Consider the following 230,686-nt stretch of genomic DNA (forward strand, 5'->3'; position numbering starts at 1 on the left):
CCTTCTGCCAACCCCTTCTCCATGCCTTCTGCAATTTTACGTTCTTGCTCCTCAATCTGCCATTGACGAACAACCTCTGCATCCCATTTGCGCTTTAAACTGATGTCATACATAGCCTGATCCTCCTTTGATAACTTTGCGTAGCGTGCCAGACGAAAAAAACGTTGGAAAATTGAACTGTCCATGATCTTCGGTAGTTTCTTCAGCGTCGACAGATGCTTTAACATATAAAATACCATGTCAAGATCAGTTGACAACTCCGCTTCGCTTTTCACAAAATTAATCAATTGCAAGTAAATAAAACCAAATCCTTCGTAAAATATTTTCCCATCACCCCTGTCACACAGGCAAATATCGTGAAAATAACAGCCATCGTCCACGCCCTGCATCTTAAAATTGTCCATAACAACAATGGTATAAACCTCCGGAATGTCATACCCCCATCCTGCTCGGTTGCCCCGTGGCGCTTTCTCAGAAACTACATTGCACCCATAGTACAACATACGCTTTTTAAAGTTCCTATGATTGCTCGTCTGCATCTCGATAATCACTTCTTCGCCGGTGGTGGTCTCTACAATAATATCAAATATGACCGTTCCAGCCTCTTCACCACGCCCTATTCGTTCCGTATTGCGGTAGGTAAGGTCAACGATTTCTTTTCTCCCCTGAAAAATGATGTTCAGAAAATTCAGCAGATTCCGCTTGTCCCCAAACAGAATCTTGAAGCCAATATCAACCGTAGGATCGATAAACACGGGCTTATCCTGAAAATCAGGATGATTACTAAAATCCAAATTATTCATAATATTATTTAGTCTACTGGTTATATATAAGCAAATATAACAATTAAAACCTATAAATACTAAAATAATTAGCTAAAAACTCCTTTACCTGACCATTAAAGATATATCAAAGAAATGGACTATGCCTATTCTAAATTGGGGTTTGACAACGCAACAATTACATATTGAATTCGGAGATAGAATTAAGGCTTTCGGTGATGTGACAGTTCGCTTTACACTCCCAGTTCAGCAAAAAAAGCAGAATTACTAATGAAAGCCCTCTTAAATTCGCATTCTTTGGTTACTGCTTGGGATGGTACTACATTAGTGGGGCTCGGAAATGCCATTTCCGATGGGTATCTGGTGGTATATTATCCGCACCTACTTGTGCTCCCCTCCTATCAGAATTTCTACAAAAATAATCTCTCCATTGATGACTAGAAACACTTTAAAACAACAAAGTCCAATCGGACAAAGATTGGGCTGTGCTGCTGATAATCTATAGGATCACACAAAACTCTTTAAAATCGTCACATATTTCTCCATGTTGGTTAATCTTTCCAATGAACCAAATCATAAGGATAATACTGCTGATCTTTCAAACTACTATCATCTAAACCTAGAACTTTTACCAGCACGCCGCTCTCAAAACTCCAATATCCGGTATGAATATTCCATTTAGATTTATGTACATCATACCATCCGGTGTCCGAATGTCCTTTATACCAATCTTTTTGTAAATAAGTTATTAAATGTTTTAAAGCTTCATCTTTATCGCTTTTTGCCAAATCAATTACTTCCGTAAGTGCTTTGTATGGTTTAGAAAATTTAAAACTTTTATGAACTGACCAGTTTTCCACTCTACTACCTATTAAAAAGTCAACTAGATAATCGTTAAGGTTGTCATTTTTAACACATTCTACAAGTTTAAAGAAATCTTTTTGTTCAATATTTAGCATAATTCCGATTGAAAGCATCCAAACCATCTGAACATAACTACTGGATTGCTCCCAATAATGTGTAAAATATTCTAGTGTTCTGATATATTCTTCTTTGATCTTAGATATGGCCTCACCTGCGGAATATGTGGCGATCATATTATCCACTGAGTATTTGCTTAAATTTTTATATGTTTCAGAGATTTCTTCTGTATCCTCCGAGCCATATCCTGATAGGTCCTCTAACTCCTCTTCGATATACTCATTTTGTCTAGCGATAATCTCCATAAAATTTTCCCTGGAGTTTAATTTGTCTCTTGTATTCATAAAATTACTCCCTAACGTAGTTTTTGACAATCTTTAAATTAAAATGGACAGATTGACGCTCTCACCATTGGGTGGCTTTAAATAGGCTGCACACCGATAAGGGTCATCAAATTTCCTTTATTAACTAATTCGTACATTTTCGTTCATGCAACCTCGGGATGGTCTATTTCGCCTTGAATGATTGCTGCTCCGGAATAAATTTTCTATAGTAAACGAATTGTTTTTCATTCTTTGCTTTTTTTCCAATAGGTTGCTGTTAAATCGAATTTTTTCGTACCCGAGTTAAATTTGTAATTCATCGTATTTCCTTTCAGACAATTTTGATGTTCTCGTTCTTTCAAATAACTTGAGTTGCTGATTACTATATTTGTAGTTTGGCTAAAATCGTATTCAAACCCAATTAAGCTGTCTTCTAATAACCCCTCGCATTCATCTTTGTCATTTATCAATAAGTTGGAAAAAAAGTTGTTGTCAAACAAATTCACAAAGTTAATTTCGATTAATTGTCCGTCTTTATATTCAAATGCGTGTAAATCATTTCCGTCTCCTACAATATCGTCTGTTATTGCGATATAATTATTGGTTTTTATCTTATAAATTGCTAACGTCCAATATCCGTCCACAACTTGTATTCCTATCGTATTTGCTCCAATTAAAGAAAATTTTGAAAAATAAGGAGATGAGCTCAATGCAAAATCATTTTTCTGTATGAATTTCACAAATTTAATCCGTTCGCTCTCACTCCATTTCCAGCTTTCCATTGTATGTGTAGGCAGCTTTGTCAAAATATCAAGAAGATTTTTATGTTCAGAATATTTGATTTTTAACTTGTCTTTATTTTCAACACTTGTATCAATATCCGTGCTGCTTTTTTCAGCAGCTTTTGTTATTTGACTTGATGTCTCAGTTGCTTTCTTCACCGTTCCGCTTCCGCAGCATTGAAGAAAAAAGACGGTTGTGAAAAGGAGTATTGTTAATTTTCTTATAGTTATTGATGTTGAACAGCAAAGCGATTCTCCTGAAAATAGTATGATTGGTTTTTTCATTAGTTTTACTTTTATAAATTTTTGCCCAACTCTTTAGAGATATTATCTTTAAATGATGCCCCCCTCATTGGTTCAAGCAATATAATTAAAAAAATCATTAAGGGCAGTTGAATGATGTAAATGGCACAAGGAAGTACACCATCTAGAACTAGGTTATATCAGATGGGAATATCTGAATTTTGGCTCGACATCCAAAAATTGTTTGAAGTGAAAGCGTATACTAGTCACTTTCCTGACCTGCCGGTGCATTGCTTTTAGCATTAGTTGTGTAAATTGCGCGTCTTATCTCTGGCGGATACTCAAAATAAGTGGAATAACGTAACGGAAACTCGTATGGATCTGGTGTACAATATAGAACTGAATCTGTTTTTTAGGATAAACAGATTCAATAGCTTCTGGAAAGCCTTTTAGTCAGTAAACACAGGCGACAAGAATATCTTCCACACCACGCTGTCTGAGCTCGCCTTTTTACCTTCTCTATTAATGCCCAGGATATTATAAACCGCACGACTCTGAACAGAGCTGTTCTCTTACTTTAAAGTGTATGCAGTTAAGGAAAATAAAGGGATAAATAGGCTCAAGTGGACGGTTGCGCCACTCGGTCACAGCAGGAATAACCCTATCGACATACTCAGTATTTTCAGCCTTTACACTCCCTCTATCTAGAGCTTCTCGATCTCTTCGGCGGTAAGTTTGGTACATCGTATAATCAATTCTAATGCAGCTCCCTCCTTTTTCAATTCCCGAGCAACCTCAATAGATTTCTTACGCTCCCCTTCTGCCAATCCCTTCTCCAATCCTTTTTCCATGCCCATCTCCATTCCTTTCTCCATTCCTTCTGCCAACCCCTTCTCCATGCCTTCTGCAATTTTACGTTCTTGCTCCTCAATCTGCCATTGACGAACAACCTCTGCATCCCATTTGCGCTTTAAACTGATGTCATACATAGCCTGATCCTCCTTTGATAACTTTGCGTAGCGTGCCAGACGAAAAAAACGTTGGAAAATTGAACTGTCCATGATCTTCGGTAGTTTCTTCAGCGTCGACAGATGCTTTAACATATAAAATACCATGTCAAGATCAGTTGACAACTCCGCTTCGCTTTTCACAAAATTAATCAATTGCAAGTAAATAAAACCAAATCCTTCGTATCATAAAACACCAAATTATCCTATAAAAAGGAAAAGGCCGCTTGGATAGTATCCAAGTAGCCTTAAAACCCTATATTGTAATATGCTTTATTTTCCTTTAGTATCCTTCTCCTCTGCCTCGATTTGCTTTACAAACTCTACAGTGACGTTCGCCAGTTCGGCTATATCCGAAATCGAAAACTTATCCAAAGACAACAGGTTTTTTATTACTTTGGCTTTCCCCTCTGCAATTCCCTTAGCCTTTCCTATAGCTTCACCTTGAGCTTTCCCCTGAACAATACCCTCGGCTTTCCCCTCAGCTTTCCCTTCAGCTTTCCCCTCAGCCATTGCTTTTTCGCGCGCTCGTTTTAAGAACTCTTCCTGGCTACTTCGGATACTTTCGGCATCCCATTTATTCTTTAAACTTACATTGTACATCTCTCGTTCCTCCGGTTTTAGTTTGCTATACTCTGCCAACTGAAACAGCTTTTCAAATATCGGTTTTCGCAGATATTTTGAAAGTCCCTTCAGCGAGGACATGTTTTTCAGTATATAAAGCCAACGATCTAAATCGTTATCTAACTCGGCCTCAGCTTTAACAAAGTTAACCAATTCTATATATATAAAGCCAAGATCGTCGTAAAATATTTTACCATGATCACGATAACATAAACAAATATCGTGCAAAAAACACTTCTCTGCGCCCACATCAGGCATCGTAAATCCGTCCATCAATACAATGATATAGACTTCACTAATTGCATAATTCCAAGCCCTACGGTTGCCCTTAGGTGCCTGGTCGGCTATCAATTTACTACTGTAGTAAAGCATGCGCTTTTTCAGATTAATCTGTGCCGTGCGCTGCACTTCAATAATAAAACGTTCGCCATTGTCTGCCGTACAGGTCAGATCAAAAATAACGGTACCAATATCCTCTGTATCCCCGACATGCTCATTTTTGTTATAATATAAATCAGCAATAACCTTGCGACCTCTAAAAAGTTCGTTTAAGAAAGCAATGAGAAGATCCTTATTAGTATCTGATCCGAAAACTTTTTTAAAGCCATAATCTGTTGTGATATCGATATATTTCGACTGCTTAAATTCACTCATAATATATTGTTTTTAAATTGGTTAACAACACAAATATAAGCAAACAACCTTATTAAAACTAATATTTTTAGTAAAAAAATCAAACTTGATCCACCTCTCCATTTTCTAAAGTTTCTCTAATTTATTGTGCCTTAAAACTTTGTTCGTCAGCATTAGCATCCACTTTTTCTAAAGTGAGTGTACCGCTGGATTCTATGTTAAATAGCAATTTACCTTTGTAGGAACTCTTCTTGTGAAACGAGAATCTATATTCTACAGGGTTCAAAAGTCCAGACATGTTTTAATTATGGATGAAAATCATCCGATTTATTACTAATTATACAGTATAGTTTGCTGGGTTAGCACTTTCTATATAACCCTGCTCAACATCTTTCTTCATCGACTCAACTACGTCTAATGGAACCATATAATGGTTAAGCATTTTTTCCTCTGATTCCTTCATCTTTTCGGTGTCTTTCGCAGCATGGTATAACTTGAACAATAACTCATCTTCGGAAAGAAATTGATAGGGGTCTTTAATGTAATTACTTCGGAATGCAACATACTCGTTTATTTTGTCAGCGGCTTTTTCAAATTGCCCAGTCCGTATCAGTGATGAATAAAGTCTGTTGTACGCTAAAGATAGCCATTGCGCAAAGATTTTCCTTTGATCTTCTGCAGGGTATTCATTTCGGTTCTTATCAAAATTAGCAAGAAGGTATTCAGCCTGCATTATTGCTTCGTCATACCGTTCAAGCTTATGGTATAACAGTACAAGCCGCAAATACCCCATCTTGAATAGCTTCTCCTTGGAAACTGATTCTTTATAGTATTTTTCGGCAAGCTCATTATCGCCCTTCTTTTCAGCGATAAGACCTTTAATCTCATACGCTTCCGCGTAATCAGGATCGATTTCCAAAGCCTTTGTACAATATTCTTCGGCTTTATCCATAGAATCAGCATCAAAATATATACTTCCCAAAAGAGCTAAATATTTCTTCTCTTTTGGGAACTCGTTATTTAAAATATGTAAATTAGCGATAGCTTTCTCTGTCTCACCAAACATCTTTTGATTACTGAGTTTTCGTAATATCTTTTCAACCTGTTGTTCTGTCATTCTTCCAAAAATGTTTTAGTTTGTATTCTTTCAGAATTCGTTGTCCTGTTCACTGTAATAGTGGCTTTCGGTTTACCATTGAGTGGGATAGCTTCTTCTTTTTAATTGCAACTGATCAGAATAAAATGGACCAGCTTATCGTTAGCAATTTGTTTGAAGGTTTTCTCTGTACTGAAAATATGATGCAAGATTTATTTCCATGATAATTATTCTTCTCGCCATTCAATTCCGGGATACATTTCTCCTGTTAATAAGTAAAATTGCAGTATTTCTAAACCATCTTTATTATCAACAAGCAATGCCGTAGGGTACTCATCCCTTTGTCCATTTATCAATATAAAGTCTTTCATTTCAATAGTTGTCCCTTTCGAATTATGCGTAGTGCACCCAGCATCGCCGTTGAATCGGAAATATATTGCAAATGAATGAGTTGAATTTCTCAATAATATAATTGTAGTTTCATCATGTCCACTAAGAGTATATTCAACAAATTCGGTTTCATGAAATTGTGCAACTACAGTTTTCAATTCTACCAACGTAGTGACGAAAAACTCCTTTCCATTGGCAACCAAGCTTAGCGCTGTGGGTGGATTTGGTAAAACTTCAATTCCATTGAAGACACTTGAAACATTTTCCATTTGTAATACAAAATTTTGGATAGCAATTTTTTCGTCCTCATTGTCAGTGGTGCCACTTATTGAAATCGCGTGGTCTGCTGTAGCGGAAACACTCAGATTACAAATATGAAATGAGCCCGAAATCTTATCGCTGATTTCTCGTGCTTGAAGAAAAGCCTGTCTGGATTTTATAATTTTTTCCTTAAGTTCATCAGGTAAATGGTTGAATTCTGTTGTATCCATAGTGTCAATATTATTTTTTCGCAATTTCTTTTAAAAAGGTTAGGAAGTTGTCTGCATATAATTCAAATTCCCACTCACCACTCCCGTGTATACTTGTATAAATTGGTGCATCATTTTCTGTTATTTCATTAATGTCTATGCAATACGGGTCAGCTCCTGCATCAGCAATTACAACATAATTCTTTGGCCAATCGGCAATTGATTCGTTGGTTACCGGATTAAATGAATAGCCTTCCTGTCTATTTATCAGGTCAGAAGCTCCATACAAATGCAAACCTTGAAAGTATTTTTTGTTGTCAATGAATACGTTTAAAGGCGAGTAGTTTTTGAGGAACAACAAATAATTTTCCGGTAATTTCCATTTTTTCTCTATGTTTAAAATGTCGGTTTCGTCTGCAATAACGAGCCAGTTTGTCGGGTTTGATAAGTCTCGGTTTTTAGCTCTTTGTGCTTCGAGTTTTTTGTTAAGTTTTGAAGCAATTTTTTCAAGTTCTGTTTTTGGATTTTCTAGCGAAATATGTGTTTTCGGTTCTGGATAGCCTCCACCGTCTTGAAAACCATTTTTCTGCCAGATCTCTATTTCTTCAATTCTTAAATCTGCTTCTTTCCAATATCCTGGATCTTTCGGTAGTTCTCGGTCAAAAGGTTGTTTGCTAAATAATGAGATACTTTTAATTGCTTTTGCACGGATTGAAGTATTAAAACTTTGGTTTTTTAGAATTTCAATTAGTGCCGGAAATGATTTTTTGCCGCTGGTTTTTAATAGCCCGTCAATGCCCCAATACGTTAATTCAGGCTGAGTGATGCACCATTCGAAAAAGTCAGCGTAGTTAGCTTCATCTTCGTTTACAAGTTCTATAATATCAGTCAGTAGAAAATTTCGCCAATGCAAAATTTGTCCACTTCTTGCGTAATCTGTTAAGATATTCAAAACATATTCTCTGTCAGTTGATGAATATTTTTTCAATAATTTTTCTATCAGTTTGGAAAATTTACCCCCATCTGTTTCATCGACTATTTGTTGTCTTAATTTTTGTAAACTTTTGTCTGTCATAAAATTACTATCAAAGTTTGGGAAGTTTTTTATAAGTTGTAAATTATATCCGTCTCGTCGTCTTTAAAGATAATTTGTATAGGATTTTTTATTCAATCAAGTATATACAAAATAAAAATGATAATGTTATTATATTTACAATCCGCTGGGTTTCTTTTCAGATCCGTGCGTATTCAAATATTAAGCGTTATCGAGAAAATACCATATTCAAGGTGTAACTTTTCACTCAGATTAATCTTGCCCCAATGCCGATCAACTCCCTTCACCATGTATAATATTTCAAGGATACCAACATGTCCGATATTGATGATTTCACGGTTGTGGTTTTGCCCAATCTAATTGATATAATCAAAGGAACTTTCAACAAAAAGGTCAGGTAAATTGATCAGATGATGTAAACATTTGTCTACCATTTCAATATGTTAATAACTTTATGCCCAATATTTAATCATTGTTTCACAATAAAAATAATTTTATACGTTATCTTTAATGGTATAATAAAGAATCACATTTATCACATAAAATTTATAATAGAAAAAAATGGGAAAATTTGTAGTGAAAACAAGAAAAGATGGTGAGTTTCAGTTTAATTTAAAAGCAGGAAATGGTCAGGTAATTCTGAGTAGTGAGGGCTATAAAACCAAGGCAAATTGCTTAAACGGCGTTGAATCGGTAAAAAGAAATGCTCAGGACGATGATAAATTTGACAGAAAGACTTCGACAAATGGTAAACATTACTTCAATCTGAAAGCGACCAATGGTCAAGTTATCGGAACAAGTGAAATGTACGAAAGTGCAAGTGGAATGGAAAACGGAATTGAATCCGTAAAATCAAATGCACCCAATGCTACAATCGAAGATCTTGATTAAGATGTAAAACTTGATTTGCATAAGCAAATAATAAAAAGCCCGAAATTTACGCTCGGGCTTTTTTGTTTTAATTGGCAATGCCCTAAGTTTATTGAAAAATCAATATTTTAACATGCATTTAACGTTGTGGGATAGTGTTGATTCAAATATAAAACGTAACTTCACATCAGCCAATCACTTTAGATTGCAAATTAAATACGAGAAATATCTCCACCGTCAGAAATCACATGTCCCAGTCTGTTAAATTCGACAATGTTAATACATTGTTCTCCAAAGCGTTAAAGCAAAAAATCAATCATTATTTTAATAACTCGTTAAAGCAAAAAACCGGCAACCGAAGGATATTTTTGAAAGCTGCTATTCTTTTGACCACTTTTATCCTTTTATATATTCTCTTGGTCTTCGTTCCGCTTCATTGGAGCATTGCTGTCGTGCTATGCCTTATTTTCGGGGCCAACTTGGCTGCGATCGGCTTCAATATCATGCACGATGCCGGACATAATTCGTTTTCGGATAACAAACGTCTGAATACGGTATTGTCCTATACACTCAATCTCTTGGGCGGCAATATCTATTTTTGGAAACTCAAGCATAATATCGCCCACCATACGTATACCAATATCGATGGTGAGGACCACGATATTGAAATTAAATTTATGCGTATCCACCATGATCAGAAGTTGAAAAAACACCACCGCTATCAACGGTTTTACTTTCCGCTGTTATATGGTATCTCCTATTTGGCCTGGATTTTTTATCAGGATTATGAGAAATATTTCCGCGGCCGCATGGGAAATCAAACCGAGCGTTTTCATTTTCCGGTCAGGGAACGTGTCATTTTTTGGCTCAGTAAGATTGTGCATTTCACGCTATTTGTGGTTCTTCCCATTATCTTTGTCGGTTGGCTTCCTACCCTCTTTGGCTTGTTGATCGCTGGCGTTGTCTGCGGAATGAGTCTGGCGACGGTATTTCAACTGGCTCACGTTGTTTCCGGAACTGAATTTAAGACAATCGAAGGGGCGCGTGTGGAAGAAGAATGGATGATTCATCAGATCCAGTCTACGGCCAATTTCGCTACAAGGAGTAAGATATTGACCTGGCTGCTCGGTGGACTTAACTTTCAGGTAGAGCATCATCTGTTTCCCAAAATAAGCCATGTGCATTATCCCGCGCTCAACCGTATCGTAAAACAAACTTGCAAGGAGTATAAATTGCAATACAACGAATTCAGGACTTTTTGGGCAGCGTTTAGGTCGCATATCGGGGTTATTCATGCCATGTCAAAATAAACTTAGTCGAGTGATCCAATATGGTCCTGCATAGCAAAATTAAAAACTCCTTCTTCTTCACTCGTAATTTGTACCGGAAGAAGGAGCTTTAATGCGATATAAAGGCAGTAAATGAATTTATTCTGAAAATAAATCACAAAATATACTATATACCAATAATTTATACCTATACTTGTATCATAATCAGGTTCCGCCTTTGCTTTTCTGAAATCGTCAAGTATCCCTTTCCGCTCAGTTTTTGCATTTCCAGAAGCTAATTTTGTTTTCAAAATAATAGTGAAGTACCTTTTTGAACTTGCATAAACCCCAAGCCCATTAAATACAAAACATCATTTCTTGCAAACAAATGGATTATTTCTCGTTGTTGGGACAGCATCCTTTATACAGCGTGTGTAAACAGAATAATTTAATACTAATATATAATACAATGCAAGAAGGAACAGTAAAATTCTTTAACCAGACAAAAGGTTTCGGTTTTATTACACCAGCTGATGGTGGTGAAGACATTTTCGTACATGTTACCGGTCTGATCAATGAAGTACGCGAAAATGATAGCGTAACATTTGACTTGGAAAACGGAAAAAAAGGCATTAATGCCACAAACGTACGTATCGCTTAATTAAGTAGAATAGTCAATCTGGGAGTTGCATGGCGCATCTTCTAAGGACGTGTAGCAGATCTCTGCTACACGTTTTTTTTGTCCATCGCTTGCCTCCTATCTACGCCAGGTGTTTCAGATTCAGGCAATTTTTCTAAATGACTATCGGATGTCAGATTTTAGCGTATATTTTTTATTAAATTGGCATTGGAAAACTGATGAGCACGGACCAAGAAACATATCAAAGCTATAGGATACCCGTTCCGGAGGAATTTGAAACGGTGTTTTCTCATTTTTACTTTGCAGCGAATACATCAAAAAACACTATTACAAAAACACTGTTACCATCATTTCAGACTATGATGGTGTTTAATTTCGGGACACCGGCCTTACTTATCTCCAAAGAAAAGGCTAAAATCAGCATTGGTAACTGCCTTGTACTCGGCCCGGTTAAACAGGCCTTTTCTTACACTTTACTCCCCGGGACACAGCTATTGATCGCCAATTTCAAAGCTGATGCTTTTTATCGTTTTTTTGGTAGACCACACCTTTCCGGGCATCAGACCATGGATCCTGACGAGCTCCTGTTGGACAATTGCTTTCACTATTTATGGCAGCAGCTAAATGAAATCGACGATGTGGCAGAAAAAGTAAAGTTTATCTTAAATTTTTGTAAGCCTTACTTGAGGTCGCAGGATGATGTTGCTGCTCTACTTTTCCATTTTCAATCCGGACCACTGAATCCTGTTAAATCTGTTGCTGAGCAAATCGGACACAGTGAAAGAAATATCCAGCTTATCCATAAAAAACATTTTGGATTCAGCGCCAAAGAATTGAGTCGATATGAGCGTTTTATCAAGGCGATTGGATTCATCCAACAGCTAGCCTCGTCAACAGAAAAGGTAAATTGGTTTGAAATAATCGAGGAATGTGGCTATTATGATCAAAGCCAGTTGATTCACGACTTCAAACATTTTATCAACACTTCACCTAAAAAATTTTTAAAATTTCAGCGGGATGTCTGCAGGGCATCTGATGGATAGACCTTTTCGTTTTCTTACAATTTTACCGATTGCATTCCTGATAGATTTGTTCCATTCAATCAATTAAAAATAAAAAAAATGAAACATCTCATCATCTATGCGCACCCAATTGACGGCAGTTTAAACAATCACTTTAAGCAAATTGTTAAAGACACCTTGCTACAAAATGGACAGGAAGTCATCGTAAGAGATCTCTATCAATTAAATTTTAATCCGGTATTGTCCTATGATGATATCAACGGCCAACGTCGGGGAATTGTGGATCAGGACGTAAAAAGAGAGCAGGACTATATTATCTGGGCCGATGCCATTACTTTTATATATCCCATCTGGTGGACAGGTATGCCTGCCATTATGAAAGGATATATAGACCGTGTATTCAGTTATGGATTTGCCTACAGATATGATGCCGGTGTTCAAAAAGGCCTGCTGACCGGAAAATCCGCATACATTATCAATTCTCACGGTAAATCAATGATGGAATACCAAGAAACCGGGATGGACAAAGCCCTACAATTGACCTCTGATAATGGTATATATAGTTATTGTGGTCTTGAAATCAAGCGACACTTTTTCTTTGATCGGGCTGACCGTGCAGACGATCATACGGTCAACGCATGGGGATCACAGCTCAGACAGGTCTATTTAGAAAATGAACTAGCTGTTTAAAATAAAAATCTACTGTACTGACTAGCAATAGACAAAAAATCCGGGAAACAGTTTTGTTTCCCGGATTTTCCGGATTCTTAAGCTTGCATTGCTACACGTCCTTTCGTTTTTCTGAATTCTGTCAGGCTCATTACGTGTGTCTTTTTAAAGAATTTATTCAGATGGCTCTCATCTGAAAAACCAAATTCGGACACAATTTCATTGATCCGCATATCACTAAAAAGAAGTCTATGCTCGATCAATCTCATTTTATAATTTAATATATAATGCTGGATGGTTTCACCGCATTGCTTTTTAAAGTAGCTGCCAAGATAACTTTCAGAGAAGCCAAATTTATGAGCGATTGAAGATACTTTTAACAATGCCGGATCATGGATATTTCCCTGAATATAATTAATAATGTCTAACACCCGCTTATCTGTATTGGATGCCACATGAGCTACTCTCATCTTTGAAATGTTCCTTGCCGCAATGACAATCAATGCATTCACATAATGTAAGGTCAGCTCTTCCTGAAAGAGGTCCGGATGATTGATGCCATGGAGAAGCGAGGAAACAATCGAATCAACCAGAATAACATCAGGTTTATTCTGTAAAATGCACCCGGACAAATAGGAAGCCCCATATAATAGACATTCCATCGAATTTATGCTATTCCATTTGTAGTCTTTTACGTATCGCTCGCTGAACTTAACGAGCAAAAGTTCTGTATGTTCGATTACTTCCAAATTATGCTGATCATTTGGTGTAAGGAGGATGAGACTACCTTTGCTGTATGAAGCGGTATTGTTGTTAATCTTAAGAAACCCTTCCCCACAAATGACATATATGATTTGAAAAAAGGAAAACTGGTTATCTTTTAAAGGACAGCTTACCACCTGATGGTATTCCACTTTGACCAATTGATCTATATTCTCTCTTCTCATAACGCAAAAATACCTATTTATCATTAATAAATACTGATTTTTCACAATATTTCTGTTCAAATTTGCTACATCAAAACTTTAGATAGCAATGAAAAAATCAATCTACATCCTGGCACTGGGTGCATTTGGCATAATTACAACTGAATTTGGAATAGTTGGAATCCTTCCGACAATTAGCCGCGAGTTCGGTGTATCATTAGATACTGCCGGATGGTTACTCAGCGCTTTTGCGATAACGGTGGCGGTTTCGTCACCTTTTATCACTTCCTTCACGACCAAAATAAATCGGAAACTTCTCCTATGTCTGGTTATGAGTATATTTGTCCTTTCAAACTTAATCTCCGCATTTTCTTCAAATTTCACTATGCTGATGGTAGCCCGCATCCTGCCAGCCATATTACATCCGCTATTTTGGAATATCTCTATCGCTATTGCTTTTAAAAATAGCGGAGCAAAGGGTGTTTCTACAGTCATGTTGGGTCTCAGCTTAGCGACTGTCCTTGGAATCCCGTTGACAACCTATGCGGTAGATCTATTTAATAATTGGCAGGCTTCATTTTTCCTTAGCAGCGCGATCAGTCTAATTGCATTTATAGGTCTGTTGTTTTTTATACCTTCTATTCCTGCAGACAATACAAAATCCACGCAAAATCAGATCGCGGTACTGAAAAGTCCTCTTTTGTGGCTCAACCTGATTTCAACCATTTGTACACTGGCGGCGATGTTTTCCAGTTATACCTACCTTACCGCCTATCTTGAACAAATTACTAAGATGGATGGTGCACAGATCAGCGTTATGTTGCTGCTCTTCGGTGGCATGGGAACGCTAGGAAATTGGCTGATGGGCCTGGCGTTAAACAGAAACGTGCTATTAACAGCGAGATTCTTTTTGGCTTCTTTAATCGCGGTACAGGTACTCGCTTACTACTTAGGCGGAATATTTGCCCCAATGGTTATTATAGTCTCTATCTGGGGAATGATTCATACGGGTGGATTTCTGGTTTCAAATATCCGGACAACTCAGTCGATTCCCCATCACGCTCTTGAATTTGTGAATAGCTTACTTACCTCATCCTTTAATATCGGCATTTCCCTGGGTGCTTTTCTCGGAGGGATAATAAGCGTCTACTATGGTGTACATTATGTTTTATGGGTAAGTATCTTGCTATTAGCGGTAACATTTGCGATGAGTTTTGTCACTTTCCCAAAAATGCAAACGGATGATGAGGAAAATATAACAACAAAGCTTGCTCCATCGGTCTGTAAACAAGCTTAGGAAATCAGCTCGCATAATAAGCTTAAATAAAAATATCCCTTTTGCTGGGAAGGGATATTTTTATTTAAGTACCACCAACTTCTTGATGTATCATTTCAAAGTTATTCTGAGCAACCGGCAAAAAGTGGCTTTATATACTATACAGTATAAATTTCCTTTTCATAACAATTAAATATTCCTTTTCGGAAAGAGACCGTTCCGACAAATTTATATCCTTTTTTAAGATACACGGTATTAGCCTGATTATTTAACGAGAAAGCATCAAAACGTATTGATTTATATTGATTTTCCAAAGCATATTGTTCGGCGTAACGAATCATTTGGCTCGAAATCCCTTTCCCTTGCGCCGAAGGCTTTACGTATAAACGATGAATTACAAGAAAAGGAACCGGGGTTTCCCAGCTTAAATCATTATATTCTTCATCGTGGCGCTCATTAAGTGCCATATATGCGAGTATCTGACCTTGATCGACATAAACAAATCCTTCTTTTCGCTCGATGTCAGCCGCAAGTGTATCCTTATTTGGATACTCCTGATCCCACTGATCAATACCTTGACTAGACATGTGTGTTTTTACTTCTTCAAGAACATTGTCCGCTTGGATCAAGTTCGCCGCAGCTGCTCTTACAATCATTTTTTTCTTTAAAAATACCATATTTCAGCTATAATCCCAGTCATGACATCCTTTGCCCGAGAATAAAGGGGCTACCAAAAAGTGAAACTTTAACGCTTTAAGTTTTGTTAGTATTTAGTGTATTTATAATCAAATTAATGTTATATTTATGTTAATTCTCAAAACAACAATAAATTATGGCTAAGTCTGCAAAAATTCAATCTCCTAAAAAAGAATTAAAAAATAAAGTCATCACTCATTTACAAGATACTATTTCTTATTTACGTGATCATTTCAGCGAAAAGGAATTTAGCAACAGAATTGAAAAGGCTGCCAAATTATTGATTGAGGGTCTTAAAAATAAGACTTTGGCTAAAAATAACAGTACTGCAGCTAAGACGCAGCCTAAAGCTACGCCAAAGAAAACAGCAGCGGCACCGGCTGCTAAAACAACTATAGCTGAAAACACTGTAGTCAAAGCGGCTCCGGTAGCAGCCAAAGATACCAGCACACCAGCTAAAACACAGCCTAAAGCTACGCCAAAGAAAACAACTGTTTCAGCGGTTAAAACAACCGCAGCTAAATCAACCGCAGCTGAAAACACTGTAATCAAAGCGGCTCCGACAGCAGCCAAAGATACCAGCACGCCAGCTAAGGCGCAGCCTAAAGCTACGCCAAAGAAAACAACAGCGGCACCGGCTAAAACTACCGCAGCTAAATCAACTGCAGCTGAAAACATTGTAGCCAAAGCGGCTCCGGTAACAGCCAAAGATACCAGCACACCAGCTAAGGCACAGCCTAAAGCTACGCCAAAGAAAACAGCAGCGGCACCTGCTAAAACAACCACAGCTAAATCAATTGTAGCTGAAAACACTGTAGCCAAAGCGGCTCCGCCAGCAGCCAAAGATTCCAGCACGCCAGCTAAGGCGCAGCCTAAAGCTACGCCAAAGAAAACAGCGGCGGCACCGGCTAAAACAACTGCAGCTAAATCAACGGCAAAAAAAGTATAGCAACCAAAGTTGCTCAGAAAAACAGCCACAGTACGGACTTATAGAACAAGATATACCGCGTTAAGGCACAATTCTAAAAATCGGATACAGTAGGTGTGATTTTTCATAATAATTCGAATGCTTATATACCCAATCCAATTGGGCCTTTCCGTCAGCTGCAAATTTTGGATTACCTGCTTTTTCTTTATCAAAGGCAGATTTTAAATCCTTATTTTCTTTCAAAAGTTTGGCTGCCGTATCTTCAAAAACATAGGCAGAGTAATATTCTTTTTGTCCAAGGATCGCATCAAAGAAATTCCAGTTGAAATAGGAATCCATCGCTTCGGGTTCCAGTGTCTCCATAAGATACTTTACGCCATCCTGATCCAGCGGAACCAAAAAGTCTCCGGCCCTGAACCTCACTTCCTTCATTTCCCTCAACACATCGGTATCATAATGGAGATAATGCCCTTCATAAGGTGTAGAAGTCGTCTTGAAATCGTTGATTCGGTATTGTTCAACAACAATAGTGGAATCTCGTTCAATTGGATTCATTCTGATCTGATTGAGCTTCAATAAGTCAATAACTTTCCATTCGGATTGCGGGATTACATAATACTTCGGAATAGTAACTTCCTTGGTTGGTAGGTAGGTATTGTATAGCTTAACCTGTCTTGAGAATTTGGAATTTCGGTCGTACCACAATCTTTTTCCGGAGGAAACATCACTTGGTTTATATTTTGCCTCAAACCCTTTAAAATCAATATTTTCATATTTCGTCGTATCGAGTTTCCATGCAATGGAATATTTGCTTCCGATACTATACTGTTTTAAATTGTCCGCTCTCTTCTGTTGAATAACCTTATGATTTCGCTCAATAAAATCGAGCGTATTTAGCATATAATCATACGTTGCCTTTACACGCTCTTTATAGGGCTTCAACATATGTGTTTCGACCACCGTTCCAATGACGTTGAAAAGACTCGTATAACCTGTGGCATATCTGGGTGAATCCATAAAAACGGGGAAACCAAGATCTGGAACATCATTGTGAATATTGACATAGGGAACAGAAATAAATCCATTTTTTTCAAGATCCTTTAACAGTGTTTTTTGCATTTCGTCATTAAAATAGTCCCCTAAAACTCTCCCCAAGCGTTCCTTGTTGGTCGAGATATAAGTAAACGTATATTGATAATCTGCGCCATTGCTGACATGGTTGTCAATAAAAACATCTGGTTTTATCCATTGAAAAATCTGCTGAAAACTCCGCGAATTTTTCGTGTCTGTTTTGATAAAATCTCTATTGAGATCATAATTTCTTGCGTTTCCACGAAAGCCATATTCTTCGGGTCCATTTTGATTTGCTCTAGAAAACCCGTTGCGATTTAGCATTCCGCTGACGTTATAGCTGGCTATCGCAGCTATAATAACATGCTTAGGTGTTTTTATTCTGCCTGTTGCCAGATCTCTCATAAGCATCATGGTTGCATCAATTCCGTCGGGCTCCCCGGGGTGAATACCATTGTTAATAAACAGTACCGATTTATTTTCTCTTGCTTCCTCCGGGCTTTGTTGCGATGGATTGAATATAACAACATCGATCGGGGCCCGGTTGTCATCTTCTCCCTTTGTTTCATAACTGATTGCGGGAAATTGATTCGCCAATCCCTGATAGAATTTGCGCATTTCCGCAAAAGTCGTCGACTGATTACCATTTCCTTTCTCGTACGGTGAAAGGTTTTGAGAATGGCCCGCACTTGAAATCAATAAAAAGAATAGAATTGGAAGTTTTTTCATAAGATCAATTTAATGTTCTAATTTAAAAAAAACTTACTAAAGTCGGTTTCTTTCGATCAGTGCCTGTACCAAAACTTTCTATGATGCACTCCCAAATGGGGATATCCACATTTCTACCCTCGAAAATTTTATTGGAGCTTTCGAGGGTAGATGAAACAGGGCTCATTTTGCCAAGAACTGTTCACTTATAGGGTTTTAACAAGAGAGAGATCTACACCTAAACCCTTGAGCGAAGCAAATGTTAGCTTGTCCATCATTGCCCCGTCGAAACGAATTGTTTGGAGTGTTTTATAATATCTGTTTGTTAAGACAGAACTAGATCGAAATGAGACATTTCTAAATGTCGCTCCCTGAAAAGAAGCACCTGTCAGCGCAACACGATCAAACATTACATCAATAAAGGTCTGTCCATCGAGGTTGATACCGCTCATGTCACAGGATTTAAATGTCGTACCGTTAAAGGAACAATTTTCAAAGACTGTTTTTCTAAGATCAATGGACGTGATCTTAACATTGATCAATGAAGCATCCGTAAAATTTGATTTGGTTAGCTCGGATGCATAGAACTCTGTATCCGTAAGAATAGTCTTATCAAAGCTGGCGTTTGTGAGATTGTTTGCGGAAAACTTGCAGCCTCGCAGATCGGTTTCCTTGAAATGTGCGCCGGATAGATCACTTCCTTTAAAGGTACTACCGTTGAGATCGGCATTCGAAAAATCGGCATTCCGTAAATCACTTCCCAGGAATTTGCGTCTGGGGGCATGGACACCGACAAAATCAGTTCCTGCTAAAGCGCTGCCGCTGAAATCAGTCAGTAGCGGTCGTTCCGTCCCGGTGGCTGGCTCCAAGTCGCTGGTCATTCCTGCTAAGCTACCCTCACCGTTGTAATCTGTAAGTTTTGGAAGCTCCCGGCCCCTCTCCTCCTGGGTACCGTCAGAAAAATAGTCCAGTCCCACAGCAAAAATATCGGCTAGCTGATTGATTGTCATAAAATCAGGGATGGATTCTCCTCGCTCCCATTTTCCTACGGCCTGCGGACTAATAAATAAAAGTCCTGCGAGTTGAGCCTGAGACATGTTTTGTGCTTTTCGGGCATTGGCAATTCTATTGCCCAATATCTTTACGTCCATAATTGCAATTCTGTTTATGTTTGACTCTGCAAAGATACACGGAGCCACGGCCAAATAGGATAAAATAACGACTACTTCTAGTTGTTATTGCACTACTTATAGTTGCAATTATCAACCCATAGTTGTAAAGCAGCATATACTGCATGGGTTAAAGACAAATCGCTACTACTTCCTGACCTTTTTATCGGTAAGCGCAAATTCTTCCCATAACTTGTTAATTGCTATTGTTGACAACCTTTTTTTGTTTGATGCAATGAGAATACGATACCGAAATGTTACTGAATTGCCTTTTTCCAGTCTAAAATTCAGGACTTCATTTCCCTGGCTAAAAACTTTTTGTCCAAGTGGATTGGCGGCAAATAAGCCGTAGCCCCGTGCATGCCAATAAGTCGGATAGCCGACATTGTCCGGATCGTCCATAATCACTATACTAATGGTATCTTTTCCCTTTTGTCCATAAAGCATACACCATTTTCCACGGGAGCCCCAGGCATCGTCTCCTGTTTTATCCTCACTGGTTAGGTATTGACCTGTAACATTATGCTCAGAATTGCGCTTAACTGTCGTCGCTGAACCGTGGATATCTGTAAACTGCCGTTCTTCTTTGGAAGGCAATTCCAGTTCGTGTGCGACACGTAGACCCAATAGCCCATCCTTGACATCAGCAAAAGATACCGCCTCCATCGCAGTAAATGTTGTGGTCCGGTCGATGATGCGAAGATTCGTTGTTGCCGTAAAAGTGAATGCGGTATGTTCTTTCAACAGCACATGTTTTTTGATGTCGCACCAATCTGCCCTGTATTTTATGACACCGGATGTCCCACTTTTAATTTCGGAGATGGCCGTTGTTTTGATCCAGCCATAGTTGTTTTTCTTAATTTCTGGTATGGCAGACGAATTATTCCAAAAATCAAGGCCATTGACACTTTCATAGTTCATCCACAAGCCGATATGATGTGGGTGATCTGTGGGTTCACCCGGACGTGGAGCCAGTGGAAACCCTCGGGTAATAACCTCGCCATTGGCGGCAAAAATCGGATACAATGTCGGTTTTTCCAAATTATCCGGATAGATAAATGCGGTAAAAGGGCTATCATCTGCCGTAACAATAATTTCCTTACGCGCGCTGTCTTGCCGAACAGTTATAAACTGTTTTTTTTGAGCGGAAACCAGGGGTATAATGACCGCTAACAATAGAATAAGTAAGAGTAGTTTTTTCATTTGTCGGATTGATCTGAATTAAATCTGGTTAATATTTGAATGCTTTCCCACCTGCAATCACTTCTTGTCGTTTATCATCAAAAATAACCTTTTCTCCTGTCCTGTAGGCTGCATTTGCCATAATAACCGCAATTGAATGGTTGTACCCCGCTTCAATTGGCGCATTGGGTTCTTTACGATTACGGACGCACTCCATCCAATTGCGTATATGTGCCATTGTGACAACATCCCCGCCGGTATTCGCCGCCGTACCGACCCGGATATTATTCAAGGTGATATCCGGCAATAAATTTGCCTTCATTCCCATTGCACTAGCGTACGCTTCAGTCAGACCGCCCGTAGCCGATATTTTATTGGTATCCAAATTGAGCGTTCCGCCGTTGCTGTAATAAATTTCCTTCACCTCCTCTCCGTTCAGGACGCCTGAATTTGTCTGTCTGGATTTAAACAGTACCTGAAATCCTTTAGTCAGATCGTCTAATGGACCGTAATCAAATACAGCAGTAAAGGTATCCGCATTTTCCCTACCATCTTTCCAAAGGTAATTCCCTCCATTTACTGCTACACTACGGGGGTGCGGGAGACCTGTAAACCAATGCACTGTATCAATCTGATGGCATAACCATTGTCCGGGAATACCAGATGAATAAGGCCAGAACAGTCGATATTCCAGATAATGTCTGGCATTGAAAGGCTCTTCCGGGCGATTGAGCAAAAATCGCTTCCAGTCGGTATCTTCTTCTCTTAGTTTGCCCACTAGATCAGGTCTACGCCATCGTCCCGGCTGATTGACGTTCCAGGTGAGTTCCACCATGACGATATCTCCAAATTTTCCGCTTTTAATAAAATCATTTGCGGCAAAGTAATTTAAACCGCTCCGACGTTGTGAACCGATCTGCACAATCTGTTTGCTATCCTTCACCGCCTTTAATACCGCACGGGCATCTTCCATCGTTTCGGCCAGTGGCTTTTCAACATAAGCATCTTTACCGGCCTGTACCGCTTCTATCGCATGTAGCGCATGCTGAAAATCGGAGGTCGAAACAAATACCGCGTCGACATCCTTGATATCGTACAAGGCCTCATTATTCAGGCAGGGTGTAATGGCATGTCCCAGCTTTTGTTTCCAGAAATCCACGCCTTCCTCCCGACGCAGCTTCCAGATATCGCTTACAGCAATAATATCAAAATTCAGCTCTTTATAGGCCGCAAGAAATGAGGGAGCATGTGCTCCTTTATGTCGATCTGAAAATCCAACCACCCCAATATTAATGCGGTCATTCGCGCCAACAATCCGTCGATAACTTGAAGCACTGAAGGCATGTGTTCCTGTATAGATACCTGCAGTCAACAGCCCAGCTTTTTTTATAAAATCTCTACGTGAATTAATCATTTTTTAAGTTTATCTAAGTTTAGTTACTTACTAAAAGAATATTTTTGATATTTTGTTTTCTTGACTACTTATTATCGGTTCAGCAGCAAACAAAAAGCATTTTTTGCGGCTAAAGATCTTTCATTAACATTGCCTCCATACTTCTGGGAAATATTTGCCTACATACAAGTTAACGTCTTCCCGATGACTACGATAGCTGTTTCTTTTTTATTTCGGGTTTCTAACGACGGATATTTTTACACCTAAAATATTCGGCAATTCAATTATTTTATGTTAATATAATTTTAGTATTTAACAATATCTGTTTATATTTAACTAGCAATCGCGACAGCAATTAATTAAATGCCAAATGAAAAAAATAATTCAAGAAGGGGAACTAATCACGGTTGGAAGGATGCAAAAAGATCCTTTTATTATGGCTATGGAAGAAAAAACAGCTTGGAAAAAAGAGCTAAAACAGAAAATCCGTAGTTACCTCTTTGCCCGACAGCAACCTTTGATTTACCGGAAAAATGGACAGATGGTTGCTGAATATCAAGATGGAACAATTCAAAGCATCTAAATATGGCAACTATATATATCATAGCCGGCCCACCTAACATCGGTAAAAGCACCTTCGGACCGGACTTTGTTCCTGAGGGCATAAAAATACTTGATCCCGATCTTATCGTGCAGCGTTATCGCGAGCTCGGCATCAGGAGTGGGTACAAACGATTTGAAAAAATGTTACAGCATGAGCTTTCCGCCAACCGGGACTTTGCAATAGAACTCAATTTAGGATTGAGAAAACATTTCGACATGTTGAGAATGGTCAAAGCTTTTCATTCCGATAATAGAATAGAAATATTATTCTTCTACACGGATCATATGGATATTTGTTTGGCCCGGGCACAGGCTCGAAAAGATAACCAAGCCCACCGTAGTATGGAAACTATTGAAGATTTATACATTCGGGCCCTCCCACTGCTCAAACGAAATCTGGATATCTTTGATACGCTAAAGGGTGTGGACGTAAGAGAAAACTCCATAGAGCCTGAAATCATTTTTCATTATCAACAGTCCTCAGCCACTATCGAGGTCTCTAAAGAGCTACCGCGATGGGCAGGTTAATAAAATTAAAAAAATAGTTGTGCTCCAACTGAAAATTATCCTACCTTTGCAATCATCAGATGATATGACTATATGAAAACTGAACACATTGTAAGAAGATCTTTGGCTGAGGAAGTCGCTGCTGCGATTGAAGAAAAAATTAAACTGGGCAATTTCCCGATTGATTCGAAACTCCCCACTGAGCCGGAATTAATGAAACAGTTTGCGGTAGGAAGATCAACAATTCGCGAGGCCGTTAAATATTTAAGTCAATCTGGTTATCTGCATGTACAACAGGGGCTGGGCACTTTTATCAAGAGTGTGACCGGAAATCACGCGCTTGACGCAAAAATTGAAAAGGGTAATTTTAACGATATTTTTGAGGTAAGACATGTCCTGGAACTGAAAATTATTGAAAAAGCAGCAGTAAATCGAACAGAAAAAGGCCTGAAAGATATGAGTCTTGCACTTAAAAATAGAACAAAATATGCGACCGAAGGAAATCTTATTGCTTGTGTGGAAGCAGATATCGCTTTTCATAGCGCTATTGCTGAATCTTGCGGCAATAATATTCTGACAGCCTTATATAATACCTTATCGGCTCACGTGAATAAATTTTTCATGGAAATTTATAAGGATACCTCCCCTTTTCTCGCCTCACAGAAGCAGCATGAGGATTTAATGCAAGCAATTAAAGATAAAAATATCCAGCAGGCTCTTGCGGTGGCGAATCAAATTATCCAACAAAAATAATTTTCTTAACCCTTTTTCCTTTACGATCCCGACAATCAAATAATAATAAATCACGAGACAAAACATCAGATGACCTGATGTATTAATTATGAAAACAGAATCTTTAAAAGCGGATGGTTCTTGGAATAGTTCCCAGACCGTCTACCCTATCTTATTTGCAATTAGCATTTCCCATTTGTTGAATGATCTTATTCAGTCGGTTATTCCGGCTGTTTATCCGTTACTAAAGTCTAATTATGCACTTAGTTTCACCCAAATTGGTATTATTACCTTAGTGTTTCAGCTGACAGCTTCCATTCTGCAGCCTTTTGTCGGACTTTATACCGACAAAAATCCCACACCAAGATCACTGGCTATTGGCATGTTGTTTTCCTTGGCTGGTTTACTTTGTATTGCCTTCGCCTCCAGTTTTATTTATATCCTGCTTTCAGTGAGCCTGATCGGGATGGGGTCCTCAATTTTTCACCCCGAGGCCTCCCGTGTTGCCCATTTGGCTTCCGGCGGCAAAAAGGGATTGGCGCAGTCAATCTTTCAGGTGGGCGGCAATGCCGGTGGTGCGATCGGGCCGCTTCTTGCCGCATTGATTGTTATCCCCTTTGGTCAACAATATATCGGTGTTTTTGGTGTATTGGCAATTTTAGCCATCTTAATCCTTACCTATGTGGGAAATTGGTATCAATTGCACCTTAGACCGAAATCTACGGTGGCGACACATGGCACTGCACAGATAAAGTCGAACTTTTCCAGATCCAAAATTATCTTTGCGCTGATTATCTTGCTGATTCTCATATTTTCAAAGTATTTCTACATGGCATCCATGACCAGCTACTTTACATTTTATCTGATCGATAAGTTTGGCATTAGTGTACAGGAATCTCAAATTTATCTTTTTGTTTTTCTGGCGTCGGTGGCGGTCGGAACAATACTCGGCGGCCCACTGGGCGATCGTTATGGGCGCAAACTGATTATTTGGATTTCAATACTTGGTGCCGCACCTTTTACGTTGCTTTTACCACATGTGGGGCTGACCTTGACCATGCTCCTGTCTGTTCTGATCGGACTGATTATATCCTCCGCTTTTTCCGCTATCCTGGTATACGCAACGGAATTGATTCCGGGCAAAGTAGGTATGATCGCAGGGCTCTTCTTTGGACTTGCCTTTGGAATGGGTGGAATAGGCTCTGCCCTTCTGGGATGGCTGGCCGATAAGACCTCCATTGAACATGTGTTTAATATCTGTGCTTACCTTCCCTTAATCGGTATTGCGACCGGGTTATTACCCAACATCGAACGTCATAAAAAGGCATAATAAAAACATCTCTCCGAAAATTTTCGGAGAGATGTTTTGTTTAGCGTTTTAGTATCCAGGATTCTGGATGAGTTTGGTATTCCGATTTATCTCGTCACGATGTAAGGACGTAAAATACATCTTGTCATCCCAATTTCTATTCTCGATTCCAGGATCAATATTACTAACAACGTATTTGTACGTATAACTGCTTGGATCGTATTTATACAGCGTTACTTTCTTGTTGTCTTTCAGTGTGCCGGTGATATTGATGATATTGGCTTTACGCCCAATCGTTTCGGCAGCTATCATCCAGCGTCTTGCATCAAAAAAACGATGTTCTTCATAAGCCAGCTCTATCCTGCGTTCATTGCGATAGCGGTTTTTAAGCGCGGCTCCTGTTTCTTCAATTGCAGGCATTCCCGCTCTGAACCGAATTTTATTTAACCAGGCTTTTGCTTCCGCCTCTTCCCCCAATTCAATACAGGCCTCCACGTAGTTTAGTACAGCTTCAGTATAACGTAACATTGGCCAAGGAACACGCTGTCTTGTATTCTGATCTTCCTGAGCAGGATCGGGATCAACAAACTTACGCATATAATACCCCGTTCTTGAGCCATTCCAATCCTCAACGGGGCTTTTTCTGGTGTCTAAACCAAAATGGGTGACTTTAGCGCCTTCCGCATTAATAATTTCATATTGACCAGTCTGGATCTGATTGCTAGGATCTCTTTTGGTCACATCTGCTGTTCTTGGTTTCCAATCTGCGCCATCGTATAAAATTGTGGCTTTCAGTCTCGGGTCACGATTTTGATAGGGAGCCGAAGCCATGGCAGCGTTTGACCAGTCAAACTTTTTACCGTCATTCGTCTCGTAATCATCTACTAACAATTGTATCGGGGTATTACCCGCCCAGTTATGGTATCCGTTGGGTCCGTTGTCACGTCCTACCCAGCCACCACGTTCGTCTTTTTCGTCAACAAAATAACGACCTAAGATCATATCCCTCGCTGCTCCAGCATCTGCCATTTTACTTCCACCGCCGAGGGATAGGGCCATATAGTTTGCCGTACCTTCTTCGGCAGAAACTGCGGAGGTCAAATCCAGTTTATAGGCAAAATCGGCCCGGTTCAAAACAGCTTTCGCCGCTTCCTTTGCTTTTGTCCAACGTTCGGTCTGGCTGCCACTGGTATACATCAAATATTCTGGTTTTGTATAAGCTTTTAAGAGCGCAGATTTGGCACCCGCCTTATTAGCGTCGTGGAGGTCACTCGCGGCATATAATAGCACGCGCGATTTTAATGCCAGCGCGGCGGTTTCACTCGCGCGTCCTTTAGCAGCCTTTGAATCTTTCAAAAGCAGGCTTGCACTGTCCAGATCATTGACGATGGCATCAACACACTCGGCATAGCTATTTCTCGGCACCATATAATCTTTATCATTCAAGGTATAGATCTTATTATCTATCGGTACAGCACCATAAAAACGCAAAAGCTGTTGATAATAATATCCACGCAAAAAATAAGCCTCACCTAATAATTTATTCGCTTTTGCCTGATCAAAATTGGCCTGTTTCAAATTTGAGATTGCAATATTCGTGGCGCGAATACGCACATACATGCGTCCATATTCGTAGGTATCCATGATGTAACCTTGGTCTGCCGGATTGGAGCGTGCTTCGGTTACGGTATTAATGCCGCGATTTGGATGGGTGAATAATGCCTCGTCTGTCATGGAAGCCATTTCTTGTTCGTAAAAACCACCGACACCAAAACCATTGTATATTTCGACTACGAAAGCTTCAGACAGTCCAGCATCAGACCATACCAATTCATTGGGAACCTCACTCAGTGGCTTTGTATTCACAAAATCGTCATTACAAGACTGGAAACCAGCCGACAACACAAGCAAGAGCAGGGATATATTTGCAATTTTTTTCATTTTATTATCTAATTTATATTTCTGAGAATAAGTTTTCATAGGCCTTTCGTTATTTTGGGAACCCGCATATACAGCAGGCCCCCCCCGTAGCCCCTTGTTTATTTTCATCTTCTTTAGCATTTAAAAGGATAACAACACGCCTGCATTAATTAATCTTGCCTGCGGATAATACTGTCCTAATGCATTTACCGCTTCTGGATCGTACATCTTAATTTTGCTCCAGGTGACTAAATTCATACCATTTGCATAAACACGCAATGATCCGATACCGATTTTATCGCAGATTGTCGATGGAAGATTATAACCCAATTCCACATTTTTTAGACGTAGATAATCCGTACTCCGCATCCAATAGGTATTGTTATACGAGTAATATTGATTACTGCGATCCGTTAGTCTTGGATATACGCTACTCGGATTAGTTATGCTCCAACGCTTATCGTAGAATTCCTCAAGAAAATTACCGATAGAGCCCGATTCGTCGGTACCAACACGAATCTCTCCACCTGTGGCGCCTTGGAATAAAACGGACAAATCAAAATCCTTATAGCTCAAGCTGAAATTGAATCCACCCTGAAATGTTGGGTCACTATTTTTGTCTCTTCTGACCTTATCATCCGGTGTAATTTTCCCATCACCATCATAGTCTTGATATTTCATATCACCTGGACGTAAAGTCTTTGTGATAGCACTGTAATCAAGTTTATTGGCGGCGATATCCTCCATATCCCGAAATACACCATCATAGATATAGTAGATGTCTGTTTTGATCGGTTTTCCCGTGCTTTGTTGCCATGCTGGAGCACCAGGTGCCTCATCCCAGAAAATAATTTTATTCTTCGCATAGCCACCATTAACGCTTACAGTGTATCCAAGCTCGCCCGCCTTACCTTTATACCCCAGATTAAATTCCCAGCCTTTATTATCTACTTTACCAATGTTCTCCGCTGGTAGTGTCATACCAGTACTTTGTGGAACAGAAGCATTTTTCCGCCATAGAATAGAGTTTCTACGATTTTTGAAGATATCAAACTCAAAGTTCAACTTACCCTGTAGAAATTGGAAGTCGAAACCTAAGTTATAATTATTGGCAACCTCCCAAGTGACCATTTCATTTGGTACCCGGCTTTCAAAGAGTGTTTTAGCCAGTTTATCGTCCACAATATAGGTTCCAAATGAATAGGTTGAAAAGTATTGGTATTCTTGCAATTTATCTTCCCAATAAATATTATCATTACCCATTTGACCATAGGACGCACGGATTTTGAAGTAGTTGATGACAGGAATGTTTTCTTTCCAAAAGTTCTCTTCAGATACAACCCAACCGGCCATTGCCCCCGGGAAAAAGCCAAAACGTTCACTCTCTGGGAACATATAAGAGCCGTCATAACGCCAGAGAAACTCTGCAATATATTTACTTTTGTAATTATAGCCAAAACGACCAAAATAATTCAACCTTGCCCGCTTCCAGGCTGCTCCATCATTATTTTTTTCTTGTTCTCCCCCCGCAAAAAGGTAATCGATACTGTTCGATAAAAAGTAACGTCGATAGGCACTAAACTTGTCATTGTCAATGGTTTCTCGGTTTACACCAGCGATGGCATTTACTTGATGGTCGCCAAACTTTCGGTCAAAACTTAAAATACCGCCTAACAAAATATTGAGTTGATCCTCGTTGCTTTGATTGAGATTTGGGTCTGCTGGACCACGCCGACCGGCTTGCAACAGGGGTGTCTTGCCATCAGCTTCATAGCCTCCCGGCCAGGAATATAAAGTCCAGGGCGTCACCCATGTTTTTTGATTTTTCACATATTTGTCTACAGAAGCATTTAATGTTAATTTCAGGCCTTCAATCCATGGATTCGTAATATCTACCTGTCCATTTGTTTGGAAATAATAACGTTTATCTCGGTCATATCCAGTCGCATTTGTCGTAATAACCACCGGATTTTCGCCATTCTCGATATCTGGTCCTGGTTTTCCATTAGGCCAAATGGCGGGCTGTGTCGGATTTCCACGCATCAGCATCCGAAAGATCGTACCTGCACTTTTGGTTGGGAAATTGCGGTTTTCCTGCCTACCCAATACACCAAATTGTGTTTTAATATACTGACTTATATTCGCATCCAGATTAATTCTTAGATCATACTGCTTGTAACCGGTTGCAGAATTTTTGTAATAAGCATCTTGATTTTGGTATCCTAATGACAAAAGGTATTTTACGTCTTCCGTACCCCCATTAATTTGAAGATTATGACGTTGTTGAGGTGACCAATCTTTCAATGTGGATTTATACCAATCAGTATTGGGGTGCCCCCAAGGATCAGAACCATCTTTAAACTTTTGGATATCCTCAGGTTTAAAAGGTGCTCCCAAGACGGTACCATCCTTCTTGGTATAAGATCCCTTCCCGTTTAGGTCAGTTAATGCTGCTGACCATTCATCTACCGGAAGATTGTAAATTTCAAGTTCGTTGCGAATTTCAGCAAACTGTGTCGCATCGGTCAATTTGGGAATTACTGTCGGTTGGGAATATCCTTGATTAAAGGTATAAGAAAACTGTGGCTTGCCTGTCTTTCCACGGCGTGTTGTTACAAGAATAACGCCATTTGCAGCTCTTGCACCATAGATTGCGGCCGAAGCATCTTTTAAGACAGAGATATTCTCGATATCCCGAGGATTAAGTCGCTCAATTCCACCTTCACGAGCTGGAACACCATCAATAACGACGAGTGGGCTGCTATTCCCCAACGTATTTGTACCCCGGATCTTGATTGTGGATCCGTCATATCCAGGCTCCGCACTACCGTTAGTAGCGATTACACCAGGGATTCTTCCAGTCATCGCGTTGGAGACATTTAATGCTGGGGACTGCGCAAGATCACTTCCTTTAACTGTAGCCACCGCACCAGTTACTGTTTCTTTCCGCTGTTTGCCGTAACCGACCACAATGACTTCATCGAGACTTGACTGGGAATTTAGCAGTGTTACATCTATGGCTCTTCGTCCATTGACCACTTCATCCATCGTCTGTTTACCAACCATCCTAAAATTGACTGTCCCGTTAGCAGGAACCTTATCCAATTTGTAACGGCCTTCATTGTCGGTTTTGGTGACTAAATTCGTCCCATTGACCGATACAGTAACGCCCGAAATAGGCGATCCCGCCTCATCCCGTACGACACCAGTAACACTTAATTCTTGTTGGAAGAGATTTCCATAATGTGCAAAGCTCGCGGCGTCTACAGATTGAGGGCTTAGCGCTACTAAAGAGCACAACGAGCCAGTCCAAAACGCTCTCTTCCATTGATTTGAGAAATAATGGCAATTAATCATAAAAACTGTTTAATGGTTTAAATTGTATGTTTATTAGTTATTTATTTGCTTCTACAAGACTCTTGGTTTAGAATCTTATCAAAGGCGGTTTATAATTGAATTTTTAATGATATGAAAATACAAAAATAAATAAACAAAGCAAGTGTTATTTTCACACTATTGACAAAAATAACCATAAACAATTGTTTTATAGATAATTAACTCAACAAAAACCTGAAACTATCACTTTTTACCCTTTCAATGTTATAATGCCAAGACAGTCCCAAACATTAAGAAATCCGCTAAAAAGTTATATCTGGAAGTCTTTAACAAAATATCGTCTTAATACATGCTATGATAATATTTTACTCAAAATAGAACTGTTATATTCTGAAAAATAGTGGACTCTTGATTTTAATTATTATGGTGTCAGAATTATATGGAAATACGTGATTTTACGATAAAGGGTTTTTTATTTCATAATTTTAATGGCAATAGTAGCAATAATATAGAAATATACGTTTCCAAAACAAAATATCATAACAATGAATATTCAAATCAGACAGGAAAGCAAAGTCGATTATCAGTCAGTTTTTGAGCTCATTCAAAAAGCGTTTGAACATGAAGAATATAGTGACCATCAAGAGCAATTTCTCGTCGAAAGACTACGTCAGTCGAGCGGATTCATTCCGGAGCTTGCCTTAGTCGCGGAAATCCATGGTAAAATCGTTGGTTATATCTTACTGACAAAAATCAAAATTCGCAATGAAGCAGAGAAACGGGAATATCCTTCTCTTGCTTTGGCACCGATTGCGGTGTTGCCGGAGTTTCAAGGAAGGGGAATTGGCGGTAGATTAATCGCTGAAGCGCATCGAATCGCTGCAGTACTTGATTTTGGATCCATTATCCTATTGGGCCATGCCAGTTATTATCCAAAGTTTGGTTATGTGACAATGGCCGAATATGGGATTAACATGCCCTTTGAGGTTCCAAATGAAAATTGTATGCTCATTGAACTCCGTCAACATGCATTAGCCGGAGTACAAGGAACAGTCGTGTATCCAAAAGAATTCGGAATAGCCTAAAAAATGGCCGACAGAATGTGCTCGCAATAATCGGCCATTTTATTTTAATATTTAATTGGATAATCTTGCATAAATTCAAACTGATACCCATCTTTTTTAAGTGCATCTATCAGGGCAGACAACTCCTGCTGTCCCTTTTTTGTCTGGAACATATCATCATGCATTAAAAACACCACATTATTCGGAACCATCGAACTCTTATTGTTCATAAAGTTATGGATATGGGATAATGTCGCTTGCTGAGGTTGAACAGGAATTCCCGTAATACTGTTCAAACGCCATTCTACATCCCAACCGAAAATACGATAACCATTTTTGTGAAGCATATCAGCCGTTGTGGAGCCATTTTTCAAATCTATCTTTCGGATATCATCATACATCCAGATATTTCTGCCCGGGAGTCTAACAATTTTATGCATAAGATTAAGATCCTTTTCATTCTTTTCAAAATCAGCAAATGCCTTTTCCGCATTGTTATAAAATCTTGAATATTGATTATTGGCATGTGTATAGCTGTGGTTATAACAAGCAATCAAGGGATTATTTTTATATTTTTCAAGATCCCGCTTTCTACCTTTGCTCATATTGGCATGTTTGCCAATTAAAAATACGCTTACTTTTATATTTTTCTCTTTTGCCAGCGAATCAATAGCCGCACTTCCGATCAAAGGACCATCATCAAATGTCAGATAGATATGTTTCGGATGCGCATCAAAAGCTCTCCGCAACGAATCCTTCAGGTTACGCTTTTGTTGCTTCACAGGGATCGGATGCAAACTATCAACTGTAAAATGTAGCTGATTTCTTTGGAGAGAATCCCATTTGTTCAACAGAACGGGCACTTTTTCCTTGTGGATCAACTTTTCATTTAGTGTATCCCTATCGACTTCTTTGCCACTGCCCAATACTTTATTTGAGAAATCTTTACATGACACTGAACCTAAGGTCACACTACCCATGAACAATGCAATCAACAACCTTCTACACTTCATATCTATCCTAATAACTTAAGTGATTTTTTACGTTTCAAAAATACCATAAAAACCCACTCTAAAAGTATAATATTTCATAAATCCCTATTTTCCGTGATAATCAGCTACAAAAACGACAAAATTATTTGTCTTAAGGGTTTATTAACCCTATGATGACACCGTCGAAAGATCGATCAGCTTTGATTTGGCAAAACGTTACTTCTTCTTAAAAATTAAAGCCCTGTTATATTCGAAATTCATTCGGGCAATGTTTAGCACAGAAATCCCCTGTGGACACTCAACCTCGCAAGCTTCTGTATTGGAACAGTGGCCAAAAGATTCGGCATCCATTTGCCTGACCATATTCAACACACGCTGACTTCTCTCTTCCTTTCCCTGCGGGAGCAAGGCCATGTGCGTAATCTTTGCTGAGGTAAACAGGGCTGCACTCCCATTTTTGCAAGTAGCGACACATGCACCACATCCGATACATGCTGCTGAATCGAAAGCTTCTTCAGCCAGCTCATGTGTAATAGGAATAACCGTAGCATCGGGCGCCTGTCCCGTATTGATGGACACAAACCCACCTAGAGAAATAATTCGGTCAAAAGCGGATCGATCCACTTTCAGGTCTTTTTTTACCGGAAATGCCGAGGAGCGAAAAGGCTCAATCACAATGGTGTCATTATCCTTGAACGAACGTAGATGCAACTGACAGGTCGTCGTATGTTTTAGCGGACCGTGTGCGATACCGTTAATCATTACACCACATTGGCCGCAGATCCCTTCCCTGCAGTCATGGTCAAATTCGACAGGCTCCTCCCCATTGACAATGAGCTTCTCATTCAATGTGTCCAGCATTTCAAGAAAAGACATATGCGGGTTAAGCCCCTGTAGCTCATAGGCTACTAGCTTCCCTGCTGACTGATTATCTTTCTGCCGCCAAATTTTAAGATGTAGATCCATAATTGTTCATTTTATTTGTAGCTTCTTACTGTAGGTTGTATTTCTTCAAAAGTCAATGGTTCTTTGATAAGTTCGGGCTCCTCCCCGTCTCCTTTCCATGCCCAGGCGGATATGAATTGAAAATCAGCATCATTCCGCAATGCTTCTCCATCTGCTGTTTGGTATTCCTCTCTGAAATGGGCACCACAGGATTCTTTACGGGTCAAGGCATCGTAACACATTAATTCACCTATTTCAAAATAGTCTGCAACACGTCCGGCTTTCTCCAATTCGGTATTTAATGAATCTGGCTGACCACTGACCATGACATTATCATAAAATTCCTGTTTAAGCTTCCTGATTTCTGCTATTGCGTATTTAAGACCCTCTTCATTCCGGGCCAGACCACAGTAGTCGTACAGCAGTTTGCCCAGTATCTTATGAAAATGATCAACGGTCTTATTTCCTTTAATCTGCAACAATTCTTCAATTTGTCTTTTAACGGCAAGTTCAGCCTTTTCAAATTCTATATGATCTGTAGCAATCTCTCCGGTATGAATTTCATTCGATAAATAATTGGCGATCGTATAAGGTGCAATAAAATAACCGTCCACCGAGGCCTGAAGCAACGAGTTTGCCCCTAGACGATTGGCGCCATGATCAGCAAAATTAGCCTCACCCAGCGCAAAAAGCCCCGGCAAAGTCGTCATCAGTTCATAATCTACCCAGAGTCCACCCATCGAAAAATGGGCCGAGGGCGATATCATCATCGGTTCGGAATACGCGTCATAACCTGTTATCTTATGATACATATCAAAGAGATTACCATATTTTTCCGCAATTTTATCTTTACCCTGTTCCTTGATTGCTTTAGCAAAGTCCAGGTAAACCGCATTCTTTAAAGGACCTATTCCAAAGCCTGCATCAATCCGCTCCTTGGCAGCTCTCGATGATATATCCCTGGGAGCGAGATTGCCAAATGCAGGGTATCTACGCTCCAGATAATAATCTCTATCTTCTTCGGGAATATCATTTGGTTCTCTTTTTTCATCCAGTTTTAACGGCACCCAAATGCGTCCATCATTACGTAAGGATTCTGACATCAAAGTCAACTTGGATTGATAATCTCCCGATTGTGGCAAAGAAGTGGGGTGAACCTGAATCCAGCTCGGGGATGCCATCAATGCGCCCTTTTTATGTGCCCGCCAAATTGCCGATCCATTGCAGCCCATTGCGAGTGTGGATAAATAATAGATTTTACCGTATCCACCTGTGGCGAGTATAACCGCATGGGCAGCATGTCGTTCAATCACTCCGGTATCTAAATCACGAACAATAATACCGCGCGCCTTTCCGTCGATAACAACAACATCCAGCATTTCGTGGCGGGAAAAGAGCTGAACAGTCTTTTTACCGACCTGCCGCATCAATGCCTGATAGGCTCCCAATAGCAATTGCTGTCCTGTCTGCCCCCGCGCATAGAATGTGCGACTCACTTGAACCCCGCCAAAAGAGCGGTTGTTCAGATAGCCGCCATATTCTCGTCCAAAGGGAACACCCTGTGCCACGGCCTGGTCTATAAGATTCAGGGAGCATTCTGCCATTCGATAGACATTAGCTTCACGGGCACGAAAATCTCCTCCTTTTAACGTGTCCACAAACATTCGATAGACGCTGTCGCCGTCATTCTTATAATTTTTTGCAGCGTTGACTCCACCCTGGGCGGCCACGGAATGGGCTCTTCGGGGACTATCCTGAAAACAGAATGACTTGACCCGGTAGCCCATTTCACCGAGAGATGCAGCGATCGAACTTCCCGCTAATCCCGTTCCCACAACAATGACATCCAATTTTTTCCGATTCGCCGGGTTTACCAGCTTTGCGGTTTTTTTATAGCGTGTCCATTTTTCTTCCAAAGGTCCCGCTGGTATTTTTGAGTTTAAAGTCATGTCTTCGCCTTTAGTTAACAGTAAAAAATATATAAATTGGCATCAATGCAAAACCAATGCTGATAATAATGGAATAGGTAATGCCAATGGCTTTAAACCAACGAACAAATTTTGGATGATACAGGCCCAGGGTCCGCACAGCGCTATGAATCCCATGGATAAGATGATAACATAGGGCCACCATTGATAAAACGTAGATAAGTACGTACCACCATTGTTGAAACACCGCAATAACCAATATATAGAGATCCTTATTTCCTTTTGCATCCAATGGTGGAGCGCCAAACTTATATACATACCAGAAGTTCTGGAAATGGATCACCAAAAAAATAAGAATAAGCGTGCCCAGAATCCCCATGTTCCGTGAGTACCATTTGCTCGCTCGTCCACGACTGTCTGACTGGTACGCTCCGCCCGTTTTCCTATTCTTTATCGTGATGACCAATCCGTCAATAGCGTGCAGTATAATACTCAAATAAAGCACATAGGAAACTATTTTTATCAGGATATTTCCCGACAAAAAATGTGAATAGGCATTAAATTGTAAATGCGCCTGCTCCCGGGGTAAAAATAATTGCAGGTTTCCCAAAAAATGGATCAGCAAAAAGAAGGCGAGAAATAACCCCGTTAAACACATCAGCATCTTCTTTGATAAGGTCGATAGCATAAGCTTTTTTCTTTAATAATAACCAATGACTTTCATCCATAATCCGCCTACACCCATATAGATAACAAGTAGGACGATTCCGATTTCCAGTCCACGCAACCACCAGGACTTGAGATCAACATAACCGCTACCAAAAAATACCGGTGCGGGCCCATGCCCGTAATGTGTTAATACGCCGTATATGGACCCGAGGAATCCAAGCATCATGGCCAATAACATGGGCGGAATACCTAATGATACCCCGACGCCTAACAAAGCCGCATACATTGCAGCGACATGAGCTGTAGCACTCGCAAAGATGTAATGGCTAAAGAAGTATACCAAAATAATTACCGGAAAAGCAATTTGCCAGCTCAGCCCTCCAATCTGTACCTTGATCAAATCACTAAACCAGCCGATAAATCCAAGTTCATTCAGCGAACTGGCCATCATCACCAAAACGGCAAACCAGACAATTGTATCCCAGGCACCTTTCTCCGCCTTTACATCCTCCCAGGTCAGTACCGAAGTCAGCAAGAGCAAGGTCAGGCCGATAAATGCGGTTGTGGTCGCGTCAATAGATAGTGATCCGCCAAAAATCCAAAGTGCCAGAAGAATAAAAAATGCCAATAACATCAACCATTCATTTCTGGATATTGGTCCCATTTCCTTTAATTTTTCTGCGGCCATTTTGGGTGCATCGCCCGTCTTTTTTAGTTCCGGAGGATAAAGTTTATAGAGTACCAGTGGAACAACAAAAAATGCTACAATTCCAGGGATAAATCCAGCAACAGCCCAGGACATCCAGGTAATGTCAATTCCAAGATTGGCGGCAAACTTTTGACACATGGGGTTACTCGCCGTTCCGGTTAAAAACATGGAGGATGCAATCAAATTCATGTAGTAGCTGTTCAATGTCAGATAGGAACCTAATTTTCGGTGCGTCTCAGGTTTATCAGGTACAGAATCGAAGCTGATGGCCATGGATTTCATAATCGGATAGATGATGCCCCCACCTCTGGCCGTGTTGCTGGGTATCGCAGGTGCCAAACATACATCTGCCAACCCCAACCCATAAGCCAGTCCAAGCGAACTTTTTCCAAATACACGAATAAAAAGAAATGCGATACGATTCCCCAAACCCGTTTTGATAAAACCTCGCGCGATGAAAAAAGAAATTCCGATCAGCCAGATAACTTTGTCTCCAAAACCGGTCAGTGCTTTGGTAATTGATTTACCGGCATCTCCCGGCGCGAGTACTTGCGTCAGTGCCGTGAAAGCGATTGCCATCATGCACATGGTACCCATCGGCGCTGCCTTCAGAATGATACCGAGTATCGTCGCAGCAAATATGGCAAACAGGTGCCAAGCTTCAGGACTAACGCCCTTCGGCACTGGAATAAACCACAAAATGAGCGCAACAATAAAGGTGACGGCAACATTTTTGATACTAATTTCTTTCATAAGAATTGCGATTTAAAAGATTAGAATCTACTTTGTACTTGAACAATAAATAAATTTCTATTGTATTCATTGGTATTCGGAGTCTGCTTTTTATAGCGATCGAGCTGCAGACCGAGCTGTATCCGGGCACCGTAATTTTTTAAAAACTCCAGACCAAACATGGGTGTAAACGTCTGCCTTGCATTTGCATTTAATTTATAGTTTGGATCAATATACTCGTAACGACAGGAAAGCTCAAATGCACTGAGATTGTAATAGTTAACTTCATACCTTAAATTCGGAAGGAAGTAGATGCCCCGAACGAGATAATCACTTAGCTTTGATGTCCGCGCTTCTTCATTCAACGCATAATATAAGTTATGATTTATGGCCTGTTTCGCTTCCAGTTGCATATCCAGGTTCCATCGCTTTCCAAAATCCACATTCCCGCTCAGATCTACTCCTAGTGCATGAACCTGCTTTTTCATGACCTCACCAATCCCGCCATTTAACCCAAGATTGACTCCATATTTTTTTGAAAGACCGAATACCAGACGTGTTGAATATTGTTTTCCGTTGTCATTATCAGCGACTTGATTTTTACCGTTTCCATTGACAACGGAAAGGGAATAACTGAATGGCATATCTCCTAAATTAACTTCCCCTGTTGCGGCCATCCCGATCTGAAAACTTGCCCAGCCCAACTTGCCAAATTCAAGATATTGATTTGACCAATCCAAGGATTTAATAATATCTATCGGATAAGTTTCTTCAATGCCAAACCAAGGACGGAATTGACCGACTGTAATGGCCAGCTTAGGGCTAAAAGTATATTTTAGATAAGCGTTTTCAAGTACCTTAGTTTTTGGGTCGCTTTTAAAATCAGCCAGGTTGGCAAGCACAGCCACTTCAGTGCGCCTGCTGATCTGCGCACGCATCTGCACCCGCATATACTTCACCATAAAATTATTGTCTGTCCCTGTGCCATCGCTGTGATGAAGCCCATTGACATCAACATCTTTCGTTGTGCTCACAAGATACCGTGCCTGAAAAAGGCCTTTGATCTGCAATTTAGGATAGGTTACCTCTCCTTTGCTTTGCGGTACAGAATCTTTTTTTGCTGGCTCTACCGGCCCCGGCTCCTGCCCATTGACAGTTGTATGGAGCAATAAACATAAGACAGAAATTGGAATATAAAGTTTCCTCATATCTAAAATAATTATCTATTCACTGGTAGCCCAGCGCACTTTTCAATGTCAATAATGTATTATTATTTATTCTTGTTCTATTAACAGATGAAAGATTGAATGGTTTTAAATTTCTAATAAAATTTATAACTCAAAGAAAATGATTGCGAATTATATTGGGAATGGAGTAAATTCCCCGTTTTTATGTATTTTCACGGTGGATGTAAAATGGATGCTAAATTCCAAACCACGGTCAATATAACCTTAAAGATCTTCGTGAATTGCGGGCATCCGGTTGAATACATTTTAGATAAATTTTAGAATTAATAAATCATAGAATCAATAAATCATATGAAAGAACAATTAATCAGAAAATGCCGTATCTGTCTATTACTAATTATCTATGGATTTTTAGTTCCTGTTTCCAAAGCCGCGGAGCGCGAGAAACCGGCAATGTTTTGGACCTGGCTTGATTATAATCCAAGCACAAATTTTGACTCCATCTGTCGGGAGATGAATTATTTGGGCATAGATGGGGTTATGCTAAATGCAGCAAGTCCTGATGAATATCGCGTTGCAATTCCTATTGCAAAAAAATATGGCATACAGGTAATTGCATGGTTGTGGACAATGAACCTGGAACATGATCGCGATAAAATTCTAAAAGAACATCCGGATTGGTTCAGTGTCAACAGAAATGGAAAGAGCCTAGCTGATACCACTGCCTATGTAGGTTATTATAAATTTCTTTCGCCCGTGGTACCGGAAGTGAAAGATTACATTAAACAAAAAATTCAGTCTTATTGTGAAGTTGAAGGTTTAGCAGGAATATCCATAGACTATAACCGCTATGTGGATGTTGTACTGCCGACGACGCTGTGGCCAAAGTATAATATCGTCCAAGATCGCGAGTATGCCGCATGGGACTATGGCTACCATCCAATTGCGATAGAAAAATTCAAAAAGCAATACGGTTATGATCCAAGAGCTCAAAAAGACCCTTCAAAAGACTTAAAATGGAGACAGTTTCGTTGCGATCAGATCACTGAAATGGCTAATATGATTGCGGATGTTGTACATGCAAACGGAAAGACAATGGCCGCCTCCCCTTTTCCTACTCCCAAAATGGCTTCAAGAATGGTTCGACAAGATTGGGGGAAATGGAATCTGGATCTTGTATTTCCTATGGTCTATAGTAACTTTTACACCGAAGATCCAAGCTTCATAAAAGATTGTACCCTGGAGAATGTGCGGGATAAAGCAAACCATACCACCCTTTATTGTGGTTTAATGGCTAAAAACAATGATGAAATGTTTGTCGATATGGATGAGGCATTGAACAATGGTGCCCAGGGTATCTCTATCTTTACCATACATAGTCTTCAGGATCCAAAAATTAAGGAGCGTTTCAGAGCCTATACAGCAGCTGCGAAATTAAAAAAAGAAAAAAATAATGGTACTTTATCTCGAATTGCGGGTCATAAAGTTGAAAACGATCCTTTCAAAAAAATCGGTATCATGAAATTGATCACGCAAAAAATTCAGGACATGGTAAAGGCTGAAAATCCGGCAGCCAGTCCCGTAGCATTGTCAAAATACAAACAGGTTGACAGCTACGATGTAACAAAAAAATATCTTGTGAAGGATAAGGTCAGCAAAAAGAATTTCTATGTCACGTTCTTCTTCTATGGCGACATTCTTTCAGGTTGGAATGTTGATCCTGCACCGACGAATAGCTAAAATAGGCTTACTTTCCTAACTTTGGGATTTCATAAAAAGATTGAAGACATGAATAAAACTTTTGGTTTGATAACAGCGCTGTTTGTCCTGAGCTATACCCGTGCGGCAGGCCCGTGCCTTGCGCAACGGACGGCGACTGAATCAACAGTACGGGATACGACAGCCTTAGATCAAGCAACTTTAAATACCATTCTCGAAAAGAACCGTCAAGGTTATAAACAAGGAAAAGTAGCAGATTACATACCCGAATTGGGCAAAGCAAATGCGCAATCCCTTGCACTTTCGGTTGTCAATAGCAATGGTACCATCGTCAGCGCAGGGGATATCCGGCAGAAATTTACAATCCAGAGTATATCGAAAATCATCGCACTGATGATTGCGGTCCGGGAAAATGGAGAAGCAACTATTTTTGATAAAATGGGCTATTTTGGTACAGATAAGCCTTTCAATCATTTTGGCAATCTGGAGACGATGGGAAAACCGCTTAATCCAATGATGAATGCGGGTGCCATACTGACCACGGCACTTATTAAAGGAAAAGGTGAGGAACCATTTGTTAAAATCCTTAATATGATCCGTTTCATCACAAACAATGAACATATTAATTATAGCCATGCGGTGTATAACTCAGAACGGGAAACGGGGCATCGCAATCGAGGCATGTTTTATATTATGCGAAACAATGGCTTAATTGATGGCGAAGGAGAAGAAAAACTCAATAACTATTTTAAACAATGTTCGATCGAAATCACCGTCGAAGATCTGGCCAAAATAGGTTATTTTTTTGCCAATCATTGCGTCCGTTATGATGGGAACAGACAATATCGCGACCCTAATCTATCCCAGCTAATTCAGTCACAGATGTTAATTGCCGGCATGTACGAATTTAGTGGTGAATATGCACGTACGGTTGGATTGCCTAGTAAATCCGGTGTCGGTGGCGGAATCACGGTCAGTGTCCCCGGTAAAATGGGAATAGGTGCCTTTAGCCCCGCTTTAGACCAGCATGGCAATTCGCTTGCGGGTTACCGCATGATCCTTGATCTGGTAAAAGCCAGACAGCTCAGTCTTTTTGATTAAAAGATTAACAACTGTTAATTAACGCTTTATAAAACCGAATTCCTATTTCACTTGTTTATTCCTCGGCCGACATAGCTATATGAAGGCTAAGGAATTATTAAATACCAAAAATTAAACCAATGGTCAGAACAGAAACAATAATCGCTGTGGAAAGTGTTCCAGCAAGTTCATCATTTTATCAGAAACTACTGGGCTGCAACAGCGCACATGGTGGCGAGACTTTTGAGATACTAACAGTCGATAACCATGTTATTTTATGCCTTCACAAATGGGGTGAACACGCACACCCTACACTACTCCAACCCAAAAATGCCGGAAATGGTCTCATCTTATTCTTTCGGGTAGCCAATCTCCAGGAGGTATTTGAAAATGCCACCAAACTCGATGCTACTTTCGAAAAGGAAATTCATTACAATGAAAACTCCTTAAAAAATCAGTTTATTCTTCGGGATCCGGACAACTATTACCTGATGATATCTGAATAAGAAGATTCATCCGTGAATAATTCTTATCGACTAAGGTGCTAAATGCGGCTTTGACTGGCTTTCTTAAACCAGTTTAAGTTTATTATTCAATCTTTCCTTCAACTTTGTCGTATAAAAATATAACACAATGACAGCACGATTAAATATTGCAAAAGTAGACGCCACAGCGTACAAAGCAATGATGGGTTTAGAAACCTATCTTGCTGACACTTTTTTAACTCCTATCCAAAAAGAGCTCATTAAGATAAGGGCATCTCAAATTAATGGATGTGCTTTTTGCCTGGATATGCATACAAAAGACGCGCTAAAGTATGGTGAAACTCCACAAAGGATATTTTTACTGAACGCTTGGCGCGAAACCGAATTATTTAATGCCGAAGAACAGGTCTTATTGGAGATGACAGAGGAAATCACATTAATTCACCAACAGGGCTTAACGGAGCAAACCTATCAGAAAGCAAAGCATCTTTTTGATGAAAAACAAATTGCACAAATCATCATCGCAATTACTACGATCAATGCCTGGAACAGAATCGGAATAAGCACACATTTAGAATTATTGAAATAACAAGCAAAACATCAGAATATGTCCTGTGTCAACATATGACGCTTAGATAAATCGCCCTATCCCCGGAATTGAATGAAACTATTTATGAATATAAATAAAGATTTTGATCAGGGGCTAAAAAAAATCTGAAAAACGTTTTAAAATAGCTTAGAAAACATTGGCACAAAAAAAAGTAATTAGCGCACATTCAAATATGTGCTAATTACTTTTTTCACTTTCCTTGAAAACAAACCGAATTAACGGCGGCTCATCAGAATACGCAAGATATACCAAAACAGCAACATAATCGAAGAAAATAGCTGCAATGCTGCTCCGACATATTGCTCATTGCCATAGTTATATTTTAGATTTTGTGTCTGGTATAAGATGCTGCCGGAAGCGATCAAAACCATGAATACAGAAAACCACAGCCCCAATTGAAATCCAAATATTGCACCGGCGACAATTGCACCTAAGGCCAGGAAGCCACCGATAACAAGGATATTTTTCAGAAAAGAAAAATCCTTATTTGACATAAAGGCCACTGCCGTCAATGCTGTAAACAGGGCAACAGTCATGATACTTGCCTGATACAGCATACTTGCACCATCGGTCATCGCCGCAGCGATGTAAATCATCGGTAGGAAAATAATCGCCTCCAACACGATGTAGAATGCCAGCCCCATATACTGAGTCTGTCGGCTCTGGGCCAAGGTCCATCTCGAAGAAAGCGATGCTCCTAACCAGAAGCAACCAAGAAGAAATAACCAGATAAACTTTCCACTGACCATCCAGACGATAAAATCATAAGGCACTAATTTTATCAACAGACTTTCTAAAACAATAAATGCCAAAATCGAAAGGGCAACATGAAGATATGTTTTTTTGTAAAAAACTCCTCTTTCAGCCTCATCATTAATAAGTAAATATTCTTGTGATTCCATAAAACAGATAAATATGATATATTAATATAAATTAAAAATAAGCATTAATTCTATTTTTGCAAGAAATAATTTTAGTGGTGAGAGCAAAAAAGAACCCCGCCTAGCGGGGTCCATTCAAACAAACAACTTATTTCCAGCCTCCTCCCAAATCTTTGTAGACATTGACAACAGCATTCAGCTGTTGCTTCTTAGTTTCTATTAATTCAAGTTTTGAATCCAGTACATCACGTTGTGTCATCAGCACTTCCATATAGTCGGCACGTGCCGATTTAAATAGATCACCTGAAACGGTAACCGAATTATTGAGTACCTCAACTTCTTTGGTCTTAAAATCATAACTCTTGCCAAGATTCTCGATATTGGAGAGTTGTGTGGATACTTCGAGATAGGCATTTAGAATCGTCTTCTCGTAGTTATAAACCGCCTGTATCTGTTTTGCATTTGCGGTATTGAATTCTGCTTTCAACCCATTTTTGTTCAACAGGGGCGCCGCCAGCTCACCTATAATATTGTACAACATGGATTCGGGCATTTTAAATAGATAAGACGGTTTAAAAGCTTGCAAGCCAAGAGCAGCGGATATCTCCAAAGACGGATAAAACTCTTTTCTTGCAATCTGTACATCCAATTTAGCAGCCGCCAATTCATATTCTGCCTCACGAATATCAGGTCTATTGCTCAACAATTGACTCGGTATACCTGTTTGTACCCTGGCCGGTACCATATCCACGAAACTGCTTTTATCACGCTTTATCTCCTGTGGGAAACGTCCTAAAAGAAAATTGATCCGGTTTTCCGTTTCTTTAATCTGTTGCCGCGTCTCGAATTCCATGCCCTTGGTTTTCAATACCTCGGCCTGAAATTTCTGAACTGCAAGTTCTGTTACACGTGCCGCTTGCTTCTGTAGTTTGATTACTTCCAGCGCATTGTCCTGCACCTCGATATTTTGTTTGATGATCGTCAGTTGGTTATCTAACGCCAACAGTTCATAATAAGAGCGTGCAACCTCTGCAATAAGGCTGCTCAGCACAAAGTTTTTACCTTCGACTGTCGCAAGATAACGGTTTAATGCTGCCTGTTCGGAATCTTTTAGCTTCTTCCAGACGTCAATTTCCCAGCTTGCATAAGCTCCTATCGTTAAATCACCCAGTGGATCGGGCATTTCCTTGCCGGGGGCTATCTCCGTGCTGGCATCACCTGCCCCTTGGCTGGTATACCGGCCGACTTTTTCCACCCCCCCACCGGCACGCAAACCTACACTTGGTTTCAATGCTCCTTTTCGCAATAAGATATCGTTTTTGGCGATTGCCAATTCCTGCAAGGTCACATTTAACTCCTGATTATTTTTTAATGCGGTGTCAATTAACGTGACTAAATTGGGATCGCTAAAAAAATCGCGCCATTTCACGCTCGCCGAATTCGTTGTATCCGGTGCCAATGCTTCGACAAATTGCTGTGGCACCTGCTTATTTTCTTGAATCTGCGTCGCTTTAGGGACTTTACAGCCGGTCACCGCCGCTGACAACAGAACTCCTATCATCCAGTATTTATATTTTTGACTAGCCATTGTTATCGATTTCTTCTGTTAATGGATTTTCATCTTCATGTTTGATGAGCTTGCGTTTGGAAGCAATTGTTCCAAAAATAAAGTAAAGACCCGGTATGATAAGGATACCAAACACAGTTCCGAATAGCATACCTCCTGCTGCTGCCGTACCGATCGTCCGGTTACCGATCGCTCCCGGTCCGGAGGCCAACACCAATGGAATCAAGCCTGCAATAAATGCAAACGATGTCATTAAAATAGGTCTAAACCTTACTTTGGCACCCTCCAGTGCCGCTTCGATAATACTTAGCCCCTGCGCATGCCGCTGTGTGGCAAATTCAACGATTAAGACGGCATTCTTACCGAGCAAACCAATAAGCATAACCAAGGCTACCTGAGCGTAAATATTATTTTCCAGTCCCAGGACCTTCAATAAGAAAAATGCACCGAAAATACCAATTGGCAAGGAAAGCAATACCGCAAATGGCATGATAAAGCTTTCATACTGTGCCGATAAAATAAGGTAGACAAAGCCCAGACAGATCAAAAAGATATAAATGGCCTGGTTACCGCGCCCCACCTGGTCTTTGGAAATACCGGCCCAATCTATGCCATAGCCCTGTGGTAGCGTTTTAGCGGCGACTTCGTTGATTACCTGAATCGCTTCACCACTGCTATAACCCGGAGCAGCAGAACCCGAAATCTCGGAGGCCATGTACATATTATGCCGTGTGATCTCAGACAGTCCATATACCTTTTCCATATGCATAAATGCGGAGAAAGGTACCATCTCATCCTTGTCATTTTTCACGTATAACTTCAAGATATCTTCAGGAAGAGCTCTATACTGGGGCAATGCCTGCACCATGACCTTATATTGTCGGTCATACTTAATAAAGTTGGTTTCGTAGTTACTGCCCACCAAGGTCGAGAGTGTATTCAGCGCATTATCAATCGTAACGCCTTTTAATTGAGCCATATCATTGTCAATATGGAGCATATACTGTGGAAAGCTCGCACTATAAAAGGTAAAAACAGAGGATAGCTCTGGTCGTTTGTTCAATTCCCGGACAAAATCCTTACTCACGGTCTCCATTTTCTTGTAGTCACCAGAGCCGGCTTTATCCAAAAGCCGCAATTCAAATCCTCCGGCGGCACCATAGCCCGGTACTGCTGGTGGCTGAAAAAATTCAATGGAAGCACCGGGAATATTTTTTGCGGCGTTTTCCAGCTGTTCGATAATTTCCTGTGAGGATTCCTTACGCTCCTCCCAGCTTTTTAAATTGATCAGACAGGTTCCGGTGTTGGCTCCGGTTCCCTCCGTTAATATCTCATAGCCTGCCAGCGAAGAAACGGATTGTACGCCATCAATATCCTCCGCTTCCTTCTGCAAGGTTTGAGCGGCCAGATTTGTACGCTCTAAAGTCGATCCTGGCGGCGTTTGGATAATGGCGTAAATCATTCCCTGGTCTTCATTTGGAATAAAACCTGCCGGTACGGCATTGTTTAAAAAATAAGCCCCGATACAGAATCCGATTAATACCACAAAAGTAAAGAGACGCTTGTCGACAATGCCTTTCAGCAAGAAAACATATTTGTTTGACATTTTATCGAACAAGCGATTGAAGGAATCCAAAAATTTGTCCACAACGGATTTTTTGCGTGCCTTTCCATGGTTGTTCTTTAACATAATGGCACAGAGCGCAGGCGTCAGCGTCAGGGCCACCACGCCCGATAAGATGATAGAAGTCGCCATTGTAATGGAAAACTGGCGATAAAATATACCGACAGGCCCCGACATAAAGGCTACAGGTATAAATACTGCTGCCATCAAGAAGGTTATCGCTATGATCGCCCCACTGATTTCGTGCATTGCTTTCTTCGTCGCCTGATAAGCGGAAATATGCAATTCCTCCATCTTGGCGTGCACCGCCTCGATAACGACAATGGCATCATCAACCACAACACCAATGGCCAATACTAGGGCAAACAAGGTAATCAGGTTGATTGTGATACCAAAAAATTGCATAAAAAGAAACGATCCCACTAAGGAAACCGGCACCGCAATGGTCGGAATCAATGTGGAACGCCAATCCCCCAGGAATAGGAAGACAACGATCGCTACCAAAATAAAGGCTTCAACTAGGGTATGAATAACCTTTTCCATGGAGGCGTCCAAAAATTTAGAGACATCATAACTGATCTCATAATCCAGTCCTTTTGGAAATGAGCTTTTCAGTTCTTTCATTTTGTCTTTAACATCCTGGATAACCTGAGAAGCATTACTGCCGTAGGATTGTTTCAGCACGATTGCGGCGGAGGGTTTTCCATTTAAGGTTGAATAGATATCATACATTGCCGAACCGAATTTAATGTCCGCAACGTCCCTCAGGCGTAACATTTCACCGTTTGCATTTGTGCGGAGCACGATATTGCCATAGCCTTCTGTCGTGGTAAAACGTCCGGGATATTTCAGCACATATTCAAAAGATTGCGAAGTAATACCGGATGATTCCCCGGCTTTACCCGGAGACGCTTCCAAACTTTGCTCTGAGAGGGCTTTCATTACCTCCTCCGCTGAAATTTTATACGCTGTCATGCGATCAGGCTTCAACCAGATCCGCATGGCCAATTCCCGTGTTCCTAGAATATTTGCCACACCAACGCCGTCTACACGCCGCAGTTCCGAAACAATATTCATATCGGCATAATTGTACATAAAATTTCCATCGAGATCTTTATCCTTACTAAAGAGGTTGATATACATCAACATATTGGATTCTTCTCGTGTAATCTTTACTCCCTCACGGACAACAATAGGCGGAAGCTTATTGACAACAGAAGCGACGCGGTTTTGCACGTTCAAGGAAGCTTGATTTGGATCCGTGCCCAGATTGAACACCACCTGTATGCTGGCCTCACCGTCGTTACCGGCGTCTGAAGCCATATATTTCATTCCGGGAACACCATTTATGGCGCGTTCAAGCGGAATAATCACTGATTTGATCATCAATTCACCATTCGCCCCCGGATATTCTGCCGTAATATTTACTTTAGGTGGCGATATGGACGGAAACTGAGTTACCGGAAGTTGTACCATCGAAAGAATCCCCAGAAACACAATGATCAGTGATATAACAATCGAAAGGACAGGTCTATTTATAAAACGACTAAACATAGTAATTTAAGAGTATGGGGATTTATTCTGTTTTTAACTTCAAATTAGAAATGGCCTCTTTTGGCTGAACGAAACTATAGTTGATCTTTTCATCCTCTTTCACTTTCTGTATGCCATCCAGTAAGAATTTGTCGTCTTTTTGAAGTCCACTTGCAACCACATAAAGATCAGGAAGGGAATTACCTATGGTGATGTGGCGGGCCTTTAGTTTGCCGTCTTTGTCCACAACATACACGTATTTACGATCCTGCAATTCATAGGTTGCTTTTTGCGGTATAATCAATGCCTGCTTCAATGGAAAATTCATCACGACCTTCCCGCTTTCACCGTGTTTTAGTAAACGGCTGGGATTTGGGAAGCGGGCTCTAAACGCAATATTACCTGTTTCACTGTCAAATTCACTCTCAATGGTTTCTACCACGCCATGCGCCGGAAGCAATTCATTATTGGCAAGCAACAATCCAACGTGTGTATCCCCCCGTTTACTGACATTCGTCTGATAATTAAGGTACTCTGGTTCCGAAACATTGAAGTAGACAAGCATCTGGCTATTGTCAGAAAGGCTCGTCAACAACTCCCCTTCATCCACCAGGCTTCCTAACTTTAATGGAATTCGGTCAATTGTACCATCGAACGGTGCTCTGATCTCCGTAAAAGAAAGGTGTAATTTAGCGATAGCTGCAGCGGCTTTTGCCTGTTCCAATTTAGCTTTGGCCATGGCCAGTTCATTCGGGGACACCACATTTTTATCCGCCAGGCTCTTGGTATTCTGTACTTCGATCTCGGCAACATTCACTTCGGCCATGGATTTTCTAAACTCTGCTTCATACATTTTGGGCATAATGCGGAACAGCAGTTGTCCTTTGTGTACAAACTGTCCTTCGTCCACAAAAATTTGTTCCAGATATCCCTTTTCCTGTGCGCGTAATTCGATATTACGGAAAGACTTAATCTGGGATACAAAATCTTTACGGATTGTCGTATCCATTTGTACCGGAGAAGTCACATTGAATTTTTCTTTCTCTTCTTTTTCTTCCTTTTTGGAAGTACACCCAATTTGGCATAATACGATAGCCAAATTAATGAGCATAAATACTCTTTTCATTTGTAAGCGTCTAATTAAAAATAAGTTTGATTGTTTGTTTGTTTGATATGGGAATTGAAACAACCTATCCTGAGCTTGTTGTAAGATGCAAAAACGGTAAAATCATTAATGGAGAAATGAAAATCCGATTGATACAGAAATAAAAAAGAATAAGGCTAAGCTATTTCGGGGGATTGGCTATTAAATTCTCCAGTTTTGTTGGAAAATATACCTTTGGGGATATAAATAAGCAACAAAATTGCAAAAAGGGATTTTCTTTGCAAACCGAAACACAAAAATGAAAAATACGACTGCACAAAGCAATAATGCGACAAAATCAGAAGCTGTTTGAAGATCTTTGGTTAATTGGAAATTCTCACTGTTAAATTCTTCAATGACGGGATTTTCATCGTGTACACTTCCTGCAATAAGGGGATCAATGCGGGAGGTCAGCGAAGTAATCTTGTCCTTTAAATTTGCCTCATTATGCTGATACATGAAACTGATCGCAGGACGGTCAGACTCGTTTAGTACAGCATGGCTATTACCGCTCCTAATTAATAGGAAGACTATAAAACATAGAATTGTAATAACCGCTTTCATTTGTGAGCAAATATACTAGCGCAGAAATAATTTTAATAAGGTTTAACACAATTTAACAAAAGGATTACAATCCGGCGATCTTACTCAAAAAAGTGCAAGCTGTGTACCTGTTTCATCAGCCTTTGGAGGCTTTGCGCGACCAAAGACTGTCCGGCCATTGTATTTCCAGGAATTTCTGCGTTCTTCCTCTATTATCTGCTGAATATCAAACTGAGGCGTAAAATTATGCTCCGTTTCTAGAACGATCTGATGGAGTTTATTCATGGATTTTAATTTGTCGCTATTGCCCAGCTTTGACTTTTCAATACCTTTTTGTAAGATCTGAATACTTTGATCATAAATATCCAGGGGAACAGGAAAGGGATGTCCATCCTTTCCACCGTGCGCAAAAGAGAAGCGTGCGGGATCATTAAATCGCGCAGGAGCTCCATGGATTATCTCGCTGACAAGGGCCAGCGATTGTAAGGTGCGGGGGCCCATGCCTTTTAATAACAAAAGATCCTCAAAATTTTTAGGTTGATTTTCCCGTGCAACATATAACATTGCTCCTAACCTTTTGAGATCAACATCCGAAGCCCTAACATCATGATGAGAAGGCATCAGCAATCTTTTAAAGTCTACTAAGACATCTGAAGAATCCTCGTTGACGAGTGTCATGATACCTGTCCTGTTCGGAGCTGCTCCAGATGCCGTTAAATTTAAAATTATTCCCTGTGGACAACCTTTGATACCTGTATGTGGTTCCTCAATGAACGAACGGACGTTCTCCGAATGCCAATGGTAACGACGGGCAGTTCCATCATGATCGTGCATCCCCTGTTGTACCACGGCCCAATGACCATTCTTAGCGACAATAAAATTATGCAGATACAACTGATAACCGTCTTGTATCGCCGTATTATCTACTTTTGCGACCAACTTGCTTGTCCGAACCAAGCTATTGCCATCCAAACCTGTTTTGTCCGCGAGGTAAAGTAGCTCTTGTGGTGTGTCTTTGGAGAATTTACCTTTACCGCCGCATATATAGAGACCAAATGCGTCCGCACAGGGATTAATGGCGCGTTTTAACGCGCCCATAACCGACGTGGTAATACCTGATGAATGCCAGTCCATACCCAATACCGCACCAAAACTCTGGAACCAAAACGGATCTGCCAATCGCCTGAGCACCTCATCCTGCCCATAGTCCATCAGGATCACCTCTACAATGGACTTGCCTAATATGCTCATCCGCTCATAGAGCCAGGAGGGCACCTTTCCATAGTGCAGCGGCAGGTCTGCTATCCCTGAATGCTTCATAAATAAAACTAAATTTATTAGCACAAAGATAACCCTTTTCGTTTAGCAAACGAGATTTTCAAAAAAAATAGTTTAAAAATTGGCAAACTTCTTTTGCGCTGTATCCAGTGGGAGCCGTTACTTAATACATATGACCAAAAAAGACTCACAACATGCAGAATAAATAATAAAAAATGGCTGGATAATTTGGCAATATCCAGCCATTTTTTATTTCAATATTGAATGTGTAACTCCTGTCCGAATACGGTTACTCTGCGTTAATCCCGTGTTAACGATTTACTTTCCAGTGAAAGCTGATAATAATCCTGCACGGAAAGATGGATCTTTTTCGGAAAATTCAATACCATGCTTATACGTATCTATATTAAAAAACAACTCCGCCGGTTCTGCTTTTTTATTCTCTAAAAAGAGTTTAAAACTATATGCGGTTTTCTTTGATAAATCAACATTCATTTTATTGGATGAGAAGACATTGGGCAATACTACGTCTTTTGTAAAGGCATCGTTAGTCGGCATTTGAAACAATTCACCCAAGGCTTTGACTAGATTATTGGATTGCGTACCTAGACTAGTGATTTTAATTTTCCCTTTGGTAAATCCGACGTCGTCACTCGGTTGCCCATCAATAATACCTGCGGGTATGAAATCAATAATTTCAAATTTCGCACCGACAGTATCCTGATTGTAAAGTGATTTCGTTGTATAAATACGGCTCGAATCGGTCTTTACTTCATCGGTGATACGCAAAAAGAAATTCTTTTTTTCAGGTCCGGGAGTGCCGTTCGTAAATTTTTCGATGCGCACCCGCTCAATGGTGTTTGCCGTTGCGGTATCACTTCCATCGTTTTTCTTCTGATTAGAATTTCCACAAGCAGCCAACATCAGCGTAGCTGTTGCGAGAATGGCTATAGATTGAATTTTGTACATGGTGATTTGTTTATTATCAGTAATCATTAAAATATTGCTCTTATAATATTACTATTATTACTGATAACAAACAACCATTGGCAATGTTTTTATTTTATTTCAATAAAGCATCGTATAAAATTTCAACGGGATGGAAGGATTTTCTGCCAGCACCATCCTTGATCTGATGCCGGCATGAGGTACCCGCTGCTGCGATTAATGTAGTGGTATCCGTTTTACGTACAGCGGGTAATAAAACCAATTCCGCCACTTTCATCGAAACATCATAATGTTCGGCCTCATAACCAAAGGATCCCGCCATACCACAGCAGCCCGACGGAATGACTTCAACGGAGTAATTTAACGGGAAAGACAGGACTTGCTGGGTAACGCCCACCAAATGAAAAGCCTTTTGGTAGCAATGCCCGTGCAATTTAATTTTTCTCTCATCGGCAGTAAACTGCTCCCGGTGGATACGACCGGCTTCAATTTCCGCTAAAAGAAACTCGTCAATCATAAGTGCATTTTTTGCTACCCGAAGTGCATCACTACGCAGATTTTCATCAACCAAACTTAGGTATTCGTCCCTGAATGTAATTATTCCAGATGGTTCAATACCTAACAACGGCGTGTCATCTGTGATCAGATCTTTTAGAAAACTGATGTTCTGGTTAGCAATTTTTTTTGCTTCTTTGACAAATCCTTTGGAGAGAAAAGTCCGCCCACTTTGCACATGTTTTGGAATAACCACCTCGTAACCCAAGGCCGTTAACAGTTTATAGGCCGTGATACCGATCTCAGCATCATTGTATTCGGTGAACTCATCAGAGAACAGGTAGACACGGCGTTTAGCCTGTGGCTCGATCTTTTGTTTCCTGACCCATTGGCTTAATGTCGTTCCATTCACTGTAGGAAGTGAACGCTTTGGAGCAAATCCGACCGTTTTTTTAACCAAACCGGACAGAAAATCGTTCTTCACCACAAAATTGTAAAGTGGAGCGACCAGCGAACCCAGTTTTTGAGAATCGGTAAAATTAGCAATCAATTTCGTTCGGAAGCCAGCGCCGTGTTCATCGTAATAGTGCTGTAAAAATTCTGCTTTCATTTTAGCGACGTCCACACTCGACGGGCATTCTGTTTTACAGCCTTTGCAGCTCAAACATAGATCCATAACTTCCTTGATTTCCTCATGATCAAAGCGGTTTTTCTTTGTGGAATTGGTCAAAAATTGACGTAGCATATTTGCTCTGGCACGTGTTGTATCCTTCTCATCACGGGTCGCCATAAAAGAAGGACACATGGTGCCACCGGTAATTTCCGTTTTTCGACAATCGCCCGATCCCGAGCATTTTTCCGCCAGCCGGAGAATGGATTCATCTTTGGAAAAATCGAAATATGTCTTTATAGCCGTTCTATTCTTGTCGTTATCGTAGCGTAGATGGGCATCCATTGGCGGTGTGTTGACAATTTTATTGGCATTAAAAATCCCCAGTGGATCAAAAATGACTTTGACTTCTTCCAAAAGCTTATAGACCTTTTGGCCAAGTACCTTGCCTATAAACTCACCTCTTAAGCGCCCATCGCCATGTTCTCCGCTTAATGATCCATTGTACTTTAAAACGAGGTCACTTGTTTTTTCCAGTATGGAGCGGAAAGTACGTTTACCTTCTTCTGTTTTCAGATTAACAAAGGGTTCAATATGCAATTCACCTGCTCCGGCATGGGCGTAGTAAGATGCATGTACACCTTCCTCAATCAATAATTTTTGAATATCACTGACATATTCGGGCAGATCTTCCGGAGAAACAGCACAGTCTTCGATTAAATTTACAGGCTGACTGTCCCCAGGGAGATTACGGATAAGACCGAGCCCCGCTTTTCTGACATCCCAGACTAGATTTGTCTGCTCAATTCCAGTAATATAAGGATAAGCATAACCCAAGCCCCTTTCCATCAGCTCGGCCTTTAAAGCCATGGCTTTAGCCTCGGTCTCAGCCTCCGTATCGCCTCTAAATTCAACGATTAACAATGCCTGCGGATCGCCTTCTATAAAAAAACGATTATATTTATAAGTAGGATGACCAACCGTAAAATCCAGAATATACTTATCTACCAGCTCCGAAGCCTCAGGTCTATGGTTTAATGCGATCACATTGCCACGCATACATTCGACCATATCGGAGAAATGAATACACAATAAACCTAATTCTTTAGGCGGCAAATCCATCAAGCGTAGCTTTGCCTCTGTGACAATCGCCAGGGTGCCCTCAGAGCCGGCCAGAAGATTACACATATTAAATGGCTGGCTCCGATCACTTAGCATATCCAGCGCATAACCTGTATTTCGACGGGTTATTGAACGCTTGGGATAACCCGCCTCAATATCTGCCAGATTTTGAGGATCGGTCAATAAGTCATTCATGTGACGATAGATATCCCCCTCACGGTCTGTCTGTAACAGTTTTTTAAAGTAACTTTTCTCGTCCAGTGAAGCAAAGCTTACCTCGGATTTATCATCTAAAAGTACATTTGCAGCAATCAGGTTATGGCGGGTATCACCCCAGACAATAGAATGAAGGCCAGAAGAATTATTACCGATCATTCCTCCGACCATGGCCCGGCTGGCGGTAGAGGTTTCGGGACCAAACATCAACCCAAATGGTTTAAGGTAGCTGTTCAGATCATCACGGATGACACCAGGCTCCACACGCACCCATTTCTCTTCTACATTCAATTCGAGGATGCGGTTAAAATGACGGGACATATCCATGATGATACCATTTCCAACGACTTGTCCTGCCAACGATGTGCCAGCGGTGCGCGGAATTAAGGTGGTCCGGTTTGTCCCCGCAAAATCAATCAGATTCTTTACATCATTTATATCAGAAGGAATAGCCACTGCCAACGGCTTTTCCTGATATACCGAAGCGTCCGTGGAATAGGCAAGCAACATGGTTTGGTGTGATGCTTCTTCTGTATAATACAACTCCCCTTTCAGTTGAGTTGCCAATAAGGCTAATTGATTCTGATCTTTCACTGAATTTGCTTTTTTAAATATAGAAAACAAATTTAGTTAAATTTCTCCTTTGGAAAAAGGAACAATTGCAAGAAACACACAATTCTTTCGTGAAAAACGCATAAAAACGCACACACAAAATGCAACAAACCTGAATTTTATTTCGCGCCTTCATCATTTGCTCGTATTTTTGCAACAGCAACACGATTTAATGAATTAACTTCTCTTTGTTATATGCGTAATCTTATCCTTCGATACACATTACATTCAGATTTTATTATATATACAATACGGGTACTGACCGGATTTTTACTGGGCTATATTCTATTTGTATCCTTTCCGGAATACTCTGTTTCCTGGACCCTTATTTCAATTATCCTGGTCATATCCCCACAGGAAAATGAATCAAAAAAAATTGCTATCGATCGTGCTAAATCAAATTTTATCGGCTCAGCTATCGGACTTAGCCTGTACTTCGTTCCTATCCCACAACTCTATGCGATGATTATTGGTATCCTTGCTTCACTGGTTATTTGTAAGGCACTGAATATTATGGCGGTGGCGCGCACCTCCATGGTCGCGCTGATTATCGTCTATTTACATGAGCAAGAAAGCCGCTCCTATTTTGCTGCACTGGACCGCTTTGGTTGTGTCTGCGTAGGATGTTTGATTGGATTGGGCGTCATCCTATCTACCCGAAATATAATTATTAAATTAAGAAATCGGTATAATTGTTGAATGTAGCGGGCCACAGCACCTTCGCAATTCCTTTTTACCCAATAAATTAGATTCAACTCCAGCAACCCACCTCAACACCATATCGAATAAAATTCACAATATAAACCGAAATCACAGAACATTATTCATAATTAACATTGATATTTTGAATATTATACTTTTTTACTTACCTTTGCAGTCGAAATGACAAAAGTAGAATATAATTTAGATCAAGTAGATTACAAAATCCTTCGTCTGATGCAGGATAACGGGCGTATCAATAATGCTGATATCGCCAGGGAATTGGGTATGGCTCCTTCGGCAATACTGGAGCGGGTTAAAAAGCTTGAACAAAAAGACGTGATCTTAAAATACAGCGCCAAAATCAATCCTGCCGCTGTCGATCAAAAACTTTTATCATTTATTTTCATCAAAGCAAATGACATTATCGGTGAACAGCGCGTTGGTTTAGCCCTTGCTGAAATCCCGGAAGTACAGGAAGTACACGACATTGCTGGAGATGATGGTTATCTTATCAAAGTAAGAACCGCTGATTCGACAGGTTTAGTGGATTTAATGCGCAATACGTTAAGTAAAGTAGAAGGAATAATTTCCACCCGTACCACAATCGTATTGCAGACGGTAAAAGAAGATCAACAGGTTGTTATACCTGAATAATAGAAAGGAGGTTTCATTATGTTACAAGGACACAAAAAAGCGGCAAGCCCACTCATGGTTGTTGTTGCTTATTTTATAATTTACGTGGTATGGGGATCAACCTTTTTCTTTATAGAAAAAGCGTTGCATAGCTTTCCACCGTTTATATTAGGATCATTTCGGTTTGTCACCGCAAGTGCGATCTTGATGAGTTATTGTGCCATAAAAGGTTATAAGCTTTTTAATAAACGATCCATATTAGAAGCTGCCTTCGTCGGATTTTTACTCCTGTTTGTCGATATGGCCGGAGTCATCTGGGCCGAGCAATATGTTTCGGGCGGGGTGGCAGCGATAATCGCAGCAGCAGCAGCAATCTGGTTTATTTTACTCGACAAGCCCAAATGGAAGGAGAATTTTAGCAGCATGACAACAGTCGCCGGGGTTGTGCTCGGATTCATTGGAGTCGTTATGCTATTCGCCGAACAGATCATGGCATCCAATGACAATGCAAATGGAAAATTGAAGATCATTGCTTTATGCATTTTGGTATTGGGCTCCATTGCCTGGACAGTAGGTTCTTTGGCATCTAAATATTTCAAAAAATCGGAAGCGCAAGAAAAAGAAGACTTACATGTGATGGTCAAAACGGCCTGGCAGATGGTCACGGCAGGTGTTCTTTTTAATATCACGGCACTTTTTACGGGCGAGTATGCATCATTTGAATTAAGCAGCGTCGCTCCTGTAGACTGGTTCAACTTAGGCTATTTGATCACATTTGGTTCTATCCTCGCATTTAGCTCTTACATCTGGCTTTTACAGGTACGTCCGGCAATGGAAGTAAGTACTTATGCCTATGTAAATCCGATCATTGCGTTAATATTAAGTCATTTTTTTACGTCACATGCCGTCACCTCCTTACAGATCGTAGGTTTGGCCGTGATTTTGTTCTCTGTTTTACTGATGAATTGGAAAGCTTACCGCACCAAATTATCAGCTAAAAATAAAAACAAAAAGATCCTTCAAGGAAACACATTGGATACATTGGCGAAAAATAATGACCGTCAAACTCCCATAGATGATCTTCCGGAGGCAGAATTGGTTCACTAGGTTGTTATTTTTCTAATTATATGATAAAGCTTAACGTAGATTTATGTTAAGCTTTTATTGTTTTTATGTTTTTGGCAAAATTAGCGCATGAGGAATAAGATTTCTTCGTATTTAATTGGCTAACTTTGCCTCAATATTTGGTTAAACTAACTATAATGAATATATCAAAGCAAATTGCCTTTATTGGTAGTCTTGGAGTCGCTTCGCTTTTGATGGTCACCGGTTGCTCAAAGCAACTCCACCCTACACAGAAGGATTTCCAGCAATATCATATTAATAAGGAGGTACAAGCAGATCCTACTGTCGTTTCCATCTATGAGCCGTTCAAGCAAAAGATGGAAGCTGAAATGAACCGCGTTATCGGACACGCCGACAAGGCCCTCACGAAAGAAAAGACTCCCGAAACCTTAATGGGGAATTTTTTCTGTGAAGCATTATTATGGATGAGCGCACATTATGCCCATAATCCCGCGGATCTGGCCTTTGCAACCAAAGGGGGAATCCGTAACGATCTCAAGGCAGGAGATATCACTGTGGGGCATATTTTTGAAGTAATGCCCTTTGAAAATACATTGACGATTATCGAACTAAAAGGCAGCCAAATACGTCAGCTTGCAGATTATATCGCCACCACACATGGCCAGCCCATTGCAGGTATGACCTTAACGATAACAGGCAACAAGGTGCAGGACATCAAAATTAAAGGACAGCCCATCGATGACAACAAATTATACAAACTGGTCACCTATGATTACCTGGCCAATGGTGGTGATAACCTCGTGTTATTGACGCAATCGGTCTCCAGAACCAACTACCCCCAACGGATGCGTGAAGGTTTGATAGAATATGTAAGTGAATTAACAAAAGCAGGTAAACAAGTAAATGCGGAATTAGATGGAAGAATTAAAATCAATTAATCGGAGAACGTTTATCAAGCAAGCCGGTGGATTTTCCGCGGCACTTGCTTTGGGTTCATTACCTTTTCAGGCGGCGGCAGAACGTAAAAAGATCAAATTGACCATTTTACATACAAACGACGTACATAGCCGCATTGAGCCCTTTCCAATGGACGGTGGTAAGTACCAGGGACTGGGTGGTGTGGCCCGCCGCAGCACATTGATCAATAAAATCCGCAAGGAAGAAAAGAACCTTCTTTTGCTGGATGCCGGCGACATGTTTCAGGGAACACCATATTTTAACCTTTTTGGAGGTAAACTGGAATTGGATCTCATGACGAAATTAGGATATGATGCCGGGACTTTTGGTAATCACGAGTTTGACAATGGTCTGGATGGGCTCGTCAAATACCTGGATCACGCCAAATTCCCTTTTCTGACCGCCAACTACGATTTTAAAGGCACGGTGCTCGAAGGAAGGACACAGGATTATACCATTTTCCATAAAGGTGGCATTAAAATAGGTGTATTTGGACTTGGTGTTGATATCGAAGGTCTGGTAGATCCCAATAATTATAAGGGCATGCGCTATCTGGATCCGATCCAAATCGCGAACAAAATGGTTAAAATCCTAAAGGAAAAACATAAGTGCGATCTTATAATCTGTCTTTCACACCTTGGATATCAATATGAGAATGATAAGGTTTCAGATCTAGTACTCGCCTCCAAAACATCAGATATTGATCTGATCATCGGCGGTCATACACATACTTTTTTAAACGAACCGACCTTGGTCACAAATTTAAAAGGAACGCAGACAGTGATCAACCAAGTGGGGTTTGCAGGCATTAACCTCGGCCGAATTGATTTCATTATGGAACCCGGTTCAGGTAAAAAACAGATGATTGCAAGTACCTATCAGGTTAACCCGTCAATCGAAGAGTCACTATTGGCATAAACGTTATCAATTTATAATAGATGCCAAATTGACCAATCAATTTGGCATTTTTTTATCAAAATGAGTTATAGCTTTTATAAGCCCCGGGCTGCTCCTCCTATCGGAATGACAACAAAGCGCTTATAAAAATCAACACCATCTAAAAAGCAAATTATTTGCATGAAAAAAATTATATCCATATACCTGGATTCTTTTAAAGGCCTTTCGCAGGCAGCCTGGCTTTTGGCCATTGTTATGTTGATCAATAGAATGGGTAGCATGGTCATCCCCTTCCTGGGACTTTACATGACGCAGGTACTTCATTTTGATATTAAGCAAGTCGGAATTGTCCTGATGAGCTACGGTATAGGTTCTGTATGCGGTTCCTATATCGGCGGATGGCTGACAGATCGGATCGGCAGTTTTAAGGTGCAATTCGGAAGCCTGGTATTGGCTTCACCCTTATTTCTATTAATCCCCTATTTTAAAGAAGTTCAATCTCTGTCCGTCATGATCTTTACGCTAAGTCTGATTTTTGATGCATTTAGACCGGCGAATTCTGTTTCCGTGGCCAGCTATGCAAAGCCCGAAAATATAACCCGTGCCTTTTCACTAAACAGACTGGCTATCAACCTGGGATTTTCAATTGGCCCCGCCGTTGCCGGTTTCCTCGCCACAATTTCGTTTAACTGGATTTTCTATGGGAACTCCTTTGCCGTGCTATGTGCAGCAGTAATTTTCTTTATCTTTTTTAACAAAAGGCAAAAAAGAACGGATGTTAAAGCAAAAAAAGACGCTTTGGCACACAGCGAGGTGGCAAACCAAAGCCGTAACCCCTATACGGATGTTCCCTTTGTGCTGTTTAATATCTTCTGCTGTATTTTTTCATTTTGTTTTTTCCAGTTAATTACAACCTTGCCGATATTCTATCGCGAAGTGCATCACCTTGATGACCATCAGATCGGATTCCTATTGGGCTGGAGTGGTTTTGTGATTGTTTTACTGGAGATGTTTGTTGTTCATGTCGCTGAAAAGAGATTTTCACTGATCAGCACCCTGGTGTTTGGTACATTTCTATGCGCCAGTTCATATGCCATGCTGAATTATATGGGCGGACTTGGCTGGTTATATTTCACCTTCTTTATTTTTGGTCTCGGTGAGATGCTAACATTGCCATTTATGGCTACTGTATCCGTTAACCGCTCTACCCCAAAAACACAAGGCGCATATATGGGTTTCAATTCCCTGGCATTTTCTGCGGCAAATATTTTTTCGCCACTGCTCGGGACATCTATTGTTGACTCCTTTGGTTTCACCACACTATGGTGGGCAACAGCGCTGACACTTTCCTTCACGGGACTTGGTTTCTACCTTGTCCTAAAATGGATGCAATAAACAGCAAGGGGGCATTTCAAATGAAATGCCCCCTTGTTTTATCAACAAGATCCGGAGCTTTTCCTACCAGATCTTAATACGCCTGTCCATCGGGACAAACATCTTGTCACCCTCTTTCGTTTCCCACGCTGCATGAAACGCATCTAAATTGATAATCGGCGCAAAAGCCCGATATTGCGCAGGAGAATGTGGATCTGTTTTTACCTGATTCACAACAAACTCATCAGTTGTTTTTGTTCTCCAAATAGTAGCCCAAGAAAGGAAAAAACGTTGGTTTTGTGTAAATCCATCGATCAGACCGGGATTTCCTTTATCTTTTAAATAAAGCTGCAATGCATCGAAGGCAACAGAAGAACCGCCCAAATCACCAATATTCTCACCTAAGGTAAAACGACCGTTCACAAAAACTCCCGGAACTGGCTCATAGGCTTCAAATTGTTTCACAAGGGCATCTGCCGCTGCCTCAAATTTAGCCTTGTCGCCATCCGTCCACCAGTTATTCAAATTTCCGTTTCCATCGTATTTTGCTCCCTGGTCATCAAAACCGTGCGATAGTTCATGCCCTATGACGGCACCGATACCTCCAAAATTAACGGCTGCATCCGCTTTGTAATCATAGAAAGGAGGCTGAAGAATTGCGGCCGGGAATACAATTTCGTTAAACAACGGACTATAATAGGCATTGACTGTCTGTGGTGTCATGCCCCATTCAGATTTATCAACTGGTTTGTCCTGTTTCGCAAGGTTCTCGTAAAAAGACCACTTGCTGGATGATAAGACATTCTCGTAAAGCGAAGTACTAACATCAAGTTTGCTATAATCTTTCCATTTATCCGGATAACCGATCTTCACTTTAAACTTCGACAGTTTTTCAAGCGCCTTCACTTTTGTATCTGCGGACATCCATGTTAAACCATTGATATGTTGCCCAAATGCTTTTACAAGGTAGCTTACCAGTTCTTCAGCGTCAGCTTTCGCCTGTGGTGGAAAATTCTCCTTCACATAAAGCTTTCCCAAAAGTTCTCCGGCAATAGAATTCACGAACTCTACTCCCCGTTTATCCAGCGCACGTTGCTCCTTCTGCCCTTTCAGCTTACGCCCCCAGAAATCAAAAGAAAGATCATTTAATTCCTGTGTCGTATACGAAGCAGCGGTATTTAATACATGAAATGTTAATATATCTTTAATGACCGGAAGGTTCCCCGGGTTGAAGATCTTATCTAAATTTTGGTAGTATTTCAGTTCAGGTACAATAACGGTATCCGCTTTAAATCCAACGTCACCCAGATATTTAGCAATATCGACATTTTTTACCATCTTCTTCAGATCAGCAACTGCCACCGGATTGTAGCGGCCGTTTGCGTCCCGCGACTGTTCGACCGTTTTTAGGTTAGCAGCCAATTCTTTTTCAAAAGCGACAATTTTAGGACCTTTAAGATCTCTCGTGCGTTGACCTGACTTGGCATAAAGTGCTGAAATATAATTTGAATAGTCCTTTAAGGTCTCTTCATTTTTTTGGTCTTTTACCTGGTAATAAGAACGGCCTAAACCCAAACTTCCCCCACCCAGGTAAACCGTATTGACATTCGAATTTTTGAGATGTCCATAGACATAGCCACCAAAGAAAGGATTGCCTCCTATAGGTGCAACCTCTACCAGATATTTATAAAGGTCATCAAAATTCTTTATCGCATTGATTTTTGTCAAATAGGGCTGAACAGGCGCCAAGCCAACTTTGTCACGTGTTTTCATGTCTACAAAGGATCTGTACAGATCGCCGATCTTCTGGTTATCAGTTCCTTTTGGAAACTGGCCAGATAACGACTCTTGCAACACTTTTAGCGTGGCAATATCTGTATTCTCACGTAACTCATCAAAAGATCCCCAACGCGCTTTATCGGATGGTATCTTAATAGTTTTCATCCACTGACCATTTACAAAATTGTAGAAATCATCCTGCGGACGAACGGTTTTATCCATGTAGTCTACATTGATCGCATTGTTTTGGGCATAACCGGCAAAAGAACCGCATGCCAGCAAAGCAGCTAACAGTATACTTCTCTTCATATGATATTTTAGTTTGTTATCTATCCACACAAACTTAAGAAAAGTTTTGCTATTGTTCGTTATACAGAACATAGTTTTGCGGATAACTAAAATAATATACATTTCATTATGTCTGCGTCTTGTTTCTCGTTGATTTACGGAGAAGAAGGAGGAAGACAATCAGAAACAGCGCCACGCCGCCCAGCCAAATCCATGGATTGGCATACCATAAGGTGCCGTTTGCCTCTCTGAGCTTTTGATTTTCCTCAATTGGTACGTCCGCATATAGCGACACAAAGAAAGAGAGCAGACAAAATAGTATAGACATTCTTTTCATACGACCTACTTTATATAGATAGAATGCTCCGTCGACCTATTTTGTTTGCTTAGGCTAAAATTTGTGTTCAGTCCTTCTGTCTGATCTCTCCCAGGTGAACGACATCTTTTAAATCAAAAGGCGTCTCCTGGTAAACAAAATAGTTAAGCCAATTATTGAATAATAAGTTTGCATGACTCGTCCATCGTACCAAAGGTTGATTGTCAGGATTGTCATCGCGATAATAGTTCGCTGGCATACGTATAGTCTGGCCCTTTTCTAAATCTCTTTTATATTCTTCATCCAATGTAAAAGGTGCGTACTCGGAATGACCGGTCAGATAAAACTCACGTCCACCACGGGAAGATGCGATTGCAATGCCAGCCTCGGGAGATTCAGAAAGAATTTCTACGCCGTTTTTTGTTAGCAAATCTTCTTTCTCGATAGTTGTATGCCGGCTATGCGGGATAAAAAACTCATCGTCAAATCCACGGAATAATGGATGTCTTTTGTCGAGCGCCGTATGTTTGAATACACCAAAAAGCTTTTCTTCCAAAGGTTTCTTCTCAACCTCATAAAAGTGGTATAACGCAGCCTGTGAAGCCCAACAGATATATAAGCTCGACGTTACATGCGTCCTGGCCCAGTCAAAGATTGTCTGGATCTCATTCCAATAAGTCACCTCTTCAAATCGAACCATTTCCACAGGTGCTCCCGTGATGATCATACCGTCGTAAAAGTTCTCTTTCACTTCACTCAGGCTTTTATAAAACATCTCCAGGTGTTCCTCAGGTGTATTTTTGGATACGTGGGTTTCCAGTCGAAGAAACTCCATCTCCACTTGCAAAGGATTATTGGAAAGTAAACGAATAAAATCGGTCTCCGTTGTGATCTTAAGCGGCATCAGATTAAGGACCAAAACACGTAATGGTCTAATATCCTGCTCATTTGCTCTCAGGTCACTCATGACAAAGATATTCTCCTTTTTTAAAAGTTCTATCGCAGGAAGGTTATTAGGAAGTTTGACTGGCATATATAAATTCTCCTTATACAATTAGCATGCAAAATTAGCAAGAAAATGGCAGAATAATAAATGAATCCGTAAATTTAAGTTTGCACCGAATGAGCAGATTCAATTACCTTCCAACTTATTCTTCACTTAATTGTTTTAAGGCCTTTCTAAACTTCACTGATCCGAAGTTCATCCCGCCAACATGCTTGTTGACCAATTTGCCCGCTTTATCCAGGATAATGGTGGTCGGTATACTTGTCGTACTCCATTCTTTTGGCAATGCCGAATTCAGTTGATAGACCGGAAGACTATACTTCCGCTTTTTTAGAAACTTCGCAGAAGATTTCAGATTACCGTCAACGTCCACAGACAAAAAAACGATTTTGCTATTCCCCTGAAAATCCTTATACAGTTTGTCCAGAGAAGGCATTTCCGCCAGACAGGGGGAACACCATGTCGCCCAAAGATTGATCAGGACAACCTTGTCTTTGAGCTGATTTAACGAAACAACATTTCCCTTGCTGTCTTTAAAGCTAACCTCCGCATTCTTGTTTAACAGGACTGTTTTTTCCTTTTGTTCTCCGGGATGCGCATAGCTGGACGCTGTGTGGACAAATGGTATAGAAAGCAATAAGCTAGCGGCAATCAATCTGAATGTATTTTTTATTTTCATCTTGTTTTCTCCAATAAAAGGACATTAACTTAAACGTCTGATCTGGCAAATGATTGTACCTTTCGTACAAAACAAACAAATATCAACGTTCTCCAACGCAACGCTGGCTCCAGCTGATCCGCCAATTTTATCGTTCCGCGGATACCAAACGGTTTAAAAACCGTCTGATTAAAAGAATTAAATCTTGACACCACACAATATAATCAACTAATAATCAAACATTTAATCCAAATAAAATATTAATCCGAGTTTTCCTGATCCGAATGGCTGCTTTTGTACAGTTCAACAACTGAAAGAAATAATATGTCTAAAAGTTATTACAAACAAATTTACGGATATGGTTATTATATAGTATATAATAAGTAATCAATATGAGCAAGGAAAAATCAACTCAGGAAATCGAAATCGATGGAAGAGTGTATCAGTATAGCTCCTTAAGGGATCTACCAGAAGGTAATATTGAGCACCTCCCATTCAGTATCCGAATTCTTCTGGAAAATGTATTACGTAATCATGATGGATTTAGTATAACGGATGAACATGTCAGCACGTTGATCGGCTGGTCTCCGCAACCCGTTGATAAAGATATTCCATTTAAGCCGGCACGCATTCTGATGCAGGATTTTACGGGCGTTCCTGCTGTTGTGGACATGGCTTCCTTAAGGGCTGAATTTATTCGACATGGCAAGGATGGACAGAAGATCAATCCGGCAATTCCGGTTGATCTGGTGATTGACCATTCCGTGCAGGTGGATTATTTTGGAACAGAATACTCCTACGACAAAAATGTCGAATTGGAATATGAGCGCAATCGGGAGCGTTATGAGCTTTTAAAATGGGCGCAAAAAGGTTTAAAAAATTTCACTGTCGTGCCGCCGGGAATGGGAATCTGTCATCAGGTAAACTTAGAATACCTTGCCAAGGGTGTTATTGCCCGTGATAATTGGCTTTTTCCGGACACCTTGGTGGGTACCGATTCACATACCCCGATGGTGAATGGTATCGGTGTTCTGGGCTGGGGTGTGGGTGGCATTGAAGCTGAAGCCGCCATGCTGGGACAACCCATCTTCTTCACCTGTCCGGAAGTAATCGGACTCAAACTTACAGGCAAAATTCCGGATATCTGTACCGCAACTGATATGGTTCTTTCGATTACAAAAATCTTACGCGATAAGGGAGTTGTCGGAAAATTTGTTGAGGTCTTCGGAGAAGGATTGGATACACTATCAGTGACAGACCGCGCCACCATATCCAATATGTCGCCCGAATTTGGCTGTACAGTCACCTATTTCCCCATAGATGACCGTACGCTGGAATATATGCACAGTACCAATCGAACTGAACAGGAAATTAAAATTGTCGAAGAATACTGTAAGCGCAATTTGCTCTGGCGCACGGGAAAGGAACAGATCTCCTACTCTTCGGTAGTGGAATTTGACCTAAACACACTAGAACCGACAGTCTCAGGCCCCAAGCGCCCACAAGACAAAATTTTGGTCAAGGATCTAAACCATAAGTTTTCACAGCTTTTAGATAGCGAACACCATAGGCAATATGTTCCAATGCCACAGCGTTCGGAATCAGCCTGGCTTGCAGATGGTGGATCAGGGACCGAATTTACTTTTGGGAAGGTTCCGGTTGAACATGCTTCTCCCCATGAAGTTATTTCAGAGTCCATACATGCCGTACGCATCAAACACAATCACAAGGAATATATTGTCAGCGACGGCAGTATTGCTATTGCCGCCATAACAAGTTGTACCAATACCTCTAATCCGACTGTGATGATCGGTGCTGGTCTATTGGCCAGAAATGCGATCGAACGCGGTTTGCGCACAAAATCCTGGGTGAAGACCTCACTGGCCCCGGGTTCAAAAGTAGTAACCCAATATCTGGAAAGATCAGGCCTGAATGCAGATCTTGATGCACTAAGATTTCACACCGTAGGTTATGGTTGCACTTCCTGTATTGGAAACTCAGGACCACTCCCGCCCCAAATTGCTGAAGCAGTGGAGAAAGGGGAATTGATTGTTGCCTCGGTACTGTCAGGAAATAGAAACTTTGAAGCACGTGTACATCCGCAGGTAAAAATGAACTTTTTGATGTCTCCAATGTTGGTTGTTGCCTATGCCCTTGTAGGTCGAGTGGATATCAATCTAATGGAAGAACCATTGGACTATGATCCAAATGGCCAACCGGTTTATTTAAAAGATATCTGGCCAAGCCGCGAAGAAATCACCAAAACAGTTAACGAATGCGTCAAACAATCTGATTTTCAGGAAGTATATGACGTTATTTTTGACGGATCTACGGACTGGCAAGATCTGGAAGTAAACCTTGACCAGAATTATCAATGGGACAATAACTCAACCTACATCAAAGAATCCCCTTTTTTTGAAAACTTACAGGCAGTTCCACAGCCGATCGAGGACATCAAAAATGCCCGAGTATTGCTTTATTTAGGGGACTCTGTTACAACCGACCATATATCGCCGGCAGGTTCTTTTAAGGAAGATACCGCAGCCGGAAAATACCTAAAAGCCCATCAGGTGAATAGAGAAGATTTCAACTCTTATGGTTCTAGACGTGGTAATCATGAAGTGATGATGCGTGGAACCTTTGCCAACGTGCGCATTAAAAACAAAATTACCGATCAGGAAGGTGGTTTCAGCCGGTATTTCCCAACAAATGAAGTAAAAACAGTCTATGATACAGCAATGGAATATCGCAAAACCAATACGCCGCTGATCGTTTTGGCCGGAAAAGAATACGGTTCAGGATCTTCCCGGGATTGGGCAGCCAAAGGCACATTTCTCCTTGGTGTACGGGCGGTTATTGCCGAAAGCTTTGAACGTATACACCGAAGCAATCTGGTGGGTATGGGAGTAGCACCGCTTGTCTTTATCAATGGAGAGAACGCCGAAAAGCTGGGACTTGACGGTACTGAAACCTATACCATCACTGGCCTGGCGAATGAACTAACACCGCATAAACTTTTAGATGTAAAAGCTGTTCACGAAAATGGAAAAACAATCACGTTTCAGGTCAGAGCAAGACTGGATTCGGCTATCGAAATCGAATACTTTAAAAATGACGGTATTTTACAGTATGTATTAAGGCAATATTTAAAAAACAATTAATTTGGTGCCTTATTGACCAATATCGAATTTGCAAATAAAACGGGGCACGATATATCGCGCCCCTTTCACAACCTATATAAAAACCTACCAGAGTTCTATTTAGACAACTATTTCTCGCCAACACAAAAGGAAGCTTGGCAACTTGCCAAAGTTACATCCCATAATAAGGGATTTTTCTCCCTGAAGTCAGCCATTTTTGGCCTCGGGGCAATGTAAGGGATTAAATCGGTTATACTTCCATTATCAATGATAAAAATGTATTTTCGTCTGCGGTCAATCCCGATATTTACGTAGACAGACAAATCATGGAAGAACTGGTAGAGCAGACTATTTCGAATGCAAACTTCAACAAAGAATTACAGCAAATTACAGAATTTTATAAATGCACATTTGAGTATTGCGATTTCCAAAACGCTGCAATGGTTGATCTGATGTTTACAAATTGTGAATTTAAATCCTGTAATTTATCCAATATAAAATTAAAAGGAACACAATTGGATCATGTCATTTTTCAGGACTGCAAGATGTTAGGTATCCAGTTCAACGAATGTAGTTCATTCTCTTTTCATATCGAAATGAAGAATACCACATTGGATTATGCTTCTTTTTTTGAACGTAATATGAAGAAATTCAAATTTGAACAGTGCTCATTGCAACATGTTGATTTTGAAAAAGCCAACCTCCAACAGGCAATCTTCAAAGATTGCAACTTCCTGAACGCACGGTTTGAGCAATGCAATCTGGAAGGCTGTGACTTTCGGACCTCGGTCCATATCCAAATGGATCCCGAAGCCAATCGGATGAAAAAGAGTAAATTCGAACCGGAGCAACTACCGGGTTTATTGGCAAAATATCAATTGTTGATCGACTGAGCGGAATTTTTGATATTGCGCGCGGCAAATGTCCTTAAGCAGCAATCGGCTAAATAACGGATTTCAGGGATAAAAGAGCTTATCTTAAATCATCATATTTGCCTATCAATTTTAGGTAGATGATCCTATCATGCGCTTACAATGGCAACTATACGTTGTGCATACAAGCTCATGACCGTTTCCTCACCGCTAAAAGCAAATTATTCTGATGAAAAAAACATTCTTATCATTAGCAGTTTTGATGGCTGCCAGCACAGTATCTCTCGCACAGATCAATAAAGCGTTTAAAATCGATTATGCCATTGTGGTTACAAACGCTAACAGCGGTACCGAGCAGGAAGCTCCGGTCTCCTTGTATGAGGCTTATGTCAGTAATGACAAGATAAAAGTGGTCTCCTCAGCGGATGGACAGGAATCTATTTTTCTGGCTAAAAAGAATGAAGATAAGTCGACCATACTCTATCCGTCCTTATCGAAATACATCGTACACGAAGATGAAGCAACTTCCTTCTCGATCAAATTGGTTCCGGGCCAAACTAAAAATATCGCCGGTTACCCTTGTAAGTTGGCACAGATCGAACTTCCCAATATAGAAGATATCGAGGGCAATAGCACCTTATCCATCTGGTATAGTGAGAAACTGCCTGTTATCTATTGGGAGGGTTTTGATATTTTCAAAAAGATTCCCGGTGGCGTTTTACAGGTAACCACGCCGCTGGGCGTAGATATTGTGGCACAAAGTGTAGCGAACAGCCAACTGAATGACAACGATTTTATCGTTCCAGAGGATTATGATCAGGTAGATTCCATCTACGGCGAAGAACAGGAGGGTGAAGAAAACAATCAGATGGCCGAAAACCTATACTTATTTGAGGATAGTACTTCCGGTCTTATGGGGTTACAGGATGATGCGCAACAAATCGTCGTGCCAGCACAGTATCATTACATTACACCATTTGTCGGTGAGGTAAGTGTTGTCCAGTTTAAAAATGAGAAATATGGTGCAATCAATCTTACGGGGAAAACCGTGATCCCTTTTCAATACGATTATTTAAGCTATGACGATAATTCGGAACAGTTTCTATTTGGAACAAATGAAAAATATGGTATTCTGGACAAGGCAGGTAAAGTACTTATCCCGGCCAATTATGATATGATTTCATTTATCAATGGTGGTTACGCTGTTTTTCAGCAAAATGAAAAATACGGAATCCTAAATCAGGCCGGAAAAATCGTTGTACCGGCAAGCTATAGCTTCATCTCGGAGAATAATGGCACACATTTCATTCGTGTCGAAAATGACAAATACAGCCTGGTTGACATAAAAACAAATAAGGTCCTAACGCCAGCCTATGATTTTATTTCAATAACCGAAGAACCAAATCTTTTCCTTTCGAGTAAAGATGGTAAGTACGGTTATTTGAATGGCCAGGGGAAAATTGCCATTCCTTTTATCTACAGCGGCGCAACTTCCTTCAGCGATGGTTTAGCATCGGTCACAAAAGAGGGATCCGATGATGTTATCCTAATCAATACAAAGGGTGAACAGGTCGAATTGGACGCCGCAGCCGAAGCAGTCGCAGAAGAAATCTAATTCATATACACTTTTTTCAAAAAATAAAGAGGCTGACTTGTTTTGAGGCAGCCTCATCCATTACGTATATCATAATATAGCATAATAGGACCTCAAACATACCTCGCTCGTAATCAGTCTTTTTCAAAGAATACATTATTGTACTTGGGTGAATAAAATACCAAATAGAATCCCCATGCATTTCGATATATGGTCGGATCTGAATCAAGGATATGATGCGTCGGAAAGTCCATGTAGAGTTTTAAACGTGCGGAACGATAAGGGGTGATTGTTTCAATCTTTCCGCGATAGATCTCGGAGACCTTATTGGCCCTTAGGACCTTGAAATAAATTGAATCGTTGCTTTTTATTTCAAAAGTATACGTATTGTACTGCCAATCTGTTTGCTCTCCGGGAAATAAGTCGCGTTTGACATGGTATGTACCATAATAGTCTTCTTTTTTCAGGATCTTCGGAGCAGTGACCCACTGGATAAATAGGGATAACAGGCTAAGGAAAATGGCTCCAGCAATCATCGAGACGATTGCCTTTCCAACGAAGCGATTTCCTGTGAGAATGAAGTATAATATCAAAATCGCCAAAACCGGGGCAAAGATATATACAAAGACTAAGTTAGCTCCAAATCCCATATTGAAAAAATGCTATCATAGCGAAAGAAATTTAAATAGCTTTATTCTTTATCTGCTGTTTGAATCCGCTTCAAAACTGAGCATTAATTACAATAAACCCATATCTACTAAATCCAGTACTGTATGTCTTTTATTGGCCAATTTATTCTTTAAACAGACTTCAATTATTTTTTTAACGCCATTTGAATAAGAATCATGTCCGAGGACCTTGGTTTCAATCTTAATTTCATCATTTTTATCTTTGATGACAATCTGGTGGTAGGCGTGCTTTTCTAAGTGGGCAACAGGGATATTGATCTTATAGGCCTGTGTTTTTGCGTCTCGGATAGAGATAACGCGCTCGTGAGGGACATGTAAAGAATTGGCAAAATGATAGGCGGTACCCGGCTCAGTCGTTTTGGAGGATTGATGTGACTCCATAATGGATATTTCATAGTCCTTGAAATTATGGCCAAATTGTTGGAGCATAAAAAGTGTTTTTAACAATAGTATGGACGTATTTGGGCAGATAACGAGCGGAAAAGCTGTCTCGAGCTTCTCGGTCGCCAGCCCCGTCGACAGTTCGATTAACACTGAGCCTGTGCGCGCACAAAAATCAAGACAATCTTTCAGTTCACGGCCCGATCCAGCATGTATAACGATAGATGGCGATGTCGTTGTATTGGACGCTTGCCATGGAAGAAGTTCGACAGTGGGAATGGAAAAATCTGCTTTCAGTATAGCGTTTGCCAGTTTTCCTGACCCAACTACAAATGCTTTTTTATTATTCATATTGTTTGTTTTGTCAAAAACATCTGGTATCCTTTTGACTATAAATCGATAAAATAATACCAGATGAATTTGTAATGCGTAAAGGTTGTTCTTAAACCTAAGCTGATATACTGAATATTACACACAATTGATTCGACTACGGTCATAACATTGCTTAGCATTTTCATGTTGGGCTCGACCATCTCTGTCCAAGTAGGTCTGTCTTGATAAGTAACGCATTAAATGTGAATGACCGTATTCAAGTTACCTCTTTTTTTGAGACAGTCGGTTTATTTTTATGAACTATTTTTTCAGCAATTACGTCGCGCTTGCGATCTTCTTTTTGCCAAAAATTTTCTTACCAATCGTGAAAAGTAGCACTGCAATAATGCCGCCCCCAAGTCCAAACAAAAGTTCTTTGACTATCCCCGGAAAATCAGGCAAGGCATGATGAAGAAAATCAATGTAATGGGTAAAAATACCGCCCGAAACCAAAATTAGGGCAATGGTACCTACCACGGCTAACAATTTGATAATAAAAGGAAGGGCTAACACCAGTAGTTTACCCAAGCTGGCCAATGGTCCTTTTTCGTTCGCGCTTTTGATCAACTTATATCCAGCATCATCCATCCGAACAATTAATGCAACGATACCATACACGCCTACCGTAGCAAGAAGAGCAACTACACAAACGGTAATAATCTGCAAAGTCAGACCTTTATCCAGCACTGTTCCCAAGGCGATGATAACGATCTCCACAGAAAGGATAAAATCTGTTGTGATTGCCGCCTTGATCTTCGACTTTTCAGCTTCCATATCATTCTCTGCAATAACTTCTTCGGTGTTTGTTTCACCTTCATGGTGCTTCCGATGAAACAAATATTCGATAATCTTTTCAACCCCTTCGAAAGCCAGATAAAATCCGCCCAAAATCAAAATGTATTTGATAGCGATCGGAAAAAAGACGTTCAACAACAAAGCTATAGGGACGATAATCAGTTTATTGATGAGTGACCCTTTGGTAATCGCCCATAGGACAGGTAATTCCCGAGATGCCAAAAAACCTGTTGCTTTTTCCGCATTCACGGCCAAATCATCACCCAAGATTCCTGCTGTTTTTTTTGTCGCTATCTTGCTAGCAACCGCAACATCATCCATTAAAGCTGCAATATCATCTAAGATTGCAAATATTCCTGAAGCCATATTTTATTTAAAATTTGAACGTAAAAATATAAATTTAATTCAATTCGTAAATAAGTAATTTAACGGGATTGCCATAATCGCCTATAAACAGATCTATTTAATTGTGTATTTTAGATACAAATTATACCAAATATGAAAAAATCACTTTCAGCGACGGAGCATACCGCATTATTAAACGTACTTAAGACCAGATTCGAGCATAATATGAAAAGGCATCAGCAACTCGTTTGGGAACCGATACAGCGAAAAATCGAAGCAAATCCAGTCAAGGCCTGGAGTTTACAGCAAATGGAACTGAGCGGTGGTGAACCTGATGTTATTGGCCTGGATCCAATCAGCAATGCTTATCTATTTGTCGATTGCGCTACAGAAAGCCCAAAAGGAAGAAGAAGTCTGTGCTTTGATCAAGCCGCACTGGATTCCCGAAAAGAAAATAAACCTGCCGACAGCGCAGTAGAAACAGCCAAACAAATGGGTGTCGAACTACTGACGGAAGAACAATATCGACAGCTGCAAACTTTGGGAGAATTTGATCTAAAAACATCAAGCTGGATACAGACCCCTGCCAACATCCGCCAACTCGGAGGTGCCCTATTTTGTGACCGGCGCTATAATCATGTGTTCACCTACCACAATGGCGCGATCTCTTATTATGCCGCGCGTGGATTTAGAGCTATACTACACCTTTAAATAACACGAATAAACTACCCGTTTAACATAATTTAAGCTAGAAATGAAAAAATCAATAATCGTATGGCTTAGTTTTTTCTGCATCTTTTTGTCCAGGTCAGTATCCGCACAAAGCCCCTTTCCCACCTTTCTCCAAGGCACCTGGAAAGTAGTGAATAAAGACAGTTACGAACACTGGAACCAGGTCAGCGACAGCGAATTAAAGGGCATGTCCTATGCGATAAAAAATGGTCAGAAAATAATCAGTGAGTACTTAAAAATTAGAAAACTGGGCAATAAAGTCATCTATTCGGCGCTAGTGATCGGTCAAAACAACGGAAAAGAAATAGATTTCGAATTAAGCTATAAGGACAGCACCTATTCGTTTAGCAATGTTGCCCACGATTTCCCCAAGCACATACGCTATACCAGACTTGAAGGCGATCGTCTGCACATCTCAGTTGAAGGAAAATCCGGAGAAGGACACACTTTTGATGTCCATAAAATAATAAATGAGTTACCTAGCGAAAACACAAAATATGACGGGAGCTTAGCAAACAAACTTGGCGCAGACGACTATGGCATGAAAAGCTATATCTTTGTTTTATTAAAAACCGGCCAGAATAATACTACGGATAAACAACTTATTAACGAAAGTTTTAAAGGGCATATGGAAAATATCGCCCGTTTGGTAAAGAATGGCCAGTTGATCGTGGCAGGCCCATTTGGCAAAAATGACAGCAGTCTTCGGGGGCTATTTATTCTGAATAATATCACTACAATTGAACAGGCAAAGGAGCTTCTACAAACAGATCCCACGATCAAAAATGGACTTCTGGAACCAATGTACTATACTTGGTATGGATCAGCAGCGTTAGCTGAGTACCTCCCTTTTTCGGAAAAGATATGGAAAAAAGCACATTAATTTAAAGCACCGGATAAAGTTTCGGTTGTATTTGATCGCCAACAATAATTTTTTATTTCAGTGATTCCTGATGACAGACTGTTGTCAGTTGGCGGATCTAATTTTGGAGAAAAGATAAAACGCATGAAAAACAGATCTATTCCTTCTTTTAATATTATTGGAATTGCAATCAGGACAAGCAATCAGGACAGTCAGGCCGCCAAAGATATTCCTGATCTCTGGGCTCGATTTTTTGAAAATGATATCATGAACCGGATTCCAAACAAGGTCTCCAATGCACTCTATTGTGTTTATACGGAGTATGAAAAGGATCACACACTACCTTACACCACTTTGTTGGGCTGCAAGGTTGCCCATCTCGATGATGTCCCGGATGACATGGACGGTATACGTATTGAGGAAAATGTCTACCATCATGTCGAAGTTGAAGGAAATCTGGAAGCGGGCATTGTTTACGACGCATGGCTGAATATCTGGGAAGCCGATCTTCCGCGTGCATTTTCAGCAGATTTTGAAGTTTATGGAGAAAACGCACAAAATCCCGAACAAGCTAAAGTTGATATTTTCATTGGGCTCCAATAAGCAAAATCACGGAATAACACCCACCGGGACAATAACAGCTCAATTTGTTAAACCCTGACAACATGAACGGCTCCGCCAACCAATGTAACAATAGGTATGTCGGAGCCGCCTTGCTTTTATTTTCGCCAAAATATCTTTTACCTTTGTGCCGATTTAAAGCAAAATAATATGCAGGCCACCACCACACATCGCAGGAAAATTGTTCGATATAGCTACCTTAAATTAATGGGAAGTTCGGTTTTTGTGAGCGTGATCTGTTGCTTATTGGCCTATAGCCTCAAACATATCACGGGCTATGTTCAGGAAAGAATAGCGGAAAGCGTTGTACAACTGGATCACCGACTATTTATCATCTTGCCCAGCATCGGCATCACAGCAATATATTTTCTCCGGAAGTATGCTTTTCAAAATAGAAAAAATAAAGGGATCAAGGAGATTTACACGACACTTGAAACACGGAAAGATCATCTGCCTTTTTTTAAAATACCATCCCATTATATCAATGGCTTTTTGACCGTTATTTTCGGTGGATCAACAGGGATTGAAGTCTCGACGGTAGTAGCAACGGCAACTGTAGGAAATCAAGCCTATAAACGCCTCCATCCCGCTTGGGCCTATAAGACGGAACTGATCTGCGCCGGTGTTATCGCTGGAGTGACATTATTGTTTGGCAGCGCATTGGGCGGTCTGTTATTTGCCCTTGAAGTTATTTCCAGAAAATGCAGCAAAACACTAATGATAAGCGGTATCAGTTCGATGCTTGTCGCTTCTCTTTTTGTTTATTATATAGATGCAGCTCCCCTATTTCACTTCGCGGCAAAGCAATGGCGGTGGCAGGCAATCCCTTATATTATCATTCTGGCATTAATAGCCGGTTTATTGGCACTGTATTTCACTAAAATTGTAATCTATGCAAAATCGTTCTTTGCCGGAATAAAGAATAATTTTATTCGGGTCAATTTGGGAGCAATCACCGTGGGCCTACTGATTTTCTTTCTGCCGCTATTGTATGGTGACAGTTATCATGGTCTAGGGGAAATCCTGGAGCGTAGTTTGCATGGATCGGTCAATTGGTTATACATTCTCCCATTGCTTTTGTTAGTGCTGTTAAAACCGTTGGCGGCAGCGCTTACCTTGGGCGCTGGCGGTGATGGTGGCGTCTTTGCACCAAGTATTGTAACAGGTGCATTGTTTGGTGTCTTTTTTGCACAATTCTGCAACCATTATCTCGGCACCCAGCTCATTATCATTAATTTCGCCTTGTTTGGCGCAGCTGCCATGCTTTCGGCAGCCATCCATGCTCCTTTTACAGCAATTTTTATTGTTGCGAGTATTGTTCCTTCAGGCTATATACTATTTGCGCCGTTGCTGCTGTCCAGTCTTGTCGCTAAACTCCTTGCCAAAAAGATCTACCCTTATAATGTGTACACCTACAAGGAAGTTGCCCATAGTTAATGGCCAATTCCCTTTTATAAGGAAATAACAAAAAAGCAGTTTCATTTATCAATGAAACTGCTTTTTCAACAAAGTAATCCATGCTAGTCCTCACGGCTACCATCGTCTGCCATACGGACAATCTTTGGTGAGAACTTAGCCACGATATCCACCAATTCCTCTTGGGAGGCCATGACAGTATGAATGTCTTTGTATGCCATAGGCGCTTCATCCATCCCCGCACCCAATAAAGTAATGCCCTGTTCAGTCAGAATATTTTTCAGTTCAACGGACGAAAGCGTTTTGATCGCCTGCGTACGGCTCATCAAACGCCCCGCGCCGTGGGAAGCCGATTGGATCGCCGCCATCTCTCCCTTTCCGCGAACCAAAAACCCCGGCGTTGCCATGGAACCGGGAATAATCCCCATGACGCCTTTTGCCGCAGGAGTAGCACCTTTTCGGTGTACCACAACCTCTTGGTCATTCCAGCGTTCTTTCCATGCGAAATTATGATGGTTTTCAATTTTCGCCAGTAGCTCAGCGCCCAAAGCAGCTTTTATCTTTTCGTGGATAACTTCGTGACAGGCAGAAGCGTAATCACCGGCCAGATTCATTGCCAACCAATACTCCTGTCCTTCCATTGTATCTAAGTCCAGATAAGCCAGATGCTGGGCTTGATAAGGCAGTTTACATAAAGACTTGGCCAATTTGGTATAGTGAGCAGCCACGGTAGCCCCCAATCCTCGGGATCCGGAATGTGTCAGTAAGCCCAGGTAAACTCCTTTCTCAATATTCAGTACTTCATCCTTTTCATTGAATTCCACAATTCCAAATTCCACAAAGTGATTGCCGCCCCCCGAAGAACCTAACTGCGTCCATGCTTTATCTTTTAACGATGCAAGCAGATTATTCTCCGAAAACAAGGTGTTTTCCAACACTACGTGCTCCACGCGTTCGTGCTTCAGATACCCATTACCGGCGCCAAATCGCGTATGTTTCAGGATAGTTTCCTTTAATGTATCGGTATGTGTGTCCAAAAGGGACGCCGGCAGATCAAATATGGACAGGGCCATTCGACAACCAATGTCAACCCCTACGCCATATGGGATCACCGCATTATTGGTGGCCAGTACACCGCCGATCGGCAGGCCATAACCTTGATGGGCATCCGGCATTAATGCACCGGCAACGGTAACAGGAAGCTTCATCGCGACTTTCATCTGCTCCTTGGCTCCCGCTTCAATTTCAGATTCTCCATAAATGGTATATCCCATGGGATTTTCATTTAGGGCAATCAGGGAGGCATCTACTGCATCCTGGCCTAATATGGCATGCGCAAGTACACTGAATATCGTATCCTCCACATATTCGGACGGATTTTCCAGCACAGCTTTAAATTTGTCCAGCATTTCCGTTTTCGTCAAACCATGTCGCTTGCTGTTGATTTTCAAAGCAGCACCCAATGTATGATTTTCTTTATATCCCAATGCAATCAGGTCATTGCCGTTGATTCTTTTATTTTCCATTTTTTATCTTTTTGTTATTGAGGGGAATCAATCGAATTCCAAACAGGTGGCAATAACCTCTTTACAATTGCCACCTGCACCTCTTTTTTTCCACTTTATTTACTTTCTATGCCCGTTATTTAACAAACAATTGCTTTAACTGATCGACAATCTGTCCATTTCCTGAAACAGATATGCTATTGATCTTTTCCGCGATTTTTTCTACATATTCCATTTCTTTCAATTTAAACAACATGTTGTTTTCCTCCATAAGTTTCGCCGTGTTAAGCAAACTTCTTGTGGAGGCGGTTTCTTCACGCCGCATAATAATATTTGCCTGTGCCCGTTTTTCCGCGATCAGCACCTGATTCATAATATCACGGACATCTCCGGGAAGAATAATATCTTTGACACCGCAAGTCAATAAGCGTAGCCCTAATCCGGCGATATAAGCAGTGGTATTTTCTAAAATATAGCTGCTAATCTCGGTCTTCTTCTCCATCAGTTCGTCCAAAGTCATTTGCCCGATATAGGTACGCAGATTTAACTGCATCACCGCATACAATTGCTTCTCATACTCTTTATGATCCAACAGCGATTTCACGATATCCACGATTTGATATTGTAACGTGAAATTGACCCGTATCTGTGCTTTGTCCCGCGATAGAATCTCTTGTCCAACCACATCCAAGGTCAACACACGCATATCCGCTTTTGAAACTGCGATTGTTTTTGCATTCTTCCACCAAAAATATGTTCCCGGATTCAAAATTTCCGTAAACACGCCATCAACAAAAAGTAAGCCCTTCTCGTTTGGCTCCACTTTATATTGGCGGATATAGTATGCCAAGGTTTGCTTTTCGAACAATTGACGGTTGACAGAAACCGGTATTTCGATTTCCGAAATATCCTCCAATTGAAATTTACGTGACTGCAGACCTTTCCAGAATATATGCCTACCTGCCGCCAATGTCTTCTCAAAATTATTGTTTAAGAAAACCAGTGCAATGGCAGTATCCTCCACTTCGACAATGTCAACCAGTTCACGAAAGCCCTCCAGCAGCAGGAGCACATCAATGTTGTGGTTGGACGGAAATGAATGCGCCCTATTGTATAGCTCCAGATTTTCGCCGAAACCCAACCAGTATTTACCGGTTTCCAATACACGGATGACTTGGTTATTCTTAACCACCAATCCAATTTCATTGACATTGACTTGTACTCTTTTCATACTATCTTTTGTTTTATACTATTATCTAATGAAAAAACCTGCTATTATTTGTCCATCGATGCAGGGCGGAATCAAAAAGAGCCCATACAGATCTTTACACTTAGAAACTTCAAGACGGCTAGCACCGCTAGCTGTTATCCGCTCTTCCTGTATCGGCTCTGTATGAGATGTTTCCGATCACAGGCCCATCATCAACTGTCCCGAAGAGAAACAAAGCACTCTCCGGAACCAGACAAATTATAGCAAGCTTTAATTAACTGACCTTTTTAAAGAAGGTTAACTTTCAAATCCAGAACCTAAATTCTGTGCAATACCCTTATGCTATTCCATCCGAAAATGGAAGTGGGATTCGAACCCACACGGTTGAGTTGTTGTTCTAACCAAGCTGAACTATCCTGATTGCTCAGGAGCAGGAGTCGAACCTGCGACCTACAACGACAATGCCATGCTCTACCCTTGAGCTACCCCTTTCGGGGGAAGGATTCGAACCTTCATCCCTGGCAATCTTCTCTCATGCTTTTCATCTTATCAGTATATTGAATCCCCATCGGATACAACACTATCCTGCTATACAGAAACAGGAGACCGGGATGCAAATCAAAACCTGAGAGTATTTTCGTGCTCCCTTCAAAGAGAGGCACATATCTTAAAAGCATTTTGCTATTATTTTCATCAAAGAACATTTATCATCGCTGACATGACAAAGATCGCATAGCGAATATGCAGGTAAACTGCGTAGTATAATTAAACATCAAAAAAATAACAAATAAAATCACAACTTATTGATAATGAGTTATAAAAAATTAAAACCAAGATCTCATCTAAGAGCCACCAAGTGGTAATGCGCAATTAGAATGCGTAGACAAGAAGAAGACAAATCGTAGTTGACGCACATGAACGATTCGAAAGCAAAAAATATCACTGAAATCCATGAGAACGACTTCCGATATAAATACTAATTTTACGTCTGCATAAACAACATGAATTCATCCTAAAATGAGTATAAAAATATTTTCGGCGATATTGGCTGTATTGCTTGTCACCGCAGGCTGTACGGGCTCAGACAATACAAATAACCCTGCTAGGGAAATGCATAGAAACGAAAAAAAAATCTTGTTATCGGACAGTACAAAAAACAATGATCGGGTCGCGTCAAAAACAACTGCAGATCCGGCCAAAGAATGGCTGGAAACCATTTTTCGCTGCGAAGACGGAAAGTCCGGGAAGTATTGTTATTATTTAGACAAGGAAGAGATCATCTGTACGGCACGTTTCACGGAATTTCTACAGGATGCCAATGAAATTTATGGCCCTTCCAATCTGACAGATGCCGAATTACCCGAAGCGGAAGCGCGATATAAAGCCAAATGGAAAAATATTTATCCCCTCTATACACAGGAAATGTGGTTATTTGGCCGAGGCAATGATGATGCATTAAGAATCAATAGCGTCCTTATCAAAAAGTTAGACACAAATAAATACAGTATATTTATTGACTATGGTGATAATATAAAAACGCAAAATGAAGTACAGCTAGTTATTGAAGAGAATAACTATAAAATTGATTATTGCAAGACAAGCTTTGCACAATAATGGCACTATAAAAAACAGTTGAGCTGATCTAAAAAAAGCCACTTTCTATTTTTGCATATAAAAAGTGGCTACATCATATTATAAATAAGTGTATTTAAGTCGATTGAATAGGCAGCGAATGATGCCATTTTACAATATTGCCCTTATGCAACAGTCCGTCTACAGCAGAGATCCTGGATACTGCCTCAGCGGAACAGCTCGCATCCAACAATAGGAAACTTGCCTCATCACCTACATTTGGCCATGTTCTATTGCCTTTATCATCTAAAGGTAATTTCCCATTTGTAGCATAACGCAAACAACGGGATAGATCATATTCCGTTTCATAGCCATACAACTGTGCAGCAAGATTCGCTTTTTGCAGCATATTTCCACTACCGAAAGTTCCCCAATGATCCTGTACATTATCATTTCCCGTCAACACCTCTACTCCTGCCTTGCGTAATTGCGGTAATGGCATGAGCATATTCCGAAAAGGAACCGAACTGGCAATGCCGACTTTGGCTGCCGCCAAACGCTCGGCAGTGTATTGCAGATCCTTTGGAGACATATAGCCCAACGCAAAGGCATGACTGATAAATGTACGTCCCTGTAGCTCCGGATTCTCAAGTGCTTTATCTATTAAATAATGAATGGTTTTAACACCGGACTCTCCGCCCTCATGCAAGTGAATATCAATTCCCTTTTTGTTGTCCAAGGCTAATTGAACAGTAAAGTCCATCGGTTTTTCGATACTTCCGTCTATACTATAAGGATCTAAACCGCCTATAAAGTCAACTTTGTCCCAAGCGGCAATTTCACGCATCAGTCCAGTTGAATCGGTGTAATATAATCCATGTTGCGGGAAAGCAACCAATTCCGCACCAAAAGATGCTTTCACCTGTTCCAGCGCCCTGAGCAGATGTTCCAGTGATTTAGTACCCGAAGTCGGGTCAACGTTAAAGTGTGTTCTTGCAAAATGAGTTCCATAGCCTTGTAACAGCATAATTAGTTTTTCCGCTCTTTCCACCGACGTCTTGAGGAGTTCGGGGATAATTTCCTGCTCACGTGCAATCATATCCTTCACCGTCCTGTTTTTAGGAAATACGGCTTTCCAAGGAAGACCGTATAACGTTTTATCCAGATGGATATGCATATCCCTAAAGGTGGGTAAAGCAAGTTTTCCATTGGCATTGAATGGTCCTGTTCCATCACCGGTTTGGGCCGGCCGAATTTCCTGTATTTTTCCATCCGTTATCGTTATGGAAAAAAGCGCGGTATCAGTTCCGATAATTTGTCCTTCCCGGTAAAGAAACCCTGTTTCCAACCGTACATTTTCCAGTGTATACTGCTCGCTGCGCTGAATTAATTCGTTCATGAAAATATCATTTTTTTCAAAACTAGGCTATTTAAGGCTTTCCGCTTTGTAGATATTATCACATCATTTGTAAATATTATGGCTGAGCCCTAAACTGGCTGGGTGTCATGTTCGTATGGTTCTTGAAAAACTTACTAAAACTGGCATTGTCATAAAAGCCCAGATCAAAAACAATATCCTTAACAGACTTATTCGATATTTTCAGCAACCTCTTGGCTTCCAGCAATATCCGATCCTGAATTAAAGCAGAAGCCGATACCTGAAAGATTCTGTTGCTCAGGACATTCAGATAATTGGCAGAAATATTTAATTTATCCGCATAAAATGCTACAGAGCGTTCAGCTTTATACCAACAATCGATCAATTGCACAAATTTCGCAATGATCGGGTTATCCTGATATTGGTCATAATCGTTAAAATTGTCCGAAACAAATTTACTAATCAGCAATGCGATTACTTTGACCCTGGCGTAGATGAGTTCCCATAGAATTTCTTTTTCTTTCAAGTCAGTGGAAACAGCCCGGAATTCCTGTTCCAATGCCTGATACCCCGGCTCGGATAAAGTAATCACCAAATGCCGCAAATAATAGGATACCGGAAAGCGCAATGCTGGCAAAAGGCTTTCAAACCACGACCTGCTGATCATCAATTGCAACCCTTGTGTAGGGTCTGTCATCGACCATTGATGTACCTGCCCCGGAAATACGAGATGTAATTGATGCGCTCCTAAACTAAATGTTTCAAAGTCCACAGTATGCGTGCCAGTTCCTTTTTCAAAGAGCAGTAAAATAAAAAAATCGTGCTTGTGAGGTTCATCAATCTCCCGCTTTCCGGTTAATTCATGAAAAAGTAAATCACGGTCGGACATTATTCCATCGTAGAATTTCTGCAGATTTAATATTGGGAAATGGTCAGTAGGATGATGCATAAACAGGTTCAAAGATAAATCATAAATCCTGGAAAACATAAAATCGCGTATCTGTTTTAAACATTGCATGAATTTTCCCCCAATTCATGGGTTTAACGCAAAAATATAGTTACTTTGATTTCAGTTTATAGAAAATCAAAGGTTGCACAGGAAAAAATCCTATTTAGAACGAAAAGCAACCAACCGGGTTTTCAAATAGCTTTAAAAAAGTTTTTAATATGCAGATTGAAATTGATCATAATTTTTATGAAATCGTCAGCTGGAACAAAGATTATATTCAGATCCAGGGAACATATTCTCCCTATCGTATCTATGCCCCGCCCTATTACGATATTGCCTCTTTGAAGCAATATATCAAGCTCAATCCTCCGGTACATCAGGAAGAAGATCAATCCTATTCCTATCTTGAAAATCCTTATTATCTGTTCAAAACTCCTTACCTTGTTAAAGTTTTTTCGACGATATCTCCTGCTACCATTGAACTTAAATCAAGTAGCATCCGGGTTTATCAACGAAAGAATGTAAACACCTTAAAATTACTCAAAGCATGGAGTATGGATCTTTTATACAATGAATTAATCAAAATGGTATCCTATTGGGAAGAGCAACTGGATAACTATGCGATCACGGCTGTACGTTTAAGTAAACGATCGAACTCGTATTATAAAATCGAAGGCAACGAGATCTGTTTTTCCTCCCGATTGATTGATCTTGATAAAGAACAGTTGAATCTGATCGTTTTGGCAGCATTTTGTAAATTTTCTAAAAAAACCAAGAAAGAATCCGAAGCTATTTATAACTTGTACATCCCCAATTGGAGGGAGTTTAATGTATACTAAACATGGCAGAAACCGCAATACAATTGACAGTCGCAGTAGACGGTAATTTTGACCCACTGATTGATGATTCCGTACAGTTTTCGAAACTATTAGGTCCTGAGCAACGACTCCTGATTGACGATCATGTCGTTAATCAGCTGGAAGATAAAGATGGCGCTCCGGCCCTGAGCGATTTTAGCATCGGAAACATCACATTTGATCGCCTCTCCTCAAAAGGCTCCTTTCGCGTTCATTTTAAAATTTCCAGACAGTTCTGCTGTAGTGACATTACGTCCTGTCAGACAGATTATATGGACTTCACCTTCACAAAAAGAGGGCAAAAAATTGATATAACGGGATCCTATGTATTGTGGACAATCCAATAGGTACCAGGTCTTGAACTGAGAACAGGAGAATTCAAGTCCTGTATATTTCTATCAAAAATGAAAATTCCCGATCGCTATAAAGTTAACACAACCTCTTTTCACTTTTACTGGACAAAGGGTATTGGTGCTAGTCTGCTAACTAAATTGCCAACCACTCCAGATCTGGCTCATGCAACACAATTTATACCTTTGTTATACCAATATGACAAAGCCTGTGACCAACTGGTGGAACATTTGCATCTGAAAATTGGTTTCGCAAAGGGACAGCAACTGATTCGGGACTATTTGCGCGGTAAAGCTATTGAAGCCGATTACGTTGGACTGATTTCGGAATTCATGGCTACACTACCCCTCGAACCGGAGTGGCTCGACCGACAAAAAATAGAGCAGGGAATCGAACTCAGTCAACGCTCGGGACTAACCGGACTTATTGTATTACGGGATTACTGTCTTATGGGCGGCTACGAATCCAGTGCGATCAATAAACCCCTGATTTTTACAGGAGCACTGAAAAAAGGTGCGGTAAAGCGTTTAACGGAAACCGTTACATTTTGGGTTGATGTTACGGCCAATGATGCATTGAAAAAAGGCGGTATCGGTATAGAGGCCATTCTGTTAACCAGATGCATCCATTCATTTGCCCGATTGAATATATTGAAACATAATGATTGGAATTCTGATAAATGGGGCATTCCTTTAAATACCTGGGATATGCTGGCAACAAACTTAGGTTTTTCATTAGTTTATTTAATCGGACTCAAACAAATGAAATTCAATTTGTTAAACAATGAAATTAACGGCATATTTCATCTCTGGAAATATATCGGAACTTTATTGGGCATTCCATTGGATCTCCTTCCGGATTCGGAGGAGGAGGCCATAAAATCGCTGTACTATTGGACAATGACCCAAAAAGAAGGTGATAAGGATAGTGTCGCACTCGCTCAGGCTCTAATGCAAGAACCAGTAAACGCGGCATATCCAAGAAGCAAATTTGGTAGAAAACTCATGCGGGAAGTTCATTTGTATTATAACAACTATCTTTTAGGAGCTTATTCCTGCGCGTTGTTGGGACTGGAAAAAACGACTATCGGCAAAATTGCCTACTTCAACATCCTCAAAAACAAAAAAGCAAACAGTCAAATCCTAAACGATAAAGTAAGGCAGCAACAGATAAGAAAAGGCCGAAAAGTTCATGAGGGAGTCAAACAGATCTATTTGACGTACAACTAACCTACATTTCGTTCGTAGGGTACTCTCGTGGCAATCGATCTGCCCAATGTGAGCTCATCGACATATTCCAGCTCACCTCCAAATGCAATACCACGTGCGATTGTCGTAATCTTAATATCAAATTCACGCAACTTACGGTACAGATAAAAAATCGTTGTATCGCCCTCCATTGTTGCCGACAATGCCAGAATAACTTCCTCTACACCACCTCGTTGAATACGATTGAGTAAACCTTCAATTTTAAGATCAGCCGGACCGATACCATCCATGGGCGAAATCAGTCCGCCCAGCACATGATAAACGCCCTGATAGGAATTTGTATTTTCAATGGCCATGACATCACGTGTATCCTCCACGACACAAATTGTGCTTTTATCCCGCTTGAAAGAACTGCATATTTCACAAGTCGAATGGTCCGAAATATTAAAGCACTCCTGGCAATACTGAATATCTTCTTTCAATCGGTCAATAGCGGCAGTAAAACGGGCCACCTCAGGATCGGACTGCTTCAATAAATGCAAGACCAGCCTTAGCGCTGTCTTTTGTCCCACACCCGGCAATTTACCGAATTCCGCAACCGCGTTCTCAAGAAGTTTAGAAGAAAAATTCATAATGCAAATGTAAGAATAATCGCAAAAAGTAGCTAGTATTAAAAAAATAGCTATATTGTATTCCTTTTTGAAAAAAATGGGTTTTAGAAATTAAATGTATAACGTTATATATGGACATTACAAAAGAAGATAAAATTATCCGCGCTTTTGAGAACAAAACATGGCAGGAAATTAAGGTTAAAGATTCATGGCAGATTTTTAAAGTCATGTCAGAATTTGTGGACGGGTTTGAAAAATTGGCTAAAATTGGCCCCTGTGTATCCATATTTGGTTCGGCACGTACACCGCGTGAACACAAATATTATCAGATGGCGGTAGATATCGCTGCCCTACTCACTGAACGCGGTTATGGAATTATATCTGGAGGTGGACCGGGGATCATGGAAGCAGCGAATAAAGGTGCCTATGAGTCTGGCGGAAAATCCGTGGGCCTGAATATTGAATTGCCATTTGAACAGTTTCACAACAAATATATTGATCGGGATAAATTGCTTGAGTTCAAATACTTTTTTGTACGAAAAGTAATGTTTATGAAATACTCCCAAGGTTATATCGTTATGCCGGGGGGCTTTGGAACAATGGACGAACTCTTTGAAGCGATTACCTTGATTCAAACAGGTAAGATTGCACGCTTCCCTATCGTATTGGTAGGTTCAGAGTATTGGAAAGGCTTAATAGACTGGGTGCAAAATACCATGCTGCAAAACAAGTATATCAGTGAGGAAGATCTGAAACTTTTTCGCATAGTCGATACAGCGAAAGAAGCTGCCGACCATATTTTCCGTTTCTATGACAAGTATTTATTGAAACCAAACTTCTAAATAGTCAAAATATTATATCAAAATGAGGAGCACCCGAAAATCGGGTGCTCCTTTTTATTTTAATTTTCCTCTATTGTCAAGCTAGTTTTGGTTGGTCCGTGTTGTCTCTCAAAAGAATGGCATCTATATCGAAATCTTGATACAAGATCCTAAGCGAAGGTAAATACCACGGATAATCTATTGTTGTAGATTATGAATAATAAGAGACAAAAAAAGGGCCTAGGCCCTTTTATATATAAAGATATGGATAAGATATACCGTAGCTACTTTTAGAAAACGCCCCATATTTGTTTGCTAATTCCGCCATTACAGTATGCTGAGGCTAAAATAGAACAAATTAACTCTATAGAGAAAAAAACAAGGGGGGACAAAGGGGGGACAAATCACAAAAAACTGAAAAACAAACAATTACTATTATCCAACAAAACATTAAAAAAGCACTTTTTAACTTCTCATCGGATCCAGCCTAGAGCCACGGCCGCTGTATTCTGTATGAACAATAAAGAAAATTAGCTGCTAGACACAAAAAAGAAGACCTGAGGTTGGGAGCCCCAGGTCTTAACTAACCAATTATTAACCTAAATTATGAAAAGTCTTTTTATTATTCTATACAGGGAATATTTCAACTATCAGACCAAAAAAAAATGTCGGCTTCTATTTCACATTTTTTTAACAAATTACTGAGATTGTTATGACGAAGTCTGTTGCTAATGTTCAGTTTGGCAAATTATAGCATGCCATCCCGACTAATGGAAGAGCCTATCAGAAGTAATTTTGTCATAGTTACTGACAGGTTCCGCTGCGACAAGGCCCATAGGATTATTATTCATGAAATGTACCTTATTTGGATATCTTTCGGCCATCTGTCGTACCAGTTCCAACATATAATGATTGCTAGGATACACCTTAACCTCTGCTCTGATATCATTAAGACAAGCAAACTGACCATACTGATCGATATAACCCATGCCATAAAATCGTCCATTTTCAATAACAATACAGCTTTTTTCTTCGACATTCCGACCCTGATCTATAAATACATAAGAAGGCCTCCGCTTCGACCATTCATCTATACAACGTTCTATCCGCGTATTATGCAATTCACGATCAGGCAACTCACCCCGAATTGTGGATTTAATTGACAAACTGGCAGTGCCAAAATGACAAAACTGGACATCAATTTCACCTTCTTTCATAAAGGATTGCAACAACTGAATAGCGTCATATTCCCGCTGAAACAACTGAATACAGTCCTGAACGCGATTCATTTTACCAATTGCCAAATGGAGGTAACCATTTTGGTCCTCATAAGAAAATAAGGCAAATTTTGGCTCATAACGTTTGAGTGCCCGATTATATTTAGGCCACAGCCGTTTAATTTCAGCGCATTCCAGCAACAGGGACATAAGTTCCGTTCCACAGCGTTCATAACTGATGTGATAGATCTCTTTTAAAAAATTTTGCCGTTGTGCCTGAATATTGTTACCTGTAAAATGTGACGATACCCGCTTCTTGATGTTGACGGCTTTTCCCACATAGATTACTTTTCCATTTCTATCGTGAAAATAATACACACCGGGAGCATCCGGGAGCTGCTCAAACTCCCTAAGATTTAAATGTGGTGGAAAACGCTGATCAATAGCCTTATGTTTGATCATTTCCTGAAGGACCTGAGCTGTATCCAATGCGCGGAGATACCCAAAAAGGATCGCTGTCGCATCCGCGTCACCGCCTGCACGATGCCGATTTTCAATCGGTATATCCAGATAATCACACAAACGACCCAAACTATAAGATAATAGCCCGGGCTTGATCTTACGGGCATAACGCACTGTACATAATTTAATTGAGGACCATTCTATTCCTGCCTCCTGCAGTTGAAAACGAATAAAGGAGTAATCAAAATTGACATTGTGCGCAACGAAAACCCGATCTTTCAATAAAGCGTGAATATCCGAAGCAACATCCTCAAACATTGGCGCATCTTTAACCATGTCATTGTCGATGCCGGTCAACGCAAAAATAGAATTGGGAATTTCTATCCCCGGATTTACCAAAGTCTCCCAACGATGCAGTACCCGATTACCATCGTGTATAACGATCGCAATTTCAGTGATCCGACTGGATTTTGCATTCCCGCCCGTGGTCTCAATATCCACAATGGCAAATTCTTGTTTTTTGCTTCGATTCATAGTCATTCTCAACACAAATATACTAACATTTTTAGTAGAAGCATACTTTTTCAAAAGTTTATTAACAAAGGGAGTCCCCAACCTATGATCGTTTGGTCAATTTTCGGCAATATTCAACAGAATCAACAGTACAGGAAGGTTGTTGATTTGAATTTGTTTATTTTGTAGCTACTTTTAGATAACACATTAAATCATAATCAATGGAAGTAATACATAAAAACGACGAAAAACATGGCAGTTTTGAGGTAGTAGATCAGGAAAAATCAGTCGCGCAAATGACATACACCTGGGCTGGTCCAACAAAGTTTATCATTGACCATACTGAAGTCAGCGAAAACTACACAGGTAAGGGATTAGGCAAGCAAATGTTAATGACCGCAGTTGCTTTTGCCCGAAAAGAACATCTCAAAATTCTTCCCCTATGTCCTTATGCAAAATCTGTCTTTGACAAAGAGGCGGAATTAGCTGATGTGCTTTTTTAGTCCAAAGAGAAAACATAAAAAGCAGGTTAACCTATCATTGAAAGAGCTAACCTGCTTTTATTATTTAGACAGAGACTTTCACTGAAACCTTTCTGCGGATATAATAGCTTAAAACCGTTCTAAAAACTTAAAAATAAGATCTGCTCCTAATTTAGCCGTGCGGGCATCGATATCAAAATAAGGGTTTAATTCAGCAATATCCATCGACCTCAAATTGGGCAGTTCGATGATAGCACTGTACAAATCGAAAAATAATTCATCAGGAACGATACCATTGAAGGCTAGTGCACTTACACCCGGCGCATAGGGCGCTGCAAATGCATCCAGGTCAATGGTCAGGTATACATAGTCCACCTGAAGGGCAAAGTCCCGTATCTGTCTCCGAAGCGCAGCCAGTCTATCCGCGACTAAATCCTTTCGTTCAATAATCTGCGTTTGCTTAGATTTTGCATAGGCAATAAGACCTTTCGTATTGCTGATTTGCTGTATACCAATGGCCAAGTAGTGAAATGATCGCCCCTGGTTGCTGAGGTCTCTTTCGATCTGAAAAAATCCAGTCCCTGAATTCCCCTGTCCTGCGGAAATTTCGCGCATATCCAGATGTGCATCAATGTTAATAATCCCGATCCGATATTTCCTGTCGTTCAAGAAGCGCTTGACTCCAAGATAATGACCGTAGGTTACCTCATGTCCCCCGCCCAAAACAATGGGGAATCCCCCGCCTTTAAGAATGGACGATAGCGCATCTCCAAGAACAGATTGCGAAGACTCCAAATCGTTATCTATTAACAGAATATCACCAGCATCCTTAAGTTTAAGTTCATATGAAAAATGAGCTGGTAAATTTGCAAGTACATTCCTTATTGCACTTGGTCCATCCTTCGCACCTACCCGCCCTTGGTTCCTACCTACCCCTTCATCACTACAAAATCCCAAAAAAACCAGCGATTGACTCACATTGGGGTCAGCGGACAAATCTATACAGTCCATCAACTGATGCCAACGCATCCAGTCTCTTTCTTCGCCGTCAACCCGCCCCTTCCATACGGTCTGGTCTCCACGGACATATAAGTCTTTGTGATTAAATAAAGGATTCATCAGTCTTCATTAAACAATTCATCGATAATATCGTCGTCTACGAGTTGCGCGCGGGTAACCAACAGCGTGCTATTGCTCGCCATCGCATTGTCCAAGGCTTGGTTTGCCTCCTTATTACGGGCCCACGCACGCCTTGCAATACCATTATTTACATCAAAATACAACATTTTCTCCAATTTAACGTCAGCAGCAGCCGAACCGTCAAGCAGCATCCCAAACCCACCGTTGATAACTTCGCCCCATCCAACACCGCCACCATTATGGATAGATACCCAAGTTGCACCTCGAAAACTATTACCTATTACATTATGGATAGCCATATCAGCTGTAAACTGGCTACCGTCGTAGATGTTGCTTGTCTCCCGATAAGGGGAATCCGTCCCGCTGACGTCATGATGGTCACGTCCCAAAACGACCGGGCCTGCCAGGTGTCCTTTTCGGACAGCTTCGTTAAATGCTTTGGCAATCGCGATACGCCCGTTGGAATCTGCATACAGAATACGTGCCTGCGACCCGACAACCAATTTATTCTTGCCCGCCTCCTTGATCCATTGGATATTATCCAACATTTGTTGCTGGATCTCCTTTGGAGCAATGGCCTGAAGGGATGTCAATACATCCATCGCAAGCTGATCTGTCTTTTCCAGATCATTGGCCTCACCGGAGGTACAGACCCAACGAAATGGTCCAAAACCATAATCAAAGCACATTGGCCCCAAAATATCCTGAACATAAGAAGGATATCGGAACCCATCCCCTTCTGTGTCCAATATGGCAGCTCCGGCACGGCTACTTTCCAGCAGAAATGCATTGCCATAGTCAAAGAAATATGTTCCTTTAGCGACGTGCTTATTGATCGCATCCACATGGCGAACCAATGTTGCCTGTACAAATTGTTTGAATTTATCAGGATCAGCAGCCATCAGCGCATTGGATTCGGCAAAAGATAATCCCATCGGATAATATCCGCCGGACCAGGGATTGTGAAGCGAAGTCTGATCCGATCCGACAGTTACAAAGATATGCTCACGGTCAAACGCTTCCCAGACTTCCACGATATTACCAATGTAAGCAAAGGATATTGTCTGTTTTTTGATCATTGCTGCCCGAACCTGCTTCACCAACTGGGCTATATTTTCAACCAGCACATCTACCCACCCCTGCTCGTGTCGTTTTTTAGCTGCCGCGGGGTTAACCTCCGCGCATACAGTTATACAACCTGCTATATTACCTGCTTTCGGTTGGGCACCACTCATTCCCCCCAGCCCTGAGGTTAAAAATACCTTTCCTTGAATGGACTCTCCGGCAGGCAACTGCCGACGGAAAGCATTCATGACAGTAATCGTGGTCCCGTGAACAATTCCCTGTGGCCCAATATACATGTACGAACCAGCTGTCATCTGTCCATACTGTGTGACACCAAGCGCATTATAACGCTCCCAGTCATCCGGCTTGGAGTAATTGGGTATCATCATCCCATTACTGACCACAACGCGGGGAGCATGTTCGGATGATGGAAATAATCCCATAGGATGCCCGCTGTACATGTGTAGGGTCTGTTCATCGGTCATCTGAGACAGATAATGCATTGTAAGCCGATATTGTGCCCAGTTCTGAAAAACAGCGCCATTACCGCCATAGGTAATCAGTTCATGGGGATGTTGGGCAACCGCAGGGTCCAAATTATTCTGAATCATCAGCATAATGGCCGCCGCCTGTTTACTTTTTGCCGGATACGCATCTATTGGCCGCGCATGCATCGCATAGCCTGGTCTAAAACGATACATATAGATCCTGCCGTACTCCTTTAATTCTGTCAAAAACTCCGATGCCAGTTCAGCATGCCATGATTTCGGAAAGTAACGAAGGGCATTCCTCAAGGCCAGTTTTTCTTCTTTTTTCGAAAGAATGTCCTTGCGCCGTGGTGCATGACTTACCATAGCGTCACGTTCTATTTTGGATGGCAGCTGGGAGGGAATGCCCTCTGCAACTACTCGACTAAATGTATTGTCCATCATCGTTCAGTTGAAAATACTTCCTTACCATTTTTCCATACAGCCGAAGGTTCCATACTTCCCTGGTAATAAGTAATATTTTGATAATTATCGGTCTGAAATAAAGTAAAATCCGCACGCATGCCCTTCATTAGCTTACCACGGTCATGTAGATTCAGGGCCTGTGCGGCGCGAAAAGTCAACGCTGATAAAACCTCGGCATTGCTTAGTTTTTCCATTGTAGCTAATATGCAGGCGCTGGTCAGCAATTGGCCGATTGGTGCAGAACCCGGGTTCCAGTCGCTCGCAATCGCCAGACATGCGCCGGCATCCAGCAGTTTTCGTGCCGGAGTGAAAGCACAACCAATGCCAATTGATGCGGCTGGCAATGCTACAGCAACTGTATCAGATTGCGCCAAAAACTTGATTTCAACTGCTGTGGATGCTTCTAAATGATCAGCGGATCGCGCTCCCAGTTCCACAGCAACTTGACTACCGGACGTACTAAACTGATCCGCGTGAACCGTCAGATCAAAGCCCATTTCTTTGGCTCGTTGCAAATATGGCCTGATCGTTTCCGCATCAAATGCTGTCTTTTCGATAAAAGCATCCACGCGATTGGACAATTGTTGTGCTTTCAATTCCGGAAAGAGGGTTGCCTCCATGAGGTCAAGATAATCTTTTGCCGTCCCTTTATAGTCCCTGGGCAGCATATGCGCTGCCAGGCAGGTAGGAATCAAGTCTGCCGCAGCCACTTGATTTGCTTTTTTTATCGCACGCAATATCTTAAGTTCTTCTTCAATCTGAAGCCCATAACCACTTTTAACTTCAATAGTTGTAACCCCCTGTGCCAATAAAAATGCAGCACGGTCAGCAGTAAGCTCCGTCAAATCCTCCTCTGTGCAAGCCCTTGTATGGGTGACAGTGCTCCAAATTCCGCCACCAGCTTCCGCAATTTCAAGATACGAAGAACCGGCATTTCGAAGTGCAAAATCATTTGCCCGCTGTCCCGCATAACTGATATGAGTATGACAGTCAACAAAACCGGGCAGTGCAACCTGATCACCTTCAAGGCGAATAAGAACTGCTTTATCCTGCCATTTTTGGCACAGAAAATCAAAGTCACCGACCTCTTGAACAAGTTCACCTTCGATCAAAATTCCCGCATGTTCAATAACCTGCAGTTTCGCATCCTTTACGGCGCCCTTCAACGGAATATTGTCCATTGTCAATAATTGCCTGAACGGACCTATCAATTTTAAATCTTTTTCCATTTTCATGTAAGGCTAAAATGTTTCAAAACGTTCTACCAGCTCCATCGTTATGGCTTTCTGTGGATTGCTTTGACGGCGTAAGCTAATCAGCTCGCCTGATTTGACCAATTCCAATGCGCTGCTCAACAAAGCTTCCATTGGCTGGTCGGATTCAATATGTGGAATAAACTGGCGTATGCGTTCATGAACGGCTTCCAATGCCGGAGTGGACTGCAGCGGGTGATGATAATCCTTCGCCTGTGCAGCACATAATAGTTCGACGCTCAGGATTTTATCCACATTATCTATGACTTGAAGCAGCTTTCTACCGGAGATAGAGCCCATACTCACATGATCTTCCTGCCCCAGCGATGTCGGTATACTGTCTGCGCTAGCAGGAAAACATAAGCCTTTATTTTCACTTGCAATGGCAGCTGTACTGTACTGGAGAATCATAAAACCAGAATTGAGTCCTGTCGATTTCATCAACAATTTCGGAACCCCATTGGTTTGCCCTTCTAAGGATAAATAAACCCTGCGGTCTGATATATTGCCTATTTCAGAAACTGCGAGCGTAGCATAATCCAAAGGCAAGGCAATGGACTGTCCATGGAAACTACCGCCACTGATCGTCAATTCATCGTTTATAATAACGGGGTTGTCCGTTACCGAATTGATTTCTAATTCGATCGTATCCTTTAGATGAAGCCAGGCATTACGTGAAGCGCCATGCACCTGTGGGATACAACGTAAAGAATAGGGATCCTGAACGCGCGAACAATCTTTATGACTTTCTAAAATAGCCGACCCGTAAAGTAAAGCATGGATATTTGAAGCCACATAACGGTTCCCCGAATGTGGGCGAAGCTCATGCAGTTCGGAAAAGAAGGGTTTTATCGAGCCATTTAAGCCTTCAATCATCAATGCAGCAATGATATCTGCATTTTGAAGTACCCTATTGAATTCACTTACGGCTTTGACGCCATGCGCAGCCATAAATTGTGTCCCATTGATCAATGCCAGCCCCTCTTTAGCCCCCAATTGAACTGGTGCAAGATTATGTTTCGCTAAAATTGCTTCCGTTGCATAAATCTCCCCATTGATGCTAACCTTGCCAAGGCCGATCAAAGGCAGAAAAAGATGGGACAACGGGGCCAGATCACCCGAGGCGCCGACGGAACCCTGCTTGGGAACAACAGGAACGACATCCTGTTCAATATGCCAGATAATACGTTCTATGGTACTGTACTGTACCCCGGAGAAACCCTTTGCCAATGCATGAACTTTCAATATCAACATCACTTTAGCCAGGTCATTAGCGATAGGTTCTCCCATTCCCACAGCATGACTCTTCAGAATATTTTCTTGCAATAACTGCGTTTGATCCGCGTCAATTAAAGTCGTACAGAGCGGACCAAAACCTGTGTTAATGCCATATACAACTTGCCCACGTTCGACAATCTGCCGCACATAAGCGGCACTTCTATCGATATTTGCTTTCACTTCTGCCGAGATCTCTCCCTTAATATCCCCTTTTGCTATTGCTAAAGCAATGGAGCAAGTCAAATGTCCACTGCCGTATAAAAATTTTTCCATCGTTATTAAGCTTTTATCAAATTTAGCCGCTATATTTAATAATTAGAAATACCATTTTTATCATCAATTGATAACCATGAATTATCAGACAGAACTCAGACACCTTCTTTACTTCAAAGTGTTAGCCGAAGAGCTGCATTTCAGAAAAGCTGCGGAAAGGCTATTTATCGCCCAGCCAGGGCTGAGCCGGCAGATCAAGCAGCTGGAGGAGAATTACCGTGTAACGCTATTGGAACGGAACAAACGACATGTATCACTGACCGAAGCAGGCAATTATCTCTTTGAAGAAGTGAAAGAATTGTTTAGGCATTTAGATCAGATTGAGACCCAGCTCCAGAGCTTGGCAAATGGCAGGATCAGCACACTAAAACTGGGGTTCATCGGCTCAGCAGTACAGACAATATTACCACAATTACTGATCAACCTCAAACAAAAACAACCGGATATTGAGCTATCCCTACATGAACTTGCCAATGAAACACAATTGGACCTGATTCAAAAGAAGGAACTTGATTTTGGCTTTGTCCGTCTTTCCGATACGCCCATAGGACTACATAGCCTTCCTATCTATACGGAACATTTTAGCCTTGTATTACCAAAAAACCATCCATTATTAATGCAGAAAAAACCAAATCTGTACGCGCTAAAGAATGAATCGTTTATCCTATTTTCGAAAAATTACAGCCATTCCTATTACGATCTGGTCATGAGTATTTTCCGGGATCATCAGTTTACACCGAAAGTTACCTTGCGTACCGTAAACGCATTAACAATATTTAATATGGTGGCTCAGGGACTGGGTGTCGCCATCGTTCCCGCTTCTTTAAAGAATGGTTATCAGGTTGACGTCTGTTTCCTGGAACTGGACAGCTTGCCCCAACGAACGACGCTTTCCCTGGTCTGGAATGCCGAAAACCGTAACCCCGGAATACCTTTCGTTTTGGATATTATCGCTTCCCAAAGCCCCGAAGCCATTATTGCTGAAACTTAGACTTTTTTTATCGTGGAAATATTTGATATATTTACTTGACTATATATTTTAAAAAAACAAATTATGATTTTAGAAGTAGCCGTACTACAAATTATCGAGGGACAACAGTCTAATTTCGAACGTGATTATAAAACTGCCTGCCAGTATATCAGCGCAAGCAAAGGGTATATTACACATTCGCTCCGCAAATGCATAGAAAAGGATAATCAATACATTCTATTGGTTGAATGGGAAACATTAGAAGACCACACTGTCGGCTTCAGAGAGTCTGACTTGTTTAAAGAATGGGAAAAACTATTGCATCACTATTATGATCCGTTCCCTACCGTAGAACATTATGAAGTGTTAAAATAGCTTTTTTATCCATCTTTTTTCAATAATATCTACTACCTTTGTAGAAATTTTAAATTCAACTTTTAACCCCTGTGAAGCCTACAGCTTTACAGTAATGCACAGAATAAGATGTATACAAAAGAAAAAGCAAAAGTAAATAGTTTCACGGTAGACCACACCAAGTTGAAACAAGGGATATATGCCAAGGCTTCCAATACCAATAACAGCAACATTGAAAGCTACACGACATACGATATCCGCATGATCAGACCGAATTCTCCGGAACGTATGTTGTCTCCGGAGGTGATGCACACTTTGGAGCACTGTTTTGCAACGGAAATTAGGACAATCTTAGGTGACGAAGTGATCTATGTTGGACCAATGGGCTGTTGTACGGGATTTTATGTAGTCTTAGCAGGCACAGACAGAAGCCCTCAAGCAGTTGCCGAATTGATGAAAGAAGTACTCGAAACGATTTTGACAGCGGGTTATGAGGTACCTTTTCAAAATCCGATCAGTTGCGGAAACTACACGTTTATGGATTTCGATTCCTCAAAACAAGCCTGCGTCAATTTCTTACATTTGATCAATGCAGGAGAACTCGCTTTCGAATACCCTTATATTGAAGAAAACTAAATGATCCTTAACAAAGAGATTGAAACAATCATTCTGGTAGCAAATAAAAATGAATTATCTTTTACTACCGACAATAAATCGACCATCATCTATGAAATAGGTGTTGGGAAAGTGAACGCACTCTTATCTGTGGCAACGCTATATGAGGAGATCAAGGCACTGGGTATTACCCCGGTTCTACTCAATGTCGGCACAGTCGGATGTACACGGCACCCAATCGGTCACGTACTGTATCCAAATTACTATGCCCAAGGCGACGCTTATACTGATGGATTCTTTTTGGAAAACACGCTTTTATTAAAGGGTCAGGGTTCAATCGAATCTGTTTCCGGGGCGGAGTTTAATTATGCGGACGCCCTATTGACATCAGATCGTTTTATCAATGTAAATACAGCATTCTATCAAGATATCAAGCACCTGAATCCTTTGGCTTTTGATATGGAAGCTTACGCACTTGCAAATTTTTGTTTTCTCAAAAATCTCTCTTTTCACAGTGTCAAAATTGTTTCTGACAACTGTGATGGTACCGTAAAAGACTGGGAAAGCATTCTTGGTGAAATTTCCGGTCGATTGGGAAAAATATTGGATGAGTTTGTGAATGACCGACTCCACAAAGAAAAAATAAGTATACCTAGTATTTCATAATAGTGAATACACAGAAAAGACTTAAAGCGCTTGCTTTAGGTCTTTTTTTTTACCCTTCCACACCCTATTGAAAGATCAAAACAGGTCAAGATCTGCACTGCATAAATTTCTCATTCCACATCAACGTATAAAATTAAAATCGCGATTATTTGAATTATTCTAAACTATTTCCGGCCATGGCTTGTTCATATAACTAGATTAGGTACCCATCGTTATATTTATTATAACTCTTCTACACTGCAAATAAATCGATCTAATACTTTTATGAAGAATAAAAAGAAAATAATAATTTCAAATAGGCTGCCGATACAAATAGAACGAAAAAAAGACAAACTCATCATCAAACCAAGTACTGGCGGTTTGGCCACCGGCTTGAATTCTGCGTTTGATTCCAGCGAAATCCTCTGGGTAGGCTGGCCGGGAATAGTTCCCAAGGATGATGCTGAAGAGGAGAAAATCACCGAATTGCTCAAACCGATGAACCTGCTGCCAGTTTTCCTTTCAAAAGAAGAAATCCGAAATTTTTATGAGGGTTACTCCAATGAGGTCCTCTGGCCGATCTGCCACTACCAGCCGAGTTATATACACTTTGATCGGGAATACTGGTCCACTTATGTAGCGGTCAATAAAAAATTTTGCGAAACGGCACTATCCATACCGCAATCTCCAGATTTTATTTGGGTACAGGATTACCAGCTTATGCTGCTCCCGCAACTTTTACGTCAGGAAAACAAGGAACTCAATATTGGCTATTTCCATCATATACCTTTTCCTTCAGAAGAGCTTTTTATGAATATCCCACAACGGAAGGAACTGATTGAGGGCCTCTTGGGAGCTGATCTCGTTGGCTTTCATACATTTGCAGATAGTCAAAACTTTCTGAACTCCTGCAAGAAAATATTAAATGTGCCCTGTGGTCACAATCAGCTCAAACACAAAGACAGGCATATATTCATCGAATCTTTTCCAATGGGGATTGACTACGATAAGTTTGTCCATGCCAGCTCCCTTCCGGAGGTAAATGCCATCGCGACGCAATTTCGCAGTCATTTTCCCGATCAGAAAATAATCATATCTGTAGATCGGCTGGATTATAGTAAGGGAATATTAGAAAGATTACGTGCTTTTCTCACTTTCCTGGAAAAATATCCGGAATCACATTCAAAAGTTGTATTGTATATGCTTATTGTTCCTTCCAGAGATAAAGTATCACAGTATAAGAAACTAAAAGATGAAATCAATCGAAAAGTAAGTGAGATAAACTCCATATATGGTAATCTAAGCTGGACTCCGGTACTTTATTTTTATAAATCTCTTCCATTTGAAGAACTTATAGGTCTATATCTGGCATCAGACATTTGTATGGTTACCTCGACGAGGGATGGCATGAATCTCGTGAGTAAGGAATATATTGCCAGCAACACCCGTAGCAACGGGGTATTGATCCTCAGTGAATTTGCGGGTGCTTCAAAGGAGTTGGTCGATGCACTCATCGTCAACCCTTATAATCGGACGGAAACTGCCGACTGCATCTATCAGGCACTTATAATGTCCCCCGAGGAGATTCACGAGCGCTCAGAAGCCAACCGTCAAATTATACAGAAATTTAATGTGCAGCACTGGGTCCGTTTGTTTATCAGCCGCTTGGCGGAAACAAAAGCGATACAACGTGATGAATGGGCACGACGAATTTCCGACAAGGTATTTAGCAGTATTGCCGAACGTTACCGAAAAAGCCACAACAGGCTGTTTTTTTTAGATTACGACGGTACGCTCGTCAAATTTCAAAATCATGCTCAGAAGGCAAGTCCTACCGTCCTCCTATACAATTTGCTGGATAGTATAATCGCTGATCCGCTCAATACGCTCGTCATCATCAGCGGTCGTGCACAGGAAAGTCTTTCCACTTGGTTCGATGGGCGTTCCTATTATTTGGTTGCGGAACATGGAATCTGGTCCAATTTTCCAAATTTCAACTGGGCTTATAAAAAAGGACTAGCCCTCCACTGGATGCCGGAAGTCAAAAAAATCATGGAGAAACTCGCCGACCAAACTCCAGGCGCCTATATAGAAGCCAAACCGTATTCCCTGGCATGGCATTATCGTAAAGTGGAACTTGGACTCGGAGAACTTAAAGCAGCAGAATTGAAAGAAATTTTAAATCCGATGTTGAATGACTATGGGCTGCAGCTTCTCGATGGAAATGCCGTTATTGAAGTAAAAAATACTGAGGTCAACAAAGGAAAGGCGGCATTAGAAATTGCCGGTCATATCAAAGCTGATTTCCTCTTGGCAATCGGAGACGATATCACCGATGAAGATCTTTTTAAGTATTTACCACAATCAACTATCAGTATCAAAGTGGGCAGTAATAAATCCGCAGCAAAATATTATTTAGATCAACAGGAAGATGTACTTCAATTTTTAAATCAACTTATTATAAAACAATGAAGGAAAATACAACAGTAGACAGACATATTTATCAAACCGGTATCATCGGCAATTGTTCTTATATTGCTCATGTAGGCATCGACAGTAACATATCTTGGTTATGTTGGCCGTCCTTCGAAGATAGTTTTATATTTGGCGGTCTATTGGATAAAAGTCAGGGAGGGCGTTTTATCATAAAGCCAGAAGAGGATATTGTTGAAACCAAACAATATTATATCAAAAACTCCAATATACTCTGCACAGAAGTCCATACCGAATCCTTTGCTTATCGCATTACGGATTTTGCGCCGCGGTTTGAACAATTTGGACGCTATTTTAAACCTCTGATGTTAATCCGCAAAATAGAACCGCTAAGAGGCGCCCCAAGCGTCAATATCCAATGCCAGCCGACTGGAAACTACGGTCGGAATACCTTAAAACCTACGCGGGGAAGCAACCATATTCTGTATAGTAGCGCTGAAATTGGCGAACGGATACGCTTGACGACAGACGTGCCCATCTCCCATTTTTTTCAGGATGACAATTGGACGATTATTAATGAAAACAAATATCTTATATTGACCTATGATGCAGCTTTCGAATCTGCCATTGCAGGTACCTGTGAGGATTTCCTTCAAAAAACATTGGGGTACTGGCAACGCTGGATAAAACATTGCAGTATTCCAAATATCTACCAAAAAGAAGTGATCCGTTCGGCATTGGTGCTCAAATTGCACCAATATGAAGATACGGGTGCAATTATCGCCGCTTCGACCACGAGTCTCCCCGAATTTCCAGGCTCCGGAAGAAATTGGGACTATCGCTACTGTTGGGTACGCGACAGCTATTATGTCTTGACCGCATTGACACATATTGGTCAATTTGAAGAAATGGAAAGCTTTGCGAATTATATCGCCGGCATTACGCATCATAACCCAGGAAGGCTGCAACCCTTATATGGTATACTCGGAAATTCGGAACTCACCGAACACATCCTTCCCTATTTAGATGGCTATCAAGACAGTGGTCCGGTCCGTATTGGCAATCAAGCGTTTGAACATATCCAAAACGATGTATATGGCCAAGCCATGATTGCCCTACTCCCCTTATTTACAGATCAACGCTTTAAAATCCACGAGAACAAAAATGTATTGGGTTGGGTAAATTTTATTCTGGAAAAAATTGAGGCAACCATAGATGAGAAAGACGCCGGAATATGGGAGTTCCGAAATTTTGCCAACCATCATTGTTATTCCAATCTTTTCCAATGGGTAGGCTGTAAAGCGGCGCTACTTATCGCCCGTCAAAACGGCTATCAGGATATGGAACAGCGCGCAACTGTACTCCTCGAAAAAGCGGCCGCATATATCGAGGCCTGTTATGACGAAGAAAGAAAGGTGTACCAAAATGCTTTGGATAGCAAAAATTTAGATGCCAGTACCCTGCAATTAATTGTCATGGATTACTTAAATCCTAAATCCACACGCGCACGGCAACATCTTGAAGCGCTGGAGAAAGAACTTAAAGGGGAAAATGGACTCTTTTACCGTTACAAACACCAAGATGATTTCGGTAAACCCAAGTCTACTTTTTTAGTTTGCGCATTTTGGTATGTAGAAGCGCTAGCTTGCGTGGGAAGAGTCGAAGAAGCAAAAGAAATTCTGGAAAAATTGCTTACTTATAGTAATCATCTGGGACTGTTTAGCGAAGATGTCACTGAAAATAATGGCAGCCAATGGGGTAATTTTCCACAGGCCTATAGTCATGTAGGCTTAATGAATGCGGTGTATCGACTCGCCATTAAATTGGACAAACCAATCTTCTCATTATAAAAAACAAAAATGCGGTCAATAACTAATTGACCGCATTTCTTCTCATATGTAAGTTTAAAACGTAAAATCAAACGCTTACATTTTATCTAACCAATCTTCCACTTCCTCTTTTGTCTTTCCGGTTTTCTGCTGCAACTTACCTAACAACTCATCTTCCTTGCCCTCTGCATATAACAAATCATCGTCGGTCAAATCAGCATATTGTTGCTTTACTTTACCTTTTAACTCGTTCCAACGTCCTTTCCATGTTAAATTACTCATAATACTCCTTTTTAGTTCAAAAATGAATTGATATATATTTATATTAAGTTTTCTTTATATTCATTGAAATGATCACAAATTTCATCCATCCCAATACTCTTTCCCATTAAATCAATAAAACGATTCTTATAGAGTGAAAATATATACAGACCTGTCGCAATATTCCCGATAACGAATATACCTTCAAGTTCATTGCTCCTGACAATCTTATCTTTTAGATGACACTCTTTTAGCAAAGGAATAGTATACGAAGACCATTTCCCCATTCGATCCTTAAGGACCAATCCGATATCATTTGTTCTAGCCATTGTTTTTTATCCTTTCTGATCTGTATATAGAACAGTAGTCAGCGATTAAATGTTTCAAAGTTTGACTGGCTACTGGCAGAACAAGTGTTTTATGCCGAAGACAGGTATTTATACGTCGGTGTTTGGTATGCATCCAGCAACTTACAAAAAAAGTTTCCACCCCAACTGGGGTGGAAACGTACTGTTAAGATTGCTAGTTATATTGATTTTATCTTTTTCCCGGTAAATAGATCTGGAAGCCCACGCCTACCCCGAGACCGCTTGCACCACTGCCGGTATTGATACTGGCTTTGCTATAGTTATAGCCAAACGTTGCTTCCAAAGCCACCGTTCGCGTGATAAAATGGGCATACCCAACATTTGCTCCTACGGCCAAAGAAGCACTTTTGCCGATGGAACTTCCGGAAATACCAATATCACCTTGTCCGAAAAAACGGCCTGTAGACGATCCAGCGTTTGGAAAATAATAACGTACAAATGGTGCTATACCATAGGTCCATTCGTTATCTTCGTCCTTTTTTGTATGTAATCCTAGGTTTGCCTGAGCACCTATTGCCAGCCCGTCAGATACAAAATAACCAGCACGTGGCTGGAGTGCTGCATTAAATGATTTTCCTTCAAAACTATAGCCCAGACTTCCGATTGAACCACCTACCATCCAATTGCCCTGACGAATAGGCTCAATACCAACTTCTGATGCCATCTGCGGTGTGGTTTCAATCTTCTGTGCATTTGCCTGTAAACAAATGCCGCCTGTAACGAATAAAAGTAGTGCAAATTTTCTCATAGTATCTTTTTTAATAAATTACTTTAATTTAATAACAAGATGCATGATTGAAAAGTTTTGTATTTATTATTAATTTCATTTTTGATGTAGAAACAATCTTATCCATATAATAACAAACCTATTTCACATAAACACAACCATTCGAATCCGGTAATTGTTCTTTTTAAAAAAGGAAATAGAAATATGAGAACAACAATTCATTTTCGTAGTGGTATGCCATTAAAGTTCGAAGATGCTTTCTTGCTTTTGAACGAGATAGACCCTATCGGTAATAATCCGGGCACAGATAAAGGCATACCAGTCCGTAGACCTCCTAGAGTTCCTGACCTGGAAGAGGTGACACCTGACAAATACTATCCGGAAAACGCGGAAGGCCCGGATCCCACAGAGGAAGAACAACGCGACAGAGATGATCTGGACCACATAGATCCGGACCACGAAAAACATCCGGAGAAGCCGGATCATAAAGAGGAGGATATCTATCCTCCCGATTCAGATCAGGAGGAGGACGTCGAGGAAAAAGGCTTATAATCAAAAACTAGAAGAAACGTTATGACTAAAAATCATGGTAAACAGATCAAAGATGACGCGAAATATGAAGCTTTGCGCCGTGAAGGTTACAGTAAAGAAAAATCTGCCCGCATAGCCAATACGCCCGACTCGGGAAAAAAAGGCGGAAAAAGCACAGCGCTGGATGAAAGAAGTAAAACAGAATTACTTGCGGAAGCCAAGAAAATCGGAATAAAAGGCCGTCATAAAATGACTAAGGAGAGCCTGATCAAAGCGATTCGCGCCTAATAAAAAACTCCCTACGTAACGGGAGTTTTTTATTAGTGGGTTCTGTTGAGTCGCCGATGGCAAAACTTAATGTTTGACATGCATTGAACTATCCTTTTGAGCAGAGTCCAGTAAGGTTGTATCTTTCTGCATACTCATCTTCTGTTGCTCACTTAAGTTATACCTTGTTTCATCGGCATTACTTGGAGTTATATTATCTGATTGTTCACTTCCCTCCGTATTATCTCTCGGAGAATTTTTACAGGAAAACAATGTTGTGCTACATAGTAGCCCGATTCCAATAATAACCATTAATTTTTTTACCTCTTTCATATGTAATTTATTTTATGTGCTGATTCTTAATAAAGGAACCCCCTTCATTAAACTTTAGTTCAATAAAATTGAAAAACTGTCCGGGTTGCCCCAAAACCTGGACAGTAGGGGGTATTAAATAACAGTGACCTATATCCGTAATTAAAACATTTATTAAGGAAATAAATACCCGTTTGAGGGGCCACAAAAAGAGCGTAAATCCATTTTATTGGTATACTATTTTTTGAATAAACCGTCTTTTTTTGTAGCTGATAAGCTACAATGTATAAAATTTCCGGTATACGTATTTTCCGCATTTAGCTGTTTAAACAAGGGTATACATTCCAATTTTGGCAAAAATTAGCACTCTAATTGCACCGATATGTTCGGAAAATCAATCAATTTAAATAAACGATAGATATCATGAACAATTCCAATTTAAACTTGCTATTCGAAGAAAAAAGAAGTCTATTAAAACATTTCGCAGGAAAATTTACTACTGATCCTGACGAAAAGGAGGATTTGATTCAAGAAACACTTATTCGTGCATTGAAGTCGATCGATGACTTTATTAAGCATCCCAAATTAATGTCGTGGCTGTATGTTATTATGAAGAATGTCTATATTAACCAATATCGCAAAGCCAAAAGAACCAGTGATATCCATGAGACCTATATAGGTTTGGAAGCATACAATACGACAGAAGCGAATAAAGGTGAGAATAAATTCGTATCGGATGATATTGAGAAGGCCATGTGCGGTCTTTCCGAAGACAACTATCAGATCTTCCAGTTATTTTTGGAGGGTTACAAATATCATGAAATCGCGTCTTATTTTGGGATGCCGGAAGGAACCATAAAGACGAGAATTCATATGACTCGCAAGAAACTGCAAAAACAGTTAAAAGTATATCGAATCCAATAAAACCAAAAGTTCTTTTGAATGTTAACATAGTAGAGTTTTTCACATTAATTTGACAATACATTAAAAAACAGCTATATGAAATCTAAAAAAACGGCATTCAATCAGCAGTATTTACCGATTTTGCTGATTATTTGTGGCGGTCCTATAGGCAAAGGAAATAACAAAACGATCGTTCAACCAGAGGCGGCCAGCTCTATAAACAAAAAACAAACCAAGAGCAACCTGGAAGAGGAAAAGAAACCTTCCTACTCAGGTAAAACAAAATAAGATCTGCATCAGCTAAAAAGAGACCGCTTTATCTGAATAATGCGGTCTCTTTTTAGCTGAATGTTTCGATAAATCAACGAGTCATGACAAGCGGACTTCTATTCTCTTCTGTTTTGCCAGACAATTTTACCTTCGAGCAGCATTGCAGGGTGTATCTTTTTTTAAAGGCATCCTGGAAGTTACCAGAGGGTAAAAATACGCATACTGCTATTTTTTTCAACGGAACAGCTCCGGCATAAGTTCTTAGATTGAAATTAAATCAGATATCTTAAAACGCTAAAATAAATGGAAACGATAACAATAAATGATAGCACATTGATCAATGATCTCATACAGATCAACAATGATCGCATCGCCGGGTATAAGAAAGCAATTGAGATTGCCGACCGTCTTCATATCGACACCTTAAACCCTATTTTCGTTGATTATATGAATCAATCCGAACTATTTATTGAAGAGCTTAAGCCTTATCTGGAACAGCACGCCAAAGCAGCTACCGATGGTACAATGATCAGCGGTAAGCTTTTCAGAATATGGATGGACATTAAATCTGCCGTCTCTGGCAATGACCAAAAAAGTCTGCTTTCAAGTTGTGAACAGGGGGAAGATGCTTTTACAAAGACCTATAAAGATGTTGTTGACAATCAAGATTGGGAAATCACGCACGACCTCCTCCTGCTGATCGAAAAACAGCTGGCCATACAATTGGAAGCACACGAATACATCAAAACACTAAGGGATAAAGGATTATAATCACCTATCGTCCAAATTAACCATAAAGAGATCCTTATTTGTCGATAATGAGGATCTTTTTATTATTCAACGGCATATTATTATTCAACGGCATAAGTTCAACAATTGTTATCTAAATAAAGCGTCTATATGAAGATCAAAAATAAACAAGGCTATACAAGGCGAAAGATTAGAAAAACCTTTAAATATTTTGATAACTCAGGCCAAGAAATTACGGATCCAAAGATATTGGAAAGGATACATCATTTGGTCATTCCGCCAAATTGGAAAGATGTCTGGATTGCAAAGAGTGCAAGAAATGATCTCCAGGCCTATGGTTTTGACCAGAAGGACCGCAAACAATATATCTATCATCCAAAATTTGTCCATCAAAAACAAACCGATAAATTTAGACATGTGCTCTATATGGGTCAGTACCTTCAGGATCTTAGAAAAATAAGCTCCCGACATTTGAAACATAGGGACTGGACGATGGAAAAATTATGTGCAATTGCTTTTAAAATAATGGATAGTACGCTTATACGAATTGGCAATAAGCGTTATACACTGGAAAACAAGTCGTATGGTCTCAGCACCCTTGAAAAACGGCATGTCAAGATAACGGACAATACCATCACATTCGCTTACAAAGGAAAAAAAGGTGTTTTCCAGGAAAAGACCTGGCGAGACAAACTACAGGCAAAATTACTTGGCGAGCTGCTCCAGCTAAAAGGAAAAAACCTATTTCAGCTCGATAAAAAAATAGGCAAAAGCAATTTTTGCGGACGCACTTTTAATGCCTATCTGCGTAATCATTGTCCAGGACAGATCACCTGTAAAGATATCCGTATCTGGGGAGCCAGCAGAGAAGCGTTCGATCTATTATCCCGATCAAAACAGGGAGATGATCTAAACACGCGAAAAAAACAACTAAATGAGGTAATAAAGACGGTCGCCAAACAATTGGGCAATACCAAAACTGTATCACAAAATTATTATATCCATCCGGTTATACAACAGGTATATATGGAAGGAAAATTCCCTTTCATCAAAGAAAAATTGACAGGGAGTAAGCTCGAATATAAACTATTTCGCTTTCTGTTAAAATATAGCTAAACCCTTAACGTCCAAACCTGAACCACTCGGACAGGGGATGTTTCTTATTTTCCAACCAATGGGCGACCATTTCCATTGCAGTGACCGAAAATGTAATTCCATTGCCCCCAAAGCCACAAACGAAATAGGTGTTTTTAAATTGCTTATGTTCACCGATATAGGGTAAACCGTCTTTGGTCACGCCAAAGGTTCCGGCCCAGCTAAAATCTGTGAAAAAAGGCCTATTGAAAATTTTGTGAAAAGATCTTTCCAACTTATCGGTCTTTTTAGCGATCAATGCATCACGCTTTTGCGGGTTACGAAATTCCTCATCTTCGCCACCGATCAAAAATCGACCATCATCGGTCGTCCGCATGTAAAGATAAGGATCGGAAGTATTCCAGATCAATAAGTCTTTATATCGCTGATAAAGAGACGGATTCACTTCGGATACGATGGCAAAAGTGCTGAGTAAGTCCACAAATTTTTCTGGGATTACCCCTACTGTCTCATAACCGATGCAATAAATTATTTTTTTTGCGCGGATCGTTGCACCTGTAGATACCTCTGCCGTATGGCTGCGCAGATTGCTTTTTACAGAAATAAGCGCTGTCTTGTCAAAAACTTCCAATCCATGCCTGACATTGTGGGTCAGCAGTTCGTGCGCAAAACAAAAGGCATCTATACTAGCCCCTTGTTCGGAGAGTATTCCGCCGTAGGCTTTGTCGAGATGGTATCTGGTTTTGATTTCATCCTCGTCAAGCCATTTAACTTTAAACCCAGCAGCTTTCCGGGCATCAAATTCTTGTTTTAGCCAAGTAATATCCTTTTTGCGCGAAGCATAATATAATGAATCCTTTGTCCGAAAACCAGCTTTGGATCCGATCTTGCGTGAAAGCAATCCGATATTGTCTATTGCTTTACTACAAGCTTCATAACTGGCTATGGCACCTTCCTCGCCTATTAATTCCATTAATTGATAGAGCGGGGTGTCGATCTCGTATTGCAACATAGATGTTGTCGCCGCCGAACTCCCATTAACGATTTCCCGCTTGTCAATCAGCACGCATTTCTTTCCCATTGATATACACTGGTGAGCAATTAGCGCGCCGGTGATTCCGCCGCCAACAATTAAAACGTCGCAGACCTTGTCCTCACGCAAGGCGGGATAAGTTGCCAGGAGTCCATTTTTTATTAACCAGAAAGGTTCGTTTGATTTTAAATCCATATTGTGAGATAAGCAATGCCCATATAACCAATTTCAGAAAGAAAAGTTTGAATTACTTCGTCGGGCGTGGAAAGGGAAAGAACAAACGCACTATTTTTTTAGAATGGCCCAAACTATTTCAACTTAGTAGCGGTTATCTCTTGAGAATAATCGTAATTACGCAATCTGGCTATCAGATAGCGATAAAAATAACATACTATGCGAGCCATTTGGACAGGAGCAATCGGATTTGGTTTGGTAAACATCCCGATAAAACTATATAGCGCAACAGAAAGCAGCAGCCTTGATCTCGATATGCTAGATCGGAAAGATTTAGCCAATATTAAATTCAAACGCATCAATGAACAAACGGGCAAAGAGGTGAAATGGGATAATATTGTCAAGGGATATTTTATGAAAGATCATTATGTGGTATTGGAAGATGCTGATTTTGAAGATGCCAGTCCGGAAAAATCAAAACTCGTCAATTTACATGCATTCGTCAAATTGGCAGATATCGACAGCATCTATTTTGAGACACCCTACTATCTTGAACCCCAAAAAGGTGGTGAAAAAGCGTATCAACTGTTATTAAAAGCTCTGGATAAAACAAAAACAGCCGGACTTGGCGCTTTTGTCATGCGTAATGTAGAGCACCTTGCCATCATAAAACCGTATCAAAATGTTTTGGTTTTGAACAAAATCCGTTATCAGCAGGAAATAAGAAGCCTTGATGAACTGAAGCTGCCTGCTGAAGTCAAAATACAAAAAGTAGAAATGGATATGGCCACGCAACTTATTCAACAGCATAGTCAGGCTTTTGATCTAAGCAACTATAAAAATGAATATAGTGAGGAGCTGTTAAAGATTATCAAACAAAAAGATAAAGGTAAGCGGCCTACAATAAGAAAAATAAAGGTTGAAAATACAAAGGCCAATGACCTGATCGCCAAACTAAGAGCAAGTTTAGGTTAACTAAAAAATTTATTCAATGATACGTAAACTCAAATCAGGAAAATACCGAATTTACGCTAAGCATCCAGATAAAGAGACCAACAAGCGAAAAAACCTGGGCACTTTTGACAGTCTGGAAGCCGCTAAGAAACATGAACGGGAGATACAATATTTTAAACGTACTAAATAGTATTTTTGTTCAGTTTTGTCAGGTAAAAAATGTTTTGTCTGCAACAAATGGAACTGGAAAATATACATTCAGTAAAATTATTTTATTTTAGCATACCGGAGCTATTTCCACCAATTAATTGCTACACACATTGATATGATAGTTAACGAACAAGTTTCCATATTAGCTGTTCTTGATCACTCACCTCTTGCCACCGCGGTTTACAATAGCCCTTATCTTCATATTGCCTATGCAAACCAGGCCATGTTGGATATGTGGTGTACAGATCGCACGATTCTGGGCAAGACATTCTGCGCCTGTTTTCCGGGTTTCAAGCAGGAAGGCTTTTCTTCGATTCTCAAAAAAGTATGGAATACAGGGATTACCTATCAGGCAACGGATACACCCGCAGATATTATCGATGGTAGTACAAAAACGACCCGTTACTTCGATTTTGAATATAAAGCACTTGTGGACGAAGCTGGGAATACTTATGCTATTTTGCATACGGCGCATGACGTCACCGCACGCAAGCTGGTTTATAATCAGATAAAAAAACAAGAGGAAGAAATCTCATTTAGCCACCAATTGGATTTACTGGCCAATACCTTATCACATGATCTAAAAAATCCCTTAGCCGTCCTGAAGATGGGCAATGATTTCTTGATGCGAAATCCGGATATAGACCCCGAGAGGAGCCAACAATGGAATAACAATATTGCAAATTCAATTCAAAATATTGAGGCCATTATAAATCAAACCCTACAGGTCAGTAAAGCACGTACAGATACGCATCTTGCAGAGCATATTGCCATGGATCGAACGATACATAATTGCCTGTCCGAAGTAAAACTACTCTATCCGCAATTGACCCTGTCATTTCGCTTAGGTCATCTCTATCCTTTACATGCCAATCGCACCATGGTCTATCAGATCTTTATGAATTTGATTGCAAATGCCGTAAAATATGCCAAGAAATCCTCACTTGATTACTTACACATTTACAGCGAACAGACAGATAAGGGGATCGTGTATTTTCTGGAGGACAATGGGATTGGTATCCCCGAAGATGAACTAAGCCGGGTATTTCTTGCCCATGAACGCGCGAGTAACAGCACGCATATGGCCGGCTCAGGCATTGGTTTATCTTTGGTAAAGCAATTGATCGAAAGATTGGGCGGTTCCATCAACCTTTCAAGCCAATTAAAGAAAGGCACCATTGTCCGTTTATTTTTTCCCTATCCTTAGCCTACCCATCAGTGATTCACTATTTTCATTCAAACCATAATAGACCGAACACTGTTCTTAATTAAAAAGGCATGAAAAATATTATTCCTGAACAGAAAGAAGGAAAGAAGCTTGATTGCTTTGAGTCAGTTGATTTTGAAAGTGCTGCAATGGCCGACTTGGCCTTTGAGACTATATGCGCTTATCTCTTGGATGTAAATTACTGGTATGACCTTGCAAAAATCCCCGCCACGACTTTTCAGTTGACCGACAGCAACGGTTTTCCGATAGACCGTCCGCTGGCGCTACATGACTACATCAGACTGAATATTCCCGGCCCCGGCCTGCCTAGCAGTGAGGGCTATGACTGGGTAAATGTAGTCAATATTACCCAAGATGTAACGAGTGAATTTAAGCTACTTGCTTTGACCCTAAAACCCTGTCCTGATCCAAAACATCCCGATAACAAAGATACAGCCCATTTTTTTGAAGGGATCTCCTCTTCTACCTTCCTTGTAGAACAACGACGCAACAGCATATTAATTCAATATGCTGGGCGTAATGAAATCATTAACGTGGAAAATCATAGCCTAGGTGACAATATCAGGAACTTAATTATTGGGTTGGCGGCGAAAATTGGGGCCTCTTATCCGCAATGGAAACTCCTCGTTAAAGGTCTTGCAGATCGAATACGTCCTGAATAGACTATAAATTGGAGCAACGATGAACAAGCAAACAAAATAATATAATTATTTTTTTAAGAAAATAAATTCAAATAAAGAAATTTAACCAATAAAAATATCCTATTAATCACCAATAGACAATCCACTTGTATCAATTTTTTTCGTATATTTAGGCATATATCTTAAGGAGTTTTTGGGTTACTATGAACACTGATTTTCAATCTAACAATCAAAATGCGATCAAACTTCAGCATTTTGGCAGTCTTGTTGTTTTGGATGAACAATATACTATTGTAGCTCTGAGCGAATTCGCAGCTGAAAAAGCCAATCTGCCTACTGACGTTCTATTACGCACGAATTTTTTCGAAAGTTTTGCCAAGGCTTTTGGTGATGCTATCCAAAAGATCGCAAATGTGCTGAGTGAATTGCGTGAAAATAGTCAGTCACGTCATATCCTGCCCATAAAGGTATTCCAGGAACGTATCTATTTCAAAATCAAACTATACCAAGGTCACTTTTATATTGAATGGGAACGACAACATAAAAAATATATTTCTGCAAAAAAAATAAACGAATTTAACTTTTTACTCGACACAATCCAACCTAATAACTGGGATAGGGTTTGCTTAGCAATCAATAGATTACTAAATTACGATCGTGTTTTTGTCCTTCAGATTCAGGAAACCGGATATAGTGAGGTGATCGCCGAACATACCGCTGAAGGTAAACCTTATTTCAAGGGAAAAGAGTTTTCCAGAGATTTCATGCCCCAAGAAGCGATGGAATATTACAGCAGCTATTCGTATCGTTATGTTCCCAACATCAAAAAAGTTGATCAGCATTTTGTGTATATGGAAGATAGCATAGACACACTCTCCAGCCTTTTGCGCCCGCTTCCTCAACTGCATCATCTTTTTCTCGAAAAGATCAACGTCCAGAGCGCATTGTTTTTCCGTATTTGTATAGATAATGAATTCTGGGGACTTGTGGTGGCTCAAGATGCCCATGAAAAAGAGGTGGATCTGCAACAACGGAAACTGTGTACTTTTGCCATCCAGGCTGCAACCAATAAGTATGAAAGCCACGTAAAACAAAATCTGCTCGAAAGAACAGAACTTCTTAATTCGGCAGAAAAAGAGCTTAAAAAAAGTCTGTCCGAGAACAAAATGGTTAACTGCGCATTAGTCCAGCACATAGATACGCTCACCCAACTGGTCAACGCAGATGGTCTTTCCATTTTTAATCAGGGCGATGTCTTCAACCACCGCCATACACCGCATAAATCACTGTTTTATGAAATCATTCAATTTCTCCAACAACATAGTGATAAAGCATTGTTTAAGGATTACAACTTTAGATTAAATCACCAGCATCATTTCAAAGAAAAATTAAATTTTGCAGGACTGATGTATCTCAAAGTTGGCCTCGAAAATGATTATTATCTTGTATGGTTCAGAAAAGCAAGTCAAAGTCGTGTGATGCAAATTGGACAGGTCGAAAAAGCTTCTAAAGAACCCGGGAAACTAAAAATTTGGGAAGATGTTCGTTATGATGTCGCCAAACCTTGGAACGATGCAGAAATCAATTTTGTCTTGCGTCTCAATGAGATTATTAAAGAATCCATATTCAGAAAACTTAAAGAAAGACAATTACTTAATGAAGAACTTCTGAGTCTGAACAATGAATTGGAAATGTTTACCTATACGCTATCCCATGACCTGAAAAATCCCTTGTCAATTCTAAAAATGGGCATTCAATTTCTACAACAGCATTCCGACAATATTGATCTTTCCAAAACCAACAAATGGTATCAGAATTTCAGCAGAAGTGTCTCTAATATTGAGGATATCATCAACAATATGGTACAATTAAGTCAACATCGGGCAAGCGTTCTGGACAAAGAGCCGCTTCCTATGGCTTACACACTACAACGTATCTTTCAGGAAAATAAAACATTGTATGATGCAGCAGACTGTAAGCCCCATTTTGGGCAATTGCTACCAATATGGGGAGAAAAAAGCGCTGTTTATCAGATATTTACCAACCTTATTGTAAATGCCATTAAATATTCTTCTCAGTCCGACAAACCTACGATCAACATTGAGAGTAGCACCAAGGATGATATGATCTATTATTGCATCAAGGATAACGGCATAGGCATCCCTGAAGAACATCTACCACATATCTATGAAATGTTTACCCGGGCAGATAATGTCGGTGGGATTCCCGGAACGGGGATCGGCTTATCACTTGTCAAGCGTGTCATGGAGCGTCTTGGAGGAAGCATTAAAGTCGAATCCAAGGTTGGTGTCGGGACAACAGTTCACCTTTATTTTCCTATTGTTGCACCTTTTCCGGATCATATGCTCAACGATTGACACAATACGGTCTTGACAATAGAAACACTATAGAAATACGGGTATAGATTAATTTTTCTTTACTAATTTTCGGTAGATAACGAGCGTCATAACAAAAATAAAGATAAGGATAAAGAGCCAAATACCCGGTTCTGTGTACCACTCGTTCGAATTTCCGGTATTTAATGCCTCCGTGCGTTCCGACTGTTGCGCTATCAGAGCAATGAATGCGATATTTAAAGCGTTTAATATGATCATGACAATTTTATCTCGAGTCCAACGTTAGAAGAACCATTTTCATCGGGAAGTAGTTTGAACCGAATTAGTTTAAACCAATTGCCCATTTTGATTGTTCTTTTATTAAATCAATAGGTATAGAAGTACACCTGCTCATTCAATCATTAAAAACAATGGAAAAGATTTTGCAACATTCGATAGTGAAACAAGGTTTGATTATTGCATATTATTTTAGTAATAGATGGTATCGCAAATGTTTGTTTAGTGAAAGCAGTATTCCTGTTTCAAACAATACCGATCCGATGGTAGTAACCGAACCGGATTTAGGTCATACGCACCGGCAAAAGAAAGCTGATTTAACTTGCGCTCCTACACCGGAGAACAACAGCAACGAAAAAATAAAGCAACCATGCAAAGAAAAATAACCAAGGATTCAGAGTAGCTTTCAACCTCATTCTGACTCGATTTGTAATTGATTATCTTTATTAAAGCGAATATCCCGGATAAAGACCATCCGCTTATCTCCTGTTTTTGTTGTCCGCCCGTGATAAACACAACGCAGTTTACCATTGCGATCTTTAAAAATACTATTGTGCCCCGTACCTGAAATAACTCCGCCGTGATCTGTATTTTTTTGTATAATCGGATTGGTTTCTGATTTGCTGTAACTTCCCAAAGGAGAGGTGGAGGTAGCATAACCGACGGCGTAATTTGCGCCCGCAAAATAATTAGCGGAGTACATGATATAATATTGGCCTTTTGCTTTTAATAAAAATGAACCTTCCGTCCATCTTCTGTTGATTTCACCTGAGGATACGGAACGACTTTCCCATTCGGACTGCTTATCATTCATCTTTAGCGGCGGTCGTATTAACAGTGCAGGACGCCCAATGACCTGCTGCATACTGCTGTCCAATTCAACGCCATAGACCCAACTTTCCTCAATATCTTTATATCCCCATTTAGATTTAGCCCAGTCGGCAATTTCAGAAGCCACGGGATGTTCATAGCAACAACGGGAGTAAAACAAATAATTTTTGCCGTCGGTATCCCTAAAAACATTGGCATCGATAATGGGATAGCCGGGGTCAAATAACGGCTTGCCTGTCAGGTCTAAAAATGGTCCCGCCGGATTATCCGCAACCGCCACACCAATGCGATAGTTCTCCAATTTATCCTCGGGGTTTTCCTTCCAGTGCGCACTATAATACATGTAGTATTTATCATTGACCAGGTACACCTCTGGCGCCCAAAAGTCTTTGGTCCCCCACCCTTTAGGCTGTCTTCCATCATACACCTTCCCTACTTCCTTCCACTGGATGAGATCTTTTGAACTGTATGCTATAAACCCATTTTCCGTCCCCCCTGTTCCATACAGATAATATTGATCACTGGGTTTATCATAGAGAATGAACGGATCGCCGAAAGCGACATCAATGGAGGAAGCAGATTTATCTACAATCTCAAGTAATCTAAATTTAGTACTGTCAAACTTAGGCGTTATCCTCCCACTCCCACTCCCTTCCCCTGAGACAAGATCGACAGGTACTATCGCCGTACGTCGAGGAGCAACTTGCTGTTCAGAAAAATGCGTATGACAGACATAGTACCACTGCTTCCCTTTTTGGAATAAATCGCCATGACCGGTACCCGAAAATCCACTGTTATTTTGGCTTAATAACGGATTTGTTTCTATTTTTTTCCAGGGGCCAAACACATTGTCAGCAACAGCTACACCTACCGCATAATCTTTATTTCTAAAATCATTGGCCGAATAAAACATGTAATAACGTTTACCCTGTCGTAAAACCGTAGGGCCCTCGCTGACCGGCCAAGAGGATCCAGCGGTATTCTCCCAAGGGAGTGCCGCATGTAGGCACTCTTTTAATGTTTCTTCCTTAATACCCGAGTAGTCATCTTTCAATTCAGCGACGAAGATGCGGTTTCCTTCCGTTAACCTGACATGGAACAAATATTTTTTACCATCGTTGTCCCTAAATACATAGGGATCGATCTGCTTTCCGCCCTCCATAAGAGTCTTAGGCACGTTTTGTTTAAAAGGACCTATAGGAGAATCGCTGACAGCAATCGCAATTTTCTCATCGGCAGTATATGCCATGTAAAACTTCCCCTGCTCATACCACACCTGTGGTGCCCAGAATCCCTTGCTTCCAAATACATCCTCTTGAATTAATGCGAATCCTGCTTTTGCGCCTATTGGCCCCTGCCAATGTTTTAAATCTGCTGACTTGTACACCTTAAACCCCAATTGTTGATCACCATCTCCATTCGTGCCATACAAATAGTAATAACCATCATGATGGAATATCGTGGGATCAGCCTGAAAAATTCCATTTTTGGGTGGCCGCGCCTCTCCTTCAGCATCATGCATAACGGAGACAATACTATCCTTACCCATCCCGTAGCCTAAGGGCAGTATGGCGTAAAGCATAAAAAGCAATGTAATATATTTCATCTGTTTCACCGGTACAATTTGCGTACAGCTTAAAATTGAAAAAATATTTGCTATATCACAGGCGATATCGTATCAATAAAAGATCAATTTGTATCTTTTTTCGGTTTTTACTTTTAGCCGATGTACTATTATAAGCAGTATTTCTGTCGTAATTACCAGTTATCCTAACATAAACCAATTGTTCGATAAAGAACCACCGAGCATGGAAAATTAATTTAATATTCCATGCTCGAAGGCAAACTTGACCAAATGTGCGGTATTTTTCACGCCAGCTTTATCTATTAGATTTTGGCGGTGCCCCTCCACGGTACGTTTACTCAAAAAAATCTTATCTGCAATTTCAATATTGGTATAACCTTCTGCAATAAGTCCTAAGACCTCGAGCTCCCTTTCGGAAATCTCGAAATCAGTTCGTATTCCCATCGGATGCTGCGCATAGCGTTGACCGGAGCGTATCTGTTCAAGCAGTAACATTGAAATCTCCTCACTCATATATCTACCGCCAGCAGCAATGTGATTAAGTGCAAAAAGTAACTCATTATAACCGACATTTTTTAGCAAATACCCTCTAAGACCATATTCAAATGCTTCAATGACATAATTAATTTGGTTCAGCATCGAGAGAATAACCACTTTTATATCTTTATGGTGTTGGTGCAACACTTGTAAAAGTGCAATCCCGTCCATTTCCTCCATGCTAATATCTGTCAATACAATATCGGGCAGACGATCTAGGTTCGAATCCAGATAATCCAGCGCTTCTTTACCATTGGACGCCTCGCCAACAACCTCAAAACTATCTTGGGACTCCAGAAGCAATTTTATACCATTACGTACCACCATATGGTCTTCTACCAATAGGATTTTTGTCATATCGTCTTTTTAAATCGTTAATTTAAGTGTCATACCTTTTTCAATGGTATCGTTAATAATTTTAGCACTGTATAACTCCATTACTTTCTTTAGTCGCATTGGGCTATCTGCACTTCTGGTTTTTTGTAGTATATTATCCGCTTTAAAATAAGGCAATACTTTTATAAATACAGCGAAATCAATGAGCTGTACAGATATTGAAATCGTCTGAATAGGCATCTCGTCTTTCAGATATTCAAATAGTGCGGTAAGCAATTTAAAAAGATGCACCTGAATATGATGATGAAGTTCCTTTAAATCTGGATCGAGGATAATATCTATATTAAAACCTAACTTTTGTTTATACGAGGCCACGACCTCATCAATTGCATGAAAAATTCCCAAATCATTCAAAATTGGATTGTAAAGCACAATGGCTTTGTTTCGCAATTCAATCACCAACGAAGTTAGAGAATCACGCAAACAACGTAGTTCTTCAAAGTCACCATGCCGATTTGTAAAATTCTGTAATGATATACGCATTCCATATAATTCCTGCGCGAGTTCATCTCTAAAATAACGCCCTATACGTCCTAAGTCTTCCTGTTGGTTCCGGATTATGGATTTGTAAAAATCTTCCTGACTTCCTCCCCAGATCTGATTTAGATCCTGCCCCCCATCATTTTCCTGTGATTGATCTATATATAAATTTTTGTCATCGTTCCCCATAGTATATTGCTTTTCGTAATATGACTAATAACCATTATCAAGCTTGAACAGTTTTTAAAATCTGATAACTCCGTTAAAGATTCCTGTATAGTTTATAGTACTGCGTATAAATACGTAGTACTACGGGATAAAGGATGGAACTTTACAAGGAAAACACTTGTTGTCAAAGTAAAAAACACCTTAATTTATCCTTAACTCCGAGAGCAGCCTTCAGCAACAGAACGAAAATAAAACACTGTAAAACAATAGATTAAATCAGAAACAAAATTACATATCTTGAATTTAAATTTAAAAAAAACAATTTTTACCTATTTTTTCTAGCACCCTAATTGCAGTAGTCTAGGCACTAATAAACACTTAAAATTGATAATATGGAAAATACAACAATTGATCAACTGTTTAAGGAAAAGAGACCTACATTAAAATATTTGGCAGCGCAATTTACAAGCGATCCAGATGAAAGAGAAGATTTAGTGCAGGAAACTATGGTTAGATCACTATCTTCCATAGAAAAGTTTTTAAAACACCCAAAGCTTATGTCCTGGTTATATATTATTATGAAGAATACGTATATTAATCAGTATACACGCAATAAACGGTTGGAAAATTACCGCAACGAATACATAAGTACAGGTTATATAAATGAGATCACAACAAATCGTGGTGAAAATAACTTTGTGGCATCAGACATACAGCATGCGCTCAATAAATTACCAAAAGATTATTACAATGCTTTTGCATTATTTTTAGAAGGCTTTAAATATTATGAAATTGCGGAGCACTTGCAAATCCCGGAAGGAACGGTAAAAACACGTATCCATATGGCTCGAAAGTCTTTACAGAAGCAACTAAAAACTTATGCTAAAAGTATTTATTAAAAACAGCAACTTTTAAAGAAAGCAAACGCAATTATCGTGTCTGCTTTTTTTATATATTTTTTTGTTTTATACTGCTCAGGCCCGCAGGTTCTGTCACCAATATTTAGTATATTAGAATAGTTACTTATAAAATCCAGCTTAATAGTCGTTACAATATGAGACATAAAATAAAGTTATTATCGCTAGTCGTCAGTAGTGGTTTATTATTGATGATATCCTGCCAATCTGCTTCCAGTGACAATAGAGACCGGATAAGGGTCAGCGGTGAGGGAAAGATTAGAATAATGCCTGATCAAGTTACACTTACCATCAATACAGCATTTACAAAACCGCGGATGGTAGATGCCGTACGGGAAACACAAAATACTGTTGACAGTGTCATCGCCATACTTGGAAAATATGGGAATAAAAAGGAGGACATCAAAACAAGTAGTGTTTCGGCAAACAAGGACTATCAATTTATCGGAAATACAAATAAATTTGTCGGTTATCAAGCGCAACAGACCATCGATTTTGTTTTACACGATCTATCCAAATTCACGGAATTAACGGGTAGATTACTCGAAACAAAAATCAGTGGAATTGGTTCCATTTCATTTGACCATTCAAAAGCCGATAGTATTCTTCGGGAAGCCGATCTCATCGCGTATGACGATGCACTAAAATCAGCCCAAAAGTTGGCTTCACGAGCAGATGTAAAGATTGGAAAATTGCTTTTTTTATCAAATGATGGTAGTGCGTCGAATGAGTCGACAGGGTATAGAACAGGAATGGCCTTGGAAACATTTAATAAAGCTTATGGTGGCGAGGGTTTTAAGATAGCTCCAGAGGTCCTTGAATTTAAAAGGACAATATATACCGAATTTGAAATAAAATAACGTACCCACCGCAAAATACGATTGAACACGGGCATGTCTTTTGAAATCAATGAACAATGATAGCGTAAAAAGATCTGCTTTCGAATAAGTCGGAAGCAGATCTTTTAGTTCAACTGCAATTAAGGAATAATGGTCAATACGGTATTTACACTACGTGCATGAATAGCGGGATCGTACATACATCCTATCGTAGTGATTCCCGAATTAAATATGCCCTGATTGTTGGCTTTAACCTCATACTCATAGGTGGATTTCCCCTTTGACAGGCGATCCATAAAGTAATTTGTCGAAGCATCTTTCAAACTAAAGTAATACCCCTTACGCCATTGGTATCCAGAAGGGCTATACACAGGCTCTACACCAGCTGGGCGGCTATCTTTTAGATGAACATATTGAATGGGCTCATCATTGATCACTGTAATCCTAACTTTGATCCGTTCGCCCAATTTGGCCTCCTTGGATTCTACCCATTCCCCTTTTCGCTCCACCAGATATACTTTCTGAACCGAAAGCGCATTTGTACTGGATTTTACCTGATCAAGATCAGCAAAATACTGATGGACAATACTTCCAGAAATAACTCTGTCATTGTGGTTTTGTATTTGAATAGCCTTATCAGTTTGCAGTTCCGCTCGATCAAATTGCTTACTGACTTCTCCCAGAACATTGTTACTTAGGTCAGTCTCTTCGTTATTGATCAAAGCACGCACGGTGTTGCCAGTAACAAAATCCTTCGGATTGTCCGCTAATAATAGCGCATATACGGCATCAACTGTCATCCAGGTGCTATACCAATGATTGACCTGTTTGTTATAATAGATCCATTGAGTAACTTGCTTAAGCTTCGCCGGGTTATTTAGTTTGTAAGCTTCGACGAGATAAGATTGTAAACTGATCTTATTGTATTGATTCAAATTACTTTTCCAGTACATCCCCTTTTGTGCATCGACAATAGCTTCTTGATCAAGTCTGTTTTTGATTTCCATACTTTGTTTACCTTGTCCAAAAAGCTGGTTAACAATCCATGCTTTAGCCGCCAGTCCCGCATTTCGACCGGCACTGCTTAAGGAAGAATTAAGCAATTTGCGCTGCACGGATCGGAGCGAATCTTGCGGGAAAGGATTGAATTCAGTCCAATATCGTCGCGCAAATAAATAGTCTATCCCGACATCAACACTGGCTTTGGACGAAAATATGGCCGGATCGCGATCAAGGTATTGTGTAAGCTTTACTGCAAGGTCACGCATATCACTGTTGATTAAAGTTCTGTCCAAATAGAGTACCTTCCCGATAATTTCCAGCATACGGATGCTAATTTCGGTATTGGCTTGCCCCCCGTCAAACCAGGCAAACGAACCATCTTTAGATTGATTATTTTTTATCTTCTGTTCAACGGTACTGATTTCCGATTGTATATCAGCATTAAAAAACGCTGCAATTGCTTTCAACCGTTCCTTATCTCCCTGCATATCCCGTAGCCAGGGCATTTCTTCCATTTTGAATTCATCTAAACTGCTATTCTCTTCTAATCGTCCTTTTTTTGATCCGGCATCCAATTTTTTGAAATAGTCTGTCACTGCAGGATAATGTAGCTGTATGTATTGCGCCATCTTGAGACCAAACCACTTGCTGCTCAATTGTTCATTACATTCGTAGGGATAGTTTTTCAAATAGTCAAGTGCCGCAAGTATTTCCAGTATAGGATTGCTTTGCACTTGCACTCTTCCCATGAGGTTATCCTTAGTATTTACTTTTAACGTATATGTTTTGGATTCTCCTGCTTTTAGGATAATTTTCTCGGAATCAGCAACCAGAATTTTATTTGGTAATACCGGAATTTCAATAATTTCACCGTCAGAAAACTCATTGCCAGCCGCAAGGATGCGAATCTGTATTGTTGGATATTCAGCGGGGATTTGCAAAGTCCATTCCACGGTTGTGTTATTGGATGCTGCCACACTAAAGTTTTTTAGCACGGAATCAACGCGAAAAGCTGCCGAGACGACCTGATTATTTCGTGGATCAATAAGTTCTATTTTCGTATCTCCCTGGATGCGCTCCTTAGTCAGGTTTTGAATTTGTGCCTTGATCGTTATCTGGTCATTGGTTCTAAAATAGCGTGGAATATTCGGGCGCACCATCAGCTGTTTTTGTGTTTGCGTAAAATAGGTACCTCCAGCCGATGCCAGTTCCTGTGTATGTGCAAAAAGTAACAATTTCCATTTTGTCAATGCTTCGGGACTGTCAAATTCGAAACTGATATTCCCCGCTTCATCGGTATATAAATTGGGATAGAAGAAAGCGGTTTCCTGAAGATTGGTCCGGGCCTTAATCTGCTTGAACTGATTATCTGCAGCGGCATCCATTTCACTAGCAACCATTCCAAATTCGGCAAGCTCCTCATTTACTGTAATCCCCATAACTGGCGGTTCATTCAACAACGCGGAAGCGGGTAAAGGCCGAGACTGCTTTGTTGCACGGGCAGCACCGCGGATGCGTATTGTGCCAACTTCAGCCCGCAGCGCAGGGTCCCGCAACTCGTCGTACATGCTCACGGTTGACATGTACGCTTGGTTATCTATTACTTCATATAAGGAGTCGTCCCGCTCCAGAACGCTTCCCCTATAGCCCCCGCGGTTCGATAACAAACCATAGTCATAAATCTGATCCCGTTGATTATCGGCATCGGGACCGTAGTAATAAGAGATAAACATGTCTCTCGAACTGATCTGTTGTCTAAAAGCATTGTTGATGTAGTAATAATTGGTCCTTGGATAATAAGGATAACGCAACTGAAAAGAACCGAAAGCATTACGGGCAAATGCGTCCAAGGAGGCGTCATACATCGTTGCCAACACTTCTGTCGTTATTGTTTTATCTTCCTGTTTTACCATAAAGCTCCATTTTTCTTTTTGACCGGGCATTATTTTATCCCGAAATGTCTTGGTTTGAATCGTTAATTCCTTATTCTGTTGAAAAATAGGAATCATAATTGGTGATAGTGTCAATTGATTATTGACAACAAAAAGTGCATTCAGCTGTAATCGACCGGTGACATCTTTTTCATCCAATACAAATTGATAGTCAATACGACCATTTTTCCAATTCAAGACTTTTGTATCTAATTTTTGCGAATTTCTTTCCCGCATTAACAACAGTTTTCTTGCATTTTTCACATCAGTCTGCAACATGATGGTGACCCGATCACCTATCTTATATTTGTCTTTGTCCAACCGGTAAGTGAAAAACTCCTGCTCATTTATTTTGCGATCTTTCGACCGGTATAAATTCGTATAGCCGACCGCGCGTACGGTATCACCTTCCTGTATGCTGATGGCTTCGATCTCGTATCTTCCCCAATTGAATTTTAATGAGTCCAAAATGATCTTACTCGTATCTGCGTTATCAAAATCATAACTGGCTATCTTGGTCTTTTTCTCTTCTTTTTGGAGCAAGACCGAATCAAAATAAAGTGGAAAATACTTACTATATAGCTCTTTTGAAAGCAGGTGATATTCTGGATTTCCAAAACGTTCCCGGTATTCCGCTGTCAAAGGAATGCTGGCATCTTCCAACTTATAAATCGTGACCTTTCCGCCGAATTTCATTGGAAAACCATTTTGATTTTGTTTTAAGATCGTAATATCGCGCCATTTCTTTTCTTCCATAAGAGCAGGAACCTGGATCTGCAGCTGCCATGGACGGGACGAATAAACATAACCAGCGGAAGCCGATTGCATCTCCCCTGTCTGATTAACCACCTCAGCCTGATATGTCAATACATAGTCTTTCAGTCCGGCAAACTGGCTATCCATCAAGGGTACCCGAATGGAAAAATTTCCTTTTTCATCAACTGTTGTTGTCGAATCGCTATAAACAATATTCTTTTCTTCCTTCGCATGATAAAATGACACTTTATACTTGACTGTGGCACCGACTAGCGATACGCCAGCCAAACTCTCTGCTTTGCCAACAAATACCGCAGTATCTTTTGCTGTATAAGTCAATTTATTTGGCTCAAAAATTACTTCAAATGTCGGTCGCTTATATTCTTCGACCCGGAAATAGTGTTGATCAAGCTGTTTTGAGTCATAAAATACCAAAAGGTTATAGCTTCCATTCAGTGCCTTTGACGGCAACTGGAAACTTGCGTTGGCAGATCCAAACAGATTCGTTGTCAAGTTGATCGAGTCGATTTTCTGGCGATTGGCATCCTGCAGATAGATCTTAACACTTTGCTTTTCTAAAACCTTGCCCTGCTGTACATGATCATCGTAAAGAATTGTTTTAAAATAAACGATTTGCCCCGGTCGATAGATTGCCCTATCCAACAAGCTGAGTGCACGCATATTCCGTTTGTTATTGCTTTCGGCGGATTGGCGTAAGTTGTTTTGGTAATAGACTTGATTTTCATTATCCAAAGGAATTAATGTTTTTTCCCCAGATAGCAACAATGCATGATTGCGTAGGTAACCTTCATTTTTGGGCGAGTAGCTCGACTTAAAACTGAATTCGCCAACAGCATTGGTCTTCAATTGCGCGATCAATTTAGGAAGAGCATTGTCTACAAGCTGGTATAACGTTGCGCTTTGATTGGCATAGGGTGCTCCGGTTTTTCTGTTCAATAACAAACCCGAATAGATAAACTCATCGGTAGATTTTACAGCTATATTTCCCGGCATAAAGACATCTGAAATGATAAGCTGAGATACAGCGACATCCTGCTCCTGCCCATTATCCTGAAACAACTTATTATTCCCGACCAAAATGGTATAAGTACCTGCTTTAAGGGGGTTAATTTTATAAATTGTATTGTGCGTCGTATAATCACCAAACACTTTCAATGGCACTTGTTCCTCATAGACCAGCGCCGCATCTAGAGTCGTCCGATAACTGAGAGAATCATATTTTACCGTATAGTTCTTTGAACGCTTAGGCATCAGGCTTGTATTATACACCCTGATATAAAGGCTGTCTACATTTGTGTGGTAGATTTGGACCGGTACGTATTCGTCAGTCGGTGCCGTTTTCTTGTAATTTAAGGTAATGGAAACCTTTTTGATTTCCTTCATTAAATTAACCGCATTCGAAATCCATGGCGATTTTGGGTACTCTTTTAAGGCTTTTTCAAGATAGGTAACTGCCGTAGGCTTCTTTCCGATATCATTGAAAGCCGTCGCTATCTGATACAATAAAAAAGCGTTATAGTCACTTTTATTGCTTGCTATATTTTTCAGGTACTCGTCAACTCTTTCTTCGATATGATTCCATTTCCAATCTTTGGACATGATATAGCTACGCGCATCCAGATAATTATTTTCGGTACTGATCGTTAGCAATCTCTCTTTAAGTTTATCCTTATTAGCCCTGTCGACATCCTTTAATGTATTCAAAAAATCCAGGTACTGGTAGCTTAGAAAATGGTACAATGTAGGATTCAAACTGAGGTTCCGGGTTTCGACAAACAGACCTTTCCAGCGTGTTATGGGTTGGGTACTTAATCCGTTTGCATCCGAAATTGACAGGCGAAAAATAGAATCAATCATCTGTATTTTACCTTTTGCGTCTTTTGCCACAAATTTGTTCTGGCTTTTACTTGCATATTGGTTGATATTGGAAAATAGATAGCTTGCATAAAAATTTTGAAGGACCGCTTTCTCTACCTTTTCAGCAGTCCGGATATTGTCGTCAAAATGATTCTGAATACGCAGAAAAGAAGAATCCTCGGATTGGTTTATCTCCAATACTTTGCTCTCCGCCAAAAATGCCCGCATCCATTCAGCATGATCTTTGGAGCGTCTGGCTTCGGCTTTGATATCGGCTAATAAGGGTAAGGTCTGCGCATAGTTTTTTATGGAAATAAGCCTTTCGACTTCGTTCCACTTTGCCAACTGCTTGTGTGAACCAAGCTCCTGTGAAAATCCCAAGACCGGGATACATATCAACAATAACCAAATGTATTTTTTCATAAAATATGACGCTAAATATTTATTAAATATCCTGTTTTTTTTCGAAAGGATGCCATAAATTAGCATATTCCATAACTGTTTAAAAAAATACTTTCTCCCCGAGGGCACACATGCTGAGGAAAGGCTGGTACTGTACAGTTTGATTGTTAGGTACCACTAGATGATTAATCAATATTTTTTTATATATTTAATAAATAATTCATATCCAGTTAATATCAGTTTCGTTCCTTTATAATAGGATAATTAATGGAGTCAACACTTTAATGTATCAGTTATGAAAACGATCAACTATTTTTTCCAAAGGATTATATTTCGAATCTTTTTAGGTCGGTTCAGTTCATTCTATTCACCACTAAGATTCCATAAAAATTAATTCATATTCAGGTCGGTCGATATTACTGGCAACTATATTTCAATAAATGCGTTTAACCAAAGATGCCTTTGGCAAAGATTTTATATGGGGCGTGTCTACCGCTGCCTATCAAATCGAAGGGGCACATGATCATCAGGGCAAAGGTCCCTCCATCTGGGATATCTTTGTAAAAAAGAGAAACCGTATATTTCAGAATCAACATGGCGATCAAGCCTGTGATTTCTACAATCGCTACATACAGGACCTTGCTTTAATGCAGGAAATGCATATTCCAAATTATCGATTTTCCCTATCCTGGAGCCGCATCTTACCGGATGGCATCGGGCGATCCAATCCATTAGGCATGGATTTCTATGATCGGCTGATCGATCTTTCATTGGAATTGGGAATCAAGCCTTGGGTTACTTTATATCACTGGGATCTCCCACATGCCCTTGAAAAAAAAGGTGGTTGGGTAAACCGTGATGTCAAGGAATGGTTTGGCGAATTTGTTGGCACCTGTGTGGCACGTTATGGAGATCGTGTCAAAAACTGGATGGTACTCAATGAGCCCACCGTATTTACAGCTGCCGGTTACTTCTTTGGTGTGCACGCTCCGGAAAGAAAAGGTTTGGGCAACTTTCTTTCTGCCGCCCATCATGCCGCATTAGCACAGGCTCATGGTGCCAGAATTATAAAATCCTTACAACCAGACAGCCTGGTAGGAACCACTTTTTCCTGTTCCCACGTGGAGCCATTCACTTCAAGAGAAAAAGACGTTATTGCGGCAAAAAAAGCTGATGTATTGCTCAACAGATTGTTTATTGAACCGCTACTAGGTATGGGCTATCCAACGCAGGAAATCAAAATTCTCAATCGAATTGAAAAATACATGAAACCGGGCGACGAGAAAGAATTAAAATTTGACATGGACTTCATTGGTATTCAAAACTATACCCGTGAGATGATTCGTCATGCCATTTTTGTTCCTTACCTCCGGGCCAAAATCGTAACAGCCAAGGAACGTAAAGTCGAAATGACCGAAATGAACTGGGAAGTATATCCTAGCTCCATTTATCATATGTTAAAGAAATTCAGCAGCTACCCCAATATGCCGCCCCTCATTGTCACTGAAAATGGTGCAGCTTTTCAAGATCGAATGGAGAACGGACAGGTGCATGATCCCAAAAGAGTGGATTATCTACAGGAAGCAATACAAAATGTCCATAAGGCAAAAGAAGAAGGGATAAATGTGAAGGGCTATTTTGTCTGGACCTTTTTAGACAACTTTGAATGGGCCGAAGGATATCGCCCAAGATTCGGTTTGGTTTATGTCGATTTTCAAAACCAGCAACGCATCATAAAATCATCAGGACATTGGTATGCTAATTTCTTAAAATAAACATTACTTATTTAGTGAGCCCCGTTTCCATATATTGACAAATTTCAATAGCAAAGGTACCAATAAGATGGCCAGCAAAATGCTGATTGCGCTGACGGCTATATTTCGTCCATTATCGCCCAAGAAGTAAATTGAAAGGCCACCTAATGCACATGGAATACCAAAAACCAAAATCTTAACCCATGCCAGCTCCCCTTCTTCACGGTAAATATGTTGTGCAGGAATAGCCGCTATTAATTCAACGTGATTGGCATTGAAATAGGCTAAAATTTGTGCTACTTCAGATGCCGATAATTCCCGTGGCCGCAAAACCTCCCCTTTTACAACAATGAGCAATCCATTTCTGTCCTGCTGAATGGAATCAATATCTTTCGTCATAAAGTATTTTTTATACCCCATGGGGTTAAGTGCATAGCCTTTGTAATCATTGCTCCCGGGACAGAGACACGAAAAGTTGTCCGCATTCAATGAAAAAATAACATCGCGACGATCCCGCCCGAGCTTCTTTACCGAGCTTATCACACCCAGGATACAAGTTAATGCCAGAAACTGTAAGATGAACATCCACAAGGACAACTGTATCCCCCAAGACAAGAGTAGCCCCACAAGAATCAAACCAACGAAAAACCATTTCAAATGTTCCAAGATTATTATCTTACGGTTCAGAAAATAGGTTATAATCACACAAACCACAGGTGCTAAACTCGATTTCCAATCCCAGAAAATTGAAAAGATCCCCAACAGAGAAATAACGCCGAACATAATCGCCGTGGCATAATCCCCTTTTTTGCCTAAATTCTTTCGCTCAATCTGAATACTATTTTTCAAGTGTGGGTACGTTAACAAGAAAGCGTACTTTCTCATGCATGTCTATATCATTAATTGGATAAATATAAATATCTTTATCCAATTAATGAATATTGAATAGGAACATAACATATCTAAATTCGCCTTATGAAGACTTTTCAGTTTAAATCACACAACGTTAAGAAAGGCTTAATCTTTGGATTTGCCTATCTGTTTATTGTTTTTATCATTTTCAGTATCATCTATGGCGGAATCAATGGAATGGCCGACGCTGTCAATAATTTCGGATCAGCCAAAGGACTTGGCTTTTTGGTTGCTATCATTGTAATAGGTCCATTTGTTATGCTATTGCAGATCATCAATCCAAAAATAGAAGTACTTATCGATCGCCAGCATATGATCATCAAACAACATAAAAAAACAGCTCTAGATATCCACTTAAATGATATTTATGAAATGAAAATAAACCATTCACTGGTAAATCAGCTTCAGATTTTTGGACAGCAGGCACAGTTGCTTGCAAAGATCCATCCGCAACACGACACACAGGTCATTTACAAGATCGCCGCTGAAATCGCACAATATGAAATCTTTTTACAGCAAAAGGGTCAGAAGAAGGTTTTTGGCAATCCAGTTGAAACGATATCCTACACAAGAAAATAGATGGCGCTAGCACATTGTTGAGTTACCCCGGATATAATTGAGATATGAAGGTATACTATCCCAATAATCAATGGACTTTTTATATGATAAGCCCCTTAATCATCTGCGGCGGGCTTTGTTATCTCCTATTTTTCGCTGATTATTTTTCTTGGCCTTTAATTGGATTCGCGTTATTTTGTTTCCTCTTTTTTTGCTATTGCCTGTACGAAAGATTCGCCACCAAATTAACGATTTATACGGATCGCCTGGAACTCCGTCGAAACTTTCAACAAGCTCAATCATTTCATTATGCGGATCACGAATTTGTCATAGGCCCGACCTACGATACCTTCACTCAACGGATGTTTTCAAAAAAATACGCTGGTAGGGCGCGATTGTTCTTCATCTATCCATTGGATGAACACGGGAATCGAATAAAGATGCTTTCTACTGCGCTTGAACTGGATATTACAAAAGGCCATTATAAAAAAATCCAAAGAGATCTAGCAGAAGGCTTGAAAAAGCTCGATCTATCGGCCCATTTGTGTTACAATCATAATGATACCATTATAATTAGGAACAGGTGATTCAAATCGAGCAATATCAGCTCGCTAACTTACTTTAGTTCGAGCAGCTCCTTACCAAACTTTTTCTCAATAAACGGATTCAACTGTGGGATGCCAAATTTAGGGTTGTCCAGCCAAAATTTATTGGCATACCTACTTTTCAAATCCAGCCAAATACCTGACGTCAGCTCTTTCTTTACGGACTTGAATTCCTCTTTGGTAATGAATTTACGTTCCTGTGTATAAAATTCACTCAAAAAGTCAAAAGGGACAAATTCTGATTTACGTCCTCTTTTAATAGCCCCTACGTTCATCATCACCTTACTGACCAATTTACTTGGCTCGGGCTTATCAAGATTGGTCTCTGTATAATTTTCCATCGTCACGCCTGTGTATTGTTGGCCTTTAAGCTTGAAGAAACTGACTTCCTTTTGGCTATTGGGTGGAATGATATCAAAATAGACCTGCACGTCACCACGCGTTGTCTTTTGTATATATCCTGTATTCAGATTACCCGTTCTGATTAATTTCCTTTCCTTGTCCTGAACCAACACAAATTTGGACGGGAGATCATTGACCACAGACTGTGCTTTCATCCGCATCACATGTGGATTCCAGCTCCAAAAATTGCCCATTACTTCCTTAAAATTCCTAGTTGTGAGGGAGTCCTCGAAAATCCGATAATCCAAAACCCGATGGTAGACCTTTCCTTTTTTATCTTTCAATGGAATATAATACGCAATAATACCATCGTAAAAATAACGTGCTCGCTTGTTAAAAAAAGTTGTATTTCTAAAATAACCCTTTAAAATCAGATAATCATATTTGCTCTTATCCGCAATAGCGATCTCATCTATTTTAATACTTCGGGGGATCAATTTAACCAGCTTCTCTTTACGTAACGAACCAATTGTTTCCTGATAATTATTATAGGAAATATGCTGTAATATAAGTACCGAATTTGCATTTTTCCGGAGCGAATCCAGTGCGATCTCCCCTTTCGTATCTGCCACGCCCAATAATGTACCGTCTTCAGTGTAAATGTTCACTAAGGGCACAGGTTCACCACTCAGACTATCAATGATGCGGATTTGAGCAAATAGTATGTTGCAACTAAAAAAAAAGCTTAACAGAAATAATATTTTTGGCATAATTCAAATGATTACCCTAAAATATAAAATATTCATCACAATAAAATGCCAAAAATCGTTAAAGTATAATCTAGAACGATAATCCATTATAGCAAATATAGTCTACTAGCTACCTTTTATAAGTGTTTTTTTGCCCTATATCATCATTCTCTATAAACTTCTTTTTATATTTAGCCATAAATCTAGTGGTCTATTATGGATAAACGCATTTCAATAGAGGAGCTTGAAGGAAACGTATTCTTTTGGTATTATTATTTATGTTGGTTCCGTGGTTACGATGCTGAAAACGAATTAAATATTGATGAAGCACTGGAGGTTATGCAAATTGATACGGAAGATTTTGCAAATTGGGAACAATTTTTCTTCCCTCCTAAAACAGATGATGAAGTACTTCGATATATCACTGAAGACCTGACAGAAGAATTGTCCATTCATATCCAATTCCGTTCAAATGCAATTGTTTTCTTTCTCAATGATAACTACATCGGTAATCTAGGCGGTCATTTCGAGGCCTGGTTTTTTACCTTGGATGAACTAAAATCTTTTGCACGCTATCCGCTTCTCTTCTTGTTATTTATGCCTATGCTGGGTATTACAGCCGAGCAGAAACAGGAGACCCTTACCTTAGTAGCCAAACATTTGACCGCTATTCCAGTTTTTGCGGATCATGCTCTATACATTGCGAGCTGTATAACGAATGGATTAGTTATGACAAACGGATTTATACAGCATGATGCACTAGGTTTCATCAATGATCAAAATCATAGTGTTAGAAATATAAATCAATATCCAGCTGGAAAAGAAGATTTCACCGTGTTGAATAGGATATTAAAACAGTTTGTCCAGGAGAATTAGTCGCGAAAAATAGCTATACAAAAAAAGAAATTACTTAGTCCCACAATAATGAACTTCACCAGAGGCCACTATTTGGCGTTAATAATCATTACAATAGTTATGGGATTACTTGCCCGCAAAATAACGGTTATCCCTCTCTATGTTGGGGATAGTTTATATGCCGTGATGACCTACTGGTTATGCAGGTTTATTTTTTTCCATCGATCGTTCAACTTTTGTTTTGTAAGTACCCTTGTATTTTGTTTCACAATCGAGTTTTTACAACTGGTACAACATCCGTTATTGATCAGTGTCCGCAGCCATCCGCTTCTGCGGCTACTATTTGGCCAAGGTTTTCTCTGGTCTGATCTGCTCGCTTATATCGCCGGTGCTTTTTTTGCTCTTCTATTGGACCGATCTATTCATTCAGCCCCTAAAAAGTGAAAAATACCTCGCTCTGGTGCGATGAAAATTACACTTTATGATAATAGCATCCCCACTTAATTTTAAATAGCATTCAGGTAGTCGTTTAATGACAGCTCTGTTTCAACCTGTAACTTTTTGCGCAATCTATACCGATGGATTTCTACTCCCCTAACGGTAATATTCTGCAATTGTGCGATTTGTTTTGATGTGAAATGTAGCTTCAGATAAGCACATACTTTCAAGTCATTACGGGACAATCCGGGATGTTTTTCCTTTAATTTATTCAAAAAACCATCATTAAGCTCATCAAAATGACTAGCAAATTGATTCCAATTGGCACTATTTTTTTCAATGTCTTTCAACAGGTTGTTGATACGCCTTAGGTTTGAATCCTCATCCTCCCCCGTATCGAGCTTAGATAGTTCATCTCGTACTTTAATTAATGCCCCCGAATTTTCAAGCAACTGCATACTTGTACTTGCCAGTTCTTTAGTCTTTGCCATCACTTCGTGCGCTAACTTCTCATTATTCAGCTTCACAATTTCCTTTTCATTTTTCTCGATTTCCAGCTGATGGATATAGCGCAGTTGCGCCAATTGTTGTTCGTGTTTCCGTTGTTGTTTGCGCTGTTCGATTTTCCGAAAACGAATCAACCCCAATACGCCAAGTATACAGAGCAAAAAATAGAACGCTTTTGCCCATACCGTTTTATACCAAGGCGGCAGCACCACAAAGCTATATTCCTCCACATTGGATTCCTGGTTGAGATTATTCCGTACCTTCACTAAGAACGTATATTGACCATTCTGCAAGTTGGTGTATGACTTTTCTGACTGCTGGGTCCAGGAAGACCAATTCTCGTCATATCCCGACAGTTTATAACTAAACTCAAGATGTTGATGTATGCCATAACTTGGTGAGGAGAAGCTAAATCGGAAAGAATTGAAAACAGCGGGCAACTGTAGGACACTATCCTTTGCAGACGCTTGTCCCCGTTTTGAAGCATTTGAAAAAAAACCGCCAAAAATAAGGCTATCACCCTTCCCTGTTGCCACGATTCGCGATAGTATAACGACAGGTTTTACACTTTGTTTCAGGTATTTATCATAATTGATATGAAGCGCTCCTTTTTCTGCTCCTACATAGATATTATTTCGATCAAAACTATAGATATGTTCAAAGCCGGAGGTATTCATGCCTTCTATTTCTGGAAAATTAATCAGATGATAAGTTTCCTTTTTTGAATCAAATTGCCCCAGACCGACCGTTTTTTTTGTGCAAAACCAGACATTCCCATCTTGGTCATCCCTTAGATAGCGTATGGTCAGATCTTTAAAGGCATCAAATTGCTTGCTTGGCACAAATCGCTTCCTAGCATAGTCATAATTGTAAAGCCCTTTTTCGGTCGCAAAGACCACCTGATTTTTTATTTTAAACACATAATTCTGATAATCCGCGGGGAGTCCCTGTTTTTGCGTGTAGAGTTGAGCCTGATATGACTTTCTATCCTGTGAAAGTGTTATGCGATAGATCCCTCTGTAGGGATGAGAAGCCCATATTGTTCCATGTTCATCCTGTTCAAGAAACCTGAAAGAATCCGAGGGCCCATTGAGCGGGCCTCTGGAAGAGAAAACGCCATTATGAAAATGCAATAGCTCCAATCCCTGATAGGTTCCGACCAAGGTCTCTTCAATCGGATAAACCATATTTAGCGGAAGCAATTTCCACGTTCCAATCCCCCGGCTTAATGGTCTGATGGAATGTCCCATAATCTGAAATAACCCTTTATTGTGTCCAAGCAGCAATTGGCCGTTGAGCTGTTCCAAGCGCCAGGCTTCTCCGCCATCACTTCCCGAAAGCAATGAAAAAACCGCTGGTGAACGGCTTTGATCAAGCAGACCGTTTTTTATACCCGCATAATATACACCATTCGAGGAAGAGAGATAGAGTGTATGATTAAAGATCAGGGCAGAATATCCGGTCACATCATTCTCCATATTGGGTCTGAGATACCGAATGGCACTTCCATAACTTATCACAGAAATCACATTATCCGTACCGATCCATATATTCTTTTGTCGGTCCACGAAGACAGCGGTGACATTCTTATTTTGCAGACCTTCGCGGACACCGATCCGTTGTATGGTATTTCCAGCTAAGTTGCGTATGTGACAACCTTCTTTTGCATTGCCGACAACAAAGGTTGAATCATCGATTTTCGCTAAGGACGGTGTGTAACTACCATCGCCATCTTGTGCATTCAATCGTGTCAATATCCTGTCCTCTAAGGCGTAGGTTTCGTTATTTAATGTGGACAAGAGCATACGATCCTGACCAAAAGGCATTAGAGCAGCTATTTTAACTTCTTTGAAGGGCAGATCTTTGATAAATGGCGTCCATTTATTATCACGAAACTCCAGCAAGCCATTCTTCTTATCCTGAGCATAGAGCATCCCCCCTGATTGCCCCATATAATACCATTCTACAGCCGCCGGGTGTACTTGAATCTTTTGTCCCTTTAATTCAAATATCACATTGGTCCCCCTAAAAAAGACTGATTGCCCTACACCAACCGTATTCCAGATGTCTGCAAAGTTCCTGTATTTTTCGGGAACTAAATCCTGCAATGACCGATAGACTAAACCCGATTGCGGTGAGCGTTCAAAATACCCAAAGTCACCTTGTCCACCAACATAAATTCGATCGTCGGCATCAATCCAGATCGAACGGATATTGGTGTGATTGGGCAGGGAAAATGTTTTCCAGTATCGTCCGTCAAAGGTCAGCAGCCCTTCGCTGTTACCAAAGTACATGATGCCATGACTATCCTGTTTGATATCCCAGGTACGGCTCCCACCTTGATATATGGATTTACTATAATTGTAGACCAAAGGCAAGCCAAGCAAATCCTGAGCAAATAATGCATTTGAAAAAGCAGAAAATAGGATAAAAAAAAGGATGGCAAAACACTTCATAATAATTCCCTTCAATTGGCTGACGTAAACTTGACGTATCCCAAATATATTGAATTATAGCTGAAAAACCCAACATGAAGTAGTGTTGTAGTATCTTTAAAATTCATTAATCATATCTGTAAGGCTAATTTTGACTCTTGATAATTATAAACAATTCCTAAATTTCAATTCATTACACATGAAAAATAATATCAGTATTATTGCCGGTACTGTGCTGTTCTCCTGCCTAACGAATATGGTAAGTGCACAGAGCAGAACAATCAGTGGGCGGATTACAAACGAGCAGGGTAATCCTGTTGTCGCCAGTATCGTTGTACGGGGGAACTCCAAAATAGGTACAAGTAGCAATGAAAACGGGGAATTTACACTCGCCATTCCCGCCAACTTTAATGATGTCATCATCTCATCACTGGGATATGAAACGAAAACAGTACCAGTAAACGGAACTACGTTAACTATTCAACTCAAACAAAAAGGAGATTTCAATCTCGATGAAGTGGTTGTCGTGGGTTACGGTACGCAACGCAAGGGCGACCTAACTGCCCCTATTGGCACAGTAAATATGGAAGAAATGGTCAAACGTACCGTCTCCAATCCAATGGATGCGCTACAAGGTGCAGTTGCGGGTGTGCAAATCGTAAGTTCGGGAGCACCGGGCTCATCACCCTCCGTTCGTGTCCGTGGGGTGGGTTCCTTTAATAATGAAACTCCGCTGTATGTTGTGGATGGAATGTTCATGGACAACATTGACTTTCTGAATCCAAATGATATCGCTGACATCTCTGTTTTAAAGGACGCTTCGGGTGCTGCAATTTATGGGGTACGTGCCGCAAATGGTGTCATTCTGGTAACCACAAAAAAAGGAAACCTAAATATGAAATCAAAAATTACATATAATGGTTTCGCTGGTTTCCAAACACCTACAAATGTCCTCAAAATGGCCAATGCACAGCAATATGCAGCCTATGCGACAGCCATTGGTAATGAAGCCTTCGTAAAAAGTTCGGTGCAAAAGTTTGGCGGGACCGAGACTAATCCGGCGATGGACACCGATTGGTTCAACGAACTCCTGCGCTCCAAAGCCCTGATCACCAACCATAACCTCGACATCATGGGCGGATCCGATAAAATCACCTATTCCATGGGACTTAATTACGTCAAACAGGATGGAATTATGGATGCCAGCAATATGAACCAAAAATACAATATCCGCATGCAGGCGGATGCCAAAGTAACAGACTGGTTAAAGGCGGGTTTTAGCGCGCATTTCAATAACTTCAAAACCTACTCGCCAAATAATGCCGCTTTTAGACAAGCTTATTTCGCCTCTCCGCTCTATCCTGTCTATGATCCTTCCCTGGAACTCGCCAAACCAGAGAAATTCGGCTCGAGTACTGCAATCGGCATGCAATCTGGCTTTTGGTACAACAATCCCATCGCAACAGCCTTTTACAATACAAACCAAACAAAGGGTTTCCAGATCCTGCCTACCATCTATCTGGAAGCAACATTGTGGAAGGATAAGATCACTTTTCGTTCGCAGCTCAGCCAAAGGTATCAGTCCACACACAATATAAATTATAATCCAGTCTATTATATTGACAATGATCAGCGCAATGACCGCTCCTTTTTACGGTCAGCACAGGCTCGTAATACCAATTATATTTTGGATAACCTCCTAACGTATAAAGATCAGGCAGGTAAGCATCACTGGTCCCTGCTATTAGGCCAGTCTTCACGTGAGGAACGTTGGCGCGAAACCTGGGTCCAAGCCAATGATGTACCTGCATCCGAGGAGTTTTGGTATGTCGGCGTAGATGCCCAAGGTACTGGTTCAGCCACTGGTTATGGCGAAAAAGGATCTCGGAATGCAGGAATATCGTACTTTACCAGAGGTACTTATGACTATGACAACAAGTATTTGCTGACTGCAACATTCCGCGCGGACGGAAGTTCAAAATACCAAACGAAATGGGGTTATTTTCCATCAGTTGGTCTGGGCTGGGTATTGACACGCGAAAAGTTTATGGAAAACCAAAAGCTCTTCAATCAGTTAAAGCTCCGTGGAAGTTGGGGTAAATTGGGGAACGATGGTATCCAGCCCAATGCAGGTTATGCAACGATCTATTCCGGCAACAACTACTCGGGTATATTTGGCAGCGAGGGAGCAACAAATGGCATCCGAGTTCCCGGATACCGCGTCGGCCGCTTTTTTACCCAAGTCCGCTGGGAAGTTGTTGAGGAATGGGATGGCGGTCTGGATTTTGCTATGTTGAACAACCGTTTGACAGGGTCAGTAGATTATTACCATCGCACGACAAATGATCTTGCCTTTAGCCGGCCCATCCCCTTTTCCTGGGATCGTGTCTATGGCAACTGGGGCAGTGTGACAAACAGTGGCTGGGAGATTGGTTTGCAATGGAAAGACAAGGTCGGTGACTTCGGGTATGCAATAGGCGGAAACCTGACCACACTAAAAAATCGGGTAAAGAATCTTGGCGGACTGGAAAATATCATGAATGGTTATCCGGAATGGTCAGCGGAATTCCCGGCACGTATAGAGCTTAATCAGCCCATCAACTTCTATTATGGCTATGAAGTCGCAGGGGTCTACCAAAACCAGGCTCAGATTGATATGGATCCTATCGCAAAAAAATACAACCAACAAAATCCAAATACACCGATTTTACCCGGATATCTTCAGTACAAGGATCAGAACAACAATGGTGAACTTGATGAAAAAGACCGCGTCAACCTGGGCAATTACCTTCCGACCATTACCTATGGATTTAACTTAGCATTTGATTATAAAAAATTTGATTTAAGTGTTGCTTTTCAGGGTGTAGCCGGCAACAAGATCCATAATCTTAATCGCGCGATGCGCCGAAAATATAATCAGATGAACGCAGATGCCGCATTCATCGAAAACCTATGGACCGGAGAAGGAAGTAGTAATACACATCCCTCCGCAAAAGGTTCCGTTGCATCCTGGAATCTTCAAGCCAGTTCCTTTTTTGTTGAAAGTGGAGCCTATCTACGGATACAGAACATACAATTGGGCTATAACTTTGATCTGAACAAAATACCGGTACGTGTATTTGCAACAGCCGACCGGCCTTTTATTTTCACCAAATACAATGGATTTACGCCAGAAATATCCGGAATGGGATTCGATGCCAATGTGTATCCGATCGCCTCTACGTATAGTCTAGGTGTCAAAGTATCGTTCTAACTATTAACCCTTTAATTTAAACTGCATGAAAACTTTTAAATATATCCTGATTGCAAGCTGTTTAGGCATTTCTTTCGGCCTATCGAGCTGTAGTAAATTTTTGGACAAGCCCTTAGAAAACCAGCAGCGTTCTGAGGAGATTGATTACAGCAATACGGCTTTAATGTATGGTCCTGTTTCCGGTGTATATCGTTCGGCTTCAGATGATAATCTGGTGCACTGGATTGACCTTTCCATTCGTTGTATGCGCGATGACGATTACCAACAGGCTGCACCGAATCCGAATGACAACCCCGAATTAATGGGTATCAAAAATTTCCAAAATGACGTCACAATTCAATCGTATTGGGGATTAAATCAATCTTGGATCAGTTATTACAGCCTTGTTATTGCAGCAAACAATGCATTGATCGAACTGGATAACTTCGCCGCAAAAATCCCCGCATCTAATTCAGCTGACATCAAACTCAATAAACAATACAAGGCCGAAGTCAGATTTCTAAGGGCATACGCCCATCTCATGGCATCACGCCTGTTTGGAAATGTACCTATTTTAATTGACAGCGATAATATCGGTCGCCTGGCCACAATCAATAAAAGTACAGCCGCAGAGGTTCGCCAATTTATCCTTGATGAAATGAATGCCTGTTCGGAGGATCTTGAAGATGCGCGTCCTAATCAGTCCAAGCACGTTGGTGCGGTAACACGATATTCCGCGCTTCTTTTGAAAGCGAAAGCCGCAGCAGATTTGGCGGGAAATGATAACGGAAGTACCTATTGGAACGAGGTCCTCGATGCCACAAACAAAATTATCGCAAGTGGCAAATTTTCCTTATACCCCAACTACTATGAACTTTTTAAAATTCCGGGAAAACTGTCTAATGAATCTATCTTTGAACTGCAATACTCCGATTTTGGATTAGGAACCGGGGATATTGTTCGTCCCGGTGTTGATTGGGGAACGTTTTTCAAGTGGCAAGGTCCTTCAGGTGATCAAAAAGGAAGTCCTATTTCTGGTGCCGGCTGGGTCCCACCTTCACAGAATATCGTTGATTTCTTAACCAATAGAGGCGAAACCGAACGGCTAAAAACGACAATCTTATACTGCGGTATCAACGGCAACCCGGCAACTACGGCAACAACACCAAGCGGCGATATTGTCTATGGGAATCCATTCGGTGTCAAATATTTCAACGGCAAGGCCTATCTTCCAAAATCACAGATGACGGCAGGTCGAATGGAATATGGGGCGAACAATAATGTGCGTATACTACGTTACGCGGATGTACTTTTATTAAATGCAGAAGCCAAAGTCAGAAAGGGACAAAATGGTGATGAGCCTTTTCGTCTGATCCGTGAACGTGCCAAACTAACAGCAATTACAAATGTCACTTTAAACCAGATTTTGGACGAACGCCGCGCCGAATTTGCCTGTGAATGGTGGGGCGAGCGTTTCAATGACCTGATCCGTACAGGACGGGCAAAAGAAGTATTCGGTGCAAAATTCACTCCCGGTGTAAGCGAGTTCCTCCCTATACCACAAACTCAAATAGATGCAAATCCTAACTTTCGATAAATGATGATAGCAGGAAGACTACTCGCTTTCCTATTGCTCAACCTTCTCTTCCTTCCCATCGGATGGGGACAGCAAGGGAAACCCGTTAAAACAACAATTACTAAGGTCGACGGTGGCTTTACAATCATGCGCAACGGGCAGCCCTACTTCATCAGAGGGGCGGGCGGAACAAGCAATATGGAACAATTAAAAGCGTATGGAGGCAACTCCATACGCACATGGAGCCCTTACCAAGCAGATGAAATCCTAAATAAAGCACAACAGCTGGGACTTACGGTAACCCTGGGTCTCGACGTGAAAACAGAACGGCATGGCTTCGATTACAATGACCCGGTGGCGGTTGCAGAACAAAAAGAATACCTGCGTACAGTGATTCTGAAATACAAAGATCATCCGGCCCTATTGGCGTGGGGAATCGGCAATGAACTCAACTTGCATTACAGTAATCCCAAGGTCTGGGATGCTGTCAATGGCATTGCCAAAATGATCCATGAATTAGATCCCAATCACTTGGTTACCACCATGCTCGCCGGTATAAATCAAAAGGAAATTGATTATATTAAAAGCAAATGTCCGGCATTGGACCTTCTTGCCGTGCAGGTGTATGGCGGACTTGCCTCCGTACCTGAACAATTGCAAAAAACAGGCTGGAACAAACCCTATATCGTGACAGAATGGGGCCCTACGGGCCATTGGGAAGGCCTACAAACACCTTGGGGTGCATCGATTGAAGAAACCAGCCACGAGAAAGCAGCCGTTTACAAAAGCCGATACGAAGCCTCCATCGGTCAGGACAAAAACTGTCTGGGCTCTTATGTCTTTCTGTGGGGACAGAAGCAGGAACGTACACCGACCTGGTATGGACTGTTCACCGAAGCTGGCGAAGAAAATGAGGTTGTCGATGTGATGCATTACCTCTGGTCGGGCAAATGGCCAGACAATCGGGCGCCACAGCTGGATTCCTTTTTGTTGGACAACAGGCAGGCAAAAGATTTCATCTATCTTGAATCTGGAAAAACCTATCCCGTAAAAGTCTTTGTACAGGATCCCGACGGGGATAAATTAAGGATACGCTGGGAACTTCTCCAAGAGAGCACTGACCTTAAAGAAGGTGGTGACCGTGAAGAACGGCCACAGGCGCTAGCCGGATTTATCAAAAATAGTGCGGATGACAAGGGTACATTAACTGCTCCTTCCAAAGAAGGTGCCTATCGGTTGTTTGTATATGCAAGCGATGGAAATAACAATGTTGCGACGGCAAATATCCCCTTTTATGTGAGATCAACTTTAAATAAGACCAGTGGCAGAGCCTATCACTTTTCGCCAGTGCCGATATGGTCTGATGAATTTAATTACTCGGGCTTACCGGATAAAAGCAAATGGTCCTACGATATCGGTTCCCTCTATGACGGCTGGGGAAACAATGAATTACAATATTATATGGAAGCTTCACGATCAAATTCCCTAGTGCAGGATGGCGTCCTGAAGATTACGGCGAAAAAGGAAAATAGAGGCGGTAAATCCTATACCTCCGCACGGCTGACAAGTAAGAATAAGGGGGATTTCACTTACGGCAGATTTGAGGCCCGGGCAAAACTACCACGAGGCCGTGGCACCTGGCCCGCTATCTGGCTGCTTCCCACCAATTGGAAATATGGTGACTGGCCCAATTCAGGGGAAATAGATATACTTGAACATGTTGGATACGATCAGGATGTGGTTCATATTTCTACACACACCCAAGCATACAATCATGGCATCAACACACAGAAAACAAGTAAAAAAAAGGTATCCGGCGTTTCCGACAGGTTTCATAACTATCGTATCGACTGGACTCCAGCCTACATCAAAGGATTTGTTGATGAACAGGAGATTTTCCACGTTGACAATGAAAACAAGAGTTTTAAAGAATGGCCCTTTGACCAGAATTTCCATTGGTTAATCAATTTGGCTGTCGGAGGCAACTGGGGTGGTAAAGAAGGTATCGACGACACAATATTTCCGGCAACATTTGAAATTGATTATGTCCGTGTCTATAATTTATTAGAATAAAATTTCATTTGGTAGCTCCCTTTTAAAACCCGAAACCGCTTGTCAGATCACCTCGGCAGGCGGTTTCGGCTTTAACAATGATTTCTTTCATGATATTTTTTGTTCAAAAGCAGAAAAAAGTAAGAAGTATTTATACTTTTGAATGCACAAACGGCGATCAGCTTTTCTGGCATCCATTTTTTGAGACGAGAGATCAGAAAAAGAACCATAGCTGTTGTAAATATTAAAAGGATCCCTGAGCTAAAACACTTACTATGTACAATTTTAAAAACGACTATTCGGAAGGAGCCCATCCCCGCATTTTGGATAAACTCATTGCAACCAATCTGGTACAACAACTTGGATATGGAGAGGACGAGTATGCACAAGAGGCAAAAGCAGTTTTAAGAGAGAAATTGAATAATCCAGCCGCAACAATCCATTTCGTATCAGGAGGCACCCAAACGAACTTGTTGGTTATCTCATTCCTCCTCCGTGTCCATGAGGCCGTAATAAGTGCAAAAACAGGACATATTGCGGCAAATGAAACAGGTGCCATCGAGGCCACGGGGCACAAAGTGATTACGACTGAAACAGTAGATGGAAAATTAAGGCCCGAGGATATCGCTGAAGTATTAGCATCATATGCACTTGCTCCCCATGTGGTCAAGCCACGCATCGTCTATATTTCTAATTCAACAGAAATTGGCACAATTTACGGCAATGATGAAATCAAAGCTCTGTATCAATTCTGTCAGTCCCACCAGCTGTTACTTTATATGGACGGGGCACGGCTGGGGCATGCACTTACCGCGGAAAATAACGACTTAACACTTGCGACAATCAGCCGGTATACCGATGTCTTTTATATTGGCGGTACTAAAAATGGTGCGCTTTTAGGTGAAGCCATTATCTTTAATAGACCCGAATTGGCGATCGATTTTGATTATGCGATCAAGCAAAAAGGCGCCATGTTAGCCAAAGGACGTATTCTTTCCATTCAGTTTTTAGAACTCTTTAAAGATGATCTGTATTTCGATCTGGCACGGAAAGCAAATACACTGGCGATGCGTATTGCCACGGCGGTCCGCGAAAAAGGCTATACTTTCCTAACACAGTCCACCACAAATCAGCTGTTCCCAATTCTACCCAAAAAAGTTATTGATCGCTTAAGCGCAGATTATCAATTCTATATTTGGAAAAATATCGATGCGGATTATGCCGCCATCCGACTCATCACTTCCTGGGCAACCGATGAGGAAAAAGTCATGGCCTTTATCAAGGATTTACAGGAGGTATAAAAACATAGGACTAAAATTCGTATTGGGATACGACTTTGGTACACATAAAAAAAAACGCGCAAGACCTGTGTCCCTGCGCGTTTTTTTTGCTTTTATGACGATTAATCTTTAGGCTCCAAGGCTCTCCACACGCCTGCAGCAACCGCAGCCCCCACTAATGGTGCAACAATAAATAACCACAATTGCGATAATGCATTGCCGCCGGCAAGAATTGCCGGGCCGAATGAACGGGCAGGATTAACCGAAGTACCTGTAACCGGTATGGCTACCAAATGGATTAAGAGCAATGTAAATCCAATGGCTAAGCCCGCCATCGTACCGTTTCCTACCTTTGATGTTGTTGCCAGTATGACAAAAAGAAAGAGAAAAGTTAAAACGGCTTCAATCAGAAACGCCGAAGCGGTACCATATTCATTTTGGTAACCTTTCCCCCATCCATTAGATCCATACGCCCATTCGCCAGCTGTAAAACCTCCTAATTGACCGCTTAAAATCTGTTGCAACACAAATGCCCCCAAAAGTGCACCGATAAATTGTGCAATGATGTAAACGATTGCATCCTTAGCAGACATTCTTCCAGCCAATAGTACACCTACCGTCACCGCCGGATTAATATGACAGCCAGAAATTCCGCCAATGGCATAGGCAAAGACCACAACCGATAGACCAAATGCCACTGAAATACCCAAGAGGCCTAGCCCTGAAAGCCCTCCCATGGTATTGGCTCCAGCAATAGCGGCTGCGCCACAACCAAAGAGTACCAAACCAAATGTTCCAATTAGTTCGGCTACAAATTTTGAAGATGTTTTAATTTCCATATGAACCTGTTTATAACTTAGTTAACTCTAATGTAATCATTTTCTATATAAAAAAAGAATAAGGAATAAATTATTGTAGAACAATATCTACATCCCTAGAAAACTGCGGCAGCTTTGTATTTTTAGTTACATAGCATATTGGCTTATATTATTAACAACCTGTCGCCTCTTCAACTTCCCGAATTAGCTCCTGAAGGATATCTCCGGTTGAACCTTCCCGATAGGGATGAATGGATTGTCCAACCCAAATACCGACGAAATCTGTATTTTCTTTTGCCTTTGCCGCCCTTCTTAAGGCATTGGTTAATTTATTTTGATAGGGATACGGTAAAATATAATCCGTTCCATCCACAATTTTTATGAAAGTGTTTGTAATTGCCCTGGTAAACCTTCCAGAAAAACTCCGGGTCAATACAATATCTGATTCTTTCACCTGACTTAAATGTTGTTTCTCAAAATCAAGTAACGCACTTTCCCTGGATTTAAGCAATAAACTGCCCACCTGAAAACCTGCCGCCCCCAATTGCTTTGCGGCAAGCAACGTTCGGGCATTATATATCCCGCCAGCATAAATCAGTGGTTTGTCAACATGATCATGTACTTGCGACAACAAAGAAAGTCCGCCAATCCGCGGAATGGCGGTCGCATGGAAACTTCCACGATGTCCCCCAGCTTCCAGTCCCTGCACGCAAATAATATCGATACCTGATGCCTCCAGGATCTGCGCTTCAGCAACTGAGGTGCAAGTACCGATAAGAAGTGTATTATTTTCCTTTAATAAAGCTATGCTCGGCTCATCCAGATTGCCGAAAGTAAAGCTAACGATTTTGCACTCGCTTGCGATAATGGCCGCGATCTGTTCCCGATAATCCGTCAGATGAATGTCCTCAAACTTTGGCAGCTCCACCTCCAACCCATGCTGATGAGCCAGTGTCGCTATAAATGAACGAACTTTACTGTAGTGAGATCTTAGATTTTCGGATACCTCGGGTATGCTATTAACAAAGATATTAACGGCAAATGGCAGTGCGGTCAGCCTTTTTGTTGCTGCAATGGCAGCGATACATTTTTCGTAAGGTAAGTCTCCCAGTGCCAGTGTCCCTAGTGCGCCGGTTGCTGAAGCTGCTGCAACCATCTCAGGCGTCGTCACCCCAAACATCGGTGCCTGTACAATCGGATATGCTGTGCCTAATAGCGTTGTAATTTGAGTAGACCAGTTCATGATGAAGTGATTTTTATGTCCAAAAGTTAAATCGGATAACTTTATGGTGATTTCAAAACTAATTTAGTGCTTTTATTGGGCATTTTACAAGAATTAACCCCATTTATTCGATAGAATTTAAACCGGATAAAAAATTAATACCGTATATTTACATAGGAAATACAATTTTATGAAAATAGCTTTCTTCTCAACCAAACCTTACGATAAAGTCTTTTTTGAACGGGAAAATGAGACCTACGGTTTTCAATTCAGCTTTTATGAAACCCATCTTGGCCCTCATATTGTCAATGCAATTGGAAACGAAGAGGTTGTCTGTGTTTTCGTCAATGATAAGTTGAATCGACAGGTCATCGAAGTTCTTGCGCAGAAAGGCATAAAGTTGATTGCCCTGCGATGTGCAGGTTTCAATAATGTCGATCTGGCGGCCGCGAAAGAATTCGGTATCCAGGTCTGTCGTGTCCCAGCCTATTCTCCAGAAGCCGTTGCTGAACATACGATGGCCATGTTATTGACACTCAACCGAAAAACCCACAAAGCTTATAACCGTGTCCGTGAGCAAAACTTTTCCTTAAATGGCTTGTTGGGCTTCAATATCCATCAGAAGAAGATTGGAGTTATCGGAACAGGTAAAATTGGGAAAGCATTTATTCGGATTGCCCAGGGCTTCGGTGCAGAGGTCATCGCCTTTGATCTGTATCCTGATCAGGACCTGATCAAAGCCGGTGTTCAATATACAAGTCTGGATCAGCTATTTAAGGATTCCGATATCATCTCATTGCATTGTCCGCTTACACCAGATAACCATTACCTCATCAATAAAGAATCACTGGCAAAAATGAAGGACGGGGTTACCATCATCAATACAAGCCGGGGCAATCTTATTCATACAAATGATGCCATTACTGCATTGAAAGAGCATAAAATAGGATTATTGGGAATTGATGTGTATGAACAGGAAGAGAAACTATTTTTCAAAGATCTCTCCGCAACCATTATAGAAGATGACACCATCCAGTTATTGATGAGTTTTCCAAATGTTTTAGTAACGGCACATCAGGCTTTTTTCACAACGGAAGCACTCACCCAAATTTCTCAACGGACATTAAAGAGTATTGCTGACATCCTGGCCACCGGAACGACAGACAATGAAGTAATATTATAGCACGGTATCCGAAAAGATCATTAACGTTTAAGATGAACAATACAGATAGCAATAAAGTTTTGAAAGGCTTTTTATTGGCTGTTAGTGCAGCCATACTTTGGGGTGTTTCCGGAACTTTTGGTCAATTTCTTTTTCAGCAACGAGGCGTCAATGTTGAATGGCTTATTACCATAAGAATGTTGATAACCGGTGCCTTTCTTTTAATTCTTGCAGGAATAAACAACCACAGCGACCTATGGTCTATCTGGCGCAAGCGCAAAGATGCTATTGATCTGCTCTTATTTAGTATTGTCGGCGTGCTCGCCGTTCAATATTCATATTTTGCGGCGATCAACTATTCCAATGCTGCTACAGCAACGGTCATGCAATATACCGGCCCAGTCATGATCGCCATTTATATTGCATTAAAAGAGCGAAAATTTCCAAACGGCAAAACATGCCTGGCAATTATACTGGCGGTATTAGGTACCTTTCTATTGGTCACCCATGGTAAAATGGGCACGCTTTCGATCTCTGGAATCGCCCTATTCTTTGGATTGGTGTCTGCAGTAACACTTGCCTTCTATACCTTACAACCTGTTGATCTCCTAAGTAGGTACAAGTCAACCATTGTCATCGGCTGGGGCATGCTTATCGGCGGAGTTGCATTTTGTTTTGTCAGAACTCCCTGGGACTTAGCTGGTGTCTGGGATATGCAGACCTATGCTTATACGTCGTTTATCGTTATTTTTGGAACGCTAATCCCCTTTTATGCCTATCTCACAGCCGTGAAATTAATCGGTGGACAAAAGACCAGTCTCCTTGCCTCCGCTGAACCCCTATCTGCGGCATTGCTGGCGGTATTATGGCTTAACACTCCATTTGCCTTTACAGACTGGATGGGTACCGCATGTATCATATTGACAATTATTTTACTCGGAACCGCAAAAGATAAAAAGCAATCCCTGCAGGTCACATAAATCATCTCTTTTTATAGTGTAACCACCATTCATCCAGCTGCTCAATAATCGGCAGCAAAGTCTTGCCCATTTCGCTCAGCTTATATTCTACACGCGGTGGTGATTCTGCATAAATCTGTCGGCAAAGGATACCATCGCGCTCCAGTTCACGCAATTGGACGGTTAATGTGGTCTGTGCCATATCATCCATCTCCCTTCGCAATTCTCCGAACCGTTTAGGGCATTCTTTTGCAATGGCTTTGATTAGTAAAACCTTCCATTTTCCGCCAATGATCTTGAAAATACCATTGACATCACAACAACTTCCAAAAAATTCACTTTTTTTTTCATCCATAATCACCTCATACTGACCATTAGTTCATAAAACCATACTAAGTACATCATTTATAACTACTTGACTATAAAAAATATCCAAACTACTTTTGACTATAAAATTATCAAAAACTTTGGCTATATGCGCTTCCGAATTAAAGATTTGCTTCACATTTGTATCCTATCCATTGGCATCTTTTTGTTTGTCATCGATCTATTCATTATCAATGTTTCCCTACCGACCATACAACAGTCTCTGGACCTGAGCAATAGTGCAACCCAGTGGATCATTATCTTATATATTATTGGCTACGCCAGCCTGCTGATCAATGCGGGCAATGCCGGAGACTATTTTGGCAAAAAGAAATTATACGTCATGGGTATGGCCGGTTTTACGGTTGCTTCGGTTTTATGTGGACTATCAAGCAATATCTACCTTCTGCTATTGGGCAGGTTACTGCAAGGGATTAGTTCAGGCATGATGGTACCACAGGGTATCGCTCTGATCACGCTGCTTTTTGAAGACGCCTCTAAGCGAGCTATGGCCCTGGGGATATATGGTAGCATCGCAGGTATTGCCTCCGTAATCGGACAACTGCTCGGGGGACTACTTCCCGACCAGTCATGGATCCATGAAAGCTGGCGCCTTATTTTCCTGATTAATATCCCAATAGGTATCCTCGCCTGTATCGCCGCTTACTGTTGTGTTCCCCGGGACCAGCCAAACCCTACATCCACGATTTCGTTTATACCGATGCTGAGTTTATTTATACTCTTGATGGGCCTAATATCTCCGTTGGTCATGGGGCCTGAGTTGCATTGGCCGATCTGGTCGATACTATTGCTGGCAGCTGCGCTTATCTTTACACTGTTATTCCTAAAAAAGCAGAAGAAACTGTACAAAACGGGACAAAAGTCACTTTTTAACTTCGCCCTTTTCCACAACAGGATTTTCAATCTGGGACTGATTGCAGCATTAGCCTATTATATGGTCCAGGATGCTTATTTCATTATTAACTCCAATTATCTACAGCATGAGAAAAGTTATACAGCAACAATGACAGGCATCGCTTTCGTCTATCAGGGTATAGGTTACGTAGTTGCCAGCCTGATGGTCAGCAGGTTTATTCAACACCATGGCAAAGCCGTTGTACTCACCGGATTGGGAATAATGGTTATGGGACTATTTCTTCATTTACTTGTCCTCAATGAAGTAAGTGTCGCAAGCGATCAGCTTCATCTGCTCTTTTTCTTTTATGGGCTTGGCTGTGGCAGCGTACTACCATCCCTGATGACCTTAGCCTTAAAAGATGTCAGCAAAGAATTGATCGGCGTAGGATCCGCGATCTACCTTACCGTACAACAACTGTCCATTTGTCTCGGTATTGCCTTTGTTGTTGGCCTGTTCCTACATGAAAATGGGAATCCATTTTTCAGGCTGAACAATATCACGACAGCATACGGCGCTGCTACTACGGTATCCATCTTATTATTGCTATTGGTGGCCTGTTGTATTGTCTGCTTACCAGCAATTGGGAAAAAGAAGGGTAACTGTATTACCGCTCAACAAAAGCTTGACTGTGAAGTATAATAATGCCAATGAAATATTGGCGTAAAAATGAGAAGACTACATTAGTCTTTTGGTTCGTATTTTTTAAACAGCGCGTAGTCATAAGGGATATGCATGCTTAAAGACTTGGCTTCCCATGTATCGCCTCCCTCAGGAAGATAAAAATCATAGGCATTGTCCAGGAAATTCTCCCCATCAGGGGCCTCCTGCCAATGTTTCTTCTCGCGGTTATAGAGTAATATCATGCAGCTTACACAGTGTTTGTTGCCTTCTTTCTTAGGGTTTTCATAGCATTGGCCAATTTTGATATTCAACTTTTGCTGAATGATCACATCTGTCAATCGCTTATTTGTAAGGTAAATTAAAGCCAATTGTGCATCTTCATCTGTGGGAGACTTCTTTGCGGGAATCAGTTTATCAAATTGAGCTTTTTTAATCCTCGCCATCTCTGCCGATTTGAATTCGGGAGCAAGAAGATTGGTATCGATAGGTCGAAAGTCCTCCGCATCAGCGACCCTGGTGACACCGGGTTCCAAAGAGGCTTTGCGGTCTGCGGTATCAGCATCCAATGCCGTTGTCCCTCCGCTATTTTTGTCAAACACCTGCCCCAGTTCCGACAAATGATGCCCGATATGGTTAAAACCAACAACATAGCGTAAAAAAACAAAACCTAAGGCAAGTACAGCTAAACCTATTATTAAGCCTTTCTTACTCCCTGCCCCCTTGCTTTTGTCCCGTTCTACTTCCAAAAAAGAAGACGGTTCAGGCTCTCTTCCAGCTGAAACTTCGCTATTGGGCACTTCGTCGTAATCAACTAAAAACAGGTCTTTACCATCGAAAAGATCTATATCGCCTTCGTCAAATAGTTGAACAATATCACGAGCCGTTTTAAATTTTACATTTGCACGATTGGCGATCAGATCAATGGCTCCGTCGCGATTATCCTGTTTGATCAAATCGATGATGATTTCTTTTTCGATTTCAATTTTATTAACGAGAATATTTTTGTTCATCTAATTTTATGTTCTTTTCAGTTGATTCCAGCTGTCGTACTTGCTTTACGAGTTCAAAAATGAGATTAATAAATGAAAGATCAATGAAAATTTCGTCCTTTATAAAAAACATGTGTTACGCGCTCATCCTCTTCTGCCAGATTTGCCAATAAACCGGACATATCAAAGCAACGTTCAGCAATAATATGGATAACTTCACCTTCAACCTGCACTTTCCCAGCGACCATAAATAATTTCGCCCGGAGGATCTCTTTTCGGTATTTTTCAAATACCTTACTCCAGATGACCACATTTGCAAAGCCGGTATCATCTTCGATGGTAACAAATAACACGCCTTTGGAAGTCCCCGGACGCTGCCGTACGGTAATCAATCCACAGACTTTAACAGGCATATTATTTTTAATCAGCCCTAGTTTTTCAGTTGGAACCACATGGAGCAGATCTAATTTGTCACGTAGGAAACTCACCGGATGTGCTTTGATAGAGAGCCCGGTCCTTGCATAATCCGCTACGACATGTTGGCTGGGGCGCAACAAAGGCAGTTCAATCTGCCCTTCAGCAATTGATGCTGAAGGTTTCCCTTCGAATATGCCAATGGGCCGATCACCCAAAGCTGTGATTTCCCACAGTGCCCGTCTACGGTCGATGCCAAGCGAACGAAAGGCATCTGCCTCGGCTAAGCGCTCCAGTCCCGACAGGGATAATCCAGCTTCCATCATTGCCGTGATCGTCGAATACCCCTGTTTACGCCCTTTGGTCAACACCCGGGCCTCTTCTTCCGAAAAGCCTTTAATCTGACGAAGTCCTAAGCGCAGGGCATGCTGTTTACCCATATCACCTTCCAGGGTGTTATCCCAAAGGGAATGGTTGATATCTATGGGGAGAACTTTCACACCATGCCGCCCGGCATCAATTACGATCTGTGCCGGCTGATAGAATCCCATGGGCTGGCTATTGAGCAGAGAAGCCGCAAAAATATCAGGATAATGGTATTTTATCCATGAAGAGACATAGACCAGCAGTGCAAAAGAGGCCGCATGGCTTTCCGGAAATCCATAGCTTCCGAATCCTTCCAGCTGTCGAAAGACGCGCACGGCAAACTCTTCCGTATAACCTTTCTTCACCATACCGTCAATCATCTTTTGCCTGAAAAACGACACCTGCCCTTTTGCCTTAAAGGTCGCCATGCTACGGCGCAGTTCATCTGCTTCAGCGGGGGTAAATCCGGCCGCAACAATTGCAATCTCCATGGCCTGTTCCTGAAAAAGCGGAACCCCCAAGGTTTTTTCCAGAATCGCCCTAATTTCATCTTTGGGATAGTCCACACCCTCTTCCTTGTTACGCCGGCGCAAATAAGGATGTACCATATCCCCCTGTATCGGTCCCGGACGTACGATGGCCACCTCGATAACCAGGTCATAAAACTTCCGTGGCTTTAACCGCGGTAGCATGGACATCTGCGCCCGGCTCTCAATCTGAAATACGCCCAGTGTATCGGCATGACAAATCATATCATACACCTTCGGGTCATGGTCAGCGCCAATGCCTGCCAAAGTCAGGTCCAGTCCATAATGTCTTTTGGCAAGATCAAAAGCCTTCCGGATACAAGTCAGCATCCCCAAAGCCAATACATCCACTTTCAGGAAGCCCAGCGCCTCCAGATCATCTTTGTTCCACTCCAGGTTGGTCCGGTTATCCATGCGGGCATTTACCAGCGGACAGAGTTCATGAAGATTGCCCTGTGTGATGACAAATCCGCCTGTATGCTGGCCCAGTTGCCTTGGAAACCCAATATACTGATGGGTCAGTTCAAGCACTTTACGTAAATGCGGATCTTCGGGATTAAATCCCTGTTCCACTAAACGTTCAAGATCAATGTTCTCATCCCAATGACTGCTTACCACACCCGCCAGACGGCCAACGGTGTCCATGGATAGCCCCATCGCTTTTCCAACATCGCGAACAGCCCCTTTAGCCCGTACCTGCGTCACTGTGGCCACAATAGCCGCACGGTTGCGCCCATATTTCTCATAGATATACTGGATCACCTCTTCACGGCGTTCATGTTCAAAATCAACATCTATATCCGGTGGTTCATCCCGGGCATCAGACATAAACCGCGCAAAGAGCAACCTAAACTCAGCGGGGTTGACCGAGGTAATACCCAGACAATAACAAATGGTCGAATTGGCGGCCGAACCGCGTCCTTGGCACAAAATACCTCTTTCCTTGGCAAAACGTACATAATCATAGACGGTCAGAAAATAAGAAGCATAATTTTTCCGTTCGATAAAATCAAGTTCCATCTGGATGGTATCACGGATGGTAGCGGGGATCTGGTCACCAAATCTGCTCTTCGCCCCCTTCCAGGTCAAATAGGCCAGTTCTTCCTGCGCAGTACGTCCATTGGATGACAATTCATCCGGATACACATATTTTAAATCGTCCAGCGAGAAACAGCATGCCGTTGCTATTTCCATTGTTCTGACGATAGCATCGGGATATGGCCTAAACAGGCGCTCCATCTCCGCCATAGGTTTCAGATAACGCTCGGCATTGGGATATAATTTAAATCCGGCGGTCCGGATCGTACATTTCTCCCGGATACAGGTCAAAACATCCTGTAACTCCCGCCGTTCGGGAATATGATAATGTACATCACCCAAGGCAACAAGAGGGATAGCAAGATTTTCGCCCAGTTGCTGCATGCGGAATAAAAGCTTTGCATCGTCACCACGATAGAGCCGTTTGACACCTAAATACAAAGCCGTCCCCAATTGCTGCCTGTATTCGGTCGTAAATGCGATAAATTCCGCTTCAAGCTCAAATCTGGCGGTTAATCTGTCAGGGGGACAAATAATAAATTTGATACCCTCTTGATACTGATAAACATCGGATCTATAGAGCGCGCATTTACCTTTTTCGGCGCGCAGATTACCTACGGTCAATAAGGACGACAGCCGTCCATAAGCTTCCTTATCCGTTGGATAAGCCAATAAGCTTGGACCATCCTGCAGGTCCAGACGACAGGCCGGGATAAGAGTGATCCCATGTTTTTTAGCGGCGGTATGGGCACGAACAATCCCTGCAAAACTATTCCGGTCAGTCACCGCAATTTTCCGATACCCCAATTGTGCAGCACGTTCCATCAGCTCCTCCGGATGGGAAGCTCCTTCCAGAAAGCTAAAATTGCTGGTCACCTGTAATTCACAATATCCCCTCATTATGCAAAAAAACCATGTAAAAACCATTGATTGGGCGAACGGTCATCGTAGTGCCCCGAGCGATAGAGCCAAAATCGTCGTCCTTTCTCATCCTCAACAGCATAGTAATCACGATGCTCCCCCTTATCTATCCACCATTCCCGCTCTATACGCTCGGGCCCATCCGCCTTTTTTACGGTATGGACTTCCCCCTTGTACCGAAAAAACAGGGGCGGATAATCCGGAATAGGCGCTGTGACCATAATCGGTTCGGGGGTACTCAATAAACGGGTGGGACGAGGTCTGTCAATTTGCCAGTCAACAGTGGGTACCTCCTGTGCTGAACTGGCTATTTTCATGGACCGTTCAGGCCAATAATGTGCCGCAGGCAAATAGCGTGAAATTTCACAGGCGGGATCTCTGCTTTTTAGACGGTCCAATAATTCGGTTACCACAGGATTGTCCAGTCCGATACGATGGCTCCATAAATTCTCCTGCACAGGGTCTGCCTCTTCAACTTTGGGAATTTCCAATATAAACAGTTCAATGCCCAATGCAGGTTCTATCTGTGGGATTTTCAGGGCAAATAACTGAAATAAATGCTGTTGGTGTGCTGTCGCCCGATTGGTTCCGATGCTGATCTGTTCTATTTTCCCGTCCACCCGATGGCATTGTAACACCGCTTCCCGAACACCCTTACCTTCCCCGGTTAAACGTTTACAGATGTTGTTTAAAAGCTGCTGCAGGGCAAGTTCAATGCCATTGGCTGTACGAATGGGCTCCAGGCAGGGCAAACGTTCTTCGTAAGGAAAAATAGGTTTTATAGAAACAATAAATTCATCCTCATCCCCGATGGCCTGATCCAGGCGGAGTACTAAATCTTTTCCAAAACGTCTGCGCAGAGCTGTGCGCGGCATGCGCGCGAAACTTCCGATTGTTTTTAATCCAAGACTTTGTAAGCGTTGCAGTACAGTTGCCTCCAGCCGTAGTGCCTGTGGAGGCAAATCCAATATAGCATCAAACTGTTTATCCCCCTCCACAATGGCATTTCCATTTCCGAAACGGGCGATTGCCCAGGCCGTGCCGATCGTATCCGCAATACCTACACATACGTCATAACCATGCTGTTTAAACCGGGAGACGATATGCTGTAAATAAGATTCTTCTCCCCCCCAAAGATGAGCACAACCACTGATATCCAAAATAATCCCTTCGGGCAGATCTATCGCCACAAGCGGTGTATACCGGATACACCAATGGGCAATGTTGTGGAGCAACTTTTCGGTTAATTCTGAACGTTCATTGACCACTTTTAAGGAAGGTAAAAAAGCCTTAGCATCCGCAATGGCCAGACCTGGATACACACCTTCCTGCTCAGCCAGGGCGTTACAGGCATTGGCGATCAGCTTGCCATGCGTAGAAATTGCCAATACAAAGGGGATTTCTTTGAGCTGAGGTTGTCCAACAGTCATCCAATCTGTTTTTAGATGGCGAAACCATAAGGAGGCAAATCGCTTTTTCATGCCAGTCCCAGATGAGCATAAGATTGTTCCCATTCTTCCGGAAGCGATCTTGTTTTAGCAACAGGTTCAAAACCGTCCGCAGTCCATGTCATCTGCCATCGCCCCGGATTTCCATTCCGCACTTTAAGTAACTCAATATCCCAGCTTGGATGGCCAATTCCCGGTAGTCCATCTTCCAGTTGGCTAGGTCGCGAACTAATTTTCCAGCGTGCAGCACAGGCTGTTGCTCCCAATAGCTTCGGATTGTGCTGCAGAATAAACCCTGTCACACCACTTTTCTCCACAGCCAGTTGCAAACGCCGCGACTGTACAAAGTCCAATTGATGTATCTCCGCCAGTACCGCTGTGATTCCCTCACATTTCAGCGCCTCTTCCATTGCCCATAACAGGTCCTTTTCCCTGTCCATACGGACAAAAATGACCTTTTCTGGATCGACACCAAAAGATTTAATAGCCGTGGGAAATAACGTATGAAAGCCACTTATCCAAATGCAAATCCCATCGCTTCGCATCAGTTTGCCCAACAAGCCGGCTATAAAACCACAAGAAACGGCACCTCCTACCCGATCAAAACTAACAAATTCATGAATCACTCCTTTGGGAAAAATCCCGTTGGGGAAAGCCTCCTCCAATGGGCCAAGACCCATTGGAAGCACATCAGCTGATTTTTGCTTTATTCCCTGCCATACCAGCAAGTCTTTTTTCAATTGGCCGATTAAAGCTTGTTTTTCTTTTGTTTGCATAGCCACCTCCGTCTTAAGTTTAAGCAAATTTAATACTAAAATATTTAGTATTAAAACGAAGTTACTATATTTTTTAGTTTTTAAACATTACAAAGTAGAATAAGTCCACTTTTCATTCCAAAAGAAACCTATATTTTCATCAGAAATCACTCAGAAACTGCTGGATAACATCCTTCTTTCTGGTCGCTACCGGAATCATTTTGCCATCTGCCATTTCCAATTGACCATCCTTAAAATATTTTTTGATATAGTTTGCATTGATCAGGTAGGATTGATGGCAGCGGATAAATTCGGTGTCGGGCAACATGGTTTCGAAGTGTTTAAGTACTTTAGAAACCATCATCGGTTTGTTGTCTTTGATGTAAAATGTGGTATAGCCTTTGTCGCCATGACAGTATAAAATATCGTCGATATTCACGATCTGTGTATATTCAAAGGTACGCAGTGCAATCCTTTTGGGTTTATTTGGTGCCTTCAAATAATTCTCGGCCATATTTAACTGCATGCTATTAAACCTGTATTCCGTATTCTTCTTATAGCATTTTTCAATTGCTTCTATAAATTGCTCAGGCACCAAAGGTTTCAATAAGTAGGCGATGGCACCAATATTCAGTGCTTCAATGGCATATTGATTAAACGCTGTAATAAAAATCGTATTAATATCCAACTTAAGCTCGGACAGAAAAGACAGGCTCGAGCCATCTTTTAATTGAATATCCGCCAAAATCAAATCGGGATTAGTGGCCAGTAATTCCCGCTCGGCCTGAGCAATGGAAGGGCTATAGCCAACGATCTGAACATAAGGAATGCTATCCAGGAGTGACTTTATATATAAGTATATATTATACTCATCTTCAAGAATATAAACTTTCATAACATTGATTTTTTAGTTAAAATATAAAACAAGTGGAATATAAATTTCGACTTTATAACCACGCTGATCATCGGTATAATTTGGCGTTATTTCAATCCGCGCTTTCGGATCTGCATCCGCAAACAACAGTTCCAGCCGCTCTTTTGTAATGATTTGCGATAAGGACGTCTTGTGCGAAACCTGTTCTTTATGGACCTGCATTCCCCAGCCATTGTCACAGATGCTGACATGCAATTGATTTTCATCTGCATGAAAATCAATGGTCAGTTGCCCCATATAAGGCAAGTTCTTAAACGCATGTTCAATTGCGTTTTCCACAAATGGCTGTATGATCATTGGTGGAATCATGACATCATCCGGATCCAGATCGCCTGTCTTAATCTGATAGTCAAATACATCCTGATAACGCATCTGCTGTAAAAGTATGTAATTATTTAATGATTTAATTTCCTGGTCCAACGAAATGTATTCTTCCCTATTTAATTCAAGGATATCGCGAATCTGACGGGACAATAAGAGTAGGTATTGATTGGCCTTAGCTTTCTGCTCGCTGCTAATCAAGCCCTGTAGATTGGCAATGGCATTGTATATAAAATGTGGATTAAGTTGGTTCTGTCTGGTTTTTTGTTCCAGAATAAGCTGTCTATTCTCCGCAAGAATACGTTGGTTGATATTTTGTAATAATCTCTGTTTGTTTCTGAAATAGATAAAAAATGCAATACTGAATACCAGGGCCAATAGAATCACAAATATCCAGCGTTGCTGCATCAGGATCTTATGGTTGAAGGCATTCGTGGTTCGTAGCAACGTAATCGCCTGATCTTTTTTCTCCGTCTGGTATTTTGTATTGATCTCGTTGATTTTTTCCGCTTCAATCCGCTGCGTACTCTGTTTATAATCTTGAAATGTTGAATCCAGTGCAAAATATGCCCGTTCATAGTCACCTTTTAATGCATAAGCTACTTGCAGGTTTTTATAATAAAACATCTTATTATGCTTCATCTTATGCTTTTTGATAAATCGGAGACCGGCATTAAAATAAAATATGGCCGAATCCACCTGATTATTGTTCAGGAAGTTCTTGCCCAGATTCGCATATACATAAGGATTAAGTGTATTGGAGGCTTGTAGATAGTTGAAATATGTTCGGGATGCTTCTACCGCTTTCGGATTGTTATTGATACTAAAATAATACTGTGCCTGTAAATCGTACATGCGCATGATAATGGTCGAGTCCTTTGTTGCATTGGCATAATGCCGGCAACTGTCCAAAGTACCTTTTAGTTTCTCAAAATCATGCAAGGCCATATATTGCATAAATTTCATCTCCTGATAGGCCTCAGAGACATGCGGATCCGTCTTATTGGGATGGTAATGATACCAGGATTCGACATCTTTCAATGCCTGCCGGTAGTCTGCCTGTCGATATTCAGCATTGGCCAATAGATTATAGAACAGAAAAGTAAATACACTTTCATGTGCCAGGGCATACTCCTTTGCATCAATAATCTGTGCCACCATCGTTCCGCTCGTCACATCATGAAAACTGAAATTGGCACGAATCCCCAGATAGTCCTTTAAAACTGCTAAATCCGGAGACAACTTTTGTCCTTCCAGATTTTTTAAGGCAATTTCAACAGAATCTATATTGTCATCCAATAAATATTCGTAGGCCAACAGAATAGAATGGTAAGGAGAATGCTCAAAGTAGCCGTCTTTAAGCAGTTCATTTCTCTTCTTCTTTACAACAGCGGCACTTTTGAAATCCTGTATCGAAAGATAGGTCAATAGCACATTTTCATAACTCAGCTCAAGAGAATCGTTGGGTATTACGGTATTCTTATTCGGATCTCGGCTTTTATTTTGATGACAAGAAAAGAGCTGGACGAGCAGTAAAAGTGCCATAAGACAGTAAAACGCTCCGGTTCCGTAATTCTTCATCAACATCTTTATTAATTTACTTTTGTTCTTTTCGAAAGGCTCGCATTGCTCCGCCAACAAGTAACCGAATATCGGAATATTCCGAACAAAACAATATATTTGGATTCAAAAATATTTAACTTTCCTGATATTTAAGTATAGCTCCTATTTACAAACAAACATACTGGATCGAAAGATAGTAAATCAGACGAATTAATAAGCGTATCCTCCGCATCAATATTCGTCATGAATAGCCTGTTTTCTGAATAAATAGCCTCGTTGCGGGATTTATTTCAATAATTTTCTGTAACAAAAAGACGCCAGCGCATACTCATCATATAAACGCAAAACATGTAGCCCTGATGACAAGCAGTATCGTATTAAATTTCATCACATGGGATGTCAGCAGTGATATCTTCACCATACCGATCATCAACCACCCTGTACGTTGGTACGGATTATTCTGGCTACTGGGAATAGTTTTATCTTACAGGGTATTATGGAACCTATTTAAAAAAGAAGGTCGGCCGGTTGAGTTTCTGGATCAGTTGAGTATATATATTGTCCTGGGAACAGTAATAGGGGCACGCCTGGGCCATGTCTTATTTTATGACCCATCGTATTATTTCAGCAATCCTTTAAAGATCTTTGCAATATGGGAAGGTGGTCTGGCCAGTCATGGCGGTGGAATTGGTATTTTGGCCGCTATTTTCTTTTTCGCCAGGAAGAAGAAACTTTCTTTCCTATGGGTAGCCGACCGAATTGCACTGGTTGTTCCTATTGCTGGCGCCTGTATCCGACTGGGGAATCTGATGAATTCGGAAATCATCGGTACCCCGACAAAGCTCCCCTGGGCTTTTGTCTTCACGGCTATTGACCCAATCCCACGGCATCCCGCACAGCTCTACGAAGCCTTATTTTGTCTATTGTTATTCCTTTTGTTGAATTACCTCCGGACAAAACCTATCCTAAAAAACAACATCGGAAACTGCTTTGCACTCTTGCTGATCCTATTATTTTCTTTTCGATTTATGGATGAATTCCTAAAAATCAATCAGGAAGATTTTGAGAGTTCATTGTTCATAAATATGGGACAGCTCCTCAGTATACCATTTGTTCTGATCGGATCGGCCCTACTTGTCATCAACAGTAAGCGAAAATCAACACAGCTGTCGCAAAACAAAAGTTAACCCGGAGACAAGCGGGCATGAACGGTGTTATTTTAAGATGCCGGACTGGAATGCGACTTTAACCAGTTCCGCAGTATTTTTTACGTTCATTTTTTCAATCAAACTCTGCCGGTGGCCTTCTATTGTGCGTTTGCTCAAAAAGATTTTGTCGGCAATCTCAACATTTGTGAAACCGTCAGCAATTAATTTCAGCACCTCCAGTTCACGCTCACTGATATCAAAGTCCGATAACGAACGATTCGGTAAATCCGTATAATTCTCACCGGAAGTTACCTGATCCAGCAGTGCCATACTGATTTCTTCACTGACATATCTCCCCCCATTGGCCACATGATTCAGGCCAAAAAGAAGCTCGTTATAATCCACATTTTTAAGCAGATATCCCGAAAGACCGAGTCCAAAACCTTCGATAACATAATGAATCTGGTTTAACATCGAGAGAATGACAACCTTAATGGACGGATATGTTGACTTGATGATCCGCAGCAGTTCCATACCGTCCATATGATCCATGCTGATATCCGTTAAGATAATATCCGGCAACAACTCCGTAGAAAGCAGTTGCAGCGCTTCATCACCATTCGATGCCTCCCCCACGACAACAAATCCCTCCTGAGACTCCAATAACAATTTAATACCATTACGTACGACCATGTGATCTTCAACCAACAGTATCTTAACCTTACTCATCATTTACAGTATTTAATAAAAATATATCTTTTGTTTTTTATCCGAACAGTATGCCACCATGGAGTTCAGCTGCATTTTTTACCTTGGAAAGATCAGGAAACAACTTGTACCCCAGCTTCCCCTCCTGCGTTCTTTCCAAACCGGTACAAACGGAATAAAGATACAAAATTCTATCCATTCAAAGGACTTCATATCCATATTCTATCGGAGTCCTGATCCAAAAAAGATACTACATTTGACTTAAAATTCAAAGAAAGTATAGAAAGAATACGGAAAGGGAACAATATTTGTTTTAAACTAAACGGTATTTAATTTTTTTGACACTTTATGATCCGTTCCGACAAAGATATTTTATCTGTACTCCATTCTTCCTTGGGAGCCTGTGCAATCTACGATAGCCCGGATCTTCATATATCCTATGCAAGTGCGAAAATGTTACAACTGTGGAATTGCGATAAAAGTGCAATTGGACAACGCCTGGAAGACTCCCTTCAGCAGCAGGAGTTACTTGAATGTGTCTCCAGGTTAAAACAGGTATGGTCTAACCCCAAAGGTCCGGTTGAAGAACACCTGACCATCAAACTTAACCCCGCAGGAGAGCCCGGCACATCCAATTATAGGATGGACTATCAGCCATTAATCTCTGCCGACGGAGAAATCTATGGACTATATCACACAATAACGCTCCTACCCGATCCTATCCCGGCGGCGCAACAGGTAACGGAGAAAAATAATATTGAACAGCAGCTCCTGGAAGACTTATTGACACCAAAATATAGCCTTGGCGGCAATGTCCAAGCCATAACAAGTTTAAGCAAATATCCATTACCGGACAGGGAGGCCAAAAATTTAAATCTAAAGCTGAGAGACGCCCTGAAAAAGATCATCGAGAGCGAAGAACATTATCATTTCGCCTTGCAATCTGCCGAAATGGGCACCTGGAACTTAAATTGCAAGAGTTACGTCGTGCATTGGGATGAGCGTACACGTGAACTTTTTGGTTTTGTCCATGGTGAAACCGCCCCTTACACGGAGGTATTACGCTATATACATCCCGATGACAGGACCAAGATAGATCAAGAAGTCAAAAAATCATTAATTGACCAGAATAAAGGGGTATACGATGTGCAGTTCCGCACCATTGGGGCCAAAGATCAAAAATTGCGCTGGCTCCACTGCAAAGGAAAAATGTATTTTGATTCCAACCAGCAACCGGAATGGTTTGCCGGAACTACCCTGGATATCACACAGCAGCATGCAGAGCGCGAAAAATTGGAAGCCATTAATACCTTAATTACACAAAAAGACCAGGAGTTTAGAATGATCGTCGAAGCAGCAGGGATTGGCATCTTCTCCATCGATGTAGAATCGCGGAAAATGGAACTTAATGATCAATGTCGTGAACTCTTTGGATTTGACGGTCAGCAGGAAATACAGGAAGTCGATTTTTTCGCGCAGATCTTACCACAGTATCGGGACAAAGTAAGCCATATCTTTCAGGAGGTCGTCTCCAAACAATTGCCTTTTGACTGTCAATGTGAAATAGAAGATAAGAAAACAGGGAAAGTAAAATGGCTCCGCTCTGTTGGCGGTGGACAATTAGCAGCAGATTCGAACCGGCAGATTGTCTATGGTGCTATATTCGATACAACAAACGACAAAGAAGAGGAACGAAAAAAGCTGGATTTCATCAGTATCGCAAGCCATGAACTCAAAACACCGCTGACTTCTTTGATTGCCTATATCCAATTACTGCTTGCAAAGGAGCAGACGCTTAGTTCAGAAAAGCGGCTACAATATCTTCACCGGTCAAACGAGCAAGCCATACGTATGCGGGGGCTCATTGATGGTTTTCTGAATGTATCTCAGCTTAATGAGGGCAAGTTATTGCTTCACAAAAATACATTTCAGATCTGTACGTTGATAAATTACATTCAAAATATCTATTCGCTAAAACCTGTCAAGCATTTTATTCATTATACCGGAGCGACCGATTCAAGCGTGGAAATCGTGGCTGACCGGGATAAGATCGAGCAGGTTATCATTAATTTTATGGACAATGCCATTAAATACTCTCCGACCAATTCTACGATTATAATGGATATTGCTGTAGATCATGCGTATTTCAGTGTTAAGGTCAGCGATCAGGGTCGGGGTATCGGTGACAAACACCAAAAACAAATTTTCAATAAGTTTTATCGGGTGAATGATTCAACCGATAGTTACGCTTCCGGATTCGGGATCGGACTCTTTATCTGTCGGGAAATTATCCAAAAACATCAAGGCAAAATTGGTGTGGACAGCAAACTGGCTGAGGGATCGACTTTCTGGTTTAAGATTCCTATCCATTCCCAGACAGCGCCTGTAACCGGCATACAAAACGCAACTAAGCAGGATTGATGAAAGCTTGTTGCCCCGGAGTGAAAACAGTACGCTGCGGCTAACATGGTTCTTTCAGTCAGCATATGGAGAATGTGGATTGTAAAGGAAATTACGACAATAACACATTATCAAAAACAAAGACAACAGCTGTATATCCATTTTACAGCTGTTGCCATTTATGCATTGTCAATTCTCCCGAAAGATTATTTCATTTTCAGGTCCTTTCCTGCAATATCCTCCCAACGGTAATAATGAAAAGTTTTATCATCGCTCATGGCCACAAATAAGCCATGTTGAAAGGTATCATTCAGACGGGAAGACACGACCTCCGAACCATCACTTTGCGTGGCCATAACAGGCACTGTCTTCAAATGGCTATGTTCAAATGGGTTCGCCTTTGTTCCCTCACGGCTAAAAATCTGAAAGCGGTTGGCCCCTTGATCAGAGACCAATATATAGCCGGTGCTATCCGTCAGCTTATAAATAGAAATACCTTCATGATCTTCTTTAAAACCTTCGGCCGCAAAAAGGGCCAACTGCTGATTTCCCTTCCCCGGATCCGCATAATATTGCTTCACCCCCACCTGCTCGTCTGAATAATAGATATAGCCCAGTTCATTGTCCACAGCGATGGCTTCAATTTCTTTCTTCCCACTAAATGAGCCAAACTTACGGACTAAGGTCGCTTTCACGGCGCCAGCACCGTTATCTTCCAATAAATACTGACCTAAATACCCTTCTTTAGGACCGTTTTTGCGGCCCACAATCGCATAGATTTCACCTTTCGGTGATGTGTAAAGTGCAATCCCCATCAGATCCCTGAATTCCGATTCGGTCTCGCCTACAAACATATCCAATCCTCCCCCGTCGATTGGTTTCATATCAGGCAACGAGAATACTCGTAACTTATGGGTCATACGTTCGGTCGTAACAGCGATATCAACAGGTTTGCCGCCCAAAAGCAATCCATAAGCGATATCAACATTATTGGGGCGTTTCAGATTAGAAACGACTTTATCCTTGACAATTTTACCCTGTAAATCGTACACAAATAAAGCACCATCCGCATCTTTGTCCGTAGCAATGACTAGGCTTTTGCCGGGATCGGTCTTATTGATCCAGACCGCAGGATCATCGGAATCATAGCGTACTGCTTCTGTAACTATGGCAGGTTTGATCGTATCCGTTGCGGAAGTACCGGGCTGAGGGTTATTACAGGCGACCTGCACGAGTGTTGAGGCTGCCAAACAAAAAAATAGTGTTGTTTTTAAAGTTGTCATGCTATTGTGTTAATTAAAATTTAGTACCAAAAGCACCGACATAAGTCGCGGGCTTTGGCGAGGAATACGATAAACCATTGGATAGCATCAAGCCATCGCTAAAATGAGGCTTAAAAGCAGCTGTACCTGCTTTTAATGCCGGTGAATTGCCTTGTAGATGGAAATCCCAGGCTGCATCAAATACATAATTATTGACCGAAGTCTCTAAGGGGTAGGCTGTAAATTTAGGATTGTTCTCGCCAGCGGTTTTACCTCTGACATCATTGGTGCCGCCTACGATATCATTCTTTCCGACCTGAAATTGGTCCACCGTCAATTGATCATAGCCATAATACCAGTTGTTGCTCGAAACCGAACGGCTATCTTCCGGATTTTTGGCATCACGTTTAACGCCAAACCGTGTATTGGCAAAAATATTGTTATGGATCTCTGCTTTTACCGAAGCTTCCAGCCAGATGGATCCTCCTTTAGCTGTTGGCCTACGCCAACCGGTATTAAGCATGCTGTTGTTATAAACGAAGATATGCGCTTGCGGCGTGCGGTCGCCAGAATTGGACAGCTTCAATGCATTGGTATTGACACTGTATATCAAGTTGAAAGCTACGTCTGCCAGAGAGCCCGATTTAAAATTCATCGCTTCCCCCCCGGTTACCCCATTCGAAAAGAACCGGTTATTGGCGAAGATAATCTTGCCCCCTTCAATATAAGTACAGTCTTCATAAAAATGACTGATCGTACTATTTTGAACAATCAATTTACCTTCGACATTGGAAAACCACAAAGCAGGCAGCGCTTCCCCCGCTTTCTGTTTGTACAGCCTCATCTTCACCGAAGTCGATGCATCCGAGGTAACCGCGCCACCATATTCTAAATACGTATTATCCAAAACCAGTTCCTTACAGCTTGGCGCCGCTAAAATACCGCCCCAAAGTTTTCCAAATTCATTTTCTTTGGTTTTGTAAGAATCCTCCACCGTAAATTTCACGGGGCTCTCGGCTGTACCCAGCACATACAGGTTGCCCAGTACAACTATCTCAGGCTTATTGGCCGGATCCATCAGCACCGTTACACCTTCCTCAATGGTCAGCGACTTTCCTTCGGGAATAATAATATCCCCCGTGATACGCTGCACGGTACCTTTGCTCCATATGCCTGCTACCTCACCGATCGCACTACCATTGGCATCGGAGGTGTCTACATCGCTATTTGCTTTCTCACAGGATGTCAACCATACCAATGTAAGGGACATGAGCAGTATAATAAAGTTATTTTTCATCTGTAAATATTTTTTCTGCCATCGTTCAGATGGAATGTTCTTTGTTTAAAATCAATGGGATTATTTCTCGTAAACAGTCCGCGCAGACGCTTATTTCTTAAAAGAATAACGTAAACCAAGAATATAGTTCTGACCGTATAAATCCTTCCGGATAAGCGTGTTGCCACCTTCCACTATTTTCTCGGCGATCTTATCATTTTCTGGATTTGTACCCTTTACGTAAAGTTCCATGGGCGTGTTCAACAGGTTATTCGCTTTGGCAAAAACCGCCCAGCCGGCTTTGAATTTCTTCTCGATGGAAGCATCCAGCTGGATAAACCCTTTCTGCCATAAATCGGCGTTTAAAAATTCCGATACCGAATTGATCCGTGAGCCCGTATAAGATCCGGCCAACTGTCCTTCCCAACCCCTGTTTGCATCCTTATAAAGCAAAGACAGATTGGCAATATGTGCTGCCTGCCCATGAAGAGGCCGTGTCTGATCCACCAGGATTGGATCCAGATCCTGTGTGACCTCATTGATTACCCGCGATTTCTTCGGTGTGGTGATCCGTGAATGGGTATACGTATAATTGGCTTTAACACCGAATTTTTGGATATATTTAATATAATCCAGCTCTACACCAAAATTGTTTGCCGTTCCAAAATTACCCGGCATATAGTACACATCCTGTCCGCGAATTTCATCGGGCTGAAAGGTATATTCTATCGGGTTTTTAATCCTCTTATAGAATAGTCCGGCAAGAAATTGCGATGAAGGCTCCGGAAATAGCTCATAACGTAAGTCAAAATTATCCGCTAGTGCATGTTTCAAATCCGCATTTCCGCGTTCCCAGAATTCTTCATTTAATACCCGCGATGGCACCACCTCATAGAAACCCGGGCGGTTTAATGCTCGATAATATGCCCCATGAAGCTGCTGCTTACTATCCAGGTGATATTTCATGGTCAAACTAGGCAACCATTCGGTATAGGTCCGGGAGCCCTCCGGTCTTTCTTCACCATCCGGAAACAACAATTTATACCCCTGATTAGTGTGCTCCATCCGTATACCACCGATCATTTGAATTTTGTCATTCTCGTAGTTGAACATCCCGTAGGCAGCGGTGGTTTTCTCGCTGGCATCATAGGTCAGCGGGTTCCGCACAGCACCTGTCGGATTGCTAACCGTGAGATTCAAACCCGTATAGTCCTGAAAATCCACCCCATATTGGTGCTTCGCTTCACTGGCGATTGGAGACAGATTGTAATTGTTATAGAAACTGCTCCGTTGTTTGTCGCGATACAAGCCACCGGTCGACAGTTCCAGTTTGTTTGCCGCCAACGGCACCTTATACGCAAGATCCCAATATCCGGCACGGTCATCGTCCGTATTCCGCTCCCAGCGATAAGTCACCGGAGACCTATTGACCAATGAAGTCCGTCTGCGTTGAAAATTCTCTTCGATACCATCCAAACTAATTGTCGTATTCTGCGGCACTTCATTACGGGCAGATGACAGCACCCCGGACCAGCGGAAGTTCAGGCGGTTATCCAAAAAATGATGATCTCCCTGTAGATTGCCATTGTAAATCTGCTGCTCCGTCTTTCTGGTCCGGGTCACATAAGTCAGTTCAGACTTGCCGATACTTGGATCATACTGTCCATTATAAATTGTATTGACCGCATCGCGCAATTGCAGATTATTCAGGTTCACGTACATCTGGTAAAAACTCAGCCGATGATTGGCATTGAATCGGTAGTCTATCTTGTTGTGCACACCCAGGCGCTGTTGCTGCTCATCGTATTGCCGGTCATTCTTTTCGGTGATGATCGCATTCGGATTGGTATTATTGACCGAAGATTTGTAAAAAATGGAATGACTACCACGGTAAAGATTTTGGTAGCTCAGCCCCAATATTACCCCCAACTTATCATTTAGGTAACGGTTCCCAACCGTCAAATTACCAACAAGATCCGGTGTCGGTTTCTTATACGTATAGTCCAATGTGCCCTTATCAAAATCAGCGGCGGTGGCATTGTAATTTTTTCCATGCAGTTCATAGGGCGACTTTGATGAAACAGCTCCGCTGGAGAAGCTGCCAAAATCGCGGTTAAAATACCGCTGGCTATAACCTGTGGCCAGATTGGCCTGAAAGAATAGTTTACGCGGTGCGGATTTCATCACCATATTCACGACACCACCGATGGCATCTGCCTCCATATTTGGTGTCAGCGATTTGTAGACTTCCAATCGTTCCAACATATCGGAAGGGAATAGATCCAAAGGTACGTAGCGGTATTTATTGTCCGGGCTGGGTACTTTCACGCCATTGACCAAAGTCGTATTATAGCGTTTGTCCATTCCCCTTAAAATTGCATACTGTCCCTCGCCATTTGAATTACGTTCGATTGAGACGCCCGAAACACGTTGCACAACATTTGCCACCGTAATATCCGGCGAGATCTCTATTGCCCTGGCCGATACCACATTCATGATCTGTGAAGCATTCTTTTCCAGTCGGCGGGCGCTTGGATCATCATCACCACCGTTGCGCTGTCCTTTGATCGTTACCTCCATTAAGGTCTGCTCGCTCGAGGTAAGCTGAAACGTAAAATGAGGGGTATTTTCCTTTTTTACCTCAATTTCCTGGACCAGTTCGGCATAAGCCATATGTCTGATATGTACTTTATCCCTACCTGCTGATAGTCCTTTGAATTCAAATGAACCATCCAGTTGTGTCCTGGTTGACAGACCACTTTGTTCGAGGAACACGGTAGCACCGACAATGGCTTCCCCTGTTTGTCCATCCAGGACTTTCCCCTTGATCTTGGTCGCATAAGCGGCGCTGATCGAAATGCTGGAGGCAAGCAATACCGTTAAAACATTTTTCATTTTTAATAGATTATTATGAATCTTTGATTGTTGCCACAAATATGAAAGCCTGCAACAGATTCACAAAATCTTTGGTGTTACAAGAAAGAAACAAGCCAAAACCTAGACTAGACGAGAGGGAAACAATAGATACTAAAAATCTGAAATAAAGACATTTACATCAAAAATAAACGCCATTAAAATTCAGTTACCCTTATGTTAAGAAATTATGAAATACGGAGCAGATACCCCGCAAGATCCTCACTCTGTTCCAATTTTAGTTTTTTCCGTAAGCGATGTCTGGCCACCCGAAGGCTATCTTGGGAGATCCCCAGAAGGATTGCGATATCGGTATTATTGAGATTGATTTTCAGCAATGCGATCAGGCGCATATCGGCGGCGGTCAGATCGGGAAACAGCTTGATCAATTTTTCAAAGAAACTATGATGCACACGTTCAAATGTACCCATGAATTCTTTCCAATGAATGCCCTGTGTAATGTGCTCATTGATTTGTTGTACCATGCGCTGCATAGGTTTCTTCTGATCCCTTCGATCATCTTTGACCAGGGCTTTTAGCTCGTCCCGTAGCTCCTCCAGAAATTGATTGCTACGGATAAGATTAAGCGTATGTGAGGTCAGTTCTTTTTCCTTCAGGGTCAGCTCCTGTTTGAGTTGTTTATCTTCCAATAGTTGGTTTTTGAGTGCTATTTCAGCCAATTCGCGCTCGGCTTCCTGCTTCCGTGATTCGGCAATCTGGGTTTTGATCTTAATTTTTTGCCGGCTATAGAGTACGTAGGAAAGTATACTTAATAAAATCAATACGAGTATCGTACCCAATAATAAGATGGAATTCATCCGTTTGTTGGTCTGCAATTTCTCTATTTCCTCCGCCTTTTGGTTCATATCATACAGTGCCTGAAAAAAAGCCGTATGGCGGGCCCCATCCACACTGTATAGTTCCAGTACCAGTTTTCGGCTCCGTTCTGCGTAGAAATAAGCACTATCCACCTGCCCGCTTAAAGCGTATGTTTTACTGAGGTCTTTTGTCGTTGATGCCATCTGATAGACATCGCCAAGGTTTTCAGCTAAGCGAAAAGCAAGTTGAGTCAATTGAATACTTTCAGGATATTTATTTGTTTTTCGAAAGATATCCCCCATGTTATTGATGACCACAATCTTTCCATAATTGTCCTGCGTTTGCTCATACAAATTTCTCGCCTTTTCGAAATGCGCATAGGCACTGTCATATTTGCCCAGATCCTCGTAGATGCTGCCCAGGTTTTCATGAATCTTGGCTTCACCGTTGCTGTTCGTCTGTTCACGATAGATCGCCAAAGCCTGCTTTTGATAGACAAAGGCCGAATCGTAATGCCCCTCTTTTTCAAAAAGATGCCCGATATTCCCCAAGACTGAAGCTTCACCATTTCGGTCATTTTCACCTTTGAATGCATGCAAGGCTTTGTTAAAATATTCTTTTGCAACATGATGCTGTTTATTGAAAATATTGAGTTCGCCAATATCTGTCCAATTAGATGCCAGCGATTGCTTTGCATTGATCTGCGTGTAGATACGGTCCGCCTGGAAATAATAATCCTGCGCCTGAGCGTAATGCCCCTGATTGACACACAACCAGCCGATCGCCTGTAAACAATTTCCCTGCAGTAGTAGATCACGGTCATTGACGGCTTTCGCATAACGTTTTTTGACTAAGGTAATCGCTGAATCCGGATAGTTTTGACTTATTACCCGAATCTCCTTAAATGAATCAACTTGTGCCGTAGTCAACTGTGACAAAAGCAGTTGCCCCAGAAAGACAACCGAAAATATAATGTTATTAGAAATCCTCATTTTTGCAGTAAATAATCGCCCTGCAAATTTAAGCGGAAACATGTTAAGAGAATATTAAATCCGATTAAACTTAATATGGCGCAAAGAACAGACTACATCGCAACCTCAGGATAAGACAGAGCACACTTTTCATGTTGGACATACCTTGTCAGCAACGAAGCCCCTACCACAAACGAAAAAGGGGCATCGCCCCCCTTCGCAACAAAGTCGTGCTACGGATCAATACCCGGATTTAAGCTCAATCAAAGGTGTTATCCGTTCTAAAATATCAAAAGCGACCTCGGCCATCTTATTTCCTTTATTGTCCAGCAAGGGATTTACCTCAACAATCTCCAAACAGGTAACTTTTCCCGAACGGATGATTTCTTCCAATATCAGAACGATTTCCTTCGGCATAAAGCCTTTGGGAACGGGAGTCCCTGTACCGTCTGAAATCAGTTCACTATCCATACTATCCACATCGAAGGAAATATAAATCATATCGCAGTCCCTCAAATTGCTCAATGCCTCAGCGACACAATCATCAATGCCCCGCTGACGAATTTCTTCGACGCGGTAATTTTTTATACCTAAACGCTCAATCAGCAGATCCTCGGGCTCCTCCGTATCCCGAACGCCAAAATAGATTAAATTCGCGGGCTGTATCTTCTCGGCCGGACCAGCAATACGTTTCAGCTTATTCCAGAATTCCTGCGTTGATTGATCAATTTCATTGATTTTACAAGACAAATTATCATCATTCAACATGGCCGCCAAAGGCATCCCATGCATATTGCCGGAAGGCGTTGTATAGGGTGAATGAATATCCGCATGGGCATCAACCCAGATCACCCCCAATTTTTTATCTGGGTAGGCCGATTTGATTCCACTGATTGTGCCCATTGCCGAAGAATGGTCACCCGAAAATACCAGCGGGAAATTACCCGCTGAAAGACTATCCTCAACGGTTGAGGCCACTTGTTTACATTGCTCGTAAATCTGCTGAATATGTTTACCAAAAGGGTGATTATCATTTTGATAAATGGAACTATTCCGTGTAGGCACATCCACAAAAGGATAATTGATAAAGTACTGACTCCCTTTGTTGATTGCCGCAATCTCAATGGCATCAATTCCTAAATCAGAACCTCTGGTACCCGCACCGATATCTGACCTGTTTTTGATCAATTCAATCATTTTCTTCATCTTGTGGTCACATTAGTCAACGATCGCTCGATTATCTCCAGACAGCTGTTGATCTGGCTTTCGGTTATAACCAAAGGTGGAGCCAAACGAATTTTGTTGCCGTGGGTAGGTTTTGCCAGCAGACCATTCTCCTTAAATTCCAGGCAAATATTCCAGGCCAGGTCACTTTCTTCACTGGCATTGATCACAATGGCGGTCAAGAGTCCTTTACCCCTAACCTCGGTAATGATATCCAATTTAGCGGCAATCTTGTGTAATCCTTCCAGAAATAGATCGCCCATCTGACCTGCATTCCTGATCAGATCTTCATCCAGCACGACCTGCAATGCCTCCATAGCCACTGCACAAGCCAAAGGATTACCACCATAGGTAGAGCCATGCTCACCGGGTTTGATACATAACATAATCGCATCGTCTGCCAACACCGCAGACACGGGCAATACACCTCCGGATAGGGCCTTACCCAAGATCAATACATCCGGCTTACTTGCGCTGTCTACATCGTCAATGGCATAAGATGCCAACATGCTTCCGGTTCGTGCGATACCTGTCTGAATTTCGTCCGCAATAAAAAGCACATTATAGTTCGTACACAACTGGCGCACACGTTTTAGATAATCCGCATCCGGAACCACAATACCTGCTTCGCCCTGAATGGGCTCCACAATAAATCCGGCAATATTTTTATCCTGTTTGAACAATATTTCCAATGCTTCGATATCATTGTAAGGTACCAATGCAATCCCTTCCACAAAAGGGCCAAAATCACTGGTCGCGGTCGTATCGTTTGAAGCAGATATCACCGAAATGGTACGTCCATGAAAATTATCTTTGGCAAAAACTATTTTAGCTTGGTTCTGTGCAACACCCTTCACTTGATACGCCCACTTACGACAGAGCTTCATCGCCGTTTCAACAGCCTCTACACCAGAATTCATGACCAAAGCTTTATCGAATCCGAACAACTTGCAGATCATTTCTTCAAAATCGCCTAATTTATTGTTGTAGAAAGCACGTGAGGTCAAGGTTAACTTTTGGGCTTGATCCGTCAATGCAGCAATAATCCGTGGATGGCAATGTCCTTGATTGACCGCTGAATAGGCGGATAGAAAATCAAAATAAGATTTACCGTCAACATCCCAAACCATAACACCAGCTGCTCGTTCCAGTACGACCGGTAAAGGATGATAGTTATGTGCTCCATATTTTTCTTCCTTGGCCACGAATGCCGCGCTATTTCCTTGTTTAGATACCATACTCATAATTTGGATTTTATTTTCAAATAATAACAAATATACAATTTTTACTATTTTTAACACAAAACAATGTAATTTAACACTAAATTAGCGTTAAAATATTAAAATTAACTTTTAAACCTACATAACAATGAACGGCATAGATGAATTTGACCTTCAGATTTTAAAATACCTGGATGCAGATGGCCGAATGGCCTATTCCGCAATTGCTACTGCATTGGGTGTATCCAATACCATGATCCATCAACGGATTAATCGCTTAATGGAACAAGGTATATTGACCGGCATAAAACCTGTATTGGATGAAAAAAGATTAGGTTATGACTGGGGGGCTTTTACGGGCTTGAGCCTAGAAAAAGATCATGATTCAAGCCGTATTATTGCGGAATTGAAAAAAATCCCCGAAGTAACGGAATGTTATTACATCACGGGAAATTATACCTTATACGTTAAAATTATAGCCAAAAACCATGAACATATGCGCCAATTGCTATATGAAAAAATTGACAACATTCCCGGCATAGCAAAAACAGATTCGCTCATCGAATTGGGTTGCGCTTTTAAACGTAATATTATTCTTTAAAAATTAAACAGATTACGCAACTGGTCTTGAATCTACGGCAACAGCAATGGGTTCAGGACCTTACTGTTACTTGCCGATATTTGCCAGCTCTTCTTCTGTCCAATAAATCAATTCCCGCAATACATACACGTTTTCATAACTTCCCAGTCCATCTATATAATCCCACAAATTGCCCTCAACTTTAACCGGTCTACCATGATGCAGTATATCGTATCCTTCATCCAACCAATTTTGTATCTGCTCTTTATCCATCTTTATATAATCTTATTGTTCACAATTAAACTAAACGGTCACCTCAAATATAAGGCATTTTTATGAGGGAAATAAAGCTGCTCCACAAGAAAATTCAAATTCGGCGATTATTAAAACATCGACTCCTTTGCTAAGTTTTTTCGGTCTAAAATGACTGATTTAAGATTAAATAAGGTATATTCGTATGAAACCAAATTGCATAATTATGGCAGATTTTTTCTATGTTGGCTATGAAGGTGAAGACGAATTGCTCGAACTCGTAGCGGTATCAACCATCCAATCTCTCCTCTATTTTCAAGACGCCGATCAAGAAGATTTTACAACAATAAAAACATCCATTGATCAAAACTTTATTGTTGAGGAAGATCTGATCACTGTGGCCGACACCCTGCGACTGGATCAATCCATCGTACGCTTCACTCCCGGAAAACCAAACTATAAAGATTAAGCTTCCGGTATAAATCCCGGACTTAGTAACAGTAACAATATCACGATGATGCACAGGTGATCCTGTTCATCATTTGGTATGGAACAAAAAAACGAACACTATGAGAGCAGTCTTAATTGGCGGATCTGGCGCAACCGGAAAAATACTTGTGCAAGATTTATTGAAGTCAGCGGAATTCACCGAAATTATCGTCCTCCTACGTCGCAAGACATTTGACGAACAGCCCAAATTACAGCAGATTATTGTGGATTTCAACAAGCTACAGGAATTTGAACAGCATATTCGGGGTGATGTCGCGATCTCCTGCCTTGGCACCACAGCCAAAGATGCGGGCAGCAAAGACGCCCAGTGGCGCGTGGATCATGACCTCAACCTGCAATTTGCGGCGCTGGCCAAGAAAAATGAAATCCCTTGTTTTGTATTGCTGTCGGCAGTCAATGCTGACGCTGGATCTAAAATTTTCTATAATCGAATGAAAGGGAGCTTAGAACAACATGTTAAGGCACTTGATTTTGGCAAGCTTATTATTGTGCAACCCGGCGGTTTAATCCGTCCAAACACAGATCGCGTAGGTGAAAAGATTGGCATAAGCGCATTAAAGGCCTTTAATCGCATTGGCCTTTTCAAGAACTACGAAGCGCTTCCTGTTGCCCGCGTAGCCTCGGCGATGCTGCAGGCTATTCGCAACTGTAGAGAATCCGTCAACATCATCTCCGTAAAAGACATCAAACAATTAGCAGAAACAGCAAATCAGCAGTAACTGCCACATCTCAGGGACTGCATAAAGAGCATTCATAATAATGAATTAACAATTAGCTAATGCTGACTTGTTAATTTGCGGTCATTTATTATTATTTATCACGCTAATGAAAAAACATTTTTTATTCCTCCTTCTCTTTGCTTATATCCAGGTATTTCCGGCTTTCAGCCAAGAAGCGAAATATATCTTTTACCTGATTGGTGATGGAATGGGCCTCAATCAAGTCAACCTGACTGAAATACACCGCGCCGAAACCCAGCAACAAAATAGTACCGTACCGCTCGTGTTTACTCAATTCCCCCATGTTGGCTTTGCTTCAACACATTCACAATCCAACGGCGTTACCGATTCTGGAGCCGGTGGTACTGCACTTGCTGTAGGTAAAAAGACAAAGAATGGTGTTATCGGGATGGATAGCACAGGAACAGTACCTTATAAAAGTATCGCTTATGCAGCCAAAGAAAAGGGAAAAAAAGTCGGCATCATCACTAGTGTAAGCATTGACCATGCCACGCCAGCATCGTTTTATGCCCATCAGCCTGACCGTGATATGTACTACGAAATCGGAAAAGAAATTATCAGCTCCAATTTTGACTTCTTCGGCGGATCCAATTTCCTAAAACCTGAAACAAGCTTTGACAAAAAGACAGCACCCTCCCTTTTTCCATTATTCGAAAAGGCAGGATACCAGGTTTTGAAGGGAAAAGATGCCTATACGCAATACCCGCGCAAATCTGATAAAATTATCCTCATGAACACCGAGGGAACGGCAACTGATGCGTTAAAATATGCCATAGATCAAAAGCCCGCTGACCTAAAGCTTGCCGATATTACTGCCGCAGCTATCCAATCGCTGGAACTGAATAACAAAAATGGGTTCTTTTTAATGGTCGAAGGCGGAAAAATAGACTGGGCCTGCCATGCAAATGATGCTGCTACTACCATCCGGGAGGTGCTGGACTTTAACTCCGCTGCAGAGCTGGTCTTTGAATTCTATAAGCAGCATCCCAATGAAACGCTTATTGTCGTGACAGCAGACCACGAAACAGGCGGATTGGGTATCGGCAACGGCAGCTCGACATTAAAAACTAAATTGCTGGCCAATCAAAAATTATCGCATGCCGAACTGTCTAATGAAATCGGTAGTCTGCGCAAAAGTAAAGCAAATGCTTCCTGGGATGATCTAAAAAACTTACTTTCGGCACAAACAGGGCTGTATAATCAGGTAAAAGTAAATACAGATGACGACAAAATGCTGAAAGAGGCCTTTCAGCGAAGCTTCGTTGACCATCAAAATGAGACAGCAAAAAGTCTATATGCAAGTGATGACAAAATCGCCGCTTTAAGCATCGCCATACTGAACCGCATGGGCTCAATAGTCTGGGCTTCCAACAACCATTCGGCAGCCTATGCACCCGTTTATGCCATTGGTGTGGGTGCTGAACTGTTCAATCAGAAAATGGATAATACCGATATACCGAAGAAAATAGCAATAGCTGCCAAGCTGAGTCTGGATTAAAAACAAAAAATCCGCAGGAATTATTCCTGAGGATTTTTTGAGCCTCTTATCGGGATCGAACCAATGACCTACTGATTACAAGTCAGTTGCTCTACCAGCTGAGCTAAAGAGGCCTTTTAAATGAATTTTAATGAGTGTTGCTCAAAGAGCCTCTTATCGGGATCGAACCAATGACCTACTGATTACAAGTCAGTTGCTCTACCAGCTGAGCTAAAGAGGCTTTTTAAAGAAGTTTAATGAGTAGTACTCGAAGAGCCTCTTATCGGGATCGAACCAATGACCTACTGATTACAAGTCAGTTGCTCTACCAGCTGAGCTAAAGAGGCGTTCACTTCTTTTCAATCTTTAAAACGGCCGTCCGTTTTAAGATGCTGCAAATATCGAAAGCCTAAATCAAAAATGCAAGTCTACCGCTATAATTTTTGTCCTTGGCATTGACAAATAATTCAAAATCAACAGCATTATTTTTACAATATGAAGATTTGTCATGATTCAATAAATATTAATGCCATTTTTTCCGAAATAACCCATAAAACCCGAATGGCATTTCAATTGTTATAGATGAAGCACAGCAACAAAACTTTAATTAAGCGATACAGCATGAACTTTAACAACTACACAATCAAAGCCCAAGAGGCTATACAAAAAGCTTCGGAGATTGCCGCTGGAAATCAACAACAGGCCATCGAGACAGCACATATACTAAAAGCATTACTAACTGTGGATGAAAACGTTGTCAGCCACCTCTTAAAGAAACTGAACGTTAATGTCACTTACCTTGGCACTGAGCTTGACAAGCAAATCGAGGGTTTCCCAAAGGTAAGCGGAAGCAATATCTACCTGAGCAGTGATACCAACAATGCGCTACAAAAAGCGCAGGGATACCTCAAAGAATTCAACGATGAATTTGTCTCTGTTGAGCACTTGTTATTGGGCATATTGGCCACTTCGGACAAAACATCCACCCTATTGAAATCCCAAGGTGTGACCGAAAAAGATTTAAAGACGGCCATTAAAGGACTACGTGGAAACAGCCGCGTGACCGATCAAAATGCGGAAGCTACCTATAATGCATTGGGCAAATACGCCCGTAATCTAAACGAGTATGCTGAATCTGGTAAGCTCGATCCGGTCATCGGCCGGGATGAGGAAATCAGACGTGTGATGCAGATTCTTTCACGGCGTACCAAAAACAACCCTATACTCGTTGGTGAGCCCGGAGTCGGTAAAACAGCTATCGCTGAGGGAATCGCCTACCGGATTATTAAAGGCGACGCACCGGAAAACCTCAAATCCAAAATTGTCTTTTCTTTGGATATGGGTGCCCTCGTGGCCGGAGCCAAATACAAAGGTGAATTTGAGGAACGTCTAAAAGCTGTTGTCAAAGAAGTCACCGATTCCAATGGAGAGATCATTCTATTCATAGATGAAATCCATACCTTGGTCGGTGCCGGTGGCGGCGAGGGTGCAATGGATGCCGCAAACATCTTGAAACCTGCATTGGCCAGGGGTGAGCTACGTGCCATTGGAGCCACTACACTCAATGAATATCAAAAATACTTTGAAAAGGATAAAGCTTTGGAACGCAGATTCCAAAAAGTCATGGTGGAAGAGCCGGACACCCAGGATGCGATATCCATTCTTCGGGGATTAAAAGAGCGTTATGAAACACACCATAAGGTGCGTATCCTCGACGAATCCATTATCGCTGCAGTGGAACTGTCACAACGCTATATTTCAGACCGCTTTTTACCGGACAAAGCAATTGATCTGATTGACGAAGCAGCTTCAAAATTGCGGCTGGAGATGGATTCCGTACCCGAAGCGGTCGATGAGCTGGAACGTCGTATCATGCAACTGGAGATTGAACGCGAAGCATTGAAACGTGAAAATGACGACAAAAAGGTACAGGAACTTTCAGAAAGCATTGCCAACCTATCCGCTGAACGCGATACGCTACGGGCTTCTTGGCAAGAGGAGAAAAGCTTAGTCGACAATGTAAACCAGGAAATTGAAAACATCGAAAACTATAAGCTTGAAGCCGAACAGGCGGAACGTTCCGGTGATTACGGCAAAGTAGCGGAACTGCGTTACGGAAGAATCAAAGAGGCACAGGAAAAAGTAGAGAAACTGAAAGCTGAACTGGCTGAGAAACAGGAAAGCAAACGCATGCTCAAGGAAGAGGTAACTTCGGAAGATATTGCTGATGTTGTTGCCAAATGGACAGGCATCCCTGTCAGCAAAATGATTCAGTCTGAACGTGAAAAACTGCTGAATCTGGAAGAAGAGCTCCACAAACGGGTAGCGGGTCAAAACGAGGCCATCGAAGCCATTTCAGATGCGATCCGCCGCTCCAGAGCTGGACTGAACGATGCGAAGCGTCCGATAGGCTCATTCATTTTCCTAGGTACAACTGGGGTCGGAAAAACCGAACTTGCTAAAGCCCTGGCCGAATTTCTCTTCGATGATGAACAGTCCATGGTGCGTATCGACATGTCCGAATATCAGGAACGCCATGCCGTATCCCGTTTGATCGGTGCGCCTCCGGGATATGTAGGTTATGATGAAGGCGGTCAGCTCACAGAGGCTGTACGGAGACATCCCTACTCGGTCGTATTGCTCGATGAAATCGAAAAAGCACATCCAGATGTATTTAATATCTTATTGCAGGTACTGGATGATGGTCATCTGACAGACAACAAAGGCCGTACGGTCAACTTTAAGAACACGATCATTATCATGACCTCCAATACGGGTTCACACATTATCCAGGATAATTTTAGTCATTTGAATGACGGCAATAAAGAGGAGATCATTGCAAAAACACGTACCGAGGTATTTGACCTGCTTAAACAGTCGATCCGTCCGGAGTTTCTGAACCGTATTGACGAGGTGATCATGTTCACACCATTGAGCAGAGATGAAATCGCTGATATTGTGAGACTTCAATTTGCCCATGTCCAAAAACAACTGGCCGAACAGAATATCTTTATCACGGCGTCTGACGAAGCGATGGACTGGTTGGCACAACTCGGTTACGATCCGATCTATGGCGCCAGACCGTTGAAACGCGTCATTCAGAAACGTATTCTGAATGAACTTTCCAAAGAAATCTTATCCGGCAAAGTCAGCCGCGATTCCATCATACGGCTGGATGTGTTCGACGGAAAATTTGTCTTTATCAATAAACAGCAAGATTAACACCTGTTGTTTCATAAAGTAAAAGCCCTGCTTCATCAGTGGGGCTTTTACTTTTAGGAAACAATGATCGTTTAATTCGGAACCCCTATGGCTTTGAGCAATTTTTTCACATCGTCTTCACCATCAAGATGCTGCACCAATGTTCTGGTTTTTCCATCATAAATATAAAGGGAGGGATAATTACTCGGGTTAAATTTTTCAATAAACTGCGTTCCGCCATCATACAAAAATTTCACGTTGGCCGCCCCCTTCAATGCTTCGGCATGCATATTAATAAATCCATCCACATAGACCTTATCATTCATCGAAATAAAGTAAAAACTAACATTTTTGAGCTTCTGTAAATTCTGTGCGATGCCCGCTCCCATTTTTTGACAATGCCCACAGCCCGGATCGTAAAAATCAAGGACGATATAACCTGTTTTAGGCAACCTGTCCGAACTGAACTTACCCGTCTGATACACCTCTTCGAATGTAAATGCGGGTATCGTTTTTGGCGCCTGGGCAAACACAGGCTGAAAAAGGAAAAATCCACAGGCAAGAAATAGGGAACAGAGTAACTTCATGTTAGAGAATTTTAAACAGACAATGAATATTCAATTAAATTTTAATCAATTATACTAAAAACGCGGTTCTATTCGTCAATATTTTAGTTTTTTTACAAAAAATGCGTAAGTTTGGGCTAATTTTTAAATCGATCAAATCTATTAACACTCATTAATCGTGAAAAAACGAATTGCCATTTTTGCTTCAGGTTCAGGATCCAATGCTCAAAAAATAATGGAACATTTCAAATACTCAGATGAAGCTGAGGTTGCGCTGATCCTATCCAACAATCCTGATGCTTACGTTATTCAACGCGCTGACAATTTTGAAATTCCAGCACATATATTCGATCGCAATGAATTTTACAACACAGATAATATCGTTAACATTCTTAAAAATTTAAATATAGATCTGATTGTTTTGGCCGGCTTCCTATGGCTGGTACCCAATAATCTTTTAAGAGCTTATCCGAATCAGATCATTAACATCCACCCTGCTCTCCTGCCTAAATACGGCGGTAAGGGCATGTACGGAGACCATGTGCATAAAGCTGTTTTAGCCAACAAGGAAGAAGAACACGGTATCACGATTCACTTTGCCAATGAACACTTTGATGAAGGTGAAATTATTTATCAAGCCAAGTTTAAGATAGATCCCAATGATACCCTGGATATCATTAAGTTTAAAGGTCAACAATTGGAACATCAACATTTTCCGAAAGTGATTGAGAATCTAATCAAAAAAATGTAAAAACATTATTTTTTATTTAGAACTATTTTAAACAAATAGTAACTTTGTACCATGAACGAAGTTATTGAATCCTTTGTGGAACCGTGTGAGGGTGAGGGCAAAGCAAGCCCATTTCAATTTAGAAGCGCTGCAATGAATCCTTTTTCTGATTTTTCCTGCATCTGTTTCAAAAAATGCTGCAAGAAATACAAAGAAGGGAAACGTTGCAAAAAATGTCCCGGCCGAAAAAAATAGCCAGTTTAGATCCAGCTCGTTATTCCTCGAGATAGTTGAGATCTTTATCAAAGCTCTCCTCAAGTTGCGTGAGGGAATATATAGCAATACCTGAAAGCAGCAATACCATCGTAATTGCCGCAGGTACAATACCAAAAGAATTTACTAAAAGTCCATATAACATGGTCGATGGGATCAAGGCTCCTCTGACAAAATTAGGAGCTGTCGTTGCGACCGTAGCCCGCAGGTTTGTACCGAATTGCTCCGCCGAGATCGTCACAAAGGTTGCCCAGTACCCTACTCCAAGCCCCATAATAAACGCCAAAATCAAAAACTTATCGGCGGTAATTCCAGTACTTAGCAGATACCATAATGAGCTAGCAACAATAATCAATTGGCAGATAAAAACAACTTTCTTCCGTGATTTTAAAACCTGTGCAAATACTCCTGCCAAAACATCACCTAAGGAAATTCCGATGTAAGCAAACATCACCCCTTTGCCTGCGCTTAAAGTCTCAGATGCACCCAACGCCTTTCCGATTTCCGGAGCCTGCGTCACCAACACCCCGACCACAAACCAGATTGGCAGACCGATGCAAAGACAATTAACATAACGTTTCAATCGGCTCTTATCTGTAAAAAGCATCCTAAAATCACCTTTCGGCACATCTTTTTTATCCTGTTCTTGAAATAAGCCCGATTCAAAGGAACCGACACGTAATAGCAGTAATAATAGGCCCATTCCACCACCAACAAAATAAGCGGTGCGCCAATTGAATTCCTCGGAAACAAAGTAAGCAAGAATAGCACCCATTACCCCAACACTGGCCACCAGCATTGTTCCATAACCGCGTTTCGACTTATGCATACTTTCCGACACCAAGGTAATCCCCGCCCCCAGTTCACCGGCCAATCCGATTCCCGCGATAAACCGGATAATGCCATATTGCATGACATCGTGTACAAAACCATTGGCAATATTCGCTAATGAATACAGGAGAATAGAACCGAACAAGACCTTTAAACGCCCGAATTTATCCCCGATAATCCCCCAGATAACTCCGCCCAAGAGCAAACCGCCCATTTGCATATTAAGTACAAATTCGCCTTTTACCCGCATCTCTGCTACCGGAACCCCAATATCCGTAAAGGATTGAATGCGGACAATGGAAAAAATAATGAGATCGTATATATCGACAAAATATCCCAGCGAAGCTATTGTCACCAATAACCATACTTTCTTGCTCTCAGCCTGTTTATCTTTTAATGTTGACATTTTAGGTTTTTTGATGCCGTAAAAATACCATAGTGAACGAAGAAAACCAAGATTTCAGAAAATAATCCGCCACATTGTTTTATTTTTGCAAGATGAGATACAGTCCGCGTGCATTAACATGGCTCTTGCGCTTTTACCCGCCTTTTTTATTCCAGGGAATCTGGGTAAAAAAGATCAGTCCCGGCTTCAAAGGAGCCGAGGTAAAAATTTACAAGACCCCATTCAATATCAATACCAATAGAACCTTGTTTGGCGGGACCATCTTTGCTGCGGCAGACCCTATATTTCCGATCCTGATTGATCAGTACCTTCAAAAAACTGGCTTTAAAAAAACCATTGCCTGGCTTAAATCATCAAAAATAGATTTTAAAAAACCGGGCAAGACCAGCGTAGGCTATTCGGTGCAGCTTTCGGACGCACTGCTAGCGGAATGTACCCAGACTATACGTACAAAAGGTAAAATCATAAAAAACCTGAGTTTGGAAATCAAAGATAAAAATAATGAGCTATGCGCTGTAGTGCATTGTGAAACCTACATTCGTGACTTGAATTTTACATTCCCGGATAGAAATCAAAAGCTCGGGCAATAAGAAATTGATATCTTTGTCCAATTACCAAAAAAATAGAAACATGAACAAAATCGCTTTCATGGCTATCGCATCCTTGGCAATAGCGGCATGTGGAACCACCGGCACAAATAATGTAAAGGCTTTACAGGATTCAACAATTAAAATCCATGATGAAATCATGCCTCAGATCGCCCATTTTGACCGCGATGCAGTCAAAATTGACTCCATCTTAAACAACTTAAAGACACTTAAAGCAGCTAAGGCCGATTTGGACACTACAGCTACAAAGAAAGATCTCGGCATATTAAAAGCGAATTTGGAAAGTGCGACGGACCATATGATGGACTGGATGAAAGATTATAATCCAGATAGCACCGATGTTAAGTATTTTGAAGTTGAACTGCAGAAGGTGTCAGACATGAAAAAAATATTTGACGAAGTTTCCAAGGAAAGCCAGGAAAAATTAAAAAATTTCTAAAGCAGCCGCTCCATGCGCCAACAGCTTGTAGCTGGAGGAAATACCCCCGCGGGTGAATTGATAATAAAAGAATAAAAACAGATGAAATCTATAATTAAACTTTGTTGTGCCACAGGCCTATTGCTTGGTTTATTCTCCTGCAAAAACACGAGTCAGTCGAGCTTGCCCATTTACGGCGAACGTGAAGCCGTCGAGAAAACCGTTGACGGAAAGCAAGTCGTAGATACGGTCTATCATACCATCCCGGCATTTAAATTTTTAAATCAAGACAGTGTGATGATCTCAGACCAGAATTTTGAGGGCAAGGTTTACATTGCCAACTTCTTTTTCACCCATTGTCCGAGCATCTGCCCAACAATGAACCGTAATCTATTGAAAATCTACACACAATATAAAGACAACGATGCCGTCCGTTTTTTGTCCCATAGCATAGATTTTAAATACGATCAACCCTATGTATTGAAAGATTACGCAAATAAGCTGGGCGTGAGCAACGACCACTGGCAATTTGTTTCAGGTACAAAAGCTGACATATATGGCATCGCCAACCAATACCTTGTGTATACAGCAGAAGATAAAAATGCCCCCGGGGGTTACGACCACCAAGGCTACCTGGTCTTAATTGACAAGGATAAACGTATCCGTGGTGCTTATGACGGGACAAATGACGAGCAGGTAAAAAAGCTGATGGAGGACCTACCAAAGTTGTTGAACGAAGCTAAAAACTAATATGCGCGCGCTTTTTACGATCTGTTTTATCATTGGCGCCCTCCTATTGGTGCTCATCGGCTGTCAGAATGAAGTTGACATCAGAACAGCACAGTACAGCGTCAATGGTCAAAAAGTGTATATTACACATTGTCAGAATTGCCATGGCGAAAAGGGCGAAGGATTAGGAAACCTGTACCCTCCCCTGACGGATGTCAAATTCCTGGAAAGCAATCGGCAAAAACTTGCCTGCATGATCAAGTACGGGGCTACCGGAGCATTGGAAGTCGCAGGAAAGAAATTCAATTCCACCATGCCGGCTTCAAATCTTTCGGCGGTTGATATCGCCTACGTACTGACCTACATCAACACAAAGATCAATAAAGGCAAGGATATTTTTCCCTTGGCGGAAGTAGAAAAACAGCTAAAAAACTGCCAATAAAAAAGGAACTTTAAAAGTTCCTTTTTTTATGCCCTATCCGCAGCATATGCCTCAAATTAAACCACTAAAAAATAATTGCCCGAAGCCAAAACAATTTAAATCTTTTTTCCTTATTGTAGTATTGATCCAAATTGTTTAGCTTTTATTGATTTATAACAATAATCTGACATTTTGCATTCAAATTAATTGTTAATTTTGCACCCGAATGAACGTTCGATTGATGCATACAAATGAAAAAATAGCAGCTGTCTTTGCTGCCACACTTAAACTTATCCATACCAACGGCTTCCATGGGACGCCGATGAGTAAAATTGCACAGGAGTCGGAAGTAGCGATAGGTACAATCTATCACTATTTTCCTTCTAAAGATGATCTGATCTTTGCGCTTTTCAAACATTGTCGCTCGTTACTGAATGATTACATTTTTGATGGCATCAAAGAAGACTTTGACTACAAAGCGTCTTTTTTTCATGTGTGGCGCAATTTTGTCAAGTTCTATTTAGAAAATGCCCAGATCTTCAGTTTTTTTGAACAGTTTTTTTCTTCACCATACTATGAAAAGAATAAAGCTGAAATACAAGAACCTGTAGGTGGTCAGAATAAAGTCCTGGATTTTTTGCAGGAAGGCATTGATAAAAAGATTCTAAAACAAGTAAATGTCCACCTGTTGGTGGCTAGTTATATTGGGGTAGCTTTGTCTACAGTACACAACATCAAATTCAAAGATCTTCAATTCTCTGAACAAAATCTGAAGGAGCTGATGGAAATTATCTGGGACGGTGCTGTTAATAGAAATAAAATAATTAATTAGATATATGAAGTTCAATAAAATCGTTTATTCCTTAGCGACCCTATCGCTTTTGAGTAATACAGGATTTGCACAACAGCAATCTGAAAACTTGCCGCCAAATGCGACGCTTCAGCAGCTGATAGATTATGCTTTGCGGAATAAGATTTCGGTCAAACAAGCAGAACTCGATGAGTCCATAGGTGAAAAAGATATAGACATTTCGCTCTCTGGCTGGTATCCGCAACTTGGTCTGACGGGCAATTACAATCACAATGTGAAATTACCAACCATGTTTTTCAATGGTGCTAATATTCCAATGGGGACTAAAAATAGTAGCGCTTTAACGCTGCAGGCAGACCAACAGATTTTAAATCCTGCGTTAATGCAGGCGAAAAAAGGTGCTGATTTGCTCCGCCTGAGTAACAAACAGAACACGGAGAGTCAAAAAATTGACGCAGTGGTTGACGTGAGCAAAGCTTACTATGACATTCTGACTTCAGAAGAACAGATTAAAATCGTACAGGAAAATATTGCGCGTCTGCAAAAGCAATACAATGATGCCCATTCGCGCTATGATGTCGGTGTAGTCGATAAGACCGACTACAAACGTGCTCAGATTGCCCTCGCAAATGCCAGAGCAGATGAAAAACGTACCGTTGAGCTCCGTAAGTATAAATATGACTATCTAAAACAGCTGCTTGCCTTGGATAAAGGGCAAAACCTGACACTTTCCTTCAACAATACGAATATGGAAGGGCAGGTTTTATTGGATACGACTGCCGGTATCAATGTTACAAATCGCATTGAATTCCAACAATTGCAAACTTCCAAAAAAATTCAGGAATTAAATACCCAATATTATAAATGGACATATCTTCCCAACATAAGTGTTTTCTATAACTATGCATTTAATTATAGAAATAACAGCTTTGGCAAATTGTACAATGATAATATTCCGAGTTCTGTTGCAGGTTTGAACTTATCGTTACCTATTTTTCAAGGGTTCAAACGCAAGCACCAAATTAACAAATCAAAGTTGCAGGAAGAACGCATCGATTGGGACATCAGGAATTTGGAAAATACGGTCAACACAGAATATTCGATGGCCCGGGCAACTTATAACGCTAATCTAAATGACTGGAAAACAGCGCAGGAAAATGTTGTCCTTTCCAAAGAAGTTTATGAAACCATCAAATTGCAGTATGATGAGGGGATTAAAACTTACTTGGACCTCATGACTGCGGAGACTGATCTTAAAACAACACAATTAAACTATTTGAATGCCCTTTATGCGCTATTGTCAAGTAAACTGGATGTTCAAAAAGCAATTGGAGCGATCCAAACTAATTAATCAATTCAAACGGAAACTAATACAAATCATGAATAAAAGACAATTATTATTCGCTTTCTTCCTTGGGACGGCTTTAGTATGGACCTCTTGTGGAAATAAAGATGCAAAAAAGCAAGGTGCAGCACAGGCTCAGGCTGAGAAGGTTGTTCCTGTTACCTTTGGCGCAGCATCACATGAGATTGTTACGGGAACAATAAGTTATCCCGCAACAGTCAAACCGTTGAACGAAGCAGATTTATTTGCCGAAGTAAGCGGTTATATTACCAAAATATATGTTTCAGACGGTGCTGTGGTCTCTAAAGGACAAGCCTTGTATGAGATTGACGGAACACGTTATAATGCTGCAGTACAACAGGCAAAAGCAAGCCTGCAAGTAGCACAGACCGACCTTGACCGTCAAAAAAGAGATTTGGCACGTTACCAGACATTGGCTGACAAAGATGCGATCGCCAAACAAGTATTTGACAATGCAGTATCCGCTGTCGCTTCGTCACAGGCGCAGGTAGAATCTGCCCGCGCAGCGTTGGTTACGGCGAGTACAAACTTGTCACGCTCTACGATACGCGCACCATTTGCAGGAACTGTAGGTATATCGCAAGTACGTTTAGGTGCTTTGGTCAATCCAGGAACTACCCTATTGAACACTTTATCCTCAACAAGCCCTATTGCCATTGAATTTCAGGTGAACGAAAAAGATATCAGCAAATTTGTTCAAATGCAGAGCAGCCGCTCTTCATCGGACCTTTCACTTCTATTGCCGGACGGAAGCACTTATGAAGGAAAAGGCAATATAACAACAATTGACCGTGCTGTTGATCCAGCAACAGGAACAATTAAAGTCCGGGCTACTTTCCCCAACAATTCCAATGTGTTAAGAGCTGGTATGAACATTACGATGAATGTTTCTACGACTTCAGCAAACGAGGAAATCGTTGTGCCTTACAAGGCGGTTTTTGAGCAATTGGGTGTATTCAATTTATATGCCGTTAATGATAGCAGTAAAGCAGAAATCCGTCAGGTAAAATTAGGCATTAAAGCCGGTGACAAAGTTGTCATTAAAGAAGGTGTCAAAGATGGTGAAAAAATCATTGTTGATGGTGCCATGAACGTCCAAAATGGTGTTAAAGTTGTCGACGCTGCCACTGCCGCCCAACAAGCTGCAAAAGGTGCTCCACAAGGAAAATAACAACATTAATTTTTAAGAGAATCTAAAAAATATAGAATGATTTCAGAAGTATTTATTAAGAGGCCAGTTACCGCAATCGTTATTTCGATATTGATTTCAATTATCGGGATTATTGCTGTTTCTACGTTGCCAATTAGCCAGTATCCTTCTATTGCACCTCCAACGGTAACGGTAACAGCCAATTACACAGGAGCAGATGCACAGACGGTTGAACAGACCGTGACGACTCTGATCGAGAGTCAGATCAATGGTACACCTGGCATGATTTATATGTCGTCAAATAGTACTTCAAATGGTCAAGCAACAATTACTGTCACATTTGAAGTAGGTACTGACATTGATATTGCAACCCTAGACGTACAAAACCGTGTCGGGATTGCCGAGCCTGCCCTTCCAGAAGCGGTAAGACGTTTGGGAATCACTACCCGTAAGGCCAACAACGATATCTTGATGTTGGTTGCTTTAACTTCACCAAAAGGAACAAGATCCGAAAATTTCTTGGCCAACTACAACAACTTATACGTAAAAGATGCGCTATTACGTGTTAAAGGCGTCGGTGATGTGACCGCTTTTGGGCAACCATTTTCAATGCGTGTATGGCTAGATGCAAACAAATTAGCCAATCTAAGCATGACTCCTGCTGATGTATCGACAGCAATTGCGGAACAAAATTCCCGTATACCTGGCGGTAGCGTTGGTGGACGTCCACAAGAGTCTTCGACAGTATTTGAATATCCGGTCATTACCGATAGTGACCTTTCAAATCCCGAAGACTTTGAAAACATCGTCGTTAAGACCAACAAAGATGGGTCGATCGTACTTTTAAAGGATGTTGCGCGTGTTGAATTAGGTCAATTCAATTATGGTACATCGTCTACCGTAAATGGCATGACCTCATCTGCGATGATGATCAATCAAACGCCAGGTGGAAATGCCGTAGAATCTGCAGAAGGTATTGTCGCGGCTTTGGAAAAATTAAAACAATCTTTCCCAACTGACGTCGATTATACCATTAGTTATGAGACCGTGTCTGTGGTAAATGCATCTATTTCCTCGGTTATCCACACCTTGGTTGAAGCATTGATCCTGGTAACCGTCGTGGTTTTCTTCTTCCTACAAAGCTGGAGAGCAACTTTAATCCCTGTTCTGGCGATTCCTGTATCGATTATTGGTACATTCATCTTCTTCCTGATGTTTGGTTTCTCTGTGAACAACTTGACCATGCTTGCCTTTGTACTGGCCATCGGTATTGTGGTGGATGATGCCATCGTTGTGGTGGAAGCCGTGCAGCACTATATCGACCATTATAAGCTGGACGCAAAAGAAGCAACACGCCGTGCCATGGGTGATATTACAGCACCGGTTATTGCAATTGCCTTAATCTTGGCGGCAGTATTCGTTCCTGTAGGTTTTATCCCGGGGATGGTCGGTAAATTGTATCAACAATTTGCGATCACCATTGCGGTATCGGTTATGTTATCCGCATTCATTGCCCTTTCGTTGACACCAGCATTATGTTCGATTCTTTTGAAACCAACAGCCGTACATGAGGGTGCTAAAGGTTTGAACAAGTTCTTCTACAAATTCAACGTATGGTTTGAAAAAGTAACGATCAGATATTCAAAAGGTGTACAACAATCGATAAAAAAAGCGCCACTTGTATTGATCATCCTTTTATGTATTTTCATCGGTACAGGCTGGATGTTTACGACCAAGCCAACAGGATTTATTCCTTCCGAGGATGGTGGTGCCTTTTTTGCAGGTATTACGCTACCAGAGGGTTCTTCTTCCGCACGTACAAATGAGGTGCTTAAAGAGATTGAGGCCGATCTACATAAGACTTTTCCTGAAATCAAATATGTGACCGCGATCTCTGGTATCAATATCCTGAACCGTGCCTTCAAATCCAATGGTGCGACAGTTTTCGTGTCGCTCAAACCTTGGGAAACACGGACACGTACGGCCAGCGATATTGCCGGTATGATCATGGGTAAATACATGGGTTATACCAAAGCAAGGGTATTAGCGGTAACACCACCAGCTATTCCGGGCTTAGGTACATCCGGAGGTTTCTCCTTGCAGGTACAAGATTTACAAACGGTAAATATCAAGGATTTCGAAGCTACAGTGGGTAAATTCCTCATGGCTGCCAACCAACGTCCAGAAATTGGAATGGCTTATACGATGTTTAATACCAATTCTCCAAACTACAAATTGGAAGTCAATCGTGAACAGGCTAAACGTATGGGAGTTCCGATATCAAGTATTTATTCGACGATATCGTCCTATTTGGGTAGTAGCTATGTTAATGACTTTACCAAGTATGGCCGTAGCTATCGTGTCGTTACACAAGCCGATATCCCTTATCGTATGAATATCGAAGACATCAACAAACTTTATGTCAACAATACGATGGGCAACCCGGTACCAATGGGTACACTCGTTAAATATGAGCTGATAACGATGCCGTCGATCATCAACCACTACAATATCTTTAGAAGTATCGAGATCAATGGTAGCTCGGCTCCGGGTTACTCGTCTGGGGATGCATTGAAAGCCTTACAGGAAGTTGCAGCACAGACTTTACCGGAAGGGTTTGATTATCAATTCTCCGGACTTTCACTACAGGAAATGCAGTCAGGATCAAAAACCATTCAGATCTTTGCCTTATGTATCCTGTTTGTATTCTTGCTGTTGGCGGCCCTGTATGAAAGTTGGTCAGTACCATTCTCTATCCTTCTATCGGTTCCTTTAGGGGTATTTGGAGCGATTTTGACCCTAACGTTGATACCATCTTTAGATAATAATATCTATGCGCAGATCGGTTTGGTAACCATTATTGGTCTGGCGGCCAAGAATGCGATCCTGATCGTAGAATTTGCCAAAGAACGGGTTGACATCGGAATGAATCTCTATGAGGCAACATTGGATGCTGTAAAATTGCGTTTACGTCCGATCATCATGACTTCTTTCGCCTTCATCCTGGGTATTATTCCATTGATGTTGTCACACGGTGCCGGTGCCATCTCCCGCCAAACAATCGGCTGGACGGTATTCGGTGGTATGACCGCAGCGACACTTTTGGCAATCTTTATCGTTCCCGTCCTGTTCGTTGTGATTACACGAATGGCCTACGGTAAGAAAAAATTAGCTGAATTAGAAGCTAATTTCGATGAAGAAAAAGCAAAGAACTTAAGTGCACACTAAGCAAACAACGGTTTGCGGCATACGGTACTAATTCTAACAGTACGCTTAAGCGGCCTTTCTTTCCGACGAAAGAAAGGCCGCTTGTTTTTTGCGCTTCCAATTATAATTTTTAATTTTACCGCACACGATTAAAAACATATGTCACCTGAATCACAACGCAAATTTGAACAACTAAATCTTCTTGCCGAATCCTATGATGCCTTACTATTTGATGTCGATGGCACATTGGCGGACAACATGGATGCCCATAAACAAGCTTATAAAGCTGCCGCCAAACAATATGGCGTTGAGCTTGATGTCAATCTCATTGACGAAACTGCCGGCTGGCCTACGGTAGCCGTTGCTGCGGAAATCAGCAAACGCTATGCTGTCGACTTTGACCACGAGGAATTCTCCACACTTAAGTCCACGATATTTAGAGATGAATATGTTTTTAAAACAAAACCGGTCGATTATGTTGTTGAGCATTTGAAGTACCAAAAAGGTAAAAAACATATTGCTGCCGTCTCCGGCGGAACAAGGACAACTTTGTCCATGACCCTAAATACTATCGGAGTATGGGATGATCTTGAAACGTTAGTCTGTGCGGGAGACACTCCAGAAGGTAAACCATCCCCACAACCGTTTCTGCTTGCAGCTTCGCAGTTGAACATCGCTCCAGAAAAATGCTTGGTCTATGAAGACGGGGTTCCCGGCGTTGAAGGTGCTAAAGCCGCAGGAATGGGCTGGGTCCGCATAGATGAACTATAAACAGGCTCAATGTTTCAACATAAAAAAGCCCTTGAATTGAAATTCAAGGGCTTTTCCTTTATGACTGACTCCTCAGTTTTTTGCGGACTGCTCAACTCCGGGAGGACCGCTTTTTACGTTTTCGACAACTTGTACTAGAAGCTGGTGATAATTTTCACCCCGCCATTGCTGTAATTCAGATCAGACGACCGCAAACCTCCAACGGGTAGTTTGTAATAAGGTTCCACAGAGATGGAAAGTTTGCCGACTTTCTGTTTTCGTCCGACCGAGAAGTTCACAAACCCATTCACACCTTTATCATCTACGTTCTTATCTGCGGATGTTTGTTTATACTCTTTATTGTTGGTTTCATAAATCGTAGCCCGTTCCTGATCCAGTACACCGACATAGGAAACCCCTACTGAGGTATAGAAATTTTTACTGATCGCATAACGGACATCAACAGGAATATCCACGGTTAAGATTTTACCGGAAACGCGTTCGTTACTTTTAGCATCTTTAGCATCCGCTGTGCGCATCACCAAAGGATTATTCAAACTGCTGGGCTGCGAAAGATAACTTGGGGCATCGGCAACAAACGAATTGGAAGCCATCGCCGGTGTGATGGGCGTATTTCCTGACATCGCTCCATAATGCTGGATAGAAGCACCGGATCGGATACTGATCTTACTCGAAACATTATAAGCCAGGGCAACTCCGCCCCCGAGGGTGATGCTCTCCGAAGTAGAAGCCGGTGATACAAATGCCCCCAGTTCCCATTTGCTGTCAAGATCATTCCCGTTTCTCAGAGCGACAGTACTCTTCCCATTTCCCTGCTGCCCAGCATATAGCGCAGAAAGGCGTGCAGCTTCAAGCTGTGTCTGTGTATAGGATGAAACGGTATTTGAATTTGTTGATGCCACAGTTGAATTGGATGGCGCACCAACCTTTGTTGCCCCCGGGATAGCCGACGAAGCAGCAACTGTAGGGTCATCCAGATTGATCCTTGCGGAAAGGGTACTGTTGCGCAATTGCATGTTCTGCCCCGCACCTAAAGCGGCAAGATTATTTGATACACGAATATTATTCCCGCTTACTGCTTTTCCATCAAATAAGACAAACCGTTGTTTTTGACTATCATCAGCAGAAGGACTTTCCACTTTCGAATAGGTAAACGGTCGATCACGCATCAGTTCCTGTTCACTCAATCCCTGTGTCCCGGTCACATCGGACAACGAACGTTGAATAGACTCCTTTAAATCTTTGTTGTCCGCGAGCACCTCACTATCTTTCTGTTGCTGGGTTACAACCGGCGGAGATGGAATGACTGCAGAATTATTTTTCAACCCCCAATAGCCCGCACCAAAACATAAAAGTACCGCGGCAGCCGCACTCCAATATTTCCATGCGGAAGAAGGTGGTGTTGCTACCTCATGCGTTGATGCAAATTTTTCCCAGGAACCTTCCCGATAAGGTAGTTCATGGTCTTTTAATTGCCCAATGATCTCTTCTATCAATTCTTTTTTCTTATTGCCTTCCATGGTAACAACACTATTTATCTTATTTCTTGCACTACACCTGTATAGTCCAAGTATAATTTTCTGAGTTTTTGCTTTGCCCTTGTCAAGTACGTACGTGACGTACTATCCGGTATATTTAGCATTTGGGCAATTTCATCATGCGAATACCCTTCTATTTCATAGAGATTAAAAATAGTTTTCTGAATTTCGGGGAGCTGATCCAACAAGCTCAAAATCTCATTTACCTCCAAGCGGCTATCCAATTGCACTGATGGCGTATGCATATCCCCTTCGGCCATATCTTCAACAGAATACAACTGTTTTTTGCTCCGCAGAAAGTCAATTGAGATATTTGCAGCAATTCGACCGATCCATGCCCGAAACGATTTTTCGAGGTTCTCCGCATCAATATCCCTATTGAAGGACTCCAATTTTCGAAAAATCCGGACAAAGCTCTCATTCACAAGTTCCTCGGCATCGACATCCTGTTTGACATAGCGGATGATGATTGCCATTAGGTAGCCATAATATTTTTTATAGACAAAAGCCTTGCCGTCCTCGCGATTTCGCAAGCAACGTTCCAAGGCATCATGTAAAGATGATAGCTTCTTGTTATAAAAATATGACTGAATAATTCCCACTTAAACTATTTAAATATTAAGCTTCAAATAACGAAAATAAAATTATAAAACTTAAAATCAAATAGTCGAATGTCCCCGCTTAATATCACTATTTAACTATTTTTCTTCTTTTAACGGTCGCCATTTGTATTTCGCTACAGCGCTTTTCAAAAAAAATCAATAAAAAGAATTGAAAAAAATGGCTATTTTTGCATGATTTTCACATTTTAAATATTATTCAGACCGAATGAGTACTGTATTATCCGAACAGGAACAACTTAGAAGACAGGCGATGCAATCGTTGTTGGATATGGGAATCGAGCCTTTTCCAGCGAATGAATTTGTCGTCAATGCACATGCTGCCGATATTTTAGAAAACTACGATAGAGATAAATTGAATTATAAGAACATTACCATTGCCGGCCGCATTATGAGCCGTCGTGTGATGGGAAGTGCTTCATTTTTTGAAATCCAAGATTCTACCGGCCGTATTCAAGCTTATATTAAGCGTGATGATGTATGCCCTGATGAAAATAAAGATCTCTACAATGTTGTTTTCAAAAAACTATTGGATATCGGCGATATTGTAGGTGTCAAAGGATATGTTTTCACGACACAGACTGAAGCGATTGCAGTACACGTAGAGGAACTAACGGTATTATCCAAATCCTTACGTCCCCTTCCAGTGGTTAAATCCGCTGAAGGCAAAACATTCGATGCCTTTACGGATCCGGAGCAACGTTACAGAATGCGCTATGTTGACTTAATTGTAAACCCTGCCAATAAGGATATATTTGTCAAACGCACCAAACTTTTTAATGCCATGCGTCAATTTTTTAACGACGCCGGTTATATGGAAGTAGAAACACCCGTTTTACAGTCTATTCCCGGAGGTGCCGCAGCACGTCCGTTTATCACCCACCACAATGCATTGGATATTCCATTATACCTTCGTATTGCGAACGAACTTTATTTAAAAAGACTGATCGTAGGTGGTTTTGACGGGGTGTACGAATTTTCCAAAAACTTCCGTAACGAAGGAATGGACCGCACGCATAATCCCGAATTTACGGCCATGGAAATCTATGTGGCTTACAAAGACTACAACTGGATGATGGATTTCACAGAACGCCTTTTGGAGCACTGTGCACTTGCAGTAAACGGTACCACACAAGCAACTTTTGGCGAACATAAAATTGATTTCAGGGCGCCATATAAGCGTATCTCGATGACCGATTCCATCAAAGAATTCACAGGATTTGATATCACCGGCAAAACCGAAGAAGAAATCCGTGTAGCCGCAAAAGGTATGGGTATCGACGTTAACGAAACAATGGGTAAAGGCAAATTGATTGACGAGATCTTTGGTGCGAAATGTGAAGGCAACTACATCCAGCCAACATTTATCACCGATTATCCGAAAGAGATGTCACCATTGACCAAAAAACATCGCGATAATCCGGATTTAACAGAACGTTTCGAGTTAATGGTCTGTGGAAAAGAGATTGCCAATGCTTACTCCGAATTGAATGACCCAATTGATCAACGCGAACGTTTTGAAGATCAATTGAAACTTTCAGAGAAGGGGGATGATGAGGCCATGTTTATTGACCAGGATTTCTTGCGTTCTTTAGAGTATGGTATGCCACCTACTTCCGGTTTAGGAATAGGTATGGATCGCCTGATTATGTTTCTGACCAATAATGCTTCTATTCAGGAAGTATTGTTCTTCCCGCAGATGCGTCCTGAAAAGGTAACAAAAGTTGCGGACGTAAAGGACTATGAAGAGCAAGGTATTCCTGCCGCTTGGGTACCGGCATTACAAAAAATGGGCTTTACAACCATCGAAGCCTTAAAAGAAGCCAACCCAAATAAGGTTTTTAATGATCTTGGCGGCATGCGTAAAAAATTAAAACTAGACATAACTATGCCGAGTAAAGACGAAGTACTGGCTTGGTTTAACTAATACAATGACACTAACAGCGGCGGACTAACATCCGCCGCTGTTATTTAGGGTATCCTCCCATATCCCCACAGGATAGTGCCTAAATATCCCGGTCAATAAAACCTAAAATCCCCGATTAAGAAACAGTGGCCCCTCTCATTTACCATCCAACGCAAACATGCGCCTGATCGTGATCGGCTATATTTTTATTACAAAAACCTTCGCCTCAAAAGGGCAATCTAAATTGTAAACATTTTCTATATTTACGTATATTGAATTAAAATAGCGTTAGCGTATGAAGAGCATACTCGCCCTTGATGGAGGTGGTATTCGAGGGATTATCCCAGCTATGATACTCGTGGCTTTGGAGGAAAAATTACAAAAAAAAACAATGGATCCCAATGCGCGGATCGCCTCTTATTTTGACTTTATTGCCGGCACCAGCAGTGGCGGAATTCTTACAAGCATCTTATTGTTTCCGGACGAACGTGATCCTACGCATCCCAAGTTTTCAGCCCGCGATGCTTTAAATCTATTCGTCAACCACGGGACAGAAATCTTTCACACCTCCAAATGGCGCCGTTTTCTGGGTGAATTCGGCCTGGTGAGTGAATTGTACTCTTCGGCCGCCTTGTCTAATGTGCTGGACAAATATTTTCAAAATGCGCGGTTAAGCCACCTGATCAAGCCCTGCATTATCACAGCCTATAACATCGAGCTCCGTAAAAATCATTTTTTTAGGCAACAGAAGGCAATCACCCATGGCGAAGCGCGGGACTTTTACCTCAAAGATGTCTGCAAAGCGACTTCGGCAGCCCCGACGTTCTTTCCCGTTGCCGAAATCTATTCCATATCCAATACCAGATATCCGCTCATAGATGGTGGAGTGTTTGCGCAGAATCCCTCCATCTGCGGCTTGCTTGAGGTGTTAAAAGCCTTTAACAGCACACAGATCAACGATATGTTTATGGTTTCCTTGGGCACCGGGGTATCAAAGACAGCCTACAATTACGAACACTTCAAGAAAAAGCTTGCCATTCAGATCGGCCCCGCACTTGTGGACATCATGACGAGTGCCTCTTCCGAAAGTACCGAATTTTTTATCAAGCAATTATTTAGAAGCAATGGGAAACAGCAGAATTACGTTCGGCTGGAGCCGGCAAATCTATCCAGTATCAATGCTTCCCTTGATGCAGCCTCAACAAACAATATCCAAAAACTCATCTCTTTATCCGATAAGCTGATCAGTGAACATGAGGATACACTGGATTATATCATCGAACACCTCATCAAAGAAAAGAATCAGAATAAGAAGAAAAATCCTTGGAGCCAGTTGATGGATAAATTCTAAAAGGTTACTTTTACGCATATTTAAATCTATTATGGCATTAAACTACGTATGGGTTGCATTTTTTTTAATCACATTTGCCGTAGCCCTGGTAAAACTTATCTTTTTCGGAGATACCGAAATCTTCCAACAAATTGTCAATTCCATCTTTGACAGCGCTAAAACTGGAGCTGAAATCTCCTTGGGGCTGGTCGGGATGATGACTTTCGCTCTGGGAATCATGAAAATCGGTGAGAAAGGCGGCATGATCAATATCTTCGCAAAAATCGTAGGGCCTTTTTTCCATAAATTATTTCCCGAAATCCCTAAGAACCATCCTGCTCTCGGATCTATTTTAATGAATTTTTCTGCCAATGCGCTGGGTCTGGATAATGCAGCAACACCTTTGGGCCTTAAGGCGATGAAGGAACTCCAGGAACTGAATCCCAATAAGGAAACGGCAACGAATGCACAGATTATGTTCATTGTGCTCAATGCATCCAGTCTTACCTTATTACCGATTTCCATTATGGCTTACCGCAAGGAAGCGGGTGCACCGGATCCCTCCGACGTCTTTCTTCCGATTTTGATCGCAACCTTCTTTTCGACTTTAGTAGCTTTGATCCTTGTTGCCCTTTATCAAAAAATAAACCTATTCAACCGAGTCGTTTTAGGCTATTTAGGTGCCATGGGTTTATTTATCGGTGGATTATTATATTATTTCTCGGGACTACAACAAGCCGAAATAGAGATCTTCAGCAAAGTATTTGGTAATGTGATCCTGTTTAGCCTCTTCACTTCTTTCATAGGTTTGGCGCTTTTTCGCAAAGTCAATGTCTACGATTCCTTTATTGAAGGTGCTAAAGAAGGATTTGAAGTTTCTGTCAAAATTATTCCTTATCTGGTGGCCATGCTGGTCGGCATCGCTGTTTTTAGAGCCTCAGGAACAATGGATTATATGGTTGCCGGAATATCCAAAGGTATTGCCTTATGTGGTTTAGATACTTCCTTTGTTGATGCCCTGCCGGTCGCATTTATGAAACCGCTCAGCGGGTCAGGTGCGCGTGGACTGATGGTTGACTTAATGAATGCCAAAGGGCCTATGGACTTTGCGGCACGTGTCGCCTGTGTTATTCAGGGTTCCACTGAAACAACTTTTTACGTACTGGCGGTCTACTTTGGCGCCGTGGGGATAAAACGGACCAGACATGCCTTGCCTTGTGCCCTATTGGCTGAATTGGCGGGCGTGATTGCCGCTATTATTATATCCTATATTTTCTTTAAATAGCATTTTACAAGCATTGCTTAAGTTTAGAAGATACAGGTAGACATGTTATAAAAAACAAATCTGACTGTGCCCTATCGTAAAATGACACTTGCCGATAGACACATAAATCTGTTGAAGATGGCTTTTTAGCCATCGGAAGCAAATACAAATGAACAAATAATTAGCTAGGGATGAAAAAAACAATCGCACTGATCGCCCACGATGGCAAGAAGCCAGAAATGGTTGCTTTTGTCAAAGACCACCAGGATTTACTGGAGCATGCTCATATTATCGCAACGGGAACGACGGGTTCCTATGTGCGGCAGACAGGACTTCCAGTGGAGTTAAAATTAAGCGGCCCGATGGGGGGCGATGCACAGATCGCCGCACTGGCCGCTGAAGGTAAAGTAGATGGCATTATCTTCTTTCGTGATCCACTTGGTAAGCACGCCCACGAACCTGATATTCAAATGTTGATGCGTGTGTGCGACCTTTACAATGTTCCCTTGGCCACCAATCCTGCCACCGGAAGCTTAATTATTGAAGGATTATTGGAAGATCTTGTCGACTAACAAACCATTTTATTTAAGATGATGGAAAATGAAGTTATTGTCACCATAGGTGAAACACCTTATACCACGACCGTACAATATGGTAAACACCAGATTATTGCCGATGAGCCCGAGGACTTGGGTGGACAGGATCAGGGAATAAATCCCACACCGCTGCTGCTCTCTTCGTTAGGCACCTGCAAAGCAATCACCGTAAAAATGTATGCCGACCGAAAAAGCTGGCCTCTGGAAGAAGTTATTATCCGCCTTTCGCATGAAGTGCAGACCAGTGAACAGCAACAGACCACCTATATACAATGTCATATTAGCTTTAAGGGTAATCTGGATGACGAACAAAAGAAGAGACTGTTTAAGATTGCCGAAAAATGTCCTGTACATAAAATCTTAACTAATCCTATTGTAATAACTTCAAATCATTTGTAATTGTTTCTTGGGATAACGGGCGACACTAATTATATTTGTCCGCACAAAAAATCTTCGCACAACAATACCTGCCAATTGCAGTAAAAGATAATGAAGGTTCTTATATGCCGCTGAATAGTTGAAAAGTGCGCTGTAACAGCGAAAAATAAGCAGGACATCAATAACATATAAACGTTCAATAAAAATAGCAATTCGATGCAATTGGATCCACAAATAGCAATAGACTCTCCTTTTAGATCAATTAAACGGGAAGACTGGAAAAATCTAAATGGAAAGGTATTGCACAACTTCAGTTCCGAAGATCTTGACAACCTGCATGCGCTCAATGAGCCATTGACAAACCAGGAGATCGAAGAAGTCTATTTTCCGCTGAGCCATTTGCTGGAAATTCACATTGACCGTTTCCAAAGCCTGCATCAGCGGACAAATCGTTTTTTTGGGAAAGAAGAAAGTAAATTACCTTATATCATCGGTATTGCGGGCTCTGTCGCTGTCGGAAAAAGTACAACAGCCAGGGTGTTGCAACGGGTGCTGAGTATGCTGCCTTCAAAACCAAAGGTGGATCTGGTGACCACGGATGGTTTTCTCCATCCTAATCAACAACTGATCGAAAAAGGAATTCTGAACCGCAAAGGATTTCCGGAAAGTTATGATGCCAAACGACTGATCCATTTTCTTTCTGCGGTTAAATCCGGAGCACCTAAAATTATGGTTCCGGTATACAGCCATCTGGTTTACGATGTATTACCCGATGATCAGCACCAGATCATTGAACAACCGGACATCTTAATCGTCGAAGGAATCAATGTGTTACAGGTCAATTCACAACGCCCCCGCAAAGGACATAGCGTCTTCGTTTCCGACTTTTTCGACTATTCGATCTACGTACATGCCAGTGAGAAAAACCTCATCGAGTGGTATACCAACAGGTTTGAATCCCTACGGGCGACCGCTTTTCAGAATCCGGCTTCGTTTTTCCATAAATATGCAGATATGTCACCCGAAGAAAGTCATGCGATGGCCGTTAATATCTGGAATGAGATTAATAAGCCAAACCTGATCAAGAACATCTTACCGACCCGCTATCGCGCCGATCTTATCCTGGAAAAAGGCAGCCATCATTTTGTCAAAAATGTGAAGGTCAGAAAGATCTAACTGACCGTTCCCTTAAATTGAAGAACCTCATTCAGAATCTTGCTCTGCACCTGCTGGTGAATCCGGTTACTTGAGGATATCGTGCTGACCTCAACTTTATATTTTACATAGTCTTTGGCTAAGTCAGCTATTTTCACCGTAAATCCCTGGCCATGATCCAAATTGGAATTATGCTGAAATAAGGGGTTAAAGTACTCTTCCAGCACTTCTACAGGAACGGCACGATCCATCGGCAATTCAAATTTTACGACAATTTTATTGGATTTCTGCGATGTTTTATTGACCAGGGTTGCCGTAAACACCAAGTTGTTCGGGATCATGACCGCATCATCATCCTCGTCCCGGACAACGAGATTGGCCAGCGTAATGTCGACGATTTTACCTTGATATTCCCCTATTTTAATGCGATCACCGACGGAAAACTGATCCGAAAACATAATGATCAGGCCCGATATCATATTGGTGATATATTCCCTGAAGATAACGGCTATGGCCATCGCCACAATCGTCATGCTGGTTATAAAATCTTTCGGGTTGATACCGACTGCAATCATCAAACTAACAATGATAAAAAACACATTTCCCACAGTTGCCACACGTGTAATTCCCAGTACAAAGTTACCGCGGACAACCTGATGTTCATTGCGGCTGTTGTAAAGCTTGACGAGGATAAAATGACCGATCGAAATTAGTACACTGGCCGTCAGAAACGTATTCAGTCCGTAGGCCATGTTCAGGATGACCTCCCGCTGCTTATAAAAAGACTCGAATTGTACAAATGAAGCCGTCAATGCAACGAGTAGAATAATCCGTATGATAAAGGAAATAGATTTTGTCATTTTTAAACGTTGATGATTTGCAAATAAAAACAAATTTATCGTTTTTCTCCACGGTGCCGATGATTTTTTTTCCTGTACAGTAGCGCTAAAGCAGTCGTGGAACTAAACAATTTTACTTTACGTAAAGAGCATTATCAGGAAATACCTATCTTTGCCTAAAGACATTACATGCTATTAAATGAAGGAATCCAACGTGCAAACTGAACTCAACGTAACCGGAATGCACTGCACAAATTGTGCTATTTCAATCCATAAATACCTAGAAGACAAGGGTGCTAAGGAGATCTACGTTGATTTCGCTTCAGATGAAGTAAAGTTCTCCGCTATCCCCCAAGATCAGGTTCCGCAGCTTGTCAAAGGTATCGAGTCATTGGGCTATAAAGTCATTAAGGATAAAGACAGCAAAGTAAGCTTTTGGAAGTCCGTTGAACTCAAATTTTTGATCTGCCTACTTTTTACCATTCCGCTATGGAGTCATATGTTTGTGACTCTCCCCTTGCTCCACGATCCCTATATACAGCTGGCTTTCTGTACACCGGTTTATCTTGTCGGTTGTCTCTACTTTGGTAATAGTGCCCTGCGTTCGCTATGGAATAAAATGCCCAACATGGATGTGCTTATCTTTGTCGGATCCACTGCGGCATTTGTCTACAGTGCTATTGGCACTTATTACCATCTGGGGCACGATTATCAGTTTTACGAAACCTGTGCAACGATTATTACCTTAGTCTTTATGGGTAATGTGCTTGAAAAACGCGCTGTTACCAAAACCACATCCGCCATCAAAGATCTGGTCAAATACCAAGACATTAAAGCGATTAAAATTGAAGGCGATAACGAAATTGAAATTAGGGCTAAAGAGATCAAATCCGGGGATATTCTGAAAGTGAATACGGGAAGCCTGATTCCGGTGGATGGTGATATTCTGGATGGCCATGCCTGGATCGACGAATCCATGCTGACGGGCGAGAGTCTCCCGATCGAAAAAACAAAATATGATGCCGTGATCGGCGGCACATTGCTGAGCGCCGGCAATATCCGGATTTCGGCCACTAAAGTAGGGTCTAAAAGCGTTTTATATCAGATCATTCAATTGATTAAAGACGCACAGAGCAAAAAACCGCCCATTCAAAAATTTGGTGATAAAGTGGCGGCCTATTTTGTACCTATTGTTGTCATGATCGCATTTTTCACTTTTTTTATCGCCTACTTTATTGCCCAATTGCCGCTACAGCAGGCATTGATGAATGCCATTGCGACACTTGTGGTCTCCTGTCCCTGTGCGATGGGCCTGGCCACACCAACAGCAGTGATGGTCGGTCTGGGCCGGGCAGCCAAACAAGGCATCCTCATCAAGGGCGGCAGCACAATCGAAGAGCTGTCAGAAATCAAACAGATCGTTTTTGATAAAACGGGAACGCTGACAACAGGCGATTTTAATATCAAAGCCATTCAGACCTTTGGTATAGCGCAATCGCAGGTGGAGTCAATCATTGCACAGCTGGAAAGTTATTCCAGCCACCCAATTGCCCAATCAATCCGCAAGCATCTCAAGGAGATCAAGTCATACCGCATTATATTCAAAGAAGTCAACGAAATAAAAGGACAGGGAATATTTGCCACGGACACCAATGGAAACAGCTATTCCATCTGTAATGCTAAAATTGGCAGGAAAGATTATTCCAACAGGTACGACCTGACGCTGACCATCAATGAGGTTGTCATTGCAGGTATCGTGCTGGAAGATCAGATCAAGCCCTATGCAAAAGAACTTGTACAGTACCTAAAAGATAAAGGAATCCGTCCTATCCTATTGAGCGGTGATAGGCAAAGTAAATGTGAACGGGTGGCACAAAAACTTGGTATAGCGGATGTTTACTGGGAAAAATCACCCAGCGAAAAATTGGCGATCCTTTCGGATCTCAAAAAAACGGCCGCTACGGCAATGGTAGGCGACGGCATTAACGATGCCCCTGCCCTTACGGCAGCGGATGTCGGTATTTCACTCGGCGACGCAACACATATTGCCATTCAGTCCGCAAAAGTCATACTGCTGAACAGCGATCTGAAATCTATCGAAAAGCTACTGCAGATAGGTCATCACACCTTACTGACCATCAAGCAGAATCTTTTTTGGGCATTTGCCTATAATATTATCGCGATCCCATTGGCAGCAGCAGGATTCTTAGGCCCTATGCTGGCGGCGTTAAGCATGGCCTTCTCCGATCTCATTGTCATCGGTAATTCGATCCGCCTACGCTTTAAAAAAATGAAATAAAAACGATACGGCATAAGTACCAAGACAATCCATAAAAGATTGTCTTTTTTGTGTATATTAGGGCTCAATTCATTCGCTTTTGAGGTTAAATTTTTGTAACTTCGCATGCGTAGCAAGCCAATTAAAAAGGCTTGCTTACTAGTTTTATTGAAACCAAATTCATATGGCTGAAGAAACAGAAAACGACAACAATCTTGTTCCGGCAAACGACCGGATTATCCCAATCAATATCGAGGATCAGATGAAGTCTGCTTACATTGACTACTCCATGTCTGTCATTGTATCCCGGGCTCTTCCTGATGCACGTGACGGCATGAAGCCTGTACACAGACGTGTTCTTTATGGTATGTTGGACTTAGGGGTTACCAGTGGTAAACCTTATAAAAAGTCTGCCCGTATCGTTGGTGACGTATTAGGTAAATATCACCCACATGGTGATTCCTCCGTTTACGACACCATGGTTCGTATGGCTCAAGATTGGAGTTTGCGCTACCCGCTGGTGGATGGTCAAGGTAACTACGGTTCCATTGACGGTGACCCTCCTGCGGCAATGCGTTATACAGAGGCGAGGTTAAAGAAGATCGCCGAAGAAATGCTATCCGATATCAACAAAGACACCGTTGATTTCCAAAATAACTTTGACGACTCCTTGCAGGAGCCTACCGTATTGCCAACACGTATCCCTAACCTCCTGGTCAATGGAGCTTCAGGTATCGCCGTAGGTATGGCAACAAATATGGCACCACATAACCTTTCGGAGGTCATTGATGGTACTATAGCTTTCATCGATAACCGTGATATTGAAGTACCTGAATTGATGCAACATATCAAAGGCCCTGACTTCCCTACGGGAGCATTGATCTACGGGTATGCCGGTGTTCAGGATGCTTGTAATACAGGCCGTGGCCGTATTGTTATGCGTGCTAAAGCCGAAATCGAAACAACCAAGTCCGGAAAAGAACAGATTATTGTGACCGAAATCCCTTACCAGGTGAATAAGGCCAATATGATCGAACGTACTGCCGATTTGGTCAATGAAAAGAAATTGGAAGGTATTTCGGCCATCCGCGATGAGTCTGACCGTACTGGTATGCGTGTCGTTTATGACATTAAACGTGATGCCAACGCCAATGTTGTTTTAAATAATCTATTCAAATATACAGCGCTACAAACTTCTTTTTCAGTCAATAATATCGCCTTAGTTAAAGGAAGACCTGTACTGATGAATCTAAAAGATATGATTCGTGAGTTTGTTGAGCATAGACACGATGTTATCGTCAGACGTACACGTTACGAATTGGCGGAAGCTGAAAAACGTGCGCATATCTTGGAAGGATACTTGATCGCCCTGGATCATTTGGATGAAGTCATCAAATTAATCCGTAACTCCGATACACCTGAGGATGCACGTGTTGGATTGATGGAACAATTCGGTCTATCCGATCTCCAGGCCCGTGCTATTCTGGATATGACCTTGCGTCGTCTGACAGGACTGGAACGTGATAAGATCAAAGAAGAATATGCTGAATTGATGAAAACAATTGACTATTTGAAATCTATATTGGCAGACGAAGAGCTCCGCATGAAGATCATCAAAGATGAGTTAATTGAGATCAAAGAAAAATATGGTGACGAACGTAGGTCGCAGATTGTTCATTCTGCCGAAGACATGCGTATGGAAGACTTTATTGATGACGAAGAAATCGTGATCACAATCTCCCATAACAGCTATGTAAAACGTACGCCGTTATCCGAATATAAACGTCAAGGTCGTGGTGGCCGTGGATCAATCGGAACAAACACGCGTGAAGAGGATTTCACCGAACACATCATTACAGCCTCAGCGCACAACTACATGCTCCTATTTACCGAAGCAGGTCGCTGTTTCTGGTTGCGTGCATTTGAGATCCCTGAAGGAAGCCGTACTTCGCGTGGCCGTGCACTTCAAAACATCATCAATGTACCGAAGGAAGAGAAAATTAAGGCCTTTATCTTAGTGAAGAACCTGAAAGACCAGGAATACCTGGAAAACAACTTCATTATTATGTGTACTAAAAAAGGTACCATCAAGAAAACGTCTTTGGAAGCCTATTCCCGCCCGAGAGCAAATGGTATCAATGCGATCAACATCAACGAAGGTGATCAATTGATCGAAGCTTGTTTGACTACAGGAAGCAGCGAAATTGTGATGGCACTGCGCTCAGGAAGAGCTATTCGCTTTAATGAGTCTACCGTCCGCCCAATGGGCCGTACAGCAACAGGCGTTCGTGGTATTACCCTTTCTTCCGAAAGGGATGAGGTGATTGGCATGATTAGTGTCAATGATTCAGAAACAACGGTGTTGGTGGTTTCGGAGAAAGGTTACGGAAAACGTACGGATATCGAAGATTACCGGGTTACAAATCGTGGTGGTAAGGGTGTCAAAACAATCAATGTAACTGATAAAACGGGTGAATTGGTTGCTATAAAAGGCGTTACAGACGCAGAAGACCTTATGATCATCAATAAATCAGGTATTGTTATCCGGATAGCTGTAGAAGAATTACGTGTCATGGGCCGTGCAACACAAGGTGTAAGACTCATTAACCTGAAAGACAACGACGAGATCGCTTCGATCACAAAAGTAGATCGCGAAGAAGAATTGGACGAAGAGTCTGGCGATGAAAATTCAACAGAAGCGGATAATGAAGGATTAACTTCTGGAGAAAATATAGATTCAAACGAAGAATAAACTGAATGAAAAACTTACTGATATCATTGTTCATATCTGCAAGTAGTTTAACTGTTGCTGCCCAATCAAATTTGAAAGAGGGCAGCAACAGTTTTGCTTTATATACCAAAACTGGCGATTTTAAAAATCTTGAAAACGCCAGAAAGTTTGCAGATGCTGCATTCCAATCCAAAAAAGATTCGGCATCTGTCAACAACAACCTGCTGAGGGCTTTGGTATATAGCTCACTGGCAGTTGCGGATTCAACTCGAAAACAGCAGTATAAATTAGACCCTATCGACATATCCATCAAATCATTAAAATTGCTGGATGCGAAAAAAGCACGTCGAAATTTTCCGGCTGAGATGGATTATATCCGTCAAAATCTTGCTGGTGCCATCTCCTATCAAGGCGGTGCTGCTTTAAAGGACGGAAAGTTTGATAAAGCATACCAGGCTTACCTTCGCATAGACTCGCTCGGTTTTAAGAATAGCGACCTCAAATATAATCTTGCGGTACTCGCCGGAAAAAACAAAGATTATATGAATTCCATCAAATATTATGATGAACTCATTAAAGGAGAAAACCCTAAGCCGGGCTACTTTCTGGAATTAGCACAAATTTATGGTCTGGGAGGTACTAAACAGGATGTCTTAAACGTTTTAGAAAAAGGTCATGCTGTATTCCCTGAGAATAAGCAGATACTTTTTAGATTGATCGATGTGTATTCAGCCAACAGTTCGTATGATGCCATATTGAATGTGATTGCTGATGCCATTCGTCTGGAGCCTGAAAATGTTGAATTAAATTACATTGCCGGCTATTCTTACGAAAATGCAAATGATCTAAAAAAAGCAAAAGAGTATTACAATAATGTATTGCGGTTAGATCCAAACAACTATGAATCTAATTTGGCACTAGGCTTAATTAATCTTGAAACGCTATTAAAAGATCCGACGAATCAAGATATTCAGGATTTAACGGTCGAATATCTATTAAAAGCAAACGAGATCAAACCCTATGATGTAAATGCCTTGAAGGCACTGGCAAAATATTATACACTTATTGATGATGCCTCACAATTAGACAGGGTAAACTTATTATTGAATCAATTAACAGTTAAATAGATATGAATTTAAAATCTCTATTATTATTAGCGGCAATAGGTACTGTATCTACATCAGTTTCTTTCGCCCAAACGGGTAACGTAAAAAAGGCAAAAACTGGTCTTGCAAAATTTCAGGAATTAAAAGAAGCCGGTACTGCTCAATTAGGCCTGCCTAATCTTAAATCAGCAAAAGAAGCCATCGACGCTGCTGTTATCAACGAAAAAACAAAAGATAATGCAGAGGCTTGGACAGTTTATGCTCTCGTTAACGCAAACCTATCAACTATAGATAAATCCACTGAACTGGCAAAATTAGCAGAAGATGGTATTGCCAAAGCAAAACAATTGGATACTGATGGTGCCAACAAAGCAAACATCACTGTGGCTGAGCAAATTCTTGGACAATATAACTTCAATATCGGCGCCGAAGAGTATCAGGCACAGAAATATGCCGATTCTTATAATTCATTCACCAAAGCATTGACTTACCTTCCCGGAGACACATTGGTGACTTATTATAGCGGTGTAGCAGCATTGTCCAACAAGGATTATAAAAATGCAATCGAGCGTTACAAGGAACTGATCCCTAGAAAAGACTTTTCTTCACATAAAACAATTATGGTTGATCTACCTAAATTGTATTTAAATGTAAAAGACACGACTTCTGCTTTGGAATACGCGAAGAAAGCTGCTGAGGCTTATCCGGATGACAATGCGGCAATGACGCAAAATATCGAATTGAATCTGATTACAGGTCACGAAAAAGAGACTATTGATGCCATCACTGCCCAATTGGCGAAAGATCCTTCAAACAAAAGTTTGAACTATTATTTAGGCATTGCACAGTCATCCGCAAAAAATGACGAAGCGGCAATTGCGGCTTATAAGAAAGCATTGGAAATCGATCCGAACTTCTTTGAAGCCAATACAAATTTAGCAATCACGTTGATGAACAAAACACGTGAAAAGCTTAATGTCGTAAACAACAACAGAAAATTGACACAGGCGCAATATAACGCCGAAGTGGATAAGATCAAGGCAGAATTGAAATCGGTATTGCCTTATTTGGAGAAAGCGGTTGCCCTACAGCCGAAAAATGCAGACGCTTTAACAAATCTTAAAAACTATTATGTTTTCATGCAGGACGAAGCTAAGACAGCTGAGATCAATGCGAAAATCAAAGAATTGCAATAATAACTGGAGTAAATTTTTCTAAAATAGATAAATGAAATCCTCGGTTTTTCCGGGGATTTTTTATTGCTTTTTCCCGAAGGAGCCGCAAGATTTTCCTGAGGGAATTCCCAATACACTAAGGAGAATTTACTTTTTCCAGTGGGGAACGCTCCGCCCCCTTAGGGGAATCCAAAAACTTCGTAAGGGAATTTACTTTCGCAGGTGGACTCCGCAACATTCCCTTAAGGGAAACCTAAATACACCAAGGGGAATATACTTTTCCCAGTGGAGGACACTCCGTCCCCTTAGGGGAATCCAAAAACTTCTTAAGAGAATTTACTTTTCACAGTGGGGAATGCTCCGTCCCCTTAGGAGAATCCAAAAACTCCTTAAGGGAATTTACTTTTCCCAGTGGGGAATGCTCCGTCCCCTTAGGGGAATCCAAAAACTCCTTAAGGGAATTTACTTTTCCCAGTGGGGAACGCTCCGCCCCCTTAGGGGAATCCAAAAACTCCTTAAGGGAATTTACTTTTCCCAGTGGGGAACGCTCCGCCCCCTTAGGGGAATCCAAAAACTCCTTAAGGGAATTTACTTTTCCCTTAAGATTAACCTAGAAAATAAGCGTGATTAAAATCCGCCTTGAAGACATCTAAAACAGCGATTTTAGCAAATATTTTATCACAAATCAATAAATTTTAGGGGTAAAATCGTGCCAAACCGAATTTTGTGCTTTTTGCATTTTGGCACAATTTTACCCCTTTTATCTTCATTTTTTTGTATGAAGCAGTTCCTATTACAAATTTCGGGTAGGCTCAAAATTCGGTGCGAAGCTACGCATTTAGCTCATAGTAATCTTTTCAATAAATCCTCACAGAATCGCAATCAGCTCAATCTGAAAAACCAAGGTACACTCTCCGCCTTTTCGTGGCAAGAGCTCTTCCTTGCCGTAAGCCAAATGCGGTGGAAGATACACTTGCCATATCGATCCCACGGGCATCATGCACATCGCCTCTTGCCAGCCACGGATAAGTTCATTGATATAAAATGTTTCCGGACGTTTACGTTTATAGGAGCTATCAAATACCGTTCCGTCCAACAGTTCACCCTTGTAATGACAGATGACCTTGGAAGCCTTCGTCGGATTCTTGCCCGCACCTTCTGTCAATATTTTATACTGTAAACCTGACTGACAGACGATCACACCGTCTTTCGTCGCATTCTCCGCTAGAAATACGAGACCTTCGGCCCTATTCTTTTCAAATAATGCCGTAGCATTTAGCTTACTTTTCTTTTTTTGTACCAAAATAATTTCGTTTAACTTTCCCTCACCGCAATCAGTTGGATTTATACATACCCGCGAAGTTTACCGGTATACAATAGACTGATCAGAGACCAAAGTAACGGCTTTTTTTTTTAATGAAAAAATGCAGTGATTTTTAGGATTTCCTAAAACATCACTGCATTGCTATGGTCGTTAACCATTTTTATTCCGGCGTCTTTATACTAAAGTAGCCTGTAACGTTTTTTCGAAGCTAAATGCTTTGCTTACGGGACAATTCTCTTTTGCTTTTTGAGCGAGTGCCTGAAATTCCGATTCATCAATGGATGGTACTTTCGCCGTCAGTTCCAATTCAGAACGGACAATTGCGCCATTTTCAAAAACAATGGTCGATACGGTTTTGAGTTCATCGGGAGAAAACCCGGCTTCGGTTAAAAATGCGCTCAGCTGCATGGTAAAACATCCGGCATGCGCAGCGGCCAACAACTCTTCCGGATTGGTACCCACACCATCCTCAAATCGTGTTGAAAATGAATATTGGGTATGGTCTAATACGGTACTGTCTGTTGTTAAATTCCCTTTACCTTCTTTTAGGTTCCCGTTCCATAGGGCTGTTGCTTTTCTTCTCATGATTGCTCTTTTGTTGTTATATGATTATTAATGAATACTATTCTGATCTTCAAAACTTCGCGATAAAGTCTCATCATCCATCATCTGACTCCCCCCTTTTATTGAACAAACAACAGTATAAAAAGTTGTGTTTTATTCCGCAAAATCATGTCGCACATCCGAATAAAGTCTCGTTATTCAATATAATAAAACTAAACTCATGAATAAATTAGCGTATCTCCTCATCCTAACAGCAGCATTTACTTCTTGCAAAACCCCTCAGCGCAGCCAGCAGGCACTTATCCGGGAATGTCCTGAAGAGAAAATTGTCAACAAAATCCCGGGACCGCCGGTAAAAGGAGAATCCGAAAAAATCTATTATATCTATCAGGGTAAAAAGGTCTCACCGAAACAATTCGATCAGGAATGGCTCGATAAAAATTGTGAGATTAAAGAGACAGTGGTGTACTAACTTTATTTTCAAAAGCAAGGATAAACAGGTATTTTTGCCTAAAATTTTTTAAAATGACAATTTCTCTTCCCGAGGTCAATAAAAAGATTTTAGGCTATGTATCTTTAACTTTCCTTGGTTATTTCACGATTGGCTTATCACTTGCGACCTTACCCATTTTTATCCATCAAATTCTAGGGTTTAATACAATTGTCGCCGGACTGGTCATCAGTGTACAATATATTGCCACCTTTTTACTTCGGGGTTATGCCGGCAAAATCGTGGACACCAAAGGCCCAAAAGTCTCCGTCCTCCGCAGTATGCTCTTTTTTGCGCTTTCGGGAATTTTACTTTTGCTGGTCTTTTTATTCCGGTCACAACCGTTGATTAGTTTAGGTTTATTGCTGGTCACCCGGCTGTTCACCGGTATTGGCGAGGGGCTGGTCGGAGCCAGTCCGATCAACTGGGCTTTATTGGAACTCGGGGATGAACACGCAGCCAAGGCTATTTCATTTAATGGGATTGCGAGCTATGGCGCACTTGCCCTCGGAGCACCGTTGGGGGTACTTATGGTTGACCATATAAATTATGAATCGCTGGGGATACTCGCCTGTTTAATAGGGATACTGGGCTATCTCTACAGCAGATCAAAAACGCCTTATCAGGTAATCAGCAAAAAAACAGCCGCTGTCAGTTTCAGGCGAGTGCTTCTTACTGTGGCTCCATTCGGAATTTGCCTGGCCTTGGGTGGCCTTGGTTTTGGGAGTATTTCCACCTTTATGACGCTATATTATGAGCACTTCAATTGGCAGAATGGTGCGGCTTGTTTGACGGTCTTTGGTGTTTTCTTTATTCTGACAAGACTTGTATTCAACAAAGTAATCGATCAATATGGCGGTCTAAAAGTAGCCTTAATTAGTCTTTTTGTCGAAACATTGGGCCTCCTGGTCATCGCCCTGGCCTTCCACCCTCTTTGGACCCTTGTTGGGGCCGCACTGACGGGACTGGGATTTTCGCTTGTTTTCCCGGCTCTTGGTGTGGAGGCAATCAAAAGGGTGCACCAGAATCAACAGGGTTCAGCATTAGCTGCCTACGGACTATTTATCGATATTTCCCTAGGCATTACAGGCCCTCTGATCGGTTTCGTTGCCAACAATGTCGGCATGACGGGCATCTATCCTTTCAGTGCCATCATGGTATCCATCGGTTTTGCAGTCGTCGGAAATTTATTATACAATCGAAGGACAAAGCTTGCCTGATGATCGGCACCAACAAAAAAGGCTAACCAAATTGGTTAGCCTTTTTTATTAACATATATCTTCAATTAGCTTTCGATACTTGGCACAGCAACCACCTCATTGGTATCTGCGTTGTAATCTATACCATCGAAGTTAAAACCAAATAAATTGAAAAATTCATTACGGTAACCTTCGATATCGGAGATTTCTTCCAAATTTTCTGTAGTTGCTTTTTCCCACAATGCAGCAACTTCCGCCTGAACATCTGCACGCATCTCCAGGTCGTCAACACGAATTCGGCCTTTATCATCAAGCAATACATTGCCATCAGCAGTATAAAGGCGCTCGGCAAACAAACGTTGCATCTGTTCGATCGTACCTTCGTGGATTCCCTTTTCTTTCATCACTTTATACAATAGGGAAATGTACAAAGGCACTACCGGGATCGCAGAACTGGACTGTGTCACCAATGCTTTGTTAACCGAAACGTAAGCCACACCGTGGAGATCACTTAAGATCGCATTGATAGCAGGCACAGTACCTTCCAAATCGTCTTTCGCACGGCCAATTGTTCCGTTACGGTAGATCGGATAAGTCAGTTCAGGTCCGATATAAGAATAAGCAACTGTTTTTGCGCCATCAGCCAAAACGCCGGCAGCTTTCAGATCTTCGATCCAAAATTTCCAGTCTTCCCCACCCATTACAGCAACCGTATTCGCAATATCCTCATTATTTTCTATAGGTTGGATCGTGATATCCGACACAACGCCTGTGTGAAAGTCTACCGTTTTATTGGTAAAAGGCTCCTGAATAGGTTTTAAAACTGAAGCATGTGCGACACCTGTTTTCGGATGCGTACGACGTGGAGATGCTAAACTGTAAACCACTAAATCGACCTGTCCCAGATCCTTTTTGATCAATTCAATGGTCTGTTTTTTTATGTCATCTGAAAATGCGTCACCATTGATACTTTTGGCGTATAGTCCAGCTTCATGGGCTTCTTTTTCAAAAGCTGCAGAATTGTACCAACCAGCGGTTCCCGGTTTACCTTCTGCCGCAGGTTTTTCAAAAAATACACCGATTGTAGCAGCTCCAGAACCAAATGCTGCAGAAATCCGGGACGCAATACCAAATCCTGTTGAAGCACCTATGACGAGGACTTTCTTCGGACCATTCGCGATCTCACCCTTTGATTTCACGTATTCAATTTGATTTTTAATGTTTTGCGCAGCCCCTTGTGGATGCGAGGTTAAACAAATAAAACCTCTAGTTCTTGGTTGTATAATCATCTTGATTAATTTTCTTACTACTTGTTTTATTGATTAGGCAAAATAAGGAATTTTAAATGAGAAAATTGCCATAAAAATCAATTACTTTTTGTTTCATTTCCGATTAAACGGCCATTTGCGTACTTTCACCATACGAAATAGACACCGCATTCATTTTATTTATGTCCTCCCAATTTACAATAAAAAACAATAAAAGTACGGCACTTTTTTTAGGAATATTAGCCGCATTATTTTTCGCAAGTACTTTTGTCCTCAACCGTATCATGGCTGTTTCGGGAGGAAGCTGGCAATGGACAGCAGCCTTACGCTTCCTATGGATGCTTCCTGTCCTGTTGCTTATCGTAGCTGTACGGGGCAACTTAGGCCCGCTCTTCCATGCGATCAAATCCAATCTGCTGCAATGGCTGCTGTGGAGCACCATAGGTTTTGGTGTATTTTATGCCACGCTGACATTTGGTGCGAGCTTCGGTCCCTCCTGGCTGGTTGCCAGCACCTTTGAATTCACCATTATCGCCGGGATGTTTATAGGCCCTTTACTGGAGAAAAAAGGGCATCGAAAAGGAATATCCAAAGCTTCACTTCTTTTTTCGATCATTATTTTTTTGGGAATTGTACTGATGCAAATCTCCGAAGCACGGGCCACTTCCTTTAAATCCATGTTATTGGGCACGATCCCGGTATTGATCGGAGCAATTGCTTATCCCCTGGGCAACCGTAAAATGATGCAAATCGCGGGAAATAAATTGGATGCTTTCCAACGAACGTTGGGCATGACCCTATGTAGTATGCCTTTTTGGATCCTGCTCAGCATCTTTGGTTATATGAACAATGGCCTTCCAACGGAAAGTCAGCTGCTACAAACCCTAATGGTTGCCCTCTTTTCGGGTGTAATTGCCACGCTCCTATTCTTTAGCGCAACGGATATCGTGCGCAGCGACCCCAAAGCACTCGCCGCAGTAGAAGCGACGCAAGCCATGGAAGTCATCTTTACGCTATTGGGTGAAATCATTTTATTACATGCCGCGCTTCCAAATAGCTATTCCTGCATAGGGATTGGCCTGGTCGTCATTGGAATGATCTTGCATAGTCGCTCAAATTAAAATGCGAGAACAGCACTATTAATTTTCATTTGCCTGTAAGGTCTTACTGATCTTGCTTAAATTAAGGCTATTGGCCATGGCCGAAAAAATCTCATGGTAGGTACCTTTCGCCAGGTAGAGGTCTTCATGTTGCCCCTGCTCGACAACGCGACCTTTCTCCATGACAACGATCGCATTGGAGTCTATTATCTGGGAAATGCTATGCGACACGATAATTACCGTACGATCTTTCTTAATCGCATCCAGGCTATTTTTAATCTGCTCCGTAGCAATCGCATCCAGATTTGCAGTAGGCTCATCCAGAAAAATAATGGGCGGATTTTTCAGAAACAGCCGTGCGATGGCAATACGCTGTTGCTGTCCACCGGAAAGCGATTGTGCATCCGTCTCATATCCTTTTGGCAATTCCAGGATCTGCTGATGGATATAAGCTTTCTTTGCGGCTTCCACGATCTCCTCAGGCGAACTTCCCATCTTGCCATATTCAATATTTTCAAATATTGTTCCTTTAAATATATGATTGCGCTGCAGCACCATGCCGATATGCTGCCTGAGGAATGCGGTATCATAATCCACAAGATCAACACCATCCAGTAGAATCTTGCCCCGTGTCGGCTCATAAAATTTATCCAACAAATTGATAATCGTACTTTTACCGGCACCGCTTAATCCGACCAGGGCAGTAATTTCATTGGGTTTAATGGCAAAACTGACATCCCTTAAAGCCTGTGTCCCGTTGGGATACGCAAAAAAGACATTCCGCAATTCCAAGTGTCCTCGAATTTGCACCGGTCGATAAGTTCCTTTCGATTCAATCTGATCATCAGATTCAAGTATCTCAAAAAAAGATTCCGAATAGATTAAGGCATCATTGACCTCATCGTAAATGCGGTGCAATTGGCGAATCGGTGCCGAAACATTATTAAATAGCATAATATGAAACATAATCGCTCCAATCGTAATCTGACCGGATAACACTAGATAAGCAGTCAGGACGATAATAATTACAACCGCGATCTGTTCCACAAAATTTTTAATGCTATCGTAAAAGAAGCTTGTCTTGCGAGTTTCCATCTGATTTTCGGTCATTTCGTATTGGATCTTTTCATGCCGTTTCGCTTCTTCGGGTTCGCGGACAAAAGATTTAATAACGAGAATGGAGTCAATCAGACCGATGATCCGGTTATTTTTCGATTCGCGGTATTTGCGCATCTGCCGCCTAAAACCTGTTAATTTAGAGGCCTGCGTCTGACTGATATAAAGATACAATGGGATTACCGCCATCCCCACCAGTCCAACGTATACGTTAGCATAGAACATGCAGGTCAGTGCAATGATGGCATTGGCAAACAAGGGCAGAATATCGATAAAGAAATTCTGTACCAAACGTGTAAGTGAGCTGATGCCTGCGTCGATACGTGTCGCCAGCTTTCCGCTTTCATTATCCGTGGAGGTGTAAAAAGCAAGCTTATAGGTCAAAATCCGGCTAACAATAGCCTGTGAGAAATCACGCGCGATATAAATCCGAAGTTTCTCGCCATAAAATTTTTGTCCAAACTGTACCAATGCGTAAACAATTTCCTTCAGCAACAGCACCGCACTGATGATCCCGACAATATACATTCCCTTAGAAAGCGGCTCTTTGGCCACCATCAAAGCGTTGATGGTATCTACCGTATACCGCAAAATAAAAGCATTGATCTGCGCAGCCAATGATCCGACAACGGTCAAAAGCAGGGTATAAACAATCAATTTACGGTAAGGACGGGCAAAGGGAATAATTTTTTTAAAGAGCTGTGGAATGGTCATGAAGAAAGATTTACAATGAGCAAATAACAAATAAGCGTGGTGCTTTGTTTAAAAATAAACGGAAATCCTGTCACAAAAAAGTCGTACCATGAACCATGGCACGACTTAGGCTGCATATTTACTTATTTTAGACTATCCAAAAATACGGTTCAGCACCTTAGCTAAGCGTAATCCGCCTTTTAATAAACATTGTTCCATCGTATCTTTATTTTGATAAACATACGAATACGACAAATTCGCATTATTCGCTACGTCGGCATAAATTTTCTCAGCAAGCTGATTGGATTCGTATAGCCAATTAGACAACTCTCCGGCGGCCAATTGTTCATTTTCCTTTTTTCCATTAACATCCAATACAGTTGCATATTCGGTATAGCTATATTTTTCATTGTCTACCAAATCACTATCCCAGACACGGTGAATATTGGATTTTTTTCCAAACCAGCTTACCTCAATCTTATTTCCCCCTTGGTCTTCGGCACGACTGACATGCATGGGCTGATGGGCATCCCCCAGGATATGGATCAAGAAATAGAGATTCTGTTTCTGCTGATCCAGCGACATGTTTTTATCTGCAAAAGATTGCTCGATACGGATGGCCGTTTTGTATAAATTCTCGTCAGCCGAACGTTCGAGTCCCTGTTGAAACTCTGCCCATGGCAGATTTGAATTTAGATTTATAAAATGTGAATTTCCCAATTTCTTAAATTCAGGATTGGGATCCGACTTGATAAAATCTCCCCAATTTGCCCAATATGCCAGCTTTTGCTGTCCAATGATTTTTCCGATATTCTTCTTTGCTTTTCTGTTCAAATGACGCTCCGCAATTTCTGCGACAACGCGATGCCCAATGGTCCCCCAGGCATATACCGATGAAAGTTGAAAGCATAAAGCTACAGCCAACAGACCCTTAATCACTTTTTTCATTGCTATATTTATTTTATTGTAATTATTTAAAGATATCGAACGCATATTTTGCCGAAGACCAGAACTCATCCAGCGCAATCATCCGTGGTTTAAAGAAAGCGATCAGTTCTCCCCATTCCGCTTCCTTAAAAATGCTATGGCCCACCAACGTTTTATAGATCTGACAGTAGGGCTTACCGTACGCATCATAACTATCCAGATCCCATTCCCAATCCTCTCCAAGCGTAGCATGAAGCAACCCTTTATACTGCATGAATTGCTCCGCCATTAATGTGCGGATCCCGGCATCCGAATGAGACCAGATAATTGCTATTTTCGCCGTATTATTATCAGCATCCATCTTAAAATACAAATGCTTGACACCGGTTTTATAGTTAATCCAATTGACCTTTTCGCCGTCCGCAGCTGAATGTAGGGACATGAATTGTCCAAATTTAGTCCAGAATAGCTGTTTTAATTGCTTTACCTCTTCTCTAGAATACACAAATACAATTTTTAAGTCAACAAAATTAAGAAAATAGCGCGGTATGCCTAAACCATATTGGTATTAAAATTGTTGTTTTATCAACAAACAACTCCAAAAGATGAATATAGACAAGAAAAAATCGCTCTTACTGCTGACCGCTGTGGCGTTGGGAACGGTGGCATACAATGCCTTAAAGCCCGTCATCTCGCGTCCAGATGTAGTAGATCCTTTTGATTTAGATAAATACCTCGGAAAATGGTTTGAAATTGCCCGGCTGGACTTTCGCTGGGAAAAAGGGCTCAGTCAGGTTTCGGCAGAGTACACCAAGAATAAGGATGGAACAATCCGGGTCAATAATCAAGGTTACTCGGAAGAAAAAGAACGCTGGAAGCAGTCCATCGGAAAAGCTAAATTTATCAATGGTCCCCACGAAGGCGCATTGAAAGTATCATTCTTTGGCCCATTCTACAGTGGTTATCATATTGTAAAAATAACGCCCGATTACAGCTACGCCCTTGTCTTTGGAGACAACCTCGATTACATGTGGATTCTGGGCAGAAATACCGAAATTCCGGACAAGATCAGGAATGAATTTCTTACTTATGCTTTACAATGTGGCTACGAAACCGGCAATCTGGTCTGGACAAAGCATTAATCAAAAATTGGCGCGAGTACCTGATAATTGAGCGTTGGATCCTGGGCTAAAACATCTGCGATCTCCTGAAGGTCATGCTGATTGATCACATTTTTGATGCCTGCATTATACAGACTCGCAAGAAATAGTGCAGCTTCACGCTTTTCAGCTAACCCTAAGATGGAGCTTCCAACATAGAAATTGAGTACAGATGCAGCGTAATCACCAAATATATGGAAACCAAAATCACCATTTTTTTGTAATGCATGACGCATCATTTTCTCAAAATCCGAACGCAAGGTTTCTTTTGTTGTATCTTTCATAACAAAAACTAAATAGTGCAGCATATTCGCCCAGTTGGGCAAAGGTGCAAAAAAAATCCCAAACAATGCCGTGTGAAAAGCATTGTTTGGGACAATTAAACGATTTTGACCTTAGTAATTAAAGTGCCTCAGCGTGCTGAGAAACGTCCAAACCAAGTTCCTCGTCTGTTTCCTCTACACGTAAAGGAGAAATCAGATCCGTTACTTTTAATAATACTAAGGAGCCTACGAAAGCAAAGAATGATACCGCAAACAAGGCTACCGTATGCACAAAGAATAATTTCGTTTCACCAAAAAACAAGCCATTGTCAACAACCAATGGATTTACATTATGGTGTGCAAATACTCCAGTCAGTACCATCCCTACCATACCACCTACACCATGACAAGGAAATACATCCAACGTATCGTCGATGCTGGTTTTGCTTCTTAAATAGACAACGAGATTACTAATCAATGCAGCGACTAATCCAATGACCATGGCGTGAGGAATGCTCACAAATCCTGCTGCTGGTGTAATTGCTACAAGTCCTACAACTGCGCCGATACATGCCCCCATTGCGGATGGTTTTTTACCGCGGATAATATCCACAAATATCCACGCCATTGCCGCCATAGCCGAAGCGGTCGTTGTGGTTGCAAAGGCATAAGCTGCTAGCGAGTTTGCACCGCCGGCCGAACCTGCATTAAATCCGAACCAACCGAACCACAACAAAGCAGTTCCTAAGATGACATAACTTATACGCGCTGGATTATGTGTCTGTGATTTACGGCCTTTTAGATAAATTGCAGCAGCCAATGCCGCCCAGCCTGCTGACATATGCACAACAGTACCGCCGGCAAAATCAAGCACACCGAATTTTGCTAAAATTCCTTCCGGATGCCAGGTAGCATGCGCCAATGGCATATAAATAAAGACACCGAACAAGATAATAAACAACATATAAGAGTTAAATCGGATACGCTCAGCAAATGCACCGGTAATGAGTGCAGGCGTAATGATCGCGAACTTCAGCTGAAACATGGCGAATAAGACCAAAGGTATGGTCGGTAATGCACCCCAAGCGACATTCCCTAAGGTACCTTTCATCATAAAGAAGGTGCGTGGATCACCTATAATTCCGCCGATATCATCACCAAAGGCTAAACTGAATCCAACAATAACCCATAGGATCGTCATCAGACACATACAGATAAAACTCTGCATCATCGTTGAGATCACATTCTTTTTACTGACCATTCCCCCGTAAAAAAATGCCAAGCCGGGCGTCATAATCAACACCAATGCTGAAGAAGTCAATAACCAGGCTGTATCCCCCGTGTCAAACTCTACTTTATCCAATGCAGATAAATCTATCGAAGGAAATACAAGTCCTAATACGCCCAAAAGTACCAGAACAAAGAGTGGAATAATTTTTTTCATTTTTTTAAACTGATTAGTGTTTATTAATACGTCAATAAATTTTAAATAAAATACAAAAACAAAACAAAAACCCTTTCTTACTTATTGTTTTGACAAATATAAACTCTTTTTATTGAAAAATTACTATCAAATATTATTTTTTATGATATTTTTTACATAATTTCACAGAAAACAAAAACAAAACCACAAAAACCTATAAAAAAAACAAAGAAAAATCAACCAAAATTCAAACAGATCAAACTTAAAACCTTATCAACATGAAAAAAATCTTAACAATCATCATTTTTTCAATAATTTTCATACAAAAATCAAAATCACAAGAAGAAAACAAAGAAAAACCTATTGAAATATCCGGATCTGTGGATACTTACTGGAAATATGATTTCCAAAACAAACCTAATATCAACACCTATTTTACGGAGGACAATAATTCAGTCTCGATCGGAATGGTTGACCTCGCAGTAAAGAAACATTTTAAAAAGGCTTCTTTTGTAGGAGAACTCTCCTTCGGTCCACGTGGACAATATCGTTCTATTATTAATGGAGACGGCCAGCCGGGTGATGATAAGAACAGCTTTCACATTCAGAATTTATATGTGGGCTATGATCTTACCGACAAACTGAATCTGACTGCCGGATTCATGGGTACATTCGTGGGATTTGAAGTCATCTCTCCCACTTACAATTTTCATTACTCCACTTCTTATTTATTCGGAGCCGGCCCTTTTCAGGATGCAGGTCTGAAAGCGACTTATAGTTTTTCTGACAAATTTGCGTTAATGGTCGGTATATTTAATGACTGGAACGTTTATCAAGATCTGAACGGGGTCTCACATATCGGCTCACAACTAGCGTATAGACCTAACGAGAAAGGCAGCTTCTACTTAAATTTCCTAAGCGGATCTTCTGTTGGGGGCAAAGAAAACTACAGCTCGGGCACGCTTGTGGACTTTGTGGGAAATTACGACTTCACGCCTAAATTCTACCTTGGCGTAAACGCCACACATTATAAGAGAAGAGCAGAAGGCGGATACACAGGGGTAGCACTTTACCCAAGAGTGCACCTGTCAGAACATTTCGGAATTGGATTACGGGAAGAGTTCTTCCAAACGCACAAAGAAGAAGCCAATGGTATTCCAAGTTCCAATATGTTAGCCACCACATTGACCGCTGAATACAATTACCATGGTTTCAAATTCATTCCCGAAATAAGAATTGATAAAAGCAATACTGAAAAGTTCGTTAAGAATGACCTATCTCCGACAAAATCAGCCGGCCAGTTTTTATTAGCCTGTGTATATAGCTTCTAGATCAGCGATGCAACACTTTATTCTCCGCTATAATACCCATAAAATGAGTTTAAATTATCTCGAAATTGATATAATACCATAAAATTCCAACTATTAACAGAAAAAGCGGATTCATTAGGATCCGCTTTTCTATCTTACATTTTTTACGCCAAACTTATCTTGCTAACCTCAGTTCCATGTTCAAGCCACATCACCGGACACTGACAGAGACATGCCGATCTAAAATCCGGTCAGTTTCTGGAGCATCGGCCGCGTATTTCGCAAATTGTGATCCATAGCCCTCCGCTCCGACGATCTGTTTAGAGAGTCCCGCCTTATCCAAATAATCTTTCACGGCATTTGCCCGATCCAATGATATTTTTTTGTTGAAATCTTCATTTCCGGTTTTATCGGTATAACCACCAATTTTCACGTTGGCTGCCGGAAAAGCTTTTAGTATTTCCGCCAGGTTACTGAGCTGCACCTGACTTTCGGGCAAAACCTTTGCCGTGCTGGTTTCAAAATTAAGATTATCAAAATCAAACCAGGTATTTTTCAGGGAATCTTCACCCAAGGATTTATAATCGGATTTTAAGAACTGAACCAATTGCTCCTCTATTCCGCTCTTAAATGCGGCAAGTTTTCCTCCATTGGGCAACATCACATCTAAATGCTCACGACCAATCTGGCCGGCAGCTCCGCTAACCATTGCATTTCCGGAATCAACCTGTCCCCGATTGACACTCGTGTCCGTAGCACCTTCTTTTTTACCACTGCTACAGCCCTTGCCAAACCAAAACCAAAGCAGCGCAATAACAATCAACGCAATTAAGATTTTCCACCAGCCGCCACCCGAAGAACCCGTCGAAGCAGCCGCAGGCCTGGCAGCTTCCGCCCGCGGTAATGCCAACGGCTCTTTATGTGCTTCCAGTTCATTCGCCGGATTAATAAGCGGCGTTTCAAGCAAAGCTTCCTCGGGCGCGGAAAAATGTCCGCCATCAAATAATTTCCCAAAAGCACCTAAACTTAATCCCGCAGGGATAGCGGCCGCAAATGCAGTTTTATTCGCTTTTAGTTTCTGGCTCACCCCTTCCACATCCCAATTTTGTCCTTTATTAGTTAAACTGGAAAAGATCGCCGGCAAAGAAAAACCCATCAATTTCTTCACCGAATCAGCATTAAAACCCAGATACGCAGCAACAGTAGTTAATACGGTGTCCAAGCCGTCACCGAATATTGACGTCAGTATATTGCCATACCCAGCATTTCTTTCCTCCGGCTGCCCTTCGAGGTCCCCAGCATCCGTGTGCCCACCCAGTATCTGACCGGGATCAAAACTTGAAAAATGCTGTTTTGCCTGTTCCAAAATCGCTCCGATCCCGCCACTATTTTCTGACTGTTGACTCAACCCCAGAAACAAAGCCGGGACGACAGCATTTAAGCTCTGCTTTACCTGTTCATTATCCTGGTTTAAACTTTGTCCGACCCTGGCAAGCAACTGTTGATCAAAAAAGTCTTTTGCCGATTTTAAAAGCTGATTTTCCATAACCTTCGTTTATTAATTATTAATTGATAAAGCACTAACAAACAAAGCCTTAATTTGTTCACATCAAGCTACGCTACTTTAAAAATCCCCGGATAGCCACTTGGGCACGACAAACTCTGCCGCCAGATGTGCCAGCTGATAATTTTGCCAGTTATCTTTTCTGATCCATTGCACTTCTTCCAATTCCGCCTGTGGCAGAAAAGTAAATTGAGTGTCGAGTTGTATCAGATAGATACGCCCCTCCACAAGGGTGTCTATCTCATTCACGGCCTGTGTACAATGTTGCCCAATAAACTGTAAGGGCGTACCGTTTGCGTCAAATTGCAGTTCCTCCCGGAGTTCCCGAACCAATGCCGTCACATCATCTTCACCCACAGCAATCTTCCCTCCGGGTAATTGAAAATAGTAAGATCCTTTTTTTCTCACCATCAGCAGATCGCCATCCGGACCGATCATCATTGCTGAACAAATTACAATCTTATGCATACCTTTTACTTGAAATTACAAAACTAACTTTTTGTCAATCATTTAAAAAATGTGTTTTATTCTTATATTTAAAGAATAAAACAATAATTTATATAGCCCATATATGAATAAAGGATTAACGTGTATCGTATTTAGCCTATTATTTCTGGCATTGGCATGCCAACAGGAAAAGAAAAGCACAGTACAAAAAGAACAGCCAATTAAGCATCAGGAAGCTGTCCCCGACAAAAAACAGGAGGAGAAGCCGAAGATGATCACTGCAGAAGATATTGTTATCAAAAAAGATCTGCTCTACAAAAAGTACACGTTGGAAGATACCTACCCTTATAAAGATACTACGCGCGGTTTTCAGTGGGATAAAATAAAGGAAAAGCTGGCTTTCGTTGAAAATTTCCAACAGACTCCTTCGCGCTATGCCGTTCTTCAGAATTATCAGAATGAAAAAGGAGAAGCTCCTACGATTAAAGATTTCAAACGAGATGCATACAAACGCGTTGCTGACAGCTTCAATGTGGCTCGCTATCAAGCCGCCCCGTTATACGACCCGACTACGGATAAGCCGGTTCGTTATGGACGTGACGGATGGCTAGTCCGCGTCAAGGGAGCAGATACCCTCGCCCGGGTACCTATCGCCGGTGTTTCATTTGAAGGAGAATACACTGTCCCCAAACGCTATCTACGCCTGATAAGCGATAGTGTGCAGTTTAACATTATTAACGTTGTCGATGTTAAAAACCAAAACATCTGCACACTGGAAAAAGTGGGCAAAGAATGGCTTATCCGCAGCATGAACCCGGTCACCAGCGGCCGCCACAAACCTCCACACGCACAGGAAACACCGACAGGACTTTTTGTTGTACAGGAACACAAATCAAAAATGTTCTATTTCGAAGACGGCACACGCACCTATGCGGGCTTTGCCCCTTACGCTACCCGATTTACCGCCGGAGCCTATATCCACGGGGTACCGGTCAATAATCCCAAGGGCAGCATCATCGAATATAGTGAAAGTTTGGGCACCACACCCAAGTCACATATGTGTGTCAGAAATGCGTCATCTCACGCCCAATTTGTCTATAAACGGTCAAAAGACCTCTCCTCACTGGTCATCGTTATTGATTAACAATATTTAACATTCTGTAAATCAAATATGTATTAACTTTAATAATTATTTTTGTAAACATCTACACAGAAAAGGAGGAGAATGGGAAATACGTTTATGTTTCTTTTGATGGCACTAAATACAGCACTGTCGTCAAAAGAAGATTTAAAAACAACAGTTCAACAGACCAATGCCCATCATATAAATGTAGAACGTCAACGTACGGAAGTTGATTCTTTATATGATGAAATGAATTTAAGCCCTGTATTAAAATACGAGGCGTTTCGACAAGCGATGGAAGGCAGAAAAAAGCTATCCATTCACAACAAAGCTATTATGACAGTCATTGACTTTTCCTTGGCATCCACGGAAAAAAGACTTGTTGTGCTTGATCTGGAGAACAAAAAGGTACTTTTTAATACCTTGGTGTCACACGGTAAAAATAGTGGCGAAAACTATGCCACAAATTTTTCAAATCAACAGGAGTCTTTAAAAAGCTCGCTGGGTTTTTTTATGACCGAAAATACCTATAATGGGGAAAATGGCTACTCACTGGTATTAAATGGTCTTGAGGAAGGAATAAATGACAATGCCAAAGCACGGTACGTGGTCATGCATGGTGCAGACTATTGCAGCACAGGAACAATATCCAGCCTGGGAAGATTGGGTAAGAGCTATGGCTGTCCTGCCGTACCCCGTGAATATGCGGGTCCGATTATCAATACCATTAAAGACGGCACCCTGCTCTTTATCTATGCAGATAATCCCGATTATCTAGCTAAAACCCATATCATCCATCAACCGAATGTATTAATGGCGCAATTCAGCCGAAAACAACGGCTTGAAAATGCAGATGAGGGTTAAAATAACAAAAAGGCTGATGAACATCAGCCTTTTTGTTTTATAATACCCATTTGTCAACCTTAGGATTTATGCTTTTTCTTAAATTTTAACATCCAGTCATAAATCGCATCATCGTGAAATAAACGTTCGACACTGCCGTGCGTCCCGCCTTTGATCACATTTAAGCTCACATCAGCATCGGGATCGGCCTTTTTTATGGCATTCATAATTTTTTTGGACTCTGAAATTGGTACAGCACGATCAGCCGTTCCGTGATGCAACCAAATTGGCACCTGGCTCAGGTTGGAAGCATATTGACTCGATCCACCCCCACAAATCGCCACGGCCGCCGCAATACGGTCCGGATATTTTCCGGCAACATCCATGGTACCATAGCCTCCCATACTCATTCCACATACATAAATACGATCAGGATCAGCATGATAATGTGCGATAACATAATCTATAATTTCGATCACTTTATCCGGATCCCAACCGCCGCGGGATTGGGGAGCGACAATAATTCCGGGCACCTCCTGCCCCTTATTGATTGCATATAACACCCCATAGCGTTTGACGCGATCTAAATTTGTACCCGATAAGCTCCGCCCATGCAAAAACACAAAAACAGGCTGCTTTTCAGATTCCGCAGTATCCCTATCGGCATCTTTCAATAAAAAAGGATAAGCAGTTTCCCCTTTGATTGCTTGTATCTCCTGTGCATTTAACTTCGTAAAAAACAGAAAGAAAACACATAAACAGAGGTAAATTTTACGCATACATTTAATTTATCAACGATTACTTAGCTTAATTTTGGAAGACTAAAAATACAATTAAATGATTTTTACCGACCGCATTTAACAACTTTTAACATTTTAGCAGTATCCAGCGACACCGTTTTAACCTACGCCAGCATAAATTTAGACGGATATGCAATTATAATTGCATATCCGTCTAAATTTATCTTAGTTTGTACTATCTGGTAAAAATTAAGGGCTCATCATGAAAATACTTCATACTGCCGATTGGCATTTAGGAAAGCGATTGGACAGCTTTTCCCGCATGGATGAACAACACTTGGTCATGGAAGAGATTATCCAAATAGCTGATCAACAAGAGGTGGATCTGGTGCTTATTGCTGGTGACCTTTTCGACAGCTTCAATCCCGGTGTAGAAGCCATCGAGCTCTTTTACAAAACCATCAAGCGACTGGCAAAAAATGGTATGCGCCCTGTAATCGCCATTGCCGGGAACCACGATTCGCCGAATCTGATCGACGCACCGGATCCCTTAGCCCGTGCATCGGGCATTATCCTTATCGGTCATCCCAATGCACTTGTTACACCATTTACTACCGAAGGTTTCACTATCACCCACAAGGACAAGGGTTTTATCGAGCTTCATATTGACCGCCACGACTATCCTATCCGAATACTCCACACAGCTTATGCCAACGAGATCCGGCTCAAACAATACCTCGGCGAAGAGAAAGAAGTTCAATTAAATAGAGCGCTCGCAGAAAATTGGCGAAAGCTGGCTGAAGCTTATTGTGACGACAGGGGTGTCAATATTCTGACGGCACACCTCTATATGAATAAAATTGGCACCCCGCTGATCGAAGAGCCTGATGGAGAAAAACCCATTAAAATCGGAAATGCTGACCTGATTTATTCCGAATCTATCCCCGATCAGATTCAGTATACGGCTTTGGGCCATATCCACGGATTCAAAAATATCGGTTCCACGCAAAAGCCTGTTGTATACGCTTCATCACCGCTTTGCTATAGTTTTGCTGAAGCGGGACAGACAAAGTATGTGAACATCGTCAATGCTGTACCTGGCGAAGACGTCACATACGACCAAATTGCACTCCGTCAGGGAAAATCACTGGTCCGAAAATCATTTACGGATATTGGCCAATGTATCACCTGGCTGTCCGAAAATCCCGAAACATTCGTGGAGTTAACGCTAAAATCGCAAACATTCCTGAAAGCTGAGGACCGTAAACTGATTTACCAGACGCATTCAGGAATCGTCTATTTAATCCCTGTTGTTCAACATGATCAACAAAATACGCTGGATAAAAAAGAAATTAATCTGACCCAAGATATCGCCACGCTCTTTACCGATTATTTCAAATCCAAAAATGCCAACCAGGCGCCCAATGAAGACATTCTTAACCTCTTTCGCGAAATATTAAATTCTTAAGCCCATGATCCCTTTAAAGTTAATTGTAGAAGGTATATATTCATACCAGGAACGTCAGACAATAGATTTCTCGGCATTGACAGAAACTGGCCTTTTTGGGATCTTTGGCGCTGTCGGTTCCGGAAAATCTTCAATTTTGGAAGCAATTACCTATGCCTTATATGGCGAAACGGAGCGATTAAATGCACGGGATAAACGTGCTTATAATATGATGAACCTCAAATCAAACCGTTCGTATATCGAATTGGATTTCATTAATTTCGAAAACCGCAGGTTCAGGGCCACCCGGGAATTTAAACGAAACTCCAAAAATTTTGAGGATGTCAAATCGCCAACGGTAGTATTATACGAAAACATTAATGAAGAATGGATTCCGCTGGAAAGCAGTAACGTACAACCTATCATAGGATTAAGCTACGAAAATTTCAAAAGAACCATCATTATCCCCCAAGGACAGTTTAAGGAATTTATTGAACTGGGTGCAAAAGAACGCACCGATATGATGAAGGAAATCTTTCAGCTCCATCGCTTCGACCTGCAGGACAAAGTCGCTACGTTATATAAAAAAAACCAATCCGAGCTGGATCAGCTCAACGGTCAATTGATCGGTTTCGAAGAGATCAACGGCGACCGCATCCAGGCAATGCAGGACAAGTTGCTTGAAGAACGTAAATCTTTCATCCAGGTGCAAGATAGCAACACGATCCTTCTGGAGAAATTCCAGGCCCTTAAAAATCTGAAAGAAGATTTTCTGGAATTGCATAAAATGAAGACGCGATTTCAGCAGCTGACAAACCAGCGGGCAGAAAAAGAACATTTACGTCAGCGCATGATACGCTTTGAAGAGGCCTGGACAAATTTCTACCATATCCTCCAGGCACAGGAGAAATTGAGGCAGGAACAAGTTCACGAACAGGGCAGGCTGCAGCACGAAGAAACGAAAGCCAATGAAATCCAAAAGCTTACCCAACAGTTGTCGCTGCAACTCCAACAGATTAGACCCCAGTACGACCGCTTAGCAGAACGGCGAATAAGTGAACTGGATCTGGAGCTCATTCTGCAGCTGATCCAGTTTTCAGCAGAAATAAAAGTTTTAAAAGAAAGTGCTGAGAAAGGGCGAAACTTTGTCCTGGAGACCAAAGAGCAGCAGACGCAATGCAAAATCAGCATCCGAGATACAGAAGCCTTGCTCCTTGATCTAAAACAATCGCGACCATCGGCCAATGAACTGATGGAACTGGGCCAGTGGTATACTCAGCAACAGTCTATCCTTCAGCGAGAGGTTGAACTCCATCAGCAACTTCTTGAACTGGAGACCGCAATAGCTGACCTGAAAAACAACTTGCTGAGCTGCGGATTTGATGCCCTCGAATTTGAATCCAAGTATAACAGTGAATTACGAACGCTTGAAAGCAGACTTACCAAACTAAACGACGAGAAAGCACATCTTTTGTTACAGCAGAAGCTGACACAATTTGCTGAGAATCTAAGTGCGGGTTCCCCCTGCCCTTTATGTGGAGCGCTAGAACACCCGGCCATCGCTGAGCATATGGACATTAGCCAGGAGCTCGCCGATAATCAAAAGGCGATCACGGAAATTACTGCAAGTATAAAATCCAGGACTGATCAAAAATTCGAATTCGAAAAACTCCTGCTCCAACTGCAGTCGCTAGAAGCCCAGAAAAATGACCTTAATGTAAAAAGTCAGGTAAACGAATCCCTTAAATCCAGCCACCTGCTTCAATTTACCTGGACAGATTACAGCAGTACAGATACGTCAATTTATACACAAAAAAAACAAGAACTTACCAAGATTGAAACCCAGATCGTAGCGACGGAACACATGCTGACCAACCACCAGCTGGTCTTGGTCGATATTGAGAAGAAGCTTGAAAGGGCTAACAAAAGACTAAATGAGCTAGAAGTTGATGAAGTGCGAAAACAAACTCAGATCAACCAAAATATGGGCCATTTAAAACATTTGAAATGGTCAGATTACCAGTCTTTGGAACAGACGTCCATCGAAAGTGAGTACAAGACGCTGAAAGCAGAAAACCTGCAGATAGAACAGCATTTTAATACCTTAACGGAGCAGTTAAATGGATTAAACAGCCAATTTGCAGCACAAAATAGCTTGGTACAAGCTATTCTTGAAAGGATTGACAAAATAAAAGCTGAGGCCCTTCAAACCGAGACCACGCTTGGGCAACTGCTACAGACTTCTACATTTGACACAATAGATCAGGTCAAAGAGACTTTGGCGGAGAACCTTCCTGTACAACAGATCCGGGCAGAACTGGAACAGTTTCAGATCCAGTTTGAAACCCTCAAAGCCCAAATA

Annotated in this window: 198 protein-coding genes, 4 tRNA genes and 2 pseudogenes (1 of these 204 cut by a window edge); 104 read left to right on the plus strand and 100 right to left on the minus strand. The window is 41.2% G+C overall.

All coding sequences use genetic code 11. The annotated features are described in order from the left end of the window. Positions 1-803: Rpn family recombination-promoting nuclease/putative transposase (locus tag DCO56_RS00005; protein WP_108632873.1), on the minus strand; the 803-nt coding region annotated here is incomplete at its 3' end. A gap of 249 nt (positions 804-1,052) precedes the next feature. Here DCO56_RS00005 and DCO56_RS00010 point away from each other — a divergent pair. Beyond that, the gene (locus DCO56_RS00010) at positions 1,053-1,223 is read left to right on the plus strand and encodes a hypothetical protein (RefSeq protein ID WP_219929276.1); all 171 of its coding nucleotides are present in this window, start codon (positions 1,053-1,055) and stop codon (positions 1,221-1,223) included. A 110-nt stretch (positions 1,224-1,333) separates the two neighbouring features. Here DCO56_RS00010 and DCO56_RS00015 read toward each other — a convergent pair whose 3' ends face one another. The 8 genes and pseudogenes from DCO56_RS00015 to DCO56_RS00050 form a co-directional block, all read right to left on the minus strand. Then, on the minus strand, positions 1,334-2,047 hold the full coding sequence (locus DCO56_RS00015) for a PoNi-like cognate immunity protein (protein ID WP_108631748.1): 714 nt from the start codon (positions 2,045-2,047) through the stop codon (positions 1,334-1,336). A gap of 224 nt (positions 2,048-2,271) precedes the next feature. Further along, positions 2,272-3,093: a hypothetical protein gene (locus DCO56_RS00020; protein ID WP_146190947.1), complete on the minus strand. Its 822-nt coding sequence runs from the start codon at positions 3,091-3,093 to the stop codon at positions 2,272-2,274. Positions 3,094-3,297: 204 nt separating this feature from the next. After that, positions 3,298-3,774: pseudogene (locus DCO56_RS30005) on the minus strand (transposase); the annotation flags it as partial. Continuing rightward, positions 3,756-4,229 (minus strand): annotated as a pseudogene (locus tag DCO56_RS00030) (PD-(D/E)XK nuclease family transposase); the annotation flags it as partial. The pseudogenes DCO56_RS00030 and DCO56_RS30005, both read right to left, overlap by 19 nt. A gap of 102 nt (positions 4,230-4,331) precedes the next feature. Next, positions 4,332-5,336 carry an Rpn family recombination-promoting nuclease/putative transposase gene (locus tag DCO56_RS00035; protein ID WP_108631752.1) on the minus strand — a complete coding sequence of 335 codons (1,005 nt, stop codon included), beginning with the start codon at positions 5,334-5,336 and terminating at the stop codon, positions 4,332-4,334. Positions 5,337-5,652: 316 nt separating this feature from the next. Next, the gene (locus DCO56_RS00040) at positions 5,653-6,432 is read right to left on the minus strand and encodes a tetratricopeptide repeat protein (protein WP_108631753.1); all 780 of its coding nucleotides are present in this window, start codon (positions 6,430-6,432) and stop codon (positions 5,653-5,655) included. Between the two features lie 206 nt (positions 6,433-6,638). Then, positions 6,639-7,292 (minus strand): BON domain-containing protein, encoded by a 654-nt coding sequence (locus DCO56_RS00045; RefSeq protein WP_108631754.1) that lies wholly within the window; start codon positions 7,290-7,292, stop codon positions 6,639-6,641. A gap of 10 nt (positions 7,293-7,302) precedes the next feature. Next, positions 7,303-8,346, minus strand: a complete 1,044-nt coding sequence (locus DCO56_RS00050; protein WP_108631755.1) for an SMI1/KNR4 family protein — start codon at positions 8,344-8,346, stop codon at positions 7,303-7,305. A gap of 540 nt (positions 8,347-8,886) precedes the next feature. Between DCO56_RS00050 and DCO56_RS00055 the strand changes: the two genes are divergently transcribed. Together DCO56_RS00055 and DCO56_RS00060 are read left to right on the plus strand one after the other, a co-directional pair. Next, entirely contained in the window at positions 8,887-9,216 is a 330-nt protein-coding gene (locus DCO56_RS00055) for a YegP family protein (protein WP_108631756.1), read from the plus strand. A 227-nt stretch (positions 9,217-9,443) separates the two neighbouring features. Beyond that, positions 9,444-10,505, plus strand: a complete 1,062-nt coding sequence (locus tag DCO56_RS00060; protein WP_108631757.1) for a fatty acid desaturase family protein — start codon at positions 9,444-9,446, stop codon at positions 10,503-10,505. 2 nt (positions 10,506-10,507) lie between these two features. On the opposite strand, the gene DCO56_RS00065 is transcribed toward DCO56_RS00060, so the two are convergent. Continuing rightward, positions 10,508-10,774: a hypothetical protein gene (locus tag DCO56_RS00065; protein WP_108631758.1), complete on the minus strand. Its 267-nt coding sequence runs from the start codon at positions 10,772-10,774 to the stop codon at positions 10,508-10,510. Between the two features lie 158 nt (positions 10,775-10,932). Between DCO56_RS00065 and DCO56_RS00070 the strand changes: the two genes are divergently transcribed. The 3 genes from DCO56_RS00070 to DCO56_RS00080 all read left to right on the plus strand — a co-directional run bounded on the left by DCO56_RS00070 (position 10,933) and on the right by DCO56_RS00080 (position 12,815). Continuing rightward, positions 10,933-11,124 carry a cold-shock protein gene (locus DCO56_RS00070; RefSeq protein ID WP_104381945.1) on the plus strand — a complete coding sequence of 64 codons (192 nt, stop codon included), beginning with the start codon at positions 10,933-10,935 and terminating at the stop codon, positions 11,122-11,124. Positions 11,125-11,321: 197 nt separating this feature from the next. Next, the gene (locus DCO56_RS00075; RefSeq protein WP_108631759.1) at positions 11,322-12,146 is read left to right on the plus strand and encodes a helix-turn-helix transcriptional regulator; all 825 of its coding nucleotides are present in this window, start codon (positions 11,322-11,324) and stop codon (positions 12,144-12,146) included. Positions 12,147-12,224: 78 nt separating this feature from the next. Next, the gene (locus tag DCO56_RS00080; RefSeq protein WP_108631760.1) at positions 12,225-12,815 is read left to right on the plus strand and encodes an NAD(P)H-dependent oxidoreductase; all 591 of its coding nucleotides are present in this window, start codon (positions 12,225-12,227) and stop codon (positions 12,813-12,815) included. 77 nt (positions 12,816-12,892) lie between these two features. Here the strand turns inward: DCO56_RS00080 and DCO56_RS00085 are convergent, their stop codons facing one another. Next, positions 12,893-13,741: an AraC family transcriptional regulator gene (locus DCO56_RS00085; RefSeq protein ID WP_108631761.1), complete on the minus strand. Its 849-nt coding sequence runs from the start codon at positions 13,739-13,741 to the stop codon at positions 12,893-12,895. An 88-nt stretch (positions 13,742-13,829) separates the two neighbouring features. Between DCO56_RS00085 and DCO56_RS00090 the strand changes: the two genes are divergently transcribed. Further along, positions 13,830-15,017, plus strand: coding sequence for an MFS transporter (locus DCO56_RS00090; protein WP_108631762.1), 1,188 nt, complete (start codon positions 13,830-13,832; stop codon positions 15,015-15,017). Positions 15,018-15,154: 137 nt separating this feature from the next. Here the strand turns inward: DCO56_RS00090 and DCO56_RS00095 are convergent, their stop codons facing one another. Then, positions 15,155-15,673, minus strand: a complete 519-nt coding sequence (locus DCO56_RS00095; protein WP_219929277.1) for a GNAT family N-acetyltransferase — start codon at positions 15,671-15,673, stop codon at positions 15,155-15,157. 155 nt (positions 15,674-15,828) lie between these two features. On the opposite strand from DCO56_RS00095, the gene DCO56_RS00100 reads away from it, so the two are divergent. Next, positions 15,829-16,641, plus strand: coding sequence for a hypothetical protein (locus DCO56_RS00100; RefSeq protein ID WP_108631764.1), 813 nt, complete (start codon positions 15,829-15,831; stop codon positions 16,639-16,641). A gap of 60 nt (positions 16,642-16,701) precedes the next feature. Here the strand turns inward: DCO56_RS00100 and DCO56_RS00105 are convergent, their stop codons facing one another. The 4 genes from DCO56_RS00105 to DCO56_RS00120 all read right to left on the minus strand — a co-directional run bounded on the left by DCO56_RS00105 (position 16,702) and on the right by DCO56_RS00120 (position 22,164). Further along, positions 16,702-18,420, minus strand: a complete 1,719-nt coding sequence (locus tag DCO56_RS00105; protein WP_108631765.1) for a M14 family zinc carboxypeptidase — start codon at positions 18,418-18,420, stop codon at positions 16,702-16,704. 185 nt (positions 18,421-18,605) lie between these two features. After that, positions 18,606-19,550 (minus strand): pentapeptide repeat-containing protein, encoded by a 945-nt coding sequence (locus tag DCO56_RS00110; protein ID WP_108631766.1) that lies wholly within the window; start codon positions 19,548-19,550, stop codon positions 18,606-18,608. A gap of 165 nt (positions 19,551-19,715) precedes the next feature. After that, a complete protein-coding gene (locus DCO56_RS00115) occupies positions 19,716-20,771 on the minus strand; it encodes a DUF6807 domain-containing protein (RefSeq protein ID WP_108631767.1) in 1,056 nt (351 codons plus the stop codon). A 28-nt stretch (positions 20,772-20,799) separates the two neighbouring features. Then, positions 20,800-22,164, minus strand: coding sequence for a Gfo/Idh/MocA family protein (locus DCO56_RS00120; protein ID WP_108631768.1), 1,365 nt, complete (start codon positions 22,162-22,164; stop codon positions 20,800-20,802). A 349-nt stretch (positions 22,165-22,513) separates the two neighbouring features. Between DCO56_RS00120 and DCO56_RS00125 the strand changes: the two genes are divergently transcribed. The 4 genes from DCO56_RS00125 to DCO56_RS00140 all read left to right on the plus strand — a co-directional run bounded on the left by DCO56_RS00125 (position 22,514) and on the right by DCO56_RS00140 (position 25,315). After that, positions 22,514-22,726 (plus strand): hypothetical protein, encoded by a 213-nt coding sequence (locus DCO56_RS00125; RefSeq protein WP_108631769.1) that lies wholly within the window; start codon positions 22,514-22,516, stop codon positions 22,724-22,726. 2 nt (positions 22,727-22,728) lie between these two features. Continuing rightward, complete coding sequence (locus DCO56_RS00130) at positions 22,729-23,274, plus strand: hypothetical protein (RefSeq protein WP_108631770.1); 546 nt, start codon at positions 22,729-22,731, stop codon at positions 23,272-23,274. A gap of 72 nt (positions 23,275-23,346) precedes the next feature. After that, a complete protein-coding gene (locus DCO56_RS00135; protein ID WP_108631771.1) occupies positions 23,347-24,006 on the plus strand; it encodes a FadR/GntR family transcriptional regulator in 660 nt (219 codons plus the stop codon). Between the two features lie 88 nt (positions 24,007-24,094). Then, positions 24,095-25,315, plus strand: coding sequence for an MFS transporter (locus DCO56_RS00140; RefSeq protein WP_108631772.1), 1,221 nt, complete (start codon positions 24,095-24,097; stop codon positions 25,313-25,315). Positions 25,316-25,363: 48 nt separating this feature from the next. Here the strand turns inward: DCO56_RS00140 and DCO56_RS00145 are convergent, their stop codons facing one another. Both DCO56_RS00145 and DCO56_RS00150 read right to left on the minus strand, forming a co-directional pair. Then, a complete protein-coding gene (locus DCO56_RS00145) occupies positions 25,364-27,235 on the minus strand; it encodes a RagB/SusD family nutrient uptake outer membrane protein (RefSeq protein WP_108632874.1) in 1,872 nt (623 codons plus the stop codon). Between the two features lie 120 nt (positions 27,236-27,355). Next, positions 27,356-30,571: a SusC/RagA family TonB-linked outer membrane protein gene (locus tag DCO56_RS00150; RefSeq protein WP_108631773.1), complete on the minus strand. Its 3,216-nt coding sequence runs from the start codon at positions 30,569-30,571 to the stop codon at positions 27,356-27,358. 524 nt (positions 30,572-31,095) lie between these two features. Here DCO56_RS00150 and DCO56_RS00155 point away from each other — a divergent pair. Further along, positions 31,096-31,635 (plus strand): GNAT family N-acetyltransferase, encoded by a 540-nt coding sequence (locus DCO56_RS00155; protein ID WP_181390416.1) that lies wholly within the window; start codon positions 31,096-31,098, stop codon positions 31,633-31,635. A 44-nt stretch (positions 31,636-31,679) separates the two neighbouring features. On the opposite strand, the gene DCO56_RS00160 is transcribed toward DCO56_RS00155, so the two are convergent. The 6 genes from DCO56_RS00160 to DCO56_RS00185 all read right to left on the minus strand — a co-directional run bounded on the left by DCO56_RS00160 (position 31,680) and on the right by DCO56_RS00185 (position 38,797). After that, positions 31,680-32,627: a polysaccharide deacetylase family protein gene (locus DCO56_RS00160; protein WP_245935748.1), complete on the minus strand. Its 948-nt coding sequence runs from the start codon at positions 32,625-32,627 to the stop codon at positions 31,680-31,682. Between the two features lie 195 nt (positions 32,628-32,822). Further along, complete coding sequence (locus DCO56_RS00165; RefSeq protein ID WP_108631775.1) at positions 32,823-33,572, minus strand: succinate dehydrogenase/fumarate reductase iron-sulfur subunit; 750 nt, start codon at positions 33,570-33,572, stop codon at positions 32,823-32,825. 11 nt (positions 33,573-33,583) lie between these two features. Continuing rightward, positions 33,584-35,500: a fumarate reductase/succinate dehydrogenase flavoprotein subunit gene (locus DCO56_RS00170; protein WP_108631776.1), complete on the minus strand. Its 1,917-nt coding sequence runs from the start codon at positions 35,498-35,500 to the stop codon at positions 33,584-33,586. A 10-nt stretch (positions 35,501-35,510) separates the two neighbouring features. Beyond that, positions 35,511-36,167, minus strand: a complete 657-nt coding sequence (locus tag DCO56_RS00175; protein ID WP_108631777.1) for a succinate dehydrogenase cytochrome b subunit — start codon at positions 36,165-36,167, stop codon at positions 35,511-35,513. 12 nt (positions 36,168-36,179) lie between these two features. Beyond that, on the minus strand, positions 36,180-37,610 hold the full coding sequence (locus tag DCO56_RS00180; RefSeq protein WP_108631778.1) for an anion permease: 1,431 nt from the start codon (positions 37,608-37,610) through the stop codon (positions 36,180-36,182). A 20-nt stretch (positions 37,611-37,630) separates the two neighbouring features. Continuing rightward, positions 37,631-38,797 (minus strand): porin, encoded by a 1,167-nt coding sequence (locus tag DCO56_RS00185; protein WP_108631779.1) that lies wholly within the window; start codon positions 38,795-38,797, stop codon positions 37,631-37,633. A gap of 330 nt (positions 38,798-39,127) precedes the next feature. On the opposite strand from DCO56_RS00185, the gene DCO56_RS00190 reads away from it, so the two are divergent. From DCO56_RS00190 to DCO56_RS00205, 4 genes are all read left to right on the plus strand, one after another. Beyond that, the gene (locus tag DCO56_RS00190) at positions 39,128-40,516 is read left to right on the plus strand and encodes a family 10 glycosylhydrolase (RefSeq protein WP_108631780.1); all 1,389 of its coding nucleotides are present in this window, start codon (positions 39,128-39,130) and stop codon (positions 40,514-40,516) included. A 48-nt stretch (positions 40,517-40,564) separates the two neighbouring features. Further along, complete coding sequence (glsA, locus tag DCO56_RS00195) at positions 40,565-41,596, plus strand: glutaminase A (protein ID WP_108631781.1); 1,032 nt, start codon at positions 40,565-40,567, stop codon at positions 41,594-41,596. 119 nt (positions 41,597-41,715) lie between these two features. Beyond that, complete coding sequence (locus DCO56_RS00200; RefSeq protein WP_108631782.1) at positions 41,716-42,081, plus strand: VOC family protein; 366 nt, start codon at positions 41,716-41,718, stop codon at positions 42,079-42,081. A gap of 127 nt (positions 42,082-42,208) precedes the next feature. Then, entirely contained in the window at positions 42,209-42,649 is a 441-nt protein-coding gene (locus tag DCO56_RS00205; RefSeq protein ID WP_108631783.1) for a carboxymuconolactone decarboxylase family protein, read from the plus strand. A gap of 236 nt (positions 42,650-42,885) precedes the next feature. On the opposite strand, the gene DCO56_RS00210 is transcribed toward DCO56_RS00205, so the two are convergent. The 8 genes from DCO56_RS00210 to DCO56_RS00245 form a co-directional block, all read right to left on the minus strand. After that, positions 42,886-43,572, minus strand: a complete 687-nt coding sequence (locus DCO56_RS00210; RefSeq protein ID WP_108631784.1) for a Bax inhibitor-1/YccA family protein — start codon at positions 43,570-43,572, stop codon at positions 42,886-42,888. Between the two features lie 127 nt (positions 43,573-43,699). Next, complete coding sequence (locus DCO56_RS00215; protein WP_108631785.1) at positions 43,700-45,139, minus strand: TolC family protein; 1,440 nt, start codon at positions 45,137-45,139, stop codon at positions 43,700-43,702. After that, entirely contained in the window at positions 45,132-48,296 is a 3,165-nt protein-coding gene (locus DCO56_RS00220) for an efflux RND transporter permease subunit (RefSeq protein ID WP_108631786.1), read from the minus strand. Before DCO56_RS00220 ends, DCO56_RS00215 begins: the two co-directional genes overlap by 8 nt. Before the next feature lie 22 nt (positions 48,297-48,318). Then, positions 48,319-49,401: an efflux RND transporter periplasmic adaptor subunit gene (locus tag DCO56_RS00225; protein WP_108631787.1), complete on the minus strand. Its 1,083-nt coding sequence runs from the start codon at positions 49,399-49,401 to the stop codon at positions 48,319-48,321. Positions 49,402-49,581: 180 nt separating this feature from the next. After that, positions 49,582-49,983 (minus strand): hypothetical protein, encoded by a 402-nt coding sequence (locus DCO56_RS00230; protein ID WP_108631788.1) that lies wholly within the window; start codon positions 49,981-49,983, stop codon positions 49,582-49,584. Between the two features lie 84 nt (positions 49,984-50,067). After that, entirely contained in the window at positions 50,068-51,282 is a 1,215-nt protein-coding gene (locus DCO56_RS00235; RefSeq protein WP_108631789.1) for a DUF763 domain-containing protein, read from the minus strand. 276 nt (positions 51,283-51,558) lie between these two features. Continuing rightward, positions 51,559-52,209, minus strand: a complete 651-nt coding sequence (locus tag DCO56_RS00240; protein ID WP_146190948.1) for a hypothetical protein — start codon at positions 52,207-52,209, stop codon at positions 51,559-51,561. A gap of 94 nt (positions 52,210-52,303) precedes the next feature. Continuing rightward, positions 52,304-55,225, minus strand: coding sequence for an FAD-binding and (Fe-S)-binding domain-containing protein (locus tag DCO56_RS00245; RefSeq protein WP_245935749.1), 2,922 nt, complete (start codon positions 55,223-55,225; stop codon positions 52,304-52,306). A 213-nt stretch (positions 55,226-55,438) separates the two neighbouring features. On the opposite strand from DCO56_RS00245, the gene DCO56_RS00250 reads away from it, so the two are divergent. The 6 genes from DCO56_RS00250 to DCO56_RS00275 all read left to right on the plus strand — a co-directional run bounded on the left by DCO56_RS00250 (position 55,439) and on the right by DCO56_RS00275 (position 60,913). Beyond that, positions 55,439-55,942 carry an FUSC family protein gene (locus tag DCO56_RS00250; RefSeq protein WP_108631791.1) on the plus strand — a complete coding sequence of 168 codons (504 nt, stop codon included), beginning with the start codon at positions 55,439-55,441 and terminating at the stop codon, positions 55,940-55,942. A 183-nt stretch (positions 55,943-56,125) separates the two neighbouring features. After that, positions 56,126-56,599 (plus strand): Lrp/AsnC family transcriptional regulator, encoded by a 474-nt coding sequence (locus DCO56_RS00255; protein WP_104381980.1) that lies wholly within the window; start codon positions 56,126-56,128, stop codon positions 56,597-56,599. An 18-nt stretch (positions 56,600-56,617) separates the two neighbouring features. Continuing rightward, positions 56,618-57,685 (plus strand): EamA family transporter, encoded by a 1,068-nt coding sequence (locus DCO56_RS00260; RefSeq protein WP_108631792.1) that lies wholly within the window; start codon positions 56,618-56,620, stop codon positions 57,683-57,685. 155 nt (positions 57,686-57,840) lie between these two features. Beyond that, entirely contained in the window at positions 57,841-58,602 is a 762-nt protein-coding gene (locus tag DCO56_RS00265; RefSeq protein ID WP_241254993.1) for a 5'-nucleotidase C-terminal domain-containing protein, read from the plus strand. Then, a complete protein-coding gene (locus DCO56_RS00270) occupies positions 58,580-59,539 on the plus strand; it encodes a bifunctional metallophosphatase/5'-nucleotidase (protein ID WP_108631793.1) in 960 nt (319 codons plus the stop codon). Before DCO56_RS00265 ends, DCO56_RS00270 begins: the two co-directional genes overlap by 23 nt. A 159-nt stretch (positions 59,540-59,698) precedes the next feature. Beyond that, entirely contained in the window at positions 59,699-60,913 is a 1,215-nt protein-coding gene (locus tag DCO56_RS00275; protein ID WP_108631794.1) for an MFS transporter, read from the plus strand. A 63-nt stretch (positions 60,914-60,976) separates the two neighbouring features. Here DCO56_RS00275 and DCO56_RS00280 read toward each other — a convergent pair whose 3' ends face one another. The 4 genes from DCO56_RS00280 to DCO56_RS00290 form a co-directional block, all read right to left on the minus strand. Beyond that, positions 60,977-62,980 (minus strand): M13 family metallopeptidase, encoded by a 2,004-nt coding sequence (locus DCO56_RS00280; protein WP_108631795.1) that lies wholly within the window; start codon positions 62,978-62,980, stop codon positions 60,977-60,979. A 106-nt stretch (positions 62,981-63,086) separates the two neighbouring features. Next, positions 63,087-63,296 carry a hypothetical protein gene (locus DCO56_RS28995; RefSeq protein WP_146190949.1) on the minus strand — a complete coding sequence of 70 codons (210 nt, stop codon included), beginning with the start codon at positions 63,294-63,296 and terminating at the stop codon, positions 63,087-63,089. Between the two features lie 67 nt (positions 63,297-63,363). Continuing rightward, positions 63,364-64,308 (minus strand): homoserine O-acetyltransferase MetA, encoded by a 945-nt coding sequence (metA, locus tag DCO56_RS00285; RefSeq protein ID WP_108631796.1) that lies wholly within the window; start codon positions 64,306-64,308, stop codon positions 63,364-63,366. A 115-nt stretch (positions 64,309-64,423) separates the two neighbouring features. Continuing rightward, positions 64,424-64,960: a TlpA family protein disulfide reductase gene (locus tag DCO56_RS00290; RefSeq protein ID WP_108631797.1), complete on the minus strand. Its 537-nt coding sequence runs from the start codon at positions 64,958-64,960 to the stop codon at positions 64,424-64,426. Positions 64,961-65,331: 371 nt separating this feature from the next. Between DCO56_RS00290 and acnA the strand changes: the two genes are divergently transcribed. From acnA to DCO56_RS00305, 3 genes are all read left to right on the plus strand, one after another. After that, positions 65,332-68,100, plus strand: a complete 2,769-nt coding sequence (acnA, locus tag DCO56_RS00295) for an aconitate hydratase AcnA (protein WP_181390417.1) — start codon at positions 65,332-65,334, stop codon at positions 68,098-68,100. Between the two features lie 305 nt (positions 68,101-68,405). Next, positions 68,406-68,972, plus strand: a complete 567-nt coding sequence (locus tag DCO56_RS00300) for a pentapeptide repeat-containing protein (protein ID WP_108631799.1) — start codon at positions 68,406-68,408, stop codon at positions 68,970-68,972. Positions 68,973-69,180: 208 nt separating this feature from the next. Continuing rightward, on the plus strand, positions 69,181-70,566 hold the full coding sequence (locus DCO56_RS00305; RefSeq protein ID WP_108631800.1) for a WG repeat-containing protein: 1,386 nt from the start codon (positions 69,181-69,183) through the stop codon (positions 70,564-70,566). 113 nt (positions 70,567-70,679) lie between these two features. On the opposite strand, the gene DCO56_RS00310 is transcribed toward DCO56_RS00305, so the two are convergent. The 3 genes from DCO56_RS00310 to DCO56_RS00320 form a co-directional block, all read right to left on the minus strand. Then, positions 70,680-71,195: a hypothetical protein gene (locus DCO56_RS00310; RefSeq protein ID WP_108631801.1), complete on the minus strand. Its 516-nt coding sequence runs from the start codon at positions 71,193-71,195 to the stop codon at positions 70,680-70,682. A gap of 87 nt (positions 71,196-71,282) precedes the next feature. Further along, complete coding sequence (locus DCO56_RS00315; RefSeq protein WP_108631802.1) at positions 71,283-71,966, minus strand: dihydrodipicolinate reductase C-terminal domain-containing protein; 684 nt, start codon at positions 71,964-71,966, stop codon at positions 71,283-71,285. A gap of 297 nt (positions 71,967-72,263) precedes the next feature. Then, positions 72,264-73,148, minus strand: a complete 885-nt coding sequence (locus DCO56_RS00320; protein ID WP_108631803.1) for a DUF808 domain-containing protein — start codon at positions 73,146-73,148, stop codon at positions 72,264-72,266. A gap of 132 nt (positions 73,149-73,280) precedes the next feature. Here DCO56_RS00320 and DCO56_RS00325 point away from each other — a divergent pair, with 132 nt between their 5' ends. The 4 genes from DCO56_RS00325 to DCO56_RS00340 all read left to right on the plus strand — a co-directional run bounded on the left by DCO56_RS00325 (position 73,281) and on the right by DCO56_RS00340 (position 76,779). After that, positions 73,281-73,838, plus strand: coding sequence for a DUF4256 domain-containing protein (locus DCO56_RS00325; RefSeq protein ID WP_108631804.1), 558 nt, complete (start codon positions 73,281-73,283; stop codon positions 73,836-73,838). 43 nt (positions 73,839-73,881) lie between these two features. Further along, a complete protein-coding gene (locus DCO56_RS00330) occupies positions 73,882-74,742 on the plus strand; it encodes a DUF6265 family protein (protein ID WP_219929278.1) in 861 nt (286 codons plus the stop codon). Between the two features lie 123 nt (positions 74,743-74,865). After that, positions 74,866-75,324 (plus strand): GyrI-like domain-containing protein, encoded by a 459-nt coding sequence (locus tag DCO56_RS00335; RefSeq protein WP_108632879.1) that lies wholly within the window; start codon positions 74,866-74,868, stop codon positions 75,322-75,324. A gap of 225 nt (positions 75,325-75,549) precedes the next feature. After that, the gene (locus DCO56_RS00340; RefSeq protein ID WP_108632880.1) at positions 75,550-76,779 is read left to right on the plus strand and encodes a chloride channel protein; all 1,230 of its coding nucleotides are present in this window, start codon (positions 75,550-75,552) and stop codon (positions 76,777-76,779) included. Positions 76,780-76,862: 83 nt separating this feature from the next. Here DCO56_RS00340 and DCO56_RS00345 read toward each other — a convergent pair whose 3' ends face one another. The 3 genes from DCO56_RS00345 to DCO56_RS00355 form a co-directional block, all read right to left on the minus strand. Further along, entirely contained in the window at positions 76,863-78,284 is a 1,422-nt protein-coding gene (locus tag DCO56_RS00345) for an RtcB family protein (RefSeq protein WP_108631805.1), read from the minus strand. Between the two features lie 115 nt (positions 78,285-78,399). After that, positions 78,400-79,494, minus strand: coding sequence for a slipin family protein (locus DCO56_RS00350; protein WP_108631806.1), 1,095 nt, complete (start codon positions 79,492-79,494; stop codon positions 78,400-78,402). A 403-nt stretch (positions 79,495-79,897) separates the two neighbouring features. Then, positions 79,898-79,960 (minus strand) — tRNA-Asp (locus DCO56_RS00355). Positions 79,961-80,490: 530 nt separating this feature from the next. Between DCO56_RS00355 and DCO56_RS00365 the strand changes: the two genes are divergently transcribed. Next, on the plus strand, positions 80,491-81,087 hold the full coding sequence (locus DCO56_RS00365; RefSeq protein ID WP_108631808.1) for a hypothetical protein: 597 nt from the start codon (positions 80,491-80,493) through the stop codon (positions 81,085-81,087). A 94-nt stretch (positions 81,088-81,181) separates the two neighbouring features. On the opposite strand, the gene DCO56_RS00370 is transcribed toward DCO56_RS00365, so the two are convergent. Further along, a complete protein-coding gene (locus DCO56_RS00370) occupies positions 81,182-82,444 on the minus strand; it encodes an amidohydrolase (RefSeq protein WP_108631809.1) in 1,263 nt (420 codons plus the stop codon). A 76-nt stretch (positions 82,445-82,520) separates the two neighbouring features. Further along, a complete protein-coding gene (locus tag DCO56_RS00375; RefSeq protein ID WP_219929279.1) occupies positions 82,521-83,411 on the minus strand; it encodes a helix-turn-helix domain-containing protein in 891 nt (296 codons plus the stop codon). 179 nt (positions 83,412-83,590) lie between these two features. Here DCO56_RS00375 and DCO56_RS00380 point away from each other — a divergent pair, with 179 nt between their 5' ends. The 3 genes from DCO56_RS00380 to DCO56_RS00390 are packed head-to-tail and all read left to right on the plus strand — an operon-like array spanning position 83,591 to position 85,809. Then, positions 83,591-84,211, plus strand: coding sequence for a hypothetical protein (locus DCO56_RS00380; protein WP_108631810.1), 621 nt, complete (start codon positions 83,591-83,593; stop codon positions 84,209-84,211). A 2-nt stretch (positions 84,212-84,213) separates the two neighbouring features. Continuing rightward, a complete protein-coding gene (locus DCO56_RS00385) occupies positions 84,214-84,576 on the plus strand; it encodes a hypothetical protein (RefSeq protein ID WP_108631811.1) in 363 nt (120 codons plus the stop codon). Between the two features lie 57 nt (positions 84,577-84,633). Beyond that, entirely contained in the window at positions 84,634-85,809 is a 1,176-nt protein-coding gene (locus tag DCO56_RS00390) for an oxygenase MpaB family protein (RefSeq protein ID WP_108631812.1), read from the plus strand. Here DCO56_RS00390 and recR read toward each other — a convergent pair. Then, entirely contained in the window at positions 85,806-86,420 is a 615-nt protein-coding gene (recR, locus tag DCO56_RS00395) for a recombination mediator RecR (protein ID WP_108631813.1), read from the minus strand. The genes DCO56_RS00390 and recR overlap by 4 nt on opposite strands. Positions 86,421-86,536: 116 nt before the next feature. On the opposite strand from recR, the gene DCO56_RS00400 reads away from it, so the two are divergent. Next, positions 86,537-87,241, plus strand: coding sequence for an LOG family protein (locus tag DCO56_RS00400; RefSeq protein WP_165309629.1), 705 nt, complete (start codon positions 86,537-86,539; stop codon positions 87,239-87,241). Positions 87,242-87,987: 746 nt separating this feature from the next. Here the strand turns inward: DCO56_RS00400 and DCO56_RS00410 are convergent. After that, complete coding sequence (locus DCO56_RS00410) at positions 87,988-89,433, minus strand: exonuclease domain-containing protein (protein WP_181390419.1); 1,446 nt, start codon at positions 89,431-89,433, stop codon at positions 87,988-87,990. A 200-nt stretch (positions 89,434-89,633) separates the two neighbouring features. On the opposite strand from DCO56_RS00410, the gene DCO56_RS00415 reads away from it, so the two are divergent. Next, positions 89,634-89,915, plus strand: coding sequence for a GNAT family N-acetyltransferase (locus tag DCO56_RS00415; RefSeq protein ID WP_108631816.1), 282 nt, complete (start codon positions 89,634-89,636; stop codon positions 89,913-89,915). Positions 89,916-90,023: 108 nt separating this feature from the next. Here DCO56_RS00415 and hutG read toward each other — a convergent pair whose 3' ends face one another. The 4 genes from hutG to hutH are packed head-to-tail and all read right to left on the minus strand — an operon-like array spanning position 90,024 to position 95,856. Beyond that, positions 90,024-91,013, minus strand: coding sequence for a formimidoylglutamase (hutG, locus tag DCO56_RS00420; RefSeq protein WP_108631817.1), 990 nt, complete (start codon positions 91,011-91,013; stop codon positions 90,024-90,026). After that, positions 91,013-93,031: a urocanate hydratase gene (locus tag DCO56_RS00425; protein ID WP_108631818.1), complete on the minus strand. Its 2,019-nt coding sequence runs from the start codon at positions 93,029-93,031 to the stop codon at positions 91,013-91,015. The genes hutG and DCO56_RS00425 overlap by 1 nt, the downstream gene beginning before the upstream one ends. Next, positions 93,028-94,281, minus strand: coding sequence for an imidazolonepropionase (hutI, locus tag DCO56_RS00430; RefSeq protein WP_245935750.1), 1,254 nt, complete (start codon positions 94,279-94,281; stop codon positions 93,028-93,030). Before hutI ends, DCO56_RS00425 begins: the two co-directional genes overlap by 4 nt. A 12-nt stretch (positions 94,282-94,293) precedes the next feature. Continuing rightward, positions 94,294-95,856 (minus strand): histidine ammonia-lyase, encoded by a 1,563-nt coding sequence (hutH, locus tag DCO56_RS00435; RefSeq protein WP_108631820.1) that lies wholly within the window; start codon positions 95,854-95,856, stop codon positions 94,294-94,296. Between the two features lie 76 nt (positions 95,857-95,932). On the opposite strand from hutH, the gene DCO56_RS00440 reads away from it, so the two are divergent. The 6 genes from DCO56_RS00440 (at position 95,933) to DCO56_RS00465 (ending at position 102,723) form a co-directional block, all read left to right on the plus strand. After that, a complete protein-coding gene (locus DCO56_RS00440) occupies positions 95,933-96,847 on the plus strand; it encodes a LysR family transcriptional regulator (protein WP_108631821.1) in 915 nt (304 codons plus the stop codon). 63 nt (positions 96,848-96,910) lie between these two features. Further along, positions 96,911-97,201 carry an antibiotic biosynthesis monooxygenase family protein gene (locus DCO56_RS00445; protein WP_104382017.1) on the plus strand — a complete coding sequence of 97 codons (291 nt, stop codon included), beginning with the start codon at positions 96,911-96,913 and terminating at the stop codon, positions 97,199-97,201. Between the two features lie 108 nt (positions 97,202-97,309). Further along, the gene (locus tag DCO56_RS00450; RefSeq protein ID WP_108631822.1) at positions 97,310-97,816 is read left to right on the plus strand and encodes an S-ribosylhomocysteine lyase; all 507 of its coding nucleotides are present in this window, start codon (positions 97,310-97,312) and stop codon (positions 97,814-97,816) included. After that, positions 97,817-98,461, plus strand: a complete 645-nt coding sequence (locus tag DCO56_RS00455; RefSeq protein WP_108631823.1) for a 5'-methylthioadenosine/S-adenosylhomocysteine nucleosidase family protein — start codon at positions 97,817-97,819, stop codon at positions 98,459-98,461. A gap of 264 nt (positions 98,462-98,725) precedes the next feature. Beyond that, positions 98,726-100,912, plus strand: coding sequence for a bifunctional alpha,alpha-trehalose-phosphate synthase (UDP-forming)/trehalose-phosphatase (locus DCO56_RS00460; RefSeq protein ID WP_108631824.1), 2,187 nt, complete (start codon positions 98,726-98,728; stop codon positions 100,910-100,912). Further along, on the plus strand, positions 100,909-102,723 hold the full coding sequence (locus DCO56_RS00465; RefSeq protein ID WP_108631825.1) for a glycoside hydrolase family 15 protein: 1,815 nt from the start codon (positions 100,909-100,911) through the stop codon (positions 102,721-102,723). Before DCO56_RS00460 ends, DCO56_RS00465 begins: the two co-directional genes overlap by 4 nt. A gap of 75 nt (positions 102,724-102,798) precedes the next feature. On the opposite strand, the gene DCO56_RS00470 is transcribed toward DCO56_RS00465, so the two are convergent. The 3 genes from DCO56_RS00470 to DCO56_RS00480 all read right to left on the minus strand — a co-directional run bounded on the left by DCO56_RS00470 (position 102,799) and on the right by DCO56_RS00480 (position 104,079). After that, positions 102,799-102,984: a CsbD family protein gene (locus DCO56_RS00470; RefSeq protein ID WP_104382022.1), complete on the minus strand. Its 186-nt coding sequence runs from the start codon at positions 102,982-102,984 to the stop codon at positions 102,799-102,801. Positions 102,985-103,022: 38 nt separating this feature from the next. Next, a complete protein-coding gene (locus DCO56_RS00475; RefSeq protein WP_108631826.1) occupies positions 103,023-103,292 on the minus strand; it encodes a hypothetical protein in 270 nt (89 codons plus the stop codon). Positions 103,293-103,500: 208 nt separating this feature from the next. Beyond that, positions 103,501-104,079 carry a hypothetical protein gene (locus DCO56_RS00480; RefSeq protein ID WP_108631827.1) on the minus strand — a complete coding sequence of 193 codons (579 nt, stop codon included), beginning with the start codon at positions 104,077-104,079 and terminating at the stop codon, positions 103,501-103,503. A gap of 183 nt (positions 104,080-104,262) precedes the next feature. Here DCO56_RS00480 and DCO56_RS00485 point away from each other — a divergent pair, with 183 nt between their 5' ends. Together DCO56_RS00485 and DCO56_RS00490 are read left to right on the plus strand one after the other, a co-directional pair. After that, positions 104,263-104,610: a hypothetical protein gene (locus DCO56_RS00485; protein ID WP_108631828.1), complete on the plus strand. Its 348-nt coding sequence runs from the start codon at positions 104,263-104,265 to the stop codon at positions 104,608-104,610. A gap of 21 nt (positions 104,611-104,631) precedes the next feature. Beyond that, the gene (locus DCO56_RS00490) at positions 104,632-104,877 is read left to right on the plus strand and encodes a DUF7218 family protein (protein WP_108631829.1); all 246 of its coding nucleotides are present in this window, start codon (positions 104,632-104,634) and stop codon (positions 104,875-104,877) included. A 66-nt stretch (positions 104,878-104,943) separates the two neighbouring features. Here the strand turns inward: DCO56_RS00490 and DCO56_RS00495 are convergent, their stop codons facing one another. Continuing rightward, positions 104,944-105,189 carry a hypothetical protein gene (locus DCO56_RS00495; RefSeq protein WP_108631830.1) on the minus strand — a complete coding sequence of 82 codons (246 nt, stop codon included), beginning with the start codon at positions 105,187-105,189 and terminating at the stop codon, positions 104,944-104,946. A gap of 402 nt (positions 105,190-105,591) precedes the next feature. On the opposite strand from DCO56_RS00495, the gene DCO56_RS00500 reads away from it, so the two are divergent. The 4 genes from DCO56_RS00500 (at position 105,592) to DCO56_RS00515 (ending at position 108,207) form a co-directional block, all read left to right on the plus strand. Beyond that, a complete protein-coding gene (locus DCO56_RS00500; RefSeq protein ID WP_108631831.1) occupies positions 105,592-106,092 on the plus strand; it encodes an RNA polymerase sigma factor in 501 nt (166 codons plus the stop codon). A gap of 75 nt (positions 106,093-106,167) precedes the next feature. After that, complete coding sequence (locus DCO56_RS00505; RefSeq protein WP_108631832.1) at positions 106,168-106,359, plus strand: hypothetical protein; 192 nt, start codon at positions 106,168-106,170, stop codon at positions 106,357-106,359. Positions 106,360-106,644: 285 nt separating this feature from the next. Next, on the plus strand, positions 106,645-107,112 hold the full coding sequence (locus DCO56_RS00510) for a ferritin-like domain-containing protein (RefSeq protein WP_108631833.1): 468 nt from the start codon (positions 106,645-106,647) through the stop codon (positions 107,110-107,112). Between the two features lie 129 nt (positions 107,113-107,241). Next, entirely contained in the window at positions 107,242-108,207 is a 966-nt protein-coding gene (locus DCO56_RS00515; RefSeq protein WP_108631834.1) for a DNA topoisomerase IB, read from the plus strand. 4 nt (positions 108,208-108,211) lie between these two features. Here the strand turns inward: DCO56_RS00515 and DCO56_RS00520 are convergent, their stop codons facing one another. After that, positions 108,212-109,414 (minus strand): NAD(P)/FAD-dependent oxidoreductase, encoded by a 1,203-nt coding sequence (locus DCO56_RS00520; protein ID WP_108631835.1) that lies wholly within the window; start codon positions 109,412-109,414, stop codon positions 108,212-108,214. Between the two features lie 198 nt (positions 109,415-109,612). On the opposite strand from DCO56_RS00520, the gene ku reads away from it, so the two are divergent. The 5 genes from ku (at position 109,613) to DCO56_RS00540 (ending at position 114,804) form a co-directional block, all read left to right on the plus strand. Beyond that, a complete protein-coding gene (ku, locus tag DCO56_RS00525) occupies positions 109,613-110,368 on the plus strand; it encodes a non-homologous end joining protein Ku (RefSeq protein WP_108631836.1) in 756 nt (251 codons plus the stop codon). A gap of 16 nt (positions 110,369-110,384) precedes the next feature. Continuing rightward, positions 110,385-110,537, plus strand: coding sequence for a hypothetical protein (locus DCO56_RS29145; protein WP_165306685.1), 153 nt, complete (start codon positions 110,385-110,387; stop codon positions 110,535-110,537). Between the two features lie 135 nt (positions 110,538-110,672). Then, positions 110,673-111,764 carry a sensor histidine kinase gene (locus DCO56_RS00530; RefSeq protein ID WP_108631837.1) on the plus strand — a complete coding sequence of 364 codons (1,092 nt, stop codon included), beginning with the start codon at positions 110,673-110,675 and terminating at the stop codon, positions 111,762-111,764. Between the two features lie 71 nt (positions 111,765-111,835). Beyond that, a complete protein-coding gene (locus DCO56_RS00535) occupies positions 111,836-112,447 on the plus strand; it encodes a hypothetical protein (RefSeq protein WP_108631838.1) in 612 nt (203 codons plus the stop codon). A 182-nt stretch (positions 112,448-112,629) separates the two neighbouring features. After that, positions 112,630-114,804, plus strand: a complete 2,175-nt coding sequence (locus DCO56_RS00540) for a GAF domain-containing sensor histidine kinase (protein ID WP_108631839.1) — start codon at positions 112,630-112,632, stop codon at positions 114,802-114,804. Between the two features lie 48 nt (positions 114,805-114,852). Here the strand turns inward: DCO56_RS00540 and DCO56_RS00545 are convergent, their stop codons facing one another. Next, a complete protein-coding gene (locus DCO56_RS00545; RefSeq protein WP_108631840.1) occupies positions 114,853-115,041 on the minus strand; it encodes a hypothetical protein in 189 nt (62 codons plus the stop codon). A gap of 152 nt (positions 115,042-115,193) precedes the next feature. Between DCO56_RS00545 and DCO56_RS00550 the strand changes: the two genes are divergently transcribed. Continuing rightward, positions 115,194-115,445 (plus strand): hypothetical protein, encoded by a 252-nt coding sequence (locus DCO56_RS00550; RefSeq protein ID WP_108631841.1) that lies wholly within the window; start codon positions 115,194-115,196, stop codon positions 115,443-115,445. A 26-nt stretch (positions 115,446-115,471) separates the two neighbouring features. On the opposite strand, the gene DCO56_RS29450 is transcribed toward DCO56_RS00550, so the two are convergent. The 3 genes from DCO56_RS29450 to DCO56_RS00570 form a co-directional block, all read right to left on the minus strand. After that, positions 115,472-117,496 (minus strand): glycoside hydrolase family 43 protein, encoded by a 2,025-nt coding sequence (locus tag DCO56_RS29450; protein WP_219929280.1) that lies wholly within the window; start codon positions 117,494-117,496, stop codon positions 115,472-115,474. A gap of 210 nt (positions 117,497-117,706) precedes the next feature. Beyond that, positions 117,707-118,369, minus strand: coding sequence for a response regulator transcription factor (locus DCO56_RS00565; protein ID WP_108631842.1), 663 nt, complete (start codon positions 118,367-118,369; stop codon positions 117,707-117,709). Positions 118,370-118,378: 9 nt separating this feature from the next. After that, the gene (locus DCO56_RS00570) at positions 118,379-119,077 is read right to left on the minus strand and encodes a hypothetical protein (RefSeq protein WP_108631843.1); all 699 of its coding nucleotides are present in this window, start codon (positions 119,075-119,077) and stop codon (positions 118,379-118,381) included. Between the two features lie 371 nt (positions 119,078-119,448). Between DCO56_RS00570 and DCO56_RS00575 the strand changes: the two genes are divergently transcribed. Then, positions 119,449-119,955, plus strand: a complete 507-nt coding sequence (locus tag DCO56_RS00575) for an RNA polymerase sigma factor (RefSeq protein WP_108631844.1) — start codon at positions 119,449-119,451, stop codon at positions 119,953-119,955. 155 nt (positions 119,956-120,110) lie between these two features. Beyond that, positions 120,111-120,833: an SIMPL domain-containing protein gene (locus DCO56_RS00580; protein ID WP_108631845.1), complete on the plus strand. Its 723-nt coding sequence runs from the start codon at positions 120,111-120,113 to the stop codon at positions 120,831-120,833. A 119-nt stretch (positions 120,834-120,952) separates the two neighbouring features. Here the strand turns inward: DCO56_RS00580 and DCO56_RS00585 are convergent, their stop codons facing one another. Then, entirely contained in the window at positions 120,953-126,802 is a 5,850-nt protein-coding gene (locus tag DCO56_RS00585; protein ID WP_181390420.1) for an alpha-2-macroglobulin family protein, read from the minus strand. Positions 126,803-127,221: 419 nt separating this feature from the next. On the opposite strand from DCO56_RS00585, the gene DCO56_RS00590 reads away from it, so the two are divergent. After that, positions 127,222-128,556 (plus strand): GH1 family beta-glucosidase, encoded by a 1,335-nt coding sequence (locus DCO56_RS00590; protein WP_108631847.1) that lies wholly within the window; start codon positions 127,222-127,224, stop codon positions 128,554-128,556. 3 nt (positions 128,557-128,559) lie between these two features. Here the strand turns inward: DCO56_RS00590 and DCO56_RS00595 are convergent, their stop codons facing one another. Next, on the minus strand, positions 128,560-129,384 hold the full coding sequence (locus tag DCO56_RS00595; RefSeq protein WP_146190950.1) for a hypothetical protein: 825 nt from the start codon (positions 129,382-129,384) through the stop codon (positions 128,560-128,562). Positions 129,385-129,510: 126 nt separating this feature from the next. Between DCO56_RS00595 and DCO56_RS00600 the strand changes: the two genes are divergently transcribed. After that, a complete protein-coding gene (locus DCO56_RS00600; protein WP_108631849.1) occupies positions 129,511-130,026 on the plus strand; it encodes a hypothetical protein in 516 nt (171 codons plus the stop codon). A 595-nt stretch (positions 130,027-130,621) separates the two neighbouring features. On the opposite strand, the gene DCO56_RS00610 is transcribed toward DCO56_RS00600, so the two are convergent. After that, positions 130,622-131,722: a peptidase associated/transthyretin-like domain-containing protein gene (locus DCO56_RS00610; RefSeq protein WP_108631851.1), complete on the minus strand. Its 1,101-nt coding sequence runs from the start codon at positions 131,720-131,722 to the stop codon at positions 130,622-130,624. A 195-nt stretch (positions 131,723-131,917) separates the two neighbouring features. Between DCO56_RS00610 and DCO56_RS00615 the strand changes: the two genes are divergently transcribed. Beyond that, a complete protein-coding gene (locus DCO56_RS00615; protein WP_108631852.1) occupies positions 131,918-132,577 on the plus strand; it encodes an Imm19 family immunity protein in 660 nt (219 codons plus the stop codon). Positions 132,578-132,676: 99 nt separating this feature from the next. Then, on the plus strand, positions 132,677-133,000 hold the full coding sequence (locus DCO56_RS30010) for a ribosomal maturation YjgA family protein (protein WP_181390421.1): 324 nt from the start codon (positions 132,677-132,679) through the stop codon (positions 132,998-133,000). 62 nt (positions 133,001-133,062) lie between these two features. Here the strand turns inward: DCO56_RS30010 and DCO56_RS00625 are convergent, their stop codons facing one another. Then, positions 133,063-135,957: a two-component regulator propeller domain-containing protein gene (locus tag DCO56_RS00625; protein WP_108631854.1), complete on the minus strand. Its 2,895-nt coding sequence runs from the start codon at positions 135,955-135,957 to the stop codon at positions 133,063-133,065. 178 nt (positions 135,958-136,135) lie between these two features. On the opposite strand from DCO56_RS00625, the gene DCO56_RS00630 reads away from it, so the two are divergent. From DCO56_RS00630 to DCO56_RS00645, 4 genes are all read left to right on the plus strand, one after another. Then, positions 136,136-139,189: a SusC/RagA family TonB-linked outer membrane protein gene (locus DCO56_RS00630; RefSeq protein WP_108631855.1), complete on the plus strand. Its 3,054-nt coding sequence runs from the start codon at positions 136,136-136,138 to the stop codon at positions 139,187-139,189. A 25-nt stretch (positions 139,190-139,214) separates the two neighbouring features. Next, entirely contained in the window at positions 139,215-140,765 is a 1,551-nt protein-coding gene (locus DCO56_RS00635; RefSeq protein ID WP_108631856.1) for a RagB/SusD family nutrient uptake outer membrane protein, read from the plus strand. Beyond that, the gene (locus tag DCO56_RS29455; protein ID WP_219929281.1) at positions 140,766-142,817 is read left to right on the plus strand and encodes a glycoside hydrolase family 16 protein; all 2,052 of its coding nucleotides are present in this window, start codon (positions 140,766-140,768) and stop codon (positions 142,815-142,817) included. It begins immediately after the preceding gene. Positions 142,818-143,071: 254 nt separating this feature from the next. Then, positions 143,072-144,097, plus strand: coding sequence for a threonine aldolase family protein (locus DCO56_RS00645; protein WP_108631857.1), 1,026 nt, complete (start codon positions 143,072-143,074; stop codon positions 144,095-144,097). Between the two features lie 101 nt (positions 144,098-144,198). On the opposite strand, the gene DCO56_RS00650 is transcribed toward DCO56_RS00645, so the two are convergent. Then, positions 144,199-144,915, minus strand: a complete 717-nt coding sequence (locus DCO56_RS00650) for an MIP family channel protein (RefSeq protein WP_108631858.1) — start codon at positions 144,913-144,915, stop codon at positions 144,199-144,201. A gap of 151 nt (positions 144,916-145,066) precedes the next feature. Continuing rightward, positions 145,067-146,137: an NAD(P)H-dependent flavin oxidoreductase gene (locus DCO56_RS00655; protein WP_108631859.1), complete on the minus strand. Its 1,071-nt coding sequence runs from the start codon at positions 146,135-146,137 to the stop codon at positions 145,067-145,069. Between the two features lie 169 nt (positions 146,138-146,306). Here DCO56_RS00655 and DCO56_RS00660 point away from each other — a divergent pair, with 169 nt between their 5' ends. After that, the gene (locus DCO56_RS00660; RefSeq protein WP_108631860.1) at positions 146,307-147,299 is read left to right on the plus strand and encodes a 2-hydroxyacid dehydrogenase; all 993 of its coding nucleotides are present in this window, start codon (positions 146,307-146,309) and stop codon (positions 147,297-147,299) included. Between the two features lie 32 nt (positions 147,300-147,331). Continuing rightward, on the plus strand, positions 147,332-148,258 hold the full coding sequence (locus DCO56_RS00665) for a DMT family transporter (protein WP_108631861.1): 927 nt from the start codon (positions 147,332-147,334) through the stop codon (positions 148,256-148,258). A 1-nt stretch (position 148,259) separates the two neighbouring features. Here DCO56_RS00665 and DCO56_RS00670 read toward each other — a convergent pair whose 3' ends face one another. Further along, positions 148,260-148,592, minus strand: coding sequence for a winged helix-turn-helix transcriptional regulator (locus DCO56_RS00670; RefSeq protein WP_108631862.1), 333 nt, complete (start codon positions 148,590-148,592; stop codon positions 148,260-148,262). Between the two features lie 120 nt (positions 148,593-148,712). Here DCO56_RS00670 and DCO56_RS00675 point away from each other — a divergent pair, with 120 nt between their 5' ends. Then, complete coding sequence (locus DCO56_RS00675; protein ID WP_146190951.1) at positions 148,713-150,161, plus strand: MFS transporter; 1,449 nt, start codon at positions 148,713-148,715, stop codon at positions 150,159-150,161. A gap of 41 nt (positions 150,162-150,202) precedes the next feature. On the opposite strand, the gene DCO56_RS00680 is transcribed toward DCO56_RS00675, so the two are convergent. The 6 genes from DCO56_RS00680 to DCO56_RS00705 all read right to left on the minus strand — a co-directional run bounded on the left by DCO56_RS00680 (position 150,203) and on the right by DCO56_RS00705 (position 159,437). Continuing rightward, a complete protein-coding gene (locus DCO56_RS00680) occupies positions 150,203-151,153 on the minus strand; it encodes a hypothetical protein (protein WP_108631864.1) in 951 nt (316 codons plus the stop codon). A gap of 80 nt (positions 151,154-151,233) precedes the next feature. Then, entirely contained in the window at positions 151,234-154,377 is a 3,144-nt protein-coding gene (locus DCO56_RS00685; RefSeq protein WP_108631865.1) for an error-prone DNA polymerase, read from the minus strand. After that, positions 154,377-155,879: a Y-family DNA polymerase gene (locus DCO56_RS00690; RefSeq protein WP_108631866.1), complete on the minus strand. Its 1,503-nt coding sequence runs from the start codon at positions 155,877-155,879 to the stop codon at positions 154,377-154,379. Before DCO56_RS00690 ends, DCO56_RS00685 begins: the two co-directional genes overlap by 1 nt. Next, positions 155,876-156,622 (minus strand): ImuA family protein, encoded by a 747-nt coding sequence (locus tag DCO56_RS00695; RefSeq protein WP_108631867.1) that lies wholly within the window; start codon positions 156,620-156,622, stop codon positions 155,876-155,878. The genes DCO56_RS00690 and DCO56_RS00695 overlap by 4 nt, the downstream gene beginning before the upstream one ends. A 139-nt stretch (positions 156,623-156,761) precedes the next feature. Then, positions 156,762-157,496: a LytR/AlgR family response regulator transcription factor gene (locus DCO56_RS00700; RefSeq protein ID WP_108631868.1), complete on the minus strand. Its 735-nt coding sequence runs from the start codon at positions 157,494-157,496 to the stop codon at positions 156,762-156,764. 12 nt (positions 157,497-157,508) lie between these two features. Then, complete coding sequence (locus DCO56_RS00705) at positions 157,509-159,437, minus strand: sensor histidine kinase (protein WP_181390422.1); 1,929 nt, start codon at positions 159,435-159,437, stop codon at positions 157,509-157,511. A 341-nt stretch (positions 159,438-159,778) separates the two neighbouring features. Here DCO56_RS00705 and lgt point away from each other — a divergent pair, with 341 nt between their 5' ends. Continuing rightward, entirely contained in the window at positions 159,779-160,606 is an 828-nt protein-coding gene (gene lgt, locus DCO56_RS00710) for a prolipoprotein diacylglyceryl transferase (protein WP_108631870.1), read from the plus strand. 27 nt (positions 160,607-160,633) lie between these two features. Here lgt and DCO56_RS00715 read toward each other — a convergent pair whose 3' ends face one another. Next, complete coding sequence (locus DCO56_RS00715; protein ID WP_245935751.1) at positions 160,634-161,299, minus strand: response regulator transcription factor; 666 nt, start codon at positions 161,297-161,299, stop codon at positions 160,634-160,636. 34 nt (positions 161,300-161,333) lie between these two features. Beyond that, the gene (locus DCO56_RS29150; RefSeq protein ID WP_181390423.1) at positions 161,334-161,474 is read right to left on the minus strand and encodes a hypothetical protein; all 141 of its coding nucleotides are present in this window, start codon (positions 161,472-161,474) and stop codon (positions 161,334-161,336) included. A 149-nt stretch (positions 161,475-161,623) separates the two neighbouring features. On the opposite strand from DCO56_RS29150, the gene DCO56_RS00720 reads away from it, so the two are divergent. Next, on the plus strand, positions 161,624-163,696 hold the full coding sequence (locus DCO56_RS00720; protein WP_108631872.1) for an ATP-binding protein: 2,073 nt from the start codon (positions 161,624-161,626) through the stop codon (positions 163,694-163,696). Positions 163,697-163,881: 185 nt separating this feature from the next. On the opposite strand, the gene DCO56_RS00725 is transcribed toward DCO56_RS00720, so the two are convergent. From DCO56_RS00725 to rocD, 6 genes are all read right to left on the minus strand, one after another. Continuing rightward, positions 163,882-164,958, minus strand: coding sequence for a phytase (locus tag DCO56_RS00725; RefSeq protein WP_108631873.1), 1,077 nt, complete (start codon positions 164,956-164,958; stop codon positions 163,882-163,884). A 13-nt stretch (positions 164,959-164,971) separates the two neighbouring features. Further along, complete coding sequence (locus DCO56_RS00730) at positions 164,972-166,234, minus strand: right-handed parallel beta-helix repeat-containing protein (protein ID WP_108631874.1); 1,263 nt, start codon at positions 166,232-166,234, stop codon at positions 164,972-164,974. A 90-nt stretch (positions 166,235-166,324) separates the two neighbouring features. Then, positions 166,325-169,108, minus strand: coding sequence for a TonB-dependent receptor (locus tag DCO56_RS00735; RefSeq protein ID WP_108631875.1), 2,784 nt, complete (start codon positions 169,106-169,108; stop codon positions 166,325-166,327). Between the two features lie 206 nt (positions 169,109-169,314). After that, positions 169,315-170,937, minus strand: a complete 1,623-nt coding sequence (locus DCO56_RS00740) for a tetratricopeptide repeat protein (RefSeq protein WP_181390424.1) — start codon at positions 170,935-170,937, stop codon at positions 169,315-169,317. Positions 170,938-171,156: 219 nt separating this feature from the next. Continuing rightward, positions 171,157-172,122 carry an arginase gene (gene rocF / locus DCO56_RS00745; protein WP_108631877.1) on the minus strand — a complete coding sequence of 322 codons (966 nt, stop codon included), beginning with the start codon at positions 172,120-172,122 and terminating at the stop codon, positions 171,157-171,159. Next, a complete protein-coding gene (gene rocD, locus DCO56_RS00750; RefSeq protein ID WP_146190952.1) occupies positions 172,119-173,384 on the minus strand; it encodes an ornithine--oxo-acid transaminase in 1,266 nt (421 codons plus the stop codon). The genes rocF and rocD overlap by 4 nt, the downstream gene beginning before the upstream one ends. 124 nt (positions 173,385-173,508) lie before the next feature. On the opposite strand from rocD, the gene DCO56_RS00755 reads away from it, so the two are divergent. Continuing rightward, the gene (locus DCO56_RS00755) at positions 173,509-173,961 is read left to right on the plus strand and encodes an Lrp/AsnC family transcriptional regulator (RefSeq protein WP_108631878.1); all 453 of its coding nucleotides are present in this window, start codon (positions 173,509-173,511) and stop codon (positions 173,959-173,961) included. A 66-nt stretch (positions 173,962-174,027) separates the two neighbouring features. On the opposite strand, the gene DCO56_RS00760 is transcribed toward DCO56_RS00755, so the two are convergent. Beyond that, positions 174,028-174,213, minus strand: coding sequence for a hypothetical protein (locus DCO56_RS00760; RefSeq protein ID WP_108631879.1), 186 nt, complete (start codon positions 174,211-174,213; stop codon positions 174,028-174,030). Positions 174,214-174,418: 205 nt separating this feature from the next. Here DCO56_RS00760 and DCO56_RS00765 point away from each other — a divergent pair, with 205 nt between their 5' ends. The 3 genes from DCO56_RS00765 (at position 174,419) to DCO56_RS00775 (ending at position 176,940) form a co-directional block, all read left to right on the plus strand. After that, entirely contained in the window at positions 174,419-174,661 is a 243-nt protein-coding gene (locus DCO56_RS00765) for a hypothetical protein (protein ID WP_104382080.1), read from the plus strand. A 100-nt stretch (positions 174,662-174,761) separates the two neighbouring features. Beyond that, positions 174,762-175,421 carry an NAD(P)H-binding protein gene (locus DCO56_RS00770; RefSeq protein WP_108631880.1) on the plus strand — a complete coding sequence of 220 codons (660 nt, stop codon included), beginning with the start codon at positions 174,762-174,764 and terminating at the stop codon, positions 175,419-175,421. 106 nt (positions 175,422-175,527) lie between these two features. Further along, positions 175,528-176,940: an alkaline phosphatase gene (locus DCO56_RS00775; RefSeq protein WP_108631881.1), complete on the plus strand. Its 1,413-nt coding sequence runs from the start codon at positions 175,528-175,530 to the stop codon at positions 176,938-176,940. 40 nt (positions 176,941-176,980) lie between these two features. Here DCO56_RS00775 and DCO56_RS00780 read toward each other — a convergent pair. The 3 genes from DCO56_RS00780 to DCO56_RS00790 all read right to left on the minus strand — a co-directional run bounded on the left by DCO56_RS00780 (position 176,981) and on the right by DCO56_RS00790 (position 177,266). Then, positions 176,981-177,053, minus strand: a tRNA-Thr gene (locus tag DCO56_RS00780). A 34-nt stretch (positions 177,054-177,087) separates the two neighbouring features. After that, positions 177,088-177,160 (minus strand) — tRNA-Thr (locus DCO56_RS00785). A gap of 33 nt (positions 177,161-177,193) precedes the next feature. Then, a tRNA-Thr gene (locus DCO56_RS00790) sits at positions 177,194-177,266 on the minus strand. A gap of 274 nt (positions 177,267-177,540) precedes the next feature. Between DCO56_RS00790 and clpB the strand changes: the two genes are divergently transcribed. Then, the gene (gene clpB, locus DCO56_RS00795; protein WP_108631882.1) at positions 177,541-180,141 is read left to right on the plus strand and encodes an ATP-dependent chaperone ClpB; all 2,601 of its coding nucleotides are present in this window, start codon (positions 177,541-177,543) and stop codon (positions 180,139-180,141) included. A 71-nt stretch (positions 180,142-180,212) separates the two neighbouring features. Here the strand turns inward: clpB and DCO56_RS00800 are convergent, their stop codons facing one another. Then, positions 180,213-180,707 (minus strand): TlpA family protein disulfide reductase, encoded by a 495-nt coding sequence (locus DCO56_RS00800; protein WP_108631883.1) that lies wholly within the window; start codon positions 180,705-180,707, stop codon positions 180,213-180,215. A gap of 157 nt (positions 180,708-180,864) precedes the next feature. On the opposite strand from DCO56_RS00800, the gene purN reads away from it, so the two are divergent. Further along, positions 180,865-181,437, plus strand: a complete 573-nt coding sequence (gene purN / locus DCO56_RS00805; protein WP_108631884.1) for a phosphoribosylglycinamide formyltransferase — start codon at positions 180,865-180,867, stop codon at positions 181,435-181,437. A gap of 253 nt (positions 181,438-181,690) precedes the next feature. Here purN and DCO56_RS00815 read toward each other — a convergent pair whose 3' ends face one another. Further along, on the minus strand, positions 181,691-182,926 hold the full coding sequence (locus DCO56_RS00815; protein WP_108631886.1) for an MFS transporter: 1,236 nt from the start codon (positions 182,924-182,926) through the stop codon (positions 181,691-181,693). 92 nt (positions 182,927-183,018) lie between these two features. Here DCO56_RS00815 and DCO56_RS00820 point away from each other — a divergent pair, with 92 nt between their 5' ends. The 9 genes from DCO56_RS00820 (at position 183,019) to DCO56_RS00860 (ending at position 192,407) form a co-directional block, all read left to right on the plus strand. Beyond that, complete coding sequence (locus DCO56_RS00820; protein ID WP_108631887.1) at positions 183,019-183,516, plus strand: PaaI family thioesterase; 498 nt, start codon at positions 183,019-183,021, stop codon at positions 183,514-183,516. Positions 183,517-183,556: 40 nt separating this feature from the next. Beyond that, positions 183,557-183,973, plus strand: coding sequence for a transposase (locus tag DCO56_RS00825; protein WP_108631888.1), 417 nt, complete (start codon positions 183,557-183,559; stop codon positions 183,971-183,973). Between the two features lie 81 nt (positions 183,974-184,054). Further along, a complete protein-coding gene (locus DCO56_RS00830) occupies positions 184,055-184,702 on the plus strand; it encodes an SCO family protein (protein ID WP_108631889.1) in 648 nt (215 codons plus the stop codon). Between the two features lies 1 nt (position 184,703). Then, on the plus strand, positions 184,704-185,123 hold the full coding sequence (locus DCO56_RS00835; RefSeq protein WP_108631890.1) for a c-type cytochrome: 420 nt from the start codon (positions 184,704-184,706) through the stop codon (positions 185,121-185,123). 205 nt (positions 185,124-185,328) lie between these two features. Continuing rightward, a complete protein-coding gene (locus DCO56_RS00840) occupies positions 185,329-185,934 on the plus strand; it encodes a TetR/AcrR family transcriptional regulator (RefSeq protein ID WP_108631891.1) in 606 nt (201 codons plus the stop codon). 4 nt (positions 185,935-185,938) lie between these two features. Then, positions 185,939-187,264 carry a TolC family protein gene (locus tag DCO56_RS00845; RefSeq protein ID WP_108631892.1) on the plus strand — a complete coding sequence of 442 codons (1,326 nt, stop codon included), beginning with the start codon at positions 185,939-185,941 and terminating at the stop codon, positions 187,262-187,264. A gap of 28 nt (positions 187,265-187,292) precedes the next feature. After that, positions 187,293-188,450, plus strand: a complete 1,158-nt coding sequence (locus tag DCO56_RS00850; protein WP_108632885.1) for an efflux RND transporter periplasmic adaptor subunit — start codon at positions 187,293-187,295, stop codon at positions 188,448-188,450. A 36-nt stretch (positions 188,451-188,486) separates the two neighbouring features. Next, positions 188,487-191,657 (plus strand): efflux RND transporter permease subunit, encoded by a 3,171-nt coding sequence (locus DCO56_RS00855; RefSeq protein WP_108631893.1) that lies wholly within the window; start codon positions 188,487-188,489, stop codon positions 191,655-191,657. A 138-nt stretch (positions 191,658-191,795) separates the two neighbouring features. Beyond that, on the plus strand, positions 191,796-192,407 hold the full coding sequence (locus DCO56_RS00860; protein WP_108631894.1) for an HAD family hydrolase: 612 nt from the start codon (positions 191,796-191,798) through the stop codon (positions 192,405-192,407). Positions 192,408-192,541: 134 nt separating this feature from the next. On the opposite strand, the gene DCO56_RS00865 is transcribed toward DCO56_RS00860, so the two are convergent. Together DCO56_RS00865 and DCO56_RS00870 are read right to left on the minus strand one after the other, a co-directional pair. Beyond that, positions 192,542-193,927 (minus strand): hypothetical protein, encoded by a 1,386-nt coding sequence (locus DCO56_RS00865; RefSeq protein WP_108631895.1) that lies wholly within the window; start codon positions 193,925-193,927, stop codon positions 192,542-192,544. 14 nt (positions 193,928-193,941) lie between these two features. After that, positions 193,942-194,547 (minus strand): RNA polymerase sigma factor, encoded by a 606-nt coding sequence (locus DCO56_RS00870; RefSeq protein WP_104382096.1) that lies wholly within the window; start codon positions 194,545-194,547, stop codon positions 193,942-193,944. Between the two features lie 226 nt (positions 194,548-194,773). Between DCO56_RS00870 and lysS the strand changes: the two genes are divergently transcribed. The 6 genes from lysS (at position 194,774) to coaA (ending at position 201,215) form a co-directional block, all read left to right on the plus strand. Beyond that, positions 194,774-196,492, plus strand: a complete 1,719-nt coding sequence (gene lysS, locus DCO56_RS00875) for a lysine--tRNA ligase (protein ID WP_108631896.1) — start codon at positions 194,774-194,776, stop codon at positions 196,490-196,492. Positions 196,493-196,766: 274 nt separating this feature from the next. Continuing rightward, positions 196,767-197,822 carry a patatin-like phospholipase family protein gene (locus tag DCO56_RS00880; RefSeq protein ID WP_108631897.1) on the plus strand — a complete coding sequence of 352 codons (1,056 nt, stop codon included), beginning with the start codon at positions 196,767-196,769 and terminating at the stop codon, positions 197,820-197,822. Positions 197,823-197,853: 31 nt separating this feature from the next. Continuing rightward, on the plus strand, positions 197,854-199,086 hold the full coding sequence (locus tag DCO56_RS00885) for a nucleoside recognition domain-containing protein (RefSeq protein ID WP_108631898.1): 1,233 nt from the start codon (positions 197,854-197,856) through the stop codon (positions 199,084-199,086). A gap of 170 nt (positions 199,087-199,256) precedes the next feature. Then, a complete protein-coding gene (locus DCO56_RS00890; protein WP_108631899.1) occupies positions 199,257-199,637 on the plus strand; it encodes a methylglyoxal synthase in 381 nt (126 codons plus the stop codon). 18 nt (positions 199,638-199,655) lie between these two features. Then, positions 199,656-200,060: an OsmC family protein gene (locus DCO56_RS00895; RefSeq protein WP_241254989.1), complete on the plus strand. Its 405-nt coding sequence runs from the start codon at positions 199,656-199,658 to the stop codon at positions 200,058-200,060. A 195-nt stretch (positions 200,061-200,255) separates the two neighbouring features. After that, positions 200,256-201,215 carry a type I pantothenate kinase gene (gene coaA / locus DCO56_RS00905; protein WP_108631901.1) on the plus strand — a complete coding sequence of 320 codons (960 nt, stop codon included), beginning with the start codon at positions 200,256-200,258 and terminating at the stop codon, positions 201,213-201,215. On the opposite strand, the gene DCO56_RS00910 is transcribed toward coaA, so the two are convergent. Continuing rightward, the gene (locus DCO56_RS00910; RefSeq protein WP_108631902.1) at positions 201,212-202,054 is read right to left on the minus strand and encodes a mechanosensitive ion channel family protein; all 843 of its coding nucleotides are present in this window, start codon (positions 202,052-202,054) and stop codon (positions 201,212-201,214) included. The genes coaA and DCO56_RS00910 overlap by 4 nt on opposite strands. 178 nt (positions 202,055-202,232) lie before the next feature. Here DCO56_RS00910 and DCO56_RS00915 point away from each other — a divergent pair, with 178 nt between their 5' ends. The 5 genes from DCO56_RS00915 to DCO56_RS00935 all read left to right on the plus strand — a co-directional run bounded on the left by DCO56_RS00915 (position 202,233) and on the right by DCO56_RS00935 (position 209,954). Then, on the plus strand, positions 202,233-204,332 hold the full coding sequence (locus DCO56_RS00915) for a heavy metal translocating P-type ATPase (protein WP_108631903.1): 2,100 nt from the start codon (positions 202,233-202,235) through the stop codon (positions 204,330-204,332). Between the two features lie 163 nt (positions 204,333-204,495). Further along, complete coding sequence (gyrA, locus tag DCO56_RS00920; RefSeq protein WP_108631904.1) at positions 204,496-207,063, plus strand: DNA gyrase subunit A; 2,568 nt, start codon at positions 204,496-204,498, stop codon at positions 207,061-207,063. Between the two features lie 5 nt (positions 207,064-207,068). Continuing rightward, on the plus strand, positions 207,069-208,169 hold the full coding sequence (locus tag DCO56_RS00925) for a tetratricopeptide repeat protein (RefSeq protein ID WP_108631905.1): 1,101 nt from the start codon (positions 207,069-207,071) through the stop codon (positions 208,167-208,169). Between the two features lie 2 nt (positions 208,170-208,171). Beyond that, positions 208,172-209,344, plus strand: a complete 1,173-nt coding sequence (locus DCO56_RS00930; RefSeq protein ID WP_108631906.1) for a tetratricopeptide repeat protein — start codon at positions 208,172-208,174, stop codon at positions 209,342-209,344. 31 nt (positions 209,345-209,375) lie between these two features. Continuing rightward, positions 209,376-209,954 carry a hypothetical protein gene (locus tag DCO56_RS00935; RefSeq protein ID WP_108631907.1) on the plus strand — a complete coding sequence of 193 codons (579 nt, stop codon included), beginning with the start codon at positions 209,376-209,378 and terminating at the stop codon, positions 209,952-209,954. 237 nt (positions 209,955-210,191) lie between these two features. On the opposite strand, the gene DCO56_RS00940 is transcribed toward DCO56_RS00935, so the two are convergent. Continuing rightward, positions 210,192-210,626: an FKBP-type peptidyl-prolyl cis-trans isomerase gene (locus DCO56_RS00940; RefSeq protein WP_108631908.1), complete on the minus strand. Its 435-nt coding sequence runs from the start codon at positions 210,624-210,626 to the stop codon at positions 210,192-210,194. A gap of 195 nt (positions 210,627-210,821) precedes the next feature. Continuing rightward, positions 210,822-211,232 (minus strand): OsmC family protein, encoded by a 411-nt coding sequence (locus tag DCO56_RS00945; protein WP_108631909.1) that lies wholly within the window; start codon positions 211,230-211,232, stop codon positions 210,822-210,824. Between the two features lie 199 nt (positions 211,233-211,431). Between DCO56_RS00945 and DCO56_RS00950 the strand changes: the two genes are divergently transcribed. Beyond that, entirely contained in the window at positions 211,432-211,683 is a 252-nt protein-coding gene (locus tag DCO56_RS00950) for a hypothetical protein (protein WP_108631910.1), read from the plus strand. A 53-nt stretch (positions 211,684-211,736) separates the two neighbouring features. Continuing rightward, complete coding sequence (locus DCO56_RS00955; RefSeq protein ID WP_108631911.1) at positions 211,737-212,921, plus strand: MFS transporter; 1,185 nt, start codon at positions 211,737-211,739, stop codon at positions 212,919-212,921. Positions 212,922-212,986: 65 nt separating this feature from the next. Here DCO56_RS00955 and fabV read toward each other — a convergent pair whose 3' ends face one another. Further along, positions 212,987-214,189 carry an enoyl-ACP reductase FabV gene (gene fabV, locus DCO56_RS00960; protein WP_108631912.1) on the minus strand — a complete coding sequence of 401 codons (1,203 nt, stop codon included), beginning with the start codon at positions 214,187-214,189 and terminating at the stop codon, positions 212,987-212,989. A 161-nt stretch (positions 214,190-214,350) separates the two neighbouring features. On the opposite strand from fabV, the gene DCO56_RS00965 reads away from it, so the two are divergent. Continuing rightward, positions 214,351-215,289, plus strand: coding sequence for a DMT family transporter (locus DCO56_RS00965; protein ID WP_108631913.1), 939 nt, complete (start codon positions 214,351-214,353; stop codon positions 215,287-215,289). Between the two features lie 18 nt (positions 215,290-215,307). Here DCO56_RS00965 and DCO56_RS00970 read toward each other — a convergent pair whose 3' ends face one another. The 3 genes from DCO56_RS00970 to DCO56_RS00980 form a co-directional block, all read right to left on the minus strand. Continuing rightward, positions 215,308-217,098, minus strand: coding sequence for an ABC transporter ATP-binding protein (locus DCO56_RS00970; RefSeq protein ID WP_108631914.1), 1,791 nt, complete (start codon positions 217,096-217,098; stop codon positions 215,308-215,310). 132 nt (positions 217,099-217,230) lie between these two features. Then, positions 217,231-218,025, minus strand: coding sequence for a S1/P1 nuclease (locus DCO56_RS00975; RefSeq protein WP_108631915.1), 795 nt, complete (start codon positions 218,023-218,025; stop codon positions 217,231-217,233). Positions 218,026-218,047: 22 nt separating this feature from the next. After that, on the minus strand, positions 218,048-218,509 hold the full coding sequence (locus DCO56_RS00980; RefSeq protein ID WP_108631916.1) for a DUF4268 domain-containing protein: 462 nt from the start codon (positions 218,507-218,509) through the stop codon (positions 218,048-218,050). Between the two features lie 100 nt (positions 218,510-218,609). On the opposite strand from DCO56_RS00980, the gene DCO56_RS00985 reads away from it, so the two are divergent. Next, positions 218,610-219,146 (plus strand): lipocalin family protein, encoded by a 537-nt coding sequence (locus DCO56_RS00985; RefSeq protein ID WP_241254988.1) that lies wholly within the window; start codon positions 218,610-218,612, stop codon positions 219,144-219,146. Here DCO56_RS00985 and DCO56_RS00990 read toward each other — a convergent pair. Further along, a complete protein-coding gene (locus tag DCO56_RS00990) occupies positions 219,143-219,448 on the minus strand; it encodes a hypothetical protein (RefSeq protein ID WP_108632888.1) in 306 nt (101 codons plus the stop codon). The genes DCO56_RS00985 and DCO56_RS00990 overlap by 4 nt on opposite strands. Before the next feature lie 118 nt (positions 219,449-219,566). Further along, entirely contained in the window at positions 219,567-220,871 is a 1,305-nt protein-coding gene (locus DCO56_RS00995; protein ID WP_108631917.1) for an ammonium transporter, read from the minus strand. Between the two features lie 257 nt (positions 220,872-221,128). Between DCO56_RS00995 and DCO56_RS01000 the strand changes: the two genes are divergently transcribed. Continuing rightward, positions 221,129-222,181: an outer membrane beta-barrel protein gene (locus DCO56_RS01000; protein WP_108631918.1), complete on the plus strand. Its 1,053-nt coding sequence runs from the start codon at positions 221,129-221,131 to the stop codon at positions 222,179-222,181. Positions 222,182-222,371: 190 nt separating this feature from the next. Here DCO56_RS01000 and DCO56_RS01005 read toward each other — a convergent pair whose 3' ends face one another. Beyond that, a complete protein-coding gene (locus tag DCO56_RS01005; protein ID WP_108631919.1) occupies positions 222,372-223,706 on the minus strand; it encodes an OmpA family protein in 1,335 nt (444 codons plus the stop codon). Between the two features lie 78 nt (positions 223,707-223,784). Beyond that, positions 223,785-224,192, minus strand: a complete 408-nt coding sequence (locus DCO56_RS01010) for an NUDIX hydrolase (protein WP_108631920.1) — start codon at positions 224,190-224,192, stop codon at positions 223,785-223,787. 103 nt (positions 224,193-224,295) lie between these two features. On the opposite strand from DCO56_RS01010, the gene DCO56_RS01015 reads away from it, so the two are divergent. Together DCO56_RS01015 and DCO56_RS01020 are read left to right on the plus strand one after the other, a co-directional pair. Beyond that, the gene (locus DCO56_RS01015) at positions 224,296-225,315 is read left to right on the plus strand and encodes a L,D-transpeptidase (protein WP_108631921.1); all 1,020 of its coding nucleotides are present in this window, start codon (positions 224,296-224,298) and stop codon (positions 225,313-225,315) included. A gap of 81 nt (positions 225,316-225,396) precedes the next feature. Further along, positions 225,397-226,158, plus strand: coding sequence for a murein L,D-transpeptidase catalytic domain family protein (locus DCO56_RS01020; protein ID WP_241254987.1), 762 nt, complete (start codon positions 225,397-225,399; stop codon positions 226,156-226,158). 59 nt (positions 226,159-226,217) lie between these two features. Here DCO56_RS01020 and DCO56_RS01025 read toward each other — a convergent pair whose 3' ends face one another. After that, positions 226,218-226,916 carry a carboxylesterase family protein gene (locus tag DCO56_RS01025; protein WP_108631922.1) on the minus strand — a complete coding sequence of 233 codons (699 nt, stop codon included), beginning with the start codon at positions 226,914-226,916 and terminating at the stop codon, positions 226,218-226,220. Positions 226,917-227,139: 223 nt separating this feature from the next. On the opposite strand from DCO56_RS01025, the gene DCO56_RS01030 reads away from it, so the two are divergent. Together DCO56_RS01030 and DCO56_RS01035 are read left to right on the plus strand one after the other, a co-directional pair. Beyond that, the gene (locus tag DCO56_RS01030) at positions 227,140-228,345 is read left to right on the plus strand and encodes a metallophosphoesterase family protein (RefSeq protein WP_108631923.1); all 1,206 of its coding nucleotides are present in this window, start codon (positions 227,140-227,142) and stop codon (positions 228,343-228,345) included. Between the two features lie 4 nt (positions 228,346-228,349). Continuing rightward, positions 228,350-230,686, plus strand: the 5' portion of a protein-coding gene (locus tag DCO56_RS01035; protein ID WP_108631924.1) for an AAA family ATPase. 702 nt of this gene lie beyond the right edge of the window; the window shows 2,337 of its 3,039 coding nt (coding positions 1-2,337); it begins with the start codon at positions 228,350-228,352; its stop codon lies beyond the right edge, outside the window.

The sequence above is a fragment of the Sphingobacterium athyrii genome (assembly GCF_003071065.1).
In the GTDB taxonomy this organism is placed as follows: Bacteria; Bacteroidota; Bacteroidia; order Sphingobacteriales; family Sphingobacteriaceae; genus Sphingobacterium; species Sphingobacterium athyrii.

What these genes read in the sequence shown, in the direction of transcription:
- DCO56_RS00930 (WP_108631906.1), top strand. Translation starts at nt 208,172, where the DNA reads ATGAATTTAAAATCTCTATTATTATTAGCGGCAATAGGTACTGTATCT.
- DCO56_RS29145 (WP_165306685.1), top strand. Translation starts at nt 110,385, where the DNA reads ATGATACGTAAACTCAAATCAGGAAAATACCGAATTTACGCTAAGCAT.
- DCO56_RS00695 (WP_108631867.1), bottom strand. Translation starts at nt 156,622, where the DNA reads ATGCAAACAAAAGAAAAACAAGCTTTAATCGGCCAATTGAAAAAAGAC.
- DCO56_RS00370 (WP_108631809.1), bottom strand. Translation starts at nt 82,444, where the DNA reads ATGAACGAATTAATTCAGCGCAGCGAGCAGTATACACTGGAAAATGTA.
- DCO56_RS00445 (WP_104382017.1), top strand. Translation starts at nt 96,911, where the DNA reads ATGATTTTAGAAGTAGCCGTACTACAAATTATCGAGGGACAACAGTCT.
- DCO56_RS00545 (WP_108631840.1), bottom strand. Translation starts at nt 115,041, where the DNA reads ATGATCATATTAAACGCTTTAAATATCGCATTCATTGCTCTGATAGCG.
- DCO56_RS00050 (WP_108631755.1), bottom strand. Translation starts at nt 8,346, where the DNA reads ATGACAGACAAAAGTTTACAAAAATTAAGACAACAAATAGTCGATGAA.
- DCO56_RS00495 (WP_108631830.1), bottom strand. Translation starts at nt 105,189, where the DNA reads ATGAAAGAGGTAAAAAAATTAATGGTTATTATTGGAATCGGGCTACTA.
- DCO56_RS00500 (WP_108631831.1), top strand. Translation starts at nt 105,592, where the DNA reads ATGAACAATTCCAATTTAAACTTGCTATTCGAAGAAAAAAGAAGTCTA.
- DCO56_RS00765 (WP_104382080.1), top strand. Translation starts at nt 174,419, where the DNA reads ATGGCAGATTTTTTCTATGTTGGCTATGAAGGTGAAGACGAATTGCTC.
- DCO56_RS00950 (WP_108631910.1), top strand. Translation starts at nt 211,432, where the DNA reads ATGAATAAATTAGCGTATCTCCTCATCCTAACAGCAGCATTTACTTCT.
- DCO56_RS00570 (WP_108631843.1), bottom strand. Translation starts at nt 119,077, where the DNA reads ATGGGGAACGATGACAAAAATTTATATATAGATCAATCACAGGAAAAT.
- rocD (WP_146190952.1), bottom strand. Translation starts at nt 173,384, where the DNA reads ATGAGTATGGTATCTAAACAAGGAAATAGCGCGGCATTCGTGGCCAAG.
- lysS (WP_108631896.1), top strand. Translation starts at nt 194,774, where the DNA reads ATGAGTACTGTATTATCCGAACAGGAACAACTTAGAAGACAGGCGATG.
- DCO56_RS00345 (WP_108631805.1), bottom strand. Translation starts at nt 78,284, where the DNA reads ATGGAAAATAAAAGAATCAACGGCAATGACCTGATTGCATTGGGATAT.
- DCO56_RS00020 (WP_146190947.1), bottom strand. Translation starts at nt 3,093, where the DNA reads ATGAAAAAACCAATCATACTATTTTCAGGAGAATCGCTTTGCTGTTCA.
- DCO56_RS00685 (WP_108631865.1), bottom strand. Translation starts at nt 154,377, where the DNA reads ATGAGGGGATATTGTGAATTACAGGTGACCAGCAATTTTAGCTTTCTG.
- DCO56_RS00965 (WP_108631913.1), top strand. Translation starts at nt 214,351, where the DNA reads ATGTCCTCCCAATTTACAATAAAAAACAATAAAAGTACGGCACTTTTT.
- hutG (WP_108631817.1), bottom strand. Translation starts at nt 91,013, where the DNA reads ATGAATCCTTTATTTAATCACAAAGACTTATATGTCCGTGGAGACCAG.
- DCO56_RS00135 (WP_108631771.1), top strand. Translation starts at nt 23,347, where the DNA reads ATGAAAACTGAACACATTGTAAGAAGATCTTTGGCTGAGGAAGTCGCT.
- DCO56_RS00700 (WP_108631868.1), bottom strand. Translation starts at nt 157,496, where the DNA reads ATGAAAGTTTATATTCTTGAAGATGAGTATAATATATACTTATATATA.
- DCO56_RS00590 (WP_108631847.1), top strand. Translation starts at nt 127,222, where the DNA reads ATGCGTTTAACCAAAGATGCCTTTGGCAAAGATTTTATATGGGGCGTG.
- DCO56_RS00730 (WP_108631874.1), bottom strand. Translation starts at nt 166,234, where the DNA reads ATGAAAAATAACTTTATTATACTGCTCATGTCCCTTACATTGGTATGG.
- DCO56_RS00305 (WP_108631800.1), top strand. Translation starts at nt 69,181, where the DNA reads ATGAAAAAAACATTCTTATCATTAGCAGTTTTGATGGCTGCCAGCACA.
- DCO56_RS28995 (WP_146190949.1), bottom strand. Translation starts at nt 63,296, where the DNA reads ATGAAAAGAATGTCTATACTATTTTGTCTGCTCTCTTTCTTTGTGTCG.
- DCO56_RS00140 (WP_108631772.1), top strand. Translation starts at nt 24,095, where the DNA reads ATGAAAACAGAATCTTTAAAAGCGGATGGTTCTTGGAATAGTTCCCAG.
- DCO56_RS00510 (WP_108631833.1), top strand. Translation starts at nt 106,645, where the DNA reads ATGGAAACGATAACAATAAATGATAGCACATTGATCAATGATCTCATA.
- DCO56_RS00845 (WP_108631892.1), top strand. Translation starts at nt 185,939, where the DNA reads ATGAAGTTCAATAAAATCGTTTATTCCTTAGCGACCCTATCGCTTTTG.
- DCO56_RS00860 (WP_108631894.1), top strand. Translation starts at nt 191,796, where the DNA reads ATGTCACCTGAATCACAACGCAAATTTGAACAACTAAATCTTCTTGCC.
- DCO56_RS01020 (WP_241254987.1), top strand. Translation starts at nt 225,397, where the DNA reads ATGGGAAATACGTTTATGTTTCTTTTGATGGCACTAAATACAGCACTG.
- clpB (WP_108631882.1), top strand. Translation starts at nt 177,541, where the DNA reads ATGAACTTTAACAACTACACAATCAAAGCCCAAGAGGCTATACAAAAA.
- DCO56_RS29450 (WP_219929280.1), bottom strand. Translation starts at nt 117,496, where the DNA reads ATGAAATATATTACATTGCTTTTTATGCTTTACGCCATACTGCCCTTA.
- DCO56_RS00625 (WP_108631854.1), bottom strand. Translation starts at nt 135,957, where the DNA reads ATGAAGTGTTTTGCCATCCTTTTTTTTATCCTATTTTCTGCTTTTTCA.
- DCO56_RS00475 (WP_108631826.1), bottom strand. Translation starts at nt 103,292, where the DNA reads ATGGCTAGAACAAATGATATCGGATTGGTCCTTAAGGATCGAATGGGG.
- fabV (WP_108631912.1), bottom strand. Translation starts at nt 214,189, where the DNA reads ATGATTATACAACCAAGAACTAGAGGTTTTATTTGTTTAACCTCGCAT.
- DCO56_RS00615 (WP_108631852.1), top strand. Translation starts at nt 131,918, where the DNA reads ATGGATAAACGCATTTCAATAGAGGAGCTTGAAGGAAACGTATTCTTT.
- recR (WP_108631813.1), bottom strand. Translation starts at nt 86,420, where the DNA reads ATGAATTTTTCTTCTAAACTTCTTGAGAACGCGGTTGCGGAATTCGGT.
- DCO56_RS00120 (WP_108631768.1), bottom strand. Translation starts at nt 22,164, where the DNA reads ATGATTAATTCACGTAGAGATTTTATAAAAAAAGCTGGGCTGTTGACT.
- DCO56_RS00045 (WP_108631754.1), bottom strand. Translation starts at nt 7,292, where the DNA reads ATGGATACAACAGAATTCAACCATTTACCTGATGAACTTAAGGAAAAA.
- DCO56_RS00170 (WP_108631776.1), bottom strand. Translation starts at nt 35,500, where the DNA reads ATGACTTTAAACTCAAAAATACCAGCGGGACCTTTGGAAGAAAAATGG.
- DCO56_RS29150 (WP_181390423.1), bottom strand. Translation starts at nt 161,474, where the DNA reads ATGGATAGAATTTTGTATCTTTATTCCGTTTGTACCGGTTTGGAAAGA.
- DCO56_RS00300 (WP_108631799.1), top strand. Translation starts at nt 68,406, where the DNA reads ATGGAAGAACTGGTAGAGCAGACTATTTCGAATGCAAACTTCAACAAA.
- DCO56_RS30010 (WP_181390421.1), top strand. Translation starts at nt 132,677, where the DNA reads ATGGGATTACTTGCCCGCAAAATAACGGTTATCCCTCTCTATGTTGGG.
- DCO56_RS00040 (WP_108631753.1), bottom strand. Translation starts at nt 6,432, where the DNA reads ATGACAGAACAACAGGTTGAAAAGATATTACGAAAACTCAGTAATCAA.
- DCO56_RS00865 (WP_108631895.1), bottom strand. Translation starts at nt 193,927, where the DNA reads ATGGAAGGCAATAAGAAAAAAGAATTGATAGAAGAGATCATTGGGCAA.
- DCO56_RS00205 (WP_108631783.1), top strand. Translation starts at nt 42,209, where the DNA reads ATGACAGCACGATTAAATATTGCAAAAGTAGACGCCACAGCGTACAAA.
- DCO56_RS00035 (WP_108631752.1), bottom strand. Translation starts at nt 5,336, where the DNA reads ATGAGTGAATTTAAGCAGTCGAAATATATCGATATCACAACAGATTAT.
- DCO56_RS00645 (WP_108631857.1), top strand. Translation starts at nt 143,072, where the DNA reads ATGTACAATTTTAAAAACGACTATTCGGAAGGAGCCCATCCCCGCATT.
- DCO56_RS00565 (WP_108631842.1), bottom strand. Translation starts at nt 118,369, where the DNA reads ATGACAAAAATCCTATTGGTAGAAGACCATATGGTGGTACGTAATGGT.
- DCO56_RS00290 (WP_108631797.1), bottom strand. Translation starts at nt 64,960, where the DNA reads ATGAAAATAAAAAATACATTCAGATTGATTGCCGCTAGCTTATTGCTT.
- DCO56_RS00250 (WP_108631791.1), top strand. Translation starts at nt 55,439, where the DNA reads ATGCGTAATCTTATCCTTCGATACACATTACATTCAGATTTTATTATA.
- glsA (WP_108631781.1), top strand. Translation starts at nt 40,565, where the DNA reads ATGAATAAAACTTTTGGTTTGATAACAGCGCTGTTTGTCCTGAGCTAT.
- DCO56_RS00535 (WP_108631838.1), top strand. Translation starts at nt 111,836, where the DNA reads ATGAAAAATATTATTCCTGAACAGAAAGAAGGAAAGAAGCTTGATTGC.
- DCO56_RS00085 (WP_108631761.1), bottom strand. Translation starts at nt 13,741, where the DNA reads ATGAGAAGAGAGAATATAGATCAATTGGTCAAAGTGGAATACCATCAG.
- DCO56_RS00380 (WP_108631810.1), top strand. Translation starts at nt 83,591, where the DNA reads ATGCAGATTGAAATTGATCATAATTTTTATGAAATCGTCAGCTGGAAC.
- DCO56_RS00455 (WP_108631823.1), top strand. Translation starts at nt 97,817, where the DNA reads ATGATCCTTAACAAAGAGATTGAAACAATCATTCTGGTAGCAAATAAA.
- DCO56_RS00600 (WP_108631849.1), top strand. Translation starts at nt 129,511, where the DNA reads ATGAAGACTTTTCAGTTTAAATCACACAACGTTAAGAAAGGCTTAATC.
- DCO56_RS00335 (WP_108632879.1), top strand. Translation starts at nt 74,866, where the DNA reads ATGAAAAACAGATCTATTCCTTCTTTTAATATTATTGGAATTGCAATC.
- DCO56_RS01025 (WP_108631922.1), bottom strand. Translation starts at nt 226,916, where the DNA reads ATGCGTAAAATTTACCTCTGTTTATGTGTTTTCTTTCTGTTTTTTACG.
- DCO56_RS01015 (WP_108631921.1), top strand. Translation starts at nt 224,296, where the DNA reads ATGAATAAAGGATTAACGTGTATCGTATTTAGCCTATTATTTCTGGCA.
- DCO56_RS00720 (WP_108631872.1), top strand. Translation starts at nt 161,624, where the DNA reads ATGATCCGTTCCGACAAAGATATTTTATCTGTACTCCATTCTTCCTTG.
- DCO56_RS00985 (WP_241254988.1), top strand. Translation starts at nt 218,610, where the DNA reads ATGAATATAGACAAGAAAAAATCGCTCTTACTGCTGACCGCTGTGGCG.
- rocF (WP_108631877.1), bottom strand. Translation starts at nt 172,122, where the DNA reads ATGAAGAAAATGATTGAATTGATCAAAAACAGGTCAGATATCGGTGCG.
- DCO56_RS00815 (WP_108631886.1), bottom strand. Translation starts at nt 182,926, where the DNA reads ATGTCAACATTAAAAGATAAACAGGCTGAGAGCAAGAAAGTATGGTTA.
- DCO56_RS00105 (WP_108631765.1), bottom strand. Translation starts at nt 18,420, where the DNA reads ATGAAAAAACTTCCAATTCTATTCTTTTTATTGATTTCAAGTGCGGGC.
- DCO56_RS00705 (WP_181390422.1), bottom strand. Translation starts at nt 159,437, where the DNA reads ATGAAGAATTACGGAACCGGAGCGTTTTACTGTCTTATGGCACTTTTA.
- DCO56_RS00715 (WP_245935751.1), bottom strand. Translation starts at nt 161,299, where the DNA reads ATGATGAGTAAGGTTAAGATACTGTTGGTTGAAGATCACATGGTCGTA.
- DCO56_RS00265 (WP_241254993.1), top strand. Translation starts at nt 57,841, where the DNA reads ATGAATATATCAAAGCAAATTGCCTTTATTGGTAGTCTTGGAGTCGCT.
- metA (WP_108631796.1), bottom strand. Translation starts at nt 64,308, where the DNA reads ATGCCAGTCAAACTTCCTAATAACCTTCCTGCGATAGAACTTTTAAAA.
- DCO56_RS00480 (WP_108631827.1), bottom strand. Translation starts at nt 104,079, where the DNA reads ATGAGAAAATTTGCACTACTTTTATTCGTTACAGGCGGCATTTGTTTA.
- DCO56_RS00215 (WP_108631785.1), bottom strand. Translation starts at nt 45,139, where the DNA reads ATGGCTAGTCAAAAATATAAATACTGGATGATAGGAGTTCTGTTGTCA.
- DCO56_RS01005 (WP_108631919.1), bottom strand. Translation starts at nt 223,706, where the DNA reads ATGGAAAATCAGCTTTTAAAATCGGCAAAAGACTTTTTTGATCAACAG.
- DCO56_RS00385 (WP_108631811.1), top strand. Translation starts at nt 84,214, where the DNA reads ATGGCAGAAACCGCAATACAATTGACAGTCGCAGTAGACGGTAATTTT.
- DCO56_RS00270 (WP_108631793.1), top strand. Translation starts at nt 58,580, where the DNA reads ATGGAAGAATTAAAATCAATTAATCGGAGAACGTTTATCAAGCAAGCC.
- DCO56_RS00100 (WP_108631764.1), top strand. Translation starts at nt 15,829, where the DNA reads ATGGCTAAGTCTGCAAAAATTCAATCTCCTAAAAAAGAATTAAAAAAT.
- DCO56_RS00580 (WP_108631845.1), top strand. Translation starts at nt 120,111, where the DNA reads ATGAGACATAAAATAAAGTTATTATCGCTAGTCGTCAGTAGTGGTTTA.
- DCO56_RS00130 (WP_108631770.1), top strand. Translation starts at nt 22,729, where the DNA reads ATGGCAACTATATATATCATAGCCGGCCCACCTAACATCGGTAAAAGC.
- acnA (WP_181390417.1), top strand. Translation starts at nt 65,332, where the DNA reads ATGAGCAAGGAAAAATCAACTCAGGAAATCGAAATCGATGGAAGAGTG.
- DCO56_RS00275 (WP_108631794.1), top strand. Translation starts at nt 59,699, where the DNA reads ATGAAAAAAATTATATCCATATACCTGGATTCTTTTAAAGGCCTTTCG.
- DCO56_RS00775 (WP_108631881.1), top strand. Translation starts at nt 175,528, where the DNA reads ATGAAAAAACATTTTTTATTCCTCCTTCTCTTTGCTTATATCCAGGTA.
- DCO56_RS00690 (WP_108631866.1), bottom strand. Translation starts at nt 155,879, where the DNA reads ATGAAAAAGCGATTTGCCTCCTTATGGTTTCGCCATCTAAAAACAGAT.
- DCO56_RS00125 (WP_108631769.1), top strand. Translation starts at nt 22,514, where the DNA reads ATGAAAAAAATAATTCAAGAAGGGGAACTAATCACGGTTGGAAGGATG.
- DCO56_RS00375 (WP_219929279.1), bottom strand. Translation starts at nt 83,411, where the DNA reads ATGTTTTCCAGGATTTATGATTTATCTTTGAACCTGTTTATGCATCAT.
- DCO56_RS00200 (WP_108631782.1), top strand. Translation starts at nt 41,716, where the DNA reads ATGGTCAGAACAGAAACAATAATCGCTGTGGAAAGTGTTCCAGCAAGT.
- gyrA (WP_108631904.1), top strand. Translation starts at nt 204,496, where the DNA reads ATGGCTGAAGAAACAGAAAACGACAACAATCTTGTTCCGGCAAACGAC.
- DCO56_RS00465 (WP_108631825.1), top strand. Translation starts at nt 100,909, where the DNA reads ATGAAGGAAAATACAACAGTAGACAGACATATTTATCAAACCGGTATC.
- DCO56_RS00760 (WP_108631879.1), bottom strand. Translation starts at nt 174,213, where the DNA reads ATGGATAAAGAGCAGATACAAAATTGGTTGGATGAAGGATACGATATA.
- DCO56_RS00330 (WP_219929278.1), top strand. Translation starts at nt 73,882, where the DNA reads ATGAAAAAATCAATAATCGTATGGCTTAGTTTTTTCTGCATCTTTTTG.
- DCO56_RS00610 (WP_108631851.1), bottom strand. Translation starts at nt 131,722, where the DNA reads ATGCCAAAAATATTATTTCTGTTAAGCTTTTTTTTTAGTTGCAACATA.
- lgt (WP_108631870.1), top strand. Translation starts at nt 159,779, where the DNA reads ATGACAAGCAGTATCGTATTAAATTTCATCACATGGGATGTCAGCAGT.
- DCO56_RS00310 (WP_108631801.1), bottom strand. Translation starts at nt 71,195, where the DNA reads ATGGGATTTGGAGCTAACTTAGTCTTTGTATATATCTTTGCCCCGGTT.
- DCO56_RS00890 (WP_108631899.1), top strand. Translation starts at nt 199,257, where the DNA reads ATGAAAAAAACAATCGCACTGATCGCCCACGATGGCAAGAAGCCAGAA.
- DCO56_RS00320 (WP_108631803.1), bottom strand. Translation starts at nt 73,148, where the DNA reads ATGGCTTCAGGAATATTTGCAATCTTAGATGATATTGCAGCTTTAATG.
- DCO56_RS00080 (WP_108631760.1), top strand. Translation starts at nt 12,225, where the DNA reads ATGAAACATCTCATCATCTATGCGCACCCAATTGACGGCAGTTTAAAC.
- DCO56_RS00055 (WP_108631756.1), top strand. Translation starts at nt 8,887, where the DNA reads ATGGGAAAATTTGTAGTGAAAACAAGAAAAGATGGTGAGTTTCAGTTT.
- DCO56_RS00485 (WP_108631828.1), top strand. Translation starts at nt 104,263, where the DNA reads ATGAGAACAACAATTCATTTTCGTAGTGGTATGCCATTAAAGTTCGAA.
- DCO56_RS00910 (WP_108631902.1), bottom strand. Translation starts at nt 202,054, where the DNA reads ATGACAAAATCTATTTCCTTTATCATACGGATTATTCTACTCGTTGCA.
- DCO56_RS00855 (WP_108631893.1), top strand. Translation starts at nt 188,487, where the DNA reads ATGATTTCAGAAGTATTTATTAAGAGGCCAGTTACCGCAATCGTTATT.
- DCO56_RS00955 (WP_108631911.1), top strand. Translation starts at nt 211,737, where the DNA reads ATGACAATTTCTCTTCCCGAGGTCAATAAAAAGATTTTAGGCTATGTA.
- DCO56_RS00975 (WP_108631915.1), bottom strand. Translation starts at nt 218,025, where the DNA reads ATGAAAAAAGTGATTAAGGGTCTGTTGGCTGTAGCTTTATGCTTTCAA.
- DCO56_RS00095 (WP_219929277.1), bottom strand. Translation starts at nt 15,673, where the DNA reads ATGGTATTTTTAAAGAAAAAAATGATTGTAAGAGCAGCTGCGGCGAAC.
- DCO56_RS00800 (WP_108631883.1), bottom strand. Translation starts at nt 180,707, where the DNA reads ATGAAGTTACTCTGTTCCCTATTTCTTGCCTGTGGATTTTTCCTTTTT.
- DCO56_RS00970 (WP_108631914.1), bottom strand. Translation starts at nt 217,098, where the DNA reads ATGACCATTCCACAGCTCTTTAAAAAAATTATTCCCTTTGCCCGTCCT.
- DCO56_RS00660 (WP_108631860.1), top strand. Translation starts at nt 146,307, where the DNA reads ATGAAAATAGCTTTCTTCTCAACCAAACCTTACGATAAAGTCTTTTTT.
- hutI (WP_245935750.1), bottom strand. Translation starts at nt 94,281, where the DNA reads ATGGAAAAAGATTTAAAATTGATAGGTCCGTTCAGGCAATTATTGACA.
- DCO56_RS00585 (WP_181390420.1), bottom strand. Translation starts at nt 126,802, where the DNA reads ATGAAAAAATACATTTGGTTATTGTTGATATGTATCCCGGTCTTGGGA.
- DCO56_RS00210 (WP_108631784.1), bottom strand. Translation starts at nt 43,572, where the DNA reads ATGGAATCACAAGAATATTTACTTATTAATGATGAGGCTGAAAGAGGA.
- DCO56_RS00070 (WP_104381945.1), top strand. Translation starts at nt 10,933, where the DNA reads ATGCAAGAAGGAACAGTAAAATTCTTTAACCAGACAAAAGGTTTCGGT.
- DCO56_RS00770 (WP_108631880.1), top strand. Translation starts at nt 174,762, where the DNA reads ATGAGAGCAGTCTTAATTGGCGGATCTGGCGCAACCGGAAAAATACTT.
- DCO56_RS00175 (WP_108631777.1), bottom strand. Translation starts at nt 36,167, where the DNA reads ATGCTATCGACCTTATCAAAGAAGATGCTGATGTGTTTAACGGGGTTA.
- DCO56_RS00655 (WP_108631859.1), bottom strand. Translation starts at nt 146,137, where the DNA reads ATGAACTGGTCTACTCAAATTACAACGCTATTAGGCACAGCATATCCG.
- DCO56_RS00325 (WP_108631804.1), top strand. Translation starts at nt 73,281, where the DNA reads ATGAAAAAATCACTTTCAGCGACGGAGCATACCGCATTATTAAACGTA.
- DCO56_RS00425 (WP_108631818.1), bottom strand. Translation starts at nt 93,031, where the DNA reads ATGATGGACAATACATTTAGTCGAGTAGTTGCAGAGGGCATTCCCTCC.
- DCO56_RS00575 (WP_108631844.1), top strand. Translation starts at nt 119,449, where the DNA reads ATGGAAAATACAACAATTGATCAACTGTTTAAGGAAAAGAGACCTACA.
- DCO56_RS00515 (WP_108631834.1), top strand. Translation starts at nt 107,242, where the DNA reads ATGAAGATCAAAAATAAACAAGGCTATACAAGGCGAAAGATTAGAAAA.
- DCO56_RS00505 (WP_108631832.1), top strand. Translation starts at nt 106,168, where the DNA reads ATGAAATCTAAAAAAACGGCATTCAATCAGCAGTATTTACCGATTTTG.
- DCO56_RS00340 (WP_108632880.1), top strand. Translation starts at nt 75,550, where the DNA reads ATGGGAAGTTCGGTTTTTGTGAGCGTGATCTGTTGCTTATTGGCCTAT.
- DCO56_RS00150 (WP_108631773.1), bottom strand. Translation starts at nt 30,571, where the DNA reads ATGATTAATTGCCATTATTTCTCAAATCAATGGAAGAGAGCGTTTTGG.
- DCO56_RS00090 (WP_108631762.1), top strand. Translation starts at nt 13,830, where the DNA reads ATGAAAAAATCAATCTACATCCTGGCACTGGGTGCATTTGGCATAATT.
- DCO56_RS00835 (WP_108631890.1), top strand. Translation starts at nt 184,704, where the DNA reads ATGCGCGCGCTTTTTACGATCTGTTTTATCATTGGCGCCCTCCTATTG.
- DCO56_RS00440 (WP_108631821.1), top strand. Translation starts at nt 95,933, where the DNA reads ATGAATTATCAGACAGAACTCAGACACCTTCTTTACTTCAAAGTGTTA.
- DCO56_RS00880 (WP_108631897.1), top strand. Translation starts at nt 196,767, where the DNA reads ATGAAGAGCATACTCGCCCTTGATGGAGGTGGTATTCGAGGGATTATC.
- DCO56_RS00540 (WP_108631839.1), top strand. Translation starts at nt 112,630, where the DNA reads ATGAACACTGATTTTCAATCTAACAATCAAAATGCGATCAAACTTCAG.
- DCO56_RS00915 (WP_108631903.1), top strand. Translation starts at nt 202,233, where the DNA reads ATGAAGGAATCCAACGTGCAAACTGAACTCAACGTAACCGGAATGCAC.
- DCO56_RS00390 (WP_108631812.1), top strand. Translation starts at nt 84,634, where the DNA reads ATGAAAATTCCCGATCGCTATAAAGTTAACACAACCTCTTTTCACTTT.
- DCO56_RS00350 (WP_108631806.1), bottom strand. Translation starts at nt 79,494, where the DNA reads ATGAAAAGAGTACAAGTCAATGTCAATGAAATTGGATTGGTGGTTAAG.
- DCO56_RS00165 (WP_108631775.1), bottom strand. Translation starts at nt 33,572, where the DNA reads ATGGATCTACATCTTAAAATTTGGCGGCAGAAAGATAATCAGTCAGCA.
- DCO56_RS00675 (WP_146190951.1), top strand. Translation starts at nt 148,713, where the DNA reads ATGCGCTTCCGAATTAAAGATTTGCTTCACATTTGTATCCTATCCATT.
- DCO56_RS00490 (WP_108631829.1), top strand. Translation starts at nt 104,632, where the DNA reads ATGACTAAAAATCATGGTAAACAGATCAAAGATGACGCGAAATATGAA.
- DCO56_RS00670 (WP_108631862.1), bottom strand. Translation starts at nt 148,592, where the DNA reads ATGGATGAAAAAAAAAGTGAATTTTTTGGAAGTTGTTGTGATGTCAAT.
- DCO56_RS00315 (WP_108631802.1), bottom strand. Translation starts at nt 71,966, where the DNA reads ATGAATAATAAAAAAGCATTTGTAGTTGGGTCAGGAAAACTGGCAAAC.
- DCO56_RS00725 (WP_108631873.1), bottom strand. Translation starts at nt 164,958, where the DNA reads ATGACAACTTTAAAAACAACACTATTTTTTTGTTTGGCAGCCTCAACA.
- DCO56_RS00740 (WP_181390424.1), bottom strand. Translation starts at nt 170,937, where the DNA reads ATGAGGATTTCTAATAACATTATATTTTCGGTTGTCTTTCTGGGGCAA.
- DCO56_RS00180 (WP_108631778.1), bottom strand. Translation starts at nt 37,610, where the DNA reads ATGAAAGAAATTAGTATCAAAAATGTTGCCGTCACCTTTATTGTTGCG.
- DCO56_RS00145 (WP_108632874.1), bottom strand. Translation starts at nt 27,235, where the DNA reads ATGAAAAAAATTGCAAATATATCCCTGCTCTTGCTTGTGTTGTCGGCT.
- DCO56_RS00680 (WP_108631864.1), bottom strand. Translation starts at nt 151,153, where the DNA reads ATGAACAAAAATATTCTCGTTAATAAAATTGAAATCGAAAAAGAAATC.
- DCO56_RS00990 (WP_108632888.1), bottom strand. Translation starts at nt 219,448, where the DNA reads ATGAAAGATACAACAAAAGAAACCTTGCGTTCGGATTTTGAGAAAATG.
- DCO56_RS00185 (WP_108631779.1), bottom strand. Translation starts at nt 38,797, where the DNA reads ATGAGGAAACTTTATATTCCAATTTCTGTCTTATGTTTATTGCTCCAT.
- DCO56_RS00280 (WP_108631795.1), bottom strand. Translation starts at nt 62,980, where the DNA reads ATGAAGAGAAGTATACTGTTAGCTGCTTTGCTGGCATGCGGTTCTTTT.
- DCO56_RS00735 (WP_108631875.1), bottom strand. Translation starts at nt 169,108, where the DNA reads ATGAAAAATGTTTTAACGGTATTGCTTGCCTCCAGCATTTCGATCAGC.
- DCO56_RS29455 (WP_219929281.1), top strand. Translation starts at nt 140,766, where the DNA reads ATGATGATAGCAGGAAGACTACTCGCTTTCCTATTGCTCAACCTTCTC.
- DCO56_RS00060 (WP_108631757.1), top strand. Translation starts at nt 9,444, where the DNA reads ATGTCCCAGTCTGTTAAATTCGACAATGTTAATACATTGTTCTCCAAA.
- DCO56_RS00825 (WP_108631888.1), top strand. Translation starts at nt 183,557, where the DNA reads ATGAACAAAATCGCTTTCATGGCTATCGCATCCTTGGCAATAGCGGCA.
- DCO56_RS00220 (WP_108631786.1), bottom strand. Translation starts at nt 48,296, where the DNA reads ATGTTTAGTCGTTTTATAAATAGACCTGTCCTTTCGATTGTTATATCA.
- DCO56_RS00235 (WP_108631789.1), bottom strand. Translation starts at nt 51,282, where the DNA reads ATGAAGCATTCAGGGATAGCAGACCTGCCGCTGCACTATGGAAAGGTG.
- DCO56_RS00260 (WP_108631792.1), top strand. Translation starts at nt 56,618, where the DNA reads ATGTTACAAGGACACAAAAAAGCGGCAAGCCCACTCATGGTTGTTGTT.
- DCO56_RS01000 (WP_108631918.1), top strand. Translation starts at nt 221,129, where the DNA reads ATGAAAAAAATCTTAACAATCATCATTTTTTCAATAATTTTCATACAA.
- hutH (WP_108631820.1), bottom strand. Translation starts at nt 95,856, where the DNA reads ATGGAAAAATTTTTATACGGCAGTGGACATTTGACTTGCTCCATTGCT.
- DCO56_RS00365 (WP_108631808.1), top strand. Translation starts at nt 80,491, where the DNA reads ATGAGTATAAAAATATTTTCGGCGATATTGGCTGTATTGCTTGTCACC.
- DCO56_RS00520 (WP_108631835.1), bottom strand. Translation starts at nt 109,414, where the DNA reads ATGGATTTAAAATCAAACGAACCTTTCTGGTTAATAAAAAATGGACTC.
- DCO56_RS00895 (WP_241254989.1), top strand. Translation starts at nt 199,656, where the DNA reads ATGATGGAAAATGAAGTTATTGTCACCATAGGTGAAACACCTTATACC.
- DCO56_RS00550 (WP_108631841.1), top strand. Translation starts at nt 115,194, where the DNA reads ATGGAAAAGATTTTGCAACATTCGATAGTGAAACAAGGTTTGATTATT.
- DCO56_RS00255 (WP_104381980.1), top strand. Translation starts at nt 56,126, where the DNA reads ATGACAAAAGTAGAATATAATTTAGATCAAGTAGATTACAAAATCCTT.
- DCO56_RS00945 (WP_108631909.1), bottom strand. Translation starts at nt 211,232, where the DNA reads ATGAGAAGAAAAGCAACAGCCCTATGGAACGGGAACCTAAAAGAAGGT.
- DCO56_RS00415 (WP_108631816.1), top strand. Translation starts at nt 89,634, where the DNA reads ATGGAAGTAATACATAAAAACGACGAAAAACATGGCAGTTTTGAGGTA.
- DCO56_RS00240 (WP_146190948.1), bottom strand. Translation starts at nt 52,209, where the DNA reads ATGTACAAAATTCAATCTATAGCCATTCTCGCAACAGCTACGCTGATG.
- DCO56_RS00925 (WP_108631905.1), top strand. Translation starts at nt 207,069, where the DNA reads ATGAAAAACTTACTGATATCATTGTTCATATCTGCAAGTAGTTTAACT.
- DCO56_RS01010 (WP_108631920.1), bottom strand. Translation starts at nt 224,192, where the DNA reads ATGCATAAGATTGTAATTTGTTCAGCAATGATGATCGGTCCGGATGGC.
- DCO56_RS00755 (WP_108631878.1), top strand. Translation starts at nt 173,509, where the DNA reads ATGAACGGCATAGATGAATTTGACCTTCAGATTTTAAAATACCTGGAT.
- DCO56_RS00995 (WP_108631917.1), bottom strand. Translation starts at nt 220,871, where the DNA reads ATGAAAAAAATTATTCCACTCTTTGTTCTGGTACTTTTGGGCGTATTA.
- DCO56_RS00665 (WP_108631861.1), top strand. Translation starts at nt 147,332, where the DNA reads ATGAACAATACAGATAGCAATAAAGTTTTGAAAGGCTTTTTATTGGCT.
- DCO56_RS00630 (WP_108631855.1), top strand. Translation starts at nt 136,136, where the DNA reads ATGAAAAATAATATCAGTATTATTGCCGGTACTGTGCTGTTCTCCTGC.
- DCO56_RS00460 (WP_108631824.1), top strand. Translation starts at nt 98,726, where the DNA reads ATGAAGAATAAAAAGAAAATAATAATTTCAAATAGGCTGCCGATACAA.
- DCO56_RS00110 (WP_108631766.1), bottom strand. Translation starts at nt 19,550, where the DNA reads ATGGACGTAAAGATATTGGGCAATAGAATTGCCAATGCCCGAAAAGCA.
- DCO56_RS00840 (WP_108631891.1), top strand. Translation starts at nt 185,329, where the DNA reads ATGAACGTTCGATTGATGCATACAAATGAAAAAATAGCAGCTGTCTTT.
- DCO56_RS00885 (WP_108631898.1), top strand. Translation starts at nt 197,854, where the DNA reads ATGGCATTAAACTACGTATGGGTTGCATTTTTTTTAATCACATTTGCC.
- DCO56_RS00115 (WP_108631767.1), bottom strand. Translation starts at nt 20,771, where the DNA reads ATGAAAAAACTACTCTTACTTATTCTATTGTTAGCGGTCATTATACCC.
- DCO56_RS00650 (WP_108631858.1), bottom strand. Translation starts at nt 144,915, where the DNA reads ATGGAAATTAAAACATCTTCAAAATTTGTAGCCGAACTAATTGGAACA.
- DCO56_RS00820 (WP_108631887.1), top strand. Translation starts at nt 183,019, where the DNA reads ATGAGATACAGTCCGCGTGCATTAACATGGCTCTTGCGCTTTTACCCG.
- DCO56_RS00935 (WP_108631907.1), top strand. Translation starts at nt 209,376, where the DNA reads ATGAAATCCTCGGTTTTTCCGGGGATTTTTTATTGCTTTTTCCCGAAG.
- DCO56_RS00530 (WP_108631837.1), top strand. Translation starts at nt 110,673, where the DNA reads ATGATAGTTAACGAACAAGTTTCCATATTAGCTGTTCTTGATCACTCA.
- DCO56_RS00410 (WP_181390419.1), bottom strand. Translation starts at nt 89,433, where the DNA reads ATGAATCGAAGCAAAAAACAAGAATTTGCCATTGTGGATATTGAGACC.
- DCO56_RS00190 (WP_108631780.1), top strand. Translation starts at nt 39,128, where the DNA reads ATGAAAGAACAATTAATCAGAAAATGCCGTATCTGTCTATTACTAATT.
- ku (WP_108631836.1), top strand. Translation starts at nt 109,613, where the DNA reads ATGCGAGCCATTTGGACAGGAGCAATCGGATTTGGTTTGGTAAACATC.
- DCO56_RS00830 (WP_108631889.1), top strand. Translation starts at nt 184,055, where the DNA reads ATGAAATCTATAATTAAACTTTGTTGTGCCACAGGCCTATTGCTTGGT.
- DCO56_RS00470 (WP_104382022.1), bottom strand. Translation starts at nt 102,984, where the DNA reads ATGAGTAATTTAACATGGAAAGGACGTTGGAACGAGTTAAAAGGTAAA.
- DCO56_RS00450 (WP_108631822.1), top strand. Translation starts at nt 97,310, where the DNA reads ATGTATACAAAAGAAAAAGCAAAAGTAAATAGTTTCACGGTAGACCAC.
- DCO56_RS00075 (WP_108631759.1), top strand. Translation starts at nt 11,322, where the DNA reads ATGAGCACGGACCAAGAAACATATCAAAGCTATAGGATACCCGTTCCG.
- DCO56_RS00230 (WP_108631788.1), bottom strand. Translation starts at nt 49,983, where the DNA reads ATGAAAGCGGTTATTACAATTCTATGTTTTATAGTCTTCCTATTAATT.
- DCO56_RS00015 (WP_108631748.1), bottom strand. Translation starts at nt 2,047, where the DNA reads ATGAATACAAGAGACAAATTAAACTCCAGGGAAAATTTTATGGAGATT.
- DCO56_RS00160 (WP_245935748.1), bottom strand. Translation starts at nt 32,627, where the DNA reads ATGAAGTGTAGAAGGTTGTTGATTGCATTGTTCATGGGTAGTGTGACC.
- DCO56_RS00635 (WP_108631856.1), top strand. Translation starts at nt 139,215, where the DNA reads ATGAAAACTTTTAAATATATCCTGATTGCAAGCTGTTTAGGCATTTCT.
- DCO56_RS01030 (WP_108631923.1), top strand. Translation starts at nt 227,140, where the DNA reads ATGAAAATACTTCATACTGCCGATTGGCATTTAGGAAAGCGATTGGAC.
- DCO56_RS00155 (WP_181390416.1), top strand. Translation starts at nt 31,096, where the DNA reads ATGAATATTCAAATCAGACAGGAAAGCAAAGTCGATTATCAGTCAGTT.
- coaA (WP_108631901.1), top strand. Translation starts at nt 200,256, where the DNA reads ATGCAATTGGATCCACAAATAGCAATAGACTCTCCTTTTAGATCAATT.
- DCO56_RS00850 (WP_108632885.1), top strand. Translation starts at nt 187,293, where the DNA reads ATGAATAAAAGACAATTATTATTCGCTTTCTTCCTTGGGACGGCTTTA.
- DCO56_RS00225 (WP_108631787.1), bottom strand. Translation starts at nt 49,401, where the DNA reads ATGAAAAGAGTATTTATGCTCATTAATTTGGCTATCGTATTATGCCAA.
- DCO56_RS00010 (WP_219929276.1), top strand. Translation starts at nt 1,053, where the DNA reads ATGAAAGCCCTCTTAAATTCGCATTCTTTGGTTACTGCTTGGGATGGT.